Annotated in this window: 153 protein-coding genes, 1 tRNA gene and 2 pseudogenes; 73 read left to right on the forward strand and 83 right to left on the reverse strand. The window is 59.9% G+C overall.

Going from position 1 to position 161,637, the window contains the following annotated elements; translation table 11 throughout:
• The first annotated feature begins 3 nt into the window (after positions 1-3).
• Complete coding sequence (locus ACVC7O_RS20240; protein WP_458323908.1) at positions 4-837, forward strand: DUF2189 domain-containing protein; 834 nt, start codon at positions 4-6, stop codon at positions 835-837.
• Positions 838-1,070: 233 nt separating this feature from the next.
• On the opposite strand, the gene ACVC7O_RS20245 is transcribed toward ACVC7O_RS20240, so the two are convergent.
• Positions 1,071-1,925 (reverse strand): SDR family NAD(P)-dependent oxidoreductase, encoded by an 855-nt coding sequence (locus ACVC7O_RS20245; RefSeq protein WP_458323909.1) that lies wholly within the window; start codon positions 1,923-1,925, stop codon positions 1,071-1,073.
• 59 nt (positions 1,926-1,984) lie between these two features.
• Positions 1,985-2,968, reverse strand: a complete 984-nt coding sequence (locus ACVC7O_RS20250) for an SDR family NAD(P)-dependent oxidoreductase (RefSeq protein WP_458323910.1) — start codon at positions 2,966-2,968, stop codon at positions 1,985-1,987.
• A gap of 314 nt (positions 2,969-3,282) precedes the next feature.
• Between ACVC7O_RS20250 and ACVC7O_RS20255 the strand changes: the two genes are divergently transcribed.
• The gene (locus ACVC7O_RS20255) at positions 3,283-4,161 is read left to right on the forward strand and encodes a LysR family transcriptional regulator (protein WP_458323911.1); all 879 of its coding nucleotides are present in this window, start codon (positions 3,283-3,285) and stop codon (positions 4,159-4,161) included.
• Positions 4,162-4,348: 187 nt separating this feature from the next.
• Here ACVC7O_RS20255 and ACVC7O_RS20260 read toward each other — a convergent pair whose 3' ends face one another.
• Positions 4,349-5,227: an alpha/beta fold hydrolase gene (locus ACVC7O_RS20260; protein ID WP_458323912.1), complete on the reverse strand. Its 879-nt coding sequence runs from the start codon at positions 5,225-5,227 to the stop codon at positions 4,349-4,351.
• 225 nt (positions 5,228-5,452) lie between these two features.
• On the opposite strand from ACVC7O_RS20260, the gene ACVC7O_RS20265 reads away from it, so the two are divergent.
• Entirely contained in the window at positions 5,453-5,782 is a 330-nt protein-coding gene (locus tag ACVC7O_RS20265) for a gamma-glutamyltransferase (RefSeq protein WP_458323913.1), read from the forward strand.
• Here ACVC7O_RS20265 and ACVC7O_RS20270 read toward each other — a convergent pair whose 3' ends face one another.
• A complete protein-coding gene (locus tag ACVC7O_RS20270; protein WP_458323914.1) occupies positions 5,783-6,667 on the reverse strand; it encodes a polysaccharide deacetylase family protein in 885 nt (294 codons plus the stop codon).
• Positions 6,668-6,887: 220 nt separating this feature from the next.
• Here ACVC7O_RS20270 and ACVC7O_RS20275 point away from each other — a divergent pair, with 220 nt between their 5' ends.
• The 3 genes from ACVC7O_RS20275 to ACVC7O_RS20285 all read left to right on the forward strand — a co-directional run bounded on the left by ACVC7O_RS20275 (position 6,888) and on the right by ACVC7O_RS20285 (position 9,878).
• On the forward strand, positions 6,888-7,970 hold the full coding sequence (locus tag ACVC7O_RS20275) for a TRAP transporter substrate-binding protein (protein WP_458323915.1): 1,083 nt from the start codon (positions 6,888-6,890) through the stop codon (positions 7,968-7,970).
• Between the two features lie 74 nt (positions 7,971-8,044).
• Positions 8,045-8,554 (forward strand): TRAP transporter small permease subunit, encoded by a 510-nt coding sequence (locus ACVC7O_RS20280; protein ID WP_458323916.1) that lies wholly within the window; start codon positions 8,045-8,047, stop codon positions 8,552-8,554.
• 4 nt (positions 8,555-8,558) lie between these two features.
• Positions 8,559-9,878, forward strand: coding sequence for a TRAP transporter large permease (locus tag ACVC7O_RS20285; RefSeq protein ID WP_458323917.1), 1,320 nt, complete (start codon positions 8,559-8,561; stop codon positions 9,876-9,878).
• Positions 9,879-10,373: 495 nt separating this feature from the next.
• Here ACVC7O_RS20285 and ACVC7O_RS20290 read toward each other — a convergent pair whose 3' ends face one another.
• Positions 10,374-10,838 (reverse strand): GNAT family N-acetyltransferase, encoded by a 465-nt coding sequence (locus ACVC7O_RS20290; protein ID WP_458323918.1) that lies wholly within the window; start codon positions 10,836-10,838, stop codon positions 10,374-10,376.
• 560 nt (positions 10,839-11,398) lie between these two features.
• Positions 11,399-12,307 carry a LysR family transcriptional regulator gene (locus ACVC7O_RS20295; RefSeq protein WP_458323919.1) on the reverse strand — a complete coding sequence of 303 codons (909 nt, stop codon included), beginning with the start codon at positions 12,305-12,307 and terminating at the stop codon, positions 11,399-11,401.
• Between the two features lie 99 nt (positions 12,308-12,406).
• Here ACVC7O_RS20295 and ACVC7O_RS20300 point away from each other — a divergent pair, with 99 nt between their 5' ends.
• Entirely contained in the window at positions 12,407-13,267 is an 861-nt protein-coding gene (locus ACVC7O_RS20300; RefSeq protein ID WP_458323920.1) for an SDR family oxidoreductase, read from the forward strand.
• A 299-nt stretch (positions 13,268-13,566) separates the two neighbouring features.
• Here the strand turns inward: ACVC7O_RS20300 and ACVC7O_RS20305 are convergent, their stop codons facing one another.
• On the reverse strand, positions 13,567-13,830 hold the full coding sequence (locus tag ACVC7O_RS20305) for a type II toxin-antitoxin system RelE/ParE family toxin (RefSeq protein ID WP_458323921.1): 264 nt from the start codon (positions 13,828-13,830) through the stop codon (positions 13,567-13,569).
• A 26-nt stretch (positions 13,831-13,856) separates the two neighbouring features.
• Positions 13,857-14,102 carry a type II toxin-antitoxin system ParD family antitoxin gene (locus tag ACVC7O_RS20310; protein WP_458323922.1) on the reverse strand — a complete coding sequence of 82 codons (246 nt, stop codon included), beginning with the start codon at positions 14,100-14,102 and terminating at the stop codon, positions 13,857-13,859.
• A gap of 251 nt (positions 14,103-14,353) precedes the next feature.
• On the opposite strand from ACVC7O_RS20310, the gene ACVC7O_RS20315 reads away from it, so the two are divergent.
• Both ACVC7O_RS20315 and ACVC7O_RS20320 read left to right on the forward strand, forming a co-directional pair.
• Positions 14,354-14,953: a hypothetical protein gene (locus ACVC7O_RS20315; RefSeq protein ID WP_458323923.1), complete on the forward strand. Its 600-nt coding sequence runs from the start codon at positions 14,354-14,356 to the stop codon at positions 14,951-14,953.
• Positions 14,954-15,028: 75 nt separating this feature from the next.
• A complete protein-coding gene (locus ACVC7O_RS20320; RefSeq protein ID WP_458323924.1) occupies positions 15,029-15,499 on the forward strand; it encodes a toll/interleukin-1 receptor domain-containing protein in 471 nt (156 codons plus the stop codon).
• Between the two features lie 186 nt (positions 15,500-15,685).
• Here ACVC7O_RS20320 and ACVC7O_RS20325 read toward each other — a convergent pair whose 3' ends face one another.
• From ACVC7O_RS20325 to ACVC7O_RS20340, 4 genes and pseudogenes are all read right to left on the reverse strand, one after another.
• The gene (locus tag ACVC7O_RS20325) at positions 15,686-16,066 is read right to left on the reverse strand and encodes a DUF5615 family PIN-like protein (protein WP_458323925.1); all 381 of its coding nucleotides are present in this window, start codon (positions 16,064-16,066) and stop codon (positions 15,686-15,688) included.
• A 9-nt stretch (positions 16,067-16,075) separates the two neighbouring features.
• Positions 16,076-16,675: a DUF433 domain-containing protein gene (locus ACVC7O_RS20330; RefSeq protein WP_458323926.1), complete on the reverse strand. Its 600-nt coding sequence runs from the start codon at positions 16,673-16,675 to the stop codon at positions 16,076-16,078.
• A 77-nt stretch (positions 16,676-16,752) separates the two neighbouring features.
• Positions 16,753-17,345, reverse strand: a pseudogene (gene scpB, locus ACVC7O_RS20335) (SMC-Scp complex subunit ScpB).
• Positions 17,342-18,295 (reverse strand): DUF1403 family protein, encoded by a 954-nt coding sequence (locus ACVC7O_RS20340; RefSeq protein ID WP_458323927.1) that lies wholly within the window; start codon positions 18,293-18,295, stop codon positions 17,342-17,344. Before ACVC7O_RS20340 ends, scpB begins: the two are co-directional and overlap by 4 nt.
• Before the next feature lie 251 nt (positions 18,296-18,546).
• Here ACVC7O_RS20340 and ACVC7O_RS20345 point away from each other — a divergent pair, with 251 nt between their 5' ends.
• The gene (locus tag ACVC7O_RS20345; protein ID WP_458323928.1) at positions 18,547-21,207 is read left to right on the forward strand and encodes a toll/interleukin-1 receptor domain-containing protein; all 2,661 of its coding nucleotides are present in this window, start codon (positions 18,547-18,549) and stop codon (positions 21,205-21,207) included.
• 196 nt (positions 21,208-21,403) lie between these two features.
• On the opposite strand, the gene ACVC7O_RS20350 is transcribed toward ACVC7O_RS20345, so the two are convergent.
• From ACVC7O_RS20350 to ACVC7O_RS20365, 4 genes are all read right to left on the reverse strand, one after another.
• A complete protein-coding gene (locus ACVC7O_RS20350) occupies positions 21,404-22,339 on the reverse strand; it encodes a histone deacetylase family protein (protein WP_458323929.1) in 936 nt (311 codons plus the stop codon).
• A gap of 195 nt (positions 22,340-22,534) precedes the next feature.
• The gene (locus ACVC7O_RS20355) at positions 22,535-22,852 is read right to left on the reverse strand and encodes an antibiotic biosynthesis monooxygenase family protein (RefSeq protein ID WP_458323930.1); all 318 of its coding nucleotides are present in this window, start codon (positions 22,850-22,852) and stop codon (positions 22,535-22,537) included.
• 492 nt (positions 22,853-23,344) lie between these two features.
• Positions 23,345-23,848: a hypothetical protein gene (locus ACVC7O_RS20360; protein ID WP_458323931.1), complete on the reverse strand. Its 504-nt coding sequence runs from the start codon at positions 23,846-23,848 to the stop codon at positions 23,345-23,347.
• 7 nt (positions 23,849-23,855) lie between these two features.
• On the reverse strand, positions 23,856-24,581 hold the full coding sequence (locus ACVC7O_RS20365) for a helix-turn-helix transcriptional regulator (protein WP_458323932.1): 726 nt from the start codon (positions 24,579-24,581) through the stop codon (positions 23,856-23,858).
• Positions 24,582-25,271: 690 nt separating this feature from the next.
• Between ACVC7O_RS20365 and ACVC7O_RS20370 the strand changes: the two genes are divergently transcribed.
• The 4 genes from ACVC7O_RS20370 (at position 25,272) to ACVC7O_RS20385 (ending at position 34,348) form a co-directional block, all read left to right on the forward strand.
• Entirely contained in the window at positions 25,272-28,286 is a 3,015-nt protein-coding gene (locus ACVC7O_RS20370; protein WP_458323933.1) for a beta strand repeat-containing protein, read from the forward strand.
• Between the two features lie 138 nt (positions 28,287-28,424).
• The gene (locus ACVC7O_RS20375) at positions 28,425-30,764 is read left to right on the forward strand and encodes a hypothetical protein (protein ID WP_458323934.1); all 2,340 of its coding nucleotides are present in this window, start codon (positions 28,425-28,427) and stop codon (positions 30,762-30,764) included.
• Between the two features lie 385 nt (positions 30,765-31,149).
• Entirely contained in the window at positions 31,150-33,015 is a 1,866-nt protein-coding gene (locus tag ACVC7O_RS20380; RefSeq protein WP_458326126.1) for a type I secretion system permease/ATPase, read from the forward strand.
• Positions 33,008-34,348: an HlyD family type I secretion periplasmic adaptor subunit gene (locus ACVC7O_RS20385; protein ID WP_458323935.1), complete on the forward strand. Its 1,341-nt coding sequence runs from the start codon at positions 33,008-33,010 to the stop codon at positions 34,346-34,348. The genes ACVC7O_RS20380 and ACVC7O_RS20385 overlap by 8 nt, the downstream gene beginning before the upstream one ends.
• A gap of 68 nt (positions 34,349-34,416) precedes the next feature.
• Here ACVC7O_RS20385 and ACVC7O_RS20390 read toward each other — a convergent pair.
• Both ACVC7O_RS20390 and ACVC7O_RS20395 read right to left on the reverse strand, forming a co-directional pair.
• Positions 34,417-34,571: pseudogene (locus ACVC7O_RS20390) on the reverse strand (integrase core domain-containing protein); the annotation flags it as partial.
• 160 nt (positions 34,572-34,731) lie between these two features.
• The gene (locus ACVC7O_RS20395; RefSeq protein WP_458323936.1) at positions 34,732-35,223 is read right to left on the reverse strand and encodes a hypothetical protein; all 492 of its coding nucleotides are present in this window, start codon (positions 35,221-35,223) and stop codon (positions 34,732-34,734) included.
• Positions 35,224-35,637: 414 nt separating this feature from the next.
• Here ACVC7O_RS20395 and ACVC7O_RS20400 point away from each other — a divergent pair, with 414 nt between their 5' ends.
• A complete protein-coding gene (locus ACVC7O_RS20400; protein ID WP_458323937.1) occupies positions 35,638-36,045 on the forward strand; it encodes a DUF4149 domain-containing protein in 408 nt (135 codons plus the stop codon).
• A 222-nt stretch (positions 36,046-36,267) separates the two neighbouring features.
• On the opposite strand, the gene ACVC7O_RS20405 is transcribed toward ACVC7O_RS20400, so the two are convergent.
• Positions 36,268-36,936, reverse strand: a complete 669-nt coding sequence (locus ACVC7O_RS20405) for a LysE family translocator (protein WP_458323938.1) — start codon at positions 36,934-36,936, stop codon at positions 36,268-36,270.
• Positions 36,937-36,997: 61 nt separating this feature from the next.
• On the opposite strand from ACVC7O_RS20405, the gene ACVC7O_RS20410 reads away from it, so the two are divergent.
• Positions 36,998-37,867, forward strand: a complete 870-nt coding sequence (locus ACVC7O_RS20410; protein ID WP_458323939.1) for a DMT family transporter — start codon at positions 36,998-37,000, stop codon at positions 37,865-37,867.
• Between the two features lie 80 nt (positions 37,868-37,947).
• Positions 37,948-38,931 carry a GlxA family transcriptional regulator gene (locus ACVC7O_RS20415; protein WP_458323940.1) on the forward strand — a complete coding sequence of 328 codons (984 nt, stop codon included), beginning with the start codon at positions 37,948-37,950 and terminating at the stop codon, positions 38,929-38,931.
• Positions 38,932-39,075: 144 nt separating this feature from the next.
• On the opposite strand, the gene ACVC7O_RS20420 is transcribed toward ACVC7O_RS20415, so the two are convergent.
• Positions 39,076-39,597, reverse strand: coding sequence for a glutathione peroxidase (locus tag ACVC7O_RS20420; protein ID WP_458323941.1), 522 nt, complete (start codon positions 39,595-39,597; stop codon positions 39,076-39,078).
• A 120-nt stretch (positions 39,598-39,717) separates the two neighbouring features.
• Between ACVC7O_RS20420 and msrB the strand changes: the two genes are divergently transcribed.
• The 3 genes from msrB to ACVC7O_RS20435 all read left to right on the forward strand — a co-directional run bounded on the left by msrB (position 39,718) and on the right by ACVC7O_RS20435 (position 42,862).
• Positions 39,718-40,167, forward strand: coding sequence for a peptide-methionine (R)-S-oxide reductase MsrB (gene msrB, locus ACVC7O_RS20425; RefSeq protein WP_458323942.1), 450 nt, complete (start codon positions 39,718-39,720; stop codon positions 40,165-40,167).
• Positions 40,164-40,676 carry a peptide-methionine (S)-S-oxide reductase MsrA gene (msrA, locus tag ACVC7O_RS20430; protein WP_458323943.1) on the forward strand — a complete coding sequence of 171 codons (513 nt, stop codon included), beginning with the start codon at positions 40,164-40,166 and terminating at the stop codon, positions 40,674-40,676. Before msrB ends, msrA begins: the two co-directional genes overlap by 4 nt.
• 107 nt (positions 40,677-40,783) lie before the next feature.
• The gene (locus ACVC7O_RS20435) at positions 40,784-42,862 is read left to right on the forward strand and encodes a methyl-accepting chemotaxis protein (RefSeq protein WP_458323944.1); all 2,079 of its coding nucleotides are present in this window, start codon (positions 40,784-40,786) and stop codon (positions 42,860-42,862) included.
• 4 nt (positions 42,863-42,866) lie between these two features.
• Here the strand turns inward: ACVC7O_RS20435 and ACVC7O_RS20440 are convergent, their stop codons facing one another.
• The 9 genes from ACVC7O_RS20440 to ACVC7O_RS20480 all read right to left on the reverse strand — a co-directional run bounded on the left by ACVC7O_RS20440 (position 42,867) and on the right by ACVC7O_RS20480 (position 55,113).
• Positions 42,867-44,873: a hydantoinase/oxoprolinase N-terminal domain-containing protein gene (locus ACVC7O_RS20440; protein WP_458323945.1), complete on the reverse strand. Its 2,007-nt coding sequence runs from the start codon at positions 44,871-44,873 to the stop codon at positions 42,867-42,869.
• The gene (queG, locus tag ACVC7O_RS20445; RefSeq protein ID WP_458323946.1) at positions 44,870-45,925 is read right to left on the reverse strand and encodes a tRNA epoxyqueuosine(34) reductase QueG; all 1,056 of its coding nucleotides are present in this window, start codon (positions 45,923-45,925) and stop codon (positions 44,870-44,872) included. The genes ACVC7O_RS20440 and queG overlap by 4 nt, the downstream gene beginning before the upstream one ends.
• Before the next feature lie 40 nt (positions 45,926-45,965).
• Complete coding sequence (gene fzlA, locus ACVC7O_RS20450; protein ID WP_458323947.1) at positions 45,966-46,631, reverse strand: FtsZ-binding protein FzlA; 666 nt, start codon at positions 46,629-46,631, stop codon at positions 45,966-45,968.
• A gap of 54 nt (positions 46,632-46,685) precedes the next feature.
• Positions 46,686-47,414 (reverse strand): monofunctional biosynthetic peptidoglycan transglycosylase, encoded by a 729-nt coding sequence (gene mtgA / locus ACVC7O_RS20455; protein WP_458323948.1) that lies wholly within the window; start codon positions 47,412-47,414, stop codon positions 46,686-46,688.
• 51 nt (positions 47,415-47,465) lie between these two features.
• A complete protein-coding gene (gene gltB / locus ACVC7O_RS20460) occupies positions 47,466-51,998 on the reverse strand; it encodes a glutamate synthase large subunit (protein ID WP_458323949.1) in 4,533 nt (1,510 codons plus the stop codon).
• Entirely contained in the window at positions 51,998-52,477 is a 480-nt protein-coding gene (locus tag ACVC7O_RS20465) for a GFA family protein (protein WP_458323950.1), read from the reverse strand. Before ACVC7O_RS20465 ends, gltB begins: the two co-directional genes overlap by 1 nt.
• Positions 52,474-52,899 (reverse strand): GFA family protein, encoded by a 426-nt coding sequence (locus ACVC7O_RS20470; RefSeq protein ID WP_458323951.1) that lies wholly within the window; start codon positions 52,897-52,899, stop codon positions 52,474-52,476. The genes ACVC7O_RS20465 and ACVC7O_RS20470 overlap by 4 nt, the downstream gene beginning before the upstream one ends.
• Positions 52,892-53,587 (reverse strand): hypothetical protein, encoded by a 696-nt coding sequence (locus tag ACVC7O_RS20475; RefSeq protein ID WP_458323952.1) that lies wholly within the window; start codon positions 53,585-53,587, stop codon positions 52,892-52,894. The genes ACVC7O_RS20470 and ACVC7O_RS20475 overlap by 8 nt, the downstream gene beginning before the upstream one ends.
• A gap of 92 nt (positions 53,588-53,679) precedes the next feature.
• Entirely contained in the window at positions 53,680-55,113 is a 1,434-nt protein-coding gene (locus ACVC7O_RS20480) for an NAD(P)-dependent oxidoreductase (RefSeq protein WP_458323953.1), read from the reverse strand.
• A gap of 224 nt (positions 55,114-55,337) precedes the next feature.
• On the opposite strand from ACVC7O_RS20480, the gene ACVC7O_RS20485 reads away from it, so the two are divergent.
• Positions 55,338-56,141, forward strand: a complete 804-nt coding sequence (locus ACVC7O_RS20485) for an undecaprenyl-diphosphate phosphatase (protein WP_458323954.1) — start codon at positions 55,338-55,340, stop codon at positions 56,139-56,141.
• Here ACVC7O_RS20485 and ACVC7O_RS20490 read toward each other — a convergent pair.
• Positions 56,138-57,121, reverse strand: a complete 984-nt coding sequence (locus ACVC7O_RS20490; protein ID WP_458323955.1) for a complex I NDUFA9 subunit family protein — start codon at positions 57,119-57,121, stop codon at positions 56,138-56,140. The two genes, ACVC7O_RS20485 and ACVC7O_RS20490, sit on opposite strands and share 4 nt — an antisense overlap.
• A 175-nt stretch (positions 57,122-57,296) precedes the next feature.
• Between ACVC7O_RS20490 and ACVC7O_RS20495 the strand changes: the two genes are divergently transcribed.
• Positions 57,297-57,382: transfer RNA gene (locus ACVC7O_RS20495), tRNA-Leu, on the forward strand.
• Between the two features lie 141 nt (positions 57,383-57,523).
• Here the strand turns inward: ACVC7O_RS20495 and ACVC7O_RS20500 are convergent.
• Positions 57,524-57,847, reverse strand: a complete 324-nt coding sequence (locus ACVC7O_RS20500) for a DUF3775 domain-containing protein (RefSeq protein WP_458323956.1) — start codon at positions 57,845-57,847, stop codon at positions 57,524-57,526.
• Positions 57,848-58,064: 217 nt separating this feature from the next.
• On the opposite strand from ACVC7O_RS20500, the gene ACVC7O_RS20505 reads away from it, so the two are divergent.
• The 3 genes from ACVC7O_RS20505 (at position 58,065) to ACVC7O_RS20515 (ending at position 60,276) form a co-directional block, all read left to right on the forward strand.
• Positions 58,065-58,616 (forward strand): hypothetical protein, encoded by a 552-nt coding sequence (locus tag ACVC7O_RS20505; protein ID WP_458323957.1) that lies wholly within the window; start codon positions 58,065-58,067, stop codon positions 58,614-58,616.
• Positions 58,617-58,857: 241 nt separating this feature from the next.
• On the forward strand, positions 58,858-59,406 hold the full coding sequence (locus ACVC7O_RS20510) for a heme NO-binding domain-containing protein (protein ID WP_458323958.1): 549 nt from the start codon (positions 58,858-58,860) through the stop codon (positions 59,404-59,406).
• Positions 59,407-59,877: 471 nt separating this feature from the next.
• Complete coding sequence (locus tag ACVC7O_RS20515) at positions 59,878-60,276, forward strand: hypothetical protein (RefSeq protein WP_458323959.1); 399 nt, start codon at positions 59,878-59,880, stop codon at positions 60,274-60,276.
• An 8-nt stretch (positions 60,277-60,284) separates the two neighbouring features.
• Here ACVC7O_RS20515 and pncB read toward each other — a convergent pair whose 3' ends face one another.
• Positions 60,285-61,577, reverse strand: a complete 1,293-nt coding sequence (pncB, locus tag ACVC7O_RS20520; RefSeq protein WP_458323960.1) for a nicotinate phosphoribosyltransferase — start codon at positions 61,575-61,577, stop codon at positions 60,285-60,287.
• A complete protein-coding gene (gene pncA, locus ACVC7O_RS20525; RefSeq protein ID WP_458323961.1) occupies positions 61,570-62,178 on the reverse strand; it encodes a bifunctional nicotinamidase/pyrazinamidase in 609 nt (202 codons plus the stop codon). The genes pncB and pncA overlap by 8 nt, the downstream gene beginning before the upstream one ends.
• A gap of 135 nt (positions 62,179-62,313) precedes the next feature.
• On the opposite strand from pncA, the gene trhO reads away from it, so the two are divergent.
• Entirely contained in the window at positions 62,314-63,210 is an 897-nt protein-coding gene (gene trhO / locus ACVC7O_RS20530; protein ID WP_458323962.1) for an oxygen-dependent tRNA uridine(34) hydroxylase TrhO, read from the forward strand.
• On the opposite strand, the gene ACVC7O_RS20535 is transcribed toward trhO, so the two are convergent.
• Positions 63,207-64,424: an MFS transporter gene (locus tag ACVC7O_RS20535; RefSeq protein ID WP_458323963.1), complete on the reverse strand. Its 1,218-nt coding sequence runs from the start codon at positions 64,422-64,424 to the stop codon at positions 63,207-63,209. The two genes, trhO and ACVC7O_RS20535, sit on opposite strands and share 4 nt — an antisense overlap.
• A 133-nt stretch (positions 64,425-64,557) precedes the next feature.
• On the opposite strand from ACVC7O_RS20535, the gene ACVC7O_RS20540 reads away from it, so the two are divergent.
• From ACVC7O_RS20540 to ACVC7O_RS20560, 5 genes are all read left to right on the forward strand, one after another.
• Positions 64,558-65,391, forward strand: a complete 834-nt coding sequence (locus tag ACVC7O_RS20540; protein WP_458323964.1) for a flagellar motor protein MotB — start codon at positions 64,558-64,560, stop codon at positions 65,389-65,391.
• Between the two features lie 100 nt (positions 65,392-65,491).
• The gene (locus ACVC7O_RS20545; RefSeq protein ID WP_458323965.1) at positions 65,492-66,823 is read left to right on the forward strand and encodes a flagellar hook protein FlgE; all 1,332 of its coding nucleotides are present in this window, start codon (positions 65,492-65,494) and stop codon (positions 66,821-66,823) included.
• A 71-nt stretch (positions 66,824-66,894) separates the two neighbouring features.
• Entirely contained in the window at positions 66,895-68,310 is a 1,416-nt protein-coding gene (flgK, locus tag ACVC7O_RS20550) for a flagellar hook-associated protein FlgK (protein ID WP_458323966.1), read from the forward strand.
• Between the two features lie 3 nt (positions 68,311-68,313).
• Complete coding sequence (locus ACVC7O_RS20555) at positions 68,314-69,318, forward strand: flagellin (protein WP_458323967.1); 1,005 nt, start codon at positions 68,314-68,316, stop codon at positions 69,316-69,318.
• Positions 69,315-70,418 carry a flagellar basal body P-ring protein FlgI gene (locus ACVC7O_RS20560; protein WP_458323968.1) on the forward strand — a complete coding sequence of 368 codons (1,104 nt, stop codon included), beginning with the start codon at positions 69,315-69,317 and terminating at the stop codon, positions 70,416-70,418. Before ACVC7O_RS20555 ends, ACVC7O_RS20560 begins: the two co-directional genes overlap by 4 nt.
• A gap of 1,242 nt (positions 70,419-71,660) precedes the next feature.
• Here the strand turns inward: ACVC7O_RS20560 and fliP are convergent.
• From fliP to fliF, 4 genes are read right to left on the reverse strand one after another with little or no spacing between them, the layout of a single operon-like run.
• Entirely contained in the window at positions 71,661-72,347 is a 687-nt protein-coding gene (gene fliP / locus ACVC7O_RS20565) for a flagellar type III secretion system pore protein FliP (RefSeq protein ID WP_458326127.1), read from the reverse strand.
• Positions 72,348-72,401: 54 nt separating this feature from the next.
• Positions 72,402-72,695: a FliM/FliN family flagellar motor switch protein gene (locus ACVC7O_RS20570; protein WP_458323969.1), complete on the reverse strand. Its 294-nt coding sequence runs from the start codon at positions 72,693-72,695 to the stop codon at positions 72,402-72,404.
• Positions 72,688-73,287, reverse strand: a complete 600-nt coding sequence (locus ACVC7O_RS20575; RefSeq protein ID WP_458323970.1) for a FliH/SctL family protein — start codon at positions 73,285-73,287, stop codon at positions 72,688-72,690. Before ACVC7O_RS20575 ends, ACVC7O_RS20570 begins: the two co-directional genes overlap by 8 nt.
• Complete coding sequence (gene fliF / locus ACVC7O_RS20580; RefSeq protein WP_458323971.1) at positions 73,287-74,933, reverse strand: flagellar basal-body MS-ring/collar protein FliF; 1,647 nt, start codon at positions 74,931-74,933, stop codon at positions 73,287-73,289. Before fliF ends, ACVC7O_RS20575 begins: the two co-directional genes overlap by 1 nt.
• Before the next feature lie 98 nt (positions 74,934-75,031).
• On the opposite strand from fliF, the gene ACVC7O_RS20585 reads away from it, so the two are divergent.
• From ACVC7O_RS20585 to ACVC7O_RS20630, 10 genes are all read left to right on the forward strand, one after another.
• A complete protein-coding gene (locus tag ACVC7O_RS20585; protein ID WP_458323972.1) occupies positions 75,032-75,517 on the forward strand; it encodes a flagellar basal body-associated FliL family protein in 486 nt (161 codons plus the stop codon).
• A gap of 10 nt (positions 75,518-75,527) precedes the next feature.
• A complete protein-coding gene (locus ACVC7O_RS20590) occupies positions 75,528-75,920 on the forward strand; it encodes a hypothetical protein (RefSeq protein ID WP_458323973.1) in 393 nt (130 codons plus the stop codon).
• Positions 75,917-76,525 (forward strand): MotE family protein, encoded by a 609-nt coding sequence (locus tag ACVC7O_RS20595; protein WP_458323974.1) that lies wholly within the window; start codon positions 75,917-75,919, stop codon positions 76,523-76,525. The genes ACVC7O_RS20590 and ACVC7O_RS20595 overlap by 4 nt, the downstream gene beginning before the upstream one ends.
• A gap of 64 nt (positions 76,526-76,589) precedes the next feature.
• Entirely contained in the window at positions 76,590-77,459 is an 870-nt protein-coding gene (gene motA / locus ACVC7O_RS20600; RefSeq protein ID WP_458323975.1) for a flagellar motor stator protein MotA, read from the forward strand.
• Entirely contained in the window at positions 77,456-79,711 is a 2,256-nt protein-coding gene (locus ACVC7O_RS20605; protein WP_458323976.1) for a hypothetical protein, read from the forward strand. Before motA ends, ACVC7O_RS20605 begins: the two co-directional genes overlap by 4 nt.
• Positions 79,712-79,819: 108 nt before the next feature.
• On the forward strand, positions 79,820-80,533 hold the full coding sequence (locus ACVC7O_RS20610; RefSeq protein ID WP_458323977.1) for a lytic transglycosylase domain-containing protein: 714 nt from the start codon (positions 79,820-79,822) through the stop codon (positions 80,531-80,533).
• 44 nt (positions 80,534-80,577) lie between these two features.
• Positions 80,578-82,620 (forward strand): flagellar biosynthesis protein FlhA, encoded by a 2,043-nt coding sequence (gene flhA / locus ACVC7O_RS20615; RefSeq protein ID WP_458326128.1) that lies wholly within the window; start codon positions 80,578-80,580, stop codon positions 82,618-82,620.
• Positions 82,617-83,387, forward strand: coding sequence for a flagellar biosynthetic protein FliR (locus ACVC7O_RS20620; RefSeq protein WP_458323978.1), 771 nt, complete (start codon positions 82,617-82,619; stop codon positions 83,385-83,387). Before flhA ends, ACVC7O_RS20620 begins: the two co-directional genes overlap by 4 nt.
• Entirely contained in the window at positions 83,384-84,469 is a 1,086-nt protein-coding gene (flhB, locus tag ACVC7O_RS20625) for a flagellar type III secretion system protein FlhB (RefSeq protein WP_458323979.1), read from the forward strand. The genes ACVC7O_RS20620 and flhB overlap by 4 nt, the downstream gene beginning before the upstream one ends.
• Complete coding sequence (locus tag ACVC7O_RS20630; protein WP_458323980.1) at positions 84,469-84,879, forward strand: hypothetical protein; 411 nt, start codon at positions 84,469-84,471, stop codon at positions 84,877-84,879. The genes flhB and ACVC7O_RS20630 overlap by 1 nt, the downstream gene beginning before the upstream one ends.
• A 150-nt stretch (positions 84,880-85,029) precedes the next feature.
• Here ACVC7O_RS20630 and ACVC7O_RS20635 read toward each other — a convergent pair whose 3' ends face one another.
• The 9 genes from ACVC7O_RS20635 to ACVC7O_RS20675 are packed head-to-tail and all read right to left on the reverse strand — an operon-like array spanning position 85,030 to position 89,702.
• Complete coding sequence (locus ACVC7O_RS20635; protein ID WP_458323981.1) at positions 85,030-85,554, reverse strand: flagellar basal body-associated FliL family protein; 525 nt, start codon at positions 85,552-85,554, stop codon at positions 85,030-85,032.
• Between the two features lie 11 nt (positions 85,555-85,565).
• Positions 85,566-86,297, reverse strand: coding sequence for a flagellar basal body L-ring protein FlgH (flgH, locus tag ACVC7O_RS20640; RefSeq protein ID WP_458323982.1), 732 nt, complete (start codon positions 86,295-86,297; stop codon positions 85,566-85,568).
• A gap of 9 nt (positions 86,298-86,306) precedes the next feature.
• On the reverse strand, positions 86,307-86,729 hold the full coding sequence (gene flgA / locus ACVC7O_RS20645) for a flagellar basal body P-ring formation chaperone FlgA (protein ID WP_458323983.1): 423 nt from the start codon (positions 86,727-86,729) through the stop codon (positions 86,307-86,309).
• Positions 86,726-87,511, reverse strand: coding sequence for a flagellar basal-body rod protein FlgG (gene flgG / locus ACVC7O_RS20650; RefSeq protein ID WP_458323984.1), 786 nt, complete (start codon positions 87,509-87,511; stop codon positions 86,726-86,728). The genes flgA and flgG overlap by 4 nt, the downstream gene beginning before the upstream one ends.
• 24 nt (positions 87,512-87,535) lie before the next feature.
• Positions 87,536-88,249, reverse strand: a complete 714-nt coding sequence (locus ACVC7O_RS20655; RefSeq protein WP_458323985.1) for a flagellar hook-basal body complex protein — start codon at positions 88,247-88,249, stop codon at positions 87,536-87,538.
• A gap of 1 nt (position 88,250) precedes the next feature.
• Positions 88,251-88,520 carry a flagellar biosynthetic protein FliQ gene (locus ACVC7O_RS20660; protein WP_458323986.1) on the reverse strand — a complete coding sequence of 90 codons (270 nt, stop codon included), beginning with the start codon at positions 88,518-88,520 and terminating at the stop codon, positions 88,251-88,253.
• Position 88,521: 1 nt separating this feature from the next.
• On the reverse strand, positions 88,522-88,848 hold the full coding sequence (fliE, locus tag ACVC7O_RS20665) for a flagellar hook-basal body complex protein FliE (protein WP_458323987.1): 327 nt from the start codon (positions 88,846-88,848) through the stop codon (positions 88,522-88,524).
• A 49-nt stretch (positions 88,849-88,897) separates the two neighbouring features.
• Positions 88,898-89,290 carry a flagellar basal body rod protein FlgC gene (flgC, locus tag ACVC7O_RS20670; protein ID WP_458323988.1) on the reverse strand — a complete coding sequence of 131 codons (393 nt, stop codon included), beginning with the start codon at positions 89,288-89,290 and terminating at the stop codon, positions 88,898-88,900.
• Positions 89,291-89,303: 13 nt separating this feature from the next.
• Positions 89,304-89,702 carry a FlgB family protein gene (locus ACVC7O_RS20675; RefSeq protein WP_458323989.1) on the reverse strand — a complete coding sequence of 133 codons (399 nt, stop codon included), beginning with the start codon at positions 89,700-89,702 and terminating at the stop codon, positions 89,304-89,306.
• 81 nt (positions 89,703-89,783) lie between these two features.
• Here ACVC7O_RS20675 and ACVC7O_RS20680 point away from each other — a divergent pair, with 81 nt between their 5' ends.
• Positions 89,784-91,157 (forward strand): FliI/YscN family ATPase, encoded by a 1,374-nt coding sequence (locus tag ACVC7O_RS20680; RefSeq protein WP_458323990.1) that lies wholly within the window; start codon positions 89,784-89,786, stop codon positions 91,155-91,157.
• An 8-nt stretch (positions 91,158-91,165) separates the two neighbouring features.
• Here the strand turns inward: ACVC7O_RS20680 and ACVC7O_RS20685 are convergent, their stop codons facing one another.
• The 6 genes from ACVC7O_RS20685 to ACVC7O_RS20710 all read right to left on the reverse strand — a co-directional run bounded on the left by ACVC7O_RS20685 (position 91,166) and on the right by ACVC7O_RS20710 (position 95,393).
• Complete coding sequence (locus ACVC7O_RS20685) at positions 91,166-92,464, reverse strand: DUF1217 domain-containing protein (RefSeq protein ID WP_458323991.1); 1,299 nt, start codon at positions 92,462-92,464, stop codon at positions 91,166-91,168.
• Positions 92,464-92,868: a flagellar biosynthesis repressor FlbT gene (flbT, locus tag ACVC7O_RS20690; protein WP_458323992.1), complete on the reverse strand. Its 405-nt coding sequence runs from the start codon at positions 92,866-92,868 to the stop codon at positions 92,464-92,466. The genes ACVC7O_RS20685 and flbT overlap by 1 nt, the downstream gene beginning before the upstream one ends.
• Positions 92,865-93,236 carry a flagellar biosynthesis regulator FlaF gene (gene flaF / locus ACVC7O_RS20695; protein WP_458323993.1) on the reverse strand — a complete coding sequence of 124 codons (372 nt, stop codon included), beginning with the start codon at positions 93,234-93,236 and terminating at the stop codon, positions 92,865-92,867. Before flaF ends, flbT begins: the two co-directional genes overlap by 4 nt.
• 69 nt (positions 93,237-93,305) lie before the next feature.
• Positions 93,306-94,553: a flagellin N-terminal helical domain-containing protein gene (locus tag ACVC7O_RS20700; protein WP_458323994.1), complete on the reverse strand. Its 1,248-nt coding sequence runs from the start codon at positions 94,551-94,553 to the stop codon at positions 93,306-93,308.
• Between the two features lie 209 nt (positions 94,554-94,762).
• Positions 94,763-95,122 carry a flagellar biosynthesis protein FlgN gene (locus ACVC7O_RS20705; protein WP_458323995.1) on the reverse strand — a complete coding sequence of 120 codons (360 nt, stop codon included), beginning with the start codon at positions 95,120-95,122 and terminating at the stop codon, positions 94,763-94,765.
• A complete protein-coding gene (locus tag ACVC7O_RS20710; RefSeq protein WP_458323996.1) occupies positions 95,112-95,393 on the reverse strand; it encodes a rod-binding protein in 282 nt (93 codons plus the stop codon). Before ACVC7O_RS20710 ends, ACVC7O_RS20705 begins: the two co-directional genes overlap by 11 nt.
• A 114-nt stretch (positions 95,394-95,507) precedes the next feature.
• Here ACVC7O_RS20710 and fliK point away from each other — a divergent pair, with 114 nt between their 5' ends.
• Both fliK and ACVC7O_RS20720 read left to right on the forward strand, forming a co-directional pair.
• Positions 95,508-96,857 (forward strand): flagellar hook-length control protein FliK, encoded by a 1,350-nt coding sequence (gene fliK / locus ACVC7O_RS20715; RefSeq protein ID WP_458323997.1) that lies wholly within the window; start codon positions 95,508-95,510, stop codon positions 96,855-96,857.
• 11 nt (positions 96,858-96,868) lie between these two features.
• Positions 96,869-97,534: a flagellar hook capping FlgD N-terminal domain-containing protein gene (locus tag ACVC7O_RS20720; protein WP_458323998.1), complete on the forward strand. Its 666-nt coding sequence runs from the start codon at positions 96,869-96,871 to the stop codon at positions 97,532-97,534.
• 3 nt (positions 97,535-97,537) lie between these two features.
• Here ACVC7O_RS20720 and ACVC7O_RS20725 read toward each other — a convergent pair whose 3' ends face one another.
• From ACVC7O_RS20725 to ACVC7O_RS20745, 5 genes are read right to left on the reverse strand one after another with little or no spacing between them, the layout of a single operon-like run.
• Positions 97,538-98,866, reverse strand: coding sequence for an NAD(P)/FAD-dependent oxidoreductase (locus ACVC7O_RS20725; RefSeq protein WP_458323999.1), 1,329 nt, complete (start codon positions 98,864-98,866; stop codon positions 97,538-97,540).
• The gene (locus ACVC7O_RS20730) at positions 98,863-99,681 is read right to left on the reverse strand and encodes an ABC transporter permease (protein WP_458324000.1); all 819 of its coding nucleotides are present in this window, start codon (positions 99,679-99,681) and stop codon (positions 98,863-98,865) included. Before ACVC7O_RS20730 ends, ACVC7O_RS20725 begins: the two co-directional genes overlap by 4 nt.
• Complete coding sequence (locus ACVC7O_RS20735) at positions 99,678-100,553, reverse strand: ABC transporter permease subunit (protein WP_458324001.1); 876 nt, start codon at positions 100,551-100,553, stop codon at positions 99,678-99,680. The genes ACVC7O_RS20730 and ACVC7O_RS20735 overlap by 4 nt, the downstream gene beginning before the upstream one ends.
• A 31-nt stretch (positions 100,554-100,584) precedes the next feature.
• A complete protein-coding gene (locus tag ACVC7O_RS20740) occupies positions 100,585-101,712 on the reverse strand; it encodes an ABC transporter ATP-binding protein (protein ID WP_458324002.1) in 1,128 nt (375 codons plus the stop codon).
• 54 nt (positions 101,713-101,766) lie between these two features.
• Positions 101,767-102,849, reverse strand: coding sequence for a polyamine ABC transporter substrate-binding protein (locus tag ACVC7O_RS20745; protein ID WP_458324003.1), 1,083 nt, complete (start codon positions 102,847-102,849; stop codon positions 101,767-101,769).
• Between the two features lie 12 nt (positions 102,850-102,861).
• On the opposite strand from ACVC7O_RS20745, the gene ACVC7O_RS20750 reads away from it, so the two are divergent.
• The 7 genes from ACVC7O_RS20750 to ACVC7O_RS20780 all read left to right on the forward strand — a co-directional run bounded on the left by ACVC7O_RS20750 (position 102,862) and on the right by ACVC7O_RS20780 (position 110,908).
• The gene (locus tag ACVC7O_RS20750) at positions 102,862-103,707 is read left to right on the forward strand and encodes a GntR family transcriptional regulator (protein ID WP_458324004.1); all 846 of its coding nucleotides are present in this window, start codon (positions 102,862-102,864) and stop codon (positions 103,705-103,707) included.
• 69 nt (positions 103,708-103,776) lie between these two features.
• Positions 103,777-105,174 carry an aspartate aminotransferase family protein gene (locus ACVC7O_RS20755; RefSeq protein WP_458324005.1) on the forward strand — a complete coding sequence of 466 codons (1,398 nt, stop codon included), beginning with the start codon at positions 103,777-103,779 and terminating at the stop codon, positions 105,172-105,174.
• A gap of 224 nt (positions 105,175-105,398) precedes the next feature.
• Positions 105,399-106,499 (forward strand): ABC transporter ATP-binding protein, encoded by a 1,101-nt coding sequence (locus ACVC7O_RS20760; protein ID WP_458324006.1) that lies wholly within the window; start codon positions 105,399-105,401, stop codon positions 106,497-106,499.
• Between the two features lie 120 nt (positions 106,500-106,619).
• On the forward strand, positions 106,620-107,726 hold the full coding sequence (locus tag ACVC7O_RS20765) for an extracellular solute-binding protein (RefSeq protein ID WP_458324007.1): 1,107 nt from the start codon (positions 106,620-106,622) through the stop codon (positions 107,724-107,726).
• Positions 107,727-107,797: 71 nt separating this feature from the next.
• Positions 107,798-108,085: a DUF1330 domain-containing protein gene (locus ACVC7O_RS20770; protein ID WP_458324008.1), complete on the forward strand. Its 288-nt coding sequence runs from the start codon at positions 107,798-107,800 to the stop codon at positions 108,083-108,085.
• Complete coding sequence (locus ACVC7O_RS20775; RefSeq protein WP_458324009.1) at positions 108,086-109,726, forward strand: ABC transporter permease; 1,641 nt, start codon at positions 108,086-108,088, stop codon at positions 109,724-109,726.
• A 3-nt stretch (positions 109,727-109,729) separates the two neighbouring features.
• A complete protein-coding gene (locus ACVC7O_RS20780) occupies positions 109,730-110,908 on the forward strand; it encodes an ABC transporter permease (RefSeq protein WP_458324010.1) in 1,179 nt (392 codons plus the stop codon).
• Positions 110,909-110,960: 52 nt separating this feature from the next.
• Here the strand turns inward: ACVC7O_RS20780 and ACVC7O_RS20785 are convergent, their stop codons facing one another.
• Both ACVC7O_RS20785 and ACVC7O_RS20790 read right to left on the reverse strand, forming a co-directional pair.
• Entirely contained in the window at positions 110,961-112,256 is a 1,296-nt protein-coding gene (locus ACVC7O_RS20785) for a lytic murein transglycosylase (protein ID WP_458324011.1), read from the reverse strand.
• Positions 112,257-112,370: 114 nt separating this feature from the next.
• Positions 112,371-113,090: a helix-turn-helix transcriptional regulator gene (locus tag ACVC7O_RS20790; protein ID WP_458324012.1), complete on the reverse strand. Its 720-nt coding sequence runs from the start codon at positions 113,088-113,090 to the stop codon at positions 112,371-112,373.
• A gap of 79 nt (positions 113,091-113,169) precedes the next feature.
• Here ACVC7O_RS20790 and ACVC7O_RS20795 point away from each other — a divergent pair, with 79 nt between their 5' ends.
• Positions 113,170-113,862 carry a glutathione S-transferase family protein gene (locus ACVC7O_RS20795; RefSeq protein ID WP_458324013.1) on the forward strand — a complete coding sequence of 231 codons (693 nt, stop codon included), beginning with the start codon at positions 113,170-113,172 and terminating at the stop codon, positions 113,860-113,862.
• Here the strand turns inward: ACVC7O_RS20795 and rnr are convergent.
• From rnr to dapD, 6 genes are all read right to left on the reverse strand, one after another.
• Positions 113,859-116,114, reverse strand: a complete 2,256-nt coding sequence (gene rnr / locus ACVC7O_RS20800; protein WP_458324014.1) for a ribonuclease R — start codon at positions 116,112-116,114, stop codon at positions 113,859-113,861. The two genes, ACVC7O_RS20795 and rnr, sit on opposite strands and share 4 nt — an antisense overlap.
• Before the next feature lie 6 nt (positions 116,115-116,120).
• Positions 116,121-116,720 carry a TIGR04282 family arsenosugar biosynthesis glycosyltransferase gene (locus tag ACVC7O_RS20805; RefSeq protein WP_458324015.1) on the reverse strand — a complete coding sequence of 200 codons (600 nt, stop codon included), beginning with the start codon at positions 116,718-116,720 and terminating at the stop codon, positions 116,121-116,123.
• A gap of 91 nt (positions 116,721-116,811) precedes the next feature.
• The gene (dapE, locus tag ACVC7O_RS20810) at positions 116,812-117,957 is read right to left on the reverse strand and encodes a succinyl-diaminopimelate desuccinylase (RefSeq protein ID WP_458324016.1); all 1,146 of its coding nucleotides are present in this window, start codon (positions 117,955-117,957) and stop codon (positions 116,812-116,814) included.
• Positions 117,958-118,053: 96 nt separating this feature from the next.
• Entirely contained in the window at positions 118,054-118,407 is a 354-nt protein-coding gene (locus ACVC7O_RS20815) for a hypothetical protein (protein WP_458324017.1), read from the reverse strand.
• Positions 118,408-118,417: 10 nt separating this feature from the next.
• Entirely contained in the window at positions 118,418-119,329 is a 912-nt protein-coding gene (locus ACVC7O_RS20820; RefSeq protein WP_458324018.1) for a hypothetical protein, read from the reverse strand.
• A gap of 99 nt (positions 119,330-119,428) precedes the next feature.
• Positions 119,429-120,256: a 2,3,4,5-tetrahydropyridine-2,6-dicarboxylate N-succinyltransferase gene (gene dapD / locus ACVC7O_RS20825; protein ID WP_458324019.1), complete on the reverse strand. Its 828-nt coding sequence runs from the start codon at positions 120,254-120,256 to the stop codon at positions 119,429-119,431.
• A gap of 140 nt (positions 120,257-120,396) precedes the next feature.
• Between dapD and ACVC7O_RS20830 the strand changes: the two genes are divergently transcribed.
• The gene (locus ACVC7O_RS20830; protein WP_458324020.1) at positions 120,397-121,239 is read left to right on the forward strand and encodes an LOG family protein; all 843 of its coding nucleotides are present in this window, start codon (positions 120,397-120,399) and stop codon (positions 121,237-121,239) included.
• A 4-nt stretch (positions 121,240-121,243) separates the two neighbouring features.
• Here the strand turns inward: ACVC7O_RS20830 and ACVC7O_RS20835 are convergent, their stop codons facing one another.
• The 4 genes from ACVC7O_RS20835 to ACVC7O_RS20850 all read right to left on the reverse strand — a co-directional run bounded on the left by ACVC7O_RS20835 (position 121,244) and on the right by ACVC7O_RS20850 (position 126,585).
• Positions 121,244-122,548, reverse strand: a complete 1,305-nt coding sequence (locus ACVC7O_RS20835) for an HlyD family type I secretion periplasmic adaptor subunit (protein WP_458324021.1) — start codon at positions 122,546-122,548, stop codon at positions 121,244-121,246.
• On the reverse strand, positions 122,545-124,281 hold the full coding sequence (locus ACVC7O_RS20840; protein ID WP_458324022.1) for a type I secretion system permease/ATPase: 1,737 nt from the start codon (positions 124,279-124,281) through the stop codon (positions 122,545-122,547). The genes ACVC7O_RS20835 and ACVC7O_RS20840 overlap by 4 nt, the downstream gene beginning before the upstream one ends.
• A gap of 283 nt (positions 124,282-124,564) precedes the next feature.
• Positions 124,565-125,752, reverse strand: coding sequence for a kynureninase (gene kynU, locus ACVC7O_RS20845; RefSeq protein WP_458324023.1), 1,188 nt, complete (start codon positions 125,750-125,752; stop codon positions 124,565-124,567).
• A complete protein-coding gene (locus ACVC7O_RS20850; RefSeq protein WP_458324024.1) occupies positions 125,752-126,585 on the reverse strand; it encodes a tryptophan 2,3-dioxygenase in 834 nt (277 codons plus the stop codon). The genes kynU and ACVC7O_RS20850 overlap by 1 nt, the downstream gene beginning before the upstream one ends.
• 155 nt (positions 126,586-126,740) lie before the next feature.
• Here ACVC7O_RS20850 and ACVC7O_RS20855 point away from each other — a divergent pair, with 155 nt between their 5' ends.
• The 8 genes from ACVC7O_RS20855 to ACVC7O_RS20890 all read left to right on the forward strand — a co-directional run bounded on the left by ACVC7O_RS20855 (position 126,741) and on the right by ACVC7O_RS20890 (position 135,846).
• The gene (locus ACVC7O_RS20855; protein ID WP_458324025.1) at positions 126,741-129,032 is read left to right on the forward strand and encodes a bifunctional salicylyl-CoA 5-hydroxylase/oxidoreductase; all 2,292 of its coding nucleotides are present in this window, start codon (positions 126,741-126,743) and stop codon (positions 129,030-129,032) included.
• Positions 129,029-129,748, forward strand: coding sequence for an SDR family NAD(P)-dependent oxidoreductase (locus ACVC7O_RS20860; RefSeq protein WP_458324026.1), 720 nt, complete (start codon positions 129,029-129,031; stop codon positions 129,746-129,748). The genes ACVC7O_RS20855 and ACVC7O_RS20860 overlap by 4 nt, the downstream gene beginning before the upstream one ends.
• A complete protein-coding gene (locus ACVC7O_RS20865; RefSeq protein WP_458324027.1) occupies positions 129,745-130,224 on the forward strand; it encodes a MarR family winged helix-turn-helix transcriptional regulator in 480 nt (159 codons plus the stop codon). The genes ACVC7O_RS20860 and ACVC7O_RS20865 overlap by 4 nt, the downstream gene beginning before the upstream one ends.
• On the forward strand, positions 130,217-131,017 hold the full coding sequence (locus ACVC7O_RS20870; protein ID WP_458324028.1) for an enoyl-CoA hydratase family protein: 801 nt from the start codon (positions 130,217-130,219) through the stop codon (positions 131,015-131,017). Before ACVC7O_RS20865 ends, ACVC7O_RS20870 begins: the two co-directional genes overlap by 8 nt.
• Positions 131,017-132,180, forward strand: coding sequence for an acyl-CoA dehydrogenase family protein (locus ACVC7O_RS20875; protein WP_458324029.1), 1,164 nt, complete (start codon positions 131,017-131,019; stop codon positions 132,178-132,180). Before ACVC7O_RS20870 ends, ACVC7O_RS20875 begins: the two co-directional genes overlap by 1 nt.
• Before the next feature lie 3 nt (positions 132,181-132,183).
• On the forward strand, positions 132,184-133,803 hold the full coding sequence (locus tag ACVC7O_RS20880; RefSeq protein ID WP_458324030.1) for an AMP-binding protein: 1,620 nt from the start codon (positions 132,184-132,186) through the stop codon (positions 133,801-133,803).
• A gap of 41 nt (positions 133,804-133,844) precedes the next feature.
• Positions 133,845-134,243 carry a RidA family protein gene (locus ACVC7O_RS20885; RefSeq protein WP_458324031.1) on the forward strand — a complete coding sequence of 133 codons (399 nt, stop codon included), beginning with the start codon at positions 133,845-133,847 and terminating at the stop codon, positions 134,241-134,243.
• 706 nt (positions 134,244-134,949) lie between these two features.
• The gene (locus ACVC7O_RS20890; RefSeq protein ID WP_458324032.1) at positions 134,950-135,846 is read left to right on the forward strand and encodes a LysR substrate-binding domain-containing protein; all 897 of its coding nucleotides are present in this window, start codon (positions 134,950-134,952) and stop codon (positions 135,844-135,846) included.
• 156 nt (positions 135,847-136,002) lie between these two features.
• Here the strand turns inward: ACVC7O_RS20890 and ACVC7O_RS20895 are convergent, their stop codons facing one another.
• Positions 136,003-137,979, reverse strand: a complete 1,977-nt coding sequence (locus tag ACVC7O_RS20895; protein WP_458324033.1) for a calcium-binding protein — start codon at positions 137,977-137,979, stop codon at positions 136,003-136,005.
• Between the two features lie 502 nt (positions 137,980-138,481).
• Here ACVC7O_RS20895 and ACVC7O_RS20900 point away from each other — a divergent pair.
• Complete coding sequence (locus ACVC7O_RS20900) at positions 138,482-138,928, forward strand: globin domain-containing protein (RefSeq protein WP_458324034.1); 447 nt, start codon at positions 138,482-138,484, stop codon at positions 138,926-138,928.
• 9 nt (positions 138,929-138,937) lie between these two features.
• Here the strand turns inward: ACVC7O_RS20900 and ACVC7O_RS20905 are convergent, their stop codons facing one another.
• A complete protein-coding gene (locus tag ACVC7O_RS20905; RefSeq protein ID WP_458324035.1) occupies positions 138,938-139,864 on the reverse strand; it encodes a PHP domain-containing protein in 927 nt (308 codons plus the stop codon).
• A gap of 655 nt (positions 139,865-140,519) precedes the next feature.
• On the opposite strand from ACVC7O_RS20905, the gene ACVC7O_RS20910 reads away from it, so the two are divergent.
• Positions 140,520-140,876 (forward strand): DUF883 family protein, encoded by a 357-nt coding sequence (locus tag ACVC7O_RS20910; protein WP_458324036.1) that lies wholly within the window; start codon positions 140,520-140,522, stop codon positions 140,874-140,876.
• A 1-nt stretch (position 140,877) separates the two neighbouring features.
• Positions 140,878-141,219, forward strand: coding sequence for a phage holin family protein (locus tag ACVC7O_RS20915; RefSeq protein ID WP_458324037.1), 342 nt, complete (start codon positions 140,878-140,880; stop codon positions 141,217-141,219).
• A gap of 33 nt (positions 141,220-141,252) precedes the next feature.
• Here ACVC7O_RS20915 and ACVC7O_RS20920 read toward each other — a convergent pair whose 3' ends face one another.
• From ACVC7O_RS20920 to ACVC7O_RS20930, 3 genes are all read right to left on the reverse strand, one after another.
• Positions 141,253-141,990, reverse strand: a complete 738-nt coding sequence (locus tag ACVC7O_RS20920; RefSeq protein WP_458324038.1) for a DsbA family protein — start codon at positions 141,988-141,990, stop codon at positions 141,253-141,255.
• Positions 141,990-143,174 (reverse strand): 23S rRNA (adenine(2503)-C(2))-methyltransferase RlmN, encoded by a 1,185-nt coding sequence (gene rlmN / locus ACVC7O_RS20925; protein WP_458324039.1) that lies wholly within the window; start codon positions 143,172-143,174, stop codon positions 141,990-141,992. Before rlmN ends, ACVC7O_RS20920 begins: the two co-directional genes overlap by 1 nt.
• An 80-nt stretch (positions 143,175-143,254) precedes the next feature.
• On the reverse strand, positions 143,255-143,788 hold the full coding sequence (locus ACVC7O_RS20930; RefSeq protein WP_458324040.1) for an invasion associated locus B family protein: 534 nt from the start codon (positions 143,786-143,788) through the stop codon (positions 143,255-143,257).
• A gap of 178 nt (positions 143,789-143,966) precedes the next feature.
• On the opposite strand from ACVC7O_RS20930, the gene ACVC7O_RS20935 reads away from it, so the two are divergent.
• On the forward strand, positions 143,967-144,947 hold the full coding sequence (locus ACVC7O_RS20935; RefSeq protein ID WP_458324041.1) for an asparaginase: 981 nt from the start codon (positions 143,967-143,969) through the stop codon (positions 144,945-144,947).
• Here ACVC7O_RS20935 and ACVC7O_RS20940 read toward each other — a convergent pair whose 3' ends face one another.
• Together ACVC7O_RS20940 and serB are read right to left on the reverse strand one after the other, a co-directional pair.
• Positions 144,948-145,073, reverse strand: a complete 126-nt coding sequence (locus ACVC7O_RS20940; protein WP_458324042.1) for a hypothetical protein — start codon at positions 145,071-145,073, stop codon at positions 144,948-144,950. It lies immediately after the preceding gene.
• Between the two features lie 60 nt (positions 145,074-145,133).
• Positions 145,134-146,015: a phosphoserine phosphatase SerB gene (gene serB, locus ACVC7O_RS20945; RefSeq protein ID WP_458324043.1), complete on the reverse strand. Its 882-nt coding sequence runs from the start codon at positions 146,013-146,015 to the stop codon at positions 145,134-145,136.
• 486 nt (positions 146,016-146,501) lie between these two features.
• Here serB and ACVC7O_RS20950 point away from each other — a divergent pair, with 486 nt between their 5' ends.
• The 3 genes from ACVC7O_RS20950 to ACVC7O_RS20960 all read left to right on the forward strand — a co-directional run bounded on the left by ACVC7O_RS20950 (position 146,502) and on the right by ACVC7O_RS20960 (position 150,142).
• The gene (locus tag ACVC7O_RS20950) at positions 146,502-147,641 is read left to right on the forward strand and encodes a phosphoserine transaminase (protein WP_458324044.1); all 1,140 of its coding nucleotides are present in this window, start codon (positions 146,502-146,504) and stop codon (positions 147,639-147,641) included.
• A 92-nt stretch (positions 147,642-147,733) separates the two neighbouring features.
• Positions 147,734-149,329: a phosphoglycerate dehydrogenase gene (gene serA, locus ACVC7O_RS20955; protein WP_458324045.1), complete on the forward strand. Its 1,596-nt coding sequence runs from the start codon at positions 147,734-147,736 to the stop codon at positions 149,327-149,329.
• Positions 149,330-149,389: 60 nt separating this feature from the next.
• On the forward strand, positions 149,390-150,142 hold the full coding sequence (locus tag ACVC7O_RS20960) for a metallophosphoesterase family protein (RefSeq protein ID WP_458324046.1): 753 nt from the start codon (positions 149,390-149,392) through the stop codon (positions 150,140-150,142).
• Here ACVC7O_RS20960 and tdh read toward each other — a convergent pair.
• The 3 genes from tdh to ACVC7O_RS20975 form a co-directional block, all read right to left on the reverse strand.
• A complete protein-coding gene (gene tdh / locus ACVC7O_RS20965; RefSeq protein WP_458324047.1) occupies positions 150,139-151,182 on the reverse strand; it encodes an L-threonine 3-dehydrogenase in 1,044 nt (347 codons plus the stop codon). The genes ACVC7O_RS20960 and tdh overlap by 4 nt on opposite strands.
• Positions 151,179-152,366, reverse strand: coding sequence for a glycine C-acetyltransferase (locus ACVC7O_RS20970; RefSeq protein WP_458324048.1), 1,188 nt, complete (start codon positions 152,364-152,366; stop codon positions 151,179-151,181). The genes tdh and ACVC7O_RS20970 overlap by 4 nt, the downstream gene beginning before the upstream one ends.
• A 93-nt stretch (positions 152,367-152,459) precedes the next feature.
• Positions 152,460-153,023: a helix-turn-helix domain-containing protein gene (locus ACVC7O_RS20975; RefSeq protein WP_458324049.1), complete on the reverse strand. Its 564-nt coding sequence runs from the start codon at positions 153,021-153,023 to the stop codon at positions 152,460-152,462.
• Between the two features lie 116 nt (positions 153,024-153,139).
• Between ACVC7O_RS20975 and ACVC7O_RS20980 the strand changes: the two genes are divergently transcribed.
• The gene (locus ACVC7O_RS20980; protein ID WP_458324050.1) at positions 153,140-154,318 is read left to right on the forward strand and encodes an acetyl-CoA C-acyltransferase family protein; all 1,179 of its coding nucleotides are present in this window, start codon (positions 153,140-153,142) and stop codon (positions 154,316-154,318) included.
• Positions 154,319-154,533: 215 nt separating this feature from the next.
• Here ACVC7O_RS20980 and ubiB read toward each other — a convergent pair whose 3' ends face one another.
• On the reverse strand, positions 154,534-156,081 hold the full coding sequence (gene ubiB / locus ACVC7O_RS20985; protein ID WP_458324051.1) for a 2-polyprenylphenol 6-hydroxylase: 1,548 nt from the start codon (positions 156,079-156,081) through the stop codon (positions 154,534-154,536).
• An 80-nt stretch (positions 156,082-156,161) separates the two neighbouring features.
• Entirely contained in the window at positions 156,162-156,914 is a 753-nt protein-coding gene (gene ubiE, locus ACVC7O_RS20990; protein WP_458324052.1) for a bifunctional demethylmenaquinone methyltransferase/2-methoxy-6-polyprenyl-1,4-benzoquinol methylase UbiE, read from the reverse strand.
• Positions 156,915-157,000: 86 nt separating this feature from the next.
• On the opposite strand from ubiE, the gene mutM reads away from it, so the two are divergent.
• The 3 genes from mutM to ACVC7O_RS21005 all read left to right on the forward strand — a co-directional run bounded on the left by mutM (position 157,001) and on the right by ACVC7O_RS21005 (position 159,347).
• Positions 157,001-157,852 carry a bifunctional DNA-formamidopyrimidine glycosylase/DNA-(apurinic or apyrimidinic site) lyase gene (mutM, locus tag ACVC7O_RS20995; RefSeq protein ID WP_458324053.1) on the forward strand — a complete coding sequence of 284 codons (852 nt, stop codon included), beginning with the start codon at positions 157,001-157,003 and terminating at the stop codon, positions 157,850-157,852.
• 63 nt (positions 157,853-157,915) lie between these two features.
• The gene (locus ACVC7O_RS21000; protein WP_458324054.1) at positions 157,916-158,692 is read left to right on the forward strand and encodes an enoyl-CoA hydratase; all 777 of its coding nucleotides are present in this window, start codon (positions 157,916-157,918) and stop codon (positions 158,690-158,692) included.
• Positions 158,693-158,753: 61 nt separating this feature from the next.
• Positions 158,754-159,347 (forward strand): histidine phosphatase family protein, encoded by a 594-nt coding sequence (locus tag ACVC7O_RS21005; protein ID WP_458324055.1) that lies wholly within the window; start codon positions 158,754-158,756, stop codon positions 159,345-159,347.
• Here ACVC7O_RS21005 and ACVC7O_RS21010 read toward each other — a convergent pair.
• Complete coding sequence (locus ACVC7O_RS21010; RefSeq protein ID WP_458324056.1) at positions 159,344-160,531, reverse strand: Hint domain-containing protein; 1,188 nt, start codon at positions 160,529-160,531, stop codon at positions 159,344-159,346. The two genes, ACVC7O_RS21005 and ACVC7O_RS21010, sit on opposite strands and share 4 nt — an antisense overlap.
• A 293-nt stretch (positions 160,532-160,824) precedes the next feature.
• Here ACVC7O_RS21010 and rpsT point away from each other — a divergent pair, with 293 nt between their 5' ends.
• Complete coding sequence (gene rpsT / locus ACVC7O_RS21015) at positions 160,825-161,088, forward strand: 30S ribosomal protein S20 (protein ID WP_458324057.1); 264 nt, start codon at positions 160,825-160,827, stop codon at positions 161,086-161,088.
• The last annotated feature ends 549 nt before the right edge of the window (positions 161,089-161,637 follow it).

The raw sequence follows: 161,637 nt of genomic DNA on the forward strand, positions 1-161,637 counted from the left end.
GTCATGACATCCAAGTGGTCCACACCACCAGACAATCTGACGCCACAGCACCGAGCAAAGCCCATGATCAACAAGGTGACCGCGGATGATATCACCGCGTCGCTGAAGGCCGGGTTCGCCGACTTTGTAGCGCGGCCCTTCATGAGTGGCTTCTTCGGGTTTTTCTATGCGATGATCGGCCTTCTGATGGTCTGGATACTGTTCTCGCTCGGCAAGATCTGGCTGATCATCCCTGCCGCTGTCGGCTTTCCCTTGGTCGCACCTTTCGCCGCCGCCGGGCTATATGAAATGTCCCGCCGGTTGCAGAAGAGAGAGAGTTTCGGCTGGTTTGAAATCCTCACCGTCATGGCCCATCAACGCAAGCGCGAAATGGGCTGGATGGCCTTTGTCACCCTGTTCATTTTCTGGGTGTGGCTTTACCAGTTTCGGACCGTTCTAGTGATCGTGCTGCAGGATTCATACTTCTCGGATTTCGACGGGTTCTTTGACACCGTGTTGTTTACGCCGGAGGGCTGGACCTTCCTTGCAATTGGCACCTGCCTCGGAGCATTTCTCTCGGCCGTCCTGTTCACGGTGACCGTCGTGGCCATGCCCATGCTGCTTGAACGGGACATCGATTTTGTTTCCGCCATGATCACCTCCATTCGAGTCGTTACGGAAAACCCGGTGGTCATGCTCCTCTGGGCGGCGGTCATCTCGGTTACACTGCTTTTGTCGATGGTTCCGGCGTTTCTGGGCCTGATCTTCACCCTACCGATCCTCGGCCACACAACGTGGCATCTCTATAAGAGGGCTTTGCCACCGCCTGAAACGTGCTCCGAAGCGTTTCGACCCTAACTGATGCCAAGACAACGTGTTAACTGAACAGAACGGCCCATAAGAGACATTTGTCGGGTTAGGTTGTGCCGCATTGCAGCTTCACCAGACCGGCCATTCGCTACGCACGCAAAAAGTCGCTTGGTTTGGACTCACGCGCCAGGGTCGAAGCCGGCCTCATAAGAAAAATGCTCTTTCCGCATCTTAGGTTGGTCGACCCAGCCAACGTGCCAACCAGTGCCCAGTTAGGAAGGTCACACCTTTTCGACATGGTGGTCCAGCTGCTCAAACGCCGCGAACCTCTCGGCGAAATCTGGATGCCATCGGAACAAGGCGGGGCGGTTTTCGGTGATGTCCTGAGCGGCCCAGGCAACGCGTTTGCGATCTATGTCTGGCGTGACCTCGTTGTCCGGGCACAGGATGTAAAAGTCGCCGCGATCCAGCCGCTCAATCAAATACGCAACCGTTTCTTCAGACGTCCACGCAGAGGCGGGCATTTCCGGCAAGAAGGAAGCGATCATTCCGGTGTAGGTAAAGCCTGGCACGAACAGATGCGCTGATATCGGCGCTTTTGTGGCCAGCAACTCATGGGCCAGCATCTCTGTCAGCACCTTCAGTCCCGCCTTGGACACATTGTACCCGGGATTGCCGGGTGGCGTCGTAATGCCCTGTTTTGAGCCTGTGTTGATCACAACGGCCGGCCCGTCCGCTTCGATCATACGGGGCAGGAACGCCTGCACACCATTAAGGACCCCGAACAGGTTGACGTCCAGCATACGGCGCCAGTTTTCCGGGGTGTCCCAGCTCTTCGTGGGCCGCGCGATACCAGCATTGTTCATCAGCACGGCGACCGGCCCCATCTCAAATGCGAGGTCTGCCAGATTTTGAACCGCGTCTGCATCGCTCACATCCGTTTTGGCCGTCCGGACATCGGTGCCCAGAGCAGACAAGGTGCGCGCTGCCTTTGTCATCTCGCGTTCCGAAGTGTCTGCCAGCACAACGGATAGACCGCGCATGGCGCATTCCGTTGCCATGGCAAGGCCCACCCCGCTGGCACCGCCCGTGATGACCGCGACGCCTCCCGCTTTGATTGCTTCATTCCACATCATTGATGCTCCTTTTGGTCTTGTGTGCCCCGCCCGTACCGGCGAGGCACAGCGTTTTCGGCTTAGCCGACGCTGCGTGCGGCGTCCCCATAGCTGACGTCCATGACCTCACCCGTCATGCGCGTGGTCGCATCGCTTGCAAACCACATCACAGCTTTTGCGATGTCCTCGACCTCGTGGTGGCCGATGCCGAGCGTGCTGCCGGATGCGATCGCCGCTGACACGTCATCGAAGGTCGGGTTTTCTGCAGTGGGCAGAATTGCGCGCAGAACAGCCTCGTTGTCGGCGAAAGGTGTGCGCACCAACCCGGGTGCCACCACGTTGCACAGGATGTTTTCGCGCCCATAGGCCAGTGCCGCACTTTTGGCAAAACCGTTCACGGCCCATTTTGTTGCCCCGTAAGAGCCAAAAATGCCATTGCCTGTGCGTGAGAGACCCGAAGAGATATAGATGATCCGACCCCCACCGGCGGCGCGGAGATGCGGCAAGGCGGCCTGTGTCGTCTTCATGTAGCCGCCGACGTTGACCTCATAGAGCGTCGAGATTTCGCCCGCTGTGACAGTCTCGATTGCGCCTGCATGACCTACGCCTGCATTGGCGAGCACGATGTCGAGGCTGCCGAAGCGGTCCACGGCCTGCTGCATGGCGGCTTGCTGATCCTCCAGGTTGCGCACGTCGCCCCGGTAAGTCATGCACTGGGCACCCAGCGCCTCGATCCGCGCCTGCGCCGCGGCGAGGTCGGCCTGGCTCGGCAAGGCATAGCTTACGTGGGGCATGCTTGGTGTCGCAATGTCGAACAAGACGACGTTGGCACCGGCCTTTGCAAATTCTTCGGCCGAGGCCAGTCCGATGCCGCGTGCGCCACCGGTCACAAACGCGGTTTTGCCCTCCAGTTCCCTGGTCGTGGGGCCGGATTGTGCCGCCGCGTGGCGCGCGGTCATCACGGTGGATGCGGCCACAGCGGCTGCGCCAATTGTGCCTATGCGTAGCATTTGGCGGCGCGACATTTTCTGTGCGTGCGTGGTGTTTTCTGAATTGGACGTCATTGTGGTCACTCCTTTCTTTGGCCCAGTCCGGGCGCGTTGTGGGGTAAAACTGAACAGTTGCGAAACGAGGTCAGAAAGAGAGCAAAACCAGATGGCTGAGCCGTTCGCTGGCTGCGAGGCCCTGCAGCACGTCATCCCGCCTGGCGGGCAGAGCAGGCGCGCGACGATGCGATGCAAATAGTCTGAACATTGCCGTTCCTTTCGTTTCCTTGCTGTCAAAAGGCTCTGTGCCTTTCCGTGAGAAACATATGGAGCGTGCGCCGTTAAACTGGTATGGGGCAATCACACCAATCAGAAATGCGAAAAACGCATCAATGAATGATGACGAATTATTCCTCGCTGTTGTCGATGGCGGCAGCTTTCGATCAGCGGCGCAGGTTGCTGGCCTTGACCCCAGCCGCGTCAGTCGGCGCATCGCGGCGCTTGAGGCGCAGTTGGGTGTAAAACTGCTGAACCGTACCACCCGGGCGTCTGCGCCAACGGAAGCCGGGAAATGCTATGCCGAGGGAGTGCGACGCCTGAGCGACGCCCGCGCGGCATTGCTTGCAGAGGTCACAGGTGGTCAGGATTTGCCAAAAGGCCGATTGCGCGTGGCAGCCCCCACTGACTTTGGCGCACGTTATGTTGCCCCTGTTCTGACCCAGATGTCGGAAACCCACCCGGAGTTGAGTGTCGACCTTAGATTGGGATCAGGTTTTGCCGATCTGCAGGCCGAAGGAATAGACATCGCAATTCGTATCGGCAAACTGGCTGATAGCACGTTGAGGGCTCGGCGGATCGGCACCTCGCATCGCGTGCTTGTCGCAGCACCGCACCTGGCAGCAAAGGTTCTTTCGCCTGAGGATCTGAGCCACATCAGCATTGTGTCCTACCGGACCGGCATGACAGAGATGCGCTCCAGCTTCGAATGGGAAGGCATGCGTCAGGAGTTTCGTATGCCTTGTCGCTTCGCGGTAAATTCAATGGCGGCTGTGCGCGACGCAGTTCTGGCTGGTCGCGGTGCACACCTTGGGCCGCTTTGGGCGTTTCGCGAGGATCTGAAAGAGGGGCGCGTCGTGGAGTTGCTGTCAAAAGCCCGTTTCGAGGGCTTTCCAATTCACGCCATATGGTCTCCAACGCCCTTTCAACCGGCTGCTTCACGCGAATTTATTGCGTTGATGGCGAAAAAGCTCTCCGAAGAAGACATCAGATAACATCGCACACATTGGTGCCGCCATTTTGGATTTTGCGCCCTCAAACAAGAAACGGCCCTTACCTGCCGTTGACCACCTCATCTTGATGCTGCGGTCGCAGCCCGCATTGCCGCCGTTCGCCGCAAGAGCAAAATCAGTGGATCATCGAATTCACAAGTCGCGGGACGACGCTGTCATTGATGAGCGTCTAATGAGCGTCCGCTTTGGCCCCTGTATCTCTCATGAATGCCAAGACCAGTCTGTTGAATGTGTCCGGGTCTTCTCGCATGGGCCAGTGTCCTGCATCCATAACTTCGAGAGAAGCATTCTGCATTGAACCAACGGCTGCCTCGACAGCTGCAAGCGGAACGAGAGAATCCTTTCGGCCATGGATAAACAGGCTGGGGCACGACACCTTAGATAGCTCCGAACCGAACGATGTACGAAGGTGGCTCCAAGTCATCTCACCTCGCTGGAAGTTCGAAAACGGTGTGCCTTTTCCTGCTGACCCGAGCACATCCTTGACTTCGGCCATGATTTCATCCGTCACCCTTTCCGGCTTTGAAATGATGGCTTCGAGGGCACGTCGGAGCGCGCTCGGATGTCGTCGCATGATCGCATACGACACGGCATTAAGCGGAAGCTTGGTCAGCAGATAAGACAAACGATGGTGAGGAGCGCGATCAGCGACCCTATACGTCCCAACAGGCAAAATCGCATAGACACGCTCGGGGTGGTTCAGGGCCGACCACAATGATGCGCCTCCACCCATCGAGATGCCGACCATTGATGCATGTTCGACTTCGAGGTGGTCCATAAGCGTCATCAGCCACTGGCCGATATCCTTGATCGTGTATGGCCTTTCAAATGCGATCGTGTCTGCGTAGCCCGGCCAATTCGGCGCAATGACGCGATAGTGTGGTGACAGAGCTGGCATCAAGCGACGCCACGAAAGGCTGGCACAGTCGAGGCCGCCACCATGCAGCAACAGTACAGTTCGGTCATGCTGCGACCCAGCTTCAAGGAAGGTCGCTCTACCATGAGGAAGGTCTATGGAACTGGGTGTCGGCAAAGTCATGATGATCATTTAGCTGACATTCGACATTAGCGCAGCATCGGTGGCTCTGGGCTCACCTTCTGATTTCGCCGCCGGTGGCACGAACGGCAGTTCAACGATGCCCAAGGGCACGTGCTCGGCTTTGATTGAAAAAAACTCATAGGGTTGGCGGGGCTAGCAGATGACCGGCCTTAGTCGGCTTGCCCTTTCCACACACTTGACCCGGCGCTCGCCGAAATGCCGGACGGACGCATCATGACCTATGGGACGATGGGCGGCGAAGGCCAGCCGCAGATCCAAGCAGCGATCTTCAGCAGGTACGCCATGTTCGGCCAGCGGCTCCAAGAGGCAGTTACGCGTCCGCGCTGGCTGTTCGGAAAAACCTGGGGCGACGATACGGCCAGCCGGAAGATAGAGGCCGAAGCCGACCTTTTTGAAGCATTGCGGAGCACGGGCCATAACGTCCAAGAAATTCCCGCCTTATCCAGCCTTGCAGGCCATCCCGGGGCTGTAGCTCGCCATATTGACAGGCGAACCGAGGCTGCAAGTGATCCCTGGTCGGGTGGCTGGGCTTACGCAGATTGATCAGTCGGGAACCAGAGCTCGGTAGTGATCGCTTATCGCGCCCGCTGTCGTCCACCACACTTTTTCGCCGCCGTTTAGAAGGATGTACCGAAGCGCGCGTTCGAGATGCTTCAACCGATGGGGGTACCCCATGAGATAGCCGTGGAGCGCGATGCCCATGACCAGCGGCCGCCGCGCGCTTTCTTCAAGCATTACGTCGAAGGCGTCACAGATCATTTCACCGAATTCACTTCCCTCTAGCTTGCGCCCGACGATCTGTGGAATGTCGTTCAACTCCTGCGGATAGGGCACTGATAATATCCGACCGCGTCGTGTCTGCATCCAAACAGGCTGGTCGTCATGGCACCAATCCAGCAAATACTCGTACCCGGCCTCATCTAGCAGGTCGGGTGTGTTCACACTCTGGCTGATCCAAGGACCTAGCCAGCCCTTTGGGCGCTTGCCGGTTTTCGCAACGAGCATGTCGGTTGCTTCGGCTATCAGCTGGCGTTCCTCGCTCTGCTCAAGAACGCCTTGCCGCTCAGTGTTGCTCCGACCGTGTCCAGCGATTTCATCACCCCTTGCGACGAACGCCTCGGCGAGACCGGGCGCTTCCGTGTAGAGGTCCGAATTCACCAGCGCGGTGGTGGGCACACCAAGCCGATCGAACAGCTCCAACAAGCGCCATGCACCGACCCGGTTGCCGTAGTCGCGCCAGGCATAGTTCAGGACGTCCGGCTGCGGGCCGCCCGGCGCAAGTTCCGCACCAAGCCCTTCGCCGAAGGCAAAGCATTCAAGGTTCATTCCCAGGTATACCGCCAGCCGCCGCCCATCCGGCCAGTCGAAGTTGGGCCGCTCAGTGATGGCCGAATATTCGTAGCGGCCATGACGGGGCAATCGGGACATATCTCACCTCCTGTTCTTTACGTTTCTCCTTCTACCCGTCGAGAAGAAGACTCCGCACAATAATTCACCAAGTTGCGGAAACTTGGCTTTCTCCGGGGGCATTTTTGGTTTTGCCGCCTGTTTCACACCCAAATCGGCGCCGTTTTCTGGTCCCACCACTCCCCAAACCTAAGCCTCTCGGGGGGAGTATGGAAAATCCAACGACAGATGGGGTAGAAAAATGGATCGCCGCAAGTTTCTGACAACAGCCGCCGTGGGCACTGGTGCAACCGCGCTGGCCGCACCGCATATCGCCCGCGCTCAGACCATGAGCTGGAAGATGACCACCGCCTTCCCGCCGGGCCAACCTTTTTATTCAACCGGCCCGGGCTCGCTCACCGACTTCGCCGACCGCGTGCGTAAGATGTCCAGTGGCGCGCTCTCCATCACCGTCTACCATGGTGGAGAGCTCGTCCCTGCCTTTGAAGGCTTCGATGCCGTGCGTCAGGGCATCGTCGAAATGAACGGCTGGGTGAGCTACTTTGGCGCTGGTAAGGTGCCCGCCGCCCAGTTCTTCGGCGCCGTGCCGTTTGGAATGTCGACCCAAGGTCAGAATGCCTGGTTCTACATTGGCGACGGGATCGACCTTTGGAACGAGACCTACGAACCGCTTGGCCTCGTGGCGATGCCGGTTGGTGCCACTGGTGTGCAGATGACGGGCTGGTTCAACAAGGAAATCAATTCGATCGAGGATATGAAGGGGCTAAAGATGCGGATCCCCGGCCTGGCGGGCCGCGGCTACGCACGCGTCGGTGTGGACGTACAACTTCTTCCAGGTGGCGAGATCTTCCCCGCGCTTGAACGCGGCGTAATCGACGCGGCAGAGTGGGTTGGCCCCGCGCAGGACAAGATCCTGGGCCTCAACACAGCCGCCAAGTACTATTACACAACTGGCTGGCATGAGCCGACCACGGTAACTGAGCTTGCCATCAACAAGGCCGCCTGGGACACGCTTGGTGACGAGCTTCAAGCCATCGTCTCGAATGCTGCTGCGGCCTGCAACGTCGTCTCGCACAGCTGGGCAGAGGCGAACAACGCCGCTGCGCTTGAGGAATTCCGCTCTGGCGGCACCGAAGTGCGGGTCCTGCCTGACGACGTAATCGCGGCCCTTAAAGCCGAAATGGGCCCAGTCTACGAAGAACTTGCGGCCGAGGATCCGCAGTTCAAAAAAGTGATGGAGAATTACTTCGCCTTCAAGGAGCAACACGACATCTGGGCATCCGCTTCTGAACAGGTCTGGCACTCGCAGCTACGCGACGCCTGATCCAACTTCGCCAAGAATTGACGGGCGGTTCGGCTTCGGGCCGCCCGAACTGCTGACGACCGGAACAAGACCCCATGAACAGAGCCCTCGCTTTCGCGGATTTCATTGATCGCATTACGAAAGCCGCATCCCATCTTGCCGCGGCGCTTCTGCTCGTGCTGATCGCGCTAATCTTCTTCAACGTATTCGGGCGATATGCCGTAGGAGCCAGTCCGGTCTGGGCGCAAGAACTCGAATGGCATCTGATGGCGCCTGTCGCGCTTCTTGGGATTACGGTTCTGATGCTTGAAAAAGGACATGTCCGCGTCGATATGCTGTTCGAGCGCCTCTCCCCGCGCACTCAGCACATGCTAGACATGGTCTCGATGCTGTGTGGCGCCATCATGGCTGTGCTTTTCATCAAGTACTCCGCAGGTTTCGTTGAAAGCGCATGGTCAATCCGTGAAGGTTCACCCGACCCAGGCGGACTTCCAGCCCGCTATGTCGTCAAAGTCATGATCCCGGTCGCCTTCGGTCTTTTCGCGCTTCAGTGCCTCGCCAACGCGGTCAGACACGCCGCTGCGCTGCGTAGCGCAGGAGGCTAAAGCGATGGACGAAATGCTTGCGGTCTATATGATCCTTGGTTTCATGTGCGCCCTCTTGATCGGCATGCCGGTGGGAATCGGCATTGCAGCAGCAGGCTTCACTTTCGGTTGGATGGGCTTCGGCGATTTCCTTTTCAACCTGGTCCCCTCACGCATCTACGGGGTGGTGACCAAGTACGAATTCCTTGCTATCCCCCTCTTCGTCTATATGGGAGTAATGCTCGAGAAGTCGCGGGTGGCTGAAGACATGCTGGAAGTCATCGGACGGCTCTCGGGCCGCCTGAACGGCGGCATGGCCGTTGCGTTAGTCGTTGTCGGGGTGCTGATGGGTGCCTCGACCGGTATCGTAGGCGCGACCGTCGTCACGTTGACGATGCTGACCATGCCGATCCTTCTGAAGCGACACTATGACGGTGGCCTCGCCTCTGGAGCCATCTGTGCCAGCGGAACGCTCGGCCAGATCATCCCGCCCTCGCTCGTCCTGATCCTTCTGGCAGACATTATGGGCGAAAGCGTCGGCACGCTCTTTGCAGCGGCGATGATGCCGGGACTGATGCTCGCTGGGCTATATATCGGCTTCATCCTGATTCTCGGGCGCCTCCGACCTGACCTCATGCCACCGATTCCAGAAGAGGAGCGTGCGGAGATCCGCGGATGGGCGCTGGCCTGGAAAGCAGTTTATTCGCTCGCACCGCCCTTGCTCCTCGTCGCTGGGGTCCTTGGCACCATTATCGGCGGCATCGCTGCACCGACGGAAGCCGCCGGCGTCGGCGCTGTCCTCTCGATCATCATAGCACTGCTCTATGGCCGGCTGACCCTCGGCATGATCTGGGGCGCCGCGCATTCTGCACTGCGCATCTCCGCCATGATCTTTTTTATTCTGATCGCGGCTCAAGTCTTCTCGGTCGCATTCCGGGGTCTGAACGGCGAGGACCTCGTGCAAGACACGCTCGCACTTCTTCCAGGCGGTCAAACAGGGGCGCTGATCTTCCTCATGCTTCTTCTGTTTTTCCTTGGTTTCTTCCTGGAATGGATCGAGATCAGCTACATAGCGCTCCCACTTCTGCTACCGTTCTTCGTCGCTTCGGGTACGGATATGGTCTGGCTTGCAGCACTGATCGCCCTCAACTTGCAAACCTCCTTTCTAACGCCACCATTCGGATGGGCGCTCTTTTTTCTGAAAGGCGCTGCGCCGCCACAGGTCACCACGGCAATGATCTACAGAGGTGTATTGCCGTTCATCGCGATCCAGATGTTGGCGTTGGTTATGCTGTTCAACTTTCCGGCAATTGCGACGTGGCTGCCGGAAGCAATCGGGTGGTGAACGGCTGCCTTTGAGCAGGAGGTAGCGGCTTGCAGTGATGTTATGGCAGCTAAGTCCGCAACCTGTGAATTCCATCCCAAGACCTCGCTACACCCTGTACCAATGACCGCTGTCCCTGCCGCTTTGCAGCGTCGAAGGCAGCGCACTTGCAGCGATTTTCGTGCTGCATGCGCGCGCGGCGAAAGCGCCCAACTCACAGATTGGGCTCACTGCCGATTTCGGTGGCAGCGCAGCTTCTGGGAGTTGGCGCTTTCCCCCTACCCGCTCGCGGCCCAAAGCCGATCTACAGAAGCTGATGGTAATTCTGCGATCGCAGCCCGCATTGCCGCCATTCGCTGCGCCCGCACAATCTGGCAAAGGTTGAACTCACGCATCGCGGACAAAGCAACCCTCGGCCTTGCGGAACCGAAGGTCTGCTCCGATCTGAGGCGTTATCGGACGGTCGCAACACACATCGGCAAACGTCACTGCCGTTGTTTCGTGGCGCAAGGTATTTCACGGGCGCACGATAAGAGGCTTTCTCATCAAGACGAATGGTCCTTCCGGGTATGATTGCAATTCCACAAATTCATAGCCAAGAGCCGCGTAAAACTCCCGCGCTGTTAGTGAGGAATGAAGCATCATTTCCGGGATTGCTCTCTGTCGCGCTTCTTCTTCAATTCTTGCAGTCAGCACTTTGCCTAGCCCTTGCCCCTGAAATGCAGGGTCCACGAACAATGATCGCAGATAGTCACCTTTCAGCCCCACCGTTCCAACAAGATTGGCACCCGCGAAACACAAGAAAATAGCCTCATTTTTGATTCTTTCGGTGAGCGGCTCCCGTTCAAAAATCGCGCACAGCATATCAATTGATTTTTGATCATATTCCTTGGCATTTGAAACGCGGATTGTGCGCTGGATCAGCCCGCTAAGCGGAACCACATCGGCAACGGTAGCCTTTCGGAATTTGAGCGACTTCATCACACCAACCCTATTCCGGGACATGCGACATCGACAAGCTGACAATGGTGGCGAATTGGCAGACGTTTTTGGACAGCTCTTTGTCTTTCACAAAGGGGGTGGATTCATAATCTTCATGATGTGTCCTGCCGGCTATCGGATAAGATGCCGCCACCGCGATTGGAGACGTTCGTGCGCAGCGCAGCATTTGTCACATTGGGCTCGTTGCCGCCCTCGGAGGCAGTGCAGCATTTCCCCCCTGCCCCAACTCAATCGGATCTCGTGCACGGCCCAAAGCCGATGTCTGTCAACTGGTCAACATTCTACGCCGCGACCCATCGAACCAGACCCTCGCTGCAAATGCAAAATCTCGGATCAGGTGAACTCACAGTCTGCGGACGAAGTCGCCAATCGGTCTTAAGGCGAAATAGATCGAAAACAGCCCAAGCGGAAGTTCAGCGAGCGCCATCGTCGCGGCAGTAGAGCCCTTGAAGAAGTCATTCGCTGCAGAGGCTCAAGAGCCTAGAGACCTTAGACAGCAGCTTCGAAAGCTTCTTGTTTGCCGCTCGGAGCCGACAGTGTCAGGTGGCCTTCGTCAGCCCATTGACCTCTACAGCCTTCTTGGCCACGAACTCCACGAACTTCGAAATCCGTGCAGGCACCACGATGGCAGGCTGGCGCACGGCATAGAGAGGTGCGGCGGTCTGGGCAAAGCCCGGCAAGACAACAGTCAAATCTCCCGCTTTGATGAGATCGGCAAAAGCCCAAAGCGGACCACTGTGAATGCCTTGACCCGCGCGCACAGCCTTGACGGCAGAGCGAACCGCATTGACTGCCACACCTCCCGCGCGGGCGACTTCGAAGGTCTGTCCGGCATCTCCTTGCAAAACCAGCTTTTCAGTACGGTTTCTCGAGGAGAAAAAGACAAACTGATGAGCCGCCAGATCGTCTGGTGTACGTGGAACGCCCATGCGTTCAAGATAGTCTGGCGACGCTACCAGCACACGGGGGACCGATGCGAGTTTGCGTGCAATCAGACTGGAATCCGGAAGTCGCCCCACCCGGATCGCGACATCAATAGCGTTTTGGCTCAGATCGAGGTAGCCACCCGACAGGATCAGGTCAAAATCGACCTGAGGATGAGCCGTCCGAAACTCCAAAAGCCAGTCCGTCAGAAACTCTTGTCCAAAATCGATCGATGCCGTGACGCGCAGCATGCCGCTTGGGTGCAGCACTTCGCCACTGACTTCCGCTTCGAGAGCATCCCATTGCTCGATGATCGCCTTGAGGCGTTCGTAGTAAACGCGACCTTGCTCGGTCACTGTGGTCTTACCTCTGGTGCGGTCGACCAGATGTGCACCCAGCCGTTGCTCAAGGTGCGTGATCCGGCGCGAAACGCCTGATGGGTCTTGCCCAAGAGCGCGCGCCGCCGCCCGGATCGAACCCAGTTGGATCGTTTTCAGAAAAGCAAGCTCGGCCATGGTGCGCATAAGTGTTGTGTTTTTGTCTACAGTAGATTGTAGATATCACATCTATCGTAGAATTTTCAGCATCTTATTTCTGGGTCATCGCAACAAGGAGACTTTGAAATGACCACTAGTAAAATGACCACTTCTCGTCGCTCTGTACTGCTTGGCCTCGGTGCTGCAACGCTGGGAACTGCAGCCACCGCAGCGACAAACGCCGCCACTGCAAGCGGCAAACCATTGAGCGGCAAGGTCGCAATCGTGACAGGCGCACGAAACAACCTTGGGCGGGGCTTTGCAAAAAGGCTTGCCCAGATGGGCGCGGATGTTGTTGTGCATTATCATCGTGCCGAAACTCGCGCCGAAGCCGAAAAGACCGCCGCGCTTGTTCGAGCGGCCGGGCAGCGCGCGGTTTTAGGTCAGGGTGATCTGGGCAACAGCGCCAATGTCGCCGCTCTCTTCGATCTTGCCGAAGCGGAGTTTGGAGGCGCAGACATTCTCGTGCACACAGCGGGCCGCATTATCAAAAAGTACGTGGCCGACTTCACGGATGCTGAGTTCGAGGAACTCTTGAACGACAACACAAGAACAACGTTCTACGCCATGCGAGAAGCGGCTCGACGTCTGCGCCACAATGGTCGGATCGTCGCTATCGGAACGTCTCTGACAGCAGGTGCGGCGCCCGGCTACGCGGCCTATGGCGGCACAAAATCCCCGGTCGAAGAGTTCACCCGCATGATGGCCAAGGAATTGGGCGCGCGCGGCATAACCGTGAACAACGTGGCACCCGGCCCGATTGACACGCCATTCTTCCATGCCGCTGAAACACCGCAGACTGTGGCTTATGCCAGTGGCTTGTCGGTTGAGGGCCGCCTGGGCACGGTGGATGACGTTGTCCCTGCCGTTGCAACATTGGCTTTGCCAGAGAGCCAGTGGACGAACGGTCAGACAATCTTTGTGAACGGTGGCTACCTTACGCGATAGTTCATGCCTGTTATGGCTACCTCACTGCCTCCGCTGCTAGAAATCAGCGGAGGTCTCGCTTGTTCAGAGGGTGAGGAGGTCTTGTTGTTCATAAATCGTCACCATAGCGGGAAGGTATGTCAACTGGCCGCTCCCCGCCTACAAGCGATAGTTTTTCATAACCAACTATCTCGAATGGCGTTACCAGAAGAAAAACACTATCCGTCAATCCACCTCTCAACTAGTCCGGCCCATTCCCGACATTGGACACGCGGTCTAAATGCCGCAGTTGCAGCCCGCAAAGCGGCCGTTCGCGGAAACTACAAATGCCGATCCACATCCATGCTTTGATGCAGGATTCTGATGATCGCGATCACTTCGCCTCGGATTTGATAGTAGATCGCATGCTTGCCGATCAGTGTCTTGAGATATCCCTCACGGACCAAAGCTGGCCTGCCCGCCTTCTTCCCCGCGGTAATGTCTTCAAAGACGTCGACGATGTCATTGGTATACATTTCGGCTTGTTCGCCGGACCATTCTTGCGCCGTGTAAATCCAGATTTCTTCGAGATCAGCTTCCGCCATTGGCGAAAGCACATACTTCTGAGGCATCAGGTGCTGTTCTTCTGACGCATGCGTTCTTGAAACGCCTCGCGGTCAAAGGCACGCGGTTCCCCCGAGTTCTCTCCCGCAATCAATGCGTCCTTCAACACCTGGACTCTAGCTTCATGCTCCTCGAGAAGCCTTAGGCCTGCCCGTACGACGTCGCTTGCCGAGCCGTAGCGCCCGTTGTTGACCTGAGTCTCGATGAAACCGGCGAAATGGTCCCCGAGGGACATCGAAGTGTTCTTTGCCATACATGCCTCCTAGAAATCACATATACCAAAATTCGGTATTTTTCAATATCGCGCGAAAAGTGGTACAGTGGCACGTCAGCGAACTGACGATGGGGTGGCATGCGGCGGATCGGAGGATCAGTCATGGAACCAACCCCAAACCTACCTGCCATTCGCGCTCTGCGCTTAAGCGCTTTAATGTGAATTCAATCCTAGTAGATGAATATGAAGAAATAACAGAGGCCCTGAGAGAGATTGCAAGACGCTTTAGAATGCGGACTGTTTTTGTGTCTTCAAGCGCAGCCGACTTTGAGCCTTGGGGTGAGAAAGCTGTTACAGAATTCATGAGGAAGCTTGGCTCGTTGTTGGTAGAAAATTCGTTGCGGATTAGTACCGGGTTGGGGCTTGGCGTAGGCAACGCGCTTTTCACCGGAGCATTGGAAGAAGTGTATCGAAGTGTTGAGCGCCAGATCGATGATCACCTTTTAGTCAGGCCGTTTCCTCAGTATGTAGATGACAGAAACGAGCGCGAGGCGCTTTGGCATAAGTACCGAAGTGATTTTATCCCCTCAGCAGGTTCGGCATTGTTCTTGTTTGGCAACAAAATGGTTGGTGATGGGGTCGTTTCGGCAAACGGCATGGTCTCCGAGTTTGAGATTGCAGCAGAGAACGGGCTCGTACTCCTGCCCGTTGGTGCTACCGGCTCAACTGCAGCAGAACTTGCCAATAGCGTCTTGGCGGCTCCAGATGATTATCCAAGCATTCCTTCTGAATTAATTCCGCTGATCGCAGAATTGAATGAACCGGTAGCCAATTTGAATGAGCTGCTTCAGCCACTAGTGGAATTGGTACGGAAGGCCGGAACACGATGAGTAGACTTCATTTGGCGCAAACGCGTGGGGAGATTTTATGCCCGTTTCTATGAGCACCTAAGGTTCGAGGCGCGCATGGGCGATCAGCAGATTGCAAAATCGCTATCTGAGGCCAAGCGAAGTCGCATCACAACAGCGTTTCTGTGCCACGCACATAAAGATCGCGCTCTGGTTCAAGGCGTAGTCAATCTTCTGCGCAAGGCTGGTTGGCGTGTGTACGTGGACTGGATGGACGGCTCAATGCCGAGCAAGCCAAACCGCGTGACGGCGGACAAAATCAGGAAACGAATTCGTGACCTCGACTATTTTCTTTTCTTGGCAACGTCGAACTCTTTGGGTTCTCGATGGTGCCCATGGGAAATTGGATATGCGGACCCTCACAAGTTCCCTGAAAAACTCTTCATTATCCCAACAAGTGATGGCTATTCCACGCATGGCAATGAGTATCTTGAACTCTACCAGCGAATTGATCTCCGAAGTGACGGGTCCCTAGGCGCATTTGCGCCAGGGTCTTCCTTTGGAACGGAGTTACGAAACCTTCGCTAGTGCTCAGACTAGCTTCTGGGAAGATAATCTAGATGCCAAGCTCTACAATCTTTGCGTCTAGCTACGCTTGCCTTGACCAGCTCAATGGCAGCTTAGACCTCTCAGGGTAGTGATTTTTGCGGTCGCAGCGAAGGTCGGTTTCCCGCCCTCTCTTCCGGAAGACGACCTCGCGGAAGCAATGAACTCCTACGTTTCCGGTAGATCGTACAACGTCATCGTGCCATCGGCCTCAGCCTCCAACACCTTATTCACCATCACATCGGCCGGGTCACCGAGTTCCTCCAGATAAGCAATGGAGGCTTTGATAAGCGCCTTCGCCTGAACCCTACCGAGGCAGGGTATGATGATCATGCCTAGGTGTATGTCGGCGCGCGACGTCAATGCACCGAAGTCACGCGCATTTTCCGTGACAATGATGAGGTCATGTTCGATGCAACGAGCGAGCGCGGTATGATCTGCTTCACCGAGCCCGCCCTGATTGCGCGGATGAACGACATAGTAGCCCTCCTCCGCCATGAGCTCGTTCGCCACGCGCGGTGACAGGCATTCATCCAGAAAGAGGCGCATCAATGAGGCTTAGGCGGCCTTACGCCAAGGTTTGCCAGCACTGCGTCTTCCGCGCGGCGGATGCGCCTTCGCATAGACGAGTGCCGCCTCGAACGCCTCCTTGCTGATCTCGGGATAGTCCTCGACCAGATCTTCCAAGGTTTCGCCACCTTCGATGCGCCCGAGAACGGATTGGCAAGTAATGCGTGTCCCTTTCAGGATCGGCTCACCGCCCAAGATATCTGGATCTACGGCCAAGTGCTCATGCCTAGTTTCAAGATAGACACGTGTTCGATCCCAAACCTCAGAGACGAGCGGTTCAAGGTGAAGTGTCAGACCCGGCGAGAGCTCCAAAGCCCCAAACTTGGCAGTCTTCGAGCTTCGCAGGAACTTCCAAACGAGCCGCTTCGACTTCTTTTCCATCTTGATACCATCAAGGGATTGCATCGCTCGCGCATAAGCAACCGCATGCATCGGCACATGTGCAGCCACGGTCTTACGCATCCAGAGCTTTGTTTTACGCCTTGGAACAATACCTTCTTCGCAATCCTTCTCGATCCGCCTTGGGGCGACCCCAGCAAGATGTGCGGCTTCTTTGATAGTAAGGTCTGCTAATACTTGCGTCGACATAATCTTTCCCTTTGAGGGGATAGATAACGACAGATCGCCAATATGTCAAGATTTCGCGTGTCCAGTCATCCGTTAACTCACGGATCCAACTCAAGCTCCGGCAGGTCTCGCAAGCTCTGTAGATCGAAGGTCGCGAGGGACGTTTCCGTCGTCACGAAAGTATGCGGTGCCCCGGGCCGCGGCGACCGTGGCCCAGAGGCGATCAGATCCTTGTACCGAAGCCGGGCGAGCAGATCGCGGCTGACCTCCTTGCCGAAGATGTCCCTCAACCCTGCCCGGTCGATCGGCTGGTGATAAGCGATGACGCAGAGCACGCCCATCTCCATTTCAGTGAAGGCCAACGACTGGTCACCAAGATTGGCGGCGGCCTTGATCGCGTCCGCGAACTGCGTCTTGGTCCGGAACATCCATCCGGTACTTGGGCCAGCTCATAGGGACGGCCGGTGAGTTCGGCCTGGATGTCGTCGATCAGCATCTCGACCGAGACCCCCTGCCCCACCACGCGCGCGAGGTCCTCGCGACCGACCGGCGAGGCACTCGCGAAGAGCACCGCTTCGATCCGGCCCATCCATTCTCGCCAGCGCAACTCCTGGGGAAGATCGACGAGCTCCCGGTCGAATACGGCGCTGCCGTCATCCGCGGGTTTCCGCTTCTTGGCCGCAACTGTCATGGCGCGATTCCATAGAGCCGGAAGGTCGACCGCCCGGTCAGTTCACGCGCCACCCGTAGCTCCACCAGCCGGTCGCAGAACCGGCGCGCGGCGCGGGAGGTCATGGAGATATTGGTCCCTTTGATCTTGGGCGATAGCGACGTCGACGGCGCGACTGCATCCTCGATCAGGAACAGGTCGACCGCTGCGCCAGATCCCTTTGCCCGGAGCTTTGTCGCAACGGTGCGCAGCGCGGCCGCAAGACGCACAAAGTCACGCGCCAACCGGATTGTCTCCTCGATGCTCTCCAAAATCCGAGTCTGGATCGCCAGCTCGGCCCGCTGTCCTTCTGTGGTCAGGTCTCGCAACATCGCCTTTGTCAGCCCCTGCGCTGAAACTGGCAGCACCTGCTTCCAGTTCAAAGCCCGTGCGAGGACGATATCCGAGAGCAGGCAGGCGATCCGTTCCGCCCGGTCATCGGCGTCGAGCACGGCACGCAGGACAGCCACACAGCCGGCCAACGGCCCATGGGTCCGGGCGCGCTCTTGCCCGGCATCCAGCCACTCCCCCACCTCGCTCGCGTACTCCGCTCCAACCACCTTAGCTATCTCACCGGTCCCAATCGGACAAAGCCGTACTCCATCACGCCAGAAGACCAGAAGATCGCCATCCGGCCCGCGCGCCTGGCGTGGTGGAGTCAGGTGGTAGGCGTCGCGGATATCCGCCTCCCGCGCCAGGCGCCCTTCCAGTTTCGACGTCGCTGTCGCGGCCATCAGCGCCAGCCGGTTGGCGAGGAGTTTCACCGGGACGCCATACCGAGCATTGCTGATCAACTGGTCGAGCACCGTCAGCGCCGCCCCTGACCGAAAGGCCACAGCCTCGAAGGTTTCTGGCCGTCCGGGGGTGACCCAGCGAGGCAGTTGCGGTAGGTTGGTCAGGTCGTCGGAGATGACTGTGGCCTGGTATGTCATGCCACAAGACTATCCCGTCGCGGCGCTTTCGTCCACAATATGATGTGCAAACCGCCCCACCCTGCGGCTCTCACCTATGTCCAATAATATTGAATTATCGGACGCAACCGCCTTGCTCTGGCGCTGCAAAAGAAAGCATTGCACAAATAGTTGGCTTGAGACGAGCATCGCCCCCGGAGAGAGGCTTCAAAATAGGTGTGCGCCACTTGCATGGCACACGGATATAGCACTAGCGTCGAGGTAAAGTTTTTATGTCCGAGACGACGCCGAAATCGGTTCTTTTCCTGTCCTATTCGCGCAGAGATATCGGGCTCGTGCGCCAGCTTGATTCTGCAATCCGGCGACGTAACTCTGATACTTGGGTCGACAAGAAAAGTATTCCGTCGGCGGCGGAATGGATGGCCGAAATTCGTCGTGGAATAGCTTCGGCCAGCGGTTTTGTCTTCGTCATGACGCCGCATTCGTTGGCATCGCGGATTTGTCGTGCAGAGCTTTCGATTGCGACCGAACTATCCAAGCGCCTGCTGCCAATTCGGCCGTATACCAAGGACAGATGGGAAGCGGCGCAGGCTAAAGTCATCGAGACATTAGGCGCCGAGGCCGATTTCAAGGTGCCAACGGAACTCAGTAAACTGAATTACATCGACATCGCCGACTTCGTGGACCTTGAAAACCCGTTCGAGGGATTGGTCGATCAGCTAATCGAGGCGTCGATCCAGGATTTGGACTGGCTCAATCGTCATACGCGGCTGGAGCAGGACGTCCAGCGGTGGATCAACGCCCGCTACTCGGCCTCTGCCTTGCTTCGTGGGAACCTGCTTGACGAGGCCGAAGAGATGCTGGAAGCCAAGGGCAAGGATCCACGTTTGAGCGCGTTGCAGCGTGAGATCATCGTCGCAAGCCGGACTGAGCAGAGACGTATTCTGGAGCGCGATGCGACAGAGCTTGCGGGACATATTCTGAGCTTACCTGATGATCGGATCGGTCTTGGGGTCATGCTCACACTTGAGGGGCTCGAGCGATATCTGCCGGTGCCCAAACTCAAAGGCGCATTGCGGACCCTGATGAGCAACTGGTCGCAGCGGACGCTTATGCAGCATGTGGCGCCCGTGTCTTGTGCTGTCTTCGTGCAAAAAGGCGAACGTGTTTTGTCGGCCTGTGAGGATGGTCGAATTCGGCTATTCGATGCGGACACCGGCAGACTTCAGCAAACAATGGGAGAAGATGACGCTCCCCTTGAGTTCCTCGGCCTCGCGGAACAACCTGAGCGCGCAATCGTATGGTCTGGTAATGGCGGCCTCCAGTTCCTGGATTTTGTCACTGACGACAGCAGCAGTATCGAGCTGATCTCAGGGGAGATTCAGGGCCTCGCAACATCGGCGGATGGGCGGCTTGTCGTTGCAGCATGCGGCACGGTGCCGGTCGTCCTCGACCTGGACAACCAGCGCAAATTCAACCTGCCTTCGCATCCGGCGCCGATCATCTGTGTTGCTGTTGTCCGCCACCAACTCGTCTTGACATGTTGCGAGGACGGTCGGGTCAGGTTGTTCGATTTGGTCACCGACACATCCTCCGAGATCAGTCTACCCGAAGACCAAACGGCATCCAGGATCCTCGTCAGTCCCGATGCCACTTGGGCTGCTCTGGCAGGGCCTTTCACTGGCATATACATCGTAGACTTGGAAACCCGCAAAATCCTTGACAGATTAGAGGCTGTAAGCTCGGCGCTTCAGTTGGCATGCGATAGCCAAGGTGCCAGACTTGCTTTGGCTGATATTTTTGGCCGCGTCCTTGTATTTGATATACATACGCGCAATCTGTTGCTCGAGCGTCAGATATTTAGACGGTTCGCGCGTTCGCTAGCTTTGAACGAAGATGGATCACTCCTCTGTGCGGGCTCTGACGACGGTGCTATAGCCATCGTCGAAATTTCTTCCGCTCGAGAACAGCGCTACTTCGGCCATAGCGGAGTGGTCACCTCCGTACACTTCGATGATGACGCGCGCTCGATAGTATCGTCGGGCCGGGATGGGACCGCGCGCGTGTTCCAAGTTCTTGGATCACCCGTCAGTCTTACGATCGAGCACGACGCCATAGTTATAGGCGCTGAACTTGCACCGGACGGGTCGCGACTCGTCACAGCTGCGCGAGACGGAGCGGTGCGGCTTTTCGATGCCAAAGCGGGTAAACTGCACTTCGAGCGTCTCGGCCCCGAGGATGAATTGATCTCGGCGACGTTCGTATCGTCCCATGAAGTGATCGCTGCTTACAAGGATGGATCGATCATCATGCTTGATGTTGCCGAAGGGCGCGAAACCCTGCACATCGAAACTTCGCCTATGGAGACCCATTGTCGGGCTCGGGTGATGAACGGGCGACGGTTGGTGATTGGCCGCTTTGATGAGATCCTGAGGATCGTGTCACTGGATGACGGAAACATAGTCGAGAATCTGTCTCCATCAGATATGGAAGACCTTAGGTCCGAATACAATCTACAAACCGGTCGTCTTGCTAACGGTGTTCGTGTTGTGTTTCCGGAGATCGAACCGCACGTTCCGCATCTGTCAGTCGACGGCGCGAGAATCGATCTTGAGCTGCCGGATGTCATTGCCGACGCGCGCCTGTCTCCTGATGGTCTAGTGGTTGCAGCAGCAAGTGTGAACCGACCAGAGGTCTTCGTGTTCGACACAGCGACAGGCGAGCTTTTGTCGACCTTGTGGGTTGGTCACTCGGTCAACGGCGCGGCGTTCGGGCCCGACGGTCGAAGTATTGTCGCAACCTGGCTTAACGCCATATCAATTATGGACTTTCCACCTTTCGAAGAGCTGCTTGCGCAGGCACGATCTCAGTTGCATCGCAAACTGACTGACGAGGAGCGTGCGCAGTTTGGCTTGCCGAGAGCGACGGCCTGAAAGTGCCCTGGATCTGAGAGCACAGGAATTGCCTTTAAGTTCGCCGGGTGAGCTTCGAACGATTGGTAGAGATGTCAGAGGAACTGCAGCTTGACGCTCTTATCCGTTCTCCGCGACCTGTAAGTCCCTGCGTGCCTTGTTTGCTAGCTTTCGCGCGGCCCATGCGACACGCGAAAGGCAGATCGGAAGAGGCTGCCTACCGCCCGCGGCTCATCAAGACGTCCACATGCGCAGCAGTACTTGCCGCGAGAGCATTCAGATCATAGCCGCCCTCAAGTGTTGAAACGACGCGCCCATCTGCATGGGTGTCCGCAAGATCGCAAAGCGCTTCCGTAATCCAAGCGAAATCCGCTTCTTTCAGAGCAAGCTGAGCCAAGGGGTCGTCCTCATGAGCGTCAAACCCGGCCGATATCACGATCAGCTCAGGTGCAAAGCTATCGAGCGCTGGTAGCCCATGTGTTTCCCAGGCCCTGCGGAAACCAGCGCCACCGGTGCCGGGGCTGAGCGGCAGGTTCATCACGTTGCCATGCGCGCCGGTCTCTTCGCGATCACCGGTGCCAGGCCAAAGTGGCATCTGGTGGCTGCCCACGAAAAGCGTGCGCGCTTCGTCCCAGAGCAAATCCTGAGTGCCGTTGCCGTGATGCACGTCGAAGTCGACAACCGCAACCCGGGACAGCCCATGTTGATCAAGCGCCCGTTTTGCAGCGATGGCTGCCGTTCCAAACAGGCAAAATCCCATGGGTTTCTCGGCTTCGGCATGATGGCCCGGTGGCCGCGTGGCGCAAAAGGCGTTCGCGATCTCGTCGTCAAGCACCGCATCGACAGCCGCACCAGCAGCGCCGACGGCCCGCAGTGCCGCAGCCCATGAGCCGGGGGAAACGTGCGTATCGGCGTCAAGCGCGCGGCTCCCTGTTGCAGGGATGGCGGCTTCAGTCCTTGTCACATAGCTCTCAGGATGGCAGCGCAGCAACTCGGGCGGGTCTGCCATCGGAGCGTCGCGTCGATCAAGAGCTGAAAACCGATCATCCGACAAAGCGGCTGCGATTGCCTCCAGCCGCTCGACCCGCTCCGGGTGTCCCGGCGGCGTTACATGTGCGTGGCTATCTGCGTGTGAATAGAGAGCTGTGGCCATGTGCGTCTACCTCATCAGTTCGGTGCAGTTTGCGCTTAACCTGCACCCGATCACAACACCTCCTGGGCGCGGAAATTGAATCGCCGACCAGCCACTTCCAGTCGCACTGATCACCGGGTTTGCCTAACGGACCTCGTTGGCACTGCGATCGTAAGATTGGAAGCGGTCACTTGTTCTTGGAGCACCGGCCTGCTCTCAGAAAATGCCCGCCACCTCATACATCACTGGCTCGAAGCGCGTCGCAAGCCGTGCAATCTCGCGGTTCCGCGCCCGCATTTCTTCGCTACGCAACATCGCCTGAAAGTCCTCGCGCTTTTCCCACTGCGAATAGTTGGCTATTCGCGTCTGTGCGTCGTTAACGTGCAGACCCGCAGCAATGAAGCCAGGCTGTCTTGAGATGAAATCGCGATAGGCGCCCTGCAACTTGTCCAATAGATCGGCGCAGGTGCCTGGCGAGCATTCGAACGTAGTGATGACGGTTTGGCATGTGGCGGCGGCATCAATCTTGAGCATCGGGTCCTCCTCCCTGGCAGTATAGCAGTTATCGCACTGTCTTGCGCTGCTGCATGTTTACTAGGAATCAAACCAACTTTTTTGAGACAATTCATAAACGCGGAAGCTCGGTAGGATTGAGCTTATGACGCCCGATCCTAGCGACGCAGCGACTGACAATACGCATTGTTGCGTCTAAAAAACTCTCTACCGTCTGATGCAATTCAACCGGCGCGACCGTTGCTGCGATGCGGCCCGCTAAATGCGAGATCAAGGCCTGACCGAACTTTCGGGCTATGGATAAAATCACCTCGTGCTTTTGCAGCTGTTGCTGACGCGGCAATTTCTCGCATGTGCGGCAACCTCATCGCTGTGTTTTAGGTCTCGACAGCGCGGCTTCAGAAGCCGCCCTGTCGCTTCCAGCTGTGGATTGGCACTTTTGCCGGAAGTAGCTTCACTGAGCAGGTCCCGGCGATCACTAGATACGAGTGCAGTTGACCAAGATCGACCTCGCTACTTCGGGTATCCAAGCTCTTTTATCATAGCCCAACATTCCTTGTTAATCCGCGCAACGGTGGAAATCGCGGCTTCGATTTCCTCAATCGCATTTTGATCGACCGCGCTTGTTCGGCCCAGCTTGATGTCTGTCTTCCGGTCTGCAATGCGCATCAGAATGGTGCTGGCATCACCGCTTTGCGGATCAAAAGAGTAGATGCTGTGGCTGTATCGGTTCCGAAGGGCGGAGTACTTCATAAAGCGCTTCGTCAGGTCAAGGATGCGTGCTTTCTCTGCCTTCGGCGTCTTTCCGGCCTTGGCCAAACGCTCCACCAGATCGACCCGGGCCCGGGTCGTATTGAGCGTCAAGAATATGATGACGGCGGTGTCCTTGTCGGTGCCTGCCAACCCAGCAATGAAGTGGATCAGCAAGCTTTCGGTGTTGCTCCACGTGTAGTTGAGCCGCCCGACCTGTAACAACAACGCATCAAAGTTTTCTGCAGCTGCTGGCAATCTGGTCATAGCACGCTCAGCACCTCGAAGCGCGGCCTGGCTTGTCGCGCTTGAAGTTGGTGTACCAAGCCGCGGCACAGGTGCGGTTGGTCATGCCGAGCTTCTTGAGCGTGTTGTGGATGTGAAGCTTGATCGTATGTTCCGACAGGTTCAGGGTCGATGCGATGTTCTTGTTCTGCAACCCTTCCGCGACAAGGCCGAGAACCTGCCATTCCCTGTCGGTCAATTCGGCAGGTGGCGCTTCGAGCACCGCATCCTCGCCGTGTTGTGTAGACAGGCGGGCAACGAATTCCTGCGGGAAGTAGAGTTTGCCGCGGATCAACAGGTTGAGCACGGACAGCCAGACATCCATTTGCACATGCAGCGGCAGGAAGCCCACATGCGCAAGATCGGGGTTTGTGACGCTGGCCAACGCAAGCCTCTGGGCAATCGCCTCGTCATAATAGGCGAGGGCCAGTTTGGCTGGTTTGGCGGCGTCGATATAGGCCAGTGGCGCGCTGATCAGGTGATCGGCCATAGATTCCTCGACCACCACGGCGAGGGCACGCACGCCCTCGGCCCTGACCTCGGCCAGATCGGCGGGCGACGCCACCCGGGTGAAAGTGATGTTGGGGAACTCGGTCTTGAACGTCTCAATCAATCTATCAGAGAAATATTGGGGTGACCCCACGAGGAGAAGGGTCTGGGTCTCGGCTGTCTTTGTTAGCTTCAAGTCGGAATAGTGCTTTGAAAAACCTTTCATTTCTGTAGCTCCTGACCACGATATGTAAAATTCAAACTGGTATTATGAAAAATTTATTCTGGCTGTTTTTGCAGCAGTAGAGCCCTAAAGTGACTGATCTTTAGGCGTTGGTAAATAAATCGTATGGCTAGTTAATCTAATTCTAGCCGAAAGATTAGTTCAAAATTCGCATGATATGCGAAATTAAATTAGTAATTAAAATTTTAATAAGTGTTAACAGTCGGTTCTTGGCGCGAGCATTGTTTCGCCGCTCCATCAAATTTCCGAGAGGCGTGTGATCGAGCACACCTAGAGGTTGATGTCGCATTTAGCGCCACAACTTCCGCCCTAGCCGCCGCCTGGACCTGACCAATTTTCCGGGCTGATCACTGGCCCGAGTCTCAGGCATCGTACCCCTGAGAGTGCAGAATTCCGCGCTCGCACGGCGGCTCATTTCGCCAAAAATTTTTTGATGGTGTGCCCGGCAATTTTCGGGACCTCAGACCGCGGTGGCGCATTTGCAAACGCCCGCGGCAGGCTTTGAGGAGTGGTTCAAGACCCAGATATCGCACAGCTGTTCTCATGGCTGGGTTTGACTGCGTCTGCGTCAAGCTCGCCTCGATTTTTCACAACCATAACAACGCCAAGACGGTGATCGCTTGTCAGATGAGTGGCGGTGCGTGTTGGTCTTCAGCAATGTGAGTTTTAAAAATGGCTAAGAGACAAAATATGCTCGGTTTGGGTGACGGCGGAGAAGGCGGTCACTACGATCACGACTACGACGTCAACAAGAACAAGAACCTCAACAAGAACGCGACGGACAACGAGAATTCCAACGACAATCAGAATTCGAACGACACAACGTCCGAGACCGAAACCACGAACATCAACGAAAACACGACGGACAGCACTTCGACCAGCGCCAGCGACGGATCAGGGTCTGGCAATGGGAATGGCACTGGCAATGGTGCCGGTAATGGCAACGGCAACGGCAGCGGGACCGCATCAAGCGACAGCAACAGCTCTGCTGCGGGGTCGAACACCAACACGAATACCAACGACAGTTCGCAGACATCGGACAACAACGCCTCGGCTGACGCGTCCTCGGACAGCGACAGCGACAGCAGCAGCGACTCCAATGCGGATGTCGACGTCGATGTCGACGTCAGCATGAACCTTGATGGCTATGAGCCAACCGATGACGACTTTGCGGACTTTGACCTGACCGACGCCAGTACTGGCGACATTCTCCTCGCTCAAGGTGATCTGGAGTATGATCCGGGCGATGATGTTGACATCAGCGACTTCCTGAATGGCTCGCTCAATGGCGATGGCAACAATGCAGCTGTGGTCACCGGTCAGGGCATCAACCTCGAAGACAATGACGTCCTCGAATCCGCGACCGTCGAAAACACCGGCGAGTTCATTCAGAACGGCAACGCCACGGGTGGAACGGCAACTGCGGATGAAGGCATTGAAGTCGAAAGCAACGGCGCTGCAGGCGGTGGCGATGCCTACGCTGACGGTGGCGACGCACACGGCGGGAATGCCATTGGCGGGCACTCGCTCGCGGACGGCGGTATCAGCGGCGACACCGGAGCGACCGATGCCACCGGCGGTGATGGTGGCGACGCCAGTTCGGCCGATGCGCAAGGCAATAGGGCCAAAGGCGGTGACAACTCTGCAACCGCGGATGGCGACGGCGGCGATGGTGGTGACAACGATTCCACCAACGACGGCGACAGCGATGCGAAGGCCAAGACCTACGCGGAAAGCTACGCGGGCGACGGAGGCGACTCAAACTCCTCCAACGACGTCGATGGCACAAACAGCGCAAATGCCAGCTCCGACGATGACGCCGGAGACTCGGGCGATGCCGACTCGGGCGCCGACCAAGCCTCGGATGGGCGCTCCAACAACGACACGGACTCTTCGGGCGGCCAGGGCGGAGATGCCGGCAGCATCTCCTTGGGTCTCGGTCTGGGTTCGACCGATAGCGACAGTTCGGCGGACGCCGGAGATGGCGGCGACATTGACGGCAACGTCGATGCCTACACCAAGGCCAAAACCGATGGCTCGGCGGATGCCTATGGCGGCGACGGGGGCGAAAGCACCCAAGACGCAGCCGGTGATGGCGAAGGCGATGCGACATCTGATGCCAACAGCGACGGCGGATATTCCGGCGATGCCTCCGGCGCGGTAAACGGTACCGCATCCGGCCAGGCGGCTGGCGACGGTGACGGTGGCGATGGTGGTGACATCGACGGCGATGTCGACAACACCAGCGACGCCAGCACCGGCAGCTATGCGGATGCGGATGGCGGCGACGGTGGCGACAACACCCAGGATGCCGCAAGCAAAGCCAAAGGCGAGGCTGAATCCGAAGCTGAACCCTATGCTGGCGACGGCGCCAAGGGCAAAGGCTATGGCGACGGCACCACCGATGCGGCCACCGACGCCACCGGAACCGGCGGTGACGGCGGCAATGGTGTGCCGGTTGGCGGTAGTGGTGGCGATGGCGGCGACGGCGATGCCATGTCTGGCAATGCCAATGGCACCGGAACGGGCACAGGCACCGGCACTGGTGGCAATGGCGGCAACGCTAATGGCACATCCGGCATGGCCGACAACGACACCACCGGAAGCGCGGCCAACGACGCGACCGCCGGCAGCGGTGCCGCTGGAGACGCAGCGACGGATGACGACGCCACTGCAGACGCAGCGGGCGGCACGGACTCCGAAAGCGGCGCCGGTGCAGGCGGAACCACCGACAACGACGCGGACGCCCGTGCCAACGGCGATTCGGACAACCAGTCCGGAGCTGGCGGCGCGGCCACTGCGGCGACCGGAATGTTTGAGAACAACATTTCGGGTGATGCGACCAATGACGCGACAACCGGTGCAGGTGCGGCAGCGGACGCGGCCACGGACGATGATGCTAGCGCAGCCACAACGGCTGGCACGGACTCAGAGTCAGGCGACGGTGGAATGGCCGATGCAGCGAGCGACGATGACGCATCGGGTGACGGCCAAAGCACCTCGAGCGCTGTTGGCGGTGACGGGGACTCAGACGCCTCCGTAGATGCCACGGTCTCGGCTGACGGCATGGCGGACTCTGATGCCACCAGCGGCGACGGCGGCTCGACCGGGTCGACCAACGATGCCAATGCCGAAGGTGCCGCCGAGGGCTATGCCGATGGTGACGGTGGCTATGGTGGCCTGTCCGATCTCGCCGCCGAGGCGTTGGCCGAGTCGATGACCGACAACGACACCGACGTCTCGACCGGCGCTGGTGGCGACGGTGGCAACATGGCCGATGCCGCAAGCGACACGAGCGCAAGCGGCGACGTGATGGCCGAATCCGGCGACGGTGGTGCCGGTGGCATGGCCACAGCGGCCAGCGGTGCATCCGGTCAGGCCATCGGTGGGGTCTCCACCGGCGGTGCAGCCGATGGTGGCACCAATACCGGTGGCATGGGCGGCACGGCGACGAGCGGCGCTGGCGGTGCTGGCGGCAACGGCGGCAGCTGGGGCTCCGGAAACGGTGATGACGGTTACGTCACCGGGGAATCCTATGCCTCTGCCGCGGCGCAGGTCGATGTGGCGGCCTTCAACCAGTCCATCGTCATGGGCGCCAATGTCCTGGGCAACAGCGTCGATATGAACGTTGTGGGCGGGTCGTTCAGCTCCAACTACATCGGCGACGACAGCAACGACGGGTCGTAAGCGGACCAAGCGAAACATTTCCCGGGCCTGGAGTCCTCCCGGCCCGGGAACATCAGCAAAAGCAGGAGAGTGAACAGCAGACGTTAGCGCAGACCGAGTTTTTCCAAATATCTTTTGGTTTTTAAGGGGCGACCACGAGTGTTACTTGATCCAGTTACAGAGAAGATCGCGCATTTCATCGGCGCATTTCACCTCATCGAAGAACAGGCACGACTCCGCGCAGAATACGACGAATTCCGGGCCATCCAGGCGTCCAACGACCGGGCCGAGGCGATTGAACTGTTCAACTCCACCATCAAGCACAGTCATAAACTCAAAGACTTCAGCCCAGATCTGCAATGGAAACCTATTCTGAGCGGATCAGCGGCGCCGGACTTCCCTGCCATTCCTCCGCAACTGCCGCCAGTAGATGTCATTGAGACGGGCGCGCCCCTACCCTATGTGCAGCCCGCCCTGATCTCCGGTGAAGGTGCGCCTGGCGTGGCGGACATCACGTTCACGTTCTTCCTGCCCCTGCCGAGCTCGGTCGCTACAGTGACCTTCCAGAAGGCGACACTGTTCGACAACGATGTTTTGGGGGAGATCGCTGGTCTCGGCTTTCAGGACATCACGCCGCTGACGCCCCTGGTGGAGCATCTAGCGACGATTGCGGATTATCTGAGCCCGCTGGATATCGACATCACCATTCTTGACGCGAACCTGTTCGACCTTGTGGCCGACATCCAAGCGGCGGCAGACACACTCGCCACCCAGCCAGCGAATGGGGTCGAGTTGTCTGTCCTTCAGGGCGACGACGCGCAAGGTTTGCACCTCAACGGGGAGGGTGCAGAAGAGTTTCCCGAATGGGAGGATATCATCCCCGCCTATCACGCGAACGCGCTGGCGAAGGCCGAAAGCGAGGCGGATGAGGTCGACAGTCGGGAGGTTTCAGGGTCTGACTTTGATCGCGACGTTCAGGACACCACTGACAGCCCCTTCAAGGTGGACGACGGCCATCAGGTCGTTGCGGGCGCAAATGTGCTTACCAACGCGGCCACGATCACCTCAAGCTGGCTCGACGCCTCGGTTTTTGCCGTAGGCGGCAACGTCCTCAGATTTGATACGATCTCGCAGGTCAACATTCTGATCGATCACGATTCCGGCTTTCACGGTCTGGCTTCTGGCGGCGGAGGCGCGGCGCCCAACCAGGCCTTGAATGCGGCCTCGTTGAGCAAACAGACCGTTCAGGAGGCGAAGGCCGCTGCCGAAGCGGAGGACGCCGACGAAACGGACGACGTCACAGCCGAGACACCCGAAGCACCTGCAGAGGATGTCCTCCCTGCCGGCGCAAGCCCCCAACACTGGGTCGTCGAACGCCTTGAGGGTGACGTGGTCCAGATGAACTGGGTCAAGCAATATACCTTCAGCACCGACTTCGATCAGGCGGCCATCACCTTTCAGGGCGCGTCCAGTTTTATCGGCCTGGGCGAAAACCTGATCAGCAACACGCTCTCCACTTTCCAACTTGGCTACAACTACGACCTCATCTTGGTCGGGGGCGATCTGATTGATGTGAATCTGATCAATCAACAAAACGTCGTGCTGGATAGCGATGTCGTTCGGTCCGAAACACAGGGTCACGCGTCGCCGCTTGCAGGCCAATTTCACGCAGGCACCGATGGTGCGGCGACACACGGAGATGCGCAGAGCGCCCCGGACACGGCAGGCCTTCAGCCAAGCCACGACGCACCGACGGACCCTGCCCTGCAAGACGATGACGACATTGACGACCCAAAAGTCGATCAGGTCGACGCCGAAGCGGAAGGTCCACGGCCTGACGAACAAGATGAGGATGCACCAACTGATGAGCCCATCTTCGAAGAAAAACCGGTGCATCCGACAGGCGACAACCTGCTCTACAACAAGGCAACGATCGAGACGGTGGGCTTCGACAAGGACGCCGAGATCAAACAGAACTTCGAAGACGCAATCGAGGCGTTCTCCAGCGGCTCCGACGATCTGGATGCGGAGCTGATCGAAGACCCGCTCTTCAACGGCACGGAGTTGCTGCGCGTTCTCTACGTCGACGGTGACTTCAAGAGCGTCAACGCAGTGGACCAAACGAATATTCTGGGGGATGCAGATCAGGTGCATCTGGCGGTTGATGAGTTTGCGGCGGCCCTGCAGCAGGAAATCCAGCTGGTGACGGGGTCCAACATCGCGGCCAATTTTGCAGCGATCCGTGACAATGGCATCGACAGCAGCGTCATGGCGCAAGGAGAGACTTACTCCGACGCTTTGATCCATCAGGCAAATCTGATCGACACCGGGGCCGCCCCACCCGGCGCCAGCATCTCCGATCTTGCAACAGAAGCGGTGGCCTTCCTGGCGGATGACATTGTCGATCAAACGCTGGCGGAGGAGATTCAGTCTCAAACAGCGTCGATGATCGCCAACGTGCCGACCGCCGCAGACATCATGCAAGATCTGGTCGTCTGACTTCCAGAAGCTTCAGGGGCATTAAACAGTGAACGATATTCCCAAGTTCTTGGGGCAACCCATTAGAACCAATTCAGATCAGAGTTTCAAAAGTAGGCGGGCACAGGTCGGCGCAGCAGGCCCGCTATATCTTGGCGTCGATCAGCGTGTCGATTCGACCCGCACCGAGCGACCTCAACCCCTCGCGCGACCTGCAGCTCAGGGCAACGCACCGGCGGAGTCCGGTGCGTTAAAACAAGAGCCTGGCGCACCTGACGTGGCTGATACGGCGGGGTTTTCTGAAGAGGCACCCGCAAGCGATCAGGCGCCCAACTTCAAAGCGCCCGATGCTCCTGCCAAGCAACGACGCGCAGCCGACGACCCGGAGAGGGACGAGGACGCGACGGTGGCCAGGATCTCGGACGCGCGCGATGTGCCGGGCATCACCATCGAAGGAGACAAAGGGCCGATCAGACGGCGTCCTCACTCGGACGACGCTCGGCCAACCAGTGGAGGTGGCGGCGGCAGCCCGCCACCTCCCAAGTTCCACAAGCGGGTCGGACCAGAAGACTTTGGCGAAAGCCTGCGGAAAGGTGGCCTCGCTGTCCGGCGCAATCTGATGTTCGTGCTGGTGCTGACCTGCGCGACCAACTTGCTGATCCTCGCCATCCCGATCTATCTCTTCCAGATATCCGACCGCGTTTTGACGAGCCGCTCGGTCGACACGTTGATCATGTTGACGGTGATTATCGTGGGTGCGGTCGTGCTGCAGGCGACATTCGACGCTGTGCGCAGGTTCATCCTGATGCGCACGGCGGTCGAGGTCGCGGTCCGGCTTGGCGCCCCAATCCTGAGCGCCGCCTCACACGCGTCACTGCACGGCAGCGGGCGCGAGTATCAGACCTTGGGCGACTTACAGCAGTTGCGGGGGTTTTTGGTCTCCAGCACTCTGATTTCATTCCTGGACGTGCCCTTCGCACCGATGTTCATCTTCGCCATTTTTCTGGTGCACCCACATCTGGGTATGATTGTCGTGGTGACATCGCTGCTCCTTCTGGTTGTTGCCGTGGTCAATCAGCGGATCACATCCAAACCTTTCGCCAAGGCCACACACGCGCAGTCAAAGGCCAACATGCATCTGGAGTCGATGGCGCGGAATTCGCAGATCATCAACGCGCTCGCGATGATCCCCGAAGCGGTCATGATCTGGGGCAAGGACACCGCGAAATCGCTGACCGAGCAGGTCTGCGCGCAGGATCGCAATATCATCACCTCGGCTATTTCGCGCGCCATTCGCCTCTTGACGCAAGTTGGCATGCTTGGATGGGGGGCATATCTGGCGATCCAAGGCGAGATAACCGGGGGTATGGTCATTGCCGCCTCGATCATCGCGGGGCGTGCTCTGGCCCCCATTGAAGGGTCCATCGAAGGGTGGAACGGGTACTCTCTATCCCGCTCTGCTTATGGCCGGATCAAGACGCTGCTGACGTCCTCCAAGGTCCAGTTTGAACGGCTGAACCTGCCCAAGCCGGAGGGACGGCTGGACGTGGAACGACTGCTCTATGTGCCCGGCGGAACGAAACAGGTGATCCTGAACGGCATCAGCTTCTCGCTCAACCCCGGCGAAACCCTGGCCGTCATCGGCAACTCAGGTGCCGGGAAAACCACATTGGGCAAGATGCTGGTTGGATCGATCCTGCCAACCTCCGGCAATGTGCGGCTGGACCTGATGGATTTGCGCAACTGGGACCAGCGCCAATTTGGCGAGAACATCGGATATCTGCCGCAGGATGTGCAGCTCTTCCCCGGCACCATCAAAGACAACATCGGGCGGATGCGCGCCGATGCCACGGATGAGCAGATTTTTGAGGCCGCCAGCCTCGCCGATGTGCATGAGATGATTGCCGATCTGCCCCAGGGGTATGAAACCATCGTGGCTGCGGACGGATCACCCCTGTCAGGGGGCCAGAAACAGCGCATTGCACTGGCCCGCGCCTTCTTTGGCAATCCGCGCTTTCTGGTTCTGGACGAGCCCAACTCCAACCTCGACACCAACGGCGACAAGGCGTTGGCCCGGGCGATCAAACATGCTCAGAAGAATAAGATCACCGTCGTAGTGATCACGCAAAAACCGTCGCTGCTGAGCTGTGTGGACAAGATCATGCTGCTGGCGGACGGGACGATCCAGATGTTCGGCGAGCGGCAGAAAGTTCTCGAACAACTGGCCGGACGCAAGACCACTCCAAACAAACAGGTGCCAAAAGATGGCTGAGCTGATCGATTATCCCGCAAACGGTGACTGGCACGCCGAAGTGCCGCGCTCTGTCCATAAACAGGTGATTTTCGGGTTTGTTCTGATGGTGTTGACCTTCGGCGGCTTCAGCCTCTGGGCCTTTCGGGCCCCGCTTGCCGCTGCCGTGATCTCCCAGGGCAGCTTCGTGGCAACGGGCCAGAACAAGATCGTGCAACACCTGGAAGGCGGCATCATCCGCGACATCATGGTCCGCGAAGGAGACAGGGTCTCGCAAGGACAGTTGTTGATCCGTCTCGATCAGACTGTCGCGGCCGCCAATGAGCGCGAGCTCTACCTCCGGCAAATGCGGCTCGAGGCGACGGAGGCGCGGCTCCTGGCACAACACGAGCGGTTGTCCCTGCCCGTGTTCCCCGAGCCCCTTTCATCGAAAACCAATGACTTTGAAATTTCTTCTATCATGGATGGCCAGATGCTGGCATTCAACATGGCCGAGGCTGCGCTGGATGACGACCTGTCCCTGTTGCAGAGAAACTATGACGCGCTTGAGATTCGGCGTGTGGGCTACGCGGTCCAACTCGAAGCACATCAGCGTCAGCTGGAGCTTTTGTCCGATGAGCTGGAGATCAAGACCGATCTGCTGGAGGACGGTCTGATCAGGCGTTCGGAAATGACAGCGCTCAAACGCGTCCTGATCGAAGCGGAGGGCCAGATTGGTCGGCTTATCGCGGAAGTCGACGAGATCGAACAGATCAAGCTCAAGTACGAGGAACAAATGAACCAGACGGAGGCCCGCTACCGGCAGGAAGCCTTGGACAATCTGCAAGTGGTGCAGGCGGAGCTGGACAGCATTCGCGAACAAGCGCGTGCAGCCATCAACGTGAGGGAGCGGGCTGACGTTCTGGCCCCGGTCACGGGCGTTGTCGTCAGGCTCTACTACCATACATCCGGCGGTGTGATTGAGAGCGGCAGGCCCATTCTGGAGATTCTGCCGGAAGACGAGCCCCTCATCGTCGAAACGCAGATTCCGCGCGCGGACATCGACAGTGTCACAACCGGTCAAACCGCAACGGTTCGGCTTGTGGCTCTGAACCAGCGCACAACACCAGTTCTCTATGGCAAGGTCGACTATGTCTCAGCTGATGCGGTGACAAACAAGAGCACCGCCGCCGCCGAGGAGGTCTATGTCGCTCGGATCACGCTGAGTACGGAAGAGTTGCGCCGCGTCGCCGACTTCGCCCCGACCCCGGGCATGCCCGCCGAGATCATGATCCAAACCGCCGAGCGCACCTTCGTGCAATATCTTGCGAAACCGGTCATGGACAGCATGTCGCGGGCATTCCGCGAGCAATGAGGATGGTTCTACAGCGAGCGCTTCTCACTTAGTTTCTTGGCTAAAGTGCCGGTCGCGGCCTATTTCCGATTGCAGAGGCTCTCGTGGTAGCGCTGGTGGGTGTAGTAATCGACGAAGGCGGGACCTGGGCCGCAAGGACGCGGGGCAGCAATTAGTTTGCCATCAGGATGCGGTTCTTCAATGTCTGGTGCCAGCTTTCGATCTTGCCCTGCGTTTGCGAATGACCGTGACATCGCCAAGTGTCAAAACCTGTGTGCGGCAACAGTCCGAGGCCCGAGCGACAGCGCTGCAGTGCGACCCGCCGCCGGATGTCGGCAAGGCGCTTCGGCCCCGGCAGACCTATGAGGGCCACACCGCGCGCTTTGACCGGGCCCAAACCTGCCTCACCCTCCGCCCACGTTGATCCCGATGTCGACCAGACAGTCGGTCTTGGCGAGAAACGAGTTCCAGAAACAACCGCAGAACTTCTTTTTCGATTTCTTGCAGTCTTCCTGGCACTTCTTCTTAATGGTCTGTGCATCGTTAATGCAGTTGCCCTGAACGGCACCGCCGACAACCGTGAGCATCGCATCCACTTGGATGAAGCGCACATAGGCGGCCTGGAGCTCGTCAGGTTCTGGCTGCTCGAATTCGCCAGCCATGAAGCGGACAAGTCGCGTGCCCTCGACAATCAACGGGCGGGCGACCTCGCTTTTGCAACCTCTGATCACCTCATCCTCGCCGGGCAGGCTCTTGCAGGCCTCCCGCGCGAAACATGAGATATCGACCTGTTCCGCAACCGAGAGCGGCGCGAAGATATCCGCCTCGGAAGGCTCCGGGGGCGCGCTGGCCTGAGCGACGCCCGTGCTCTGTATGTCTTTTGCTTTCTTGGCCATGTCATGGGTCTCCTGTGTTGGATTGGCCAGACAGGCGAGACCAGGCACATCACCATGCCCTGGACTCACGCGCTGATGCCTTCTTTTTAAGACAGTCCAGAGGGTGGGGCGCGTTGACTCATGTGGAGTTTTCGTGGGGCGCAGGTTCACGGCGTTCTCGGACGGGCCTTCCTTCACCAGCGGAAGGCGGCCTCAAAGCCGCTCAAACGCGCGCAGTGTCAGACGACACCAGCACGCGACACGCCTCGCAACCCGCCCGGGCAGCGCAAAGGACATCCGAACCAGAACGATTGAGCTTAGAGCAATCACGCCCAAGAGGACAAGGCGCCCCCTGCGGCGCATCGTCCTCCTCAGTGGAGACCGCACCTCGACCCGCTAACTAAGGCCAATCTCACCAACCCATGGAGCCTGCTTATGGTCGAAATCGCTCTTTTGCTCACCGCGCTTTTGTTCGGCGGTATGGTTCTTTACTCTTTCGGCTTCGCCGCTTTCGTCTTCACCGCCTTGCCCGCCGAGACCGCTGGCCCGGTGATCCGCAAGGCGTTCCCCCATTTCTACCTCTTTGTCTTCGGGTCGTCCGTTCTGGCGGGCTTGATTGCAGCCTTTCTCGACCCGGTTTCCGCCCTCATCCTGGGCGCAATCGCCGCAACCACGGTGATCGCCCGCCAGATCTTGATGCCAGCGATCAATCACGCGACGGACGCCAAGGAAACCAAGCGCTTCAAGCTTCTGCATACGGTTTCGGTGGTTGTGACCCTCTGTCATATCGCGGGCGCCGCCCTTGTCCTGCTGCGCCTCGCCGGAGGCACGCCCGCTGTCTAGGGACGCTGACCACTGGCCCCCAAGCCGCAGAGTTCGACTGAGCAACCGGTCCCCAGGCACACCACAGGGCATCACGAACAGAAGCGTCACGCTCAAACAGGGCAGCCCACTGCATGACAGATAGGCGCGGGCTGCGGGCTAGGCACCCAGCCGCGGCGGAGGCTCCGCAGACAGGCACCGCTTTGTCCTAGCATCGCCATCACCCGGACCCAACGTCCCACGTCACCCGCTTCGCTGCGACACCAGCAGCCGCAGTGCCAGCCCAACGAACACCAGGCCCGCCAGGCGGTTGATCAACACCTGCGCCCGCGGGGTGCGGCTGAGCCAGGTCCCCAGCGCGCCCGCCGCAACGGCCACCGTGCAAAAAACCGCAAGCGCGGAGACCACAAAGGCCAGACCAAAGAGAAAGATTTGCGCCGTGACCGACCCGCGTGCCGGGTCAGCAAACTGCGGCAGGAAGGCGAGAAAGAAGATCGCGACCTTCGGGTTCGTCACATTCATCACCACGCCGCGGACAAAGAGCGCGCGGGGCGAGAGCCGTCCGCCCTCCGCGCCGATCTCACTCGGGCCCGCGCGAAACGCCTTCCAGGCCAGATAGAGCAGGTAGCCCGCGCCCAGCATCTTCAGCACCGTGAAAGCCAGCGCCGAGGTCTGGAAGATCACCGCAACACCCAGAGCCACGGCCGTCGTATGCACCATCACCCCGACGCAGAGGCCCAGCGTCACGATCACCCCCGCCATGCGCCCGTAAAGCGCGGATTGCGTGAGCACGAAGATATTGTCCGGCCCCGGCGCCATGGCCAGCGCCACCGACGCGGTCAGAAACACCGCCAGGACATTCGGATCGATCATCATGACCGGTGTGATGCCATCGAACGCGGCGCCCCACAAGCGCGCTTGCTCTCGTTGCGGATTTCCGAAATGGTCGCGCTCGGAACGGAACGAGGGCCGCATGGACATTCGCGCGATACTGGCCGGGCTTGCTTTTGCCCTCATGTGGTCCTCGGCGTTTACCTCGGCGCGGATCATCGTCGCAGATGCCTCGCCGCTTGCGGCGCTTACGCTGCGCTACCTGATCTCCGGGCTGCTCGGCGTCGCCATCGCCAAGGCTCTCGGTCAGTCCTGGCAGCTGACCCGGGCGCAGTGGCGCGCCACCATCGTCTTCGGCATCCTGCAGAACGCGGTCTATCTGGGTCTCAACTTCGTCGCCATGCAGACCATCGAGGCCTCGGTTGCCGCGATCATTGCCTCCACGATGCCGCTGCTGGTGGCGCTCGCGGGCTGGCTCTTTCTCAAGGAAAAGCTGCCCCCGCTCAGCATCGCTGGGCTTGCCGCGGGCATCTTCGGCGTCGGGCTGATCATGGGCACACGCATCACCGGCGGCGTCGACCTGATGGGGCTCCTGCTCTGTGTCATTGGCGTGGTGGCGCTGACCGTGGCGACACTGGCAGTGCGCGGCGCGACCTCGGGCGGCAACTTCCTGATGGTCGTCGGCCTTCAGATGCTCGTCGGCTGCGCCACGCTCGCGCTGGCCACCGTGCTCTTCGAAACGCCGCGCCTCAACCCCAGCTGGCCACTGCTGGCCGCCTTCACCTACACAACGCTGGTGCCGGGGCTCGCCGCCACTTTCGTCTGGTTCTGGCTGGTCAACCGCATCGGCGCCACCCGGGCCGCGACGTTCCACTTCCTCAACCCCTTCCTTGGGGTGGCCATCGCGGCCCTGTTGCTCGGCGAACAGCTCGGCCTGCTCGATATGCTGGGTGTCGCGGTGATCGCACTTGGCATCCTCGCCGTGCAGCTTTCGCGACAAAAAGCGGCGTAAACAGACTGCGCGCCACCTGAGGCAGCGGAGTAGGATCGGCACCAGCCCGCCCGACGGCCAGCCTCACGGACCCGAACCTGATGACATCGCGCGACGCGCTCCAACCCTATGCCTTCGTGCTGATCCCCGGGTTCTCGCAGCTCGGATTTGCCTGCGCGCTCGAAGCGCTGAGCCTCGCCAACCGGCACCCGGGCGGCGGGCCCTACTACCGCTGGCGCGTGCTCAGCGAGACAGGCGCCCCGGTGCCCGCCTACAATGGCGTGATCACCCAGGTCGACGGCCCCCTCACCGAGTTGGAGCGCCACGAGACCATCGTGATCTGCGCGGGCGAGGATGTGGGCCAGAACACCGGAAAACCGCTGATCAACTGGCTGCGCCGCGAAGTCCGGCGCGGCATGGACTTCGGCGCGCTCTCCTCGGGCACCTATGTGCTCGCGCTGGCTGGGCTGCTCTCGGGCAAGCGGGTCACAACCCATTGGGAGTATCGCGCAGCGCTCACCGAAATCCTGCCCGATGTGATCATGGAAACAGCGATCTTCTCCATCGACGGGCGTGTCTTTACCACTGCTGGTGGCGCCGCCTCGATGGACATGATGCTGGAACGGATCAAGGCCGATCACGGGGCCGAACTGGCCACCTGGGTCGCTGATCAGATGGTCTATACCGACCCGCGCCTGCCCGATCACGCCCAGCGCGCGACGCTGCAAAGCCGCGCGCAGGTGCGCAACGGCAAACTGGCGATGGCGCTTCAGATCATGGAGAACAATATCGAAGACCCGCTGACACCGGATGAAATCTCCAGCATCGTGGAGATTTCCACCCGCCAGCTCGAGCGGCTCTTCGCGAAATACATAGGCGTCTCACCCAAGCGCTACTACCTGCGGCTGCGCCTCGAAAAAGCGCGCGATCTCTTGCGGCAAACCGACTTTTCCGTGACCGACGTCTGCGTCGCCTGCGGCTTCAAATCCCTCTCGCATTTCTCCAAGAGCTACCGCGCCGCCTATGGCATCAGCCCCGGCCTCGAAGGTGGCAGTGCCCAGCTGGTCTGGCGTGGCGGAGTGTAGGCACAGATGGGCCAGCCGGACAGCTGCGGTTGGAGCCATGCCCTCTGTCACGGGCGGGCAGCGCCACCGGGCGGCGCGGGGCTGGCCCTGCGCCGCCCGGTGGCGCTGCCTTCACCGCATCATGCAACCGTCAGGATCAGGGGACTACCGCAGCAAGGTCTCAATGGCACCCGTGATCTTGGGGGACTGCGGCCTGGTGCTGCTGCCCCAGGTGCCCACCACATCGCCCTCGGGCCCGATCAGCACCTTGTTGAAATTCCACCGCGGCACGAACCCCGTCTCCTCCGCCACCTCGCGATAGAAGGGATGCGCAGTCGCGCCCTTGACGGGGGTAATATCGGCCATCGGCAGATCGAGCCCGAAGTTGATCTCGCAGAACTCCTTCACCTCTTCCGCGCTGCCCAGCTCCTGGTTGAAGTCATCGGATGGCACCGCCAGCACCACCAGCCCCTGATCGCGATACCGGTCATAGAGCGCCTGCAGCCCGTCATACTGCCCGGTGAACCCACATTGCGATGCGGTGTTCACCACCAGCACCGGCTGCCCGGCCCAATCGCCCGTGTTCAGTGTACCGCCGTCAATCGAGGCAAACTCATGCGCCGACACACCCGCTTGCGCCGCCGCGCCTGTCAAAAGCCCTATGATCGCTGCACCAACCCGTGTCATCTCGCGCTCCTCTCTGCTTGCTCCGCATATAGGGCCACCGCGGCAGATGTCAGGCGCCCAGCCCTCTTTAACTCCCGTCGATTTGACCCATCTTATGATCAAAGCGTTAAAGGAGGCCCCATGCACACCTATGAAAAGACCCAAGAGGCGCTCTCGAAGCTCTCGCTCGAAGAGTACCGCGTCACCCAGCAGAACGGCACCGAACGCCCCGGCACCGGCAAGCTCCTGCACAACAAGGAGCCCGGCATCTACGTCGACATCGTCTCGGGCGAGCCGCTCTTTGCCTCCGCCGACAAATACGAGAGCGGCTGCGGCTGGCCCAGCTTCACCAAACCCATCGAGCCTGCGCATGTGAAAGAGCTCAGCGACACCACCCTGGGCATGGTCCGCACCGAGGTCCGCTCGACCCATGGCGACAGCCACCTGGGCCATGTCTTCCCCGACGGCCCGCAGGACCGGGGCGGCCTGCGCTACTGTATCAACTCCGCCTCCTTGCGCTTCGTGCACCGTGACGACATGGCCGCTGAAGGTTATGGTGACTACATTGATCAGGTGGAGGACGTGGCATGAGCCATCAGCGCGCAGTTCTGGCAGGGGGATGTTTCTGGGGGATGCAGGATCTGATCCGCAAGCGCCCCGGCGTGATCTCGACCCGCGTGGGCTACACCGGCGGCGATGTGCCGCAGGCGACCTATCGCAACCACGGCACCCATGCCGAGGGCATCGAGATCATCTTCGACCCGGCGCAGATCACCTACCGCGACCTGCTCGAATTCTTCTTCCAGATTCACGACCCCACCACGCCAAACCGCCAGGGGAACGATGTGGGCATGAGCTATCGCTCGGCGATCTACTACGTGGATGACGCCCAGAAACAGATGGCCCTCGACACCATCGCCGATGTGGAAGCCTCCGGCCTCTGGCCCGGCAAGGTGGTGACCGAGGTCGAGCCCGTGGGTGCCTTCTGGGAGGCCGAGCCCGAGCATCAGGACTACCTCGAGCGCATCCCCAATGGCTATACCTGCCACTTCCCGCGCGCGGACTGGGTGCTGCCCAAGCGGACGCAAGCGGCAGAATAAACCGCGCCCCTGCGTCGGCCCCGCCACTGGTTAAGCGGGGCCGCGTCCTTCAATGGTTTCTTAATCGGCGGCCAATAACACGGAAGCTCCATCATCTTGGAGATCCCATGGCGCGCTTTTTTCAGAAGACGACCCCAGAGCCCTCGCAGAGCGACGAACACTCGGCTTTTCTCGCCGCAATGGATATCAGCTACATGCTGGTGTGGTTTGCGCCCGACGGCACGATCCTCGATGTGAACGAGAATTTCTGCCGGCTGTTCGGCTATGACAAGAGCGAGATAGTTGGCCAATCCCGGCGCATCCTGCTCGACGAGAGCAATCCGCAGGACACCGATGAAGAGGCCGCAACCCGCGGGTTGCAGAACAGCGAACCGCGCGCGGATGTGGTAGGCCGCCTCACCAAGGCGGGCAAGAAGCTCTGGCTTTCCGCCACCTATCTTCCGATCAAGAATGACGCGGGAGAGGTGATCAAGGTCGTCACGGTCAGCCACGATGTGACGAGCGAGGTCGAACTTGAATGCGCCAACAAGCAGAACCTTCTGCGCCAGATCGAGGCGATCTCGGCGACCCACGGGCGCGTTGTTTATGATGTGGATGGCACGATCCTCGAGGTGAACGACATGGCGCTCGATCTGCTCGGCTACAAGCGCGAGGAACTGGTCGGGCAGAACTACGCCAAGCTCGTACACCCGGATTACGCGGGCACCGACCGCTATGAGAAATTCCTCGAGGAGGTGAAATCCGGTGTCGTCCCGGCGGGCAACTTCAAACGGTTCCGCAAGGATGGGACGGGCCTCTGGGTCCAGTCGATCTACTGCCCCGAGCGTGACGTCGACGGCAACGTCGTGCGAATGATCTCGGTCAAGAGCGATGTGACCGCGATCATGGAAGCCAATGACATGACCAACACGATCACCAAGATCCAGGCGGTGATCGAGTTCTCTCCCGACGGCACGATCCGCCACGCCAACGATCTGTTCCTCGGCGCCATGGGCTACACGCTCGACGAAATCGTGGGCAAGCATCACAGCATGTTCATGCCCGAGGGCGAGGTGGACACGCCGGAGTACGAGGCGCATTGGCGCATTCTGCAGGAAGGCAAGTTTCACACCGGCGAATACCGGCGCCGCGCAAAGGACGGCTCCGACGTCTGGATCGCGGCCAGCTATACGCCCGTGATCGGCCCGAATGGCGAGACGGTCAAAGTGGTAAAATACGCCACCGACATCACCGCCCGGGTCGAGGCGATAAAATCCCTGCGCAAGGCGTTGGCTCATTTGGCGGAAGGCGACTTGCGGCATGAAATCCTGGGCGACTTCGGGCGCGATTTCGACCCGCTCAAACAGGATTTCAACACCGCGATCACCAAGCTGCGCAGCAGTCTCGGCGGCGTTGTCGATGCCAGCCGCGAGATTGGCAGCGGCACCGATGAAATCTCCTCCGCCTCCGACGATCTGAGCCGCCGCACCGAAAGCCAGGCCGCCTCGCTGGAAGAGACCGCTGCCGCCATCGCCGAGATGTCGGCCTCGGTGAAGTCGACCGCCGAAATCGCCCGCGACACCCGCGACGTGGTGGAGAAAACCAAATCCCGCGCGACCGCGAGCTCCGAAGTCATGGAGAATGCGCGCGCCGCAATGGATGCGATCGCGTCCAGCTCCGACGAGATTTCCAAGATCACCTCGATGATCGACGACATCGCCTTCCAGACCAATCTTCTGGCCCTGAACGCCGGCGTCGAAGCCGCACGCGCAGGCGAGGCCGGTCGCGGCTTCGCCGTGGTGGCCTCCGAAGTGCGCGCGCTGGCGCAACGCTCCTCCGAGGCCGCGACGCAGATCGCGAACCTCATCACCACCTCGGCCAGCCAGGTGCATCAGGGCGTCGATCTGGTCTCGAAGACCGGCGAGTCACTGGCCGAGATCGACGGGTTCGTCGGCGATCTGGCCAAGATGGTGTCGGACATCGCGGCCGCCGCCGCCGAGCAGTCAGGCGGCCTCGATGAGATCACCAGCTCGGTCAGCAGCCTCGACGATGTCACCCAGAAAAACGCCGCCATGTTCGAAGAAACCAACGCGGCCACCCAGGTCCTCGTCAACGAGGTGCAGAAGCTCAGCCGGATCGCCGCGTCTTTCCAGATCGGCGCCGACACCGCACCCCGCGAGGCGCCGCCGCAGCGGTTGGCCTCCTGACGGCCTAACCCGTGGCGACGCGGGGCCGTCCGCTCGCCTCGACGGTCACTACCGCTTCGACAAAGACCTCGCGCGCCTCGATTGTGGCGCATCGGATATCGCGACGGGCGCTCACCTGCACGTCGGCTGCACCCGCCGCAAGCGCCTCGGCGCGCGCCTGGTCCCGCAACGCGGTTTCCAGCAAATGCAGCGCCGCCTCCTGATCCGCCAGATCCGTGGATCCCGCCTCCAGATGCACCCGAAAGCGGCCCTCCCCCGCCGAGGTCACGATGCCGCTGCGCCGCATCGTCACGCGCCCGACAACCGCCCCGATGGCATTGGCCACGCCGCCATGCTTGGGCAAGATCATCTCGGTCCCGACCACCGCGCCCACCGCCGGGTAGTAGCTCGCCGCCGACGCGCCCAGCCCCACAACGGGGAGGTTCAACCCTGCGCTCAGCCGGACCAGCCCGCGATGCTCTGCAAGCCCTGCGCGCAAGAGCCCGTGCCTGGCCAGGGCCTGAGGCGTCTCGCCAAAATCCTGCGCCTCTTCGGCAAATGCCGCCTCCAACAACGCAACGGATGTCTGCTCGGTCAACTGATCGACGATCATCTGCGCCAGGGTCTGCGCATTCGGCGCCAAAACAGCGCCCGACCCCACACGCTTGCGCGCCATCAGCCGCAGCGCCAATTCCGCCGCCGCACCATCCCAGGCCGCCACCCGGCCCAGCACATGGCTCGCATCCGACGGCGTCACGCCTGCCATCTGCACCAGCCCCCGGCCAACCAGTCGCGCCAGCGCCCCCTGATCAATCCGCGCCCGCAGCACATCTCCCAAGGCGCAGACACCCTCTTCCATACGCTCAAGTATGTTTTGTTCGCGCGCGCCGAGGCCGTCGCGGCTCTGCCCCGGCACCGCCCGCACGAACCGCGCGTCATGGTCTCCGGGTGCGCTGTTACGCAGCTGCGCCTCCAGCGTGTCCCGCACAACCTCCGGCGCCTCGACAGCCAGCAATGACACCGGCAGAAGCCGGCGCGGCCCCAGCGTCACACCGCCCTGCAACCCTTCGGCCACGACCTGCACCTCGCTGTCCCCACCGAGCCCGGTGGTCCGCATCGCCACTGCTTCGACCATCGTGCGATGCGGCCCGACCCGCGCCCCCGCCGGGTCAATCGCGGGCACGCCGCCGCGCAGCAGCGCGATGTCCGTCGTGGTGCCGCCTATGTCGCTCACCAGGGCATCATCAGCGCCAGTCAGCCAGCGGGCGCCCACGATCGACGCCGCCGGGCCGCTGAGGATGGTCTCGATGGGCCGCGCCCGCGCCTGCGCCGCCGACATCAACGCACCATCGCCGCGCACCACCATTAAGGGCGCCGCCACCCCGATCCGCGCCAGTACCGCACCCGCTCGTTCGATCAACCGCTCGATCATCCCGATCAGCCGCGCGTTCAACATCGCCGTCACCGCCCGCTTTGGCCCATTGAGCCGGGCCGACAGCTGATGCGAGGCCGAGACCGGGCGCCCGGTGATCTCGGCAACCAGCTCCGCCGCGCGCAGTTCATGCGCCGGGTTGCGCGTTGCGAATTGCGCCGCGACCGCAAATCCGCTCACACCATCGCGGTTTTCGTTCAGAAAAGCAGTGATCGCGGCCTCATCCAAGGGCGTCGCTTCGCCGCCCGCATGGTCATGACCGCCCGCGCAGATCAGGCTCGGATCGCCGCCCAGCGCCTCGGCCAGGCCATGGCCCTGCAGGTCCTGCCCGCGAAATCCGATATAGATCAGACCGACCCGCCCCCCTTGCCCTTCGACCAGAGCATTCGTCGCCAGCGTGGTCGAGAGCGCCGCCAACCCGATGTCCGCTGGCGCCACGCCCGACGCGTCGAGCACCGCACGGATCGCCGCCTCGACCCCCACCGCCAGGTCTTCGCGCGTGGTGAGCGCCTTTGCCGACGCGATGACCACGGTCTCGTCGCGGATCAGCACCGCGTCGGTGTAGGTCCCGCCCGTGTCCACGCCGAGGGCCAGCGTCACCGCCGCGCCTCCGCCTGATCGAGTTCCGACAGCGCCCAGGCTGCGGCCTCTGCGACCACAGGATCAGGGTCGTCCACCAGCGCAGCCGCCGCTGGGCGCAACTCCGGCGCGCCGGAATTCCCAATGGCATAGAGCACATTGCGGATGAAACGGTCCCGCCCGATCCGCTTGATGGCCGAGCCCGAAAAGAGAGCCCGAAACGCCGCATCATCGAGCTGGGCCAGATCCGCAAGCGCCGGCTCCACCAGCTCTGGCCGCGCAGTCAGCCGCATGTCCCGCGCAGTGACCGCAAACTTGTTCCACGGACAGACCGCAAGGCAGTCATCACATCCGTAAATATGGTTTCCCATACGTCTACGTATGTTTTCTGGAATCGGCCCCTTATGCTCGATCGTCAGATACGAGATGCACTTCCGCGCATCGAGCCGATAGGGCGCTGGGAAGGCATCCGTCGGGCACACATCCAGGCAAGCCCGGCAAGACCCGCAATGATCCACTTCCGGCGCGTCCACCGGCAGCTCGAGGGTCGTGAAAATCGCACCCAGAAACGCCCAATTGCCCCAGTCCCGGCTGAGCAGATTGGTATGCTTGCCCTGCCACCCCAGCCCGGCCGCCGCGGCCAGCGCCTTCTCAGGCACCGGCGCCGTGTCGACAAACACCTTCACCTCGGCGGGCTCCCCCGCCTCGGCCAGCAGCCAGCGCGCGACCCGTTTCAGCCGCTTCTTGACGACATCATGATAGTCGCGCCCCTGCGCATAGACCGAGATCGCCCCCCGCGCGCGTTTCTCCAGAACCGCCATGGGATCGTGATCCGGCGTATAGCTCTCCGCCAGCATGATCACCGATCGCGCCTCCGGCCAGAGCGCGGCAGGGTTCCCCCGCCAGTCCATTCGCTCCGTCATCCAGCCCATCTGCCCGTGATAGCCCGCGTCCACAAAGGCCCGCAGCCGCGCCGCCGCCTCCGGCACCGCATCCGGCCTGCAGACCCGCGCGCTCACGAACCCCTCGGTAAGAGCCTGCGCCACCAGCCGATCCTTCAGCGGAGGGGTCATGCTTTACCCTTCTCAAAATACTCGCGGCCCGACGCCTGCGTCAAAAATCGAGGTCGTTATAGTGGCGCGGCGGCGGGAACCCGGGCACCTGATCCGCAAGAATCGACCGAAACGCGGGCCGCGACTTGATCTTCGCATACCAGTCCTTCACCACCTCCGACCGGTTCCAGTCCACGTCCGAGATGTAATCGAGCGCACTCAGATGCGCGGCGGCGGCAAAATCCGCCAGCGTCATCACATCCCCCGCCAGCCAGCGCCGGTGATCGAGCAGCCACGTCATGTAGTCGAGGTGATATTTGATCGCCTTCGCCCCCGCCTTCACGTTCGTGCTGTCCGGATACCCCTGCTTCATCACCTTCTTGTTGACCCGCTCATAGAGCAGCTTCGAGGTGACCTCGTGGTGAAATTTGTCATCGAACCAGCCCACCAGCCGCCGCACCTCCTGCCGCGCCACGGCATCCTTGGGCATCAAGGCGGGATCGGGCCGGGTTTCTTCGATATACTCACAGATCGCACTGCTTTCCGCCATCATCACCCCGTCGAGCCGCAGCACCGGCACCTGCCCCGCCGGGTTGCGGCGCATGAAGTCGGGATCCTGCTCCCAGTACTTCTCCTCGACCAGTTCCACCTCGATCTTCTTTTCCGCAAGGCTCAGGCGCACTTTCCGGCAAAAAGGAGAGAGGGGGACATGAAACAGGCGGGCCATGGGGTCTTCCGGTCAAAAATGCTCTGTCCTCAATGCCCCGAGCCGCCTTCGGTTTCAACTCTCGAAACAGGCCGCGCGGCCATCTTTGCTGATTGTTGCTGCCCCCGACCGGATCGCACGCGCCCGTTTCACCACGAAATCAGAGGGTCGGCTGGCCGAGCGGCCCTTGGGGTTCGGCAGGATCGCGGCAAGCCGCGCTGCCTGCTCCGCCGACAAATCGCCAGCTGACACACCAAAGTAATGCCGCGCCGCCGCCGCCACGCCAAAGACCCCCTCGTCGAATTCCGCCACGTTTAGATAAACCTCGACAATCCGTTCTTTTGTCCAGATCGCCTCCAGCACCGGGGTCAACACCGCCTCCAGCGCCTTCCGCGTGTAGTTCCGCCCGTGCCAGAGATAGACGTTCTTCACCGTTTGCTGGCTCAGAGTCGAGGCGCCGCGGTTACCGCCATCGGCAATCGCATCCTTGATCGCGGCGAGGTCAAACCCCCAGTGCAAACAGAAATTCGCATCCTCCGCGGCCACGGCTGACCGTGCCATCACCGGCGCGATATCCTCCAGCGGCACCCAGACCTGCTCGACGCCCCCCAAGCGCCGCGATTCCGCGAGCATGTAAGGCGTCGTCGGCGGGTTCACGACGACGCCCAGCGCAATCAGCGCCAGCACGACGCCCACCACCACAAGCATCCCGCGCAGAACAAACCGCACCACCCGCCGCAGCGGGTTGGCACGTTTCGATGTCTTGCGGGAGCGCCTGCTCTTTTTTGTCGCCCGTTTCGCCATGGCCCAGCTATAGGCCCGCGCGGCGGTGTTGTGAACCGCCGCGCGCTACAGTTATTCCGCCGGGATCGCTTCGTCCTCGATCCCCAAGGGCGCTGCCAGCTTGTCGAGCATCTCTTTCGGGCACACCTGCAGGAAATGCGCCTTCTCGGCCTCCCAATGCTGCAGGATGTCCGCCGTCCGACGGCTGCCCGTCTCGCGCAGATGCATCTCCAGAAGCTCTTCCAGCTGCCACAGCCAATGCGCCTCGGTCACCGGGCAGGTCACCAGCGTCTCCATGTTCATCAGCGCGGGCGCCGTGCCCTCGGGATCATAAAGATACGCCATGCCCCCGGTCATGCCCGCGCCAAAGTTGGCGCCGATCTCACCCAGGATCACCGCAACCCCTCCGGTCATGTACTCACAGCCGTTCGAGCCGCAACCCTCGATCACCACCTTGGCGCCCGAGTTGCGCACTGCAAAGCGCTCACCCGCACGGCCCGCTGCAAACAGATAGCCATCCGTCGCACCATACAGGACCGTATTGCCGATGATGGTGTTCTTGGCCGCCTCGATGGGCGACGCCATCGGTGGGCGCACCACGATCATGCCACCCGACAACCCCTTGCCGACATAGTCATTGGCATCGCCTGACACCTCCAGCTTCAGCCCCGGCGCCGCAAAGGCGCCCAGGGACTGTCCCGCCGAGCCCGACAGCTTCACCGTCAGGTGGTCCGGCTGCAGCGTATTGCGCATCCCGAACTGCTTCACGATATGGCTCGAGGTGCGGGTCCCCACGGTCCGATGTGTGTTCTGCACCGCATAGCTCAGCTGCATCTTCTCACCGTCTTCGAGGAACCGCTTGGCATCGCGCACGATCTCCGCATCCAACGTGCTGGGCACCTTGTTGCGCTTGCGGTTGCGGTCATAGACGATGTCCGCCGCCCCATCGACAGTGATCAGCAGCGGGTTCAGATCCAGATCATCCAGATGCGCGGAGCCACGCGAGACCTGCGCCAACAGGTCCGCCCGTCCGATCACATCGTCTAGCGACCGCGCCCCAATCGACGCCAGGATCTCGCGCACTTCCGTGGCGTAGAAGGTGATCAGGTTGACCACCTTATCCGCATTGCCAGTGAACTTCGCGCGCAGGCTCTCGTCCTGCGTACACACGCCAACGGGGCAAGTGTTCGACTGGCACTGCCGCACCATGATACAGCCCATCGCGATCAGCGCCGCCGTGCCGATACCATATTCCTCGGCCCCCAGCATCGCTGCCATCACAATGTCGCGCCCGGTGCGCAAGCCGCCATCGGTGCGCAGCGTGACCCGGTCGCGCAGGTTGTTCATCGACAAAACCTGATGCGCCTCGGTGAGCCCCATTTCCCAGGGCAGACCCGCATATTTGATAGAGGTCGCAGGCGAGGCCCCGGTGCCGCCATTGTGTCCGGAAATCAGGATGATATCCGCCTTCGCCTTGGCCACCCCGGCGGCAATCGTGCCCACACCCGACGAGGCCACCAGCTTCACCGTCACCTTGCAGCGCGGGTTGATCTGCTTGAGGTCATAGATCAGCTGCGCCAGATCCTCGATGGAATAGATATCGTGGTGCGGCGGCGGCGAGATCAGCGTGACCCCCTTGGTCGAATGGCGCAGCCGCGCGATCAGGTCGGTAACCTTCATGCCCGGCAGCTGCCCACCCTCGCCGGGCTTCGCGCCCTGCGCCACCTTGATCTCCAGCTCTTCACACTGGTTCAGATACTCCGCAGTCACGCCAAAGCGCCCCGAAGCCACCTGCTTGATCTTGGCCGAAGGGTTGTCGCCATTGGGCTCCGGCACGAAGTGCGCCGGGTCTTCGCCGCCTTCGCCACTGTCCGACTTCGCCCCAATCCGGTTCATCGCCACGTTCAGCGTCTTATGCGCCTCGGGGCTCAGCGCCCCCAGCGACATCCCCGGCGTCACAAAACGCTTACGTATGGAGGTGATGCTTTCCACCTCCTCAATCGGCACCGGTTTGCCCAGCGGTTTGATGTCCAGCAAATCGCGCAGATGGATGGGCGGGTTGCTCTTCATCTTTTTCGAGTACTGCTGCCACATCTGATAAGATGCCTTGTTGCAAGCCATCTGCATCATGTGCATCGAAGTCGCTTCCCAGGCGTGGGTCTCGCCCGATTGCCGCGCCTTGTAGAAACCGCCAATCGGCAGCACCGAGGCCGGACCGCCCCAGGCCTTCGCATGCACTTCCTCGGCCTTCTTCTGAATGCCGGTGATGCCAATGCCCGAAATGCGGCTGGTCATGCCAGGGAAATACTCCGCAACCATGGCGCGCGACAGCCCCACCGCTTCGAAGTTCAGCCCGCCGCGATAGGACGAGATCACCGAAATCCCCATCTTCGCCATGATCTTCAGCAGCCCCTGATCGATGGCAATGCGGTAGCGGTCAATCGCCGTGGTCAGGCTCATGTCGAGCAGCCCGCGGTCGATCCGGTCGGCCAACGAATCCTCGGCGAGGTATGCGTTCACCGTCGTCGCCCCAGCGCCGATCAGCACGGCAAAGTAATGCGGATCGACACATTCCGCCGAGCGCACGTTGATCGAGGTGAAGGTCCGCAGCCCCTTGCGCACCAGGTGGCTGTGCACCGCAGAGGTGGCCAGGATCATCGGCATCGCCACCTTCTCCGGCCCGCTGTCCTGATCGGTCAGGATGATATGCCCCGCGCCCGAACGCACGGCGTCCTCCGCCTCAGCGCGGATGCGCGCCAGCCCAGCGCTCAGGTTGCCGGCTCCGGGCGCAAAGGTGCAGTCGATCGTCACCACGTCGGCATTGAAATGCGAGATCAGCTCATCGAACTGTGCATTGCCGAGGAACGGGCTGTCGAGCGTGAAAATCTCGGTCTGGCTGCTGTCCTCGTCGAGCACGTTCTTGAGGTTGCCGAACCGCGTCTTCAGGCTCATCACCCGGTATTCCCGCAAGCTGTCAATCGGCGGGTTGGTCACCTGGCTGAAGTTCTGGCGGAAGAAATGGCTCAAGGGTCGGTACTTGCCTGACAGCACGGCCGAGGGCGTGTCATCCCCCATTGACGCCAGTGTTTCCTTGGCATCTTCCGCCATGGGCGCCAGAATTTGTTCCAATTCTTCAATGGTATAGCCCGCCGCCACCTGCCGACGCCGCAGCTCAGCCCCGCTAAACAGCGCCTGCTCCTGCACGTGATCCAACGCCTCTTCCAGATCGTTGATCTTGCCCACCCAGTCACCAAAAGGCTGCGAGGCGGCCAGCGCGTTCTTGATGTCCTCGTCGTGGAAAAGCTTACCTTCGGCCATGTCGACCGCCAACAATTGTCCCGGCCCCAGCGCGCCTTTCTCGACCACCGATGCCTCATCCAGCGGCACCATCCCGGTCTCTGACCCGGCGATGACCATACCGTCATTCGTGACCACATAGCGCATCGGCCGCAGCCCGTTCCGGTCGAGCCCGGCACAGACCCAGCGCCCATCGGTCATCGCAAGTGCTGCGGGCCCGTCCCAGGGTTCCATCACCGAGTTGCAATAGGAATACATGTCGCGCCAGCTCTGCGGCAGTTCCACCGCCTGCTTCGACCAGCTCTCGGGCACCAGCATGGTCTTCGCCATCGGCGCATTCCGCCCCGCACGCACCAGCACCTCGAACACCGCATCCAGCGCCGCGCTGTCGCTCGAGCCCGAGGCGACGATCGGCTTGATATCCTCCGCCATCTCGCCAAAGGCGCCGGAGGCCATGCGGATCTCATGGCTCTTCATCCAGTTCAGATTGCCCTTCAGCGTGTTGATCTCGCCGTTATGCGCCAGCATCCGGAACGGCTGCGCCAGCCACCACTGCGGGAAGGTGTTGGTCGAATAGCGCTGGTGATAGATCGCAAAGGCGCTCTCGAACCGGTCATCCATCAGGTCCGGGTAGAACTCGGCCACCTGCTCGGCCAGCATCATCCCCTTGTAGATGATCGACCGGCAGGACATCGACGCGATATAGAGCGTCGGTACCTGGGCCGCCAAAGCCGCCTTTTCAATACGCCGCCGTATGACGTAAAGCTCGCGCTCGAAGGTCTCCTCATCCACTCCCTTGGCATTGGAGATCAGGATCTGCTCGATCTCGGGCCGTGTCGCATTGGCCTTCTCACCAAGGCAGGAGATGTCTACCGGGACATGCCGCCAGCCATAGATATAATACCCCATGCGCAGGACTTCGGTTTCGACAATCGTCCGACAGGTTTCCTGCGCACCGAAATCCGTGCGCGGCAGAAACACCTGCCCCACGGCGATCATCTCATCCTCGCGCGGGTCATGCCCGGTGCGCTTCACCTGGTCGTAAAAGAACTCCACCGGGATCTGCACGTGAATGCCCGCCCCGTCACCGGTCTTGCCATCCGCATCGACCGCGCCGCGGTGCCAGATCGCCTTGAGCGCCTTGATGCCGTTCTCCACCACGCCGCGGCTCTTCGTGCCATCCACCGACACCACAAGACCCACTCCGCAGGAGGAATGCTCCTCCGACGGATCATAAAGACCTTTTTCGGCCATCATCGCCCGCTTGGCGTTTTCGCGCGCCACCCAGGTATCGTCATAGATGGTCATCAGTTGTCTCCTTCAACAAATGGGTGGTCCGCTTGCACCTCAGCCCGTGTCTTGCGGCGGTGCTCGCCTTCAAGGCACGCGTAGGCCGGCGCCAGATCGGTGTAGATTTCCGACAGCAGCACGAAGTCTGCCGCCTCCTTGAAATTCCCCGGGAAGAGCTCGATCTCCGGTTCTTCCGGGTCGGTGGCCCGCAGCCAGACCGAACTGCCGCAGATCTCGCAAAACCCGCGCTCCGAGAAGGACGAAGACGCATAGTTCTTCACCGGCCCCGTGACCGTAACCGCCTTGGTGTCCGCCACAAAGGAGCCAAAGAGCATCCCGTTCCAGCGCTGGCACATCACGCAATGGCAGGCGCCAATGGCCGCCACATAGTTCCCGTCGATCTCGATCCTGACCGCCCCGCAAAGGCACCGGCCCGACATCTGGCCGGTCCGCCGGTGCGGCGCGATCAACGCGTCTCTGGCCGCCGCATCCGTCATGTCTCGCCCTCGAACATCGCGATGGTCTCTTCGGTGCTCAGCTTCCGGTGATCTCCCGTCAGCGCATAGCCCTGCGGGCATTCATCGGCAAAGAACTCCAGCGTCATCTCCCCCAGCGCCGCACCATCAAACAGCCCTGCCGCCGGGTGGCGCATGCCATCATGCACCGTGCCGTACCAGAGCGTCGAGCCGCAGGTGCCGCAGAACCCGCGCTCGGCCCACTCGGAGGAGGCAAAGCTCTGCGCCGGGCCGCTCACCTCAAGCGTCCCCGGCACCGTATCAACCGAAATGAACATGCCCGAGGTGTGCTGGCGGCACATGTCGCAATGGCACGCGCGCAGGCGCGGCGTCTCCGACTGCACGGTCAACGTGACCGCACCGCAGAGGCAGCGCCCCTTCAGGGTCTGCACCGCCTCAGCCACAGCCAAACTCCGATGCTGTCGCCATGAACCCTGGCTCGCCCGGGCCATAGATCTTCTGGGGCCGCAGATTGAAGTCCTCGCGCGGGCCATCGTTGACCGCACGGGAAAAGTTCCCTTCCAGCACCAACTCGCGCGATTGCGAGATCAGAAGCTCGGTGGAGAAGTTCAGCACCTGCGTCGCCCCTTTCCGCGCAAAGGCACGCTCGGCGAGATAGACATCGAAGAGCTCACCACTGATCTCCAGCGTCTCACCGGTGGCTTTCGTTTCACCGCTCAGCGCATATTCCTGTCCGCGGATGATGTTGCTGTTCATCACGAAATCGCCTGCTGGCGTGTGCGAACCGGTCTCGATCAGCGTCGCAATATCGAGGGCTTTCCCGGTGCCCGGAACGGCGGCGAAATTCATTGCGCCCGCGCCTTCGGTCTCCCACATCTTGAAGTTCCACGCCCTGTCGTAGTGCAGCGTGTTGTTCAAACTGCCGCGCCGATAGCTCAGTGCCTGCCACTCGCCATCTGCGCACTGCAAGACTGTGGTCACGGTGCAGCCATTCTTATGCGCGGTGGCGACGGCCGTGCAGCCTGCGGGCACGACCAGCGGGTCTGACGCCATCGCCGCAGTCGCAGACACGCCCAACAGAGCCGCGGCGGCGGCGGTCTTCCAAATCGAGGATTGGACCGGTTGGGTCATAGTTGCTGTCCTTAACAAAGTCTCACCGTACGCTGCGCACCGACGTGATACCGACGTTTTACCGACGCGATACAGATACTGCACAGATGGGGTTATTCGGCGGCCATCACCGACGCATCGCCAAGCCGTTTCAGGATCGCCTCGGCACAGTCGCGCCCGTCGCGGATGGCCCAGACCACGAGGCTCGCACCCCGCACGATGTCACCCACCGCATAGACGCCGTCGAGGTCGGTAGCGCCCGTGGTGAAGGCGGCCTTGATCGTGCCCCAGCGCGTCACTGGCAGCTCCGGCTGGTCCCAGAGCGTCGGCAGCGCTTCAGGCTCAAAGCCCAGCGCCATGATCACCAGATCGGCGTCTTCCACGTAATCCGCGTCGTCGATGACTTCGGGGGCCTGCCGCCCCGTCGCATCCGGCGCACCAAGGCGCATCTTCTGCACCATGACACCTGTGACCGGATCGCCCACAAAGCCTTTCGGCGCGGAGAGCCATTCGAAGATCACACCTTCTTCTTCGGCGTTCTGCACCTCGCGCTGCGAGCCCGGCATATTCGCCCTGTCGCGACGATAGAGGCATTTCACCGATGTCGCGCCCTGCCGCACCGACGTGCGCACACAGTCCATCGCCGTGTCCCCGCCGCCGATCACAACAACCCGTTTGCCTTCGGCACTCAGCGCGCCGGAATCGAACTCCGGCACCGCGTCGCCAAAGCTCTTACGGTTGGAAGCTGTCAGGAAATCAATCGCCCGCACAAGGCCGGTGGCGCCCACACCCGGCGCCTCAATTTCCCTTGATTTATAGACACCTGTGGCAATGATCACCGCGTCGTGGCGGCTGCGCAGCTCGTCGAAACTGATGTCCTCGCCCACGTTGGTATTGAGCTCGAAGGCGACGCCGCCCTGCTCCAGCTGGTCGTTGCGGCGCATCACCACATCCTTCTCCAGCTTAAAGCCCGGGATGCCATAGGTTAGCAGCCCGCCCGCACGATCATAGCGGTCATAGACGGTCACCTGCACGCCCGCGCGGCGCAGCACATCTGCCGCCGCCAGCCCGCCGGGGCCTGCTCCGATGATGCCCACGCTCTCGCTGCGCTCGGCCCGCGGCGCGATGGGCTGGACCCAGCCTTTCTCCCACGCCGTGTCGGTGATGTATTTCTCCACCGCACCGATGGTCACGGTGCCGTGGCCCGACTGCTCGATCACGCAATTGCCCTCGCACAGGCGGTCCTGCGGGCAGATGCGGCCACAAATCTCCGGGAAGGTATTTGTCGCTTGGCTGACCTCATAGGCCTCCTGCAGGCGGCCTTCCGCGGTCAGCTTTAGCCAATCGGGGATGTTGTTGTGCAGCGGGCAATGGCTCTGGCAATAGGGCACACCGCACTGGCTGCAGCGGCTCGATTGCTCCTGCGCCTTGGCCTCGGCGTACTCGGCATAAATCTCATTGAAGTCTTCACGGCGTACATCTGCGGCACGCTTCTCAGGCATGTCACGTTCGACGGTCACGAATTTCAACATAGGTTGCTCAGCCACAGCCAGCGTCCTCCACCAAAGTCCCGGAGCCGCACGCATACGCGAACTCAAACAGGAAATAAAGTCAGTAATACTTACCTATATGAGGTTATTTTAGCGCAATCCAGCGCAAAACAGCCCTGACTACCGGAAATTTAATTCCGATCCGGTCCTTTTTTCAGGCTTTTCATTTGATTCCCTGACCTTATACCACAAAGGCGCAGCTCCAACCCGGTCCGATTTCCATGACGCTTTTCAATCTGTTCCTCGTCGCCGCGATCCAGGGCCTGACCGAGTTTCTGCCGGTCAGCTCCTCCGGCCATCTGGTGCTGCTCCCGACCGTCACCGGCGGTCCGGACCAGGGCCTCGCCATCGACGTCGCGGTGCACGTGGGCACCCTCTTTGCCGTCATCCTCTACTTCTGGTCGGACGTGAAGATCGCTCTCGCGGGCACTCTGCGGCTGCTGCGCGGGCGGGTCGATACGCAGGGCGCCTTCCTCGCTCTTTGCCTGCTGATAGCCACCATCCCGGTGGTCATCGCCGGCGCCGCGATCAAGCTCGCCGGGTTTGATGAAATGCTGCGCTCGGTCGCCGTGATCGGCTGGACAATGCTGGGCTTCGGGCTCGTGCTCTACTGGGCGGACAAGACGGGCGCCCATACCCGCGCGGCAGAGGAATGGCGCCTCAAGGACGCGCTGAGCATGGGGCTCGCGCAGGTGCTGGCGCTGATCCCCGGCACCTCCAGGTCCGGCATCACGATTACCGCCGCCCGCAAGCTCGGCTATGACCGCGAAAGCTCCGCCAAGCTCGCCATGCTGATGTCGATCCCGACCATCGCCGCCTCGGGCCTGCTGCTGGGGCTGGATGTGGTGCAGGAGGCCGACTGGTCTGTCGCCCGCGACGGGCTCATCGCCGCCGCCTTCGCCTTTATCGCCGCCCTGCTCGCACTTGTGTTGATGATGCGTCTCTTGCGCAGCGTCAGCTTCACGCCTTACGTAATTTACCGGGTGATCCTGGGCGTCTTGCTGCTGATCTATGCCTACAGCTAAGTGCGCAGGTTCTTTGCGGATTCCTTGATCGCGTCGTATTGCCCAGAGGGGCGGAACCGCCACAGGTAATCCGGCAGGACAGAGGCCATCGTCACCGGCGTGATCCCAAGTTCTGCAAAGCCCTTCGCATCATCGGCGACCACATTGTCATTGGCCAGGTTGCGCACCTGATCGCGCGTGATCATGCCGTTCGTTATCAGCCCGAAGGTGACGGCCTGCAGCATATCGAACCCGAACGCCATGATCCGCGCAGCAAAGAACGGCACGTTCAGCACCAGCCGACGACGGTGGATCACCCCCAGCATCTGCTGCATCAACTCGCGGAAACTGGCCACTTCGGGCCCGCCAAGCTCATAGATGCCTGGTGCCACATCGCCCGTCAGCGCCAGCTCCGCAGCCTTCGCCACATCATCAACATAGACCGGCTGGAAGCGGGTCTCGGCACCCACAACCGGCAGGACCGGGCCGAGACGGCTCATGGACGCGAAGCGGTTGAAGAACTGATCTTCGGGCCCGAATATGATCGAGGGACGCAGGATCACCGCTCCAGGCATGTGGGCCAGAACTCCGGCCTCGCCTTCCGCCTTGGTGCGCGCATAGTCGCTCTCGGCCTCGGCATCCGCGCCAATGGCCGAGACGTGCACAAGCCGCGCGGCCTGCTCTTCTGCGGCAAGGCGGGCAACGCGCTCGGCACCCTCCGCCTGCACGGTGTCAAACTGGTTCTTGCCCACCTCGGCCAGGATCCCGACGCAGTTCACCACCGCATCCGCCCCCGACATCACGGCGCGCACAGAGGCATCGTCACGGATATTGCACAGCACGGGCTCGACCTGTCCGACCACCCCATAGGGTTTCACAAAAATGGCCTCGTTCGGGCGCCGGACAGCGACACGCACGCGCCAGCCCGCCTTGGCCATGCGCCTTGCGATATAGCGCCCGACAAAGCCGGACCCGCCGTAGATTGTCACCAGTTTCGACATAAGCGCCTCGCTGCATCCTGTCCTTCAGGATGTACCCCCGCGCCACCAGCGAAACAAGGTGCAAATCGGCGCAGGCGCACCGTGGGACAGGTCGGCCCGAACCGATGGTCAGTTTCTACCAGAATCCGTTTGACACCTTTCAGACATGGGCTTAAACGCAGGCTCCACGACACCTGCCCAGGTGGCGGAATGGTAGACGCGCTAGCTTCAGGTGCTAGTGTCCGTATGGACGTGGAGGTTCGAGTCCTCTCCTGGGCACCACCCCCTTCGACATCAAAGAATATAGCGTCGACCGAGGTGCTGACTTGTGCCTCCGGCGTATCGACGTTTTGGGCCAGACCCCGTCAAGGACACCGGCAGATTGCAGGCCGCTGGTTGTGCCACGCGCGCAATCTTTGAAGGTCAGCTATCGCGAAAGTGGTCTTCCGCATCGGTCACATCGACACCCAGCGCCTCCAGCCCAGCCTCAAGATGATCCGGGAGCTCCGGAATGCCGGACAGATAGCTTTCCGTCGGCGCCGTGGCCTCGGCCATCGCGGTTGACAAGGCCTCGGACCAGTCCGCCGCGTCAAAGCTGTCGCGCCCAACCCACATGATCGCGACAAGGTTGGCGGATTCTTCCTCGTTCAGGCTTGAAATGTAGTCTCTGAGCTGATGGCTTTCCGGGCCATACTCGCGGGCGAGGAAGATCACCCGAACAACCTTGTTGATGCTGATATCAGGCAATCTCGCTCTCCCACTGTCTGTGTTGTGCTGCCCGCTCAATGAACCGTGGACAGCCCGCAATGGCAAGCAGGAAGGGTGCGGATTACAGCTGGCCAGACCGGAAGCCGCCGAGACCCGTCCGACTTCAAGTTTTCGCGAGAACGGTCTCTGACGCTGGCGACACCTCCGCCCCGTCAATACGGTTATGGCCAACGCGGCCGGCCTTGGGGGAACAGTCATGTGGAAATCGGCACTGGGGCTGTTGCTTCTGGCAGCGCCCGCTCAAGCCTACATCCTCGATGGTGAAATCCTGCGACAAAACGGGGCGGGGACCTTCGTCAAACTCGATACGGACGAGCCCTTCGCCGTGGGCTTTGACACCTTCAACGATGACAACCTCTATGGCTTTGACGAAGATCAGAACATCGCGCTGGTCGAACCCATTCGCGTCGACATCGGCGGCACCAACGGGGTCATCCCGCAGGGGACCATCGTGGCCAGCCACTACGTCTTTTTCGACAGCATATCCGGCACCCAATACGGCTATGTCTATTTCGACGCACCGATCCTCGGCATCGCAGCGTTCCAGGGCACGATGGCGCGCACCGACTTTCTGGCCAACACCTCGGTGACCTACATCAGCCCCGAACTGCGCGGTCTCGAGCAGGGCGATAGGGTCTGGGTCGACGAGGACGACCCGCACAAACTGTGGGTCTTCTGGGCGGGCTCCTCCCCGGGAGACTACATCCGCGTCTTCACGGAACAATCTCCCAACGCATTAAGCATGTAGGAGCATCGGCTCTCGCCGGGGCCAAAGACACAGCCGCCAAGCTGACGATACGGACCAGCTGTTCTGCATCCACGCAGGAACCTGTTGCAGGCGTTCGGGTTCTCCGCGCCGCAGTCCATCTTTACTGCAGGATCACGCGGTTGGGGATCACACCCCGATCTGCAAGGTCCGTTTGCGCAGAGAGGTCGGCATGAGACGCACGCCGAACCCTGCCGCGCATCCAGTTTGTGAGGAAATTGACATGTATGGAATGGTAAACGACGGTATCCACAACTTCATCCTGAAGCACCATGACGCAGACACCTGGCAGTCTCTGTGCGAGGCCGCGTACCTTGAGACGCAGGAGTTTCATGAGATGGAGCGCTATGACGACAGCGTGACATTTCAACTTGTGCACGCCATCTCCGACCATACGGGTCTGTCCGCCGGGGCCGTGCTAACCGAGTTCGGATCGCATTGGATCGACTACGCTGGCGCCTCGCCGTTCGGAGCTCTGATGACAAGCGCCGGGAACAGCTTTTTGGAGCGCCTGCGGGGTCTGGATGACATGCACGCGCGGGTTCAGCTTTCGATGCCCGATTTGAAGCCGCCGTCTTTCAAGCTCGAAAGAAAGGCCGAGACAACCTACCACCTGCACTACATTTCACAGCGGACCGGGCTCGATGCCATGGTTATCGGGATGCTGCGCGGTCTGGCAGAGGACACCGGCGAAGACATCGAGATCAAACAGATCGCCGCAAAGTCCGAGATTGTCGATCACAGCGTGTTCGAAATTGTCCTGATCCGCTGACCGGTGCGGTGGATCAGGCCCGTGTTGGCCGCCACGGCAGCGCCTACCTGATCGCCATCGCCACAGTTCTGCCGCAATTTTTGCACCCTCGACGAGGGGCATCGAGTCGCAACGTGATTCGCGCCTGGTGCCATATGTTCCACTTCGCCGGGAAACCTGCAGCACTTTGCGCAGATTGCGCGTAGATGTCTGTTTTTACGGGATAAAGCGAGGTCTCTACCGCAGCGGGTAGGGCGGTTAACCGCGTTCTCCAACACCAATCGGCGACCCAGCCTGGCAGTGTTTCGCAAGCATGAACGGTCGGCCGATTTTTTTGAATTCGAGCAAAAAGATGGCATAACTAAGGCACGCTCCGGACTGCCGTGGCCCGCTTGGGTCCTGCGCCGCCTCGTCGGGAGTGTGTGATTTCAGGGGGCTGGCGGGCTTGGCACGATCGTGCCCCACAGTGCTAAGTGAGTGGAAGGATAGTTTATGACATTGCAACTTGCCCGGTCCGGCCGTCTGGAGGCCCTCGCGCAGCGGAATTCTGACCGCATTCTGGTCAAACCCGCCCGCCATAAATCCGATATCGTCTTGCCCGAGGAAGGCACTGTAGCCGCGTATCTGATCGATGCGCTTGGGCAAGGATCGTCGGTGGAGCAGATCGAAGCCGAGACTGGTTGGTCCAAATCCTCGGTGATGATCAACCTCTACCGGGTGGCCAAGAAGTCCGGGATCGGCATCCGCCGCCGCGATGATGTGATGCACCTTCTGGTGCCAAGGGGCGCAGAAAACGTCTATCCGCGCAAACAGATCTCAAGGGCCGAGAAAGAGCGGCTCGAAAACGCGGTTCACCCGGCGCGGTTTCCGCTGAGCATGCGGAGCAACTGAGCCAAGCGTCAGACGATCACGTCCTGCGCGACCTGCTCTCCGACGCCGAAGACTTTCTTGTAGCGGTCGATCTCGGACGCGGGGCCCATCGCCTTGTTCGGATTGTCCGACAGCTTGACGGTCGGCACGCCATTCGCCTCGACCGCCTTGCAGACCAGCGAAAACGGCGCCAGCCGGTCCTCGGGCACCAGCATGCGGAAATCGTTGGTCAGCAGGGTGCCCCAGCCGAAGGAGACATTGGTCCGACCCGCAAACTTGCGGTGCAGCGAGCGGATCTTGTCGACGTCGAGGCCGTCGCTGAAGATGATCCGCTTGGCGCTGGGGTCCTCGCCGCGGGTCTTCCACCAATCGATGGCGATCTCGGCCGCTTTGGCGGGATCCCCGCTGTCGATCCGGATGCCTGTCCACCCGGCGAGCCAGTCCGGCGCCTTGTCGAGAAACCCTTTGGTCCCAAAGGTATCCGGCAGGATGATGCGGAGGTTGCCCTCATGCTCTTCGTGCCAGTCCGAGAGCACGTCGTAAGGCGCCTGCGCCAACTCGTCATCGGTCTTGGCCAGGGCGGCATAGACCATCGGCAGCTCATGCGCGTTGGTGCCGATCGCCTCCATCTCGCGGTTCATGGCGATCTTGCAATTCGAGGTGCCGGTGAAGGCGTCGCCCAAGCCCTCTTGCATCGCCTGTACGCACCAGTCCTGCCAGAGATAGCTGTGCCGCCGTCGTGTGCCGAAGTCGGCAATCGACAGATCCGGGATGTCGCGCAGCGCCTCGATCTTCTCCCAGACGCGGGTCATCGCGCGGGCATAAAGGACCTGCAGCTCGAACTTGCCCATGCGGTTCAGAACCGCGCGGCCCCGCAGCTCCATGAGCACCGCCAGCGCCGGGATTTCCCAGAGCATCACCTCCGGCCAATTTCCCTCAAACGTCAGCTCGTATTGATCGCCCTTGCGCTCCAGATGGTAGGGCGGCAGGCGCAGCTGCTCGAACCATTCCATGAAATCGGGGCGGAACATCTGGCGCTTACCATAGAAGGTGTTGCCGCGCAGCCAGGTGCTTTCCCCGCGAGACAATGAGAGAGAGCGGATGTGATCAAGCTGTTCGCGCAGTTCGCCCTCGTCGATCAGCTCGGCCAGTGGCACGTGTTTGGATCGGTTGATCAGACTGAAGGTCACGCGCGTACCGGGCTTGTTACGAAAGACCGATTGGCACATCAAAAGTTTGTAGAAATCCGTGTCGATCAACGAGCGGACAATCGGATCGATCTTCCACTTGTGGTTCCAGACGCGTCTCGCGATATCAACCATGGCCATTCTCCAAGCGGACACCCGCGTCGCGCATCCCGTCTTTGGCTGCGGCGAGCGAACCATCCAGATCAATCGCGCGGCAGAGGTCTTCGCGCACCTCGACGTTGAAGCCGAGCTTGGCGGCATCCACTGCCGAGAAGTTGACGCAGAAATCAAGCGCGAGGCCGACCATGACAAGCGTCTCGATGCCCCGCGTCCGCAGGTAGCCTTCGAGGCCCGTGGGGGTCCGGTGATCGTTCTCGAAGAAGGCTGAATAGCTGTCGATCTCGGGGTTGTAACCCTTGCGGATAATCAGATCGGCGCGGTCCGCTTGTAGTTCGGGATGAAACTGCGCGCCGATACTGCCCTGGATGCAATGATCTGGCCAAAGCACCTGCGGGCCATAGGGCATGTCGATCAGGTCATAGGGCGATTTGCCCGCGTGCGAGGAGGCGAAGGAGGAATGGCCAGCGGGGTGCCAGTCCTGCGTCAGGATCACCGCTTCGGCCTCGGCCATCAGCGCATTGATCGATGCCACGATCTTGTCTCCATCCGGCACGGCCAGCGCACCACCCGGGCAGAAATCGGTCTGTACGTCGATCACGATCAGGGCTGTGGTCATGCGCGCCTCGCTCTTGGTCAATCTTTGGGTAAGGGGCGGCGCGCGGGGCGTCAATGGCAACCGGGCGGGGCGGGGCTGATGCGCGGGGCGCCTCCGCTCTTGCCTGTACCACCGTTGAGGCCTATTGCAGCGCGCATGTACACCATCGCCGCCCTCTATCACTTCACCCGGTTTGACGACCCTGCCGCGCTGAAACCGGACCTGCTCGCACTCTGCAATTCGCAGGATGTGCAGGGCACGCTGCTGCTCGCAAAGGAGGGGGTCAACGGCACCATTGCCGGGCCGCGCGCAGGGATCGACGCGGTCATTACGCATCTGCGCGCGCTGCCTGGTTGTGCCGATCTGGAGTGGAAAGAGGCGGTCAGCGATCATGCGCCTTTCGGCAAGATGAAGGTGCGGCTCAAGCGCGAGATTGTCACCATGGGCCAGCCGGATGTCGACCCCCGCGCGCGCGTCGGCCACTATGTCGAACCGCAGGACTGGAACGATCTGATCTCGTCGCCGGATGTGGCGGTGATCGACACGCGCAACGATTACGAGGTCGCCATCGGCACCTTCGAAGGCGCGGTCGATCCGAAGACTGAAAGCTTTGGTGAATTCCCGGCCTGGTGGGAGGAGAACAAACATCGCTTCCACAACAAGAAGGTGGCGATGTTCTGCACCGGCGGCATCCGGTGCGAGAAATCCACAAACTACCTACTGGGGCAAGGGGTGGAGGAGGTCTATCACCTCAAGGGTGGCATCCTGAAGTATCTCGAGGAGGTGCCGGAAGCCGAGACGAAGTGGACCGGCGCCTGTTTCGTCTTCGACAACCGCGTCAGCGTCGAACATGGGCTGCGCGAGGGCCCGCATATGCTCTGTCATGGATGTCGGCGGCCGATCCTGCCCGATGATACGAAGCGCCCCGAATATGAAGCGGGGGTAAGCTGTCATCGGTGCATTGCAGAGACCTCAGCGGCGGACAAGGACCGGTTCCGCGAACGGCAAAAGCAGATGGCTCTGGCCAAATCCCGTAAAGCCGCCGCCTCTTAGGCCGGGGCAGGCTGTCGCGCGCGGGGGCCACTGCGTGACAGCAGCCACAGCATGATCACGATGTTCAGCCCGTTCCACAGGATGCCGTTCACGAAGGCCAGCTGATACGACCCGCTCACGTCATAGATCCACCCCGACATCCAGCCGCCCAAAGCCATACCCATGATCGTCGCCATCATGACGATCCCCACCCGGGCGCCGGCCTCGCGCGCCGGCATGTATTCCCGAACAATCAGCGCATAGCTCGGCACGATGCCACCCTGGCTCAACCCAAAGATCAGGCTGACCACATAGAGGGAGACGAGGCCGCTCGACGGCAGGTAGAGAAACAGCGCAAGACATTGCAGGGTGGAGCCGATGAGCAGCGTCTTCACCCCGCCGAGTTGGTCCGCGAGCAACCCCGAGACGATCCGCGAGCCGACGCCGCCCAGAAGCATAAGCGCCAACATCTCCGCGCCCACCGCAGGCCCGTACCCAAGGTCCACGCAATAGGCCACGATATGCACCTGCGGCATCGACATCGCAACGCAACAGCCGATGCCCGCAAGGCCGAGCAGGTATTGCAATGCGCGGGGAGACAGCCCGGCCGAGCTTGCGTTGCGCAGCGACATGTCCTGCGCGACGGCGCGGGCTTCCTCCGGCAGGCGACGGCGCAATGCCAAGGACAGTGGGATCACTCCGACCAATGTGACCACGGCCATGAAGAGATACACGCTGCGCCACCCCGTCTGTTCCAGCATGCCTGCGAGAACCAGCGGCCAGAAGGCCCCCGAGAGGTAGTTCCCGCTGGCCACAAGAGCCACGGCGATGCCACGGCGGCGCACGAACCAATGCGAGATGTCTGCGATCAGCGGCCCGAACCCGACAGCAGAGGCAAAGCCGACGAGGAGTTGCGCCAGAGACAGCATGACGATGGATTGGCTCAGCGTCGCCAGGCCGAAACCGACCGCCACACCAACCGCTGCCGCAATCAGCGAGAGGGTGACGCCAAAGCGGTCCACGGCCTTGCCGATCGCAAAGTTGCCAACCGCAAAGCCGATCATCGTCAAGGTATAGGGCATGGATGCCTCAGCCCGCCCTGCCCCAAACTCCGCCTCGACCGCGGGCATGATCACGATGATCGCCCACATGCCAACATTCACGATCACCGCAATGGCCAAGGTCAGCCCCAGCCGGATCCAGGAATATGAACTGTCAGTGACCGTTGTCGGCATATGAGCCTCCTTCCTCGCCATCTGCGCGGAGCGGCGGCCCGGTGACAAGACAGAAAAACTAAGCCTCTGTTAAGGAGGTGGAAAGACCTTCTGAGCTATCACTCCGCTTGGGTGAATATGAGAGTGGTGAGATATGGCTGCGCAGAGCAATCTGGCACCAGTCATCATCAAACGGAAGAAGGTTATCGCCGGCGGCCATCATGGTGGCGCCTGGAAGGTCGCGTATGCGGACTTCGTGACAGCGATGATGGCCTTCTTCATGATGATGTGGCTGTTGAATGCGACGACAGAACAGCAACGGCAGGGGTTGGCGGACTATTTCGCGCCAACCATTCCGGTGAACCGGATCTCGGGCGGCGGCGACGGCGCCTTCGGTGGTGAGAGCATTTTCTCGGAGGAAACACTTCCGCAGAACGGCCTCGGCGCAACCACGCATTATGCGGCCCAGCAGCAGCAATCGCGCGGTGACAGCGGAACCAGCACGGATGATGGCGCCCAAGATGCGACCAACGAGGAGTTGGAAGAGATCGTCGCGGAGCTGACCGCGCTTGGCGGTGAGAGCACCGTGATGAAAAATGCGCTTCAGCACATCGTCACCCGCATCACCGATGAGGGTTTGGTGATCGAGCTCTTCGCTCTGGATGGTCTGCCGATCTTTGTTGACGGCACGGATCGACCGACGCCACTGATGGAGACGCTCGTCGAGATGGTCGCCAGCGTCAGCCTGGCTGTCACCAATGATATCGCCATCGGGGGTCACGTGCGCGCGGCACCTATCGTCCTCGCGGAGAACCCGGTTTGGGACAAATCGACCGACCGCGCCACGCGCACACGTCTTATGCTGCAGCAAAACGGCGTGACGACCGAGCGGATGCAGCGGGTCACCGGGCACGCCGATCGTGAACCTGTGCATCGCAACCCGATGGCAACGCGCAACGACCGGGTGGAGATTGTGCTGCTGCGCTGAATTGTGGCTGAAATAGGGCGCATTTTATATGTTAGCGCGGTGTTAAGCCCGGGCCTTTATCTGGGTGGTCAATGGATGATCACATCAGAAAGGCGTGCCCATGACAATTTCATCGTCGCTCAATGCAGGTGTTGCAGGGTTGCAGACCAATGCGCAGCGGTTGGCGTCCATCTCGGACAATATCTCCAACTCCTCCACCTACGGCTACAAACGGGTACAGACGGATTTTGAATCCATGGTTCTGTCCTCGGGCGGCGGGTCGTACGCTGCGGGCGGCGTCCGGGCCAATACCCAGCGCCTGATCGACGAACGTGGGCCGCTTATTACAACTTCGAACCCGACGGATCTCGCGGTGCGCGGCGCGGGCATGCTGCCCGTCGCGCAGGCGGCGCAGGTTCAGACGGCTGGCGCAGACGCCCCGATGTTCCTCACGACCACCGGATCCTTCCGTACAGACGCTGAAGGCTATCTGACATCGCAATCCGGCCTTGTTCTGATGGGTATTCCCGCTGGTGCGGACGGCACCATCCCCCCGTTCCCGCGTGACACCGCGGACGGGCTTGAACCGGTCCGCATCAACACCGGGCAGCTTGCCGGGAACCCGACATTGAACATGAGCCTTGGCATCAACCTTCCGGCAACGGAGACGGAGTTTGGCGCCGCCGCACTGACCGAGCAGCTGTCAGTCGAGTATTTCGATAACCTCGGCACGTCCCAAAGCATCAGCATTACGTTCACACCAACACCACCTGCCGCCGCTGGCGACCCAGCGACCAACGAGTGGACGATGGTAATGACTGACTCCGCGCAAGCCGGAGCTGAAATTGGGCGATACACACTGACCTTTACGGATGCGCGGACCGCTGGCGGCTCTCTCGCCACCGTTACGCCTATTCCGACGGTGACACCGGCAGGTGCGAGCCCGGCTTATGATGGCACCACCGGCCTGATCAATGTAAACGTGGCTGCTGGCCCGATCTCCATCGATATCGGCGCGATTGGCGACAATGAGGGGCTGTCACAGCTTTCCTACAACTTTGCCCCGATTTCGGTGACCAAGGATGGGTCGGCCATCGGTAACTTCATCGGGCTTGATGTGGATGCTAACGGGTTCGTGCGCGCAAGCTTCGACACTGGTGAAATCCGGACTGTGTATCAGATCCCGCTGGTGAACGTTGCCAACCCGAACGGGCTGCAGGCCTTTGATAGCCAGACCTATCTGCCATCCCGGGAAAGCGGTGCGTTCTTCCTCTGGGATGCCGGTGATGGACCAACCGGAGACATCGCCTCCTTTGCGCGCGAGGAATCAGCCGTCGATGTCGCTGGTGAACTGACGGATATGATCAAGACCCAACGCGCATACTCATCGAGTGCGAAGGTGATCCAGACCGTGGACGAGATGTTGCAGGAAACCACCAACATCAAGCGATAGGACGCTCTTCGCAGCTACGAGTTAACAAGTGAGGGCCAGACATGACGATTTCATCTGCACTGTCGAATGCCATGACCGGGTTGCGCGCCGCGGGGCGCAACTCGGAGACGATTTCGGCCAACATCGCCAACGCGATGACACCGGGCTACGGGGTCCGCTCGGTCGACCTGTCATCATCGTTGATCGGCGGCGTGAAGATAGATGGGATCACCCGCCTCGTCAGCCCGGCCCTTCTTGTGGACCGCGGCCTCGCCGAGGCTGCGTTCAACAACGCAAGCGATCGGACGAGTTTTCTGACCCGCTACGAGGATTTTCTGGGTATTCCCGATGATCCAAACTCACTTTCGGCGCGCATTGCGCAGTTTGAAAGCAGCTTGGTCACGGCCACCAGCCGCCCCGACGCCCCGGAGCGTTTGGATGCGACCGTCAACGCGGCGCGCGATCTTGCAACTCTGATCTCGTCCGCCTCGCGCGACATCCAGGAAGCGCGCAGCGAGGCTGATCGGAATATCGATTTTCAAATCAATCAGCTGAGCACCGCCTTGACCAGTGTGCAGGAGTTGAATCGACAAATCACCAAGACGATGGCACTCGGTGGCGACACATCCGCTTTGCAGGACAACCGCCAAGCACTCGTTGACGAGATCAGCGGGATCGTTCCGGTCCGCCAGATCTCGCGAGAAAACGGACAAATTGCGCTCTATTCGACCGGTGGTGCAATCCTGCTCGACGGCGGTGTCGCTGAGATCGGGTTTACACCGGTCAATCAGGTCACTCCTTACATGAGCTTGGCCGGTGGCCAGCTGTCCGGTCTGACAATCAACGGCTATCCAGCTCAGACAAGCAGCGATCGCGGCGCACTTGGTGGAGGATCACTTGGCGCCCAGTTCGAAATCAGAGATGAGCTCGGCGTTGAAGCCCAGACCCAACTCGATGCGCTGGCGCGGGATCTGGTTGAACGATTCCAGGATCCCGCAGTCGATCCCACCTTGGCTGTAGGGGATCCCGGCATATTCACCGACACGGGCATCGCTTTCGATCCGTTGAACGAAGTTGGCATCTCCGAGCGCTTGACAATCAACGCGGCGATTGATGATCGGCAAGGCGGTGAGTCCTGGCGGCTGCGAGACGGCCTGAACGCGGTTGTCCCCGGAGATGTCGGTGATTCTCGTCAACTGCAGGCTTTGTCAGAGGCTCTGATCGCACAACGCACACCCGCGTCGGGCGATTTTGGAACCGGCGCTTTCTCGATGATCAACCTTGCCTCGACTCTCACATCTCAACTCGGCGCAGACCGAGCACAGGCCGAGCAAACGCAAACCTTCACGTCGACCCAATTCAACGAGTTGACTCAGCTGGTGCTGGCCGAGGGGGTCGACACCGATCAGGAGCTTCAAAAGCTCCTGCTTGTCGAACAGACCTATGCCGCAAATGCCCGCATGATCGAGGCGGCAGATGAAATGATGCAAACAATTTTGAGGCTGTAAGCGATGAAGTCCACTTCCCTTGGTGACCTTGCACAATCCTTCATGCTGCAGCGTCGCAGCGTCGCGCTCAGGCAGGACTTGACGCGCCTCACAGATGAGCTTTCCAGCGGGAAGGTGGCCGATGTCAGACAGGTTCTGTCCGGCAACCACAACTATCTCACCGGGCTCGAACGCTCCCTGGAAGTCTTGCAAGGATACTCCGTTGCAAACACCGAAGCCGGATATTTGACCGGTGCCATGCAGGACTCCTTGGAGCGCGTCCAAGAGTATGGAAGCCAGCTCGGGCTCGACCTGCTTTTGGCAAGCGGCGGGCCTTTGGGGGTCGTTTCCGGCAACCCCGCTGAAAACGCGATGACGCAATTACAGGGTATCATCAATTCGCTGAATGATGACGTTGCCGGGCTGAGCCTATTCGCTGGCACAGCCACTGATAGCGCCCCCTTGCCAGATGCAGAAACACTGGTTGGACTTGTACGCACTGCCATTGCAGGGCAGCCCACGCCCGAAGACGCGCTTGCCGCCGCCGAAACTTGGTTTAACGATCCCGCAGGGTTTGACACGCTTGCCTACTCAGGCTCAACAACTGCGCTCGCGCCCTTCGCTCTCTCAGATACCGAGCGTGTATCGCTAGACATCCGTGCCGACGATGATGCGATCAAGGACTTGTTGATGCATATCACGGTTGCTGCTCTCGGCGACGATCCAGCTCTCGGGTTTGGAGTGGAAGAACAGTCAGAGCTCTTTGGTCTGACAGGTATCGGGTTGCAATCCAACCAAGATCAACTGACCAGTTTGCGCGCGAGCATAGGGTTTGTCGAAGAACGAATAGAGATGATTTCGGCCCGTAACCAAGCCGAAGAAACGAGCATGGAGTTTGCCCGCAATGCGCTTCTTGCTGCCGATCCGTTCGAAACCGCCACGGAATTGGAGAGTGTGCAGTTTCATTTGCAGAGCCTCTATTCAGTCACAGTCCGTAGCTCTCAACTCAATCTGGTGAACTTCTTATGAGATTTCTTCTTGCTGCCATCATGGCGGTTTTATTGAGCACCACCATCTCTCAGGCGGGGCCAGTCCGGATCAAAGATCTGGTTGAATTCGATGGCGTGCGCGGAAATGACCTCGTCGGTTATGGCCTCGTTGTTGGCTTGAACGGGACAGGAGATGGGTTGCGAAACTCGCCGTTCACCGAGGAGATCATGTCTAACATCCTTGAGCGGCTGGGCGTTAACGTAACGGGGGAGCAATTCCGACCTCAAAACGTCGCCGCAGTCCTGGTCACGGCAGCTCTGCCGCCGTTCGCAAGAGGCGGTAGCCAGATCGACGTGACCGTATCCGCCATTGGAGATGCAGACAGTCTGCTAGGCGGCACCCTTATCATGACACCGCTCAATGCAGCAGACGGCCAGATTTATGCCGTCGCACAAGGAACGATTATCGCTGGTGGGTCAGTGGCCGAAGGGGACGGTGCGAGCGTCACACAGGGTGTGCCAACCGCAGGCGTGATTCCGTCGGGCGCTCGCGTAGAACGCGAAATTGAGTTTGACCTGTCCAGTTTGACCAACCTTCGGTTGGCGCTCAGGGACGCGGACTTCACCACCGCTGCACGTATAGAACAGGCCATTAACTCTGACTTTGGTCGGCCAGTGGCATTCATGTTGGATTCTGGTACGGTTCAATTGGATATACCCGAAACACGAATGGCGTCCGTTGCGCATGCACTGGGTCGCATTGAAAACATCTCTGTTCTTCCAGAGCGCAAAGCCCGTGTGGTTGTCGACCAGAGATCTGGGACGATTGTGATGGGCGAAGACGTGCGGATATCGCGCGTTGCGGTATCTCAAGGAAACCTCACACTTCGAATACAGGAAGCACCGATTGCGGTTCAGCCAAACCCATTTGCCGAAGGGGAAACCGTTGTTGTACCCAGGACAAATGCAGAAATCGAAGAAGAGCCAGGCATCGGTCTTGCGGAGATACCGACGGGGACATCACTGTCCGAAGTGATCGCCGGATTGAATGCACTCGGAGTCGCACCTCGCGACATGATTGACATCTTGAAAAGCATTAAGGCTGCGGGCGCGCTACATGCCGAATTTATCGTCCGCTAGACAAGGTTTGAAATTGCTGACGCTACGGTATTGACTATAGTGTTAATGGTGAATGCTGCCCGTCGATGACTTCTCTCAGATCCACTTTTGGCTACTTGGATGCGTCATAAGAAGTTTTCCACATTTTTGACGGGCCGAGGTGTGCGATACAGCCACTTTAAGTAGACACTGATTACTTGATTTGTAAAGTATAGAGTGCTCATCGCGTATGCACATCAAAATTACGATATAGGTCAACTTGCTTTGTGTGTTTTCGGTCAATTTTTTGTGCCTCTGGTGCTTAGCGCTTTCGAATGGGAGATGGCGTTCTTTAGTCCAGGAGTGACTTACGTCGCCTAGTGCGGTGTTTTTGAATTGCGCCTGTTGAGTTTTGATTTCTGTGATGGATCTACTAAAGTGCTACTTCGGTACACCATGCCGCCAACAGATTTCGGACGTAGAGAAAGCGAAGGGACAAAGCCTCTTGGAGGCTGCCTTGGCCCGCTGTGTCTGAGCCGCTGATCTGGGCTTTGAATATGGTGCCGGGACCGGCTAGCGCATGTTGAAATCCTGATGCGGTCGGGTGTGGTCGTAATGCAAAAAATCTATTGCACAGACCTAGTTCGGACGTGTCGGCTTTGGTCGGATAATCAAACTGACTTTATGATAGAGCCGTTTGCATTTCTTGAGTTTCAGCAGAAGCTGCGCCCCTTCTTCTCACGCCACAATCGCTCGGTCCTTTGTAACTAACCCGCCAGTTCTTGATGCGAATCAGCTCATTGACTTGCGCTAGCCTTATCGCCTCTAACGCTTTGCGAGCCAGATGATCGTCAACCAGAGAGCACCTTCATCCCGACGCTGTGGAACGCAGAGCCAACGTCTTCACCACAAGACTGAGTCGGTTAAATCTCACTCAGCAGCTTCAATACGCCGTCTGAAGCCCCTTTCCTCGCCAAAGCAAATCTCCTCCAAAGATCAAAGCGATGGCATACTTTATTAGGTTAGGACAAATGGAGAAGCACAGCCTTGCTGCTAGCGGCCACACCAGCGCCTGACCAGTTTCTCCAAAGTTATGTCAAAATCTCGACGAATCCATCTTTTTGAGAAGCGGCATTTAGTTGCTATTTGCTCAACAAGTCTTAAAAAGGCAGCTCCAGATACCTCAGATCTCCGAAAGCCATACTACAGACATCTAAAAACTAGCGAACTCTCGATCCGAGCAGCATAAGTATAAGCGCCCGCTATAGAGCGTGAGAATATAGCCTAAAAGTAGCTGCGAACAAGGCTGCCTGCGATTAGGCTCCAGCCATCTGCGATGACGAAGAACGCAAGCTTAAATGGGAGGGAAACGATGACGGGTGGGACCATCATCATACCCATGGACATCAGAACAGCCGCGACAACAAGATCGATGATGAGGAACGGGAGAAAAATCAAAAACCCAATTTGAAATGCTCGTGATATCTCGGAAAGGAGAAAACTTGGAACAAGTACCGATAAAGGAGCATCCGGAGTTGGTGTTACGTCGATAGTGTCCGGTCGGAGCTCTGCCATCGCGAAAAAAGTCTCTGGATCTAATCTGCCCGCCATGAAGATGCGGAATGGTTCCAAAGTTCGAACGAATGCGGTCTCTACATCTATTAGGTTTTCGTTTAGCGGGGAAATACCGTTTCTCCACGCATCTGTGAAAACGGGCTCCATAATAAAATAGGTCAAAAATAGTGCCAGGCTGACAATCAGCATATTTGGTGGTGATTGCTGGAGGCCGATTGCTTGCCTCAAGATCGAAAGCACAGTGACCAAAAAAGGGAAACAAGTCACCATTATTGCAAGCCCTGGGGCTAGACTGAGCACAGTGATAATTGCGAAGAGCTGGATAGTCCTCGCGCTTATTGACCCGTCGTCCCCCAGTGAGAACGATATCTCTTGGGTAAGCCCTGCCGTGGGCATGAAAACAAGAGATATGACTATAGCTGCGTAGTATTGCGAAGGCCGCATGAGAGCTTAGTGACCAGTCTGCAAATCGACCACCTCGGTCAGTCTGACGACGAGTTGACCGCTCGCTTCCCCTTCCTTTTCTTCCAAGGTCCCTCGTGCAATAAGCCGATCGCCGACGTAGAGTTCCACAGGATCATCGACGGTTTTGTCCAGAGGCAAAACAGCGTTTTGGCCCAGAGCGACGAGATCGCGGATCAGCGGTCGGGCCTTACCGACACATACACTCACTTCGATCGGGACCGATGTGAAAGGATTGCTGGTCTCAGCGGTGGCATTGCGCGCTTCCGGTGCATCATCCATTGTTCTTCTCCTGCTCGGTTTCGTGGAAGAAAGCCGTCAGCGCGTCACTTACGCCTGAGAGGATCGCCTGCAGATCCACGCTGCGTTCGACTTCGCCAATGCGAACGAACGCCTGGCCCTCGGCGAGCGAGGGCTCGGCGACAATCTCAAACGGATCCTTCAGCTTGTCTTCGGCGATATCTTGTATGGCCTCAACATTTGAAGGGGCGACCACGATCTCAATTGGTTGATGCGGCTGATCTTTGATCATTTCGAGCAGCTGATCCACGATCTGAGGACCAAGCGTCTGTTGCGCCATTGCCGGTAAGAGCTTTTCAACGATTTCCGTCATTACCGGCTTCAATGACAACGTCAGTTTCGACAACGCCTCGTGGTAGGTGAAGGACATATCTTGCAAGTTCTGGCCAAATTCGGCGCTGATTTTTGCAACAGAGTCTGCTTGTGCTTTGACCGCATCATCCCATCCAGCCTGATAACCCTTTTCGAAGGCTTCCAATTGCTGATCTTCGGTCACAACGACGTTGGCGTTGCTCTCCTGCGTGTCCGGCACCTTGGGGCCGCCAAAGTTGCGATACCTGTGTGAAAGGGACATCAGGCATTCTCCTCTTTGTCTTCCAACCAGCTTCTCAGGATTTCAACGGTCTCTTCTTGACGTTCACCAATCATGGATCTGAGCCGGTCTACCGGGTCTTCGGATATCCCACCGGCCATCGGCAGTTCCGGCAACTCACCAGGCTGGTCTCCGCCAAATCCTGAGATCATCGGCAACTCTGGAAGGTCAAACTCGTCAGAGGCTACTTCACCATCCAGCCCACCTTCACTATTCAGTGCGGCTTCGCCAGGAGGCAGTGCCGGCACCTCCTGACCTTCAGGCAGTGCAGGCTTACTCAGCAACGGACGCACGACGAACAGGCCGAGGATGAGCGTCACAAGCGCCAAGACTGCCATTTGCACCGCCGACATCAAGTCGAGATGGAGCCCATCGAAGAACGAGGTGCTAGCCGCTGTCCCTTGGGGAGACACGCTTTGAAGAGCCATCGACTTGATCGTAATGATGTCCCCACGTGCCTCGTCAAAGCCGACGGCTGAGGCAACAAGATCGCGCAGCGCTTCAAGCTCGGCCGGATCACGTGGCGCGAGCTCCGAAGTTCCGTTTTCGCCCTCGACCACGGCATCGTTTACCAAAACAGCAACGGTCAGCCTCTTGATGGCCCCTGGTACGCGGACAATTTCGCGTTCTGTTTCAGAAACTTCATAGTTGATACGCTCGCGGGTTTCGCTGTTTTGCGATGAAGAGTTTTCGCCGTTTCCGCCCTCTTCGTCCGGCAGGTTGGACGCGACCGTAACGTTGCCGCCGCCTGCTTCATTCGAGGTGTTGCTCCGTTCTTCAGTATCCGTGCTGATCGCGACGCGGCTTTCCGGATCAAAGATCCGCTCCCGGATCGCTTCACTTTCAGTGACAGTATCAACGCTCACTTCGACGACCGCGTTTCCGAAACCTACCCGCGCTTCCAAGAGGCGCTGCACCCGGTCACGAAGGACCTGCGCCTTATCATCTGAGCCCGCAGGGGCGACTTCATCAGCAGAACCGATTAGCGCGCCGTTTGCGTCGATGACTGCGACATCTTCAGAAGCGAGGCCAGCGACGGCCGATGAAACAAGAAAGCGAATCGCCTTGGCTTGCGGTGGTGTAATGGCCGCACCGGTCGGCGTCACAGAAACGGAAGCCTTCGGGGTAACGCCGCGTTGAAAGGGATTTGAGCCGGTGCTCGCAATATGGACGCGTGCCATCGCAACGTGCGGGCTTGAAACAATTGTGCGGGCGAGCTCGCCCTCCTTGGCCCGCCAATAGGCCGCGTCAAACATCTGCGATGTTGTCCCGAACCCCGACAAGGTGTCGAGCAATTCATATCCCCGGTTGGAGTTGGCAGGCAAACCCTCGCTTGCGAGCGTCATGCGCAATTGATCGCGTTCTTGCGCTGAAACAAAGATCGATCCGCCGCGCACTTCAAACTCGGCACCGCGTTGTTCCAGTGCGCGAACGACGTCCCCTGCGGCACCGTTTTCCAACCCGGCGTACAGCAGCGTCATAGAAGGGGCAGATGCCATACGTGACATCGCGAGGATGCCGAAGAACATGGCCACTGTCGCGACAACCACGATAATCTGACGACGCAGATCCAACCCCGTCCACGCATTCAACAACTGCTGCACAATCACCTCCGTCAAGCCGAACATTCTATTCAGCGATGACAACAGCAATGAACGATCTGGCTTAACAATCGGTTAGTGCAATCGCGTCTATAACAAATTTCGTAACCAAAAATGGGATGGCCATGGCGGACGCAGCGACAGTTGAAGACGAGGATGCACCAAAGTCGTCAAAAATGCCTTTAATACTTGGGTTGGTTCTCATGTTGATGGGCGGCGGCGGTGGGTTCTATGCCACGTGGAGCGGCTTGCTCTTGGGGGGCGAATCGGAAGAGCCGAAAGTCGAGGCATCTGAAGAAGATAAGGTACCTCAGGTTCAGTTCGTCCCGCTCGATCCGATTACGGTCTCGTTGCCCCAGGGCAGTGCGCAAAGCCATCTGCGCTTTCGCGCCGAGCTTGAGGTTGCGCGTGAATACGCGTCCGACGTCGAGGCGGTTTTGCCGCGAGTTATTGATGTGTTGAACGGCTATTTGCGGGCTATCGAAGCAAACGACATCACAAACCCGTCAGCCTTGACCCGCCTGCGCGCACAAATGCTGCGGCGGGTACAGCTCGTGACGGGGCCTGAGCAGGTGAAAGACCTGCTGATCATGGAATTTGTACTGAACTAAGGAGGGTGACATGGAATTGATCGCGGACGTATTGCTGGCAGCCGGAGCGCTTGGAGCTGGCCTTTATTGTTTTGTTCTGGGCCGGCGACTGAATCGCTTTAACGATCTGGAGAAGGGGGTGGGAGGTGCCGTTGCTGTGCTTTCTGCGCAGGTCGATGATCTGACCAAAACCCTCTCGGCCGCGCAGTCCACAGCGGCCACATCGGCGCAAACGCTGACAGATTTGACCAAACGAGCCGAAGACATGTCGCGCAAGCTGGAGCTACAGATGGCGTCGCTGCACGATCTGCCCGATCCACCGCCGCAACAGCCTCACGTACCCCAGCATGCGCCGACCCCTGCACCGGCAGCCGTCAGCGAACCAATGTTCGTCCGCCACCGGAATGCGGAGACGCATCAATGAGATCGATAAAGCTCTTCACCGGTCGAAATGGCCGCGGCTCGATCCTCTTGATTGCTGGTTTGCTGGTTGGGTCCGCTATTCTGCGCGTCGGCATAGGCGCTGGTCAGGCGGTTGCAACGGAAAATCCCTCCGCCGTTGTCGAAACTGCAGAAAAAATTGATCCGAAAACGGACACCGCGTTGACGGAAGACGACAAACAAAAGATGTCGAAAATGCTTCGGGCGTTCCAAGAGCGCGAAGCTCGGCTGACCGAGCGCGAAGAGCAGATCGAGATGCGGATGAAGGCTCTTTCGGTTGCAGATGAGCAGATCGAACGGCGCCTGAGCAACCTGCAGGAGGCCGAAGAGTCTTTGCGCGGGCTACTTGCGCTGGCCAATACAGCCGCTGAAGATGACCTCGCGCGTCTTACGACGGTTTACGAGAATATGAAGCCAAAAGAGGCCGCCGAACTCTTCGAGGAAATGGAGCCGGCATTTGCCGCGGGTTTCCTGGGTCGCATGCGGCCCGACGCCGCTGCTGGTGTCATGGCAGGTTTGTCTCCGCAGACTGCATACTCAATCAGCGTCATCCTTGCAGGGCGGAATGCTGACGTACCTGAAACCTAGGACCGCAGAGAGTTTTTTAACTTCCTTTTGCGACAGTGTCGGTCGGTAACCACTGGGGTTTGAGATGATCGGAATCATTGGCATTGTTTGCGTGTTCGCGATGGTTTTTGGCGGCTATCTGGCTGCCGGAGGCAAGATGGGCATCATCTTCAAGGCTCTCCCTTTCGAAATGACGATGATTGGCGGAGCTGCCCTGGGTGCATTTCTGATCAGCAACGATTCTTCCGCGATCAAGCAAACCGCACGCGACATGGGCAAGGTTTTTAAGGGTCCAAAGTGGGCACATGACGACTACAAGGATCTTCTTTGCCTGCTGTTCGAGCTCATTCGGCTGGCGCGACAGAATCCAGTTGCAATTGAAGAGCATATCGAAGCCCCGGACGAGTCATCCATTTTCTCCAAATATCCGAAGATTCTGAAGGATCGCGAGGCTATTGCGCTGATCTGCGACACGATGCGCTCGGCCTCCATGAACTATGACGATCCGCATCAAGTGGAAGAGGTTCTCGAAAAGCGTATGGAAGCAAATATGCATCATGCACTGCATTCGAGCCACGCTCTGCAGACAGTTGCAGACGGCTTGCCCGCTCTCGGCATTGTCGCCGCGGTTTTGGGGATCATCAAAACCATGGGATCGATCGATCAACCCCCAGAGGTTCTCGGTAAACTGATTGGTGGCGCGTTGGTTGGCACCTTCCTCGGCGTTTTCCTGGCTTACGGGTTTGTCGGACCGTTTGCCGCCAAGGTGAAGACAATCACCGAGGAGGACGGGCATTTCTATCAGCTGATCCGCGAAGTCTTAGTCGCCAACCTGCACGCCCATGCAACAAATATCTGCATTGAAGTTGGTCGTCAGAACACTCCATCTCATTGCCGCCCAAGTTTTGCTGAGCTCGAAGATGCCCTGAAGTCGGTGAAGCAAGGTGCCGCATGATCAGAATTGCTGTTGTGATTGGCCTGACCGCGCTTTTCTTCTCGGAGCCGGCAAGCGCTGACCCAATAGTTGTAAGATCAGGCGATCACGATGGCTTCACGCGCTTGGTCCTTCGACTGCCCGACGATGCCTCCTGGCAAATCTCGGAAGAACCCGGCCTCAAGACAATATGGGTAGCCGGGCATGATGCCGGTTTTGACACCAGCCGCGTATTCGATGTAATTCCTCGTGATCTGCTTTTAGATGTGCGCCCTTATCCTGCTCGTCTTGAACTCCTGGTTTCATGTGCCTGTGAACTGAATACATTTGTCGAACAGAGACAATTTCTCGTGGTGGATATTGTCGATGGGCCGCCCCTCCCACCATCGACTGAAACTGCCTCCGCACGCTTCATCTCGGCGCGCCCGGCCTCAGGTTTTAACTTTGGGGATTTGCTGTGGTCCGAGTTTTCTACCGATGCCGTAGAAACAGTCGCAAGAGCCCAAGAGGAGCTAGAGAGTGAGATCACCACGACTGCTGCTCCAACGGAAAAGGGCGCGGAAAGCAGCCTAATTGAGCAAACACGTCAACAACTCCTGACCGAGTTCAGCTCGGCGGCTTCCAGAGGCGTTCTTCGACCGGCAACACCGAATCTGGATCAGTCAATCAGCGAACTTGAAACACCCGCTGCTCAAGAAATCTATGACTCGTCAGAAGTGCTCGTTTCGCTTCCAGCTCCAGAGACCGGAAACATGAGGATTACAAGCAGTCGAGATACGCCAAACTTATCACAAAATGTCGATCTCATGACCTCAGGCGCCGTATGCGCCTCGCCAGACCGCGTAATGGTGCATAGCTGGGGGGACGACGATCCGCTCTACACCCAAATTGCAGATGTGCGGCGGACCCTATTCTCCGAGGTCGATCAGCTTAACGAAAAAGCCGCACTCAAGCTCGCGCGGCTCTATATCTACTTTGGGCTTGGAGCCGAAGCAAAACAAGTTCTCAAATTATCAAACGACTTGATACCAAAGCATCCCGAACTCATAGATTTGGCTGACATCATGGAGCATGGCTTCGCTCGCAACCCACGCTTTGTCCATAAATTTGCCGATTGTGATTCTGAATTTGCATTTTGGGCTGCTATGGCAGCAAAACAGCTTCCATCCGACCAACTCTTGAATGAGACAGCGGCTCTGCGGGCCCTTGCAGCGCTCCCCGATCATCTAAGGCGCCACCTTGCACCAATATTGAGCAAACGCCTCGCGGATCACGGAAGTCTGGAGTCTGCGTCAATAGCCTTGCGCAATGTCGAATGGACAGAACTCGACCAAGCTAGTAGCACAGACCTCGCACAGGCGACTATTGAGAAGCAGTCTGGAAATTCTGAAGGGGCAGAGGAGCTCCTTTCCACTGTCATTCTGGATAACGCCACAGAGACACCCGAGGCGATGATTGCGTTTGTTGACAGCCGTCTTTCCGAGGGCAATCTGATACCAGCAGATGTGGCTCTACTGATTGAAACCTACGCCTTCGAGTGGCGCGACAGCCCGATCGCAAGAGATATACAGCGTGCTCATGTCATTGCATCGGCGTATTCAGGACAGTTCGCAAAAGCTTTTGAGGCAATGCAAAGTGAGATAGTTGCAGGTGATGCCACACTTTTGGCCGAGCTGACGTCCCACACCTTCTCAGCGCTTTCTTCCAACGCAGACGACGTCACGTTTATTGATGCGTTCTTTTCGGAGTTCCCCAGTACATCATCGGAAATGTCCTCAAAGTCTGTCGGAGACACTGCATCCCGTTTACTTGAATTGGGCTTTGCGTATGAGGCCGAAATGCTTCTATCGGAGTCACACGCGGATCGGAAAGGCGAATACCTTACGCTCCTGCACGCGGAAGCTTTTTTGGCACTAGGGCAACCGGAAGCAGCATTAACAGTACTGGATCTAGTTCAGAATGAGAAATCCTTAGAATTGCGTGCGCGTGCTCTAGCGCAGCTCGGCAACAATAAGGCCGCGTTCGATCTGTTTCAGTCCTTGGACGCAGACGAAGAAGCGATGCGGTCCGCGTGGCTCGCCAGTGAATGGGCAGAGCTGATTACAAGTGACGCACCGGTTTTCGGTGGTGCACGAACACTTTCTGACGAGACCATACCAGCAATCGCGCCGCGCGATGGTATGCTTGAAACCATTGACTCCGCTGTGGAACAGAGCAACTCGGCGCGGGAGACCTTGCGAAATCTCCTGGAAGGTGTGCCAGTCGAACGTTAGCCATCTAGCGTAGCACCCGACAATAAAACCGAAGCTTCGGTTACATAAAATAAACCTTGAATCAATACTATAATATCGTTGCAAAACGCAGCGCATAAGAGGGTCAGAATGGCACTACAGTTTCGGTTACTTGGTTCCATACTAGCACTTGTTTTGCTTGCACTCGCAGCCGTCGTCCTGATGGCGGATGAAACGCGGGCAGATAACAACAATGTATGCGACCGCGCAGCCACCCTTGCTTCGCGAGAAACCGGCGTGCCTGTATTGATCCTAAAAGCAATCTCAAGAACGGAAACCGGTCGCACACTGCAAGGCAGTTTTGAACCATGGCCTTGGGCCACAAATACGGGCGGCACTGGTCGGTGGTTCGACAGCAAGGCTGCCGCCGTCAGACATGCAACAAAAACAGTTGGTGGAAACCGAAGAAACATCGATATCGGTTGCTTTCAGCTGAACTATCGGTGGCATGGTCACGCCTTTTCAAGTTTGGAGCAGATGTTTGATCCGGTCGAGAATGCGCGCTACGCGGCCAAGTTTTTGGCCAAACTACAGGAAGAAAAAGGGGACTGGATGCGAGCAGTCGGCGCCTACCATTCGCGAACGGAGGAACACGCGCAACGCTATCAACGCCGTTTTTCTCAGATCCACGCCAATCTAGCTGACGGACCCAGCCTCCCAACAGCAGTTGCAGCAGAACAAAGGCATGCAAACCGCTTCCCGCTATTGCAGCGCTCTGACGCACAGCCTCGGCTTGGATCGCTCGTACCCTTGGGGCGCTCAACGTCTCGCGGCGCGCTGGTATCACGAATTGGAGAGATCTGAACGTGCAGAATCTGACCGCAAAAGCGCTCTTCAACCCCACGGTCATGCTCGCCGTTGCACTAATGGCTGTGATTGTAATGATGATCTTGCCGATGCCAGCGTGGGTTCTGGACGTAGGCTTGGCAGCTTCCTTTGCACTCGCAATTCTGATCTTTACTGTGACCTTGTTTATCGAAAGGCCGTTGGACTTTTCGGCATTTCCAACAATCCTGCTGGCTTCGTTGATGCTGCGCCTATCACTCAACGTCTCCTCGACAAAGCTTATTATCGGTGAGGGTCACACTGGCACGGATGCGGCTGGAGACGTGATCGAGGGCTTTGCACAATTCGTAATGGGCGGCAGCGTCTTTCTAGGTCTGGTCGTTTTTTGCGTTTTGCTAATTGTCAACTTCATGGTGATTACCAAGGGCGCAACCCGAATGGCGGAAGTGGGCGCTCGGTTCGCACTGGATGGTATGCCGGGCAAACAGCTCGCAATCGACAGCGACATGTCGGCGGGTGCAATCACACATACCGAAGCTCGCGAGCGACGCGAGAGAGAGCAGCAGGAGACCACGTTCTTCGGCTCTTTAGACGGCGCTTCCAAGTTTGTAAAAGGAGACGCGATTGCCGGCCTCCTGATCACTTTACTTAATCTGGTTGCGGGTCTCATCATGGGTGTCGTGGTGCATGACATGCCTATCGGGCAGGCGTTTGAGACCTACGCAATCTTGACCGTCGGCGATGGCCTCGTCTCCCAGATACCCGCGGTCGTCATCTCAATTGCATCTGCGTTGCTGCTGGCACGCGGCGGTGCACAAGGCGCCACCGACCTTGCCGTTTTCAGCCAACTTGGCAAGCATCCGGCCGCCATCGCAACGGTCGCAGGTCTTCTCGTGCTTTTCGCCTTGTTCCCAGGGCTGCCATTTGCACCATTTATCATTGGCGGTGCGTTGATGGGTGGGCTTGCCTATTGGCTCAATCGAAATGCAAAATCCAAATCTGACAGCGATGCTCTTGAGGCGACCGACACCGAGTTGCCGAAAGAGAAGCCGCTGGGCGATATTCTCGAGCTCGACGACATTCATGTCGAGTTTGCAACTGATCTGGTCAACATGGTACTTGATCCGGGTACGGGTCTTGATGCGCGGATCTCCAACATGCGCACCCACGTTGCTTCGGTCTACGGATTGATCCTTCCCGAAATCCGACTGACGGATAACGCTGCACTTCCTGTTGGGACGTACATTCTCCGGATCCAAGGTGTCGAGCAGGCACGGGCCTCATTGAACCCTGATCAAATTCTAGCCCTTGTGCCAGAGAACCCGGCCAGCCTGCCAGATGGACGAGACACGACCGAACCAGTCTATGGCGCGCCCGCGCGTTGGATCAACGCTCGTGATCAAGAGCAAGCATCGCTCGATGGATTGACCCTGGTTACACCTGCGGAAATTCTTGCGACACACCTGCTGGAAACGGTCAAGCGCAACTTCAGCCGTCTATTGTCTCTCAAGTCACTGAGGCGTCTCCTCCACGAAATGACGAACGTATCGGATGCGACTCGTGCTGATGCAAACCGTAAACTTCTGGATGAAATGATCCCGGACAAGGTGCCTATTGACGTGCTGCATGCGGTCCTCCGACTGCTCTTGGACGAACAGGTTTCGATCAGAAACCTGCCTCTCATTCTTGAAGCAACCGCCGAAGCCCGGGCTCAAAACGCGCAACCGGAAGCGATCTGCGAGCACGTTCGCCAAAGACTAGGGTTCCAGTTGATAGCCGACATGAAACGCGAAGATGGCACCCTGCCCCTCGTTCAACTCGCCCCGGAATGGGAAGAGACCTTCGCCACCTATCAGGTTGAAGCAGACCGGGGACTGGATATCGCTTTGCCACCGGAGATTTTCAATCTTCTCGCTGAGAATGTCTCTGAGAAGCTACAGGCGGCCAGTGAAAACGGGATCAACGCTGCGATTGTGACCAATACCCGCCGCCGCCGCTTCCTGCGCACCGTCATGAGGGCCAAGGGCATCAACAACCCTGTTCTGTCATTTGAAGAAATCGGTCTCGATGCGCGTCCATCCCTTGTTGGTGTCGTCGCCGCATGAGCGGATTGGCTCAACTGATCCCCTTATTGAACGAGTCCCTGTGGCATGGCTTTGCAGTTTTTCTGCGTGTGGCGGCCATCACATCGATGCTGCCGGCGTTCGGTGAGCAATCGGTGCCGGCCCGCGTCAAGCTGATCCTCGCAATGGCGTTTACTCTCATTGTAGCGCCCGCGATCCCCACGACAGCAGTCCCCGACTCACTGGGAACGACCAACTTTTTCATCGTGACAGAGGTATTGTCCGGATTGGCGTTGGGGTTGGGCATTCGGCTTTTCATTCTCGCCCTACAGACCGCAGGCGCCATCGCCGCGCATGCCACCTCGCTGTCTCAAGTTTTTGGTGGGGCCGGTGTCGATCCCATGCCAGCCATGGGCTATGTCTTGATCGTAGGTGGCCTTGCACTCGCTGTGATGACCGGCCTTCATGTGAAGGCTGCGGAGCTGATTATATTATCCTATGATTTCATGCCAATGGGCCGGTTCACCGAAGGGGCTGTTTTGTCCGAATGGGGCGTCGCACAGGTCGCTCGTGCGTTTACGCTTGCGTTCACCTTGGCCGCGCCATTTGTCATCCTGTCGGTCCTGTACAACGTCGCTTTGGGCGCAATCAACAAGGCGATGCCGCAACTCATGGTAGCCTTTGTTGGCGCGCCGGTGATCACAGCGGGGGGGCTCTTTTTGCTACTCGTGTCGGCGCCGCTAATCTTGTCGGTCTGGGTACAGGCGATGGACGCATTCCTTGCAAATCCATTTGGGCCAATACCATGAGTGATCAGACCGATCAAAGCGACAAGACTTATGAGGCAACTCCTCAGAAGCTTCTGGAAGCGCGCAAGAAAGGGGAAATTGCACGATCCACCGAGATTTTGACGGCATTCGCCTATGCCGGGCTCCTTGTGGCTTTTCTCGCCGCTGGCAGCAGTGGGCTGATCCACCTCGGCACATCAATGATGGTTCTGATCGACCAGTCGGCACAACTCGCACCCCTCTTCTTTGATGGAGCCGCTGGCGCCCCAACAGGAGGGATCCTGCACAGCGTCTTGTGGTCGATGTCTCCAATCTTCGGCCTTCCCGCTCTCGCAGTCCTTTTGTGCCTCTTCGCAATGAAGGGCATCGTCTTTGCCCCAACCAAGATCGCGCCCAAGCTCTCAAACATCTCCGTCATCTCGAACGCAAAGAACAAGTTTGGACGACGCGGTCTGTTCCAGTTTGCAGTCAGCTTCGCAAAGCTTTTGATCTACTCAGCCTGCTTGGCACTGTTCATTCACGTCAGGCTGGACGAGATGGTGTCTGTCTTGCAGACCAACCCTCGGATCGTTGTCGCGCTGCTGGCGGAGATCTGTCTCTCGTTCCTTCTGGTCGTGGTGATTGTCTCGGGTGTGATAGGGGCGATCGACGCGATCTGGCAGCACTTTGAGCATCTGCGCAAAAACATGATGTCCCGCAAAGAGGTCATGGATGAAACCAAAAATAACGAGGGTGATCCGCACATGAAGCAGGAGCGACGGCAGCGGGCTCAGGCAATCGCGGGTGCTCAGATGATGGCCGATGTTCCAACGGCCGACGTCATTGTCGTGAACCCGACCCACTATGCGGTAGCTCTGAAGTGGGAACGTAAGCCTGGCCAGGCTCCGATCTGCGTTGCTAAAGGGGTCGATGAGATTGCCCTCCGCATTCGCGAAGTCGCGACGGAGAACGGCGTCCCGATCCACAGCGATCCACCAACTGCGCGCGCCTTGCACGCGACGACCGAGATCGGAGAGCAGATTGCTCCAGATCACTATCGCGCTGTTGCGGCGGCGATCCGATTTGCGGAAGCGATGCGCCAACGGGCGAAGGGACGGGTCTGATGCGCCTAGATGACGCGCGCACCCTGCATGCTTTAGCAGACGCCCGATATAAGGCGCGCCAACAGCTCTTCCAAACGCTGTTGCAACGGGAGAACTCTGTTAGAGCCGATTTGGCCAAACTCGATGCGCAAGCGAAGACCGCGGAACAAGCCGCGGATGGCACGATGAAGTCCATCGGCGCAGATGTGATTTGGAAAGCGTGGTTGGGCAAGTCCAAGCGATCCTTGAATATGAAGCTCGCCCTCATTCTAGCTGAAAAGGACCAGCATCTCCGTCAGGTCAAACAAGCCTACGGCAAGGTTCTGGCGAGCGAAGAGATTATGAGGACTATACAGCGAAAGCAGCGCGAAGATACGCGCAAGCTAGATCTTGAGAAGGCGATCGACATGTCGGTGTTTCACGGTCGCTGAACTACGTTCGACAAGATGCAGCGCGGTGGCTCTCGCTTCTAGTCGATGGTTTTGAACATGGTAGGCAACCAAAAAACCAGACAATGCGCCCGCAATATGTGCCAAGTTGGACCCAAAGCCTGCAAAGCTCCGGTTCCGCGCAACCAAGCGTTAGTAGTCCTGGCGCGCAATTTCGAAGATCAATACATCATTGGCCACATCAGAACCCATCACACTCATTGCGACCTCTCGCAGTTTCCCGCGAACAACATCCAGGTTTTCGTTGTTGATAAAGGCACCGTCAAAACCGCCGATGCTCGCGTGATCGAACAAGACACGCAAAAAACCATCGCGCAGCTTCGGCTCAATATCGAGAACGTCTTCTTCATTTCCTGTGGCAACCTCGATGCTGAGAGACATCACGACCAAGGCGGAGATACGCTCATTTTCGACCAAAGGCACGACGAACTGATTTGGGAGCCGAACGTATTCCATCCCTGAAGCTGGGCCACCTTCGCCGGGCTTCTCCATCTCTTTTTCGGCGCTTGCATCATTAGGATAGTCTTTGGTGGCCTCGGTTTCCGCTTCGACAGAAGCAACCTTGTCCTCCACCGGAACGGGGCGCAGAAATATGCCCGCCCCAACTCCAGCGCCTGATCCGATAAGCAGCATGACAATTGGCAGAAGCTTTTTCATCCGATCATTCCTCAGAAAGGTAAAACAGAGTCAAGTACTTGCTGGCCAAGGCGCGGCTGCTGTACGTCCGTAATCTGCCCCCTACCGCCGTATGACACACGCGCGGTTGCGATCTTGTCGTAGGTGATTTCGTTCTGCCGCGAGATATCTTCGGGGCGAACATATCCTGTCACCAAGAGCTCGCGCATTTCAAAGTTGACCCGCAATTCCTGGCTGCCTGAAATCGACAACACACCATTTGGCAAAACATCTACGACTGTCGCGGCGATGCGAAGCGTGAGCTTTTCATTACGACGCACCGACCCATCTCCAGATGAACTACTCGCAGAATTGATCGACACGGCTTCAGCTGTCGACGCCCCATCAGGCAGGCGTTCATCAATCCTCTGCGGCAATCCAAACAGCCCCGGGATTCCCAGGCTTTCAGAACCCGAACGTGAGCGATCCGTCGCATTCGAAATCTCAGCCTCCTCATCGATCTCAATAACGACCGTGAGGATGTCACCCTGCTGCACGGCGCGGCGGTCACCTAGCAGCGATTGCCGCGCGCCGGACCAAAGCGACGCCCGCTCAGTCGGCCCCTGCGCATCGGTGCGCAGCGGCAGACCCGGTGACATCATGGCGTTGTGTTCTGTTGTCTCTCTCGCAGATGAGAAAGAAGGTGGTTTTCCAAGATGATCCATCCGACCACAAGCGGCTATCAGAATTATGCTGGCAATGGCGGTGCAGTTTCGCAGTAACATCGAAAATCCCTAATTTTTGACTTCAACCGAGCCGTCTGGTTGGATCTGTCCAAAGAGCGTGGCGCGCGAGGATAGGTTCATGATCCTGACGCGATCGCCAACACCACCGCGTTCCAGCGATCTGCCTTCGGTCGTGATTACCAAGCCCGCGGATTGGAACGTTAGCGATACGATCTGATTGCGCGTCACCAAAGCGGGCGGACCAATCTCATCGACACGTATCGGCCGCCCGGCATAAAGCGTTGTTCTCGCTTCCTGACCAATGACATCCGCCACCCGGTTGAAACCGTTGGCAATTTCACCAGCTTTGGTCCCGACATCGATATCCGTGATGATTGCGTTGGCTCGAATGGTCCGGGTCGGCACCACGATTTCGGCCAGGGCAACGGTCGACGTGCTCAGAACAAGAAAGAGACTAAGAACTCTGATCATCGAATTTGCGTCGTCGCGCCCATCATCTGATCTGCCGCCGAAATCACCTTGGCATTCATCTCATAGCCGCGCTGCGCTTCGATCAGTTCGGTAATTTCACGCACTGCGTCGACAGAACTGTCCTCAAGATAGCCTTGTCGAACCGTCCCGAGACCGTCTTCTCCGGGGGTCGAAATCAGGGGCGGGCCAGAGGCTTCAGTCTCACCGAAGAGATTGCCACCCAGGGCCTCGAGCCCTTTCGCGTTGGTGAACCCAACCATGTTGAATTGACCCAGAAGCTGAGCGTCCGGCGCGTCGGCGAAGTAGGCGTATACCTCTCCGGCCGCGTTAATGGAGATGCTCCGCGCGTCATCCGGGATCACGATTTGAGGTTCAACGGGAAAGCCATCGGATGTCACAATGAGACCTTCCCCGGTTCGCTTTAGACCACCGTCACGTGTGTAAGCGCTCAAGCCCGACGGAAGCGTCACTTCCAGATAGCCCTTGCCTTCAATCGCCAGATCCAGATCACCGCCTGTTTGGCTGAGAGACCCTTGCTGCAACTGTACGGAAACCGCGGCGGGGCGGACACCCAAACCCAACTGAACCCCCGTCGGCATGATCGTACCATCGGTCGCGCTGATGGTCCCGGGTCGGGTCATCTGTTGATAATGCAGATCGGCAAACTCAGCTCGCCGGGCATTATAGCCAGTCGTGCTCATGTTCGACAGGTTGTTCGAAATGGTCTCAACGCGCATTTGCTGAGCGCTCATACCGGTGGCTGCAATCTTTAAGGCACGCATAGCGGGTCTCCTAAATCGATAAAATTACTGGGACATGGTGCGAAGCGCTTGACGAACACGCTCGTCTTCGGCTTCTAGAAAGCTGGCGCCCAATTCATAGGCCCGTTGGACCTCGATCATACGGGTAATCTGCAGGATCGAGTTTACGTTCGAGTTTTCGACAAACCGCTGGAGCACGCGTGCACCCTCCGCAGGCTCGTATCCATCATCAGCGCGAAACATAACGCCGTCTTCGCGGACCATCTCGCGCGGGTTGAGCGGCTGCACCACACCGATCTGACCAATTGGGTTTCCTTCGCTCGAAATCGTTCCGTCTGACGAAACGGCGATGTCGGCTGCGCCCGGCGGCACAAAGACGGGAGCGCCCCCGGCATCGAGCACGCGGTAGCCGTCCATTGTGACGAGATCGCCCTCTGCATTCGGAGAAAACGCACCCGAACGAGATAGACGCTCGCCCGCTGGCGTTTCAATCAGGAAGAAACCATCGCCCTCGATGGCAAAGTCGAACGTGCCACCGGTTTGCGTCAGCGTCCCCTGCTCCAGCGAGGTGTTGCGCACATTGCCTTGTCCCATCGATAGGCTCGACGCACCATCGACCGACATCACGTATTCTGAGAATACGATGCCTTCCTGACGGTACCCGGTCGTTGCGGCGTTTGCGATGTTATTGGCGACGATGCGCATTTCTCGCATGAGGCCGGACTGGCGGGTCAAAGTGGTGTAGCCAGCGTTTTCCATATCAACCTCCGATAATCAGCGGGATGATGCGGTTCTGAAAGAACGCAACCAACGTTTGGGTCATGAAGCCCATCGATAACCAGAACACGATGATGATCGCTGCCAGCTTGGGCACGAAGGTCAACGTCATCTCCTGAATAGAGGTCAAAGCCTGAACGAGCCCGATCGATACCCCTGTGATCAAAGCGGCGGTCAGGATCGGGATGGAGATGATCACAGCGATCCAGAGACCCTGGCGCAGCGTGTCAAAAAAGAGGACTTCATCCAGCATATTAGACGGGCATCCGCAGGATTTCCTGATAGGCTTCCACGACCTTATTCCGAACCGTAACGGCCGCTTCGACGGCCAGTTCGGTCTGGGCTAAAGCTTGGACCAACGCATGCGGATCAGCATCACCGATCATTGAGGCCTTTGCCGTCTCTTCACTTTCCGCAAGTGTTTGCGCGAAATCGACGGCGACTTTGCTCACCGTCTCGATCATCGTTGGCTCTTCAGGTGTAGGCTCTGTCGCCGGACGTGCTTGTTGATAGCTCTGGATCGCCGATGCGGAACGGGCATCGGTAAACCGTTGAATCGCTGAAACAGCCTTCATATCCATTCTAGATCTCCTTCATGTCACGCAGCTCTTCCGGCCGCGATAGTCTGGGTTAGTTCCGTAGCAGGTCCATCAGCCCGCTCGACATCTTGCGGGTCTGCTCGAAGACTTTCAGATTGGCCTCGTAGCTCCGTTGTGCTTCGCGTGCATCGGCGAGCTCGATCATCAGATCCACGTTCGAGCTGTCGAAGTAACCGGTCTCGTCAGCCATTGGATGGGTCGGATCGTAGACCCGCTCGAGCGTCGAGCGGTCGAGCTGCACCCGACCTGTCTCAACCATCGACACGCCACTTCCCGAATTGAAAGCCGTCTCGAAGGGTACGAGTTTGCGGCGGTAGCCAGGCGTGTCCGCATTCGAAATGTTTTCTGCCAAATGCCGCAAACGGGTTGCCTGAGCTTTCAGGCCACTGGATGTTACGTCGAGTGCTTTGGAAAATTCGTTCATGATACGTTCTCCACTACTGGCGACTTAAAGTTGCGCGCAGAATTCCCAAGGAAGATTTGTAGATCGCAATGGCACGGTCGTGCTGCCGTTTAGCATCAAGTGACTTGAGCATTTCGCCTTCCAGCGAAACCGTATTCCCGTTCGGTGAAGCAATTGCCGTTTCGTCGGTGTAAGGTTCGGCCATGTGGCCTTTGACGATTCCGTGCAGATGACGATCACGAGTCGCGCGCTGACCGGCAGCCTCGCCCATTGAGGTCTGGGCTCGATAGGTATCGGCAAACGGTGCAAGGTCACGGGCTTTGTATTCGGGAGTGTCAGAATTGGCGACATTTTCCGCTGCCACGGCTTGCTTCTGGCCAGCATGAACCGCCATTGCATGCGAAATCTTGAAGACTTCCAAATTTTTGAACATCGGGGCTTCTCCCTCGAACGGTTTCATCAAGGCTTAACTCTGATTCCTTTAGAAAGAGTGTGCAAAAGCCAAAGGGTTGCCATGAACCAGCCAATTTCCTTCGACGGGTTGACCGCCCAGATCACTGAATTGAACCCTGTGCGGGCGATCGGCCGCGTGACGCGGGTCGAAGGCGGGGTTATTCATGTGTCTGGTTTGGCCGGCAAAGCCAGAATTGGTGATCTGGTGGTGGTTTATCGTCAAGGCGAGCCGCTATCCGGCGAAGTGCTGCAACTGGATGGGGATATGCTGGTGCTACTGCCAGATCAGGCGCCCGACGGTGTGGCCCTAAGGGATCGCGCTGCCTTGCTCGAGTCGCGCGGGATCGCCCCATCCAATGCCTGGGTCGGGCGAATCATAGACCCCTTTGGCAATCCTCTTGATGGCAAGCCTCTGCTGCGTGGAGCCGCTGCTCGCGCTTTGCGCCGAGCACCACCAGATCCTGGCGCACGCCGATCCCTTGGTGAGCGGCTGAACACGGGCATGGCCGGTCTCAATACCATGCTACCGATTGTGCGAGGGCAACGCGTGGGTCTTTTTGCTGGCTCGGGCGTTGGCAAATCAAGCCTCCTTGGCCATTTGGCCCAGAACATGACCGCAGATGTCGTTGTCATCGCAATGATCGGCGAACGCGGCCGGGAGTTGCGGCATTTCATCGAGGATGTGTTGGGCAAAGACGGGCTGAAACGCGCGGTCATCGTTTGTGCAACTTCCGATCAGTCGCCATTGATCAGACGCAGATGCGCCTGGGCCGCGATGTCTGTCGCGGAACACTTTCGCGATCAGGGAAAATCCGTTCTTCTTTTAGCTGACTCCATCACTCGGTTTGCCGAGGCCCACCGCGAAGTCGCGGTCGCGGCTGGTGAATCGCCCGTCCTGCGCGGTTTCCCGCCATCGACGGCGCACCTCATAATGTCACTCTGTGAACGCGCGGGCCCAGGGCAGCACCAGCAAGGCGACATCACCGGAGTCTTCAGCGTTTTGGTCGCTGGTTCTGACATGGACGAGCCAATCGCCGATATCCTCCGCGGTGTTCTGGATGGACATATCATTCTCGATCGCGAGATCGCCGAACGCGGCCGCTATCCGGCGATCGACGTCTTGCGGTCAGTCTCACGCAGCCTGCCGGCAGCCGCAACAGACGGGCAGAATGATCTCATTTCGCAAGCGCGCCACCTGCTTTCGGTCTATGATCGAAACGCGATGATGGTACGCGCTGGCCTCTACTCTGCGGGAAGCGACCCGGAGTTGGACGCCGCTGTACAAATCTGGTCGGACTTGGATGGTTTCCTCGCCAAGGTCGAAAAGCGAAACGTGGAGAACAGCTTCACTGAGCTGGAACTCATCCTTAGACGGGTTCGTGTTGGTGGCGCTTCGAGGAGCGGAATACCGGCCAGACCAACATCAGCGGCTTAGCGACTTGATCAGGACTGCAGAAGTGTCAAGGCAATCGACGCAGATGACGCCCCGCTGTTGAACGAAGATATCTGCGAGCGAACAACGTATTGGGTTATGAGTTGGTCCAGCTTCTCTGGATCGGAAAACTGGTTTACCTCATCACTGCCAAATGTGGTTCGAGCACGTTCTTTGAAAACAGTCAGCTGTTGATTGATATCTGCCTGGCCAAACTCGCTTGGCAGGTTCAGGGCCGTCTCGAAAAGCGCGCGCAGCGGCGGTTCTCCCATAACGGTGAACCACTTGGCATCATTGGAGATATCATCGGAACGGAACGTCTCAAGTTCCACGGCTCTATTGATGACAACCACGGGCGCATCCAATGTGACGCCTTCAGGAACTTCGAAGTTCTGTTGAATATAGAGATCCGCAATCTCATCTGAGAAACCAAAATCGTTTGCTCTAAAGTCTTCCACAATTCCGAAACCAAAGGCACGGGATAGGTCTGCATATGCAGGATTCTCGAGTTCATTTGCGCGCGCAACGACAGAAATGCTCCCCTCTTCAAGCACTTCTTTGATCTTGGTCCACTCCGGGCTGACCAGAACATCACCATCTGGCTCAAAACTGACGATGGCCTCGTAGTCTTCTTGAAGGCCAAAAGCTCCCAAAGCGACCTTGAGCAACCGTGTATCATCCAGCAGCTCTTCAGGGGTCGCGATCAGACCGATGTTTTGCTCAAAGTAATCTAGGTCATCTGAAGCGATATCCGCAAAATCGGAAACAGCCGCGGCAACAGCTTCTGCGTCCAATCTCTCTTGCGATTTTTGCGGTGGGGTTGCCAGATCAACGAGAACCCTTTGTGCATAAAGCGCAACACGCATCGTATCATCTTGGAGGCCAGCTGAGACCTCGAAGCTGTTCGCCCGGAAGCGCGCAACGATATCGTCGGCGAAACCGCTGGTTCCGATTTGTCGGTCTTCACCCGGACCCAAACCAAACGCCGCAGAGAACTCTTTGTAGCGATTGTCTGAAAACCTGTTGGCCAGAGAGTCGTCGGCCGTGGTACCTTCTTCAAGAACTTTTCTTATGAAAAAACGATTGTCGATGTCGTCTTGGATGCCAAACGCACCAAGAGCTACCTCGAGTAGTCGACGATCCGATGTCAGATCCTCTGCTGACGTCACCTTGTCGATGTTTTCGAGAAAGTAGTCTGTATTTCTCGAGATTTGTGCCGAGTTGGAGAAGTTCTCTAATTGGCTATCATAGGTCCGTTGAAGAAACCGCCAACCAGTCAGACCCGACGACGGGATGATTGGGGTAAACATCAGTTCACCCTCGCTGCGAGAAGGCGTTCCTCCCGCGGTAGCAAAGCTCTGAGCGCTTTGAGCGCCCGATAGTGCTGATTTTCGACCAAGCCAATTGTCGCTTCCGCGAGGACATTGCGACTGTCGGCATCCGTGAACACTTGGCTGAGTTCTTCAATCTGTCGCAACAACGGCAGATGGGCCTCTTCGGGGCTCTTGTCGCCCGACAGAACCAATTGCATGGCAAAACACGCTCGTTTGACCGGTGTTTTTGCATCTTCTGGGTGAATAGCATCGCGCAGTCGAAGGATATTTGCACCGGGGGTCATAATCGCGAGACGGCTTCGGCGATCTCCGTTTTCGATCACAACGCCATTGATCAGAACCCTTTCCTTGGGGCTGAGTTTTAGGACGAGACCGCTCATTTCGTCTCTCCTTCTTGTTTGAGACCGCCCAGAATGATCGCGTTGATTTCGAGCAGTGGTACCGCTGTCTCCTGCTTGCGCAGGACCTTCTGTGTATGGATACGAGTGAAATCCGCGAGATAGATGATCCTTGCACGCAATTCATCCGGTAGCAGGTTGTTGTCGTCTGCGACGTCCACGGCCAAGGCGGTCCACAGCTTATTATTCTCGTACAACGCTTCGGCAAGGGCCGGGAAATCATCGCTCTTGATCGCTTTTTTCATGCGATGGGAAATGCGGGCGATGACTTCGTATTCTGCACTGCGTGCCGTTCTGGTCGGGGCCGCTGCAGGCGCGTATGCGCTTTGGGCCTGTGCGTATGCGTTCACGTTGCAACCTTTATGGGAAACTGGAAACTGAATTCAGGGGCGCGAGAGACCGCGCCCCTGAGGTCCCGCTTAACGGAACAGCGACAGGATGGTCTGCGGTGCCTGGTTGGCAATCGACAGAGCCTGAACACCCAGCTGCTGCTGTGTCTGCAGGGCCTGAAGCTTCGCCGAAGCCGCTTCCATATCCGCGTCGACCAGAGCACCGATACCGGTTTTCAGGTTGTCGATCAGATTGCCGACGAAAGTCGACTGCGTCTCAATCCGACTACCGGCCGAACCGAGAACTGCAGCTGAGTCAATCGACTGCTGGATCAAACCCTCGATGGCTCCAAGAGCAGCAGATGCGCCTGCTTCGGTTGTCACGTCAAATGAATTGAGCAGAGACAAGTTGCCGCCGATTGTCGTGTTACCATCGTCGGTGGCGCCGGTGAGGCCTTGAATACCAGCCGCTGTAAACGCTGCGGCGGCACCGGTATTGTTGGTGACGTCGATCTGTCCAGCGGTGGTAGCATTGGCCGCGAATGTGACGTCAATCTCCATCCGGTCAGCAGCAAATTGCAATGCTGTCACCATCTTGCTCTGCACACTGGCTTGGGTATCGCCGTCCACGACGCTGACGACAATCTGATCAGCGGCAGCAATCGCTACGCCATTAATGGCCTCGATGCGGAACATGTCGCCTGCAGCAGGGGTTGCACCGACAGTCATAGCAGCACCTGTAGCACCATCTGCGCCAGTGAACGCAGTACCCGCGGCAGCTGCAGTACCTGTACCTGCAGCGCTAAAGACGCCTGCTGTCGTAGACAAATCTTGCTTAGTTACATCGATGTTGCTGGATACCACACCGTTTGCAGAACGGTCGAGAGAGGAGAGGATGCTGGATGTGCCGCTGCCTGCGTCATAGCTGTCGTTTGATAGCAGATTGAGACCATTGAACTGTGCAGCACCTGAAATCGAGGAGATTTGTGCCGTCAGCGCCTCGATGTCAGTTTGGATCTTGGCACGGTCAACGTTATCCTCTTGGGAGTTGACGACCTTACCTTTGATCTCCGTCAGGAGATCAGTAATGCCTTCAGCTGCGTTCAGTGCAACACCAACTGTCGATTGGCCGAGGGCCAGCGAGTCGGAGATTGCTTCAAAACCTGCAACGTCAGAGCGCATGACTTTTGAAATGGCCCACGTTGCGGCGTTGTCTTTTGCACTCTCGACGGTGAGACCGGTGGAGATTTCGCTCTGGACCTTGCCCAGGTTCATGTTGATGGATTTAAGGGTCTGCAGCGCAACCATTGCGCTGTTATTGGTAAGAATGCTGGACATAGCATGTTCCTTTGATCATTCACGCTTTGCGTGGTTTGAGCCCCCGGCGCCTTCACGCGGGAACGAAACTGTCTTTCTGACCAATGCAGTCGCCATCATCTGGCGAAGCGCCACCCGACCTCGGATGCAGCGACAACATGCCCTTTCAAAGGCTAATGAGTGCTTAAATCACGCGCCCTCTGTCTGTCCGTTTTTATTCAAATCCAATCTCAGGCCCGCTTTTCGACAGAACCGTCCGGTGACATGTCGATTTTCCGGCGCTCGCCCTTTTCGTCATAGGTTTCAAGCGAACTGCGCACACGGCGCAAAGCTGCAAGACGCCGAGACACAGACCGTATTCCCTCGAGCGCCTGATCCAGAAGTGCCTGGTTGCGCTTTACCTTGACTTGCAGGTCTGCAAGAGGCGCACGATCCGCATCCTCCAACGTCGCGAAACGCTCGATCAGGGCCTCTTTGCGCTCCAGCAATCGTGCGACCTCATCGAGATCACCGGCGAGCAAAGCGGCGCGCTCAGCATCCAAAAGGTCATCGAGCGCGTCGATAACATCTTCGAACTCTTCATTCGTCATTCTGCTTCTCCTTCAAAGCTTGAAAGAGCGATTCGCTCAATCCGATGCCACCCGCTTTCACCATTTGCATGGCCTGTTCCTGCACCATGAAGGAGCTGAACTGGTCCTCTCCTGACCCTCCGCCAAAGTGCTCGCTGGTCTTGCCTAAGCCTGCAGATTTCAACATTTCGGCCAGAAAACTTGCCTCTAGCTTCTGCGCAACCTCGCGCAACGCCTTGTCGTGAGACGACAGGGTCGTTGTGGTCGGCCCGATCGGGGAGGTCGTGTTCATGACAGTTATCTCCAATTGCAACTATTTTGTCCGAGCATGCAGCCAATCGGTAAAGAAGCAGTAACCAACTGACTGTATAAACGGGGACACGCGGAAGAAATCCCGGAGAGGCCAGTGCTCGAAATTGCGATGACACAGCCAGCGACAAAAGCTGGCCGAAATGAAAAAACGAACTCGAATGATGGTGCGTCGGCTAAGTCAGTGGCTGAGAATTCCGATGCAGATTTTGACGCAGCCTATTCGGCCGATGCCGAAAGCGAGGCCAAATCTGCGACGCCAGAAGCATCGAAAGAGAAGGTAGCGGACGGCGAGGGCAAGAGAACTACCACCGACGTGGCTGAAAATGAAGATGGCGGCAAGCTGATTGAGACCGTCGATGCTGGTGAGGACTTAGTGCTGGACGCCGCCGAGGGCTCTAAAGTCCGGTCGGCGGCTGACGAGGCGCCCGTCGAGGCCTCTTCACGCAAAGCACGCGTGTCCGATACAAGCGAACTTGCTTTCGCCCAACGTGTGCGTTCTGAGCGAGGGGACGCATCGCCGTTGGCTGCTTCCGAGAAAGCGCGCCCATCTGAGGCGCAAGCGTCAGAGGTTGCGACAACGGGTACTCCTCGGACGGTTGCAGGTTCTGGTCAAGCTTCCGTTGACGCGAAGAGCAATGAGCTCGCAATCCAACGACAGGCACAGACAAACGTATCAGTCGGACAGTCAGGTGCTTCGCAGACGGGCGGAGCGCAAACTGACTTGACAAAGACAGCTCTGCCTAAAGTCGCGGAGCAGATAACCGATGCCCAACCCATCAACTTGCCACGGGAGCGGTCTAGACGGGATGATCAGGATCGTCTCGCCACCTTAAGAGACACTGCACCAGCCACAAACCAGGCAAACAAGGCCGCAGCACCCAGTCCACCGGTCGCGACACCTGCGCAACAGGTTACGCCCCTAACGGCGCAAGTGGACATGCCACCTAGCGACCTTCAGCTTGCACCTATCAGCGACCTCGACGCACCCGCGTCGTGGGAGCAACGCAGCGCATCCACAACACCCTTGGCCCAAACCCTTTCGCGACCGGAGACGCCCGGCCTGATCGGGCGGCAGATGGCGGAAGCGCTGCAGCGCTTCCCAGATCGGGCGGTTGAACTCGCGCTGAATCCGAAGGAACTGGGCAAGGTAAAAATGAGCATCTCGGCTGTCGAAACAGGGATCACTGTTCAAGTGCTCGCTGAGCGACCAGAGACGCTGGACCTGATGCGTCGAAACATCGATCAACTCGCTCGCGAGTTCCAAGCTCTCGGATACGAGTCGATCAACTTCGCCTTCAATGAAGGCCAATCCGAACAGGGCCCGAGCGATCAAGCTGAAGGCAATGGCCAATCGTTGGCTACAGCAAGTCCTAGCGACGTCGAAGCCGACGCCCCCATCCCCGTCACGATGACCGCCTCGACCGGTGTCGATATTCGGATCTAAGGAGCAGACCGATGGAAGTTACCAATACTCAGGCCGCGCAGACCGCGGCGCGCAGTGCAGCCGCCAGCGAACAGTCATCAGCCGTGCTGTCGTCCGACTTCGAGACCTTTTTGCAGATGTTGACGGCTCAGGCGCGGTACCAAGATCCGTTGGAGCCGATTGACTCATCGGAGTATGCAGCCCAACTTGCACAATTCTCGATGGTCGAGCAGCAGGTGTTGTCGAATGATTTGCTGCAAGCGCTGAGCAGCCAGTTGGATGCAAGTAGCATTGGTCAAATCGCAGGATGGATCGGGATGGAAGCGCGCACCACCGCAGCGGTTCCCTTCGACGGATCGCCTCTGACGGTCACACCACAGACCCAGACGGGGGCGGATGAAGCCATCCTGATTGCTTACAATTCAGACGGCAATGAGGTCGACCGTCGGCAAATCCCAACGACGGGTGAGCCGATTGAGTGGACCGGGCGCGCAGCGGATGGCACCGCTTTCCCGAATGGCCTCTACAGCTTCAAAGTTGAGCATCGCGCCGTCGGCCAGACACTGGGCGTGACGACAGCGGAGACCTACGCGCGCATCACCGAAGCCCGGCGTCAAGGGAGCGAGACGATCTTTGTCCTCGAAGGCGGCTCCACCGTCACAACCAATGACGTCAGCGCTCTGCGCGAACCGGTGTAGGTACTAGCCCCGGTCCGCGAGCATCAGGCCAAGATAGATCGGCGGCATGATGACACGGCGGGCCCGTCCAAAGGGGAACCTCGTAAGCGGTTGGCGCATAGCCTCCGGCCAGATATCTGGTATGCATCCTTGAACCAGATCCGCAATGATCTTCCCGCTCAATGTCGCCATAGCAATACCGTTGCCATGATAGCATAGACCGGTCCACAGTCGCGATCCGGGCGTCATTTCTCCAACAAAGGGCAGGTAGCCGCGCGCTAGGCAAACCATGCCCGACCATAGATGCGCGGTTTCCACTTGGGACCACTTCGGGAAAAGACGCGTGAAGTCTCGCTGGATGCGTTTGCGGGCGCGCGCTTCCGCGGCAGGCCCTGTCATGAGCCCACCTCTCATACCGAACAAAAATCGCCGATCTGGCATCAGCCGGAAATAGTGCAACAGATGCCGCGTATCATAGCACATCTGATCACTCGACCAACCCTGCCGCGCGATCTCTGCCTCGGTCAACGGCCGAGTCACAAGCACATTCGACTGGCCAGGGATGTAGCGACCGCCGAGCCAATCGGGAAGGTCGTCGGAAGAATACCCGTTTGTTGCGACGATCACATGGCGAGCGGTGACCGCGCCTGAGGGTGTCTGGATATGATGAGAGACCCCATCCGACCGAAGCGCCTGAACAGGACTATCGTGACAGATGATCGCGCCTGTCTCTTCGGCTGCCGCGGCCAACCCCATAAGGTATTTGAGCGGGTTGAGGCCAAAACCGACAGTGATCGTCAGCGCGCCGTGAAAGGGACCGCCGAGCCCGTGCTGAGCGAGATCTGCGCGCTCGATGATCGCCGGGGCTACGCCGTAGTTCTCCTCAATCGTCGCAGCTTTTTCGCGAAGTGCATCCATGTCCCTTGGTCGGTGCGCCAGTTCGGTCTCGCCGTTTGAGTGCCGATCGACATCGAGCGAAAGGGTTTCGACCAACTCCGACACAAGAGCGACAGCGGCCTTCTCCGCCGCTCGGAAGTCGAGCCGACCAGCTTTGCCAAAACGGGTATCGAGTTGGTCATCGTCAAGCATGCTGCCGCCCAGACAGCAAAACCCACCGTTCCGGCCGGACGCGCCCCAACCGGGATAGTGCGCCTCCAGGACGATGGGTTTCAGTCCCGCCCGCGCAAGATGGTAAGCCGCGGAAAGGCCCGTAAACCCCGCCCCGATGATGACGACCTCTGCTTTATGAGCGCCGATAAGCGAAGGGCGATCAACATGTTCACAGGTCTGATCCCACCAGCACCCCTGACGCGGCCCGTCACCATAGGCATAGTCGGAAAAAATGCGTCTCATGCCGCCCGCGCCGCAGCTTGCTCCTCCTGTTGCTGCCGCAGGCTATTGCGCTTGGAGACGAGAGACGCGCTGATCACACCGATGGTCACAATGCCGATCATGATGGTGGATAGGGCATTGATCTCGGGAGACACGCCCAGCCTCACCGCCGAAAAAATCTTGATCGGCAGCGTGGTGGCCGCAGGCCCGGCAGTGAAGGAGGCAATCACCAGATCATCCAGGCTGAGCGTGAAGGCGAGCAACCATCCGGAAATCACAGCCGGCGCGATGATCGGCAGGGTGACAAGGCGGAAGGCATCGAAGCTCGAGCAGCCGAGGTCCAGCGCGGCCTCCTCGAGCGATCGATCGAACGTCATCAGGCGCGACGACACGACCACCGAGACGTAGCACATCGAGAAGGTCGTATGTGCGAGCACGATGGTGATCACACCACGGTCCAACCCGATCCCGATGAAAAGCAACAAAAGCGACAGGCCTGTAATCACTTCGGGCATCACCAATGGGGCGTAGATCATGCCGGAAAACAGCGTGCGCCCCAGGAACCGGCCGCCGCGCACCAGCACATAGGCCGCCATCGTGCCCAGAACCGTGGCGAAGGTCGAGGACAGAACCGCCACTTTGATGGTCACCCAGGCCGCATCAAGGAAGGCTTCGTTGCGCAGCAACTCGCCGTACCACTTGGTCGAGAAGCCGGCCCAGACCGTCACCAGTTTGCTTTCGTTGAAGGAATAGATGATCAGGATGACCATCGGCAGATAGAGAAACGCAAACCCCAGCGTCAGCGAGGTGGCGTTGAACCAGCTCAGCCGCATCATGCCTCTTCCTCCGCCTGACGCTGCTGGTTGCGCTGGAAGAGGATGATCGGGACGATCAGGATCAGCAAAAGGATCACGGCGACAGCGCTTGCGACGGGCCAGTCGCGGTTGTTGAAGAACTCCTCCCAGAGGACCTTGCCGATCATCAGGGTCCCTGACCCGCCGAGCAGTGACGGGATGACGAACTCGCCCAACGCCGGGATGAAGACGAGGAAGCTACCCGCGATGATACCGTTTTTCGACAGTGGGATCGTAACAAGCCAAAAGGCCTGAAGCCGCGAGCAACCGAGATCTTCTGCGGCTTCAATGAGCGAGCCATCCAGACGGTCGAGCGCGGCAAAAATCGGCAGGATCATGAAGGGCAGATAGGTATAGACGATACCGATATAGACCGCGGTGGTTGTGTTGAGGATCGTCAGAGGCGCACTGATTACGCCCGTCCACAGCAGGAACTGATTGAGAAACCCTTCCTGGCTGAGAATGCCCATCCACGCGTAGACGCGGATCAGGAATGAGGTCCAGAACGGCAGGATCACCAGCATCATCAGCGTGGGCCGCCACTCTTCCGGCGACCGCGCCATGGCATAGGCGATCGGATAGCCCACAATAAGCGTGATGAGCGTTGACAGGGCCGCGATCTGAAGCGAGCTGATGTAAGCCTTCCAATAGAGATCATCGGACGTCAAAAAGACGAAGTTCTCGAAGTCCAGCGCGGCAAAAAATGGGCCAAACCCCTCGCTCAGCGTGGGTGTGTAGGGTGGGATCGACAGGGCGATGTCCGACAGCGAGATCTTGAAGACGATCACGAAGGGGATCAGGAACAGCGCCAGCAGCCAGGCATAAGGAATGGCGATCAGCGCGAACCGCTGCATCAGGCCAAGGCCCCGCTATCTGCCACGGTGCTCATTGATCGAGCAAGACACCCGCGGTCGCGGACCAGGAAATCCACACCGGATCTTCCCATGTGAAGCTGCGGCGCGAGATGCGGTGGGTGTTGGCCGTCTGTGCTTTGATCACCTGCCCCCCCGGCAATTCGACATGGTAGGTGCTGAGGTTGCCGAGATAGGCAATGTCGAGTACCTTTCCCGAAACGGCGTTTGGTGCCTCCGCCGGCCTGTCGGCGCTGATCGATATCTTCTCGGGGCGGATCGCAAGGTGGCACGACTGCCCATCGGTAAAGCCGCGGTCGGAGGCCGCCATGAAGGGATCTCTTTCTTCAGCCCAATTCAGCTGGAAAAGCCCCTCGCCGACCGGGCGGGCCGTGCCGGAGACGATGTTCACATCTCCAATGAAGTCAGCCACGTAGACACTGTCTGGCGCTTCATAAATCCGTTCGGGCGTCGCCACTTGCATAATGCGCCCCTCGTCCATGACGGCAACGCGGCTCGCGACGGTCATCGCCTCTTCCTGGTCATGGGTCACGATCACGAAGGTCGTGCCCGTCTTCTCCTGAATGTCCATCAGCTCGAATTGCGTGGCTTGCCGCAGCTTGGCATCCAGCGCGCCGAGCGGTTCGTCGAGAAGCAGGAGCTTGGGTGCCTTGGCGAGGCTGCGCGCGAGTGCAACGCGCTGACGCTGCCCACCTGAAATCTGATGCGGTTTGCGGCGCGCGAATTTTTCGAGGCGGGTGAGCTTGAGCATCTCGGACACCCGCGCGTCGATCTCCGCTTTCGACATGCTGTCTCGGCGCAGCCCGAACGCGATGTTGTCATAGACGCTCAGATGCGGGAACAGCGCATAGGACTGGAACATCATGTTCACTGCGCGCTTGTTGGGTGGCACAGCCGCAATATCCTGACCTGCGAGTTCGATGGTGCCAGATGTCGGCGTCTCGAACCCGGCCAGCATGCGCATCATCGTCGTCTTACCACAGCCCGAAGGACCGAGCAGCGCGAAGAATTCGCGTTCGAAGATATCAAGTGTCAGGTCATCAATCGCTGTGAAGGCGCCGAAGCGTTTGGTGACGTTTCGAAACCGGATCAGCGGTTTTTCGGTGGGGTCGTCCCAAGGAGCAAAAATCGTCTCAGACAATGGCGTCTTCCCGAGAAGGTCCGGGCGCGTAACCACCGCGCCCGGCTGTAGGGGTCAGGTCCCCGATTTGATCCGCGTCCAGGTCCGTGTCAGTGTGCGCTGTTCCCGCGGGCCCCAAGTGGTCACGGTATAGAGGTTCTGAAGTGCTGCCTCATCTGGGTAGATCGCGGTATCGCCGATGACATCCTCGACCAGGAACTCCTTGGAGGCCGCGTTACCGTTGGCGTAATAGACGTAGTTTGACGCATCCGCCATGTTCTGCGCGTCCATGATGAAGTTCAGGAAGGTGTGCGCCGCTTCCGGGTTGGGCGCATCGGCAGGGATTGCCATCTGATCGAACCACATCAACGCGCCTTCGTTCGGTGCGTTATAGGCGATCTCTACTCCGTTTTCGGCCTCGGCGGCCCGGTCACGCGCCTGCAGGATATCGCCCGACCAGCCGAAGGCTACGCAGATATCACCATTGGCCAGCGCATTGATGTATTCCGAGCTGTGGAACTTCTGAATATGGGGGCGCACGGCGGTCAGGGCCGCTTCCGCCTTCTCGAGCGCTTCCGCGTCCTTGGCATCCGGATCCTCGCCCAGATAGGTCAGCGCGGCGGGGATCATCTCGGTCGGTGCGTCCAGGAAATGCACACCGCAGGCCGCCAGCTTTTCCATGTTGCCAGGATCAAAAATCAGACCCAGCGATGCGATGGGAGCATCCGCGCCCAAGATCTCCTGCACCTTTCCAACGTTCACACCAATCCCGGTGGTGCCCCACATGTAGTTAATCGAATAAGCATTGTCGGGGTCGTATTGCGCCGTGCGCTCCTCGATCACGTCCCACATATTGTCGATGTTGGACAGCTTCGATCTGTCGAGCGGCTGGAACACACCAGCCTGGATCTGACGAGCCAGAAACGTCCCAGTTGGCACAACCACGTCATAGCCAGACCCGCCAGCGAGCAGCTTGGTTTCCAAGACTTCGTTGCTGTCAAAGACATCGTAGATTAGGTCAATCCCGGTCTCGGCCTCAAACTTCTCCAGCAGGGCTTCATCGATGTAGTCGGACCAGTTGTAAACGCGCACTTCATCGGCAAAGACAGCCGTCGTGCTCAGCGCCAGCGCGGCGCAGCTCAGCATGAGCTTGTTCATATCATACTCCCGTTGACATTGACCGGGTTTGTCCCGGTTTCGCTAATTTTGATCAAGTTTTGCCCCTCGCGGCAAGATGCTTTATGCTTTCACGCCATCACATGCTGTGCAAGAGATGAGGAGTGTCGGCGTGACACCGGCGAAGGACTGACCATGCAGTTGCTCAGAAATCCGGCAACCTCTGCCGCAGCCCAAGAGACCAAACGGCCCGCGCACCAGCATGTCTACGAGCAGCTACGCGCCCGGATTCTGTTCGGTGATCTCACGCCCGGCGAGGCGGTGACAATCCAGGGCCTTGCCGACACTCTCGAGGCCGGTATGACTCCGGTACGCGAAGCAATTCGCAGGCTGATCTCGGACGGTGCGCTCAGCATGTTGGGAAACCGGCGCGTGATTGTTCCTGAGCTGACCGAAAAATGTATCGAACAGCTTGATTTCATGCGACAATCTCTCGAACCAGAGCTTGCGCGTCTCGCTGTTGCGCACATAGATCTCGACGGGCTCTCCGCTTTGAAGCTACGCGATGACGCCCTCAACGACGCGATTGAGCAGGGCGATATCCCGGGTTATCTGACTCACAACTACCGATTTCACGCAATGCTTTACCAGATCGCCCGCGCACCTATTCTGAGCGCCACGGTTGACCGGCTGTGGTTGCGATTTGCGCCATCGCTTCGGGTGGTCTGCGGACGGTATGGCACCCTCAATTTGCCCGACAAACACGCCGACCTGCTCGATGCTCTGGCGTCACGAGATACAGAAGCCGCGGCACGGGCCATGGCAGAGGACGTGCACCAGGGGATGTTGCAGATCCGCGCATCACTCGAAGACGCAGCCACCGACCAGCGATTCGATTGACACGAAATAATTTGATCATATTCTGACAGTGGTCGCGAAAACCGCTTCGTTCCAACACACAGGTGTCTGATGTCCATGATCACGAACCATATGCCCACGTCTGAATTGCAGGCGCTGGATGCAGCACATCACATGCACCCCTTTACGACCAACGATGACCTTGCGGGTCGTGGGGCCCGGGTGATCACCCGAGCGGAAGGCGTCTACCTGACGGACAGTGAAGGCAACGAAATCCTCGACGGGATGGCGGGGCTCTGGTGTGTCAACATCGGCTACGGGCGGAAGGAAATGGCCGACGTCGCCGCGCGTCAGATGATGGAACTGCCTTATTACAACACGTTTTTCATGACCACCCATGTGCCGGCCATCGCGCTGGCACAGGAGATTGCCAAGCTCGCACCGGATGGCCTGAACCACGTGTTTTTCGCCGGATCCGGTTCGGAGGCGAATGACACCAATATTCGCATGGTACGGACCTATTGGGCCGAGAAAGGTCACCCCAACAAGACCCACATCATCAGCCGCAAGAACGCCTATCACGGGTCGTCCATGGGCTCCGGCTCGCTCGGCGGGATGAGCTATATGCATGCGCAAGGCGGCATGCCAATCCCTGGCATTCATCACATCAACCAGCCGGATTGGTGGGGCGAAGGCGGCGACATGAGCCCGGACGAGTTCGGCGTGGCGCGTGCGAAAGAGCTGGAGGACAAGATCCTCGAGCTCGGCGAGGAAAAGGTCGCCGCCTTCATCGCCGAACCGGTGCAGGGCGCCGGAGGTGTCATCGTACCGCCAGACAGCTACTGGCCCGAGATACAGCGGATTTGCGACGCCTATGACATCCTTCTGATTGCTGACGAAGTGATCTGTGGTTTTGGCCGGACCGGTAACTGGTTCGGCAGCCAGACCATGGGCCTCCGCCCGCACATCATGACCATCGCGAAGGGCCTGAGCTCGGGCTATCAACCTATCGGCGGGTCAATCGTCTGTGACGAGGTTGCGGAAGTCATTGGCGCGACGGAATTCAATCACGGATACACCTATTCCGGTCACCCGGTGGCCGCCGCCGTCGCGATGGAGAACCTACGGATCCTGCAAGAGGAAAACATACTCGAGCAGGTCAGAAAGGTTGGTGCCCGCGCGCTGAAGGCGGGATTGGAAAGGCTGACAGATCATCCTCTGGTCGGGGATCTGTCAATCAAGGGGATGATGGCCTCTCTGCCGCTGACGCCACACAAGGAAAGCCGCGCCAAGTTTGCCGCAGACACCGGAACGGTCGGTTATATGTGCCGCGAGCGGTGCTTCGCCAATAATCTGGTCATGCGGCATGTGGGCGATCGGATGATCGTCTCGCCGCCGCTGATCATCGAGCCGGACGACATCGACGTCTTCATGGCCCGGGCGCGCAAGGCCTTGGATGAGACCTACGCCCAGCTCAAGGAGCAGGATTTGCTCAAGCCCGCCTCCTGAATGTGAAGCGGAGGTCACCGTCGATTCGGCCCCGGACATCTTCTCGCAAGAGCCGGAAACAGCAGCACGTCAGCCCAGAAACTGCCCGTCGATCAGTGAAATGGCCTTGAATTGGCCTTCGGCACCTTTATGGCCAGTTAAGCGCTTGCACGTGGCCAGTTTCTTCGTGTTAGATTTGCGACAATCAGTGCGGAAAACCGCCGGGGACAAACGGGGAGCCACTTTTGGCCGATACAACCACCGCAGACGCGTTCGTCGAGTTCGAGCGCGTGCAAAAGAGCTATGATGGCGAGAACCTCGTCGTCAAAGACCTCAACCTCTCGATGCCAAAAGGCGAATTCCTGACCATGCTGGGGCCGTCCGGGTCTGGGAAAACAACCTGTCTGATGATGCTGGCGGGGTTCGAGACGGCGACGCACGGCGACATTCGCCTTGATGGTCAATCGATCAACAACATCCCGCCGCACAAGCGCGGCATCGGCATGGTGTTCCAGAACTATGCGCTCTTTCCGCACATGACGGTGGCCGAAAACCTGTCCTTCCCGCTGGAAGTCCGCAAGATGGGCAAGTCCGACCGCGAGGCCAAGATCAAACGCGCGCTGGACATGGTGCAGATGGGTCATTTCGCCGGACGCAGGCCATCGCAATTGTCCGGCGGTCAACAGCAACGCATCGCGCTGGCCCGTGCGCTGGTGTTCGAGCCCGAGCTTGTTCTGATGGACGAGCCCTTGGGCGCCCTCGACAAGCAACTGCGGGAGACGCTGCAATTCGAAATCACCAACCTCGCCCATGACCTGGGCATCACGGTGGTGTATGTGACGCACGACCAGACCGAAGCGCTGACCATGTCAGACCGTGTCGCGGTGTTCGACGATGGCCGTATCCAGCAGCTTGCCCCGCCCGATCAGCTCTATGAGGCGCCGGAAAACAGCTTCGTGGCGCAGTTCATCGGCGAGAACAACACGCTGGAAGGCGTGGTGAAAGAGATTAAGGGCGAGACGGCACTGATCCAACTCGATGGTGGCGAGGTGATTGACGCAAAGCCCGTCAACGTGGCCGCAGCCGGAGATCGGACGCGCGTCTCGATCCGCCCGGAGCGGGTGGAATACAACAAGGACCGGCTGAGCGATGACGCCCACACCCTGAAAGCCGAAGTGCTCGAGTTCATTTACATGGGTGACATCTTCCGCACACGGCTGCGGGTGGCGGGCACCGATGAATTCGTGATCAAGACCCGCAACGCGCCGGATGTGGACCGTCTGACGCCTGGCCAGCAGATCGAGATCGGCTGGCTGCCGCAAGATTGCCGCGCACTCGACGCCTGATGGCGTGACCGCGCGACCTGTCGCATCCAGCAACTGGGCGCGACCCAACAGAGGCGGTGGCCAAGCCCGTTGCCACCTGTCTCAAAAACCGCCAACGGGCACATAACTGGGAGACTATAAATGAAATTGACCAAGACGCTTTTGGCCTCCACGGCGCTGACTGTCGCCAGTGGCATGGCCTTTGCAGATGGCCACATGGCATCCGAGATGACGATTGTCAGCTGGGGCGGCGCCTATTCCAACTCGCAGCAGAAGGCCTATCACGACCCCTATATGGAAAAGACTGGGGTCAACATCATCAACGATGAAAGCTCCGCCGAAGCAGTGGCGAAGCTGCGCGCAATGAACGAAGCAGGCAATGTCACATGGGACGTGGTTGACGTTGTGGCCGCCGACGCGATCCGCCTCTGCGACGAGGGGCTCGCAATGGAGATCGACCCCGACGAGCATCTGGCCGCTGCGCCCGATGGCACCTCGGCTGAGGATGACTTCGGTGACCTGCTGGTCTCCGACTGCTTCATCCCGCAGATCGTCTACTCGACCACTGTGGGCTACCGCACCGACATGGTGGGTGACACGCCACCCACGGAGATCTGTGCGCTGTTCGACACGGAAACCTACCCTGGTAAGCGCGCGCTCGAGAAACGCCCGATCAACAACATGGAATGGGCGCTGCTCTGTGATGGCGTGGCCAAGGATGACGTCTATGACGTGCTGGAGACCGACGAAGGCCAGCAGCAGGCGCTCGACAAGCTGGCCACGATCAAGGACGACGTGATCTGGTGGTCCGCCGGTGCTGACACACCGCAACTGCTCGCCGATGGTGAGATCGTGATGGGCTCGACCTACAACGGGCGTCTGTTCTCGGTCATCGAAGAACAGGACCAGCCGGTCGCAATGCTCTGGGACGCGCAGGTCTTCGATCTGGACGGCTGGATCATCCCAACCGGTCTGAGCGAAGAGCGTCTGGCCCGCGCGCTGGACTACATCTACTTCGCCACCGACACGCAGCGTCTCGCAGATCAGTCCAAATACATCAGCTATGGCCCCGCACGCGCGTCCTCTGCGCCGCTCGTGAGCACTCATGCTGAGCTTGGTATCGAGATGGCACCGCATATGCCAACCGACCCTGAGAACGCCAAGAACACGTTCCTCTACAACTACGAGTTCTGGGCGGACTACCGCGACGACATCGACGCGAAATTCCAGGCCTGGCTGGCGCAATAAGCCCATCTAGAGACTGATACCCACAGGAGGGGCCGCCTTGGCCCCTCCTCCAATACCAGGGGGACGCACCTATGCCCAAAGGCTACATCATCGGACATATCACTGTGACCGACCCGGAGGCCTATAAGGAATACGTGGTGAAGGACACGCCGATCCTTGAAGGTCTCGGCGGACGGTTCATCATCCGCGGCGGTCCATCGCAGGTCATGGAGGGTGAGATCCACGACCGGCATGTGGTGATCGAGTTTCCGTCCTACGAAGCCGCACAGGCGGCCTACAATGATCCCGCCTATCAGGAGGTGATGAAGATCCGCCACCGGACAGCGGACAGCACGATCATCGTGGTGGAAGGCACTTAGATGAGAGACACCACCGATCAGACCGGGCCAATGATGGCTGCCGATGGCACAACGCTGAAATCGAGCCTAAACCGGGCGCTGAGGCGGCAAAAGCTGCGCGCGCTGATGCTGATCGCGCCGCTGCTGATCTTTGTGCTGGTCACGTTCATCGCACCAATCGCGGACATGCTGTTCCGCTCCGTCGAAAACCAGATCGTCTCGGATACGCTGCCGCGCACCACCACGCTGCTGGCTGAGTGGGATGGTGATGCCGGAGAGATCCCGTCAGCCGAGGTGTTCGAGGCGCTCTACACCGACATCTTCATCGCCCAGGAACGCAAGCTGCACACCCGGCTGGGATCACGTCTAAATTATGAACTCACAGGTGTTTCGTCTCTGTTCCGCAAATCCGGTCGACGGGTTGAGGACATGGGCGAGGTCTATCAGGACCAGTTCGAAGATCTCAACGACTTCTGGAAAGACGCAGAAACCTGGAATGCCCTGATGGGCAGCGACGACTGGCTCACCGACCAAAACGCCTGGGACGACAAGTCAGACGCCGCACAACCCGGATTTGAGCTGCGAGAAGAGATCGAAGCCCTGCTTCCGCAGACGGCCGCCACCTTCGAGGCTTTTGCCGATTTCGTCCAGAATCAAGACGAAGACAACCTCGCCAAGGAAGACCCATGGGCCTTGGTTTACTCGGCGCTCTATAACGACCTGATTCAAGAACCGGACCTCTCCGGATACGCTGGTCCGGGCTCTGCTGAGTTGCTCGAAGCGATGAGCGCCGTCGGCACCTTTGAAACCGTCGACTACCCCGCCGCCTTCGAGGATATCGACAAGGACTGGCACGACATCGAGGTCTGGCAGACAATCCAGACCTACAGCCCTGATTTCACCTCGGGTTACTTCCTCAACGCCGTTGACATGAAAAAGTCGCCTGACGGCCCCGAGATGCGCCCCGAGAACGAGCAACTCTATATCAAGCTCTTCATCCGCACATTGTTCATGTCACTGGTCATCACCGGCAGCTGTATTTTGCTGGGCTATCCCGTCGCGTGGATTCTCGCCAACCTCCCCGCACGGACTGCCAACCTTTTGATGATCCTGGTGCTGTTGCCCTTCTGGACGTCCCTGCTGGTGCGCACCTCGGCCTGGAAGGTCATGCTGCAGCAGCAAGGGGTGATCAATGACACGCTGGTCTGGCTCGGCGTGGTGGCCGATGGCAGCCGCCTCGCGCTGATCAACAACCAGACGGGTACGATCATCGCAATGACGCATATCCTGCTGCCCTTCATGATCCTGCCGCTCTATTCGGTGATGAAAACGATCCCGCCAAGCTACCTGCGCGCGGCAAAATCTCTGGGCGCCACCAACTGGACTGCTTTCTGGCGGGTCTACTTCCCGCAGTCGGTGCCGGGCATCGGTGCGGGATCAATCCTCGTCTTCATCCTCGCGATTGGCTACTACATCACGCCGGAGCTTGTGGGCGGCACCACGGGGACTTTCATCTCCAACCGGATCGCCTATCACATCTCAAGTTCGCTGAACTGGGGGTTGGCCGCTGCGCTCGGGGCCATCCTACTGGCCGTCGTGCTCGCGCTCTACTGGGCCTACGACAAGATCGTCGGCATCGACAACGTGAAACTTGGAGGCTGACCCATGGCAGCGCTCACCCCCGTCTCCCGCACGCCCGTGTCTTTCTATGTACCTGTCGTGGCGCTCGCCGGGGCCGTCGCGGGCCTCCTCGTTGGTACCGCGCAGGGCAGCTCGCTCCTTGGCATCCTTGGCGGCGCCATCCTGCTCGGTGCTGTCGCCATTGTTATGACCCAAGTGATCAAGGCCGAACAACCAAGCCGTTGGGGCCTGATCGTTCTGCTGGGCATCGCCGGTCTTATGATGAGCGGGTTGGCAGCAGGGCTGATTGGGGCGCTGTTCGGCTGGTTCTTCGGGTGGTTCACCTTCTGGCTCTACGAAGGGCGATACCGCGCCTATGTGGCCCCTTATCTCACGCCTGGCCAGGTGCTTTGGCATTATACGTTCCGGGTGATCTGCGGCGCAATCCTTGTCTTTCTGATCACACCGATCCTCGTGGTCATGCCGCTCAGCTTCAACGCCGAGGATTTCTTCACCTTCACGCCCGAGATGCTGCGGTTCGACCCCGCGGGCTATTCGCTTAAACACTACGAAGACTTCTTCACCAATTCCGATTGGCAGGGCGCGCTGGCGAATTCCGTAAAAATCGCACCGATGGCCACACTGCTCTCGGTGAGCTTCGGCACACTGGCCGCGATCGGGCTGAGCCAACCGCATGTGCCTTTCCGGCGTGCAATCATGGCGATCCTGATCTCACCCATGATCGTCCCGCTGATCATCTCGGCGGCGGGGATGTACTTCTTTTACAGCCGGATCGGGCTACAGGGCACCTACCTCGGCGTGGTCCTTGCCCATGCGGCTTTGGGCATCCCCTTCGTCATCATCACGGTGACCGCCACCCTTGTGGGCTTTGACAACTCGCTGACGCGCGCTGCGGCGAACATGGGGGCAGGGCCGGTGACCACCTTCTTCCGCGTGCAGATGCCACTGATCCTGCCCGGAGTGATCTCGGGCGGGCTCTTTGCGTTCATCACCAGCTTTGACGAGGTGGTCGTGGTGCTGTTCGTCGGCTCTGCAGGTCAGAAAACCCTGCCCTGGCAGATGTTCACCGGCCTGCGCGAGCAGATCAGTCCGACAATCCTTGCCGTGGCAACGATCCTGGTCATCATCTCCATCGCGCTACTCACGGTCGTCGAAATGCTACGCCGCCGCTCGGAACGGCTACGCGGGATGTCCCCCGCATGATCCTTCACCCTTCTGAAAATACTCCCGCCGGAGGCGGCATGAGACCCGCGTCTTAGCGCAACCGCTTCAGCAAACTGAGCGACGCATACCCATCCGGCGCCAACCCCTGGCTGCGCTGATACGCCCGCACAGCTTCGATGGTTTTGGGACCAATCCGACCGTCGATGCCCTGCGTGCTGAACCCGGCGCGCGTCAGCCGTTGCTGCATCTCTTTTCGCTCGGAGAAGGTCAGCGCACGGTCCCCGCGCGGCCAGTTGGCCTTGATCGCAGGGCCGCCCTTGATCCGGTCGCTGAGGTGGCCAACTCCAATCACGTAGGCGTCCGCCGTGTTGTAGCGCTCGATCACCGCGAAATTCTTGAAGATCATGAAGGCCGCGCCCTGCCCGCCGGCGGGCAAGAGGATCGACGCATTGCCGTAGTTCGGCACCGCGCGCCCGTTCATATCCACCACACCCAGCTGCGCCCATTGCGCCGGAGACTTGGTGATCTTGCGGCTCGCCTGAGCATAGTTGAAGCCGCGCGGCAGTTGGACCTCCACACCCCAGGGCTGACCTTTGACCCAGCCAAAGCGCTTAAGATAGGCGGCAGTCGAGGCCAAGGCATCGGAGGGATCATCCGACCAGATATCCCGCCGCCCATCTCCTGTGAAATCAACCGCATAGGCGAGATAAGAGGTCGGAATGAACTGCGTGTGCCCCATCGCGCCCGCCCAGCTTCCGGTCATATTCCGGGGGCTGGTATCGCCGTTTTGCAGGATCTTCAGTGCTGCAATCAACTGCTCTTCGAAAAAAGCGCCGCGCCGCCCGTCATAGGCCAGAGTGGCCAGCGACTGGATGATGTCATTGCTCCCACGGTACTCACCATAGGCACTCTCGAGACCCCAAACCGCGACCACAACTTCCTTTTCGACGCCATACGTCGCTTCGATGGCATCCAGCTTGCGCCGATGCTGACGCAGCGCTGCCTTGCCGTTCCGAATCCGCGTGTCCGAAACCGCGCTGTCGAGGTACTCCCAGATCGTCTTGGTGAATTCAGACTGGTTGCGATCGCGCCGAATCACGTCGGCATCGTATTGCACACCACGGAAAGCCGCCTGCAGGGTCGATGCGCGGATGCCCTGGGCCCGGGCGCGCCCTTCAAAGCCGCGCACCCAGCGCTCGAACCCGGCGTTCGATGCCACTTGCGTCGCGGGAACCACCGTGCGCGCGGCCTGCTCGGGCCGCAGCTTGGGGCGGACCGCCGAGGCCACGACCGTGACTTGGTCCACAACCGGGGCGGGATTCTCAGCCGGGCGCAAGACCGGGCGCAAGGATTGCGTGGTGCCGAGGGCGCCCACACTTGTACTCATCAGTCCAGTTGCCAAAGCAACTGCGCAAAACGATCTTAACCGCATGATATTGCCTTACTGCTGCTCTTTATTGTTCCGCGCAGCATAGCGCGAGTCGGGCGATTTCCAAAGGATTCAATCAGCGGTTATTCGGTCGCGGGTCATTTCTTCGACCTGACACCGGATGATATCCAGGTGTTCCCGCAACATCGGCACGCGACGGGGCCGGAAACTCTGATCAGTGCGCTGAAGATTGCGCATCCGGTCGAGCCGGAAGGTGCGGAAATCCTGTCTCAAATGGCACCAGGCCATCAGCACGTTGGTCTTGTCGAGATAAACAAGGCCCAGTGGGTCGACCTGCCGCACCGTCTCGGCACCTTTGCGATCGCAGTAGTCAAAGGTGATGCTCACCTCGTCCCAAGTCGCCGCGCGCAGAGCGGCAACGTCGATCTCGATCTTGGGCAGGCTGACGAAGCGGTGAGCATCGAGCACCGCGTGCTGCAAGCGGTGAGCCTGGCGCGGCGGTACCCGCGCCTTGATCTTGGCCAGCGCGGATCGGGCCGCCTTGGCCAGCGCCGGATCGCCGATGACCGCGACATCGCGCAGCCCGAGCACCAGTGCCTCCAATTCATCATCTTCGAATCCCAATGGTGGCAGCGCGGCATCCTCGATGAGGGTATAGCCAAACCCCGCCTCACCATCGATGACAGCGCCCATGCTGCGCAGGGCGTCGATATCGCGATAGATCGTGCGCGGTGACATCTGCATCTCATCCGCCAACTGGCTGGCGGTCACGGGTGGCGGCAGACGGCGCAGCGTCTGCATCATCTGGAAGAGGCGATGGGTTCTGCTCATATCTCTACTCTAGCACAAGTGGTGACAGAAACTGACAGTACGCCCGCGTAAGCCTTATCCAACAGAAAAGGAGTGTACCATGATCACATTGCTCACCTACCCTCCCGCCTTTGGCCAGTTCTCCGGCAGCCCGTTTTGCATCAAAGCCGCGCATTTGCTGAACCTCTCCGGTCAGCATTGGCGTCGCGAAAACACGCTCGACCCGCGCATGATGCCACATCAGAAGCTGCCCGTGATCCGGGCCGAAGATCAGTTGATCGCCGACAGTGACATGATCCGCGACTATCTCGAGGCCCAGGGGGCCCAGTTCGACGACGGGTTGTCCGAGATCGACAAGTCGACCTCGCGCGCCTTTATCCGCATGGCCGAGGAGCATCTTTACTTCCACATAGTGCTCGACCGGTGGGGCAACGATACAGCATGGCCAGAGATTCGCGAGACTTACTTCGCCTCGGTGCCGCGCCTCATCCGCGGTATGGTCGCCAACAAGCTGCGTAAGAAACTGCTCTCCGCGATGTATGTGCAGGGGTTGGGACGGTTCACACCCGAGCAGCGTTTGGCCCGGTTAGAGCCTGATCTCGAGGCGATCATGACCCGGCTTTGGCAGAACCGCTTTCTGTTCGGCGACCGCCCATCCGCTGCCGATGCCTCGGTCGGCCCGATGCTGAGCGCCGCGATCTCGAGCCCGGGCGAGACGGCATTGTCCAACCGCATCCGTGAGAACGCCGTTCTAATGGGCTATGTCGACCGCGTCGAGGAGATGCTGCACTAGCGGCGGCTGCGTTTGACCTTGCGCTTGGTCTTGTCAATCCGGCGCTTGGCCTTCACGCGTCCGCGGCGCGGCGCACGCCCGGCAGGCGACTGCCGTCCCTGCGGAATGGCATCACCCTCCAGCGCCAGCAATTCGAGCGCAATACCCCCTGTGACCGGAGCCGATTCGGCAAGACGCACGGTGACACGCTGGCCGAGGCTGATCATCAGGCCGGTATCCGCGCCCATCAACGTGCCTGCTTCGGCGTCGTAGTGGAAATACTCGCGCCCGATGGATCGCATCGGGACTAGGCCATCTGCGCCCGTCTCATCGAGTTTCACAAAAACACCGAACCTTGCGATCCCGCTGATCCGACCCGTGAATTCATTGCCCACACGCTCGCTGAGATAAGACGCCATGTAGCGGTCAGTCGTGTCGCGCTCGGCCACCATAGAGCGACGCTCGGTCTCGGAGATATGCTCACCAATCGTCTCTAACGCGTCATAATCCTCGGGTTTTAACCCGTCCTTGCCCCATCCATGAGCCGAGATCAGGGCGCGGTGCACGATGAGATCCGCATAGCGTCGGATGGGCGAGGTAAAATGCGCATAGCGTGGCAGCGCCAACCCGAAGTGACCCAGGTTCGTTGGGGCGTAGTAGGCCTGTGTCATGGATCGCAGCGTTGACATGTTGATGAGTTCCGCCTCATCCGACCCCACCGCGTCGTTCAGCAGGCGGTTGAGATGTGCAGTCTTCAGCACCTGCCCCTTGGCGAGGGTGTAACCGCTGGCCTGCGCGGTTTCGCGCAGGCTGTCGAGCTTTTCGGGGCTCGGTTCTTCGTGCACGCGAAAGAGCAGCGGGATATTCTTGGCCATCAGTGTCTCGGCTGCGGCCACATTGGCGAGGACCATGAATTCCTCGATCAGCCTGTGCGCATCGAGACGCTCCTTGAAGTTCACCGAGATAACTTCGCCTTCGTCGTTCAGCTCGATCCGCCGTTCCGGCAGGTCGAGGTCCAAGGGCTGTCGTCGTTCGCGTGCCGAGACCAAGGCGGCATAGGCGACATAGAGTGGCTTCAAAATAGGCTCTAACAAGGGACCACAGCGATCATTCGGCGTGCCGTCAATCGCCTCCTGCACTTCTTCGTAATGCAACGAGGCGGGCGAGCGCATCAGCCCGCGATGAAACGTATGCGATAGCTTGTTGCCCTCCGCGTCTAGTTGCATCCGCACCGCGATGCAGGCGCGCGGAACACCTTCATGCAATGAGCAGAGATCACCAGACAGCCGGTCGGGCAACATCGGCACGACCCGATCCGGGAAATAGGTGGAATTGCCCCGCTTACGCGCTTCGGCGTCCAGCGCCGATCCTGGCGTTACATAGGCAGCCACATCCGCGATGGCGACCCAGATGATGTGACCGCCTGCGTTGGCCGGGTCCTCATCCGCGTGGGCATAGCAGGCGTCATCGTGATCGCGCGCATCGGACGGGTCGATGGTGATGAGCGGCAGGTCACGCAAGTCCTCGCGCCCTTTCAGCCCTACCGGCTTCGCACGATCGGCCTCTGCAATGACAGCATCCGGGAAGGCATCCGGGATGCCATGCTGGTGGATCGCGATCAGCGAAACGGCCTTGGCCGCTGAGGGATCACCCAACCGCTCAACCACACGCGCCCGCGGCAATCCGATGCGCGCCTTTGGCCCGGCTTGCTCCGCCTCAACCAACTCGCCGTCCTTTGCGCCATGGGTGGCGTCACCCAAGACGATCCATTCCCGGTCGGACCCTTTGTCGACCGGCAGGATGCGCCCGCCTTCCGCCGTTTTGCGGAATACGCCCAGCACCCGTCGCGGATTCGTCCCGATGCGACGGATGAGACGGGCCTCATAGTGATGCTCTTCCCCCTTGATCAGGGTGAGCCGCGCGAGGATGCGGTCTCCAGCGCCCAAGGCCGGGTCCGACGCCCGCGTCACCACCAGGACAACCGGCTCGACACCCTCGCCGTGCCACTCCATGGGTTTGGCAAAGAGATCACCATCCGCATCCGGACCTGTCACCTGCAAAACGCTCACTGGCGGCAGCCGATCAGGGTCCTGATAGCTGCGGTTGCGTTTTTCAAGATGGCCCTCGCGCTCCAACTCCTTCAGCACGCGTTTGAGGTCGATCCGCGCAGCGCCCTTCACGCCAAAGGCCTTCGCGATATCCCGCTTGGCCGTCAGAGACGGGTTCTCGCTGATCCAGTCGAGAATGTCTGACTTTGAGGGAACGCGGTTCATGCTGTGTCAGGTAGCACGGGCATCCGGTGTCGTCATGCGCAAATCTGCGGCGCTGTCGACGTCGCGCAATTCATCGACAAAACCAATCCGCATGCCAGGCATTGTCGCGATGGTGTCGGCCAGCGCATGCTCGGTCGACCAGCGAACTCCAACAAAGAGCCGAGGCGGGACAGGTTGAGACGCCTTGACGCCGATCAGCCAATACCCACCGTCCGGGGCCGGGCCAAAGACCGCGTCGGATTGACCCAATACATCAAAGGCTCGACCGAGTTGCTTCACGCCGATCCCCGGAATGTCCGCCCCGATAATGCAGGTGTCGCTGTGTTGAAAGCGGCGCAACAGCCGCCCCATCCGATCGCCCAGATTGCCACCGCCCTGAGATGTGCGGGGCAAATGCGGCGGCCATACCCGGCTGGTGAGACCTTCGGCATCGGGGCTGACCGCCAGCACGGTCGTCCACTTTGGGTGCTGAACCCGACGGATCAATGCATGGCTCTGATGCCGGAACCACCACGCGGCCGGCACCATGCCGAGATCACGCCCCAGCCGGGTCTTGACGCGGCCAGGATGCGGCTCCTTCAACATGATGATCAGCGTGCGCTTCATTTCTGCGCACCGGATGCAGACCCGGCTTCCGGACCAGGCGTGTGATCATCAACCGTGAACCACAACGGTGACCCAGCGCAGTGAGGCAAAATCACCCGAAGTAGTCCCGCAGAACCCGAGTGTAGACAGCTTTGAGCTGCTTCACATGGGCCACCTGCACGTGCTCATCAACCTGATGCATCGATTGTCCAACAAGCCCGAACTCGACCACGGGGCAGTGATCCTTCACGAAACGCGCGTCCGATGTGCCGCCAGTCGTTGACAGCACTGGGGCTATCCCGGTCTCGGCGGTCACTGCGCGCGACACAAGGTCCGACAGCGCACCGGGTGGGGTCAGGAAACTCTCGCCCGAGATCTTGATCTTCACCTCGGATTTCACACCAAATTCAGTCTCTATACGGGCGGTTTCGTCCCGGATCCAAGCAGTCAACGACGCACCACTGTGGCTATCGTTGAACCGGATATTGATGGCTGCCGAGCATTCGGCTGGGATCACATTCGTCGCCGGATTCCCGGTATCGACGGTGACAACCGCCAGCGTTGACGGATCAAAATGCTCGGTGCCCTGGTCGAGTTCGTGACTGGCCAACCGGTCCATCAGCCGCATCAGGGCAGGCAGAGGGTTCAGCGCTCGGTGCGGATAGGCGGAATGGCCCTGCTTGCCGATCACCTTGATCCAGGCCGACATGGAGCCTCGGCGCCCGATCTTGATCATCTCGCCCATCTGGTCCGGGCAGGTCGGCTCACCGACGAGGCAGACGTCCATGCGCTCACCCGTACGCTCCATGTGATCTAGAAGGGCGGTTGTGCCGTCGGTGGCATCGCCCTCTTCATCACCCGTGATTGCAAGGATGATCGCTCCATCGGGCGGCGTTGATGTCACGAAGTCGACAGCGGCGGCGGCAAAGGCGGCAACACCCGATTTCATGTCGGTGGATCCACGCCCATAGAGAACCCCGTCATGGATCTCCGCTCCGAAGGGCGGCTTCGTCCAGGCGTCCAGGTCGCCAACAGGGACCACATCAGTATGTCCGTTGAAACCGAATGTGCGCGCATGCCCCTTTGCGCCCCAACGGGCAAAGAGATTTCGGATGCCGCCGCGGTCTGCCCAGATACAGTCGAAGCCCGCATCCTCCAGAAGCGCGTGCAGCACATCCAAGGCGCCCTCATCTGCCGGGGTCACCGACGGGCAACGTACCAACTCGGCCGTCAAAGCAACGGGATCGACATCAGACATCAGACAGGTCCTTCCAAATGCAAAACACGCTCAAGATCAGGTGTGTGCGCAAACGGCGGCAATGCCAAGGGTCATCAGCATCGGCGGCGCGCGAGATCAGCCACCGTCGGCGATGGGAGAGGCATCAAAGAACGGCTCCATCTGCGCGATGATCACCGCGTTTTCGTCTAGTGCACGCTGCATCAGGGCGCGCTCGCCCTCACCGATCTCATGGCCTTCCGCCAAACGTTCGTCCAGCGTCCCGTAGCCCGTCACATCCAGTGGCGCGGTGTCGGCCTGTTTGAGAACGGCGACGGTCTCGCGCACAGCCTCGGCCTCATCCACTCCGCTGGCAAAGACCACCAAACCGGCGCCTGTCGCCTTATCCGGAAGGCCATCACCCTCCTTGCGCCCGATCTGGACAACCAAGGTATAGACCTGTTGGCGCGATGGTTTCTTTGGTGGTGCCATGCCCTCCGTGTTAGGGCTTGGCGAAGGGCACCACAACGGCTTTTTCGACAAGCCGGTCGGGCGCCCACCCGGTGTAGGGGCCCCAGTCAATCGACATCTCGTAGAGATGTCGGACACCTGCAACGATGGCGCTGCGCGCGTTTGACTTCATCCGGAGATAGCGTGGTGCATGTTCTTCCCACCGGAACGCCATACGGCCTTTGGCATCGCGATTGACGATAGCATCGAGCAACATGATGGCCGTACAATAGGGGAATGCGGCATGTTCCGGGTCGAGCGAGACCAGCTCAACCACCTCTCCGGGGAACCAGCCGCCGTACTCCGATAGGATACAGCTGCCACTCAGACAGTTGTCGAGCGCCTTGCGATGCACCAGCCGCGTGTCGCTGGGCGCGGATTGGCAAACGAGATCGCGCAGATCGTCCGGCATTGCCCGGGCCACGACCTTGAGCACGCGCATCAAATCGTTCTGATCGTAGGTCTGCAGGTCCCGGCCCTCGGGCCCATGTTCGAGGTTGACGCGGCGGGTCGTATGCGCCCAGCGGAACCCGTTCATCACCGCTGCCCGAACCGGTGAGGGCCCCTTGCGATAGTGCTCCTGAAAGGCATCCCAGTTCCAGAACAGATCATCTGCGCCCGCACCGCCCTGAAGCCGGTCTGCCAGCAGCAAGGCGGTGGCCGAGAGAAACACATCGAGCCCCTTATCAGGCAGGGCTGCGACCAGCAGCAGATCCGCGTGGATCGCATCCGCATCAGATGCGGAGAGCACACATTTCTGATCAAAGATCACCCGCCGCAGAAGCTGCTTCTGCGCAGGTTTCATGCGCTCTGCCAGCCCGGTGAACCCGATCGCCGCCGCTGACTGCAGATCTGCCACGACCTGCAGGGTCTGAAACGATATGGGAACAGAGGCGTGGCGCATGACTGAGCCCTAACGCAGCATACGGGCCGGATTGTATCCAACCCCTGACCTTTGCCGGGTATTCCTGGGGCAGACCTGCCCCACTCATTAATGCAAGGTTTAGTCGCGCAGCAATTCGTTGATAGACGTCTTTGAACGGGTCTGCGCGTCTACCTTTTTCACGATCACGGCGCAGTAGAGGTTCACGCCATTTTTGGATGGCATCGAGCCAGCCACAACCACCGAGCCTGCAGGCACTTCGCCATAGGTGAACTCGCCTGTCTCACGGTCCACAATCTTGGTCGATTTGCCGATGAACACGCCCATCCCCAGCACCGATCCTTCGCGCACGATACAGCCTTCGACCACTTCAGAGCGCGCACCGATGAAACAATTGTCTTCGATGATGGTCGGGCCCGCTTGCATCGGTTCCAGAACACCACCAATGCCAACGCCGCCCGAGAGGTGCACGTTCTTGCCAATCTGTGCGCAGGAGCCAACGGTCGCCCAGGTGTCAACCATCGTACCCTCATCGACGTAGGCGCCGAGGTTCACAAAGGACGGCATCAACACCACACCGGGGGCGATGAAGGCAGATTTGCGCACGACGCAATTGGGCACGGCCCGGAAACCCGCGGCCTTCCACTGGTTGTCGCCCCAGCCCACAAACTTGCTGTCGACCTTGTCCCACCAGCCACTGCCCTGCGGGCCGCCGGCCTGCATCTCCATGTCCTTGATGCGGAAGCCCAAAAGCACCGCCTTCTTGGCCCATTGGTTGACATGCCAGTCGCCGCTTGACTGCTTTTCCGCCACGCGCAATGTGCCACTGTCGAGCGCGGCCAGCGTATCTTCGATAGCCTCGCGGGTCTCCCCCGTGGTGGCGGGCGTGATCGTGTCGCGCGCGTCCCATGCGGCTTCGATGGCGGTTTCAAGCTGTGCGTTGGACATGAGGGGCCCCCAAAGGAAAGAATTAAGATGCAGCGCCTATACAAGTCCGGTGCAGCACGCGCAATCAATCTACGGCAAGGCCATTGCATCTTGGCGCGCAACATGGCCCCCTGCGGCAGAACCGTATTGGAGAGATCCGGATGAACAGACCCCGCCACCCTCTGCGCGACGCGCATATGGACCGCGACGCGGTTCAGGACGTCCCAGATACGCCGCAGACACGCGCGCCAGCGTACCGGCTGGCCTTTGCAGATGAGGATTTCCTTTGCCGGGAAGAGCTGCGCCCGGTGCGGTTGCAACTGGAGCTGCTCAAGCCCGAGATGATGCTCGATGCGCATAACATCACCAGCACCATCGTGCTCTTTGGCGGCGCCCGCATTCCAAGCCCGGCGAATAAGAGCACAGCGCGCACGAAGACCCTCGCCGAGCTCTCACATTTCTACGACGAAGCGCGCGAGTTCTCGCGGTTAATGACACTCAAGAGCCTTGAGAGCAACGGGCGCGAGAACGTGGTTGTCACCGGTGGCGGTCCGGGCGTGATGGAAGCGGGCAACCGCGGTGCGCTGGATGCGGGTGGCCATTCCATCGGGCTCAACATCGTGTTGCCGCATGAGCAGGCGCCGAATGAATACGTGACGCCCGAGCTCTGCTTCAACTTTCACTATTTCGCGATCCGCAAGATGCACTTCCTAATGCGGGCCAAGGCGATCTGCGTCTTCCCGGGTGGCTTCGGCACCATGGATGAGCTCTTCGAGACGCTGACGCTGATCCAGACGGGACGGATGCAACCTGTTCCGGTTCTGCTCTTCGGACGCAGCTTCTGGGAACGCATTCTGAACTGGGAAGCGCTGGCCGACGCGGGCACAATCTCGGACGAGGATCTGTCGCTCTTTCGGTTTGTCGACAGCGCATCCGAAGCAATGCAGGTGATCGACACCTGGCAGGACGTCCCCGCCCGGAGCAACATCCCCGGGCGTGACTGACGCGTTAGCTTTCGCGGAAGGCCCGCGCGAAATAGTCGGCAACCGGCTTGACCAGATAGGCGATAGGGGTGCGATCTCCAGTTTTGATGTAGGCCTCGACCGGCATTCCGGGAATGAGCACAGTGCCCTGTGCCAGCTTGTCCACCTCGCCATCATTCAAAACGATTTCGGCGCGATAATAGCTCTGGCCCGTAACCTCATCCTCGAAGGCATCCGCCGAGATCTGGACCACCTGTCCATAGAGTTCAGGCGTTGTCCGCTGATCGAGTGCGGACAAGCGCAGCGTCACATCCTGCCCGGCGACCAGCTGGTCGATGTGGATCAGATCAACCCGCGCGGCAATCACCAGTGGACGATCCTGTGGGACCAGAAACATCACCGGTTCGGCGGCCCGGATCACCGAGCGGGGGGTGCGCACTTGCATGTCGTAGATCACACCCGAGACCGGCGCTCGGATATTGAGCCGGTCAATCTCTTCCTGCAGGGCATTGCGCTGCTCCATCAGTTCGAGCTCGCGCGCCCGCAGATCGCGCAGTTGGGTGATCGCTTCCTCGCGGGTGCCGGTGGATAGTCGCAGGCGCTGGATGTCGATCTCGGTGATGCGGCCTTCAGCCTGGGCTTTGGACGCGGCCAATTCGCCCAGCTGGCCATTCAATCGCGCCGATTCCCTCTGCAGACTGAGGACGGTCCCCGCCTGTGTCAGTTGACGTTCCAGGAGGGATTGCTGATTGGCCAACTCCTCTTCGATCAGCGCAAGCTGTTGAGACAGCGACACCTGTTGCGCCTCTATCCCTTCGATCTGGCTGCGGATTTGCCCCGACTGTTTGGAGAGCTGCTCGGTCTCCTGCGCCACGGACAAGCGCCTTGCATTGAAGAGGTTCCGCTGTCCATCGACCAATTCCTGTACATCGGTATCGGCCTGTCCCGCAGCGACGAGTTCCTGATCAAAGTCGATTGCGTCGGCTTCGTCCCGCTCCGCTTCCAGCCGGCCCCTGCGCGCCATAAGCTCGAACAACTGATCTTCGACAATTGTCAGGCGCGAGATCAGCTGCGCGCCGTCGAGTTTCAGCAGGAGATCGCCGGCATCCACGGCGTCCCCCTCATCCACAAGGATTTCCGCGACGGTCCCGCCGGTTTCGTGCTGAACGATCTGTCGGTTGCGGTCGACTTCGAAACGACCCGAGGAAACCACCGCACCCGAGATCTGTGTCATCGCGGCCCAGGCCCCGAAGCCTCCCACGAGGACAAAGAGCCCGAGAAAGCCGAGGAACAGCGGCTTGCGCGCCGACCATTTCGCCACGTCGCTCATGTCACACCTCCTGCACCGGCCGGGGCCTGTTTGATCTGCTTGTGGTTCTTGACCATCCCGGCGAGCACCTCGTCTTTGGGCCCGAAGGCAAGCCGCATCCCGCCGTCGAGCACCAGCAACATATCGCATTCCTGAATGGCCGCAGGCCGGTGCGCCATGATCAGCACCGAGCTGCCATTTTTCTTCAGCGCCCGGATCGCTGAGTTCAATGCGAGGCTGCCTTCGTTGTCCAGATTTGAATTGGGCTCGTCGAGCACAACCAGAACCGGATCGCGATAAAGCGCGCGCGCCAACCCGATGCGCTGCATCTGGCCGCCTGACAGGCGCGACTGCCCTGAGGTGATGATGGTGTCATAGCCATTCGGCAAGTCGAGGATCATCTGATGCGCCGCCGCTTTCTTCGCCGCGATCACGACTTTCTCGGGATCAGGTGTTGCCTCGAGTCGGGCGATGTTCTCGGCAATTGTCCCATCAAAGAGCTGCACCCGCTGCGGCAGATAGCCGATGTGCTGGCCCAGAACATGTGGCGCATACTGATCCAGGGTCGCCCCATCAAGCCGGATCGACCCTGCCGTCGGCGCCCAGACACCGGTGAGTGCGCGCGCCAGCGTCGACTTTCCCGCACCAGACGGCCCGATCACACCAATCGCCTGCCCCGGTTTCACATCGAAGGTCAGCGATTTCAGCGAAGCCTGCCGCTCGCCCGGCGGCACAACGCTGAGCAGTTTCACGGCCAACTTCGCCTTGGGTTTCGGCAGCGGCGTCTTGTCCTTTTCTTCCGGAACAGCGCCCAGAAGCTCGCTGAGGCTGTCCCAACCTTTGAACGCACGCTGCACCACAGGCCACTGGTTCAACGCAAGCTCTACCGGTGCCAGCGCGCGGCCCAGAAGGATTGAACCCGCAATCATTGCCCCGGCGGTCATCTCGTTTTGCAGCACAAGGTACGCGCCGATCCCCAGCATCGCCGATTGCAGTAAAAGTCGCAGGGATTTCGTTAACGACGAGAAGAGCCCGGTCACATCGGTGGCCTGCACTTGCCGCCCGAGCGACTGGCCGCGCGCGGTCTGCCAGCGTGCGAAGGCCGCATCACGCATGCCCATCGCCTGTACCATCTCGGATTCCGTGCGGATCTGGTCGGACATCAAGGTGGCGACATGGCCCGCATGGGTCGCGCTGGCCTGCGGCTCACGCGAGAGTAACTGGTTGGCCAGCGCGATGATGATCAGGACGGCGGCGCCACAGACCGCGAAGTACCCCAAAATCGGGTGAAAAATGAAAATGCCTGCGAAGAAGACCGGCGTCCACGGCATGTCGAAGGCGGCCATCAGCACGGGCGAGGTCATCAGACGTTGCACCGCTTCGAGATCGGCCAAGCCGGTCTGAGATTTCACATCGGGTGCCACGACTGATTTGCGAACCACGGCATCGAACACGCGGCGGTCGAGATCGGCCTGAAACCGCGCCCCCACACGCGCCATGATCCGACCTCGGGTGTAGTCGAGCAGACCCATGATGCCGTACATGAAGATCACGATCATCGACAGCGCGATCAGTGTCTCTTCCGAGCCAGAGCCGAGCACGCGATCATAGACCTGCAGCATGTAAAGCGGCCCGGTCAGCATCAGCAGGTTGGCAAAGAGGCTGAACAGCGCCACGGCCCAATAGAGCGACCGGCTGCGTCTGCGGACGCGTCGTAACTCCTTGCGTCCGGTCTTCGTGTAAGAAGTCTGCATCGCTCTGTTCCGTCTCTCGTCTATTCGGCGGCGTGTGCTGCGCACCCGGGCCACTGCCGCTCAAACGTGCCTGTACCGGCGCCGTCTCGGTAACTCGGTAGGCGACGATCCATCACAGCCATACGCGCGCCTTGAAAGTCATCGGTGATAGAAAATCAATGGCTGATTCAGGCCCTCACCCTTAGCGCAATTGGGGCTTCATATCAAAGCCCCGCTGCGCGGCAAGTGTGGCTCGGGCCTTTGGGCATTCTGCTGCCGCCGGGCCTGCGCGGACCTTTGCCGGTCAGGTCACGCGATTTGCCGTGCGATAGACCGGGTTATCCCAGAGTCCCTCATCGATCACCTCGGCGAGGATATTGACCGCAGCCATGACATCGTCCGTATCGATGTAGAGCGGTGTGAAGCCAAACCGCATCACGTTCGGCGCGCGGAAATCACCGATCACGCCCCGGTCGATCAGCGCCTGCATCGCGGCATACCCATGCTCGAAGGCAAAGGACACCTGCGAGCCGCGAACAGCTCCATCGCGCGGGCTGACGAGTACGAGCGGAGGGCAGCGCGCCTCCACTTCCCGGATGAAGAGCTCCGACAGCTCAAGCGAGGCGGCGCGAATATCCGACATCTCGACATCATCCCAGAGGCGCAGAGCCTCTTCGAGCGCCGACATTTGCAGCACCGGCGGGGTGCCGACCCGCATCCGCTCGATCGACGGCGCGGGGGTATAGGTCGTGTCGAAGGCAAAAGGCGCGCTGTGGCCCAGCCAACCGGACAGCGCGGGTTCGGTCTCTTCCGTGAGATCCGGGCGGACATAGATGAACGCTGGCGCGCCGGGACCACCGTTGAGGTATTTATAGGTGCAGCCCACTGCAAGCTCACAACCCGATCCGGTCAGATCGACTTCCAGCGCTCCGGCGCTGTGGGCGAGATCCCAGATCATCACCGCACCCGCGCCCTGTGCCTTGGCGGTCAGGTCGCGCATATCGTGCTTGCGCCCGGTGCGATAATCCACCTCGGTTAGCATCACCGCCGCAACCTCCTCCGTAATCGCATCGGAGACATCCTCGGGCGCAATCGTGCGCAGCTCATAACCTGCCTCCTTGAGACGAATGAGCCCTTCGGCCATGTAGAGATCGGTGGGGAAATTGCCGGTGTCGGACAGGATCACCTTGCGGCCCGGTCGCATCGCCAGGGCAGCCGACAGCGCCTGAAACACCTTGATCGAGAGGGTGTCGCCCATGACAACGCTGCCCTCGGGTGCGCCAATCAACCGAGCTACCATGTTGCCAACGCGCGCGGGCTGCTCCATCCATCCACAGCTGTTCCAACCCCGGATCAGGGCCTGACCCCATTCCTCTACCACCGTGTTCTGCACCTTCTCTGACACGCCCTTGGGCAGCGGACCCAGGGAATTGCCATCGAGATAGATCACGCCCTCGGGCAGATCGAAGAGGTGTTTCTTGGGCAGGCTCATCACAATCCTCCACGCAGGTGCCACAGTTCCGGGAAGAGCTCGACCTCCAGCATCCGTCGCAGGTATTTGACACCGCTCGTCCCGCCAGTCCCCCGCTTGAACCCGATGATCCGCTCGACCGTGGTGACATGGTTGAACCGCCATCGCCGAAAGTAGTCTTCAAGATCAACCAGTTTCTCGGCCAGATCATAGAGCGTCCAATGCGCCTGCGGGTCTTTATAGACCCGCGTCCAGGCCTCGATGACCTCCTGGTCGGCGGTATGTGGCGTCTCCATCCGGAAGATGGCCGGGTCGAATGTGGTGTCAAGCTCGTGCTCAAGCAGGCGCAGAGCCACGTGATACAGCGAGGGCAGCGTCAGCTCGTACTCCAGCATGCGGTGCAACTCTTTGCGGTGTTCGTGCACCTTCATCATCGCCCGATTGCGATTGCCCAGGATGAACTCGATCAACCGATACTGATGCGACTGGAACCCGGACGACTGGCCTAGATCTTCGCGGAACGCGGTGTAGTCGCTCGGCGTCATGGTCCGCAGCACATCCCACGCACTGTTGAGCTGTTCGAAGATGCGCGCCACGCGGGACAGCATCTTGAACACCTCCTGCGTCCGGCCTTGCAGCATCAGAGCCCGCGCCGAGCTCAACTCGTGCAGGACCAGCCGCATCCACAACTCCGAGGTCTGGTGCTGGACGATGAACAGCATCTCGTCATGCGCGTTTGACAGCGGTTTGGCCGCAGCCAGCAGACCATCCATGCCGAGATAGTCGCCATAGCTCATGTCGGTGGAGAACGACATCTTGGCGCCATCGTCTTCAGGGTCGTAGGCGTCGGTCATGAGCGGGCCTTTCGTTAGCGCAGGATCACACTGCGCATCTAACCAGAAGTGGTAGGTCTCTGCCCAATTTATTTCAAGCTTAAAATTTCAGACTTGAAATATCTGAACGTGCCGCCTACCCTTCCGTCAATGGTCTCAGACAGAAAGGGATGGTCATGCGTGTCGCATGTCTCGGCGGTGGACCCGCGGGCCTCTATTTCGCGATATCGCTGAAATTGCGCCAGCCGGAGGCGGATGTCACGGTGTTTGAGCGCAACAAGCCCGATGACACCTTTGGTTGGGGCGTTGTACTCTCGGACGAGACGCGCGACAACCTGATGCAGAACGATCCCGCCAGCGCCGAAACCATCCGCGACCACTTCGCCTATTGGGACGACATCGCGGTCTACTATCGCGGCGACAAACAGCTTTCGACAGGGCATGGGTTCTGCGGGATCGGGCGCAAGCGGCTGCTCATTCTATTGCAGGCGCGGGCGCGCGAACTGGGCGTGACGCTGGTGTTCGAACATACGGTGGAGAGCGTCGCGGACTTTGCCAAAGGCTATGACCTCGTGGTGGCCTCCGATGGCCTGAACTCCGTCGCGCGGACCGAGTTTGCGGATCACTTCAAGCCCAACATCGACATGCGCGCCTGTAAGTTCGTCTGGCTGGGCACGCGCCAGAAGTTCGACGATGCCTTCACGTTCATTTTCGAAGAGACCGACAAGGGCTGGCTCTGGGCGCACGCCTATCAGTTCGACGCTGAGACAGCGACCTTCATCGTTGAGACAGATGAGGCAACCTGGCAGGCCTACGGCTTCGGTGAGATGAGCCAGCAGGAGAGCATCGCCGTCTGCGAGGAGGTCTTCAAGGACTACCTCGGCGGCCATGCGCTGATGACGAACGCAAACCACATCCGCGGCTCCGCCTGGATCAACTTCCCGCGCGTGCTCTGCGAGACCTGGAGCCACGGGAACATCGTGCTCATGGGGGACGCATCGGCTTCTGCGCATTTCTCCATCGGCTCGGGCACCAAGCTTGCACTCGAAAGCGCCATTGCGCTCGCCGATTACGTGACCACCAAGGACACGCTGGCCGAGGCTTTCGCGCTCTATCAGGAGGAACGCCGGGTGGAGGTGCTGCGGCTGCAATCGGCAGCCCGCAATTCACTGGAATGGTTCGAGGACGTGCGCCGCTATCTCGGCCTCGATCCGGTCCAGTTCAACTATTCCCTGCTCACCCGCAGCCAGAGGATCAGCCACGAGAACCTGCGCCTCCGCGACCCCGCATGGCTGGAAGGGGCCGAGCGCTGGTTCCAGACGCAAGCGGGCGGCCCGGAAAGGCCGGTGCGCGCGCCAATGTTCGCGCCGTTCAAACTGCGTGACATGGCCCTGGAAAACCGCGTCGTCGTCTCACCCATGGCGCAATACAAGGCCGTCGATGGCTGCCCGACCGACTGGCACTTCGTGCACTACGCCGAGCGCGCCAAGGGCGGCGCCGGGCTGGTCTACACCGAGATGACCTGCGTCAGCACCGAAGGCCGGATCACGCCCGGATGCCCCGGCCTCTACTCGCCCGAACACGAGGTGGCCTGGCGCCGCCTCACGGACTTCGTGCATACCGAAACATCCGCGAAAATCTGCTGCCAGATTGGCCATTCAGGCCGGAAGGGCTCCACAAATCTGGGTTGGGAGGGCATGGACACGCCCCTGAAAAGTGGAAACTGGGACCTGATCTCAGCCTCCGCTATTTCCTGGTCACCGGACAACGCCACTCCCCGCGCCATGACCCGCGCGGATATGGACAGCGTCACAGCGGAGTTCGTCGGAGCTGCCGAGATGACCGACCGCGCAGGCTTCGACATGATCGAACTGCACGCAGCGCATGGTTACCTCATTTCGTCCTTCATCTCGCCTGTGTCGAACCAGCGCAATGACGCCTATGGCGGCAGCCTCGAGAATCGTTTGCGCTATCCACTGGAGGTCTTCGCCGCCATGCGCGCTGCCTGGCCTGCCGAAAAGCCAATGTCAGTGCGCATCTCCGCGAACGATTGGGTGGGCGATGACGGTGTCACCCCGGAGGAGGCTGTCGAGATTGCCAAGGCCTTCGCGAAAGCTGGCGCGGACATCATCGACGTCTCCGCCGGGCAAACCTCGACCGACGCCCAGCCGGTCTATGGCCGCATGTTCCAGACCCCCTTTTCGGACCGGATCCGCAACGAAGCGGGCATTTCCACGATGGCGGTCGGCAATATCTACGAACCTGATCACGTGAATTCGATCCTCATGGCCGGGCGCGCCGATCTGGTCTGTCTCGCACGCCCGCATCTCGCCAACCCATACTGGACCCTGCACGCCGGCGCCGAGATCGGCGACCGGGCACAGGCTTGGCCTTTGCCCTATGAAGCCGGGCGCGACCAGCTGTGGCGTCTTGCCGATCGCGAAGCCGAAGCGGTGAGTGCGGTATGAGGCGGGTTCTTGTCACAGGTGGCGGATCGGGCATCGGGCGCGGGATCGCGCGGGCTTTTGCCGAGCAGGGCGATGACGTCACGATTGTCGGGCGCCGGGAAGACGCGCTGTGCGAAACGGATGCGGGCCGTGGCATGACGTGTGCCATAGCCGATGTCACGGATGAGGACGCGGTGGACGCACTCTTTGCGAGCCCCTTCGACGTGGTGATTGCAAATGCGGGGACGGGGCGGGCCAGCCCACTTGCCGAGGTGAGCCTGGAAGAATGGAACACCACCCTCTCCGTGAATCTGACCGGCACCTTTCTGAGCTTCCGCGCCGCCCTGCGCGGCATGCCAAAGGGCGGCCGCCTAATCGCCATCGCGTCGACCCAGGCACTCAAGGGCGGCAGCCGCATTGCCGCCTATGCGGCATCAAAACATGGGGTACTTGGGCTGGTCCGGTCGGTGGCGCATGAGGTCGCGAAGAAAGACATCACCTGCAACGCCATCTGCCCTGGGTTCGTCGACACACCAATGGCCGAGGCCGCGGTGCAAAGCGTCATGAAAGGCCGCAGCATCGATGAGGCGGCCGCACGTGATATGGTGGTGTCCAACAACCCGATTGGCCGGCTGATCAGCACCGAGGAGGTCGCCGCCGCCGCGCTCTACCTCGCGTCGCCCGGGGCCGCGATGGTGAACGGCCACGCTCTGGCTCTCTCGGGAGGAGAGATATGACCCCTGCGACACAGACGCAAAGCGATCCGACCTCGAAGACGCATCTGCGGCTTTGGCTACGTTTGCTGAAGATCAACAGGCTGGTGGAGGCGGAACTGCGCGAGCGGCTGCGGCTGAACTTCGGCACGACCCTGCCGCGGTTCGACGTGATGTCCGCGCTCTATCGCAATCCGGAAGGTATGAAGATGAGCGAGCTGTCGCGGATGCTCATGGTCTCCAATGGAAATGTGACCGGCATAGTTGATCGGTTGACGGAAGATGGACTCATGCTGCGCGAGGCTGTACCGGGTGACCGGCGCGCCGCCCGTGTCCGTCTGACCCGCAGCGGCATCGCCGAATTCGAGCGACAAGCCGCCGCCCATGAGACGTGGGTGAGCGAGCTTCTGGGCGGATTGGGGCCAGACGAGACGCAGCGCGTGGCCGATCATCTGGGCATGGCCCTAACGCTCGATCCGGGGGAGCGCGACGATGCGTAAGGCCCCCCAGCATTTCCAATGTCAGATCAAGGACCGCATCGCGACCATCGCCCTCGACCGGCCCGAACGGAAGAACCCCCTGACCTTCAACAGCTATGCCGAACTGCGCAATTGGTTCCGCGATCTGGTCTATGCGGACGATGTCGACGTCGTCGTCTTTGCATCGAACGGCGGCAATTTCAGTTCCGGCGGCGATGTGCATGACATCATTGGCCCGCTCACACAGATGAACATGAAGGAGCTACTGGCCTTCACGCGGATGACCGGCGATCTGGTCAAGGCGATGGTGAATTGCGGCAAGCCCGTGATCGCGGCCATTGACGGCATCTGCGTCGGAGCTGGGGCCATCATCGCCATGGCCTCCGATCTTCGGATCGCGACGCCCGAGGCCAAGACGGCGTTTCTTTTCACCCGCGTCGGCCTTGCGGGCTGCGATATGGGCGCCTGCGCGATCCTGCCGCGGATCATTGGGCAGGGCCGTGCCGCGGAGCTCCTCTATACCGGGCGCTCCATGAGCGCGGAGGAAGGTCTCGCCTGGGGGTTCCACAATCGCGTCGTTCCGGCCGAGGCTTTGACGGAAGAAGCGCAGGCTCTGGCAGCGCGGATCGCGGCGGGCCCGAACTTCGCACATATGATGACAAAGACGATGCTGGCGCAGGAATGGTCCATGTCCATCGAACAGGCCATCGAGGCCGAGGCGCAGGCACAGGCGATCTGCATGCAGACCGGCGACTTTGAACGGGCCTATACCGCGTTCGTTGCCAAGGAAAAACCGGTGTTCGAGGGGGATTGATGGCAGACACAAGCTTCCTCAGCTGGCCGTTTTTCGAGGACCGCCATCGTGCCTTGGCCAAAGACCTGGACGCCTGGGCAACTACGGCTTTGGCCGATATCGATCATGGCGACACCGATGCCGCTTGCCGGTCGCTCGCCGCGATGCTGGGGGAAGCGGGTTGGCTGGAACATGCCACGATTGATCCTGCAAACAACGCGCCACTCGACGTCCGCAGCCTGTGTCTGATCCGCGAGACACTGGCGCGCCACGATGGGCTGTCCGATTTCGCTTTTGCGATGCAGGGCTTGGGCACCGGAGCGATTTCGCTGTTCGGCACGCAAGCACAGAAAGACGAATGGCTGCCCGAGGTGCGCCACGGCGACGCCCTCGCCGCCTTTGCGCTGACCGAACCGGCCTCCGGCTCTGATGTGGCCAACGCCAGGATGACCGCCATCAGTCAGGGTGATGAGTATGTGTTGAAGGGTGAAAAGACCTGGATCTCCAACGGCGGTATCGCGGATGTCTACACCGTTTTCGCCCGCACCGGCGACGCGCCGGGCGCTCGGGGCCTCTCAGCCTTCGTAGTGCCCGCGGATCTTCCGGGATTCGAGGTCACCGACCGCCTGGAGGTCATGGCACCGCACCCGCTCGCCACCTTGCGCTTTGACGACGTCCGCATCCCCGCCTCCTCCCGCATCGGCGAGAGCGGCGCAGGCTTCAAAATCGCCATGTCGGTGTTGGATGTCTTTCGCTCGTCCGTCGCAGCGGCCGCGCTTGGCTTTGCGCGCCGCGCGCTTGATGAGGCGCTTAGCCGGACGGCGGAACGGCAGGTCCAAGGCGCACCGCTCTTCGATCTGCAGATGGTGCAGGGACACATTGCAGATATGGCGCTGGATATCGATGCGAGCGCCTTACTGGTCTACCGCGCCGCTTGGGCGAAGGACAGCGGCGCGCCGCGGGTGACACGCGAGGCTGCAATGGCCAAGCTTTTTTCGACCGATCAGGCGCAGCAAGTGATCGACCGTGCGGTGCAGTTGCACGGCGGTGACGGCGTGCGCAAAGGCCAGAAAGTCGAAGAACTTTATCGCGATATCAGAGCCTTACGTATCTACGAAGGCGCCTCCGACGTGCAGCGCGTGGTGATCGCGCGGCAGGTCATGGCCGCGCATCAGGGAGGGTAGGCCATGCTGGGACACAGCGGACATGTCGACACTTTCGCACGGGACAACCTTCCGCCCGCCGACATGCAGCCGGAGTTCCTGCTGGATGGATTTGACTATCCTGAGATGCTCAACGCCGCGGTCGAACTGACCGACGCGATAGTCGCCAGGGGTATGGGGGACAATACGGCGCTGATCGGCAATGGGCGTAGGCGAACCTACAAGGAGCTCAGCGACTGGACCAACCGCCTCGCCCATGCACTTGTGGATGATCTGAAGATCAGGCCCGGCAACCGCGTGCTGATCCGCTCGGCAAACAACCCGGCCATGGTGGCCTGTTGGCTCGCGGCGACCAAGGCCGGCGCGGTCGTCGTGAACACCATGCCAATGCTGCGTGCCGGCGAGTTGAACCAGATCGTTGGAAAGGCGCGGGTCACCCATGCGCTGTGCGATACGCGGCTGATGGACGAGATGGTGGCCTGCGCCAAGTCGTCCGACGTTTTGAAGGTCGTGGTGGGCTTCGACGGTACCTCGAACCACGACGCTGAACTGGACAGGTTGGCGCTTGAGAAACCCGTTCAGTTCCAGGCAGTTGAGACGGGTCGGGATGACGTGGCGCTTTTGGGGTTCACCTCGGGCACCACGGGTGATCCCAAGGCCACGATGCATTTTCACCGGGATTTACTGATCATCGCCGATGGCTATGCGCGCGAAGTTTTGGGCGTCGTCCCGGAGGATATCTTTGTGGGATCACCGCCGCTGGCCTTCACCTTCGGGCTTGGGGGGCTGGCGATTTTCCCACTGCGATTTGGCGCCGCGGCAACCTTGCTCGAAACGGCATCACCACCAAATATGATTGAAATTATAGAGAAATATCGTGCGACAGTGTGCTTCACCGCTCCCACAGCCTACCGCGCGATGATGCGGGCGATGGACGCGGGCGCCGATCTGTCCAGCCTGCGCGCCGCAGTCTCTGCGGGTGAAACGCTCCCCGGGCCAGTCTATGAAGAGTGGATGGCCAAGACCGGAAAGCCGATGTTGGACGGCATTGGCGCGACCGAGATGCTGCACATCTTCATCTCTAACCGGTTCGATGATCACAAACCGGCCTGCACCGGCAAACCTGTCACAGGTTACCAGGCGCGTCTCATTGACGACAGCGGAGAAGAGGTACCAGTTGGCACATCTGGGCGCCTGGCCGTTCGAGGGCCTACCGGCTGCCGCTACCTCGCGGATGACCGGCAGGCCAGCTATGTGAAGGACGGGTGGAACATCACCGGCGACACCTTCGTCATGGATGCGGACGGCTATCTGCATTTTGCGGCGCGCAATGACGACATGATCGTTTCGTCGGGCTATAACATCGCGGGCCCCGAGGTCGAAGCGGCGCTGCTCGCCCATGAGGTCGTTGTCGAATGCGGCGTGATTGGTGTGCCGGATGAGGAGCGCGGACATATCGTTGAAGCGCATGTGGTGCTGGCCGAAGGCGTCGCGCCAGATGAGGGCACCGCCCAGATGCTGCAGGACCACGTCAAGGCGACAATCGCACCGTACAAGTACCCGAGATCGATCCGCTTCATCGCAGAGCTACCAAAGACGCAGACGGGCAAGATCCAGCGCTTCCGATTGCGACGCGATGTGTAAGTCACTTTTTATATTTCACTTTTTCAAAGACAGGGCTGCGTATGGCACATCGGATCATTGACCCAAAGGGATGGGCCCCCGCGAAAGGCTATGCCAATGGTGTTCTGACTGAGGACGGCCTGCTCTTCGTTGGCGGGCAGATCGGCTGGACCGCACACCAAGAGTTCGAATCGCATGACTTCATCGGCCAGATGACGCAGGCCCTTAAAAATATTCGTGACGTGATTGAAGAGGCTGGCGGTACGGCAAGTGATATCACACGGATGACTTGGTATATTACTGATAAAAAAGAGTATTTGGAGAAGCAGAGTGAAATTGGCGCCGCCTATCGAAATGTCCTTGGGCGGCACTTCCCCGCGATGTCGGTGATCGTTGTCGCAGGTTTGATCGAAGACGAAGCGCTCTTGGAAATCGAAGCAACCGCCGTCATTCGCGGTTAGCCAAACACCTCGCGAATGCACATCGTCTCCTCGGTCTGAAGCATGATCCAAGACGTCGAAATTGGGCTATACAATTATATTTCATAACTTGAAAGTAATCTGCGGCACCTCTTAGCTCTGCCAACCCCAGATCACGCGGAGCGGGCGAGGCGTTAGCTGATTGATCGAAGGGGTCGCCCGGCGCCCACATATGCTTTGTAGCAGCGGGGCGATCAGTGAATCAGGGCAACTTTGCTCGATTGCCGTTGAAAGCGGAATGCGTTCACAAGGAAGCCGACATTGTCTGCCACTGCTGCGCTGGTTGGCATGGGGATAAGTTCTGACTTCAACCAGCGGGCCATCTCGCCAGACACCCCTGGCCGCGCAGTTTTCAGCGGTTTCTGACGAGAGCACATCCCTCAATTTAGAACCAATGATGCCCCACAGATCGGCGAGGCGATGGTGCTTTGGGATCAGGCAAACCAATGTCTCTTCGCATATGGTCCGACATCTGGACATGATCGGAATACCGCGCCGCCAGTCGTGAAGCAGAGCTGTTTCTCTCGCCGACGTTGCTGAAAAATCTTATCTTTTTCAGAATATTATGGTATAGTGACACGTGTTAAACCTCGATCATGGCGGGACGCGCTTCACTCTTGAAGTATGGGTGAATGGGCTTGGGTTTCCCAACAAAAGCCACGATCTTAGACATAAGTGAGTTTTATCGATGTCTCGTTCACCGTTGCCTCCGCTTGCTGCTATTCGTGTGTTTGAAGCAGCGGCGCGATATGGGAATTTCACGGCGGCCGCATCCGAGCTTGGAATGACGCAGGCCGCGGTCAGCTATCAGATCAAAGTGTTGGAGGACCGCGTTGGCGCGTCCTTGTTCCACCGCCAACCGCGCGGTGTTCAGGTGACGGAAGTCGGCGCCCGGTTTTCAGATCGGATGACCGCCTCTTTGGACATGATCGCGGATGCATATGCCGAGGCAAAGGGCACAACACAGGGCCTGTTGTCGGTCAGCGTGATCCCGACATTTGCAACGAACTTTCTGGCAAGGCGGCTCGGCGGATTTCAACTCGCAAACCCGGACATCGCGGTTCGCATCGAAGTGAGCGAAACGATGGTCGACTTCAATGCAAGTGGGTTCGACATTGGCATTCGCGGCGGAAAGGGCGATTGGCCCGGGCTGACCTGTCACAAGATCATGAAAACTGCGTTCAGCCCGATGCTCAGCCCGGCGCTGGCAGACTCGATTGGCGGCGTAAAGAAACCGGAAGATCTGTGCAAGCTGCCGATCCTCGCGCATTCCGATCCCTGGTGGCAGTATTGGTTTGAAGCAGCAGGTGTTGAAAACGCGCATTTCAGCGGTGGCGCGGCGCGGAACTTTGGACCCCAGGTGATCGAGGCGAATGCCGCGATGGCCGGGCATGGTGTGGCAATGCTGACACCGGATTTCTTCCGGGATGAGATCGAGCTTGGTCTTCTGGTGCAGCCGTTCGAACTGACCTGTGACAATGGAAGCGCCTATTGGATGACCTATCCGGAAAGTCGTCGGAATTCTCCGAAAATCCGGGCGTTCCGGAAATGGCTCGATGGGGAAATGGAGCGGTTCAACGCTTGAACGGCTTCGGCCTTTGGAAAAAATGAAGCGCCGCGCGGGTCTCGCGCGGCGCTTTTTGGTTGGAGTGCGGGGGCGTCGCTTTCCAACCGATCCCGGAAAATGCGCTGGCCCATATGTCCAAAGGCAGAAGGACGTCGAACCAGTGCGACAGGGATTCTAGAACACGAAATCGTCAGAAATTTCGACCTTCAGACCGCCCCATGGAAGTGGACCACCTTCGCCATCACCAAAGTCCAGGATCGACTCATCCTCGACCTTCGCCAAGAACGCATCCGTGTCCACGTTGCGGAAGCGCGCGATCCATTGGAAGCCTTCGTCGGCAGTTTCAGCGGCGAGGAAGGTGTCGGGCCCATGGCCGACGACCGTGAGAACATCCGACAGCTCACTGCGCTGGGTCAGATCTTGCAGCGCAAAGAACCCGTCTTCGAACTCCAATCGGTCCACACCGAGTTCGAAATCAAAGATATCCGCATAGCCGACGCCGGTCCCGGCCTTCCAAAGGAAAGTGTCCTGGCCCAGACCACCGGTTAGCTCATTGTAGCCATCATCGCCCGACAAGACGTCGTCGCCCATGCCGCCGTTGAGCTCGTCATCGTCATCGCCGCCATTCAACGTGTCATCGCCATAACCACCATTGAGGGTATCTTCGCCTTCGCGGCCAATGATCTTGTCGTTGCCGCCTTCCCCGTCAGCCACATCATCGCCGGACCCACCGTCGATAAAATCATTGCCGGTGCGGCCTCTGATCTCGTCATGATGGTTGCCGCCAAAGATCGTATCGTTGCCGCTGCCGCCGTCGACCGTGTCATTGCCACTGCCCGCGTCGATGGTGTCGTTGCCTTCGCCACCTTCGATATTGTCGTTGCCGCTGGCACCTTCGATGTCGTCATGGCCATCCCCGCCTTCCAGCGTGTCCCAGCCCGCGCCACCGTCGATGTCGTCATTGCCGTTACCGCCATAGATCATGTCATGGGCACTATCCCCGAACAGCGTGTCATTGCCTTCATTTCCGCTGATGGTGTCGTTGCCGGACCCGCCGTAGGCCAGGTCGTGCCCATCGCCGCCTGAGACATAGTCATTTTCGCTGTAACCGTTCAGGGTGTCGTTCCCATCGTTGCCATAGATGGTGTCATCCCCTTCGAGACCGTGCACGTCGTCATTGCCAGATCCCGTCATCAGCAGGTTGCCATCGGCGTCACCCACCACGGTGGCGTTGCTGCCGCCTATCACGACCACGTTCTGGATATCGGTGAGGGAGTCATGGCCAAGCGCGCCGCTGCTGGCCCCGTTGTAGAGCTGAACTGCGATATCGCCAGCGACGCCAGTGGTATCGAAAATCGCGGTGTTGATGCCGGAGCCGCCTTCGAGCGTGTCGTCCCCGAGGCCACCTTCCATCCAGTCATGTCCATCTTGACCGCGCAAAAGGTCATCCCCCTCACCGCCGTCCATATCGTCGTTGCCGCTGCCGCCATACAGGGTGTCATCGCCGTGGCCGCCCTCGAGGGTATCGTTTTCCCCACCGCCGGAGAGGACGTCGTTGTCGCCGTGACCCCGGATCAGATCATTCCCGGCGTCGCCCATCAGCGAGTCGTCGCCCGCGAACCCATCGACGGTGTCATTGCCGTCGCCGCCGCGAACCGTGTCCTCGCCAAACTCGCCCGCGAGGATGTCGTGGCCGCCGCGCCCTTCGATCAGATCATCACCGTCAGAGCCGCGGATGGTGTTCTGAACATCGTTGCCCAGCAGCGTGTCATCCCCCAGGCCACCCTCCACGTCCTCGATGGAATAGTACCGTTCCTGTGCGACGTAAGGCGTAGGATGAAAGTGACTGGTGACCGGGTTGTACACATGGGCTACGAGCCCGTGGATTCCTCCGACGCCGCTGGACAAATCCACGCTGACATCTTGTATGGTCCAGTTGTAGTTGATCCGGTCGGTGCCGGATCCGCCGTCGTAGTGGTGTGTGAAGCCGTAGCGGGTCCCGTTGGCCAGACTGAAGTGATAGTTGAACTGGTCGTTTCCGCCATGTCCGTAAAACCAGCCGTTCGGCGGGCCCTCAAACCAGTTGGGCAGATTGTGAATATTGATCCAGTCGCCGAAATCGGAGCCGTGAAAAGGCATTGGGTCAGGCACGCTGTCTCTCCTTGACGCTTTACCGTGTAAATCACTTGTTCAAAAAGGTCCGCGCGCAGGCCCAAACCTTCACTCTTCGACGACCTACTCACAGATCTGTGATTGTGGAACCCGCAGCGCTGCAAGCACGTCATGCACGGGCGCAGGACATCGCGGGCGTTCTGCTAAACGCTTTAAAGAAAAAGGTTTTCCGGAACCGCGCGTTCAGCAGACGCGGAGTGGCCCTTCGGAATTGAGCGGTTTAAGCAAGGGGCTCTTTGCAGGATGACTGTGTGTGTGGGCACAGCTTTGTTGAGTGCATGTAAGGCCTATTGGGGAGGCGCGATAGCCGCCAGCCGTCTTGTCATGCATTTCTGCCGAAGCCTCCTGCAAAAATGCGGGTTGTCCTGAGAGGTCCCGAAACCTAGTGTTTCGGCCAAATTGATCTGACCCTATCTCTTTGTCATCACTAGACAATCCGGTTCCTTGTGGGGCAGATCACGGGACGTTTCGGAGCACATGAATGGATCTGAGCCAAGACGATATCGATGTGATCCGTGCGTCCTACATGCAGCTGTCATCAGATCTGCAGCGGGCAGGTGACGTGTTCTACGAGGCGCTGTTCGAGATCGCCCCCGGCACGCGCGACCTGTTTCTGGCAGATATGTCATCGCAGTCCATGAAGCTGATGAGCACGCTCGGGTTGGTCGTGTCGCAGCTGCAGAATTCGGACGAGCTCGAACCCGTTGTGAAGGACCTTGCCTTGCGGCACCTCGCCTACGGCGTGGAAGAGCAACACTACGGACAGGTGCGCGATGCCTTGATGCGGATGCTCATCGTGCTTCTGGATCATGAAAGCGCAGACCCTGCGCTGAGTGCCTGGGGCCGCGCCTATGACGGGCTGGCGGACGTCATGGTCAAGGTGGCCTACCCCGAACGCCGCAGCAAGTTCCCGGCACTCAACGACTGACCGACCGGGTCAACTGTCGCGCCAATGCGGGTTCAGCCAGGCCCGGCATCCCGCGGCATCGACGAGCGTGACCCGCAGCCAGTCACAGCCTTCGAAGCGTTGCAGCGGCACCGCTGTACGTGTCATCGACGCGCCATGTACGGCTGTGGCGGCCGACCCCTTGCCTTGCACAATCACGGAGGACACCGCCGAGCTCTCGACCATGACCTCATCGGGCCCCCAGGTGATCCCACGAAACTCCGGCCCGGTGCTGGCGTAGAAGGCACCCGCCTTGAGCGCCTCGAGCAGCGCCTCAGGCGTGTTTGTCTCGGCCTTGACCATCACCCAGCCACCGAAAGCGTCCGGCTCCGTGAAATGCGCATCGTCCGTTGCGCAGAGCATGAGCTTGCGCCCTTCGCTCAGCAGCTGATCGAGCGTGTAGAACCCATGGGGCCGGTCGCAGCCCACCGCGCATCCGTGGTTGTAGACCTCCACCGCATGCGCCGCATCGATGCTGCGTGCGTCAGCGGTCGTCAGACCAGACCACTCGGGATGGGCCACAGCGACAAAGGCGCCCGCCGCCCGTGCCCGCGCCGCAAGCTCCGGCCCGGTCTCCTGGTCCGGTAGCGGCGTGAACTCCGGCGTGTTCGACGGTGCAAAATCCTGCGGCAAGCCGACGGCGAGGATATGCCAGAGCTCGCCATTCTCCATCGAGCCCGAGTGCAACTCCGCCCCAAGCAGCGTCGTGAACTGATCATCGCGGAAACCAATCGTATCGGTGATCGGGTAGCCATACTTGCCGACGAAGTGATCTGTCAGCGCGATAAAATCATACCCTTCGGCCTTGTAGCGGCGGCAGACTTCCTCCGGGGGCAGGCACCCGTCCGACCGGTCCGAATGGGTGTGCAGGTTGCCGCGCCAGAAGCGCCCCGGCGTCTCAAAGAGAGATGTGGACATATGGCCTCGCGTATGCTGTCACGGCTCTGTGCCCCAGTTCTGTGAAGGCACCGTGACAGGATAAGGGCGACGGTCGATCAAGCAAAGCTGGGACGTTTGCTTATCGCGCAGGAATGGCCGGCGGCGGAGGTGCTATTGCGCTGGGTGGCGAAGCGCAAAGCGCTTTCGAATGATGTGTTCGAAAACCCGGCCAAGGCTCTGGAGGCTGCTGGCAAGAGGTGGCAGCGGCCGCAGCACTCGACCCACATGATCAGGACGCACGACCGAATCTGGCGCAGGCCGCCTTGCGAGTGGAGAATTGGTGGACGGTGTTGGCCGCGACCGAGCATCAGATTTCGGATGACGCGCGCGCATCACTGGCGCGCAGCACCATTGGCGCCGCGAGCCCAACGACAGAACACTTCGGAAGGACCGACGGTTTGGAGACATGGTCTCCCCCGGTAGCGATGGATAACTTGGCTTGCGACTGCAAGCGATGCGCCCGCAGAGCCGCCGTGGAATGCGCTGTGACGCTTGCATAAAAAGACAGATGACGGCGCCTCGGACCCGGCGTTGCCGCGCGCGCCATGGAACCAATGTGGAGCTTGTCGCGTTTACCTCCCGAACACCACATCACGGGGCCGCATCAGGCCCCTTTTCAATTCAGGAGGGCCAAATGGCACAGGCACGTACAAATGGAAAAGCCGACGTCACGGACGTCACGGCGCAGATCGACACGATCAAGCAGGACATCGCAGCCTTGACCGCTCTGATGACAGAGGTGGCGCAGGATAAGAAAGATCAGGCCAAGACCCACGCAGCAGCGAAAGCTGCTGAGTTCAAGGCCTCGGCGACAGAAACTGTCGGACAGGCGCAGATCAGGGCCAAGGAAGCCGGTGACAAGCTCCGCTCGGACGCGGAAGCGGCATATCTGAAAGCCGAGGACACCGTCCGCCAGCAGCCGGCCATGGCCGTCGGGATCGCGGCGGGCATCGGGTTCCTGGTCGGCTCAATGATGGCGCGTCGGTCGTAAGATGTTTGCGCGACTTCGCCGTTCCGTCCGCCAAGCTGCCCAGCGGTTCGCGTTGGGCAGTATCGGCGCCCTGATGGGCCTCGCGGGGCTCGGCTTTCTCAGCGCGGCGGCGCTCATGCTGCTTCTGACGCTGACCGATCCAATCATGGCCTGCGCGATCATGGGCGGCGCTTTCCTAGGCGTCGGGCTGTTGATGATGGCCGTCGCAGGCGCCTCGGGCCGAGAGGACAAGCATCTGCGGCATCAGCCACCGCAGACGCAGGCGGAGGAGATGCCGCCTCTTGCCGCAGCCTTCATGCAAGGCATGGCGCAGGGGATGGCGCAACAGCAAAGACGACACTGATCGGGAGGGCCGCATTTGAGCGGCCCTTTTTCGTTATCCACAGCCCAACGCGCCGCGTTGCTGCTCCAGATCGATCAGCTCTGCAAGTTCTTCTTCCGACAGTGCGCCGATGACAACAGTTCGCCCGATCACCATGCTCGGCGTGCCCGGCATGCCAAGCGCCCGGCCCAACGCGAGCGCATCGTGCACCTTGTCCTTGATGCTCTGGCCATCTGCATCAGCGGCGAGTTGCGACGCATCGAGGCCATGGCGCGCCGCAACATCGCGGATGCCGACCAGACCGGGGCGTAGCACGCTTTTCATCATCGCCAGATGGATGTCTTTATGGTCCGCCTGCTCTGCCGCGGCCAGCGCCACTTGCGCTGCCCAGACGGATCGGCCGCCCAAGAGCGGCAGCTCATGAAACACCAGCGATATCCCCGCGCCCGTGGCCTCTAGATCGGCCAGCCGCCGATCAAGCACCGCGCAATAGGGGCAGTAGTAGTCGCTAAAGACCGCGACAGGCAGGAGGCTCGGCGCTGGCATTTGCGGAAAGATGGCGGCGCAGAGATCTCCGGTGAGCCGTGCGTTGGCCGCCACCTCATCGGGCGTTTGCAACCCGGCAAACACATCCACGCTCCCAGACACCGCGCCGTGTTCCAAGCGGCGAAAGCCCGGCAGCTCGGGCATATCGGTGAACTCAAACGGTGTACCGCGCCGCCGCAACAGGGGTGGAATGGACAGCGCAACAGCAAAAGCGCCGCCGATGATCAGAGCATCGCGCCTGCGCATTACGCGCCTGCGATCCCCGCTTCGGCCTCGATCTGGCGCCGCGATTTGCGCGCGCGTTCTGTGGCTGACTTGAGCTGGCCGCAAGCCGCCATGATGTCCTCGCCGCGCGGTGTCCGGATCGGCGAGGCGTAGCCTGCTTTGTAGATGATGTCCGCAAAAGCCCGGATGCGGTTGTTGGACGAGCGTTTGTAGGGCGCGCCGGGCCATTCGTTGAAGGGGATGAGGTTGATCTTGGCCGGGATGCCATCGATCAACTTGATCAGCCGCTGCGCGTCCTCGTCCGTATCGTTCACACCATCGAGCATCACATACTCAAAGGTAATGCGCTCCGAATTCGAAACCTTGGGGTAGGTCCGCAGCGCATCGAGAAGTTCGGCGATGTTCCAGCGTTTGTTGATCGGCACCAGCCGGTCGCGCACCTCATCGGTGGTCGCATGAAAGCTCACGGCCAGCTGACAGCCGATCTCTTCCGCCGTGCGCGCGATCTCTGGCACCACGCCGCTGGTCGACAGGGTGATCCGTCTTCGGCTGAGCTGAATGCCCTCGGCATCCATCGCGATCTTCATCGCGTCGCGCACGTTCTCGAAATTGTAGAGCGGCTCGCCCATGCCCATCAGAACGATATTGCTGAGCAGGCGCGTTTCATCTTTGGGTGCGCCGATCTTGGGCCATTCACCCAGATCATCGCGGGCCATCATCACCTGGCCAATGATCTCCGCCGCTGTGAGGTTGCGCACCAGTTTCTGCGTGCCTGTGTGGCAGAAGGAGCAGGTCAACGTGCAACCCACCTGAGATGACACGCAGAGCGTGCCGCGGCCCTCCTCGGGGATATAAACAACCTCGACCTCATGACCGCCCGCGATCCGCACAAGGTATTTGCGCGTGCCGTCTTCGCTGACCTGTTTCGAGACCACTTCGGGGATCTCGATCACAAAGCGCTCTTTCAACTCGGCCCGGAAGGTCTTGGCGAGGTTGGTCATCGCGTCAAAGTCGCGCACGCCCCACTGGTAAATCCACTGCCAGATCTGGCCCACACGCATCTTCGACTGTTTCTCGGGCACGCCCGCATCGATCAGCGCGGCGCGCATGGCGTCCCGGGTCAGCCCGACAAGGTTGACCGGCCCCTCCGGCAGCTTGCGCGGAATGGTGTGAACATCTTGCGTGATCGGCGCTGAGGCAGACATGGGGTTTCCTGACGTGACGAAGATGCGCCTCTATATAGAGGTTTGCGCCAAGATCAAAAGGAAAACGCTGTCAGTCTTGATCAGCTTGCGCAGCGTTTCTCGGCCTCTTCCAGCGCTGCGGTGAAACCGAGGAGCGAAAACGTGTCCTGCGTCGTGGTGCCACGGCTCGACAGGCCCGTCACAGTCGCATTGGCGCCGCGTTTCATGGCCGCGACGATCTTGGCGTCTTCCTCGGTGTTTTCAGGCCAGGCCCATTCGCCATCGGTGAAAAGCGCAAAGTTTGACCCGCCGATATCGATGTTCACTTTCGAACCGCTCGCAAAGGGATAGCCGCCCGTGAACGTCACCTGCGCATTGGCGCCCGAACCCGGACGATAAAACACCATCAACAGGATTTGCCCACGTGTCGCCGCAACCACCCGGCCATCGCGCGTGTTCACGGTTTCCTTGGGCACCGATACGCCCCAGCATTCCTTGGGATTGCTGTCTTCGTAGACGCCCCAATCGGTCTTCTCGGCCACCAGATTACTGCTGCTTTGATCTTGTGCCTGTGCGCTCATGGCGGTCATCGCCAATGCCGAAACCAAACCGGCAAACCCTCGAAAAACTTGCATGTCTTACAGCCTCCAGCCGTCTTTAACCTCAATGCCCCGTGATCCGCTCGGCGCGCCTTTTTCGACTCGCTCTCTTGCAAGACCCGATAATCTTCTCGACAAGTGTCACAGTAGCGCAAAATCCGCGAGACCGGAACGACTGATTAGCAGGTTTTTGCCAAATTCTTGAGGGTTAGAGATGACGCAGGCAGCACCCATGGTCGAGATCTGGCGCGGTGATTTTCTGGAGAGCGCGCATGCCGGTCATGCGGTGGTCTGCGATGCCGCTGGGCAGATTGTCGAGGCCTGGGGCGACCCGGATGCGGTGGTGTTGCCGCGCAGTTCCGCCAAGATGATCCAGGCGCTGCCGCTGATCACCTCCGGCGCTGCTGATGCTGCGCGGTTGACGACCGAACATCTCGCACTGGCCTGTGCCTCTCACAACGGCGCCGCGATCCATACCGATCGGGTGACCACGTGGTTGGAGACGCTTGAGCTGGGTGATGATGCGCTGCGCTGCGGGCCACAGATGCCCGACAATCGCGCCGCTCGCGAAGGGCTGATCCGGGCGGACGAGGCCCCGTGCCAGGTTCACAACAATTGTTCAGGCAAGCACACCGGCTTTCTGACCCTCGCCAAACATCTGGGCGCGGGACCAGAGTACATCGACCCAGATCACCCGGTGCAAAAGGCCTGTCTGGAGGTGTTTGAGGCGACCACGGAGGAGACCTCCCCCGGGTTCGGTATCGACGGCTGCTCTGCTCCGAATTTCGCGACGAGCCTGCACGGGATGGCGCGGGCGATGGCGCATTTTGCCGCGGCACCTGCGGACAGTGCAGAGACCCGGCTGCATGAGGCGATGCGCTTGCATCCCGACCTCGTGGCGGGAGATGGCCGTGCCTGCACCGAATTGATGCAGGCGATGGGTGGCAAGGTTGCGATCAAGACGGGGGCGGAGGCGTTTTTCATCGCCATCCTGCCCGACCAGAAGCTCGGCGTGGCGCTGAAGGTCGTCGATGGAACGACCCGCGCGTCGGAATGCGCGATAGCGGCCATTCTGGTCAAACTCGGCGTGTTAGAGCCGGATCACCCCGCGACCCGCAGGCGGATGAACGCACCGATCCTGAACCGGCGCAGGGTGCAGACCGGCTGGATCAGGCCCGCCGCGACACTCGCCTGATCACATCAGATTGTGGATCTCTGCCACCTCGATCGAGCGTGAGCCGTAGGCCGCCATGGCCTTGGCGCCCTCCTCCACCGTCTCTGGTGTTTTCCCGCTATGATCGGCAAAGACATAGCCCGGCATGTTCGACCCCTTCCGCTGATATCGGGTGGCAGCCGGGCACACCTCGGCCTACGTCATCGATCAGTCGGTCACGAACTCTGATGCGGTATAGCCTTGCAGATAAAGCAGCGCTGTCAGATCCCCATGGTTGATCCGGACGTCGCATTGCGCGGCCACCGCTGGTTTCGCATGCAACGCCACGCCAGTGCCTGCGCGGTGCAGCATGCCGAGATCGTTGGCACCATCGCCCACAGCGATAACGTCTGTCTCGGCGATGCCAAGGCGGTTGGTGATCTCGGCCAGCGCATCGACCTTGGCCTGCTTGCCCAGGATCGGCGTGCCAACCTCGCCTGTCAGCCGATCACCATCGGCGAGCAAGGTGTTGGCGCGGTTTTCATCGAACCCGAGTTTCCCAGCCACCGCCGCGGTAAAGTCAGTGAACCCGCCCGAAACAAGCGCCGTATAGGCCCCATGCGCCTTCATGGTGGCGAGCAGCACAGGCCCGCCCGGCATCAATGCGATCCGCTCTTCCAGTACCTTGGAGATGGTCGACACGGGCAGGTCTTTCAGAAGACCAACCCGCGCGCGCAGTGCCTCTTCGAAATCCAGCTCACCGTTCATTGCGCGAGCCGTGATTTCCTTGACACGGTCGCCGACACCTGCCTCATCCGCCAACTCATCGATGCATTCCTGCTGGATCATGGTGCTGTCCATATCAGCGAGCAACATCTTCTTGCGACGAGCTTCGGAGCCCTGCACCACCAGATCGACGCCCTGGGCCTGCACATCGGCCCAGACCTCCCAACGATTGCCCGGCACCTGCGGCACAGTGAACTCCGCCGCCTCATCCGGCGAAAGCCAGAGAACCTCACCGCCACCCCAGGCATTGCGCAGCGCCTCGACCAGAGCCGGATCAAGAACGCCACTGCGTTTGTTGACCAAAAGAGTGCATACAGATCTCATCTGCAGCGCGTTAAGAGCTTGATTTTGAGTCAAATTTCGGGTTCCTTGTAGGAGAGGCCCATCAGCACACAACATCTTGTGGCGTCATGACGTCAGGAAGGGGGTGATGTATGATGGCGTGCAGAACGACAAAACGAACTGTTCGCACAACAAAAAAGCCGGGGCCAAAGACGGTCAAGGTGAAGCCGCATCAGCGGTCTAAGCCCAAAAAGGGCTGCTAATCTACCAAAGAAGCATGAAACGCTGATGGGCCTCAGCTTCATAGATTCAGAGAAACGGCCTATTTGCAAGAAAAATGAAGCACGCATCTTCCTAGACAGCTCTTCTGAAAACTAGTTTCCGATTGGCGCATTAGATATCGCAAAAACGCGACGCGGCGCCCTTCTAGCCCCGTTTTTTCCGTTGCACCAGAGGCCGCAGCCCCATAGACCCGCCCGTGGGACACCCTTCCCCAACGAAGGGCGCATATCTGGAAGGATAGCATTGATGGCTACTCAGACACCCGGCGCGCGGCCGGAAAATCCGCGTTTTTCTTCTGGCCCCTGTGCCAAACCCCCCACATTTGACTTGAACAAGCTCGCGGATGCGCCGCTCGGCCGCTCGCACCGCGCTGCGGAAGGCAAGTCCAAGCTGCTGGCCGCGATTGAGCGCACGCGCGCAATCCTCGGCGTGCCTGCGGACTATCGCATCGGCATCGTCCCCGCCTCTGACACGGGCGCATATGAGATGGCCATGTGGTCGTTGCTGGGGGAGCGCCCCGCCGAGATGGTCGCCTGGGAAAGCTTCGGCGCCGGCTGGGTCACGGATGTGGTCAAGCAGCTGAAGATCCAGCACACAGTGCACACGGCGGACTACGGCGAGATCGTCGATATGGCCGCGCTGAACTATGACAATGATGTGTGCTTCACCTGGAACGGCACGACCTCTGGCGTGCGTCTGCCCTCGGGCGATGTGATCCCGGCAGACCGCAAGGGCCTCACGCTCTGCGATGCGACCTCTGCCGCCTTTGCGGTTGACCTGCCCTGGGACAAGCTCGACGTGACAACCTACAGCTGGCAGAAAGTGCTCGGCGGTGAGGCGGCGCATGGGATGCTGATCCTGAGCCCCCGCGCGGTGGAGCGGTTGGAAAGCTACACCCCGCCCTGGCCGCTGCCCAAGATCTTCCGCCTGACCAAAGGCAGTAAGCTCATAGAAGGCATCTTCACCGGTGCGACGATCAACACGCCCTCCATGCTCTGCGTTGAAGACTATCTGGTGGCGCTCGACTGGACCGAATCCGTTGGCGGCCTGCAGGGCCTGATCGCGCGCGCCGACGCAAATACCGCCGCCGTTGCAGACTTCGTCGCGGCACATGACTGGATCGATTTCCTCGCAAGCGATCCCGCGACGCGCTCGAACACCTCGGTCTGCCTCAAGTTCACCGACGCGCGGATCACCGACGGTGCCGCCTTCGCCAAGGCTGTCGCGAAACGGTTGGCCGACGAGGGTGTGGCGCTCGACATCGGCGCCTACCGCGACGCCCCTCCGGGCTTGCGCATCTGGTGCGGCGCGACCGTCGAAACCTCGGACATCGAGGCGATGCTGCCCTGGCTCGCCTGGGCCTTCGATACAGAAATCAACGCTTGAACAACGGGTGGCCTGAAAGCCCACCCAACCTGCCAGCAGGTACGGTGGGCCTTGGGCCACCGCTCCCCTCTTCGATCACAAGGACCAACAAAATGGCCCCTAAAGTTCTCATCTCCGACAAACTCTCAGACGCCGCTGTGCAGATTTTCAAGGATCGCGGCATCGCCGTGGATTTCCAGCCCGACGTGGGTAAAGACAAGGAAAAGCTCGCCGCGATCATCGGCGACTATGACGGCCTCGCGATCCGCTCTGCCACCAAGGTAACGGAAAAGATTCTCGCAGCCGCCGACAACCTGAAAGTCATTGGCCGTGCCGGGATCGGCACCGACAATATCGACAAGGACGCCGCCTCGAAAAAGGGCGTGATCGTCATGAACACGCCTTTCGGCAACATGATCACCACCGCCGAGCACGCCATTGCGATGATGTTCGCCGTGGCCCGGCAGATCCCTGAGGCCAGCGCCTCGACCCATGATGGCAAATGGGAGAAGTCCAAGTTCATGGGCGTTGAACTGACCGGCAAGACGCTGGGTGTGATCGGCGCGGGCAACATCGGCGGCATCGTCTGTGACCGCGCCCGCGCGCTCAAGATGAAGGTGCTCGCCTACGACCCCTTCCTTGGGCAGGAAAAGGCTGAAAAGATGGGTGTCGAGAAAGTCGAACTCGACGACCTGCTGCGCCGGGCGGATTTCATCACCCTGCACGTGCCCTTCACCGATCAGACGGCAAATATCCTCAGCCGGGAGAACATCGCCAAGACTAAGAAAGGCGTGCGGATCGTCAATTGTGCGCGTGGCGGTCTCGTAGATGAAGAGGCGCTGGCGGATGCGCTGAAATCCGGCCATGTGGCGGGCGCTGCCTTTGACGTCTTCAAAACCGAACCGGCCACCGAAAACCCGCTGTTCCACCTGCCGAACGTCGTTTGCACCCCGCACCTCGGCGCGGCCACAACCGAAGCGCAGGAAAACGTGGCTCTGCAGGTGGCCGAGCAGATGTCAAACTACCTGCTGACTGGCGCCGTCGAAAACGCGCTCAACATGCCCTCCGTCACGGCGGAAGAGGCCAAGGTCATGGGGCCCTGGGTCAAGCTCGCCGGGCACCTGGGCAGCTTCATCGGCCAGATGACGGACGAGCCCATTCAGGCGATCAACATCCTCTACGACGGGGTGGTGGCGGGCATGAACCTCGAAGCGCTCAATTGTGGCGTTGTGGCGGGCATCATGAAGAAGGCCAACCCCGATGTGAACATGGTCTCGGCCCCGGTGATCGCGAAGGAACGCGGCATTCAAATCTCGACGACCAATCAGGACAAATCCGGGGTATTCGAAGGATACATCAAAGTCACCGTGGTCACCGCAAAACGTGAGCGGTCGGTGGCGGGCACCGTGTTCTCCGACGGCAAGCCGCGGTTCATCCAGATCAAGGGCATCAACATCGACGCCGAGGTCGGCGCGCATATGCTCTACACCACGAACGAGGACGTGCCCGGCATCATCGGTGCGCTGGGGCAGACAATGGGCGACAACGGCGTGAACATCGCGAACTTTACGCTGGGCCGCGCCGAAGCAGGCGGCGAGGCGATTGCCCTGCTCTACGTGGACGAACCGGTGCCCGCCGAGGCGCGCGCAAAGCTCGCTGAGACGGGGCTTTTTACCCAGATCAAGCCTTTGCAGTTTGACGTCGTCTGACATCTCTGTTTTAGCCGGGCAGCGTGGTCCTTGCGACTGCGCTGTCCGCTGGAGGCGGTGATGAGCGATCCGATCTATGCTATTGGCGATGTGCACGGGCGGCTCGACGAGTTGCAACGTGTCCTTTCGCTGATCGAGGCCGATGGTGGGCCGGACGCACGTGTGGTTCTGGTGGGCGATTACGTCGATCGAGGACCAGAGAGTTGCGGCGTCATCCAGTTTCTCGTGGACGCGCAAGAGCAGGGGCGCAACTGGGTGATGCTCAAGGGCAATCACGACCGCTATCTGAGCCGCTTTCTCGATGACATGACGGTTTATGACCCGGCCACCTCGGTTGGGCTCACATGGTTCAACCCGCGGCTGGGCGGCGACAAGACGATGGCCTCCTACGGCGTGGAAGCCTCGGAAACCTCCGAATTAGAGCCTGTTCTCGCTGCGGCCCGGGCCGCCGTGCCGCAGACCCATCGCGACTTCCTGGCGCAGCTGCCGTTGATGCATGTGACCGATGATCTGGTGTTCGTGCATGCAGGCATTCGCCCTGGTGTGGCCTTGGACGCGCAGGTCGAAGAAGACCTGATCTGGATCCGCAAGGACTTCATCGATGACAAGACCGATCACGGGCGCCTCGTCGTGCACGGGCATACGTCGATCGAGTGGCCGGAGCACGCGGGCAATCGGGTCAACCTCGATGGGGGTGCGGGCTATTTCCGCCCGCTGCATGCGGCGGTCTTCGAAGGGCGGCAGGGCTGGCTTTTGTCGGAAAAGGGTCGCCAGGAGATCCCCCAGGCCCGCAAACGCGGCTTGTTCGGCTAGGCGCCCGTCCAGTCGAGGACGACCTTGCCGGAGCTGCCGGACTTCATCGCCGCGAAGCCAGCCTCGAAGTCGTCGACCGGGAACCGGTGCGTGATCACGCGGCTGACATCCAAGCCATTCTGCAACATCGCGATCATCTTGTACCATGTCTCGAAAATCTCGCGCCCGTAGACGCCCTTGATCGTGATGGCCTTGAAGACGATCCGGGACCAATCCACCGGGCTCTTACCCGGCGGGATACCCAGCATCGCGATGCGCCCGCCCATCGTCATGGCCTCGACCATCTGGTCAAGCGCCGCCTGATTGCCCGACATCTCGAGCCCCACATCGAAGCCCTGCTTCATCTTCAGATCAGAGACTGTTTCGGCCAGATCGGCCTTGGCGACGTTCACCGGAACCACATCCGTGACCTCGGCAGCCAGTGCAAGGCGGTCCGGATTCACGTCGGTGATCACCACGTGCCGTGCGCCCACATGCCGGGCGACGGCTGCCGCCATGATCCCGATAGGGCCCGCGCCGGTGATCAGGACATCCTCACCCACGAGGTCGAAGCTGAGTGCCGTGTGCACCGCATTGCCAAGCGGGTCGAGGATGGCGCCGATGTCATCGCTAATCTCATCAGGCAGCGGCACCACGTTGAAGGCGGGCAGCTTGAGGTATTGCGCGAAGGCGCCCTGTTCGTTCACACCGATGCCACGCGTCGCCGGGTCGAGGTGGAACTTGCCCGCCCGGCTCTGGCGCGAGGTCTTGCCGATCAGATGCCCCTCGCCCGAACAGCGCTGACCAATCGCCAGATCCTCGACGTTAGAGCCGATTTCAACGATCTCACCGGCGAATTCATGGCCAGTGATCAGCGGCACAGGCACGGTCTTGGCCGCCCAGTCGTCCCAGTTCCAGATATGGATGTCGGTGCCGCAAATCCCTGTCTTCTTCACCTTGATGAGCACGTCGTCGGGGCCAATCTCGGGCACCGGCGCATGGGTCATCCAGAGCCCTTCGCGAGCATGCAGCTTGGACAAGGCCTTCATTTCATTTGTCATGAGATCACCCCGCAGGCCTTGCCCGCCGTCTCGAAAGCGGTCAGTGCACGGTCCAGGTCGTCCCGCGTAAGGGCCGCGTTCATCTGCGTGCGAATGCGCGCCTGCCCGCGGGGGACGACCGGAAAGAAGAAGCCGGACACATAGACGCCCTCATCGAAGAGCCGCGTCGCCATATCCTGCGCCAGTTGCGCCTCGCCCAGCATCACGGGCACGATCGGATGCTCGCCCGGCAACAGGTCGAACCCGAGCGTCTCGAGCCCCGCGCGCCAATATGCAGTGTTCTCGAAAAGCCGCGCGCGCAGCTCTTCGCCTTCGGCCACAAGATCGAGCGCCTTGATCCCGGCGGCAACGATCGACGGCGGCAGCGAGTTGGAGAAGAGATAGGGCCGCGCCCGTTGCCGCAGCAGATCAATCACCGGCTGCGGCCCGGCGATGTAGCCGCCGATGGCCCCGCCGAGCGCCTTGCCCAGCGTGCCGGTGAGGATGTCCACGTCGACACCTGCATGGGCCGGTGTACCGGCACCTTTCGGCCCCATGAAGCCGGTTGCATGACAGTCGTCCACCATGACCATCGCGTCGTACTTTTCCGCCAGCGCCTTGATTTCAGGCAATTTCGCGAGATAGCCATCCATGCTGAAGACACCATCGGTCGCGATCAGGATAAAGCGCGCACCTTCCTCTCGGGCGAGCTTCAATTGCCCTTCGAGGTCCGTCATATCGGAGTTCGCATAGCGGTAGCGCTTGGCCTTGCAGAGCCGGATACCGTCGATGATCGACGCGTGGTTAAGGGCGTCCGACACCACCGCATCCTCTGGCCCGAGAAGCGGCTCGAAGAGCCCACCGTTCGCGTCGAAACAGGCGGCAAACAAGATCGAATCGTCCTTGCCAAGAAAGTCTGCCAGCTTCTGCTCCAGCTGGCGGTGCAGATCCTGCGTGCCGCAGATAAACCGCACCGACGCCATCCCGAACCCGCGCGGGTCCATCGCCGATTTGGCCGCCGCGATCAGATCGGGGTGGTCGGCGAGACCGAGGTAATTGTTGGCGCAGAGGTTGATGACCTCGCGCGGACCCACCGAGATCTGCCCACTCTGCGGCGAGGTGATCACACGCTCGCGCTTCATCATCCCGTCAGCCTCGATCTGGTCGAGGGTCGCGGAGATGTGGTCGAGATAGGCCTGGGTCATATCGGGGCTCCTTTCCTGCATGTTCTACCATGACGGAAGGAAATCCGAAATAGAAGAAATACACTATAGCGGATTTTTTCCGATATGTCGTACTTAGGGGTCGCGTACGACGAGAAAAGCGCGCACTTCGCCATCTGCGGCGGCAATACTGTGCGGCACATCGGCGGCATAGCGTGCGGTATCGCCGGGGCCCAACCGGCTGTTCATCTCGCCACTGGTGACCGTCAGAGCGCCGGAGATCACGGTCAGATGCTCGCGCGCGCCACGGGTATGTGGCTGACTATCAAGCATTCCGCCTTCAGAAAGCGTTAACTCATAGACCTCATGGCGCCCGGCGTCTTCGGGCGGCGAGAGAATCCGTACGCGACAGCCCGAGCCGAGGTTATCGATGGTCGGCACATCCGCGGCACGCAGGGTCTCGATCTGCGCCGCGGGGCTCTGGTCCAGCAGACCCGCAAAATCGACCTGCAGCGCGCGGGTGAGGTTCCAGAGCGTCGCCACGGTGGGGCTGCTCTCGCCGCGCTCGATCTGGCTGACCATGGAGCGGGACACACCCGAGAGTTTTGCCACCGCATCCAGCGACAGCCCCTGCGAGCGCCGGGCCTCTTTGAGGCGGGCAGGCAACTGCGTGAGGATGTCGTCAACGGTATCCGTCATGCCGGAGACATGGCCGATATGCCGGAGGCTTGTCAAATGAAAGCGTGGCTGACGAGACGTCGTTGCTGACAACCGCGCATCCGGGCAGGATAAGACACCGAAAAAGGGAGAGCACCATGACCAAAGAGATCGTGATTCTGGACGGAGCCCGGACGGCCATCGGCACTTTTGGTGGTGCGCTGGCGGGCACCACGCCGATTGACCTCGGGACGGTCGCCGCCAAGGCCGCGCTGGAACGCTCCGGTGTCGAGGGCGGCCAGATCGGCCATGTGGCGTTTGGCCATGTGATCAACACCGAGCCGCGCGACATGTACCTCAGCCGCGTGGCCGCGATGCAGGCGGGGGTGCCAGACACGGTACCGGCGATGAACGTGAACCGGCTGTGCGGGTCCGGGGTACAGGCGATTGTCTCTGTTATTCAGTCGCTTATGCTGGGGGATGCAGAGTTTGGCCTGGCCGGCGGGGCCGAGAACATGTCGCGCTCGCCGTTCATCGTGCCGGACCAGCGCTGGGGCGCGAAGATGGGCGATATCCGCACGCTCGACATGATGCTGGGCGCGTTGAATTGCCCCTTTGGCACCGGCCATATGGGGGTCACGGCCGAGAACGTGGCCGCCGAGCATGACATCAGCCGCGCCGATCAGGACGCCTTTGCGCTCGAGAGCCAGCACCGCGCTGCAGCGGCCATCGAGGCGGGGCATTTTTCGAGCCAGATCGCGCCGGTCGAGGTGCGTGTGAAGCGCGACACGGTGGCTTTTGAAGTGGATGAACACCCCAAGGCGACCACGCTTGATGCCCTCGCTGGCCTGCGGCCCGTGTTCCAGAAAGACGGTTCGGTCACCGCAGGCAATGCCAGCGGGATCAATGATGGCGCGGGCGCCGTCGTGCTGGCGACCGCAGAGGCCGCGGAGGCGGCCGGGCTCACTCCCAAGGCGCAGGTGTTGGGGTATGCCCACGCAGGCGTGCGCCCGGAGGTTATGGGCATAGGACCCGTGCCCGCGGTGCAGAACCTGCTGGAAAAGACCGGGCTCGACGCTGGCGATTTCGACGTGATCGAAAGCAACGAAGCCTTCGCCGCGCAGGCGCTGGCCGTAAGCAAGAACCTCGGCTTCGATCCCGCGAAGGTGAACCCGAATGGCGGGGCGATTGCCTTGGGGCACCCGGTGGGCGCGACGGGGGCGATCATCACAGTGAAGGCGCTTTATGAACTCGAGCGCATTCAAGGGTCGAAAGCGCTGATCACCATGTGCATCGGCGGCGGGCAGGGTATTGCGCTGGCGATTGAGCGTCTGTGACCTCACCGTGCGCGCAACACCTTGGGTGGTGTTTCGGCGAGGAGGCGGAGCGGGCCGCTTGATCCCTTGAAATTATGGCGAACGCCCATGTCGGTATCGCGTCGGTAAAACGTCGGTATCACGTCGGTGTTTTGCCGGTCCGGGCGGGCTTCAGGCCGCCCGCCCCCCTCTTCGTTGCCGCGCTCTGAACAGAGCGCGCGCTGCGCCAGCCCTGCTCAGAACAGCGTCATGTCGATCAGGATCACCGTTGCCGCACCGCCCACGCCAATGGAGATGCCGAAGACAATGGCGAGGAACACGCGCTCCAGAAGCCCGCGCGGTGGGGGCGGATCTTCGGCGTTGCTCTGGCGGATGAGCGCGGCCTCGACCATGCCCGGCAGACGCGGGCCGAAGCGCGTGACCACACGCGCGGTCTTGGCCAGATCGGTCAGCACCGCTTTGGGCCCGATGGATTTCGAAATGTAGTCCGTGACCAAGGGGGCTGCCACCTGCCAGATGTTGATCTGCGGGTTGAGCGAGCGCGCCACGCCTTCGACCACCACCATGGTCCGCTGCAGCAGAATGAGCTCGGTGCGGGTCTCCATCCCGAACCGCTCGGTGACCTCGAAGAGATAGTTCAGGAGCCGCCCCATGGAGATTTTCGAAGCATCCATGCCAAAGATCGGCTCTCCGACGGCGCGCAGGGCGCGGGCGAATTCATCCACATCCTTGTCGGCGGGGACGTAACCGGCCTCGAAATGCACCTCGGCCACGCGCTTGTAGTCCTTGCGGATGAAGCCAAAGAGGATCTCGGCATAGACCCGGCGGGTGTATTCATCGATGTGCCCCATGATCCCGAAATCATAGGCGATGATGTCGCCGTTGGGCGCGACCTTGAGGTTGCCCTGGTGCATGTCGGCGTGGAAATAGCCGTCGCGCAGGGCGTGGTTGAGGAAGAGCTTCAACACCCGGTCGCCAAGGTCCACGCGGTTGTGGCCCGCTGCATCAATGGCGGCGTTGTCGCCCATGGGCACGCCGTCGGCCCAGCCGAGCGTCATGACACGACGGGCGGAGTACTCCCATTTCATCTGCGGCAGCTGGAAGCCGTCGTCGTTCTTGGTGTTGGCCGCGAATTCGGAGGCGGCAGAGGATTCCAGCCGCAGGTCAAGCTCGCCACGGACCACACCGTCGAAATGCTCGATGACCTCCATGGGGCGCAGACGGCGGGATCCGGGCGAGAAGATCTCGACCATGCGCGCGGCGAGATAGAAAGCGTCCACATCCTTGCGGAAGGCTTTCTCGATGCCGGGGCGCAGGACCTTGACCGCGACCGCCTCGCCGTTGGAGGCGAGCCGCGCCTTGTGCACCTGCGCGATGGAGGCGGCGGCGACAGGTTCGCTGAACTCCGAGAAGATCTGATCCACGGGGACGCCCAGCTCGCGCTGGACCTCGGCCTTGGCCTCTTCGACAGAGAAGGGCGGCAGCTTGTCCTGCAGCACGCGCAGCTGGATCGCGAGCTCGTCGCCGACCACATCGGGGCGTGTCGAGAGGATCTGGCCGAACTTGATGTAGGCGGGGCCAAGGGCGGTGAGCGCGCGGGTTGCGGGCGGCATGGTCGGATCACCTGGGTAGCCCAGCCACTTGAAGGGCAGGCCCAGCGCGCGGGCGACGAACCGCAGGGCCGGTGGGGCCTCGAAGGCGTCGAGCACGACGCGCATCGCGCCTGTGCGTTCGAGCGTCGCGCCGGTGCGGATCAGCCGCCAGATGTTGTGCGGGCCGCGCATGGATTACCCGGCCTTTGTGGGGCTCTGCCCCGCGTCGAGCCGCGGCATATCCCAGGACCACTGAAGCGGGGCGCGCGACATCAGATCTTCCACCCCGAGTGCAGGCAGGCAATGCCCATGCTGAGATTGCGGTACTTGGCCTGCTCGAACCCTGCGGCGCGGATCATGCCGAGGAAGGTCTCCTGATCGGGGAAGTTGCGGATGGATTCGACGAGGTATTGGTAGCTGTCGCGGTCGTTGGCGATGACCTGCCCCATGCGCGGGATGACGTTGAAGCTGTAGAGGTCGTAGGCCTTTTGCATGGCGGGGTTGGGCAGCTGGCTGAATTCGAGCACCATCAGGCGGCCGCCGGGTTTCAGTACCCGATAGGCCTCGGAGAGCGCCTCTTCCGGGCGGGTCACATTCCGGATGCCGAAGGAGATAGTGTAGACGTCGAAGCTGTTGTCCTCGAAAGGCAGGGCCATGGCGTCACCGACGACCCAGTCGAGACTGTCCTGCATCTGTGCTGCGTCCGCCCGTTTGCGGCCTTCGACGAGCATGGGTTCGGTGAGGTCGAGCACCGTGGCATGGCCGGAGCCTGCGCGTTTGAGAAAGCGAAAGGAGATATCGCCCGTGCCGCCCGCCACGTCGAGCAGCTTTTGACCCGGACGCGGCGCCAGCCAGTCCATCATCGCGTCTTTCCACAGGCGGTGAATGCCGGCTGACATCACGTCGTTCATGATGTCGTATCGGCTGGCCACCGAGGAGAAGACCCCCTGCACGCGGCCTGCCTTTTCGCCTTCGGGCACCGTCTCATAGCCGAAGTGCGTGGTTTTGTCGGTCTCGTCGCTCATGGGGTCTTGTGGTCCTTGCGTGTCGCGCTTTGTTATAGGGCTCTGAGGGCGAGGCACAATGCGGCCCTTTGGTCACAGGGGGGAAGATGCCCGAACTGCCAGAAGTCGAAACCGTGCGCCGGGGGCTGGAGCCTGCGATGACGGGCGCCGTGATTGCGCAGGCGGATGTGAACCGGCCCGATCTGCGCTGGCCGTTCCCGGAGCGCATGGCGGCGCGGTTGACCGGGCAACGGGTCGAACGGTTGCGGCGGCGGTCGAAGTATATTCTGGCCGATCTGAGTTCGGGCGAGACGCTGCTCATCCATTTGGGCATGTCGGGGCGGATGATGGTCTCGGGCGACCCGCTTGGGCAGTTCGTGCATCACCACCCGGCCCCTGAGAAGCATGACCACGTGGTCTTTCACATGGAGAACGGCGCGCGGATCACCTTCAACGATCCGCGGCGGTTCGGGGCGATGGACCTGATGCAGACGGCGACAGCAGCGGAACACAAGCTGCTCGCCGTGTTGGGACCGGAGCCCCTGGGAAATGACTTTCACGAAGATCACCTGATTGCCGCCTTCCGGGGCAAGATGACGCCGGTGAAATCAGCCCTGCTGGACCAGAGGATTGTTGCCGGATTGGGGAATATCTACGTCTGCGAGGCGCTCTATCGCGCAAAAATCAGGCCGACGCGCAAGGCCGGGCGGATTTCTGCGACCCGGGTGGCGGCGCTGGTGCCGATCATCCGCGCGGTGCTGGCCGATGCGATCCGGGCAGGAGGGTCCTCGCTGCGCGATTTCCGCCAAGCCGATGGAGAGCTTGGATATTTCCAGCACAGCTTCGATGTCTATGGACGTGAAGGCGCCCCCTGCAAGACGCCGGATTGCCCCGGCGTCATCCGACGAATCGTACAGTCGGGACGCTCATCTTTCTTCTGCGCGCAATGCCAAAGATAGCTTGAACCTCGCCAAGCCTTGGTATTGAGTCAGGGTTCGTGACACAAATCGAGAGCTTTGCGGATGGCCTACGAGACGATCATCGTTGAGATAGAGAACCATGTGGCCCAGATCACGCTGAACCGGCCCGACGCCCTGAACGCCCTGAACGACGACTTGATGAAAGAGCTGGCCGACGCGCTGGGCGACGCGCAGGCCAATGACAAGGTGCGCTGTATCATCATCACCGGCTCGGAGAAGGCCTTTGCCGCCGGGGCGGACATCGCGATGATGAAGGACAAGAGCTTTGTCGAGGCGTTTTCGGGCGATCTCTTCACGCCGGAAACCGACCAGATCATGCGGGTGCGCAAGCCGATCATCGCCGCCGTCTCGGGCTATGCGCTGGGCGGGGGCTGCGAGCTGGCGATGATGTGCGATTTCATCATCTGCTCGGACACCGCGAAGTTCGGCCAGCCCGAGATCAACCTCGGCGTCGTGGCGGGCATCGGCGGCACCCAGCGGCTGACCCGGATCGTCGGCAAGTCCAAGGCGATGGACATGCATCTGACCGGGCGCTTCATGGACGCTGAGGAAGCCGAACGCTCGGGCCTCGTCAGCCGCGTGGTGCCGTGCAAGAAGCTTCTGGAAGAGGCGCATAGCGCGGCGCAGAAGATTGCAGAAAAGTCGATGATCACGGTAATGGTCGTGAAGGAAGCGGTGAACCGCGCCTACGAGGTGCCGCTGCGCGAGGGGCTGCTCTTTGAGCGGCGCATGTTCCATTCGCTCTTTGCGACCGAGGACCAGTCGGAAGGCATGAGCGCCTTCCTAGAAAAGCGCGAAGCGCAGTTTCGCGACAAGTAAGGCGCGCCGGTCCGCCGGATCGCCAGAATTTCAGACCACATCAGGCAAGGGAGATCTGCGCATGCGCAGAACCGTGCGTTATCTGACCCACCCTCAGGTGCGGATCGACCCCGATCTGGATATTCCGCTGTGGTCGCTGAACGACGTCGGGCAACAGCGGGTGGCGGCGCTGGCCGCGTCGGGGGCGCTGGCGGGCACCACATCCGTGATCAGCAGCGGCGAGACCAAGGCCCTCGAGACCGCCGAGCCGCTGGCGGATGCGCTCGGCTGCAAGGTGCAGGTGCGCGCTCTGATGCATGAGAACGACCGCAGCGCCACCGGCTTTCTGCCGCCCGAGGAGTTCGAACAGGTGGCCGATGCCTTCTTTGCCGAGCCCGAGCGGAGCATACGCGGCTGGGAGACGGCGGCCGAGGCGCAGGCGCGCATCGTGCGGGAATTCGAAGCCTGCCTCGCGGATCATGGCGCGGGAGATCTGCTGGTGGTGGGGCACGGTGGTGTGGGCACCCTGCTCTATTGTCATTTGTCGGGGCTGCCGATCAGCCGCGATTATGACCAGGGGCCCGGCGGTGGCGGGTGTTACTTCGCATGTGATGCGGACCGGCGGGTGCCGCTGGCCGGATGGCAGCCGATGGAGCTGCTCTATAACAACGGCTAGCCGATCAGCGCGGCGGCAGGCAGCGCCTCGGCGTGATCGCGCAGGGACCGCCGCGTCTCCGCCACCGTCAGACAGGGGCGCGCAGGCTCGGGGGCGGCCCCGGCGATCCGCATGATTTCCAACCGGTCGGAAATGCTGCAGCGCGCGAGGAACGTGCGCCCCGGCAACAGGCTTTCGGTGGCCACACCTTCGGCAAAGATGACGTGATGCCGGTCGAGCAGGAGATGATGATAGCTGATCTGGCGACAGCCCTGCATCACCCGCACCTTGGGAAGATCGGTCAGACCGCGCGCCGCCACGAGCCTGTCGCCCTGCATCAGGATCCGGTGCTGCGGTGAGACGCGCAACGTCCGCGCGGGCAGACCGGGGCCCAGGCTGCCGGGTTTGAACTCGATCGGATGCTGCCGGGTGACGACCATCTGCGCGGCGTTCAACAGGCGATGGCCGCGCCAGCGGATCGGCTGTGGCCCGGCATCGGCGGTCAGCACCATATCGCCCACTTGCAGCTCTTCGACCGGAACCCAGCCCTTGGGCGTGTGAATGCGCGTGCCCGCGGCAAAGCAGGGCACGGCGACGTCCTGTTGCTCATAGCTGCCGGTGTTCGAATTGAACCGGTAGGCTGTGCCCGCGGGCTGGTCGGGCATCACCGCGTGGCCATCTTCGGTGCCGATGTTGGTGGTGCCGGGAAAGCCGTTTTCGTTCTGAACATTGGGGGCGTTCGTCGACATGTTGAAGACGATGTAATCGCCGCTGACCGGGTCAACGAGCGCGATGGATTCCCCCGCGCTGCCGCTCGAGCCTTCGGTCAGGAGGTTCGTGTTCTGGCCGCCGCTTCCGGATTCGACACCACCCTCGGAGGCCTCCTGAGCCCAGTTGGGTGCGGGGCCGGAGATTTCGTTGATGATATAGAGCGTCTGACCGGGCTGGAGCACGGTGCCGGACGGAAATGTATGGTAGAGACCGTCCTGCGGCTTGTCGGGCGCACCGCTGCCGGTGGAATCGGACCAGATCTGCCAGCCCGAGATGTCGAGCGGCGTGGCATTGTCATTGGTGATGGAGACGAACTCGTCTTCCTGGGTCGCACTGCCATCACCATCTGAATCAAAGGGCGTTTGGCCGCCGCCCGTACCGCTGTTGTCACCATAAATCTGGTCGAAGCGGACACCCTGAAGATTAGCAACCATATCTTTACCTCTGGGCGCAGATAACCAGCGCAGGTTGAAATTTGCCTAACAACCTTGGCCAAGCCCGGTCAAGGAGCCCGTGGGTGTGGGCCGGTGACATGCGCGGCTCTGCGCTGGACAGGGCCTCAATGCGTATAATTTCGGCTTTGCAATCGGCGCAAAGGCCCGTATAGAGCCCGCCAGACACGCGCGTGCAGCCCGCTTTTGGCTAGAATCACCTATCGGGGTCCGAAACCGGATCGGGGGCGTCGTGCATTTGAGACACAGACAAAGCCCAAGAAGGTGACACAGACATGGCCAATTCGCCACAAGCCAAGAAACGCGCCCGCCAGAACGAAGCGCGGTTTCAGATCAACAAGGCGCGCCGGTCGCGCATCCGCACATTCCTGCGCAAGGTCGAAGAGGCGATTGCCTCGGGCGACAAGGACGCTGCCACGGCCGCTCTGCGCGCTGCTCAACCCGAGCTGATGCGCGGCGTGACCAAGGGGGTGTTTCATAAAAACACCGCTGCGCGGAAAATTTCGCGCCTGTCCTCGCGGGTCAAGGCACTGGGGTAATGCGCTGCTCTGCAGCACCGCAGAGCCTCCCCGATAATAGCGAGAAAGAGCGTCGATCTTCGGCGCTTTTTTGCATTTATGAGACTCTTTCCGCGCGTTCAGAGATTCTTTCGTGAAAATGCTGAGTCAAGAATGAAGATCAGTTGCCGTCTCGCTCACGAAGTTGCTACCTATGTCTTGCGATTCATAATCGCCATGGGGGGACAGGCCCTGATCGGCTCTTTCGCGCTGCAGCGACAGAGATCAGACCAGGGGCTGGGTGTCACTAAAAAGGAGACGCCTTCAGTCTGCAAAAGCTGCGCAACAGCGTTTTGCCCTGTCAAAAAAAGAGCGGACGGTGTCGTCTGATCGAAGTTTGCTTCCGCGTGTTGGAGGCGTGCTCCGATCAGTCATGACCTAATCTGTAAATGTCCATTGGACGTTGACCTGTTTCGTGTGGGGACAGGACAGGTGAGGTATGTTCGCGAAGAAGAAGGTAGAGGCGGTGCGGCCCACCCGGTCGGGAGCCAGCGCCATATTTGGGAACGCGAAGAGGAAAACAGGTCAACC

The sequence above is a fragment of the Roseobacter cerffii genome, assembly GCF_054226325.1.

What these genes read in the sequence shown, in the direction of transcription:
- ACVC7O_RS20840 (WP_458324022.1), bottom strand. Translation starts at nt 124,281, where the DNA reads ATGCAGACTTCTTACACGAAGACCGGACGCAAGGAGTTACGACGCGTC.
- ACVC7O_RS20960 (WP_458324046.1), top strand. Translation starts at nt 149,390, where the DNA reads ATGAGCGATCCGATCTATGCTATTGGCGATGTGCACGGGCGGCTCGAC.
- rpsT (WP_458324057.1), top strand. Translation starts at nt 160,825, where the DNA reads ATGGCCAATTCGCCACAAGCCAAGAAACGCGCCCGCCAGAACGAAGCG.
- ACVC7O_RS20485 (WP_458323954.1), top strand. Translation starts at nt 55,338, where the DNA reads ATGACGCTTTTCAATCTGTTCCTCGTCGCCGCGATCCAGGGCCTGACC.
- ACVC7O_RS20280 (WP_458323916.1), top strand. Translation starts at nt 8,045, where the DNA reads ATGAACAGAGCCCTCGCTTTCGCGGATTTCATTGATCGCATTACGAAA.
- ACVC7O_RS20610 (WP_458323977.1), top strand. Translation starts at nt 79,820, where the DNA reads ATGGCACTACAGTTTCGGTTACTTGGTTCCATACTAGCACTTGTTTTG.
- ACVC7O_RS21010 (WP_458324056.1), bottom strand. Translation starts at nt 160,531, where the DNA reads ATGGTTGCTAATCTTCAGGGTGTCCGCTTCGACCAGATTTATGGTGAC.
- mtgA (WP_458323948.1), bottom strand. Translation starts at nt 47,414, where the DNA reads ATGGCGAAACGGGCGACAAAAAAGAGCAGGCGCTCCCGCAAGACATCG.
- serA (WP_458324045.1), top strand. Translation starts at nt 147,734, where the DNA reads ATGGCCCCTAAAGTTCTCATCTCCGACAAACTCTCAGACGCCGCTGTG.
- ACVC7O_RS20370 (WP_458323933.1), top strand. Translation starts at nt 25,272, where the DNA reads ATGGCTAAGAGACAAAATATGCTCGGTTTGGGTGACGGCGGAGAAGGC.
- ACVC7O_RS20325 (WP_458323925.1), bottom strand. Translation starts at nt 16,066, where the DNA reads ATGCGCCTCTTTCTGGATGAATGCCTGTCACCGCGCGTGGCGAACGAG.
- ACVC7O_RS20830 (WP_458324020.1), top strand. Translation starts at nt 120,397, where the DNA reads ATGAACAGACCCCGCCACCCTCTGCGCGACGCGCATATGGACCGCGAC.
- fzlA (WP_458323947.1), bottom strand. Translation starts at nt 46,631, where the DNA reads ATGGCCCGCCTGTTTCATGTCCCCCTCTCTCCTTTTTGCCGGAAAGTG.
- motA (WP_458323975.1), top strand. Translation starts at nt 76,590, where the DNA reads ATGATCGGAATCATTGGCATTGTTTGCGTGTTCGCGATGGTTTTTGGC.
- ACVC7O_RS20435 (WP_458323944.1), top strand. Translation starts at nt 40,784, where the DNA reads ATGGCGCGCTTTTTTCAGAAGACGACCCCAGAGCCCTCGCAGAGCGAC.
- ACVC7O_RS20815 (WP_458324017.1), bottom strand. Translation starts at nt 118,407, where the DNA reads ATGGCACCACCAAAGAAACCATCGCGCCAACAGGTCTATACCTTGGTT.
- ACVC7O_RS20745 (WP_458324003.1), bottom strand. Translation starts at nt 102,849, where the DNA reads ATGAACAAGCTCATGCTGAGCTGCGCCGCGCTGGCGCTGAGCACGACG.
- ACVC7O_RS20265 (WP_458323913.1), top strand. Translation starts at nt 5,453, where the DNA reads ATGACCTATGGGACGATGGGCGGCGAAGGCCAGCCGCAGATCCAAGCA.
- ACVC7O_RS20545 (WP_458323965.1), top strand. Translation starts at nt 65,492, where the DNA reads ATGACAATTTCATCGTCGCTCAATGCAGGTGTTGCAGGGTTGCAGACC.
- ubiE (WP_458324052.1), bottom strand. Translation starts at nt 156,914, where the DNA reads ATGAGCGACGAGACCGACAAAACCACGCACTTCGGCTATGAGACGGTG.
- ACVC7O_RS20735 (WP_458324001.1), bottom strand. Translation starts at nt 100,553, where the DNA reads ATGCAGCGGTTCGCGCTGATCGCCATTCCTTATGCCTGGCTGCTGGCG.
- ACVC7O_RS20260 (WP_458323912.1), bottom strand. Translation starts at nt 5,227, where the DNA reads ATGATCATCATGACTTTGCCGACACCCAGTTCCATAGACCTTCCTCAT.
- ACVC7O_RS20975 (WP_458324049.1), bottom strand. Translation starts at nt 153,023, where the DNA reads ATGACGGATACCGTTGACGACATCCTCACGCAGTTGCCTGCCCGCCTC.
- dapE (WP_458324016.1), bottom strand. Translation starts at nt 117,957, where the DNA reads ATGTCTGATGTCGATCCCGTTGCTTTGACGGCCGAGTTGGTACGTTGC.
- queG (WP_458323946.1), bottom strand. Translation starts at nt 45,925, where the DNA reads ATGACCCCTCCGCTGAAGGATCGGCTGGTGGCGCAGGCTCTTACCGAG.
- ACVC7O_RS20310 (WP_458323922.1), bottom strand. Translation starts at nt 14,102, where the DNA reads ATGGCAAAGAACACTTCGATGTCCCTCGGGGACCATTTCGCCGGTTTC.
- ACVC7O_RS20790 (WP_458324012.1), bottom strand. Translation starts at nt 113,090, where the DNA reads ATGAGCAGAACCCATCGCCTCTTCCAGATGATGCAGACGCTGCGCCGT.
- ACVC7O_RS20675 (WP_458323989.1), bottom strand. Translation starts at nt 89,702, where the DNA reads ATGTTCAAAAATTTGGAAGTCTTCAAGATTTCGCATGCAATGGCGGTT.
- ACVC7O_RS20385 (WP_458323935.1), top strand. Translation starts at nt 33,008, where the DNA reads ATGGCTGAGCTGATCGATTATCCCGCAAACGGTGACTGGCACGCCGAA.
- ACVC7O_RS20300 (WP_458323920.1), top strand. Translation starts at nt 12,407, where the DNA reads ATGACCACTAGTAAAATGACCACTTCTCGTCGCTCTGTACTGCTTGGC.
- ACVC7O_RS20515 (WP_458323959.1), top strand. Translation starts at nt 59,878, where the DNA reads ATGACATTGCAACTTGCCCGGTCCGGCCGTCTGGAGGCCCTCGCGCAG.
- ACVC7O_RS20700 (WP_458323994.1), bottom strand. Translation starts at nt 94,553, where the DNA reads ATGTCCAGCATTCTTACCAATAACAGCGCAATGGTTGCGCTGCAGACC.
- ACVC7O_RS20850 (WP_458324024.1), bottom strand. Translation starts at nt 126,585, where the DNA reads ATGACCGACGCCTACGACCCTGAAGACGATGGCGCCAAGATGTCGTTC.
- ACVC7O_RS20240 (WP_458323908.1), top strand. Translation starts at nt 4, where the DNA reads ATGACATCCAAGTGGTCCACACCACCAGACAATCTGACGCCACAGCAC.
- flgC (WP_458323988.1), bottom strand. Translation starts at nt 89,290, where the DNA reads ATGAACGAATTTTCCAAAGCACTCGACGTAACATCCAGTGGCCTGAAA.
- ACVC7O_RS20605 (WP_458323976.1), top strand. Translation starts at nt 77,456, where the DNA reads ATGATCAGAATTGCTGTTGTGATTGGCCTGACCGCGCTTTTCTTCTCG.
- ACVC7O_RS20345 (WP_458323928.1), top strand. Translation starts at nt 18,547, where the DNA reads ATGTCCGAGACGACGCCGAAATCGGTTCTTTTCCTGTCCTATTCGCGC.
- ACVC7O_RS20275 (WP_458323915.1), top strand. Translation starts at nt 6,888, where the DNA reads ATGGATCGCCGCAAGTTTCTGACAACAGCCGCCGTGGGCACTGGTGCA.
- msrA (WP_458323943.1), top strand. Translation starts at nt 40,164, where the DNA reads ATGAGCCATCAGCGCGCAGTTCTGGCAGGGGGATGTTTCTGGGGGATG.
- ACVC7O_RS20705 (WP_458323995.1), bottom strand. Translation starts at nt 95,122, where the DNA reads ATGACGAATGAAGAGTTCGAAGATGTTATCGACGCGCTCGATGACCTT.
- tdh (WP_458324047.1), bottom strand. Translation starts at nt 151,182, where the DNA reads ATGACAAATGAAATGAAGGCCTTGTCCAAGCTGCATGCTCGCGAAGGG.
- ACVC7O_RS20585 (WP_458323972.1), top strand. Translation starts at nt 75,032, where the DNA reads ATGGCGGACGCAGCGACAGTTGAAGACGAGGATGCACCAAAGTCGTCA.
- ACVC7O_RS20660 (WP_458323986.1), bottom strand. Translation starts at nt 88,520, where the DNA reads ATGCTGGATGAAGTCCTCTTTTTTGACACGCTGCGCCAGGGTCTCTGG.
- ACVC7O_RS20730 (WP_458324000.1), bottom strand. Translation starts at nt 99,681, where the DNA reads ATGATGCGGCTGAGCTGGTTCAACGCCACCTCGCTGACGCTGGGGTTT.
- flgA (WP_458323983.1), bottom strand. Translation starts at nt 86,729, where the DNA reads ATGATCAGAGTTCTTAGTCTCTTTCTTGTTCTGAGCACGTCGACCGTT.
- pncA (WP_458323961.1), bottom strand. Translation starts at nt 62,178, where the DNA reads ATGACCACAGCCCTGATCGTGATCGACGTACAGACCGATTTCTGCCCG.
- ACVC7O_RS20570 (WP_458323969.1), bottom strand. Translation starts at nt 72,695, where the DNA reads ATGGATGATGCACCGGAAGCGCGCAATGCCACCGCTGAGACCAGCAAT.
- ACVC7O_RS20870 (WP_458324028.1), top strand. Translation starts at nt 130,217, where the DNA reads ATGCGTAAGGCCCCCCAGCATTTCCAATGTCAGATCAAGGACCGCATC.
- ACVC7O_RS20270 (WP_458323914.1), bottom strand. Translation starts at nt 6,667, where the DNA reads ATGTCCCGATTGCCCCGTCATGGCCGCTACGAATATTCGGCCATCACT.
- ACVC7O_RS20350 (WP_458323929.1), bottom strand. Translation starts at nt 22,339, where the DNA reads ATGGCCACAGCTCTCTATTCACACGCAGATAGCCACGCACATGTAACG.
- ACVC7O_RS20315 (WP_458323923.1), top strand. Translation starts at nt 14,354, where the DNA reads ATGCGGACTGTTTTTGTGTCTTCAAGCGCAGCCGACTTTGAGCCTTGG.
- ACVC7O_RS20415 (WP_458323940.1), top strand. Translation starts at nt 37,948, where the DNA reads ATGACATCGCGCGACGCGCTCCAACCCTATGCCTTCGTGCTGATCCCC.
- ACVC7O_RS20360 (WP_458323931.1), bottom strand. Translation starts at nt 23,848, where the DNA reads ATGACCAGATTGCCAGCAGCTGCAGAAAACTTTGATGCGTTGTTGTTA.
- ACVC7O_RS20680 (WP_458323990.1), top strand. Translation starts at nt 89,784, where the DNA reads ATGAACCAGCCAATTTCCTTCGACGGGTTGACCGCCCAGATCACTGAA.
- ACVC7O_RS20765 (WP_458324007.1), top strand. Translation starts at nt 106,620, where the DNA reads ATGAAATTGACCAAGACGCTTTTGGCCTCCACGGCGCTGACTGTCGCC.
- ACVC7O_RS20575 (WP_458323970.1), bottom strand. Translation starts at nt 73,287, where the DNA reads ATGTCCCTTTCACACAGGTATCGCAACTTTGGCGGCCCCAAGGTGCCG.
- rnr (WP_458324014.1), bottom strand. Translation starts at nt 116,114, where the DNA reads ATGAACCGCGTTCCCTCAAAGTCAGACATTCTCGACTGGATCAGCGAG.
- ACVC7O_RS20365 (WP_458323932.1), bottom strand. Translation starts at nt 24,581, where the DNA reads ATGAAAGGTTTTTCAAAGCACTATTCCGACTTGAAGCTAACAAAGACA.
- ACVC7O_RS20915 (WP_458324037.1), top strand. Translation starts at nt 140,878, where the DNA reads ATGTTTGCGCGACTTCGCCGTTCCGTCCGCCAAGCTGCCCAGCGGTTC.
- kynU (WP_458324023.1), bottom strand. Translation starts at nt 125,752, where the DNA reads ATGAGCCTGCCCAAGAAACACCTCTTCGATCTGCCCGAGGGCGTGATC.
- ACVC7O_RS20295 (WP_458323919.1), bottom strand. Translation starts at nt 12,307, where the DNA reads ATGCGCACCATGGCCGAGCTTGCTTTTCTGAAAACGATCCAACTGGGT.
- ACVC7O_RS20755 (WP_458324005.1), top strand. Translation starts at nt 103,777, where the DNA reads ATGTCCATGATCACGAACCATATGCCCACGTCTGAATTGCAGGCGCTG.
- ACVC7O_RS20320 (WP_458323924.1), top strand. Translation starts at nt 15,029, where the DNA reads ATGGGCGATCAGCAGATTGCAAAATCGCTATCTGAGGCCAAGCGAAGT.
- mutM (WP_458324053.1), top strand. Translation starts at nt 157,001, where the DNA reads ATGCCCGAACTGCCAGAAGTCGAAACCGTGCGCCGGGGGCTGGAGCCT.
- flhA (WP_458326128.1), top strand. Translation starts at nt 80,578, where the DNA reads ATGCTCGCCGTTGCACTAATGGCTGTGATTGTAATGATGATCTTGCCG.
- ACVC7O_RS20720 (WP_458323998.1), top strand. Translation starts at nt 96,869, where the DNA reads ATGGAAGTTACCAATACTCAGGCCGCGCAGACCGCGGCGCGCAGTGCA.
- flhB (WP_458323979.1), top strand. Translation starts at nt 83,384, where the DNA reads ATGAGTGATCAGACCGATCAAAGCGACAAGACTTATGAGGCAACTCCT.
- ACVC7O_RS20395 (WP_458323936.1), bottom strand. Translation starts at nt 35,223, where the DNA reads ATGGCCAAGAAAGCAAAAGACATACAGAGCACGGGCGTCGCTCAGGCC.
- ACVC7O_RS20555 (WP_458323967.1), top strand. Translation starts at nt 68,314, where the DNA reads ATGAAGTCCACTTCCCTTGGTGACCTTGCACAATCCTTCATGCTGCAG.
- ACVC7O_RS20305 (WP_458323921.1), bottom strand. Translation starts at nt 13,830, where the DNA reads ATGGCGGAAGCTGATCTCGAAGAAATCTGGATTTACACGGCGCAAGAA.
- msrB (WP_458323942.1), top strand. Translation starts at nt 39,718, where the DNA reads ATGCACACCTATGAAAAGACCCAAGAGGCGCTCTCGAAGCTCTCGCTC.
- fliP (WP_458326127.1), bottom strand. Translation starts at nt 72,347, where the DNA reads ATGCCCACGGCAGGGCTTACCCAAGAGATATCGTTCTCACTGGGGGAC.
- pncB (WP_458323960.1), bottom strand. Translation starts at nt 61,577, where the DNA reads ATGGTTGATATCGCGAGACGCGTCTGGAACCACAAGTGGAAGATCGAT.
- ACVC7O_RS20635 (WP_458323981.1), bottom strand. Translation starts at nt 85,554, where the DNA reads ATGAAAAAGCTTCTGCCAATTGTCATGCTGCTTATCGGATCAGGCGCT.
- ACVC7O_RS20820 (WP_458324018.1), bottom strand. Translation starts at nt 119,329, where the DNA reads ATGCGCCACGCCTCTGTTCCCATATCGTTTCAGACCCTGCAGGTCGTG.
- ACVC7O_RS20835 (WP_458324021.1), bottom strand. Translation starts at nt 122,548, where the DNA reads ATGAGCGACGTGGCGAAATGGTCGGCGCGCAAGCCGCTGTTCCTCGGC.
- flbT (WP_458323992.1), bottom strand. Translation starts at nt 92,868, where the DNA reads ATGAGCGGTCTCGTCCTAAAACTCAGCCCCAAGGAAAGGGTTCTGATC.
- ACVC7O_RS20770 (WP_458324008.1), top strand. Translation starts at nt 107,798, where the DNA reads ATGCCCAAAGGCTACATCATCGGACATATCACTGTGACCGACCCGGAG.
- ACVC7O_RS20795 (WP_458324013.1), top strand. Translation starts at nt 113,170, where the DNA reads ATGATCACATTGCTCACCTACCCTCCCGCCTTTGGCCAGTTCTCCGGC.
- rlmN (WP_458324039.1), bottom strand. Translation starts at nt 143,174, where the DNA reads ATGTCTGCCTCAGCGCCGATCACGCAAGATGTTCACACCATTCCGCGC.
- ACVC7O_RS20885 (WP_458324031.1), top strand. Translation starts at nt 133,845, where the DNA reads ATGGCACATCGGATCATTGACCCAAAGGGATGGGCCCCCGCGAAAGGC.
- ACVC7O_RS20855 (WP_458324025.1), top strand. Translation starts at nt 126,741, where the DNA reads ATGCGTGTCGCATGTCTCGGCGGTGGACCCGCGGGCCTCTATTTCGCG.
- ACVC7O_RS20805 (WP_458324015.1), bottom strand. Translation starts at nt 116,720, where the DNA reads ATGAAGCGCACGCTGATCATCATGTTGAAGGAGCCGCATCCTGGCCGC.
- ACVC7O_RS20685 (WP_458323991.1), bottom strand. Translation starts at nt 92,464, where the DNA reads ATGTTTACCCCAATCATCCCGTCGTCGGGTCTGACTGGTTGGCGGTTT.
- ACVC7O_RS20510 (WP_458323958.1), top strand. Translation starts at nt 58,858, where the DNA reads ATGTATGGAATGGTAAACGACGGTATCCACAACTTCATCCTGAAGCAC.
- ACVC7O_RS20475 (WP_458323952.1), bottom strand. Translation starts at nt 53,587, where the DNA reads ATGACCCAACCGGTCCAATCCTCGATTTGGAAGACCGCCGCCGCCGCG.
- ACVC7O_RS20940 (WP_458324042.1), bottom strand. Translation starts at nt 145,073, where the DNA reads ATGCCGGGCTATGTCTTTGCCGATCATAGCGGGAAAACACCAGAGACG.
- ACVC7O_RS20980 (WP_458324050.1), top strand. Translation starts at nt 153,140, where the DNA reads ATGACCAAAGAGATCGTGATTCTGGACGGAGCCCGGACGGCCATCGGC.
- ACVC7O_RS20655 (WP_458323985.1), bottom strand. Translation starts at nt 88,249, where the DNA reads ATGGAAAACGCTGGCTACACCACTTTGACCCGCCAGTCCGGCCTCATG.
- ACVC7O_RS20970 (WP_458324048.1), bottom strand. Translation starts at nt 152,366, where the DNA reads ATGACCCAGGCCTATCTCGACCACATCTCCGCGACCCTCGACCAGATC.
- ACVC7O_RS20465 (WP_458323950.1), bottom strand. Translation starts at nt 52,477, where the DNA reads ATGACGGATGCGGCGGCCAGAGACGCGTTGATCGCGCCGCACCGGCGG.
- ACVC7O_RS20725 (WP_458323999.1), bottom strand. Translation starts at nt 98,866, where the DNA reads ATGAGACGCATTTTTTCCGACTATGCCTATGGTGACGGGCCGCGTCAG.
- ACVC7O_RS21005 (WP_458324055.1), top strand. Translation starts at nt 158,754, where the DNA reads ATGCGCAGAACCGTGCGTTATCTGACCCACCCTCAGGTGCGGATCGAC.
- ubiB (WP_458324051.1), bottom strand. Translation starts at nt 156,081, where the DNA reads ATGCGCGGCCCGCACAACATCTGGCGGCTGATCCGCACCGGCGCGACG.
- fliE (WP_458323987.1), bottom strand. Translation starts at nt 88,848, where the DNA reads ATGGATATGAAGGCTGTTTCAGCGATTCAACGGTTTACCGATGCCCGT.
- trhO (WP_458323962.1), top strand. Translation starts at nt 62,314, where the DNA reads ATGTACACCATCGCCGCCCTCTATCACTTCACCCGGTTTGACGACCCT.
- ACVC7O_RS20785 (WP_458324011.1), bottom strand. Translation starts at nt 112,256, where the DNA reads ATGAGTACAAGTGTGGGCGCCCTCGGCACCACGCAATCCTTGCGCCCG.
- ACVC7O_RS20620 (WP_458323978.1), top strand. Translation starts at nt 82,617, where the DNA reads ATGAGCGGATTGGCTCAACTGATCCCCTTATTGAACGAGTCCCTGTGG.
- ACVC7O_RS20950 (WP_458324044.1), top strand. Translation starts at nt 146,502, where the DNA reads ATGGCTACTCAGACACCCGGCGCGCGGCCGGAAAATCCGCGTTTTTCT.
- ACVC7O_RS20920 (WP_458324038.1), bottom strand. Translation starts at nt 141,990, where the DNA reads ATGCGCAGGCGCGATGCTCTGATCATCGGCGGCGCTTTTGCTGTTGCG.
- ACVC7O_RS20905 (WP_458324035.1), bottom strand. Translation starts at nt 139,864, where the DNA reads ATGTCCACATCTCTCTTTGAGACGCCGGGGCGCTTCTGGCGCGGCAAC.
- ACVC7O_RS20285 (WP_458323917.1), top strand. Translation starts at nt 8,559, where the DNA reads ATGGACGAAATGCTTGCGGTCTATATGATCCTTGGTTTCATGTGCGCC.
- ACVC7O_RS20400 (WP_458323937.1), top strand. Translation starts at nt 35,638, where the DNA reads ATGGTCGAAATCGCTCTTTTGCTCACCGCGCTTTTGTTCGGCGGTATG.
- ACVC7O_RS20420 (WP_458323941.1), bottom strand. Translation starts at nt 39,597, where the DNA reads ATGACACGGGTTGGTGCAGCGATCATAGGGCTTTTGACAGGCGCGGCG.
- flgH (WP_458323982.1), bottom strand. Translation starts at nt 86,297, where the DNA reads ATGTTACTGCGAAACTGCACCGCCATTGCCAGCATAATTCTGATAGCC.
- ACVC7O_RS20245 (WP_458323909.1), bottom strand. Translation starts at nt 1,925, where the DNA reads ATGATGTGGAATGAAGCAATCAAAGCGGGAGGCGTCGCGGTCATCACG.
- ACVC7O_RS20900 (WP_458324034.1), top strand. Translation starts at nt 138,482, where the DNA reads ATGGATCTGAGCCAAGACGATATCGATGTGATCCGTGCGTCCTACATG.
- ACVC7O_RS20890 (WP_458324032.1), top strand. Translation starts at nt 134,950, where the DNA reads ATGTCTCGTTCACCGTTGCCTCCGCTTGCTGCTATTCGTGTGTTTGAA.
- serB (WP_458324043.1), bottom strand. Translation starts at nt 146,015, where the DNA reads ATGAGATCTGTATGCACTCTTTTGGTCAACAAACGCAGTGGCGTTCTT.
- ACVC7O_RS21000 (WP_458324054.1), top strand. Translation starts at nt 157,916, where the DNA reads ATGGCCTACGAGACGATCATCGTTGAGATAGAGAACCATGTGGCCCAG.
- ACVC7O_RS20560 (WP_458323968.1), top strand. Translation starts at nt 69,315, where the DNA reads ATGAGATTTCTTCTTGCTGCCATCATGGCGGTTTTATTGAGCACCACC.
- ACVC7O_RS20930 (WP_458324040.1), bottom strand. Translation starts at nt 143,788, where the DNA reads ATGCAAGTTTTTCGAGGGTTTGCCGGTTTGGTTTCGGCATTGGCGATG.
- ACVC7O_RS20860 (WP_458324026.1), top strand. Translation starts at nt 129,029, where the DNA reads ATGAGGCGGGTTCTTGTCACAGGTGGCGGATCGGGCATCGGGCGCGGG.
- ACVC7O_RS20630 (WP_458323980.1), top strand. Translation starts at nt 84,469, where the DNA reads ATGCGCCTAGATGACGCGCGCACCCTGCATGCTTTAGCAGACGCCCGA.
- ACVC7O_RS20935 (WP_458324041.1), top strand. Translation starts at nt 143,967, where the DNA reads ATGACGCAGGCAGCACCCATGGTCGAGATCTGGCGCGGTGATTTTCTG.
- ACVC7O_RS20710 (WP_458323996.1), bottom strand. Translation starts at nt 95,393, where the DNA reads ATGAACACGACCTCCCCGATCGGGCCGACCACAACGACCCTGTCGTCT.
- ACVC7O_RS20490 (WP_458323955.1), bottom strand. Translation starts at nt 57,121, where the DNA reads ATGTCGAAACTGGTGACAATCTACGGCGGGTCCGGCTTTGTCGGGCGC.
- ACVC7O_RS20355 (WP_458323930.1), bottom strand. Translation starts at nt 22,852, where the DNA reads ATGCTCAAGATTGATGCCGCCGCCACATGCCAAACCGTCATCACTACG.
- ACVC7O_RS20880 (WP_458324030.1), top strand. Translation starts at nt 132,184, where the DNA reads ATGCTGGGACACAGCGGACATGTCGACACTTTCGCACGGGACAACCTT.
- ACVC7O_RS20780 (WP_458324010.1), top strand. Translation starts at nt 109,730, where the DNA reads ATGGCAGCGCTCACCCCCGTCTCCCGCACGCCCGTGTCTTTCTATGTA.
- dapD (WP_458324019.1), bottom strand. Translation starts at nt 120,256, where the DNA reads ATGTCCAACGCACAGCTTGAAACCGCCATCGAAGCCGCATGGGACGCG.
- ACVC7O_RS20910 (WP_458324036.1), top strand. Translation starts at nt 140,520, where the DNA reads ATGGCACAGGCACGTACAAATGGAAAAGCCGACGTCACGGACGTCACG.
- ACVC7O_RS20340 (WP_458323927.1), bottom strand. Translation starts at nt 18,295, where the DNA reads ATGACATACCAGGCCACAGTCATCTCCGACGACCTGACCAACCTACCG.
- ACVC7O_RS20505 (WP_458323957.1), top strand. Translation starts at nt 58,065, where the DNA reads ATGTGGAAATCGGCACTGGGGCTGTTGCTTCTGGCAGCGCCCGCTCAA.
- fliF (WP_458323971.1), bottom strand. Translation starts at nt 74,933, where the DNA reads ATGTTCGGCTTGACGGAGGTGATTGTGCAGCAGTTGTTGAATGCGTGG.
- ACVC7O_RS20250 (WP_458323910.1), bottom strand. Translation starts at nt 2,968, where the DNA reads ATGACGTCCAATTCAGAAAACACCACGCACGCACAGAAAATGTCGCGC.
- ACVC7O_RS20775 (WP_458324009.1), top strand. Translation starts at nt 108,086, where the DNA reads ATGAGAGACACCACCGATCAGACCGGGCCAATGATGGCTGCCGATGGC.
- ACVC7O_RS20875 (WP_458324029.1), top strand. Translation starts at nt 131,017, where the DNA reads ATGGCAGACACAAGCTTCCTCAGCTGGCCGTTTTTCGAGGACCGCCAT.
- ACVC7O_RS20865 (WP_458324027.1), top strand. Translation starts at nt 129,745, where the DNA reads ATGACCCCTGCGACACAGACGCAAAGCGATCCGACCTCGAAGACGCAT.
- flgK (WP_458323966.1), top strand. Translation starts at nt 66,895, where the DNA reads ATGACCGGGTTGCGCGCCGCGGGGCGCAACTCGGAGACGATTTCGGCC.
- ACVC7O_RS20540 (WP_458323964.1), top strand. Translation starts at nt 64,558, where the DNA reads ATGGCTGCGCAGAGCAATCTGGCACCAGTCATCATCAAACGGAAGAAG.
- ACVC7O_RS20255 (WP_458323911.1), top strand. Translation starts at nt 3,283, where the DNA reads ATGAATGATGACGAATTATTCCTCGCTGTTGTCGATGGCGGCAGCTTT.
- ACVC7O_RS20535 (WP_458323963.1), bottom strand. Translation starts at nt 64,424, where the DNA reads ATGCCGACAACGGTCACTGACAGTTCATATTCCTGGATCCGGCTGGGG.
- ACVC7O_RS20410 (WP_458323939.1), top strand. Translation starts at nt 36,998, where the DNA reads ATGGACATTCGCGCGATACTGGCCGGGCTTGCTTTTGCCCTCATGTGG.
- ACVC7O_RS20330 (WP_458323926.1), bottom strand. Translation starts at nt 16,675, where the DNA reads ATGTCGACGCAAGTATTAGCAGACCTTACTATCAAAGAAGCCGCACAT.
- flgG (WP_458323984.1), bottom strand. Translation starts at nt 87,511, where the DNA reads ATGCGTGCCTTAAAGATTGCAGCCACCGGTATGAGCGCTCAGCAAATG.
- ACVC7O_RS20290 (WP_458323918.1), bottom strand. Translation starts at nt 10,838, where the DNA reads ATGAAGTCGCTCAAATTCCGAAAGGCTACCGTTGCCGATGTGGTTCCG.
- ACVC7O_RS20590 (WP_458323973.1), top strand. Translation starts at nt 75,528, where the DNA reads ATGGAATTGATCGCGGACGTATTGCTGGCAGCCGGAGCGCTTGGAGCT.
- ACVC7O_RS20595 (WP_458323974.1), top strand. Translation starts at nt 75,917, where the DNA reads ATGAGATCGATAAAGCTCTTCACCGGTCGAAATGGCCGCGGCTCGATC.
- gltB (WP_458323949.1), bottom strand. Translation starts at nt 51,998, where the DNA reads ATGACCATCTATGACGATACCTGGGTGGCGCGCGAAAACGCCAAGCGG.